The sequence below is a fragment of the Polynucleobacter sp. MWH-UH35A genome, from assembly GCF_018687075.1.
Lineage (GTDB): Bacteria > Pseudomonadota > Gammaproteobacteria > Burkholderiales > Burkholderiaceae > Polynucleobacter.
In genome coordinates, this window is record NZ_CP061285.1 from 57,672 (window position 1) to 282,385 (window position 224,714).

241 protein-coding genes, 1 tRNA gene and 4 pseudogenes (2 of these 246 cut by a window edge) are annotated in these 224,714 nt (G+C 45.7%); 169 read left to right on the plus strand and 77 right to left on the minus strand.

The genetic code is table 11. The features are described from left to right. From rpsJ to dsbD, 31 genes are all read left to right on the plus strand, one after another. On the plus strand, positions 1-264 hold the 3' portion of the coding sequence (rpsJ, locus tag ICV36_RS00300) for a 30S ribosomal protein S10 (RefSeq protein WP_011901899.1). It extends 48 nt beyond the left edge of the window; the window shows 264 of its 312 coding nt (coding positions 49-312); the start codon falls outside the window, past its left edge; its stop codon occupies positions 262-264. A 197-nt stretch (positions 265-461) separates the two neighbouring features. After that, entirely contained in the window at positions 462-1,118 is a 657-nt protein-coding gene (gene rplC, locus ICV36_RS00305) for a 50S ribosomal protein L3 (RefSeq protein ID WP_215401499.1), read from the plus strand. Positions 1,119-1,129: 11 nt separating this feature from the next. Continuing rightward, complete coding sequence (rplD, locus tag ICV36_RS00310; protein WP_114639433.1) at positions 1,130-1,750, plus strand: 50S ribosomal protein L4; 621 nt, start codon at positions 1,130-1,132, stop codon at positions 1,748-1,750. Further along, entirely contained in the window at positions 1,747-2,061 is a 315-nt protein-coding gene (rplW, locus tag ICV36_RS00315; protein WP_215400592.1) for a 50S ribosomal protein L23, read from the plus strand. The genes rplD and rplW overlap by 4 nt, the downstream gene beginning before the upstream one ends. A 2-nt stretch (positions 2,062-2,063) precedes the next feature. Then, positions 2,064-2,894 carry a 50S ribosomal protein L2 gene (gene rplB / locus ICV36_RS00320; protein WP_215400593.1) on the plus strand — a complete coding sequence of 277 codons (831 nt, stop codon included), beginning with the start codon at positions 2,064-2,066 and terminating at the stop codon, positions 2,892-2,894. Between the two features lie 19 nt (positions 2,895-2,913). Continuing rightward, a complete protein-coding gene (gene rpsS / locus ICV36_RS00325) occupies positions 2,914-3,192 on the plus strand; it encodes a 30S ribosomal protein S19 (protein ID WP_011901904.1) in 279 nt (92 codons plus the stop codon). Between the two features lie 7 nt (positions 3,193-3,199). After that, a complete protein-coding gene (rplV, locus tag ICV36_RS00330; protein ID WP_198929325.1) occupies positions 3,200-3,532 on the plus strand; it encodes a 50S ribosomal protein L22 in 333 nt (110 codons plus the stop codon). A gap of 8 nt (positions 3,533-3,540) precedes the next feature. Further along, entirely contained in the window at positions 3,541-4,368 is an 828-nt protein-coding gene (rpsC, locus tag ICV36_RS00335) for a 30S ribosomal protein S3 (RefSeq protein ID WP_215400594.1), read from the plus strand. A 2-nt stretch (positions 4,369-4,370) separates the two neighbouring features. Further along, positions 4,371-4,784: a 50S ribosomal protein L16 gene (gene rplP, locus ICV36_RS00340; RefSeq protein ID WP_011901907.1), complete on the plus strand. Its 414-nt coding sequence runs from the start codon at positions 4,371-4,373 to the stop codon at positions 4,782-4,784. Positions 4,785-4,798: 14 nt separating this feature from the next. Continuing rightward, positions 4,799-4,993: a 50S ribosomal protein L29 gene (gene rpmC, locus ICV36_RS00345; protein ID WP_068320118.1), complete on the plus strand. Its 195-nt coding sequence runs from the start codon at positions 4,799-4,801 to the stop codon at positions 4,991-4,993. 12 nt (positions 4,994-5,005) lie between these two features. Beyond that, on the plus strand, positions 5,006-5,275 hold the full coding sequence (gene rpsQ / locus ICV36_RS00350; RefSeq protein ID WP_011901909.1) for a 30S ribosomal protein S17: 270 nt from the start codon (positions 5,006-5,008) through the stop codon (positions 5,273-5,275). 183 nt (positions 5,276-5,458) lie between these two features. Further along, positions 5,459-5,827, plus strand: coding sequence for a 50S ribosomal protein L14 (gene rplN, locus ICV36_RS00355; protein WP_072582069.1), 369 nt, complete (start codon positions 5,459-5,461; stop codon positions 5,825-5,827). 9 nt (positions 5,828-5,836) lie between these two features. Beyond that, positions 5,837-6,145 (plus strand): 50S ribosomal protein L24, encoded by a 309-nt coding sequence (rplX, locus tag ICV36_RS00360; protein WP_015420242.1) that lies wholly within the window; start codon positions 5,837-5,839, stop codon positions 6,143-6,145. A 16-nt stretch (positions 6,146-6,161) separates the two neighbouring features. Then, positions 6,162-6,704 (plus strand): 50S ribosomal protein L5, encoded by a 543-nt coding sequence (rplE, locus tag ICV36_RS00365; protein ID WP_215400595.1) that lies wholly within the window; start codon positions 6,162-6,164, stop codon positions 6,702-6,704. A 9-nt stretch (positions 6,705-6,713) separates the two neighbouring features. After that, on the plus strand, positions 6,714-7,019 hold the full coding sequence (gene rpsN / locus ICV36_RS00370; RefSeq protein WP_071464445.1) for a 30S ribosomal protein S14: 306 nt from the start codon (positions 6,714-6,716) through the stop codon (positions 7,017-7,019). A gap of 24 nt (positions 7,020-7,043) precedes the next feature. Beyond that, the gene (gene rpsH, locus ICV36_RS00375) at positions 7,044-7,439 is read left to right on the plus strand and encodes a 30S ribosomal protein S8 (RefSeq protein ID WP_215400596.1); all 396 of its coding nucleotides are present in this window, start codon (positions 7,044-7,046) and stop codon (positions 7,437-7,439) included. Between the two features lie 10 nt (positions 7,440-7,449). Next, complete coding sequence (gene rplF, locus ICV36_RS00380) at positions 7,450-7,983, plus strand: 50S ribosomal protein L6 (RefSeq protein ID WP_215400597.1); 534 nt, start codon at positions 7,450-7,452, stop codon at positions 7,981-7,983. 13 nt (positions 7,984-7,996) lie between these two features. Further along, complete coding sequence (rplR, locus tag ICV36_RS00385; RefSeq protein ID WP_215400598.1) at positions 7,997-8,350, plus strand: 50S ribosomal protein L18; 354 nt, start codon at positions 7,997-7,999, stop codon at positions 8,348-8,350. An 18-nt stretch (positions 8,351-8,368) separates the two neighbouring features. Continuing rightward, positions 8,369-8,887 (plus strand): 30S ribosomal protein S5, encoded by a 519-nt coding sequence (gene rpsE / locus ICV36_RS00390; protein ID WP_068947703.1) that lies wholly within the window; start codon positions 8,369-8,371, stop codon positions 8,885-8,887. 24 nt (positions 8,888-8,911) lie between these two features. Next, on the plus strand, positions 8,912-9,100 hold the full coding sequence (rpmD, locus tag ICV36_RS00395) for a 50S ribosomal protein L30 (RefSeq protein WP_015420249.1): 189 nt from the start codon (positions 8,912-8,914) through the stop codon (positions 9,098-9,100). A 27-nt stretch (positions 9,101-9,127) separates the two neighbouring features. Then, on the plus strand, positions 9,128-9,568 hold the full coding sequence (rplO, locus tag ICV36_RS00400) for a 50S ribosomal protein L15 (RefSeq protein WP_068320126.1): 441 nt from the start codon (positions 9,128-9,130) through the stop codon (positions 9,566-9,568). A gap of 16 nt (positions 9,569-9,584) precedes the next feature. After that, positions 9,585-10,922 (plus strand): preprotein translocase subunit SecY, encoded by a 1,338-nt coding sequence (gene secY, locus ICV36_RS00405; protein ID WP_215400599.1) that lies wholly within the window; start codon positions 9,585-9,587, stop codon positions 10,920-10,922. Positions 10,923-10,926: 4 nt separating this feature from the next. After that, positions 10,927-11,145 carry a translation initiation factor IF-1 gene (gene infA / locus ICV36_RS00410; protein ID WP_068320132.1) on the plus strand — a complete coding sequence of 73 codons (219 nt, stop codon included), beginning with the start codon at positions 10,927-10,929 and terminating at the stop codon, positions 11,143-11,145. A gap of 34 nt (positions 11,146-11,179) precedes the next feature. After that, complete coding sequence (rpmJ, locus tag ICV36_RS00415; RefSeq protein WP_012357167.1) at positions 11,180-11,296, plus strand: 50S ribosomal protein L36; 117 nt, start codon at positions 11,180-11,182, stop codon at positions 11,294-11,296. A gap of 24 nt (positions 11,297-11,320) precedes the next feature. Continuing rightward, positions 11,321-11,686 (plus strand): 30S ribosomal protein S13, encoded by a 366-nt coding sequence (gene rpsM, locus ICV36_RS00420; RefSeq protein ID WP_015420253.1) that lies wholly within the window; start codon positions 11,321-11,323, stop codon positions 11,684-11,686. 18 nt (positions 11,687-11,704) lie between these two features. Continuing rightward, entirely contained in the window at positions 11,705-12,112 is a 408-nt protein-coding gene (gene rpsK / locus ICV36_RS00425; protein WP_215316691.1) for a 30S ribosomal protein S11, read from the plus strand. Positions 12,113-12,230: 118 nt separating this feature from the next. Next, the gene (rpsD, locus tag ICV36_RS00430) at positions 12,231-12,854 is read left to right on the plus strand and encodes a 30S ribosomal protein S4 (RefSeq protein WP_215400600.1); all 624 of its coding nucleotides are present in this window, start codon (positions 12,231-12,233) and stop codon (positions 12,852-12,854) included. A gap of 23 nt (positions 12,855-12,877) precedes the next feature. Further along, the gene (gene rpoA / locus ICV36_RS00435; protein WP_215400601.1) at positions 12,878-13,858 is read left to right on the plus strand and encodes a DNA-directed RNA polymerase subunit alpha; all 981 of its coding nucleotides are present in this window, start codon (positions 12,878-12,880) and stop codon (positions 13,856-13,858) included. A 16-nt stretch (positions 13,859-13,874) separates the two neighbouring features. Next, complete coding sequence (gene rplQ, locus ICV36_RS00440) at positions 13,875-14,270, plus strand: 50S ribosomal protein L17 (RefSeq protein ID WP_215384400.1); 396 nt, start codon at positions 13,875-13,877, stop codon at positions 14,268-14,270. Between the two features lie 69 nt (positions 14,271-14,339). Further along, positions 14,340-14,699: a divalent-cation tolerance protein CutA gene (gene cutA / locus ICV36_RS00445; protein WP_215400602.1), complete on the plus strand. Its 360-nt coding sequence runs from the start codon at positions 14,340-14,342 to the stop codon at positions 14,697-14,699. Further along, positions 14,696-16,381 (plus strand): protein-disulfide reductase DsbD, encoded by a 1,686-nt coding sequence (gene dsbD / locus ICV36_RS00450; RefSeq protein WP_215400603.1) that lies wholly within the window; start codon positions 14,696-14,698, stop codon positions 16,379-16,381. The genes cutA and dsbD overlap by 4 nt, the downstream gene beginning before the upstream one ends. Before the next feature lie 35 nt (positions 16,382-16,416). On the opposite strand, the gene hemB is transcribed toward dsbD, so the two are convergent. Continuing rightward, positions 16,417-17,442, minus strand: a complete 1,026-nt coding sequence (gene hemB / locus ICV36_RS00455) for a porphobilinogen synthase (RefSeq protein ID WP_215400604.1) — start codon at positions 17,440-17,442, stop codon at positions 16,417-16,419. Beyond that, positions 17,426-18,091, minus strand: a complete 666-nt coding sequence (yihA, locus tag ICV36_RS00460; RefSeq protein ID WP_215400605.1) for a ribosome biogenesis GTP-binding protein YihA/YsxC — start codon at positions 18,089-18,091, stop codon at positions 17,426-17,428. Before yihA ends, hemB begins: the two co-directional genes overlap by 17 nt. Before the next feature lie 114 nt (positions 18,092-18,205). Here yihA and ICV36_RS00465 point away from each other — a divergent pair, with 114 nt between their 5' ends. Then, positions 18,206-18,925, plus strand: a complete 720-nt coding sequence (locus ICV36_RS00465) for a cytochrome c (RefSeq protein WP_215400606.1) — start codon at positions 18,206-18,208, stop codon at positions 18,923-18,925. A 71-nt stretch (positions 18,926-18,996) separates the two neighbouring features. Here the strand turns inward: ICV36_RS00465 and lysA are convergent, their stop codons facing one another. Both lysA and ICV36_RS10295 read right to left on the minus strand, forming a co-directional pair. After that, entirely contained in the window at positions 18,997-20,295 is a 1,299-nt protein-coding gene (gene lysA, locus ICV36_RS00470) for a diaminopimelate decarboxylase (RefSeq protein WP_215400607.1), read from the minus strand. Then, complete coding sequence (locus ICV36_RS10295; protein WP_215400608.1) at positions 20,295-20,486, minus strand: lipoprotein; 192 nt, start codon at positions 20,484-20,486, stop codon at positions 20,295-20,297. The genes lysA and ICV36_RS10295 overlap by 1 nt, the downstream gene beginning before the upstream one ends. 2 nt (positions 20,487-20,488) lie before the next feature. Here ICV36_RS10295 and cyaY point away from each other — a divergent pair, with 2 nt between their 5' ends. Beyond that, positions 20,489-20,911: an iron donor protein CyaY gene (gene cyaY / locus ICV36_RS00480; protein ID WP_251375027.1), complete on the plus strand. Its 423-nt coding sequence runs from the start codon at positions 20,489-20,491 to the stop codon at positions 20,909-20,911. Here the strand turns inward: cyaY and aroB are convergent. From aroB to ICV36_RS00505, 4 genes and pseudogenes are all read right to left on the minus strand, one after another. Continuing rightward, complete coding sequence (aroB, locus tag ICV36_RS00485) at positions 20,908-21,990, minus strand: 3-dehydroquinate synthase (protein ID WP_215401501.1); 1,083 nt, start codon at positions 21,988-21,990, stop codon at positions 20,908-20,910. The genes cyaY and aroB overlap by 4 nt on opposite strands. Before the next feature lie 16 nt (positions 21,991-22,006). Next, positions 22,007-22,531, minus strand: coding sequence for a shikimate kinase (locus ICV36_RS00490; RefSeq protein WP_215400609.1), 525 nt, complete (start codon positions 22,529-22,531; stop codon positions 22,007-22,009). 12 nt (positions 22,532-22,543) lie between these two features. After that, positions 22,544-23,665: pseudogene (locus tag ICV36_RS00500) on the minus strand (secretin and TonB N-terminal domain-containing protein). Next, on the minus strand, positions 23,662-24,354 hold the full coding sequence (locus tag ICV36_RS00505) for a hypothetical protein (RefSeq protein ID WP_215400612.1): 693 nt from the start codon (positions 24,352-24,354) through the stop codon (positions 23,662-23,664). Before ICV36_RS00505 ends, ICV36_RS00500 begins: the two are co-directional and overlap by 4 nt. Before the next feature lie 141 nt (positions 24,355-24,495). Between ICV36_RS00505 and ICV36_RS00510 the strand changes: the two genes are divergently transcribed. The 16 genes from ICV36_RS00510 to hisD all read left to right on the plus strand — a co-directional run bounded on the left by ICV36_RS00510 (position 24,496) and on the right by hisD (position 43,059). Further along, a complete protein-coding gene (locus ICV36_RS00510; RefSeq protein WP_215400613.1) occupies positions 24,496-26,832 on the plus strand; it encodes a penicillin-binding protein 1A in 2,337 nt (778 codons plus the stop codon). A 12-nt stretch (positions 26,833-26,844) separates the two neighbouring features. Beyond that, positions 26,845-27,549, plus strand: coding sequence for a transposase (locus ICV36_RS00515; protein ID WP_215400614.1), 705 nt, complete (start codon positions 26,845-26,847; stop codon positions 27,547-27,549). Between the two features lie 193 nt (positions 27,550-27,742). Then, a complete protein-coding gene (locus tag ICV36_RS00520) occupies positions 27,743-32,488 on the plus strand; it encodes a glutamate synthase-related protein (protein WP_215400615.1) in 4,746 nt (1,581 codons plus the stop codon). Between the two features lie 47 nt (positions 32,489-32,535). Continuing rightward, on the plus strand, positions 32,536-33,999 hold the full coding sequence (locus ICV36_RS00525; protein WP_215400616.1) for a glutamate synthase subunit beta: 1,464 nt from the start codon (positions 32,536-32,538) through the stop codon (positions 33,997-33,999). Positions 34,000-34,009: 10 nt separating this feature from the next. After that, positions 34,010-34,864, plus strand: coding sequence for an ABC transporter ATP-binding protein (locus ICV36_RS00530; protein WP_215400617.1), 855 nt, complete (start codon positions 34,010-34,012; stop codon positions 34,862-34,864). Continuing rightward, positions 34,861-35,649, plus strand: coding sequence for a lipid asymmetry maintenance ABC transporter permease subunit MlaE (mlaE, locus tag ICV36_RS00535; RefSeq protein ID WP_215400618.1), 789 nt, complete (start codon positions 34,861-34,863; stop codon positions 35,647-35,649). The genes ICV36_RS00530 and mlaE overlap by 4 nt, the downstream gene beginning before the upstream one ends. Before the next feature lie 21 nt (positions 35,650-35,670). Next, the gene (mlaD, locus tag ICV36_RS00540) at positions 35,671-36,153 is read left to right on the plus strand and encodes an outer membrane lipid asymmetry maintenance protein MlaD (RefSeq protein WP_215400619.1); all 483 of its coding nucleotides are present in this window, start codon (positions 35,671-35,673) and stop codon (positions 36,151-36,153) included. After that, on the plus strand, positions 36,150-36,902 hold the full coding sequence (locus tag ICV36_RS00545) for a VacJ family lipoprotein (protein ID WP_251375029.1): 753 nt from the start codon (positions 36,150-36,152) through the stop codon (positions 36,900-36,902). Before mlaD ends, ICV36_RS00545 begins: the two co-directional genes overlap by 4 nt. A gap of 82 nt (positions 36,903-36,984) precedes the next feature. Then, a complete protein-coding gene (locus tag ICV36_RS00550; RefSeq protein ID WP_215400620.1) occupies positions 36,985-37,626 on the plus strand; it encodes a phospholipid-binding protein MlaC in 642 nt (213 codons plus the stop codon). 18 nt (positions 37,627-37,644) lie between these two features. Continuing rightward, positions 37,645-37,902, plus strand: a complete 258-nt coding sequence (locus ICV36_RS00555; RefSeq protein WP_215400621.1) for a lipid asymmetry maintenance protein MlaB — start codon at positions 37,645-37,647, stop codon at positions 37,900-37,902. Between the two features lie 5 nt (positions 37,903-37,907). Next, positions 37,908-38,660 (plus strand): ABC transporter ATP-binding protein, encoded by a 753-nt coding sequence (locus ICV36_RS00560; protein WP_215401503.1) that lies wholly within the window; start codon positions 37,908-37,910, stop codon positions 38,658-38,660. Next, on the plus strand, positions 38,657-39,445 hold the full coding sequence (locus tag ICV36_RS00565) for an ABC transporter permease (RefSeq protein WP_215400622.1): 789 nt from the start codon (positions 38,657-38,659) through the stop codon (positions 39,443-39,445). The genes ICV36_RS00560 and ICV36_RS00565 overlap by 4 nt, the downstream gene beginning before the upstream one ends. Positions 39,446-39,476: 31 nt before the next feature. Continuing rightward, complete coding sequence (locus ICV36_RS00570) at positions 39,477-39,725, plus strand: BolA family protein (protein ID WP_215400623.1); 249 nt, start codon at positions 39,477-39,479, stop codon at positions 39,723-39,725. Between the two features lie 63 nt (positions 39,726-39,788). Continuing rightward, the gene (murA, locus tag ICV36_RS00575; RefSeq protein WP_215400624.1) at positions 39,789-41,063 is read left to right on the plus strand and encodes a UDP-N-acetylglucosamine 1-carboxyvinyltransferase; all 1,275 of its coding nucleotides are present in this window, start codon (positions 39,789-39,791) and stop codon (positions 41,061-41,063) included. A 20-nt stretch (positions 41,064-41,083) separates the two neighbouring features. After that, a complete protein-coding gene (hisG, locus tag ICV36_RS00580) occupies positions 41,084-41,710 on the plus strand; it encodes an ATP phosphoribosyltransferase (RefSeq protein ID WP_215400625.1) in 627 nt (208 codons plus the stop codon). 26 nt (positions 41,711-41,736) lie between these two features. Beyond that, positions 41,737-43,059 carry a histidinol dehydrogenase gene (gene hisD / locus ICV36_RS00585; RefSeq protein WP_215400626.1) on the plus strand — a complete coding sequence of 441 codons (1,323 nt, stop codon included), beginning with the start codon at positions 41,737-41,739 and terminating at the stop codon, positions 43,057-43,059. 38 nt (positions 43,060-43,097) lie between these two features. Here hisD and hisC read toward each other — a convergent pair whose 3' ends face one another. Beyond that, a complete protein-coding gene (hisC, locus tag ICV36_RS00590) occupies positions 43,098-44,165 on the minus strand; it encodes a histidinol-phosphate transaminase (RefSeq protein WP_215400627.1) in 1,068 nt (355 codons plus the stop codon). Between the two features lie 116 nt (positions 44,166-44,281). Here hisC and hisB point away from each other — a divergent pair, with 116 nt between their 5' ends. The 10 genes from hisB to tatC all read left to right on the plus strand — a co-directional run bounded on the left by hisB (position 44,282) and on the right by tatC (position 49,976). Continuing rightward, positions 44,282-44,869, plus strand: a complete 588-nt coding sequence (gene hisB / locus ICV36_RS00595; protein ID WP_215323729.1) for an imidazoleglycerol-phosphate dehydratase HisB — start codon at positions 44,282-44,284, stop codon at positions 44,867-44,869. A 49-nt stretch (positions 44,870-44,918) separates the two neighbouring features. Next, entirely contained in the window at positions 44,919-45,575 is a 657-nt protein-coding gene (hisH, locus tag ICV36_RS00600; RefSeq protein WP_215400628.1) for an imidazole glycerol phosphate synthase subunit HisH, read from the plus strand. A gap of 18 nt (positions 45,576-45,593) precedes the next feature. Next, positions 45,594-46,355 carry a 1-(5-phosphoribosyl)-5-[(5-phosphoribosylamino)methylideneamino]imidazole-4-carboxamide isomerase gene (gene hisA / locus ICV36_RS00605; protein ID WP_215400629.1) on the plus strand — a complete coding sequence of 254 codons (762 nt, stop codon included), beginning with the start codon at positions 45,594-45,596 and terminating at the stop codon, positions 46,353-46,355. Beyond that, the gene (gene hisF / locus ICV36_RS00610; RefSeq protein ID WP_215400630.1) at positions 46,355-47,113 is read left to right on the plus strand and encodes an imidazole glycerol phosphate synthase subunit HisF; all 759 of its coding nucleotides are present in this window, start codon (positions 46,355-46,357) and stop codon (positions 47,111-47,113) included. The genes hisA and hisF overlap by 1 nt, the downstream gene beginning before the upstream one ends. A gap of 52 nt (positions 47,114-47,165) precedes the next feature. Beyond that, the gene (gene hisI / locus ICV36_RS00615) at positions 47,166-47,579 is read left to right on the plus strand and encodes a phosphoribosyl-AMP cyclohydrolase (RefSeq protein ID WP_215400631.1); all 414 of its coding nucleotides are present in this window, start codon (positions 47,166-47,168) and stop codon (positions 47,577-47,579) included. Positions 47,580-47,617: 38 nt separating this feature from the next. After that, complete coding sequence (locus ICV36_RS00620; protein WP_215400632.1) at positions 47,618-48,019, plus strand: phosphoribosyl-ATP diphosphatase; 402 nt, start codon at positions 47,618-47,620, stop codon at positions 48,017-48,019. A gap of 35 nt (positions 48,020-48,054) precedes the next feature. Next, a complete protein-coding gene (locus tag ICV36_RS00625) occupies positions 48,055-48,411 on the plus strand; it encodes a histidine triad nucleotide-binding protein (RefSeq protein ID WP_215400633.1) in 357 nt (118 codons plus the stop codon). A 16-nt stretch (positions 48,412-48,427) separates the two neighbouring features. Beyond that, a complete protein-coding gene (gene tatA / locus ICV36_RS00630; protein WP_215400634.1) occupies positions 48,428-48,649 on the plus strand; it encodes a Sec-independent protein translocase subunit TatA in 222 nt (73 codons plus the stop codon). 68 nt (positions 48,650-48,717) lie between these two features. After that, a complete protein-coding gene (tatB, locus tag ICV36_RS00635) occupies positions 48,718-49,194 on the plus strand; it encodes a Sec-independent protein translocase protein TatB (RefSeq protein WP_215400635.1) in 477 nt (158 codons plus the stop codon). Between the two features lie 11 nt (positions 49,195-49,205). Further along, positions 49,206-49,976 carry a twin-arginine translocase subunit TatC gene (gene tatC, locus ICV36_RS00640; protein WP_215400636.1) on the plus strand — a complete coding sequence of 257 codons (771 nt, stop codon included), beginning with the start codon at positions 49,206-49,208 and terminating at the stop codon, positions 49,974-49,976. 18 nt (positions 49,977-49,994) lie between these two features. Here tatC and ICV36_RS00645 read toward each other — a convergent pair whose 3' ends face one another. Then, positions 49,995-51,458: a tetratricopeptide repeat protein gene (locus ICV36_RS00645; RefSeq protein WP_215400637.1), complete on the minus strand. Its 1,464-nt coding sequence runs from the start codon at positions 51,456-51,458 to the stop codon at positions 49,995-49,997. Between the two features lie 208 nt (positions 51,459-51,666). Here ICV36_RS00645 and ICV36_RS00650 point away from each other — a divergent pair, with 208 nt between their 5' ends. The 5 genes from ICV36_RS00650 (at position 51,667) to ICV36_RS00670 (ending at position 56,210) form a co-directional block, all read left to right on the plus strand. Then, positions 51,667-52,935 carry a porin gene (locus ICV36_RS00650; RefSeq protein ID WP_215400638.1) on the plus strand — a complete coding sequence of 423 codons (1,269 nt, stop codon included), beginning with the start codon at positions 51,667-51,669 and terminating at the stop codon, positions 52,933-52,935. A gap of 154 nt (positions 52,936-53,089) precedes the next feature. Then, positions 53,090-53,992, plus strand: coding sequence for an amino acid ABC transporter substrate-binding protein (locus ICV36_RS00655; RefSeq protein WP_251375031.1), 903 nt, complete (start codon positions 53,090-53,092; stop codon positions 53,990-53,992). Beyond that, the gene (locus ICV36_RS00660; RefSeq protein WP_215400639.1) at positions 53,992-54,780 is read left to right on the plus strand and encodes an amino acid ABC transporter permease; all 789 of its coding nucleotides are present in this window, start codon (positions 53,992-53,994) and stop codon (positions 54,778-54,780) included. The genes ICV36_RS00655 and ICV36_RS00660 overlap by 1 nt, the downstream gene beginning before the upstream one ends. Beyond that, positions 54,780-55,448 carry an amino acid ABC transporter permease gene (locus tag ICV36_RS00665; RefSeq protein WP_215400640.1) on the plus strand — a complete coding sequence of 223 codons (669 nt, stop codon included), beginning with the start codon at positions 54,780-54,782 and terminating at the stop codon, positions 55,446-55,448. The genes ICV36_RS00660 and ICV36_RS00665 overlap by 1 nt, the downstream gene beginning before the upstream one ends. A 27-nt stretch (positions 55,449-55,475) precedes the next feature. Next, positions 55,476-56,210, plus strand: a complete 735-nt coding sequence (locus ICV36_RS00670) for an amino acid ABC transporter ATP-binding protein (RefSeq protein ID WP_215400641.1) — start codon at positions 55,476-55,478, stop codon at positions 56,208-56,210. 13 nt (positions 56,211-56,223) lie between these two features. Here ICV36_RS00670 and ICV36_RS00675 read toward each other — a convergent pair whose 3' ends face one another. From ICV36_RS00675 to mscL, 3 genes are read right to left on the minus strand one after another with little or no spacing between them, the layout of a single operon-like run. Further along, on the minus strand, positions 56,224-57,408 hold the full coding sequence (locus ICV36_RS00675) for a Do family serine endopeptidase (protein ID WP_215400642.1): 1,185 nt from the start codon (positions 57,406-57,408) through the stop codon (positions 56,224-56,226). Positions 57,409-57,418: 10 nt separating this feature from the next. Next, entirely contained in the window at positions 57,419-59,650 is a 2,232-nt protein-coding gene (locus ICV36_RS00680; protein WP_215400643.1) for a glycosyltransferase family 41 protein, read from the minus strand. A gap of 1 nt (position 59,651) precedes the next feature. Then, positions 59,652-60,074: a large conductance mechanosensitive channel protein MscL gene (mscL, locus tag ICV36_RS00685; RefSeq protein WP_215400644.1), complete on the minus strand. Its 423-nt coding sequence runs from the start codon at positions 60,072-60,074 to the stop codon at positions 59,652-59,654. Positions 60,075-60,211: 137 nt separating this feature from the next. On the opposite strand from mscL, the gene petA reads away from it, so the two are divergent. The 9 genes from petA to ICV36_RS00730 all read left to right on the plus strand — a co-directional run bounded on the left by petA (position 60,212) and on the right by ICV36_RS00730 (position 69,197). Further along, positions 60,212-60,814 (plus strand): ubiquinol-cytochrome c reductase iron-sulfur subunit, encoded by a 603-nt coding sequence (gene petA, locus ICV36_RS00690; protein WP_215400645.1) that lies wholly within the window; start codon positions 60,212-60,214, stop codon positions 60,812-60,814. A gap of 10 nt (positions 60,815-60,824) precedes the next feature. Next, positions 60,825-62,225, plus strand: a complete 1,401-nt coding sequence (locus ICV36_RS00695) for a cytochrome bc complex cytochrome b subunit (RefSeq protein ID WP_215400646.1) — start codon at positions 60,825-60,827, stop codon at positions 62,223-62,225. Between the two features lie 31 nt (positions 62,226-62,256). After that, the gene (locus tag ICV36_RS00700; protein WP_371743204.1) at positions 62,257-63,030 is read left to right on the plus strand and encodes a cytochrome c1; all 774 of its coding nucleotides are present in this window, start codon (positions 62,257-62,259) and stop codon (positions 63,028-63,030) included. A gap of 99 nt (positions 63,031-63,129) precedes the next feature. Beyond that, complete coding sequence (locus ICV36_RS00705; RefSeq protein ID WP_068320223.1) at positions 63,130-63,741, plus strand: glutathione S-transferase N-terminal domain-containing protein; 612 nt, start codon at positions 63,130-63,132, stop codon at positions 63,739-63,741. A gap of 29 nt (positions 63,742-63,770) precedes the next feature. Then, the gene (locus ICV36_RS00710) at positions 63,771-64,178 is read left to right on the plus strand and encodes a ClpXP protease specificity-enhancing factor (protein WP_215400647.1); all 408 of its coding nucleotides are present in this window, start codon (positions 63,771-63,773) and stop codon (positions 64,176-64,178) included. An 18-nt stretch (positions 64,179-64,196) separates the two neighbouring features. Then, positions 64,197-64,272, plus strand: a tRNA-Thr gene (locus ICV36_RS00715). 80 nt (positions 64,273-64,352) lie between these two features. Next, a complete protein-coding gene (locus ICV36_RS00720; RefSeq protein ID WP_215400648.1) occupies positions 64,353-66,224 on the plus strand; it encodes a tetratricopeptide repeat protein in 1,872 nt (623 codons plus the stop codon). Between the two features lie 121 nt (positions 66,225-66,345). After that, positions 66,346-66,921, plus strand: a complete 576-nt coding sequence (locus ICV36_RS00725; protein WP_215400649.1) for a glycosyltransferase — start codon at positions 66,346-66,348, stop codon at positions 66,919-66,921. Positions 66,922-67,016: 95 nt separating this feature from the next. Beyond that, entirely contained in the window at positions 67,017-69,197 is a 2,181-nt protein-coding gene (locus tag ICV36_RS00730) for a tetratricopeptide repeat protein (RefSeq protein WP_215400650.1), read from the plus strand. 43 nt (positions 69,198-69,240) lie between these two features. On the opposite strand, the gene ICV36_RS00735 is transcribed toward ICV36_RS00730, so the two are convergent. After that, on the minus strand, positions 69,241-70,563 hold the full coding sequence (locus tag ICV36_RS00735) for an MFS transporter (RefSeq protein WP_215400651.1): 1,323 nt from the start codon (positions 70,561-70,563) through the stop codon (positions 69,241-69,243). A 196-nt stretch (positions 70,564-70,759) separates the two neighbouring features. Between ICV36_RS00735 and ICV36_RS00740 the strand changes: the two genes are divergently transcribed. Next, entirely contained in the window at positions 70,760-71,344 is a 585-nt protein-coding gene (locus ICV36_RS00740) for a phasin family protein (protein WP_215400652.1), read from the plus strand. A 125-nt stretch (positions 71,345-71,469) separates the two neighbouring features. On the opposite strand, the gene rmuC is transcribed toward ICV36_RS00740, so the two are convergent. The 5 genes from rmuC to hemA all read right to left on the minus strand — a co-directional run bounded on the left by rmuC (position 71,470) and on the right by hemA (position 76,433). Then, positions 71,470-72,672 (minus strand): DNA recombination protein RmuC, encoded by a 1,203-nt coding sequence (gene rmuC, locus ICV36_RS00745; protein ID WP_251375033.1) that lies wholly within the window; start codon positions 72,670-72,672, stop codon positions 71,470-71,472. A gap of 100 nt (positions 72,673-72,772) precedes the next feature. Then, the gene (grxD, locus tag ICV36_RS00750) at positions 72,773-73,081 is read right to left on the minus strand and encodes a Grx4 family monothiol glutaredoxin (RefSeq protein WP_215400654.1); all 309 of its coding nucleotides are present in this window, start codon (positions 73,079-73,081) and stop codon (positions 72,773-72,775) included. A gap of 108 nt (positions 73,082-73,189) precedes the next feature. Next, positions 73,190-74,032: a peptide chain release factor N(5)-glutamine methyltransferase gene (prmC, locus tag ICV36_RS00755; protein ID WP_251375034.1), complete on the minus strand. Its 843-nt coding sequence runs from the start codon at positions 74,030-74,032 to the stop codon at positions 73,190-73,192. 4 nt (positions 74,033-74,036) lie between these two features. Continuing rightward, positions 74,037-75,116: a peptide chain release factor 1 gene (gene prfA / locus ICV36_RS00760; protein ID WP_215400656.1), complete on the minus strand. Its 1,080-nt coding sequence runs from the start codon at positions 75,114-75,116 to the stop codon at positions 74,037-74,039. Further along, positions 75,117-76,433, minus strand: a complete 1,317-nt coding sequence (gene hemA / locus ICV36_RS00765; RefSeq protein WP_215400657.1) for a glutamyl-tRNA reductase — start codon at positions 76,431-76,433, stop codon at positions 75,117-75,119. A gap of 1 nt (position 76,434) precedes the next feature. Between hemA and ICV36_RS00770 the strand changes: the two genes are divergently transcribed. Beyond that, positions 76,435-76,731: a hypothetical protein gene (locus ICV36_RS00770; RefSeq protein WP_251375035.1), complete on the plus strand. Its 297-nt coding sequence runs from the start codon at positions 76,435-76,437 to the stop codon at positions 76,729-76,731. Here ICV36_RS00770 and ICV36_RS00775 read toward each other — a convergent pair. Genes ICV36_RS00775 through ICV36_RS00790 form a run of 4 tightly spaced genes read right to left on the minus strand, consistent with a single transcriptional unit; the run spans position 76,720 to position 81,246 of the window. Beyond that, positions 76,720-77,475, minus strand: a complete 756-nt coding sequence (locus tag ICV36_RS00775; RefSeq protein WP_215400658.1) for a uracil-DNA glycosylase — start codon at positions 77,473-77,475, stop codon at positions 76,720-76,722. The genes ICV36_RS00770 and ICV36_RS00775 overlap by 12 nt on opposite strands. Before the next feature lie 6 nt (positions 77,476-77,481). Further along, complete coding sequence (locus tag ICV36_RS00780; protein ID WP_215400659.1) at positions 77,482-79,257, minus strand: M61 family metallopeptidase; 1,776 nt, start codon at positions 79,255-79,257, stop codon at positions 77,482-77,484. Between the two features lie 5 nt (positions 79,258-79,262). Continuing rightward, positions 79,263-79,979, minus strand: a complete 717-nt coding sequence (locus ICV36_RS00785) for a DsbC family protein (protein WP_215400660.1) — start codon at positions 79,977-79,979, stop codon at positions 79,263-79,265. Then, positions 79,972-81,246 carry an FAD-dependent monooxygenase gene (locus ICV36_RS00790; RefSeq protein ID WP_215400661.1) on the minus strand — a complete coding sequence of 425 codons (1,275 nt, stop codon included), beginning with the start codon at positions 81,244-81,246 and terminating at the stop codon, positions 79,972-79,974. The genes ICV36_RS00785 and ICV36_RS00790 overlap by 8 nt, the downstream gene beginning before the upstream one ends. A gap of 40 nt (positions 81,247-81,286) precedes the next feature. Here ICV36_RS00790 and ychF point away from each other — a divergent pair, with 40 nt between their 5' ends. Further along, on the plus strand, positions 81,287-82,381 hold the full coding sequence (gene ychF / locus ICV36_RS00795) for a redox-regulated ATPase YchF (RefSeq protein ID WP_215400662.1): 1,095 nt from the start codon (positions 81,287-81,289) through the stop codon (positions 82,379-82,381). 78 nt (positions 82,382-82,459) lie between these two features. Here the strand turns inward: ychF and ICV36_RS00800 are convergent, their stop codons facing one another. Next, a complete protein-coding gene (locus tag ICV36_RS00800; protein ID WP_215400663.1) occupies positions 82,460-82,810 on the minus strand; it encodes a hypothetical protein in 351 nt (116 codons plus the stop codon). A 112-nt stretch (positions 82,811-82,922) separates the two neighbouring features. Between ICV36_RS00800 and ICV36_RS00805 the strand changes: the two genes are divergently transcribed. Continuing rightward, complete coding sequence (locus tag ICV36_RS00805; RefSeq protein ID WP_215400664.1) at positions 82,923-83,492, plus strand: hypothetical protein; 570 nt, start codon at positions 82,923-82,925, stop codon at positions 83,490-83,492. On the opposite strand, the gene trpC is transcribed toward ICV36_RS00805, so the two are convergent. Genes trpC through rpe form a run of 5 tightly spaced genes read right to left on the minus strand, consistent with a single transcriptional unit; the run spans position 83,473 to position 88,111 of the window. Beyond that, a complete protein-coding gene (gene trpC / locus ICV36_RS00810) occupies positions 83,473-84,276 on the minus strand; it encodes an indole-3-glycerol phosphate synthase TrpC (protein WP_215400665.1) in 804 nt (267 codons plus the stop codon). The genes ICV36_RS00805 and trpC overlap by 20 nt on opposite strands. Before the next feature lie 6 nt (positions 84,277-84,282). Beyond that, on the minus strand, positions 84,283-85,311 hold the full coding sequence (gene trpD / locus ICV36_RS00815; protein ID WP_215400666.1) for an anthranilate phosphoribosyltransferase: 1,029 nt from the start codon (positions 85,309-85,311) through the stop codon (positions 84,283-84,285). A 19-nt stretch (positions 85,312-85,330) separates the two neighbouring features. After that, a complete protein-coding gene (locus tag ICV36_RS00820; protein WP_215400667.1) occupies positions 85,331-85,897 on the minus strand; it encodes an aminodeoxychorismate/anthranilate synthase component II in 567 nt (188 codons plus the stop codon). Continuing rightward, entirely contained in the window at positions 85,881-87,386 is a 1,506-nt protein-coding gene (trpE, locus tag ICV36_RS00825; RefSeq protein ID WP_215400668.1) for an anthranilate synthase component I, read from the minus strand. Before trpE ends, ICV36_RS00820 begins: the two co-directional genes overlap by 17 nt. Further along, on the minus strand, positions 87,386-88,111 hold the full coding sequence (gene rpe / locus ICV36_RS00830; protein WP_215400669.1) for a ribulose-phosphate 3-epimerase: 726 nt from the start codon (positions 88,109-88,111) through the stop codon (positions 87,386-87,388). The genes trpE and rpe overlap by 1 nt, the downstream gene beginning before the upstream one ends. Positions 88,112-88,160: 49 nt before the next feature. Here rpe and apaG point away from each other — a divergent pair, with 49 nt between their 5' ends. The 3 genes from apaG (at position 88,161) to ICV36_RS00845 (ending at position 90,600) form a co-directional block, all read left to right on the plus strand. After that, a complete protein-coding gene (gene apaG, locus ICV36_RS00835) occupies positions 88,161-88,535 on the plus strand; it encodes a Co2+/Mg2+ efflux protein ApaG (protein ID WP_215400670.1) in 375 nt (124 codons plus the stop codon). A 130-nt stretch (positions 88,536-88,665) separates the two neighbouring features. After that, positions 88,666-89,796, plus strand: coding sequence for a murein transglycosylase A (locus ICV36_RS00840; RefSeq protein WP_215400671.1), 1,131 nt, complete (start codon positions 88,666-88,668; stop codon positions 89,794-89,796). A 27-nt stretch (positions 89,797-89,823) separates the two neighbouring features. Further along, on the plus strand, positions 89,824-90,600 hold the full coding sequence (locus ICV36_RS00845) for an enoyl-CoA hydratase (protein ID WP_215400672.1): 777 nt from the start codon (positions 89,824-89,826) through the stop codon (positions 90,598-90,600). Between the two features lie 35 nt (positions 90,601-90,635). Here ICV36_RS00845 and ICV36_RS00850 read toward each other — a convergent pair whose 3' ends face one another. From ICV36_RS00850 to bioA, 4 genes are read right to left on the minus strand one after another with little or no spacing between them, the layout of a single operon-like run. Beyond that, a complete protein-coding gene (locus ICV36_RS00850) occupies positions 90,636-91,832 on the minus strand; it encodes a M20 aminoacylase family protein (protein ID WP_215400673.1) in 1,197 nt (398 codons plus the stop codon). 56 nt (positions 91,833-91,888) lie between these two features. Next, positions 91,889-92,608, minus strand: a complete 720-nt coding sequence (gene bioD / locus ICV36_RS00855; RefSeq protein WP_215400674.1) for a dethiobiotin synthase — start codon at positions 92,606-92,608, stop codon at positions 91,889-91,891. Beyond that, positions 92,601-93,848 carry an 8-amino-7-oxononanoate synthase gene (gene bioF, locus ICV36_RS00860; RefSeq protein WP_215400675.1) on the minus strand — a complete coding sequence of 416 codons (1,248 nt, stop codon included), beginning with the start codon at positions 93,846-93,848 and terminating at the stop codon, positions 92,601-92,603. Before bioF ends, bioD begins: the two co-directional genes overlap by 8 nt. After that, the gene (gene bioA / locus ICV36_RS00865) at positions 93,845-95,191 is read right to left on the minus strand and encodes an adenosylmethionine--8-amino-7-oxononanoate transaminase (RefSeq protein WP_215400676.1); all 1,347 of its coding nucleotides are present in this window, start codon (positions 95,189-95,191) and stop codon (positions 93,845-93,847) included. Before bioA ends, bioF begins: the two co-directional genes overlap by 4 nt. 89 nt (positions 95,192-95,280) lie before the next feature. Here bioA and bioB point away from each other — a divergent pair, with 89 nt between their 5' ends. The 19 genes from bioB (at position 95,281) to lpxC (ending at position 116,334) form a co-directional block, all read left to right on the plus strand. After that, positions 95,281-96,330, plus strand: coding sequence for a biotin synthase BioB (bioB, locus tag ICV36_RS00870; RefSeq protein ID WP_215400677.1), 1,050 nt, complete (start codon positions 95,281-95,283; stop codon positions 96,328-96,330). Between the two features lie 11 nt (positions 96,331-96,341). Beyond that, the gene (gene coq7 / locus ICV36_RS00875; protein WP_215400678.1) at positions 96,342-96,971 is read left to right on the plus strand and encodes a 2-polyprenyl-3-methyl-6-methoxy-1,4-benzoquinone monooxygenase; all 630 of its coding nucleotides are present in this window, start codon (positions 96,342-96,344) and stop codon (positions 96,969-96,971) included. A 304-nt stretch (positions 96,972-97,275) separates the two neighbouring features. Continuing rightward, positions 97,276-97,704 (plus strand): division/cell wall cluster transcriptional repressor MraZ, encoded by a 429-nt coding sequence (gene mraZ, locus ICV36_RS00880; protein WP_215401507.1) that lies wholly within the window; start codon positions 97,276-97,278, stop codon positions 97,702-97,704. Positions 97,705-97,716: 12 nt separating this feature from the next. Further along, positions 97,717-98,667 (plus strand): 16S rRNA (cytosine(1402)-N(4))-methyltransferase RsmH, encoded by a 951-nt coding sequence (gene rsmH / locus ICV36_RS00885; RefSeq protein ID WP_215400679.1) that lies wholly within the window; start codon positions 97,717-97,719, stop codon positions 98,665-98,667. Then, a complete protein-coding gene (gene ftsL, locus ICV36_RS00890) occupies positions 98,664-98,930 on the plus strand; it encodes a cell division protein FtsL (RefSeq protein ID WP_215400680.1) in 267 nt (88 codons plus the stop codon). The genes rsmH and ftsL overlap by 4 nt, the downstream gene beginning before the upstream one ends. Next, the gene (locus ICV36_RS00895; RefSeq protein ID WP_215400681.1) at positions 98,927-100,699 is read left to right on the plus strand and encodes a penicillin-binding protein 2; all 1,773 of its coding nucleotides are present in this window, start codon (positions 98,927-98,929) and stop codon (positions 100,697-100,699) included. Before ftsL ends, ICV36_RS00895 begins: the two co-directional genes overlap by 4 nt. Next, positions 100,696-102,246 carry a UDP-N-acetylmuramoyl-L-alanyl-D-glutamate--2,6-diaminopimelate ligase gene (locus ICV36_RS00900; RefSeq protein WP_215400683.1) on the plus strand — a complete coding sequence of 517 codons (1,551 nt, stop codon included), beginning with the start codon at positions 100,696-100,698 and terminating at the stop codon, positions 102,244-102,246. The genes ICV36_RS00895 and ICV36_RS00900 overlap by 4 nt, the downstream gene beginning before the upstream one ends. Further along, positions 102,246-103,694 carry a UDP-N-acetylmuramoyl-tripeptide--D-alanyl-D-alanine ligase gene (gene murF, locus ICV36_RS00905; protein ID WP_215400684.1) on the plus strand — a complete coding sequence of 483 codons (1,449 nt, stop codon included), beginning with the start codon at positions 102,246-102,248 and terminating at the stop codon, positions 103,692-103,694. The genes ICV36_RS00900 and murF overlap by 1 nt, the downstream gene beginning before the upstream one ends. After that, the gene (gene mraY / locus ICV36_RS00910) at positions 103,685-104,854 is read left to right on the plus strand and encodes a phospho-N-acetylmuramoyl-pentapeptide-transferase (RefSeq protein WP_215400685.1); all 1,170 of its coding nucleotides are present in this window, start codon (positions 103,685-103,687) and stop codon (positions 104,852-104,854) included. Before murF ends, mraY begins: the two co-directional genes overlap by 10 nt. A gap of 52 nt (positions 104,855-104,906) precedes the next feature. Then, the gene (gene murD / locus ICV36_RS00915) at positions 104,907-106,490 is read left to right on the plus strand and encodes a UDP-N-acetylmuramoyl-L-alanine--D-glutamate ligase (RefSeq protein WP_215401508.1); all 1,584 of its coding nucleotides are present in this window, start codon (positions 104,907-104,909) and stop codon (positions 106,488-106,490) included. After that, entirely contained in the window at positions 106,487-107,758 is a 1,272-nt protein-coding gene (gene ftsW, locus ICV36_RS00920) for a putative lipid II flippase FtsW (protein WP_215400686.1), read from the plus strand. The genes murD and ftsW overlap by 4 nt, the downstream gene beginning before the upstream one ends. 20 nt (positions 107,759-107,778) lie before the next feature. Beyond that, complete coding sequence (gene murG, locus ICV36_RS00925; protein WP_215401509.1) at positions 107,779-108,828, plus strand: undecaprenyldiphospho-muramoylpentapeptide beta-N-acetylglucosaminyltransferase; 1,050 nt, start codon at positions 107,779-107,781, stop codon at positions 108,826-108,828. Beyond that, positions 108,825-110,261: a UDP-N-acetylmuramate--L-alanine ligase gene (gene murC, locus ICV36_RS00930; protein ID WP_215400687.1), complete on the plus strand. Its 1,437-nt coding sequence runs from the start codon at positions 108,825-108,827 to the stop codon at positions 110,259-110,261. Before murG ends, murC begins: the two co-directional genes overlap by 4 nt. After that, positions 110,254-111,267, plus strand: a complete 1,014-nt coding sequence (locus ICV36_RS00935) for a D-alanine--D-alanine ligase (RefSeq protein WP_215400688.1) — start codon at positions 110,254-110,256, stop codon at positions 111,265-111,267. The genes murC and ICV36_RS00935 overlap by 8 nt, the downstream gene beginning before the upstream one ends. Next, the gene (locus tag ICV36_RS00940; protein ID WP_215400689.1) at positions 111,264-112,121 is read left to right on the plus strand and encodes a cell division protein FtsQ/DivIB; all 858 of its coding nucleotides are present in this window, start codon (positions 111,264-111,266) and stop codon (positions 112,119-112,121) included. Before ICV36_RS00935 ends, ICV36_RS00940 begins: the two co-directional genes overlap by 4 nt. Before the next feature lie 9 nt (positions 112,122-112,130). Further along, positions 112,131-113,360 (plus strand): cell division protein FtsA, encoded by a 1,230-nt coding sequence (gene ftsA, locus ICV36_RS00945; RefSeq protein ID WP_215321364.1) that lies wholly within the window; start codon positions 112,131-112,133, stop codon positions 113,358-113,360. Between the two features lie 60 nt (positions 113,361-113,420). Next, positions 113,421-114,758 (plus strand): cell division protein FtsZ, encoded by a 1,338-nt coding sequence (gene ftsZ / locus ICV36_RS00950; RefSeq protein WP_215400690.1) that lies wholly within the window; start codon positions 113,421-113,423, stop codon positions 114,756-114,758. A 112-nt stretch (positions 114,759-114,870) separates the two neighbouring features. Next, on the plus strand, positions 114,871-115,371 hold the full coding sequence (locus ICV36_RS00955; protein ID WP_215400691.1) for a peroxiredoxin: 501 nt from the start codon (positions 114,871-114,873) through the stop codon (positions 115,369-115,371). A 48-nt stretch (positions 115,372-115,419) separates the two neighbouring features. Next, positions 115,420-116,334 (plus strand): UDP-3-O-acyl-N-acetylglucosamine deacetylase, encoded by a 915-nt coding sequence (gene lpxC / locus ICV36_RS00960; RefSeq protein ID WP_215400692.1) that lies wholly within the window; start codon positions 115,420-115,422, stop codon positions 116,332-116,334. Between the two features lie 31 nt (positions 116,335-116,365). Here the strand turns inward: lpxC and ICV36_RS00965 are convergent, their stop codons facing one another. After that, positions 116,366-116,893, minus strand: coding sequence for a hypothetical protein (locus ICV36_RS00965; RefSeq protein ID WP_251375036.1), 528 nt, complete (start codon positions 116,891-116,893; stop codon positions 116,366-116,368). 24 nt (positions 116,894-116,917) lie between these two features. Here ICV36_RS00965 and secA point away from each other — a divergent pair, with 24 nt between their 5' ends. The 9 genes from secA to ICV36_RS01010 all read left to right on the plus strand — a co-directional run bounded on the left by secA (position 116,918) and on the right by ICV36_RS01010 (position 126,608). Continuing rightward, a complete protein-coding gene (secA, locus tag ICV36_RS00970) occupies positions 116,918-119,683 on the plus strand; it encodes a preprotein translocase subunit SecA (protein ID WP_215400693.1) in 2,766 nt (921 codons plus the stop codon). 160 nt (positions 119,684-119,843) lie between these two features. After that, complete coding sequence (locus ICV36_RS00975; RefSeq protein WP_215400695.1) at positions 119,844-120,320, plus strand: 4Fe-4S dicluster domain-containing protein; 477 nt, start codon at positions 119,844-119,846, stop codon at positions 120,318-120,320. Between the two features lie 21 nt (positions 120,321-120,341). Next, a complete protein-coding gene (locus tag ICV36_RS00980) occupies positions 120,342-122,189 on the plus strand; it encodes an aldehyde ferredoxin oxidoreductase family protein (protein WP_215400696.1) in 1,848 nt (615 codons plus the stop codon). Between the two features lie 8 nt (positions 122,190-122,197). Continuing rightward, positions 122,198-123,457 carry an NAD(P)/FAD-dependent oxidoreductase gene (locus tag ICV36_RS00985; RefSeq protein WP_215400697.1) on the plus strand — a complete coding sequence of 420 codons (1,260 nt, stop codon included), beginning with the start codon at positions 122,198-122,200 and terminating at the stop codon, positions 123,455-123,457. Positions 123,458-123,466: 9 nt separating this feature from the next. Then, the gene (locus ICV36_RS00990; RefSeq protein WP_215400698.1) at positions 123,467-123,721 is read left to right on the plus strand and encodes a MoaD/ThiS family protein; all 255 of its coding nucleotides are present in this window, start codon (positions 123,467-123,469) and stop codon (positions 123,719-123,721) included. A gap of 14 nt (positions 123,722-123,735) precedes the next feature. Beyond that, positions 123,736-124,032 carry a hypothetical protein gene (locus tag ICV36_RS00995; protein WP_215400699.1) on the plus strand — a complete coding sequence of 99 codons (297 nt, stop codon included), beginning with the start codon at positions 123,736-123,738 and terminating at the stop codon, positions 124,030-124,032. 38 nt (positions 124,033-124,070) lie between these two features. Continuing rightward, positions 124,071-125,306 carry a bifunctional glutamate N-acetyltransferase/amino-acid acetyltransferase ArgJ gene (gene argJ / locus ICV36_RS01000; protein WP_215400701.1) on the plus strand — a complete coding sequence of 412 codons (1,236 nt, stop codon included), beginning with the start codon at positions 124,071-124,073 and terminating at the stop codon, positions 125,304-125,306. Between the two features lie 15 nt (positions 125,307-125,321). Next, positions 125,322-126,179 (plus strand): ATP-binding protein, encoded by an 858-nt coding sequence (locus ICV36_RS01005; RefSeq protein ID WP_215400702.1) that lies wholly within the window; start codon positions 125,322-125,324, stop codon positions 126,177-126,179. Between the two features lie 12 nt (positions 126,180-126,191). Beyond that, positions 126,192-126,608 carry an NUDIX domain-containing protein gene (locus tag ICV36_RS01010; RefSeq protein WP_215400703.1) on the plus strand — a complete coding sequence of 139 codons (417 nt, stop codon included), beginning with the start codon at positions 126,192-126,194 and terminating at the stop codon, positions 126,606-126,608. On the opposite strand, the gene zapD is transcribed toward ICV36_RS01010, so the two are convergent. From zapD to ICV36_RS01040, 6 genes are read right to left on the minus strand one after another with little or no spacing between them, the layout of a single operon-like run. Continuing rightward, a complete protein-coding gene (zapD, locus tag ICV36_RS01015; protein WP_215400704.1) occupies positions 126,605-127,357 on the minus strand; it encodes a cell division protein ZapD in 753 nt (250 codons plus the stop codon). The genes ICV36_RS01010 and zapD overlap by 4 nt on opposite strands. Positions 127,358-127,368: 11 nt before the next feature. Beyond that, positions 127,369-128,055, minus strand: coding sequence for a dephospho-CoA kinase (gene coaE / locus ICV36_RS01020; RefSeq protein WP_371743205.1), 687 nt, complete (start codon positions 128,053-128,055; stop codon positions 127,369-127,371). Continuing rightward, positions 128,010-128,510: an A24 family peptidase gene (locus tag ICV36_RS01025; protein WP_215400705.1), complete on the minus strand. Its 501-nt coding sequence runs from the start codon at positions 128,508-128,510 to the stop codon at positions 128,010-128,012. The genes coaE and ICV36_RS01025 overlap by 46 nt, the downstream gene beginning before the upstream one ends. Continuing rightward, positions 128,510-129,556 (minus strand): type II secretion system F family protein, encoded by a 1,047-nt coding sequence (locus ICV36_RS01030; RefSeq protein WP_215400707.1) that lies wholly within the window; start codon positions 129,554-129,556, stop codon positions 128,510-128,512. The genes ICV36_RS01025 and ICV36_RS01030 overlap by 1 nt, the downstream gene beginning before the upstream one ends. Further along, entirely contained in the window at positions 129,547-130,626 is a 1,080-nt protein-coding gene (locus tag ICV36_RS01035) for a GspE/PulE family protein (protein ID WP_215400708.1), read from the minus strand. The genes ICV36_RS01030 and ICV36_RS01035 overlap by 10 nt, the downstream gene beginning before the upstream one ends. Then, positions 130,623-131,915, minus strand: coding sequence for an HlyC/CorC family transporter (locus ICV36_RS01040; protein WP_215400711.1), 1,293 nt, complete (start codon positions 131,913-131,915; stop codon positions 130,623-130,625). The genes ICV36_RS01035 and ICV36_RS01040 overlap by 4 nt, the downstream gene beginning before the upstream one ends. A gap of 119 nt (positions 131,916-132,034) precedes the next feature. On the opposite strand from ICV36_RS01040, the gene ICV36_RS01045 reads away from it, so the two are divergent. Continuing rightward, positions 132,035-132,547, plus strand: coding sequence for a methylated-DNA--[protein]-cysteine S-methyltransferase (locus ICV36_RS01045; protein WP_215400712.1), 513 nt, complete (start codon positions 132,035-132,037; stop codon positions 132,545-132,547). A gap of 3 nt (positions 132,548-132,550) precedes the next feature. Here the strand turns inward: ICV36_RS01045 and ICV36_RS01050 are convergent, their stop codons facing one another. Next, a complete protein-coding gene (locus ICV36_RS01050; protein ID WP_215400713.1) occupies positions 132,551-133,528 on the minus strand; it encodes a squalene/phytoene synthase family protein in 978 nt (325 codons plus the stop codon). A 118-nt stretch (positions 133,529-133,646) separates the two neighbouring features. Between ICV36_RS01050 and ICV36_RS01055 the strand changes: the two genes are divergently transcribed. Together ICV36_RS01055 and ICV36_RS01060 are read left to right on the plus strand one after the other, a co-directional pair. After that, a complete protein-coding gene (locus ICV36_RS01055) occupies positions 133,647-135,062 on the plus strand; it encodes a sodium:solute symporter family protein (protein ID WP_215400714.1) in 1,416 nt (471 codons plus the stop codon). Between the two features lie 100 nt (positions 135,063-135,162). Next, on the plus strand, positions 135,163-136,182 hold the full coding sequence (locus ICV36_RS01060) for a 2-dehydropantoate 2-reductase (protein WP_215400715.1): 1,020 nt from the start codon (positions 135,163-135,165) through the stop codon (positions 136,180-136,182). Positions 136,183-136,266: 84 nt separating this feature from the next. Here ICV36_RS01060 and ICV36_RS01065 read toward each other — a convergent pair whose 3' ends face one another. Both ICV36_RS01065 and ICV36_RS01070 read right to left on the minus strand, forming a co-directional pair. Further along, positions 136,267-137,034, minus strand: coding sequence for a fumarylacetoacetate hydrolase family protein (locus ICV36_RS01065; RefSeq protein ID WP_215400716.1), 768 nt, complete (start codon positions 137,032-137,034; stop codon positions 136,267-136,269). 90 nt (positions 137,035-137,124) lie between these two features. Next, positions 137,125-138,129: a polyprenyl synthetase family protein gene (locus tag ICV36_RS01070; protein WP_215400717.1), complete on the minus strand. Its 1,005-nt coding sequence runs from the start codon at positions 138,127-138,129 to the stop codon at positions 137,125-137,127. A gap of 75 nt (positions 138,130-138,204) precedes the next feature. Between ICV36_RS01070 and rplU the strand changes: the two genes are divergently transcribed. The 4 genes and pseudogenes from rplU to proB form a co-directional block, all read left to right on the plus strand. After that, a complete protein-coding gene (gene rplU / locus ICV36_RS01075) occupies positions 138,205-138,516 on the plus strand; it encodes a 50S ribosomal protein L21 (RefSeq protein ID WP_011902040.1) in 312 nt (103 codons plus the stop codon). Between the two features lie 18 nt (positions 138,517-138,534). Continuing rightward, positions 138,535-138,795, plus strand: coding sequence for a 50S ribosomal protein L27 (rpmA, locus tag ICV36_RS01080; protein WP_215400718.1), 261 nt, complete (start codon positions 138,535-138,537; stop codon positions 138,793-138,795). Positions 138,796-138,882: 87 nt separating this feature from the next. Next, positions 138,883-139,971 (plus strand): Obg family GTPase CgtA, encoded by a 1,089-nt coding sequence (cgtA, locus tag ICV36_RS01085; RefSeq protein WP_215400719.1) that lies wholly within the window; start codon positions 138,883-138,885, stop codon positions 139,969-139,971. 21 nt (positions 139,972-139,992) lie between these two features. Continuing rightward, a pseudogene (proB, locus tag ICV36_RS01090) lies at positions 139,993-140,763 on the plus strand (glutamate 5-kinase); the annotation flags it as partial. 33 nt (positions 140,764-140,796) lie between these two features. Here proB and ICV36_RS01095 read toward each other — a convergent pair. Both ICV36_RS01095 and ICV36_RS01100 read right to left on the minus strand, forming a co-directional pair. Beyond that, a complete protein-coding gene (locus ICV36_RS01095) occupies positions 140,797-141,363 on the minus strand; it encodes a CNP1-like family protein (RefSeq protein WP_215400721.1) in 567 nt (188 codons plus the stop codon). Beyond that, positions 141,360-141,959 (minus strand): RNA pyrophosphohydrolase, encoded by a 600-nt coding sequence (locus ICV36_RS01100; protein WP_215400722.1) that lies wholly within the window; start codon positions 141,957-141,959, stop codon positions 141,360-141,362. The genes ICV36_RS01095 and ICV36_RS01100 overlap by 4 nt, the downstream gene beginning before the upstream one ends. A 48-nt stretch (positions 141,960-142,007) precedes the next feature. Between ICV36_RS01100 and ICV36_RS01105 the strand changes: the two genes are divergently transcribed. Next, complete coding sequence (locus ICV36_RS01105; protein WP_215400723.1) at positions 142,008-143,750, plus strand: proline--tRNA ligase; 1,743 nt, start codon at positions 142,008-142,010, stop codon at positions 143,748-143,750. Between the two features lie 30 nt (positions 143,751-143,780). Here ICV36_RS01105 and ffh read toward each other — a convergent pair whose 3' ends face one another. After that, the gene (ffh, locus tag ICV36_RS01110) at positions 143,781-145,163 is read right to left on the minus strand and encodes a signal recognition particle protein (protein ID WP_215400724.1); all 1,383 of its coding nucleotides are present in this window, start codon (positions 145,161-145,163) and stop codon (positions 143,781-143,783) included. Positions 145,164-145,183: 20 nt separating this feature from the next. Between ffh and ICV36_RS01115 the strand changes: the two genes are divergently transcribed. The 5 genes from ICV36_RS01115 (at position 145,184) to ICV36_RS01135 (ending at position 151,926) form a co-directional block, all read left to right on the plus strand. After that, positions 145,184-146,032: an inner membrane protein YpjD gene (locus tag ICV36_RS01115; protein WP_215400725.1), complete on the plus strand. Its 849-nt coding sequence runs from the start codon at positions 145,184-145,186 to the stop codon at positions 146,030-146,032. Between the two features lie 3 nt (positions 146,033-146,035). Beyond that, positions 146,036-146,854: a 1,6-anhydro-N-acetylmuramyl-L-alanine amidase AmpD gene (gene ampD, locus ICV36_RS01120; protein WP_256438083.1), complete on the plus strand. Its 819-nt coding sequence runs from the start codon at positions 146,036-146,038 to the stop codon at positions 146,852-146,854. 332 nt (positions 146,855-147,186) lie between these two features. Continuing rightward, complete coding sequence (locus ICV36_RS01125; protein ID WP_371743213.1) at positions 147,187-150,105, plus strand: ribonucleoside-diphosphate reductase subunit alpha; 2,919 nt, start codon at positions 147,187-147,189, stop codon at positions 150,103-150,105. Positions 150,106-150,156: 51 nt separating this feature from the next. Further along, the gene (locus ICV36_RS01130; protein WP_215400727.1) at positions 150,157-151,350 is read left to right on the plus strand and encodes a ribonucleotide-diphosphate reductase subunit beta; all 1,194 of its coding nucleotides are present in this window, start codon (positions 150,157-150,159) and stop codon (positions 151,348-151,350) included. A 333-nt stretch (positions 151,351-151,683) separates the two neighbouring features. Then, a complete protein-coding gene (locus tag ICV36_RS01135) occupies positions 151,684-151,926 on the plus strand; it encodes a hypothetical protein (RefSeq protein ID WP_251375038.1) in 243 nt (80 codons plus the stop codon). Positions 151,927-152,156: 230 nt separating this feature from the next. Here the strand turns inward: ICV36_RS01135 and ICV36_RS01140 are convergent, their stop codons facing one another. The 7 genes and pseudogenes from ICV36_RS01140 to ICV36_RS01165 all read right to left on the minus strand — a co-directional run bounded on the left by ICV36_RS01140 (position 152,157) and on the right by ICV36_RS01165 (position 157,851). Next, positions 152,157-153,116, minus strand: coding sequence for a carbohydrate kinase family protein (locus tag ICV36_RS01140; protein ID WP_215400728.1), 960 nt, complete (start codon positions 153,114-153,116; stop codon positions 152,157-152,159). Between the two features lie 52 nt (positions 153,117-153,168). Then, a pseudogene (locus ICV36_RS10210) lies at positions 153,169-153,690 on the minus strand (DUF3426 domain-containing protein); the annotation flags it as partial. Positions 153,691-153,777: 87 nt separating this feature from the next. Beyond that, positions 153,778-154,698, minus strand: a pseudogene (gene prmA / locus ICV36_RS10215) (50S ribosomal protein L11 methyltransferase); the annotation flags it as partial. Between the two features lie 16 nt (positions 154,699-154,714). Further along, a complete protein-coding gene (gene accC, locus ICV36_RS01150; RefSeq protein ID WP_215400730.1) occupies positions 154,715-156,079 on the minus strand; it encodes an acetyl-CoA carboxylase biotin carboxylase subunit in 1,365 nt (454 codons plus the stop codon). 62 nt (positions 156,080-156,141) lie between these two features. Next, positions 156,142-156,609 carry an acetyl-CoA carboxylase biotin carboxyl carrier protein gene (gene accB, locus ICV36_RS01155; RefSeq protein ID WP_215400731.1) on the minus strand — a complete coding sequence of 156 codons (468 nt, stop codon included), beginning with the start codon at positions 156,607-156,609 and terminating at the stop codon, positions 156,142-156,144. 36 nt (positions 156,610-156,645) lie between these two features. Next, entirely contained in the window at positions 156,646-157,095 is a 450-nt protein-coding gene (gene aroQ / locus ICV36_RS01160) for a type II 3-dehydroquinate dehydratase (RefSeq protein ID WP_215400732.1), read from the minus strand. A gap of 228 nt (positions 157,096-157,323) precedes the next feature. After that, the gene (locus tag ICV36_RS01165) at positions 157,324-157,851 is read right to left on the minus strand and encodes a TlpA disulfide reductase family protein (protein WP_215400733.1); all 528 of its coding nucleotides are present in this window, start codon (positions 157,849-157,851) and stop codon (positions 157,324-157,326) included. A 26-nt stretch (positions 157,852-157,877) separates the two neighbouring features. Here ICV36_RS01165 and mpl point away from each other — a divergent pair, with 26 nt between their 5' ends. Genes mpl through mtgA form a run of 6 tightly spaced genes read left to right on the plus strand, consistent with a single transcriptional unit; the run spans position 157,878 to position 164,641 of the window. Then, the gene (mpl, locus tag ICV36_RS01170) at positions 157,878-159,278 is read left to right on the plus strand and encodes a UDP-N-acetylmuramate:L-alanyl-gamma-D-glutamyl-meso-diaminopimelate ligase (RefSeq protein WP_215400734.1); all 1,401 of its coding nucleotides are present in this window, start codon (positions 157,878-157,880) and stop codon (positions 159,276-159,278) included. A 27-nt stretch (positions 159,279-159,305) separates the two neighbouring features. Beyond that, complete coding sequence (gene fabG / locus ICV36_RS01175; RefSeq protein ID WP_215400735.1) at positions 159,306-160,040, plus strand: 3-oxoacyl-ACP reductase FabG; 735 nt, start codon at positions 159,306-159,308, stop codon at positions 160,038-160,040. Between the two features lie 2 nt (positions 160,041-160,042). Further along, entirely contained in the window at positions 160,043-162,067 is a 2,025-nt protein-coding gene (locus ICV36_RS01180) for a ribonuclease catalytic domain-containing protein (protein ID WP_215400736.1), read from the plus strand. After that, positions 162,051-162,938, plus strand: coding sequence for an energy transducer TonB (locus ICV36_RS01185; RefSeq protein WP_215400737.1), 888 nt, complete (start codon positions 162,051-162,053; stop codon positions 162,936-162,938). The genes ICV36_RS01180 and ICV36_RS01185 overlap by 17 nt, the downstream gene beginning before the upstream one ends. Before the next feature lie 44 nt (positions 162,939-162,982). Next, on the plus strand, positions 162,983-163,888 hold the full coding sequence (gene aroE / locus ICV36_RS01190; protein ID WP_215400738.1) for a shikimate dehydrogenase: 906 nt from the start codon (positions 162,983-162,985) through the stop codon (positions 163,886-163,888). Positions 163,889-163,897: 9 nt separating this feature from the next. Continuing rightward, positions 163,898-164,641, plus strand: coding sequence for a monofunctional biosynthetic peptidoglycan transglycosylase (gene mtgA, locus ICV36_RS01195; RefSeq protein WP_215400739.1), 744 nt, complete (start codon positions 163,898-163,900; stop codon positions 164,639-164,641). A 23-nt stretch (positions 164,642-164,664) separates the two neighbouring features. On the opposite strand, the gene pyrF is transcribed toward mtgA, so the two are convergent. Beyond that, positions 164,665-165,510 carry an orotidine-5'-phosphate decarboxylase gene (gene pyrF / locus ICV36_RS01200; protein ID WP_215400740.1) on the minus strand — a complete coding sequence of 282 codons (846 nt, stop codon included), beginning with the start codon at positions 165,508-165,510 and terminating at the stop codon, positions 164,665-164,667. Between the two features lie 73 nt (positions 165,511-165,583). Between pyrF and corA the strand changes: the two genes are divergently transcribed. Then, positions 165,584-166,549, plus strand: coding sequence for a magnesium/cobalt transporter CorA (corA, locus tag ICV36_RS01205; RefSeq protein ID WP_215400741.1), 966 nt, complete (start codon positions 165,584-165,586; stop codon positions 166,547-166,549). Between the two features lie 36 nt (positions 166,550-166,585). Here the strand turns inward: corA and ICV36_RS01210 are convergent, their stop codons facing one another. The 3 genes from ICV36_RS01210 to thiL are packed head-to-tail and all read right to left on the minus strand — an operon-like array spanning position 166,586 to position 168,657. Further along, complete coding sequence (locus tag ICV36_RS01210) at positions 166,586-167,065, minus strand: CinA family protein (RefSeq protein WP_215400742.1); 480 nt, start codon at positions 167,063-167,065, stop codon at positions 166,586-166,588. Between the two features lie 9 nt (positions 167,066-167,074). After that, positions 167,075-167,638, minus strand: a complete 564-nt coding sequence (locus ICV36_RS01215) for a phosphatidylglycerophosphatase A (protein ID WP_251375039.1) — start codon at positions 167,636-167,638, stop codon at positions 167,075-167,077. Continuing rightward, the gene (thiL, locus tag ICV36_RS01220; protein WP_215400743.1) at positions 167,635-168,657 is read right to left on the minus strand and encodes a thiamine-phosphate kinase; all 1,023 of its coding nucleotides are present in this window, start codon (positions 168,655-168,657) and stop codon (positions 167,635-167,637) included. Before thiL ends, ICV36_RS01215 begins: the two co-directional genes overlap by 4 nt. A gap of 105 nt (positions 168,658-168,762) precedes the next feature. Between thiL and ICV36_RS01225 the strand changes: the two genes are divergently transcribed. Both ICV36_RS01225 and ICV36_RS01230 read left to right on the plus strand, forming a co-directional pair. Next, positions 168,763-171,084, plus strand: a complete 2,322-nt coding sequence (locus tag ICV36_RS01225) for an NADP-dependent malic enzyme (RefSeq protein ID WP_215400744.1) — start codon at positions 168,763-168,765, stop codon at positions 171,082-171,084. Between the two features lie 137 nt (positions 171,085-171,221). Next, positions 171,222-171,842: a barstar family protein gene (locus ICV36_RS01230; RefSeq protein ID WP_215400745.1), complete on the plus strand. Its 621-nt coding sequence runs from the start codon at positions 171,222-171,224 to the stop codon at positions 171,840-171,842. Between the two features lie 32 nt (positions 171,843-171,874). On the opposite strand, the gene ICV36_RS01235 is transcribed toward ICV36_RS01230, so the two are convergent. Then, entirely contained in the window at positions 171,875-172,636 is a 762-nt protein-coding gene (locus ICV36_RS01235; protein WP_215400746.1) for a 16S rRNA (uracil(1498)-N(3))-methyltransferase, read from the minus strand. Positions 172,637-172,679: 43 nt separating this feature from the next. Between ICV36_RS01235 and tkt the strand changes: the two genes are divergently transcribed. After that, the gene (tkt, locus tag ICV36_RS01240; protein ID WP_215400747.1) at positions 172,680-174,680 is read left to right on the plus strand and encodes a transketolase; all 2,001 of its coding nucleotides are present in this window, start codon (positions 172,680-172,682) and stop codon (positions 174,678-174,680) included. A gap of 71 nt (positions 174,681-174,751) precedes the next feature. After that, positions 174,752-175,780 (plus strand): type I glyceraldehyde-3-phosphate dehydrogenase, encoded by a 1,029-nt coding sequence (gap, locus tag ICV36_RS01245; protein ID WP_215400748.1) that lies wholly within the window; start codon positions 174,752-174,754, stop codon positions 175,778-175,780. 163 nt (positions 175,781-175,943) lie between these two features. Here the strand turns inward: gap and fur are convergent, their stop codons facing one another. After that, the gene (fur, locus tag ICV36_RS01250) at positions 175,944-176,384 is read right to left on the minus strand and encodes a ferric iron uptake transcriptional regulator (RefSeq protein ID WP_215401514.1); all 441 of its coding nucleotides are present in this window, start codon (positions 176,382-176,384) and stop codon (positions 175,944-175,946) included. Positions 176,385-176,475: 91 nt separating this feature from the next. Here fur and ICV36_RS01255 point away from each other — a divergent pair, with 91 nt between their 5' ends. The 10 genes from ICV36_RS01255 (at position 176,476) to hemL (ending at position 187,254) form a co-directional block, all read left to right on the plus strand. After that, positions 176,476-177,162, plus strand: coding sequence for an outer membrane protein assembly factor BamE (locus tag ICV36_RS01255; RefSeq protein WP_215400749.1), 687 nt, complete (start codon positions 176,476-176,478; stop codon positions 177,160-177,162). A gap of 72 nt (positions 177,163-177,234) precedes the next feature. After that, positions 177,235-178,035, plus strand: a complete 801-nt coding sequence (dapB, locus tag ICV36_RS01260; RefSeq protein ID WP_215401515.1) for a 4-hydroxy-tetrahydrodipicolinate reductase — start codon at positions 177,235-177,237, stop codon at positions 178,033-178,035. Positions 178,036-178,084: 49 nt separating this feature from the next. After that, on the plus strand, positions 178,085-180,757 hold the full coding sequence (leuS, locus tag ICV36_RS01265) for a leucine--tRNA ligase (RefSeq protein WP_215400750.1): 2,673 nt from the start codon (positions 178,085-178,087) through the stop codon (positions 180,755-180,757). Positions 180,758-180,770: 13 nt separating this feature from the next. Then, the gene (gene lptE / locus ICV36_RS01270; RefSeq protein WP_215400751.1) at positions 180,771-181,298 is read left to right on the plus strand and encodes an LPS assembly lipoprotein LptE; all 528 of its coding nucleotides are present in this window, start codon (positions 180,771-180,773) and stop codon (positions 181,296-181,298) included. A gap of 13 nt (positions 181,299-181,311) precedes the next feature. After that, the gene (gene holA, locus ICV36_RS01275; RefSeq protein WP_215400752.1) at positions 181,312-182,373 is read left to right on the plus strand and encodes a DNA polymerase III subunit delta; all 1,062 of its coding nucleotides are present in this window, start codon (positions 181,312-181,314) and stop codon (positions 182,371-182,373) included. 75 nt (positions 182,374-182,448) lie between these two features. Beyond that, positions 182,449-183,726: a glutamate-5-semialdehyde dehydrogenase gene (locus ICV36_RS01280; protein ID WP_215400753.1), complete on the plus strand. Its 1,278-nt coding sequence runs from the start codon at positions 182,449-182,451 to the stop codon at positions 183,724-183,726. Between the two features lie 33 nt (positions 183,727-183,759). Beyond that, positions 183,760-184,185, plus strand: coding sequence for a CopD family protein (locus ICV36_RS01285; RefSeq protein WP_215400754.1), 426 nt, complete (start codon positions 183,760-183,762; stop codon positions 184,183-184,185). A 59-nt stretch (positions 184,186-184,244) separates the two neighbouring features. Then, complete coding sequence (locus ICV36_RS01290; RefSeq protein WP_215400755.1) at positions 184,245-185,678, plus strand: class I SAM-dependent RNA methyltransferase; 1,434 nt, start codon at positions 184,245-184,247, stop codon at positions 185,676-185,678. An 81-nt stretch (positions 185,679-185,759) separates the two neighbouring features. Then, positions 185,760-185,930: a rubredoxin gene (locus ICV36_RS01295; protein WP_071464595.1), complete on the plus strand. Its 171-nt coding sequence runs from the start codon at positions 185,760-185,762 to the stop codon at positions 185,928-185,930. A 22-nt stretch (positions 185,931-185,952) separates the two neighbouring features. Beyond that, the gene (gene hemL, locus ICV36_RS01300) at positions 185,953-187,254 is read left to right on the plus strand and encodes a glutamate-1-semialdehyde 2,1-aminomutase (protein ID WP_215401516.1); all 1,302 of its coding nucleotides are present in this window, start codon (positions 185,953-185,955) and stop codon (positions 187,252-187,254) included. A 35-nt stretch (positions 187,255-187,289) separates the two neighbouring features. On the opposite strand, the gene ICV36_RS01305 is transcribed toward hemL, so the two are convergent. Beyond that, on the minus strand, positions 187,290-188,129 hold the full coding sequence (locus ICV36_RS01305; protein ID WP_215400756.1) for a symmetrical bis(5'-nucleosyl)-tetraphosphatase: 840 nt from the start codon (positions 188,127-188,129) through the stop codon (positions 187,290-187,292). A 59-nt stretch (positions 188,130-188,188) separates the two neighbouring features. Continuing rightward, positions 188,189-189,661, minus strand: coding sequence for a deoxyribodipyrimidine photo-lyase (locus ICV36_RS01310; RefSeq protein WP_215400757.1), 1,473 nt, complete (start codon positions 189,659-189,661; stop codon positions 188,189-188,191). 75 nt (positions 189,662-189,736) lie between these two features. On the opposite strand from ICV36_RS01310, the gene ICV36_RS01315 reads away from it, so the two are divergent. From ICV36_RS01315 to ICV36_RS01355, 9 genes are all read left to right on the plus strand, one after another. Then, positions 189,737-190,546, plus strand: coding sequence for a YdcF family protein (locus tag ICV36_RS01315; RefSeq protein ID WP_215400758.1), 810 nt, complete (start codon positions 189,737-189,739; stop codon positions 190,544-190,546). A 126-nt stretch (positions 190,547-190,672) separates the two neighbouring features. After that, complete coding sequence (locus tag ICV36_RS01320; protein WP_251375112.1) at positions 190,673-191,212, plus strand: YqgE/AlgH family protein; 540 nt, start codon at positions 190,673-190,675, stop codon at positions 191,210-191,212. Beyond that, positions 191,205-191,618 (plus strand): Holliday junction resolvase RuvX, encoded by a 414-nt coding sequence (ruvX, locus tag ICV36_RS01325; RefSeq protein ID WP_215400760.1) that lies wholly within the window; start codon positions 191,205-191,207, stop codon positions 191,616-191,618. Before ICV36_RS01320 ends, ruvX begins: the two co-directional genes overlap by 8 nt. A gap of 42 nt (positions 191,619-191,660) precedes the next feature. Continuing rightward, a complete protein-coding gene (pyrR, locus tag ICV36_RS01330; RefSeq protein WP_215400761.1) occupies positions 191,661-192,161 on the plus strand; it encodes a bifunctional pyr operon transcriptional regulator/uracil phosphoribosyltransferase PyrR in 501 nt (166 codons plus the stop codon). After that, positions 192,161-193,120 (plus strand): aspartate carbamoyltransferase catalytic subunit, encoded by a 960-nt coding sequence (locus ICV36_RS01335; protein WP_215400762.1) that lies wholly within the window; start codon positions 192,161-192,163, stop codon positions 193,118-193,120. The genes pyrR and ICV36_RS01335 overlap by 1 nt, the downstream gene beginning before the upstream one ends. A gap of 10 nt (positions 193,121-193,130) precedes the next feature. Next, positions 193,131-194,453, plus strand: coding sequence for a glycosyltransferase (locus ICV36_RS01340; RefSeq protein WP_215400763.1), 1,323 nt, complete (start codon positions 193,131-193,133; stop codon positions 194,451-194,453). Between the two features lie 28 nt (positions 194,454-194,481). Continuing rightward, the gene (locus ICV36_RS01345; protein WP_215400764.1) at positions 194,482-195,405 is read left to right on the plus strand and encodes a DUF6492 family protein; all 924 of its coding nucleotides are present in this window, start codon (positions 194,482-194,484) and stop codon (positions 195,403-195,405) included. Between the two features lie 31 nt (positions 195,406-195,436). Beyond that, entirely contained in the window at positions 195,437-196,234 is a 798-nt protein-coding gene (locus ICV36_RS01350; protein WP_215400765.1) for a DUF5672 family protein, read from the plus strand. A 1-nt stretch (position 196,235) separates the two neighbouring features. Further along, positions 196,236-197,579 (plus strand): O-antigen ligase family protein, encoded by a 1,344-nt coding sequence (locus tag ICV36_RS01355; protein WP_215400766.1) that lies wholly within the window; start codon positions 196,236-196,238, stop codon positions 197,577-197,579. Here ICV36_RS01355 and ICV36_RS01360 read toward each other — a convergent pair. Genes ICV36_RS01360 through ICV36_RS01370 form a run of 3 tightly spaced genes read right to left on the minus strand, consistent with a single transcriptional unit; the run spans position 197,576 to position 200,083 of the window. Then, positions 197,576-198,496, minus strand: a complete 921-nt coding sequence (locus ICV36_RS01360; protein ID WP_215400767.1) for a hypothetical protein — start codon at positions 198,494-198,496, stop codon at positions 197,576-197,578. The genes ICV36_RS01355 and ICV36_RS01360 overlap by 4 nt on opposite strands. Further along, on the minus strand, positions 198,444-199,241 hold the full coding sequence (locus ICV36_RS01365) for a hypothetical protein (RefSeq protein WP_215400768.1): 798 nt from the start codon (positions 199,239-199,241) through the stop codon (positions 198,444-198,446). The genes ICV36_RS01360 and ICV36_RS01365 overlap by 53 nt, the downstream gene beginning before the upstream one ends. A 14-nt stretch (positions 199,242-199,255) precedes the next feature. Then, positions 199,256-200,083, minus strand: coding sequence for a hypothetical protein (locus tag ICV36_RS01370; RefSeq protein WP_215400769.1), 828 nt, complete (start codon positions 200,081-200,083; stop codon positions 199,256-199,258). Between the two features lie 43 nt (positions 200,084-200,126). On the opposite strand from ICV36_RS01370, the gene rfbB reads away from it, so the two are divergent. Genes rfbB through waaC form a run of 5 tightly spaced genes read left to right on the plus strand, consistent with a single transcriptional unit; the run spans position 200,127 to position 204,773 of the window. Next, positions 200,127-201,185, plus strand: a complete 1,059-nt coding sequence (rfbB, locus tag ICV36_RS01375) for a dTDP-glucose 4,6-dehydratase (RefSeq protein WP_215400770.1) — start codon at positions 200,127-200,129, stop codon at positions 201,183-201,185. 27 nt (positions 201,186-201,212) lie between these two features. After that, complete coding sequence (gene rfbD, locus ICV36_RS01380; RefSeq protein ID WP_215400771.1) at positions 201,213-202,187, plus strand: dTDP-4-dehydrorhamnose reductase; 975 nt, start codon at positions 201,213-201,215, stop codon at positions 202,185-202,187. A gap of 40 nt (positions 202,188-202,227) precedes the next feature. Then, positions 202,228-203,157 (plus strand): glucose-1-phosphate thymidylyltransferase RfbA, encoded by a 930-nt coding sequence (gene rfbA / locus ICV36_RS01385; RefSeq protein ID WP_215400772.1) that lies wholly within the window; start codon positions 202,228-202,230, stop codon positions 203,155-203,157. Further along, on the plus strand, positions 203,154-203,720 hold the full coding sequence (gene rfbC / locus ICV36_RS01390) for a dTDP-4-dehydrorhamnose 3,5-epimerase (protein ID WP_215400773.1): 567 nt from the start codon (positions 203,154-203,156) through the stop codon (positions 203,718-203,720). Before rfbA ends, rfbC begins: the two co-directional genes overlap by 4 nt. Before the next feature lie 6 nt (positions 203,721-203,726). Next, entirely contained in the window at positions 203,727-204,773 is a 1,047-nt protein-coding gene (gene waaC / locus ICV36_RS01395; RefSeq protein ID WP_215400774.1) for a lipopolysaccharide heptosyltransferase I, read from the plus strand. 37 nt (positions 204,774-204,810) lie between these two features. Here waaC and ICV36_RS01400 read toward each other — a convergent pair whose 3' ends face one another. Further along, the gene (locus ICV36_RS01400) at positions 204,811-206,436 is read right to left on the minus strand and encodes a TolC family protein (protein ID WP_215400775.1); all 1,626 of its coding nucleotides are present in this window, start codon (positions 206,434-206,436) and stop codon (positions 204,811-204,813) included. Between the two features lie 120 nt (positions 206,437-206,556). Between ICV36_RS01400 and ICV36_RS01405 the strand changes: the two genes are divergently transcribed. From ICV36_RS01405 to trmB, 4 genes are all read left to right on the plus strand, one after another. Continuing rightward, complete coding sequence (locus ICV36_RS01405) at positions 206,557-207,402, plus strand: undecaprenyl-diphosphate phosphatase (protein WP_215400776.1); 846 nt, start codon at positions 206,557-206,559, stop codon at positions 207,400-207,402. Between the two features lie 31 nt (positions 207,403-207,433). Continuing rightward, complete coding sequence (locus ICV36_RS01410; protein ID WP_251375040.1) at positions 207,434-207,889, plus strand: DUF2721 domain-containing protein; 456 nt, start codon at positions 207,434-207,436, stop codon at positions 207,887-207,889. A 62-nt stretch (positions 207,890-207,951) separates the two neighbouring features. Next, positions 207,952-208,887, plus strand: coding sequence for a UDP-glucuronic acid decarboxylase family protein (locus ICV36_RS01415; RefSeq protein ID WP_215400777.1), 936 nt, complete (start codon positions 207,952-207,954; stop codon positions 208,885-208,887). A gap of 3 nt (positions 208,888-208,890) precedes the next feature. After that, the gene (trmB, locus tag ICV36_RS01420) at positions 208,891-209,694 is read left to right on the plus strand and encodes a tRNA (guanosine(46)-N7)-methyltransferase TrmB (RefSeq protein ID WP_215400778.1); all 804 of its coding nucleotides are present in this window, start codon (positions 208,891-208,893) and stop codon (positions 209,692-209,694) included. A 32-nt stretch (positions 209,695-209,726) separates the two neighbouring features. Here trmB and ICV36_RS01425 read toward each other — a convergent pair whose 3' ends face one another. From ICV36_RS01425 to ribBA, 4 genes are all read right to left on the minus strand, one after another. Further along, positions 209,727-211,199, minus strand: a complete 1,473-nt coding sequence (locus ICV36_RS01425) for an NAD-dependent succinate-semialdehyde dehydrogenase (RefSeq protein ID WP_215400779.1) — start codon at positions 211,197-211,199, stop codon at positions 209,727-209,729. Positions 211,200-211,332: 133 nt separating this feature from the next. After that, the gene (nusB, locus tag ICV36_RS01430; protein ID WP_215400780.1) at positions 211,333-211,842 is read right to left on the minus strand and encodes a transcription antitermination factor NusB; all 510 of its coding nucleotides are present in this window, start codon (positions 211,840-211,842) and stop codon (positions 211,333-211,335) included. An 11-nt stretch (positions 211,843-211,853) separates the two neighbouring features. Then, the gene (gene ribH, locus ICV36_RS01435; protein WP_215400781.1) at positions 211,854-212,360 is read right to left on the minus strand and encodes a 6,7-dimethyl-8-ribityllumazine synthase; all 507 of its coding nucleotides are present in this window, start codon (positions 212,358-212,360) and stop codon (positions 211,854-211,856) included. Between the two features lie 45 nt (positions 212,361-212,405). Beyond that, positions 212,406-213,536 carry a bifunctional 3,4-dihydroxy-2-butanone-4-phosphate synthase/GTP cyclohydrolase II gene (gene ribBA, locus ICV36_RS01440; RefSeq protein ID WP_215400782.1) on the minus strand — a complete coding sequence of 377 codons (1,131 nt, stop codon included), beginning with the start codon at positions 213,534-213,536 and terminating at the stop codon, positions 212,406-212,408. 375 nt (positions 213,537-213,911) lie between these two features. Between ribBA and ICV36_RS01445 the strand changes: the two genes are divergently transcribed. From ICV36_RS01445 to ICV36_RS01465, 6 genes are all read left to right on the plus strand, one after another. Next, positions 213,912-214,577 carry a hypothetical protein gene (locus ICV36_RS01445; RefSeq protein WP_215400783.1) on the plus strand — a complete coding sequence of 222 codons (666 nt, stop codon included), beginning with the start codon at positions 213,912-213,914 and terminating at the stop codon, positions 214,575-214,577. Between the two features lie 71 nt (positions 214,578-214,648). Continuing rightward, positions 214,649-214,903, plus strand: a complete 255-nt coding sequence (locus ICV36_RS01450) for a hypothetical protein (RefSeq protein WP_251375041.1) — start codon at positions 214,649-214,651, stop codon at positions 214,901-214,903. Then, positions 214,896-215,312, plus strand: a complete 417-nt coding sequence (locus ICV36_RS01455; RefSeq protein WP_251375042.1) for a GspH/FimT family pseudopilin — start codon at positions 214,896-214,898, stop codon at positions 215,310-215,312. Before ICV36_RS01450 ends, ICV36_RS01455 begins: the two co-directional genes overlap by 8 nt. A gap of 9 nt (positions 215,313-215,321) precedes the next feature. After that, positions 215,322-215,444, plus strand: coding sequence for a hypothetical protein (locus tag ICV36_RS10275; RefSeq protein ID WP_256438084.1), 123 nt, complete (start codon positions 215,322-215,324; stop codon positions 215,442-215,444). 17 nt (positions 215,445-215,461) lie between these two features. Continuing rightward, positions 215,462-216,580, plus strand: coding sequence for a bifunctional diaminohydroxyphosphoribosylaminopyrimidine deaminase/5-amino-6-(5-phosphoribosylamino)uracil reductase RibD (gene ribD / locus ICV36_RS01460; RefSeq protein WP_215400785.1), 1,119 nt, complete (start codon positions 215,462-215,464; stop codon positions 216,578-216,580). A gap of 47 nt (positions 216,581-216,627) precedes the next feature. Continuing rightward, on the plus strand, positions 216,628-217,239 hold the full coding sequence (locus ICV36_RS01465) for a riboflavin synthase (RefSeq protein ID WP_215400786.1): 612 nt from the start codon (positions 216,628-216,630) through the stop codon (positions 217,237-217,239). Here ICV36_RS01465 and ICV36_RS01470 read toward each other — a convergent pair. Beyond that, on the minus strand, positions 217,236-217,481 hold the full coding sequence (locus ICV36_RS01470; protein ID WP_215400787.1) for a type II toxin-antitoxin system Phd/YefM family antitoxin: 246 nt from the start codon (positions 217,479-217,481) through the stop codon (positions 217,236-217,238). The two genes, ICV36_RS01465 and ICV36_RS01470, sit on opposite strands and share 4 nt — an antisense overlap. A gap of 93 nt (positions 217,482-217,574) precedes the next feature. Between ICV36_RS01470 and ICV36_RS01475 the strand changes: the two genes are divergently transcribed. Continuing rightward, positions 217,575-217,880: a type II toxin-antitoxin system HigB family toxin gene (locus ICV36_RS01475; protein WP_215400788.1), complete on the plus strand. Its 306-nt coding sequence runs from the start codon at positions 217,575-217,577 to the stop codon at positions 217,878-217,880. Next, positions 217,880-218,263, plus strand: coding sequence for a type II toxin-antitoxin system HigA family antitoxin (locus ICV36_RS01480; protein WP_215400789.1), 384 nt, complete (start codon positions 217,880-217,882; stop codon positions 218,261-218,263). The genes ICV36_RS01475 and ICV36_RS01480 overlap by 1 nt, the downstream gene beginning before the upstream one ends. Before the next feature lie 5 nt (positions 218,264-218,268). On the opposite strand, the gene queC is transcribed toward ICV36_RS01480, so the two are convergent. From queC to tolQ, 7 genes are all read right to left on the minus strand, one after another. Beyond that, the gene (queC, locus tag ICV36_RS01485) at positions 218,269-219,012 is read right to left on the minus strand and encodes a 7-cyano-7-deazaguanine synthase QueC (protein ID WP_215400790.1); all 744 of its coding nucleotides are present in this window, start codon (positions 219,010-219,012) and stop codon (positions 218,269-218,271) included. Positions 219,013-219,029: 17 nt separating this feature from the next. Next, complete coding sequence (gene ybgF, locus ICV36_RS01490; protein ID WP_215400791.1) at positions 219,030-219,761, minus strand: tol-pal system protein YbgF; 732 nt, start codon at positions 219,759-219,761, stop codon at positions 219,030-219,032. Continuing rightward, the gene (gene pal, locus ICV36_RS01495; RefSeq protein WP_215400792.1) at positions 219,761-220,264 is read right to left on the minus strand and encodes a peptidoglycan-associated lipoprotein Pal; all 504 of its coding nucleotides are present in this window, start codon (positions 220,262-220,264) and stop codon (positions 219,761-219,763) included. The genes ybgF and pal overlap by 1 nt, the downstream gene beginning before the upstream one ends. 127 nt (positions 220,265-220,391) lie before the next feature. Beyond that, positions 220,392-221,633, minus strand: a complete 1,242-nt coding sequence (tolB, locus tag ICV36_RS01500) for a Tol-Pal system beta propeller repeat protein TolB (protein ID WP_251375114.1) — start codon at positions 221,631-221,633, stop codon at positions 220,392-220,394. A 90-nt stretch (positions 221,634-221,723) separates the two neighbouring features. After that, entirely contained in the window at positions 221,724-222,542 is an 819-nt protein-coding gene (gene tolA, locus ICV36_RS01505) for a cell envelope integrity protein TolA (RefSeq protein ID WP_215400793.1), read from the minus strand. A gap of 23 nt (positions 222,543-222,565) precedes the next feature. After that, positions 222,566-222,985, minus strand: a complete 420-nt coding sequence (gene tolR, locus ICV36_RS01510; RefSeq protein WP_215400794.1) for a protein TolR — start codon at positions 222,983-222,985, stop codon at positions 222,566-222,568. A 35-nt stretch (positions 222,986-223,020) separates the two neighbouring features. Then, positions 223,021-223,677, minus strand: a complete 657-nt coding sequence (tolQ, locus tag ICV36_RS01515) for a protein TolQ (RefSeq protein ID WP_215400795.1) — start codon at positions 223,675-223,677, stop codon at positions 223,021-223,023. 75 nt (positions 223,678-223,752) lie between these two features. Between tolQ and glyA the strand changes: the two genes are divergently transcribed. Further along, positions 223,753-224,714, plus strand: partial view of a serine hydroxymethyltransferase gene (glyA, locus tag ICV36_RS01520; protein ID WP_215401519.1) — the 5' portion only. 283 nt of this gene lie beyond the right edge of the window; 962 of the gene's 1,245 nt are visible here — the first part of the coding sequence; its start codon is at positions 223,753-223,755; its stop codon lies off the right edge, out of view.

The window sequence follows — 224,714 nt, forward strand, 5'->3', positions numbered from 1 at the left end:
TTGATTGACCAGTCTGCGGCTGAAATCGTTGATACAGCTAAGCGTACTGGTGCGGTGGTTAAGGGTCCAGTGCCTTTGCCAACCCGTATCGAGCGTTTTGATATCTTGCGTTCACCACACGTGAACAAGACATCTCGCGATCAGTTAGAGATCCGTACCCATCTCCGTTTGATGGATATCGTTGATCCTACAGAGAAAACCGTAGATGCTTTGATGAAATTAGACCTCCCAGCAGGCGTGGACGTCGAAATTAAGTTGCAGTAATTTGTTGTTTCCGGTCTTTTTGCTTGTCAAGATCGGTATTTCGGGATAGAATCTAAGGCTTCGCTCAATAATTTGGGCGAAAATCTTGGTTTTATCAGCATTAAAAACGTTGTAAGTTATTGATTTAGAAGTACTTTTACTTGTAAATCACTTAAATTAATTTTGCCGACCAATCGAAGTCGGCGTGGAGCATGAATATGAGCTTAGGCTTAATCGGCCGCAAGGTCGGCATGACCCGTCTATTTACGGACGAAGGGGAAGCGATTCCTGTCACCGTAATCGACGTGAGTGACAACAGAGTCGCTCAAATCAAGACCCAGGCAACTGATGGCTATGACGCTATCCAGTTGGCACATGGCACACGTAGAGCTACTCGCGTTACCAAAGCAATGGCTGGTCACTTCGCTAAAGCAGGAGTGATGGCTGGTAACGCTCTCAACGAATTCCAATTAGATGCAGCAAAAATCGCAGAAATGACACCAGGACAAGTAATTCCTGCTGACACTGCGTTTACTGCTGGTCAAAAGGTGGACGTACAAGGCGTATCTATCGGTAAGGGCTACGCAGGCACCATCAAGCGTTATCACTTCGCTTCTGGTCGTGCATCCCACGGTAACTCACGTTCACATAACGTACCAGGCTCAATCGGTATGGCGCAAGATCCAGGTCGTGTTTTCCCTGGTAAGCGTATGACCGGTCACTTGGGTGACGTTACACGTACAGTTCAAAATTTAGTCATCGCACGCATTGATGCAGAACGCAATCTCATCATGGTTAAAGGCGCTATTCCAGGCGCCCTAGGCGGTAAAGTTATTGTTACTCCAGCGGTGAAGACACCGTTGAAGAAGAAATAAGGAGAGCGAATATGGAACTTAAGCTTCTCCAGGACAACGGTACTTTAGGTGCAGGCGTACAAGCTTCACCAGAAGTATTCGAACGTGAATATAACGAAGCATTGGTACACCAAGTTGTAGTGGCGTACCAAGCGAATGCACGTAGCGGTAACCGTGCACAAAAAGACCGTGAGCAAGTTAAGCACACAACCAAGAAACCTTGGCGTCAAAAAGGCACTGGTCGTGCCCGTGCTGGTATGAGCTCTTCCCCGCTGTGGCGTGGAGGTGGTCGTATATTCCCGAATTCTCCAGAAGAGAATTTCAGCCAAAAAGTAAACAAGAAAATGTATCGCGCTGGTATGAGATCTATTTTGTCTCAATTAGCTCGCGAAGGTCGTTTGAATGTTGTTGATCAATTCAATCTTGATGCTCCAAAGACTAAAGTTTTAGCTGAAAAAGTGAAAGCAATGGGCTTGGATTCAGTCTTGATCATCGTTGATCAAGTTAGCGAGAATTTGTACTTGGCATCACGTAACTTGCATAAAGTTGCCGTGGTTGAGCCACAGCACGCTGATCCATTAGCTTTGGTTCAATACAAAAAAGTATTGGTAAGCAAAGCAGCGATCGCAAAAATTGAGGAGTTGCTGAAATGAGCCAAGTCCGTAAAAACGATCACAACCTGATGAAGGTTCTGCTTGGTCCCGTTATTTCTGAGAAAGCAACTATGGTTGCAGAGAAAAACGAACAAGTAGTTTTCCAAGTTGCTCGCGACGCTAACAAGACCGACGTGAAACAAGCAGTTGAATTGCTCTTCAAAGTGCAAGTTGACTCAGTTCAAATCGTGAATCAAAAAGGTAAGCCAAAGCGCTATGGCCGTTTTGAAGGTCGTCGTGACCACGCTAAGAAGGCCTATGTGAATTTGAAGCCAGGTCAAGAAATTAACTTTGAAGCGGAGGCGAATTAATCATGCCTTTGATGAAGACAAAACCGACCTCACCAGGTCGTCGTTCAATGGTCAAGGTGGTAAATCCTGACCTGCACAAAGGTAAGCCTTTTGCAGCGTTGGTAGAGCCACAATTCCAAAAAGCGGGTCGTAACAATAATGGTCATATCACTACCCGTCATAAGGGTGGTGGTCATAAGCATCACTATCGTGTTGTTGACTTTAAACGCAACGACAAAGATGGCATTCCAGCAAAAGTTGAGCGCTTGGAATACGATCCAAACCGCAGTGCAAATATTGCATTGATCGTGTTTGCTGATGGCGAGCGTCGTTACATCCCTGCCGCTAAAGGCATGACCGTTGGCCAAGCAATCATGAATGGCTCTGAAGCGCCAATCAAATCTGGTAATAACTTGCCTATTCGTAATATTCCAGTTGGTAGCACTATTCACTGTGTAGAAATCATGCCAGGCAAAGGTGCGCAAGTTGCGCGTTCCGCCGGTGGTTCAGCAGTATTGTTGGCTCGTGAGGGTGTATACGCTCAAGTGCGTTTGCGCTCCGGTGAAGTTCGCCGTGTTCTGATTGAGTGCCGCGCCACTATTGGTGAAGTTGGTAACGAAGAGCACAGCTTGCGTCAAATTGGTAAAGCAGGTGCAAATCGCTGGCGTGGTATTCGCCCAACCGTTCGCGGTGTGGCAATGAACCCAGTAGATCACCCACACGGTGGTGGTGAAGGTAGAACTGGCGAAGGCCGCGTACCTGTATCTCCATGGGGCACTCCAACCAAAGGTTATCGCACACGTCGCAATAAGCGTACAACTTCGATGATCGTTCAACGTCGTCAAAAACGTTAAGCGATAAGGATAAATAGATATGACACGTTCAGCTAAAAAAGGCCCATTCTGCGACGCCAGCTTAGTAAAAAAAGTTGAAGTTGCTCAAGCCAACAAAGACAAGAAGCCGATCAAAACTTGGTCACGCCGTTCAACAATCCTCCCAGACTTTATTGGTCTGACGATTGCTGTACATAACGGTCGTCAACACGTTCCGGTATATGTATCAGAAAACATGGTGGGTCATAAGTTAGGCGAATTTGCCTTGACCCGTACTTTCAAAGGTCACGCTGCTGACAAGAAAGTAACGAAGAAGTAAGGGGATGATGATGGAAGTTAAAGCTATTCACAAGGGTGCCCGCATTTCTGCGCAAAAGACACGTTTGGTCGCAGACCAAATCCGTGGTTTGCCGATTGCTCGCGCATTAAACATTTTGAACTTCAGCCCCAAGAAAGCTGCCTTCATTGTGAAAAAAGTGGTTGAGTCCGCAGTGGCCAATGCTGAACACAATAAAGGTGCCGACATTGATGAGCTCAAGGTTTCAGCAATTATTGTTGATAAAGGCACTTCATTGAAGCGCTTTACCGCACGCGCTAAGGGTCGTGGCAATCAAATTGAAAAACAAACTTGTCACATTAGCGTGACCTTGAGTAACTAAGGAAATATATGGGCCAAAAGATAAACCCCACCGGATTCCGACTCGCGGTAACGAAGAATTGGACATCACGTTGGTATGCAAACAATACTGACTTCGCAAAGATGCTGAAAGAGGACGTAGATGTCCGCAGCTATTTGAAGAAGAAGTTGAAAAATGCTTCCGTAAGCAAAGTGGTGATCGAGCGTCCTGCGAAGAATGCACGCATCACTATTTATAGCTCACGTCCAGGCGTTGTAATTGGTAAAAAGGGCGAGGATATTGAAGTGCTCCGCCGCGAATTACAAAAGCGTATGGGCGTTCCTGTTCATGTGAACATCGAAGAAATTCGCAAGCCAGAAGTTGATGCGCAATTGATTGCTGACTCTATTACTCAACAGTTAGAGAAGCGCATTATGTTCCGTCGTGCAATGAAGCGTGCAATGCAAAATGCAATGCGTCTTGGCGCACAAGGTATCAAGATCATGTCATCAGGTCGTTTGAACGGTGCTGAGATTGCTCGTCGCGAATGGTACCGTGAAGGTCGCGTTCCACTTCATACATTGAAGGCTGATATTGATTACGCAACTTCTGAAGCGGAAACAACATACGGCATCATCGGTGTAAAAGTTTGGGTATACAAAGGTGACACATTGGGTCGTGGTGCAGAAGCTCAAGTTGCCGCACAAGCTACTGAACCAGCTGCCGAAGAAAAGAAAACTCGTCGTGCTCCAAGCAAGACAGCTGCTCGTAAACCAGCCGCTGGCACAGACAAGCCATTAGTTGCTGCTAAACCAGCAGTAAAGCGTGTGCGTAAGGTTGAAACACCTGCCGCAGATACGCAGAAGTCAGGAGAGTAAGCATGCTACAACCAAAGCGTCGCAAGTATCGTAAGGAACAAAAAGGCCGTAACACTGGCGTGGCAACACGCGGTAGTTCTGTAGCCTTTGGTGACTTTGGATTGAAGGCCGTTGGCCGTGGTCGTTTGACTGCTCGTCAAATTGAGTCAGCACGTCGTGCAATGACTCGTCACATTAAACGTGGTGGCCGTATTTGGATTCGCATTTTCCCAGATAAGCCAATTTCACAAAAACCTGCTGAAGTACGTATGGGTAACGGTAAAGGTAACCCAGAGTACTACGTAGCTGAAATTCAACCAGGCAAAGTGCTCTACGAGATGGACGGTGTTGATGAGCAATTGGCGCGCGAAGCTTTCAAGCTGGCTGCTGCTAAGTTGCCTTTACAGACCACTTTCGTGATTCGCCACTTAGGTTGATCGGGATAGAGATTATGAAAAATACAGAATTAGCTTCAAAAGATCTGAACGCTTTGAATGCAGAGTTGACCGAGTTGCTTAAGACCGGTTTTAAGCTCCGCATGCAAAAAGGTACTCAGCAACTCACAAATACCAGCCAATTGGGTAAAAATAAGCGCGATATCGCTCGTGTGAAGACTTTTATCGCCCAAAAGACTGCACAGAAATAAGGAAAAAGGGATATGACAGAATTATCTAAACCCTTGCGCCGTACCCTCGTGGGACGTGTTGTTAGCGACAAAATGCAAAAAACTGTGACGGTGTTGGTTGAGCGTCAAGTTAAGCATCCAGTGATTGGTAAGTATGTTGGCCAGTCTAAAAAGTACCATGCGCATGACGAAGCTGGCACATATAAGATGGGTGATACCGTTGAAATTGCTGAATCTAAGCCAATTTCACGCACTAAATCTTGGGTTGTGACCCGTTTGGTTGAGGCTTCAAAGGGTATTTAAAGAAATATTCGGGATTTTGGCGAAGATTCTTCCCAAATCCCTGTTTTACGTAGTAGAATAGAAGGCTTCTCTAGTTTTATTGGAGAAGCAGTGTTTTTCATTAATTCCGGGTTTTAGCTTTCGTTAAAGCCCATAGACGGAACCAAGACTGTTTGCCTTTGGCTAATAAGTTGGGGATTAGAAATGATACAAACCGAAAGTAGATTACAGGTTGCCGATAACACAGGCGCTAGTGAAGTGTTGTGCATCAAGGTATTAGGCGGCTCTAAGCGTCGTTACGCCAGTATCGGTGATGTCATCAAAGTCAGCGTTAAGTCTGCTGCTCCACGTGGCCGTGTAAAAAAAGGTGATATTTATAACGCTGTTGTTGTAAGAACAGCTAAGGGTGTTCGCCGTCCAGATGGTTCATTGATTAAGTTCGATGGCAACGCTGCGGTATTGCTCAACGCTAAGTTAGAGCCAATTGGCACACGTATCTTTGGACCAGTAACGCGTGAGTTGCGTACTGAAAAGTTCATGAAGATCGTTTCTCTCGCCCCCGAAGTTATTTAAGAGGCTGATATGAAAAAGATTCGTAAAGGTGATTCCGTAGTTCTGTTGACTGGCCGCGATAAGGGCAAGCAAGGAACTGTTACTGCCGTTCTCGAGAACAAGTTAGTGATCGAAGGCGTAAATATTTACAAAAAGAGCGTTAAGCCAAATCCAGCGGCCGGTGTTACTGGCGGCATGATTGACAAGACGATGCCTGTTCACATTTCTAATGTGGCTTTGGTTGACGGTAACGGCAAACCATCACGTGTTGGTATCAAACTCGTTGACGGTAAAAAGCAGCGTTTCCTCAAAACTACTGGCGCAACTTTAAGCGCATAAGGGGCACGGAGAAATTATGAGCACACGTTTTCAAGAACACTATCAATCTAAAGTAGTTGCAGATTTGATCACCAAATTTGGTTACAAATCTGTAATGGAAGTTCCACGTATCACCAAAGTTACCCTGAACATGGGCTTGGGCGATGCAGTGAACGACAAGAAAATTATCGAAAATGCAGTTGGCGATTTAACTAAGGTTGCAGGTCAAAAGCCAGTGGTAACTAAAGCTAAAAAAGCGATTGCAGGTTTCAAGATTCGTCAAGGCTATCCAATCGGTGCCATGGTGACATTGCGTGGTGCACGCATGTACGAATTTTTGGATCGTTTCGTTACTGTTGCATTGCCACGCGTACGCGACTTCCGCGGTATTTCTGGTAAAGCATTTGACGGCCGCGGCAACTACAACATCGGCGTTAAAGAACAGATCATTTTCCCTGAAATCGAATACGACAAAATTGATGCCCTCCGTGGTCTCAATATCAGTATTACGACGACTGCTAAAACCGACGAAGAAGCAAAAGCTTTGTTGGCGGCATTCAAATTCCCTTTCCGCAATTAAGAGGCTAACGTGGCAAAACTATCCCTAATTGAGCGCGAGAATAAGCGCGCAAAAACTGTAGAGAAGTACGCTGCCAAGCGTGCTGAACTCAAAGCGATCATTGCTGATCAATCACGCAGCGATGAAGAGCGCTATGAAGCTCGCTTGAAGCTACAGGCACTTCCACGTAACGCAAGCCCGATTCGTCAAAGAAATCGTTGTTCATTAACCGGTCGTCCACGTGGCACATTCCGTAAATTCGGTTTGGCCCGTAGCAAGATTCGTGAAATCGCCTTCCGTGGCGAAATCCCCGGTTTAACCAAGGCCAGCTGGTAAGCGGCGAAAGAATTAGGAGAACTCATGAGTATCAGCGATCCAATCGCCGACATGTTGACAAGGATCCGCAATGCGCAAGCAGTGCAGAAACCCGTAGTCTTGATGCCGTCGTCAAAAGTTAAAGTAGCCATCGCAAAAGTTTTGCAAGATGAAGGCTATATTGAAAGTTTCGAAGTCAAAGGTGAGGCAGCTAAACCAGTGCTCCACATTGATCTCAAATACTATGCAGGCCGTCCTGTTATCGAGCGTATTGACCGTGTTTCGACACCAAGTCTGCGTATCTATAAAGGCCGTCATGACATTCCAGAAGTAATGAATGGCTTGGGCATTGCAATTATTTCAACCCCTCAAGGCGTAATGACAGACCGTAAAGCACGTGCAACAGGCGTGGGCGGCGAAGTTATTTGCTACGTAGCTTAAGGAGCGAAATATGTCCCGCGTAGGTAAATCACCAATTCCAGTTCCTAAGGGCGCTGAGATCAGCATCAACGGTGCAAACATTACTGTTAAAGGTCCATTGGGCACTTTGACACATAACTTGCATCCTTCTGTTGGTTTGAAACAAGAAGATGGCGTACTGACAGTTGTTTTGAATAACGACACACCAGAAGCTGGTGCTCAGTCAGGTACTGCCCGTGCTTTGGTTAACAACATGGTTGTTGGCGTAACTACTGGCTTTGAGCGCAAGCTTAGCTTGGTAGGCGTTGGTTACCGTGCTGCTGCTCAGGGCGAAACATTGAAATTGCAGTTGGGTTTCTCACACGACATTATTTACAACCTGCCAAAGGGTGTGAAGGCTGAGACTCCATCGCAAACAGAAATCATCATTAAAGGTTCCAACAAGCAGCAAGTTGGCCAGGTCGCAGCTGAAGTTCGCGCATACCGTTCACCAGAGCCATATAAGGGCAAAGGTGTTCGCTACGTGGATGAGGTTGTGCATCTGAAAGAAACTAAGAAGAAGTAAGCGAGATTAGAAAATGAATAAAGACGAATCCAGACAAAGACGCGCTAGGCAGACTCGTATTCGCATTGCCGAAGCATTGGCAAATCGCTTAACAGTTATCCGTAGCAACTCCCATATTTCTGCTCAGGTTTATAGCCCATGCGGAACCAAGGTTGTAGCAGCTGCTTCAACAATGGAAAAAGATATGCGCCAAGCGATCAAAAACGGCGGTAACGCTGAAGCGGCTAAACAAATCGGCAAGTTAGTTGCTGAGCGTGCTGTTAAGGCAGGCGTTGTTGATGTTGCATTTGATCGTTCCGGTCATCGTTACCACGGCCGTATTAAGGCCTTAGCTGAAGCTGCGCGTGAAGCCGGCCTGAAGTTCTAATAGGGTTTAGGAAAAAACATGGCAAAAATGCAAACTAAGATGCAAAACGAAGAGCGTGATGATGGTCTTCGCGAGAAGATGATTGCTGTTAATCGTGTAACTAAAGTGGTTAAGGGTGGTCGTATTCTCGGCTTCGCTGCACTCACAGTAGTTGGCGATGGCGATGGCCGCATCGGCATGGGCAAAGGAAAATCTAAAGAAGTTCCAGTTGCTGTTCAAAAAGCAATGGACGAAGCTCGTCGCAAGATGATCAAAGTTTCCTTGCGTAAAGGTACTTTGCAGCACACTGTTACTGGTCAACATGGCGCATCACGCGTTTTGATTTCTCCAGCTAAAGACGGTACTGGAATTATTGCTGGCGGCCCAATGCGTGCGATTTTCGACGTAATGGGTGTAACGAACGTGGTTGCTAAGTCACTCGGCTCAACAAACCCATACAACTTGGTTCGTGCAACCATTGATGGTTTGAGCAAGATGAGTACTCCTGCTGAGATTGCTGCTAAGCGCGGTAAGTCAGTTGAAGAGATTCTCGGCTAAGACCTAAAGATTAGGAATCAATAAATGACAACATCTAACTCCAAAGTCAAACTGCAATTAGTACGCAGCTTGATCGGTACACGCGAAAGCCATCGTGCAACTGTACGTGGCTTAGGCCTTGGTCGCATCAATTCTGTTTCTGAATTGGAAGACACTCCAGCTGTTCGCGGCATGATTAATAAAGTTTCTTATCTAGTTAAAGTCATTGGCTAATAACTAGCAAGTAAATAGGCGAAGAATATGCAACTCAACACAATTAAACCTGCAGAAGGCTCCAAGAAAAACCGTCGTCGCGTTGGTCGCGGCATTGGTTCTGGTCTTGGCAAAACTGCTGGCCGTGGTCACAAAGGTCAAAAATCCCGTTCTGGTGGTTTCCACAAGGTTGGATTTGAAGGCGGTCAGATGCCTATGTATCGTCGTTTGCCAAAACGCGGTTTCGTGTCTTTGACACGTCGTCATGTTGGTCAAATTACTTTGAACGACTTAGCAAAAATCAATTTGCCAGAAGTGGACTTATTGGTATTGAAGGCTCATGGTTTTGCTGGTGAGCAGATCAATGCAGTGAAAGTTATCAAGACTGGTGAACTCAAGATTGCTGTAACCCTCAAGGGCATCACAGCAACTGCTGGTGCTAAAGCAGCTATTGAAGCGGCTGGCGGCAAACTGGTTGAATTGGCTTAATAGGTTTTTAGTAGATATGGCATTAGCACCTACCAATAACGCAAGCACCGCAGCATCAGGTGGCAAGTTTGGCGAATTACGCCAACGCTTAGTCTTCCTGGTGTTGGCTTTGCTCGTGTTCCGTTTGGGTGCGCATATTCCTGTTCCTGGAATTGATCCGGACCAATTGGCACAGTTGTTCTCAGGCCAAAAAGATGGCATCTTGGGAATGTTCAATCTATTTTCAGGCGGTGCTTTATCTCGCTTTACTGTATTTGCTTTGGGAATCATGCCTTACATTTCTGCATCGATCATCATGCAGTTAATGACTATTGTTGTGCCATCCTTGGAGTCTTTGAAAAAAGAAGGTCAAGCTGGACAGCGCAAGATTACTCAGTACACACGCTACGGTACTGTGTTCTTGGCTACATTCCAGGCATTAGGTATTTCTGTTGCCTTGCAAGCTCAACCAGGTTTGGTTATCAATCCAGGTTTAATGTTTGAACTGAATACTGTAGTTACTTTGGTGACTGGCACGATGTTTTTGATGTGGCTAGGCGAGCAAATTACTGAACGTGGTTTGGGTAACGGTATTTCTATCATCATTTTTGGCGGTATTGTTTCTGGTTTGCCAAATGCTTTGGCAAGCTTATTAGAGCTAGTGCGTACTGGCTCAATGAACATTGTTTCCGCATTGCTTATTGTTGTAATTTGCGTGGCAGTGACTTATTTTGTAGTGTTTGTAGAGCGCGGTCAGCGTCGTATCTTGGTGAATTACGCTAAGCGTCAAGTTGGCAACAAGATCTACGGCGGCCAATCTTCTTACTTCCCATTGAAGTTGAATATGGCAGGCGTTATCCCTCCAATTTTTGCTTCTTCAATTATTTTGTTTCCTGCAACGATTGCTGGCTGGTTCACATCAGGCGAGCCAACCAATATGTTCAGCAGAATGATTAAGGACTTGGCTGCAACTTTGGCTCCAGGCCAACCTGTGTACACGATTCTGTACGCAGCTGCGATTATTTTCTTCTGTTTCTTCTATACAGCATTGGTATTTAATAGCCGTGAGACTGCTGAGAATTTGAAGAAGAGTGGCGCATTCGTTCCAGGTATTCGTCCAGGTGACCAAACAGCACGTTACATCGATAAGATCTTGGTGCGTTTGACTCTAGCGGGTTCTATTTATATGGTTCTGGTTTGCTTGTTGCCAGAATTCTTGGTATTGAAGTACAACGTGCCGTTTTATTTCGGCGGTACTTCATTGTTGATTATTGTGGTTGTTGCAATGGATTTCATGGCTCAAGTTCAGTCATTCGTTATGCAGCAGCAGTACGGCTCTTTGATGAAAAAAGCCAACTTTAAGATGGGCGCTTAACTGAATGTCTAAAGACGATGTAATTCAGATGGCGGGAGAAGTTGTAGAGAATTTGCCGAACGCGATGTTTCGCGTGAAGCTGGAAAACGGACATGTGGTTCTTGGGCACATTTCTGGAAAGATGCGGATGCACTACATCCGTATTTTGCCGGGAGATAAGGTGACGGTGGAGATGACTCCTTACGACCTGACACGCGCCAGAATCATTTTCCGTGCGAAGTAAAGATTAAGTAGTACCTATTTTTAAGAGGTGAGTTATGAAAGTTTTAGCATCCGTTAAGTGTATTTGCAGAAATTGCAAGATCATTAAGCGCAAACGCGTTGTGCGCGTGATCTGTTCTTCAGACGCACGTCATAAGCAGCGTCAAGGCTGATCTGGTTAATTAAGAGGAAATCTCATGGCACGTATCGCTGGGGTAAATATCCCAAATCATCAACATACTGTTATCGGTTTAACAGCAATTTTTGGTATTGGCACAACTCGTGCTCGCAAAATTTGTGAAACCACAGGTGTTGCAATCGACAAAAAAGTGAAAGACCTTACTGACGGTGACTTGGAAAAGTTGCGTGATGAAGTGGGTAAATTCATTACCGAAGGTGACCTTCGTCGTGAAGTAACTATGAGCATCAAGCGTTTGATGGACTTAGGTTGCTATCGTGGCGTACGTCATCGCAAGGGCTTGCCTGTACGTGGTCAGCGTACCAAGACTAATGCGCGCACCCGTAAGGGCCCACGTAAGTCTGGCGTGCAACTAAAGAAATAATCAAGAAAGTTTATTGACATGGCACAACAAAAATCTGCTGCAGCCGCTTCACAGCGCGCTCGTAAGAAAGTTAAAAAGAACGTTGCTGACGGTATTGCACACGTTCACGCTTCTTTTAATAACACCATTATTACGATCACTGATCGTCAAGGAAATGCGCTTTCATGGGCAACTTCTGGCGGCCAGGGCTTCAAAGGCTCACGTAAATCAACTCCTTTTGCTGCTCAAGTAGCTGCAGAAGTTGCTGGTAAGGTAGCAATTGAATGCGGTATTAAGAACTTGGAAGTTCAGATCAAAGGCCCAGGCCCAGGTCGTGAATCAGCAGTTCGTGCATTGAACTCATTAGGCATCAAGATCACTGAGATTCAAGACGTAACTCCAGTTCCACATAACGGTTGCCGTCCTCCAAAGCGTCGTCGTATCTAAGCTTGGAAGTTGGCAGTACAACAGTTTCAGTAGTTTTTTATTAAAGCCCACTGTTCGCCTGATTTAAAGGGCGAACTCACCGCCGGTCGCAAGACTGCGGCAAAGAAAGGAAAGCATCGTGGCACGTTACTTAGGGCCTAAGGCCAAATTAGCACGTCGGGAAGGTACCGACTTATTTTTAAAGAGCGCACGTCGCGCCCTGTCAGACAAGTGCAAGTTAGATACTAAGCCTGGTCAACATGGACGCACATCTGGCTCAAGAACATCTGATTACGGTAATCAATTGCGTGAAAAGCAAAAGGTTAAGCGTATCTATGGCGTATTAGAGCGTCAATTCCGTCGTTACTTCGCAGAAGCTGAGCGTCGTAAGGGCAACACTGGTGAAACATTGCTCCAATTGCTCGAGTCACGTTTGGATAACGTGGTTTATCGCATGGGTTTTGGTTCTACTCGCGCTGAAGCACGTCAGTTGGTTTCTCATTGCGCAATTTTGCTCAATGGCCAGCCTGTAAATATTCCATCAATTCAGGTTAAACCTGGTGATGTAGTTGCGATTCGTGAAAAAGCGAAGAAGCAAGCCCGTATTACAGAATCTCTCAATTTGGTTGGACAAATGGCGGCTGTTACTTGGGTATCAGTTGACGCAGCCAAGCTGGAAGGAACATTTAAGCAAGTGCCTGACCGCGAAGATATTAGCGGTGAAATTAATGAAAGTTTGATCGTCGAATTGTATTCACGTTAATTAGGCACTCTCAAGGAAAAAATATGCAAACAAATTTGCTCAAGCCAAAGATTATTTCTGTTGAAGCGCTTACCGCCAACCAAGCTAAGGTTGTTATGGAGCCGTTCGAGCGTGGCTATGGCCACACACTCGGAAATGCATTACGTCGCGTACTCTTGTCCTCGATGGTTGGTTATGCGCCAACTGAAGTAGCTATTGCTGGTGTTGTTCATGAGTACTCCACATTAGATGGAGTTCAAGAGGACGTTGTAAACCTCTTGTTGAACCTCAAAGGTATTGTATTTAAGTTGCAGTCACGTGACGAAGTTACTATCAATTTGCGTAAAGAAGGCCCAGGCCTTGTTACTGCAAAAGATATCGATTTGCCACATGATGTAGAAATCATGAACCCTGACCATGTGATCGCTCACCTGTCAGCAGGTGGTAAGTTGGACATGCAGATCAAGGTAGAAAAAGGCCGTGGCTATGTCCCAGGTAACGTACGTCAATATAGCGACGAAGCAACGAAGATTATTGGCCGCATCGTATTGGATGCTTCATTCAGTCCGGTAAGCCGTGTTAGTTATGCTGTTGAGTCTGCTCGTGTTGAGCAACGTACCGACCTCGATCGTTTAGTAATGACTATCGAAACGAATGGTGTGTTGTCTCCTGAAGAAGCAATTCGTCAGGCAGCTAGCATCTTGGTTGATCAGTTAGTTGTATTCGCAGCTCTTGAGAGCAGCGAAGTTTCTGGTGATATGGCACCAAGCCGCTCTTCAATGGTTGATCCAATGTTGATGCGTCCGGTAGATGACCTCGAGTTAACAGTGCGCTCTGCAAACTGCTTGAAGGCTGAGAATATTTACTACATCGGTGACTTGATTCAACGTACAGAGAATGAATTGTTGAAGACGCCTAATCTAGGTCGCAAATCTTTGAATGAAATTAAAGATGTTTTGGCGGCTCGTGGCTTAAGTCTTGGCATGAAACTCGAAAGCTGGCCTCCAGCTAACCTCGAGAAATAATTAGAAAGGAAGCATCATGCGTCACGGAAACGGCTTACGCAAACTAAACAGAACATCATCACATCGCTTGGCGATGCTGCGCAACATGTCCAATTCACTCTTGGAGCACGAAGTCATTAAAACGACTTTGCCAAAAGCAAAAGAATTGCGCATGGTTGTGGAGCCTTTGATTACCTTGGGTAAAAAAGACAACTTAGCAAACCGTCGCCTAGCATTTAATCGTACTCGTGATCGCGATATCGTGACTAAGCTCTTTACAGAACTTGGCCCACGTTACGCAACACGTCCAGGTGGCTACCTTCGTATTTTGAAGTTTGGCTTCCGTCATGGCGACAATGCACCAATGGCTTTGGTTGAGTTGGTAGATCGCCCAGAAGTTGAAGAAACAGCGGCAGTAGCTGAAGAGGCTTAAGTCTCTCAGTTGCGATAAAAAAGCCAGGCCTCGGTCTGGCTTTTTTGCTTATCAGGTTATAAATACAGAATGTCTGAAACCTCCCCAGTCAATCCCATCAATCCCAGCAAGCTTTTGGTGGTTGTAACTAGCCTTCCGAATATGGAGGCCGCTAGAAGCTTGGCTCGTGCCTTGGTTGAGCAGAATCTAGCGGCTTGTGTACAAATTACTGAAGGAGTTCGCTCAATTTACCGCTGGGAAGGTAAGGTTTGTGAGGAGCAAGAGGTTTTGTTGTCTGCAAAAACCACCCTGGCGAAATGGGCTGAGATCTCTGCTTTTATACAAAGCGCACACCCATATGAACTTCCAGAAATATTGGCTTTTCCCCCGGAGCAATATGAAATGCAATACGGCAAGTGGGTCGAGTCTGAGGTAAATTCGAAGTCATGAAATTACATTCTTTTCTGACAAAGATTTTTGCGCTATTGCTACTGCTATCTGCGCAAGTATTTGCTGCGCAAGATTTCTTGCCTCCAGAAAAAGCATTTCGAGTGGAGGCTACGTGGCTGGAGAATTCGAATCAGATTGAGTTGGAATTTTTGCCTGCCAAAGGCTATTACATTTACCAAGAATCTCTTAAGTTCCAAGCGGGAAATCAGCCTGGAAAGCTAAGTAATATCAGGCCTGAGCTAGCAAAGGGTGTAGAGAAATTTGATGAAACTTTTCAGAAAAAACTACAGGTTTATAAAGAGCCATTTTTAGTTTTTCTAGATGTCAAACCTGTAATTGGGCAACCCATTCATTTAGAGATCACTCTTCAGGGGTGTGCAGAGGCTGGCATTTGTTACCCACCTATGACCCTCAAATTTTTGTTGGCAGGTCCTAGCGTGAAAGCAGCTCCGATACCAGATATCTTGGATGGCGCCAACTCAATTCATACTCAAGCAAGTGGGGAGGGTAGTCAATTCAGCTTGGCGGATTTATGGCGTGAACGTGATGATGTGAATGCAATCGGACGTTTTTTAGAAAACACATCTACTGCTTATTTATTTTTAGCCTTCTTTGTTTTGGGGCTGGCATTGGCGTTTACGCCTTGTGTGCTGCCGATGCTCCCTATTTTGTCGAGCGTCATCTTCGGTACTCAGGGTGGCAAAGCCATTTCTAAGGGTCGTGCCAGTATCCTGGCTCTGGCCTACGTCTTGGGTATGGCCTTGGTCTATGCTTTGGCTGGGGTGCTCATGGCGGCCCTAGGCGGTAGTGTGCAACGTGCCCTACAAAGCCCATTTGCCCTGGCTACTTTTGCCTTATTGCTTGTGGCTCTTTCAGGCAGCTTGTTTGGTCTGTACGACCTGCGTTTACCGCAATCATGGCATCAGCATATCGATAAGTTGGCGGGACGCCAAAAGGGCGGCAGCGCATTTGGTGCTTTTGCTTTAGGCGGTATCTCAACCTTAGTGGCTAGCCCATGCATTACAGCCCCTCTAGCAGGTGTTCTGGCCTTTATTGCGCAAACTGGCTCTATGAGCCTGGGCGCAGGACTACTCTTTGTAATGGCCCTAGGAATGGGGTTGCCGCTCCTCTTTATTGCGATTGAGGCCCGCATCTTGATTCCCTCGACGGGTATCTGGATGGTTTGGTTACAGCGCACCCTAGGAGTTTTATTGGTGGCAACTGCCGCATGGATTGCTTCACCATTAATTCAGAAAAATGAATCCACCGGATCGGTTAAATCAATCTATGGTCAAGGCATTCATCGGGTCGGAGATTTATCTTTTGTAGTAATTCAGTCACCGGCGGAACTTGATGCACAACTTAGCAAAGCGCAAGCAGAAAAGAAATTAGTACTCCTCGATTTTTATGCGGATTGGTGTATCAGTTGCAAGGAAATGGAAGTGAATACTTTTGCAAATCCGGAGGTTAGCAAAGAGCTAAACCAGTTTGTTTTATTGCAAGCAGATGTCACTGCTAATAGCCCAGAGAACCAGGCATTGCTTAAGCGCTTTGGGTTATTTGGCCCACCAGGAATATTGATTTTTAATCTATATTCGGAAGAGCTAAAAGATCAGCGAGTGATTGGCTACATGCCACCACAGCGCTTTGTTGAGCGCCTCAAGAATGTTTTGAAAAATTAAAGCAGTTATAAAGCAGATAAGTAATTAATAATTTCTTATCTTTTATTGGCCGCTTTAATTAGCCGTGCCGCTTCGAGTGCGAAGTAAGTCAGCACACCATCTGCACCAGCACGCTTAAATGCGAGTAATGATTCCATCATGACGGCATCGTGATCTAGCCAACCATTTTGTGCGGCGGCCTTGAGCATGGCGTATTCGCCACTTACTTGGTATGCATACGTTGGGTAATCAAATTCTTCTCTTACACGACGCACAATATCTAAGTACGGCATGCCAGGCTTGACCATGACCATATCGGCACCTTCGCTAATATCGAGTGCAACTTCCCGCAAAGCCTCATCGCCATTGGCGCAATCCATTTGATACGTTTTTTTATCAGCCTTACCAAGGTTTTTTGCGGAGCCTACGGCATCTCTAAACGGACCATAAAAAGCGGAGGCATATTTAGCGGAGTAGGCCATGATGCGAGTGTGAATCAATTGCTTTTGTTCAAGCGCTTCACGAATTTTTCCGATGCGGCCATCCATCATGTCTGATGGTGCAACGATATCGACACCAGCTTCTGCTTGTGCAATAGCTTGCTTAACCAAGATTGCAGTTGTCTCATCATTGAGAATACGACCTTGTTCGTCGAGTACGCCATCTTGTCCGTGACTGGTATAGGGGTCGAGTGCTACATCAGTCATGATGCCTAAATTAGGAAAACGTGCTTTTAGTTCGCGAACGGTAGTCGGAATGAGACCCTTTGGATTAAAGGCTTCTTTGCCGTCGGGTGTTTTAAGTGCAGCATCAATCACTGGAAAGAGCGCAAGAACCGGAATTCCCAAGTCAACGCATTCTTGTGCAATTGGGAAAAGTAGATCTAAGGAAACACGATTGACGCCAGGCATCGAGGCAACAGCTTCAGATTTGCCCTGACCTTCAAGTAAAAACACTGGATAGATCAGATCATTTGCAGAAACACTGTTTTCTTGCATGAGGCGGCGAGACCAATCATCACGACGCATACGGCGAGGACGGTGCCCTGGAAAATTAAGCAATGAATTAATTGGTGATTTCATCTTCTTTGGTCTCTGCTTCAAATAGCCATTTGATAACAATATTGTCGGCCTCTTCTAGGCCAATGCGCTTGGTGCTAGAAAATAATTGTGCCGTAAGTTGCTTGGATTCACCATTGCCGTCAGGCAGCGCTGGGTCATATTGCTGTAATTGTTTGCGAACAGCCTCTAGGGCGTGCTTACATTCACTTTTGTTGAGTTTGTCGCATTTGCTAAGTAAAACGTGAATTGGTTTGCCGGTAGGCACAAACCACTGGATCATTTGCTCGTCTAGATCAGTTATTCCACGCCTAGAGTCGACAATGAGGATCATGCCTACAAGCTGCTCCCGCTCCTGCAGATAGTCGCTTAGGAGGGTATTCCAGTGGTATTTGGTCTCATGGTTGACGGCCGCATAGCCATATCCAGGCAAGTCGACCAGATAACCCAATAAATCCTCTTTTGCAAAAACCCCAAAATAGTTGATATGTTGGGTGCGCCCCGGGGTTTTACTAGCAAAAGCGAGCCTTTTTTGATTGCAAAGGACGTTTAGGGCACTAGATTTGCCCGCATTTGAGCGACCGGCAAAGGCCACTTCCCGCAGGGGGGCGGCAGGCAGGCAATGGGCGTCATTGACTGTAGTGGCGAATCGGGCTTGAAAGAGTTTAGACATGTCCAGAAGCTATTGTAAAATCACGCAAAATCATGAAATATCTCATGGTGTTGGGTAAAAGGTTGTAAATGCAGGGCCCAAACACTTTTAGGAATTTTTGCCAAGGTAAACATAATGCGTCAAACCTCTCAAATCTCCAAATTAACTGGCTTACGTGCTGGTTTTGCGGCTTTCTCTATTTTCGCTCTGATCGGAATCTCTGGCGCAGCTTTTGCTGCTGATGCTGCTGCTCCAGCCGCTGAAGCCAAAGCTGCTGTTCCAGGCAAACCAAAAGTGGATATCGCTGCCGGTGAAGCACTGTACTCCAATGGCGATTCAACTCGTGGCGTTACTGCCTGTCTTACTTGCCATGGCCCTAAGGGACAAAGTGCAACAGGCACTTGGCCTAAATTATCTGCACAGCATGCAGCTTACACAGCCAAGCAACTGAAAAACTTTAAAGAAGGTACTCGAGCCAATCCTGTGATGATGGGTATGGCAGCTACTTTGACTGAACAAGATATGCAGAATATTGCTGCCTTCTTATCTAAGCAGCCAATTTCTCAAGGTGTTGCGCAAGACAAGAACACTATTGAATTGGGTCAAAGCATTTACCGTGGTGGTATTGCTGCTAAGGGCGTTCCAGCTTGTGCTGCTTGTCATAGCCCAACCGGCGCTGGCATTCCTGCACAGTACCCATTGTTAGGTGGTCAATGGGCTGAATACACAAATGCACAATTGCTCGCATTCCGTGAAGGCGTTCGTAAAAATAGCAGCCAGATGACGACGATTGCTACCAAGCTTTCTGATCAAGAAATGAAAGCAGTTTCTGATTACATCGCAGGTTTGCATTAATTTGTAATGGCTCATAAACAAAACCCCGCTCATGCAGCGGGGTTTTTTATTACCTAAATTTTTATATCTTTTTAACTTGGTAAAACAGTTTCCGAAGAAAATAAGTCGGTAGTTTTTTCACGGGCGCGAATGACGTAAGCATTTTTTCCATCAACCATAATCTCTGCGGGTTTAGGTCGCGTGTTGTAGTTTGACGCCATGACAAAACCATAGGCACCAGCAGACAGAATGGCCAGTAGGTCACCTTCTTCCACCGCTAAATGTCGATCCCTCCCCAGCCAATCGCCAGATTCGCAAACTGGGCCAACGATATCGTAAGTAAGGGCTTTTGCTACCTTCTTTTGCACGGGTACGATGCCATGATGTGCTTCATAAAGGGCGGGGCGCATGAGTTCTGTCATAGCAGCATCCACGATGCAGAAGTTTTTCTCAGCACCGGGCTTTAAATACTCGACTGTGGTGAGTAAAACACCAGCATTGCCGACCAGAGATCTGCCAGGCTCAAGAACAACATCCAAATGACCAAAACCCCGTTCAGCCACTCGGTTCAATAAGGTGTTTGTAAAGTCGGTAATGTCTGGTGGAGTTTCATCGCCATAAGAAATGCCCAGGCCACCACCCAGATCAAGATGGTGAATAACAATACCCTCTTTTTTTAATTGCGCGACAAGATCCAAAACTTTGTCGAGCGCATCTAAGTAAGGAGCGGTAGTTGTAATTTGTGAGCCAATGTGGCAATCAATTCCGACCACATCTATTTGAGAAAGTTGTGACGCTTCACGATAAGTTTTTAAAACCTCGTGATAAGCGATACCAAATTTATTGCCCTTGAGCCCCGTAGAGATATAGGGATGGGTTTGTGCATCCACATCGGGATTGACTCGTAATGAGATTGGGGCGCGGCAGTTTAGTTCAGTAGCAACCTTGTTGATCTTATGTAGCTCAGCAATTGACTCAACGTTGATGCATTTGACGCCAGCCTTGAGGGCAGTAGCGATTTCAGAAGCAGATTTACCGACGCCGGCAAACACTAAACTTTTTGGATCGGCACCAATGGCTAAAGCTCGAGCTAACTCGCCACCACTGACTAAATCAAATCCTGCACCTAATTTTTTAAAGCAATCGATTACTGCCAAATTACTATTGGCTTTCATGGCATAGTGCACGCGTGCACGACGCTTGCCATGGCTATCAACACAGGCCTGGTCGTAGGCTTGGTAGGCTTCAGTCAAAGCCTTTTTGCTATAGATATAGAGCGGTGTCCCAAATTCTCGCGCTAGATCTGCGAGTGGAATTTCTTCGGCATACCAATTGCCATCGCGCTCGGTAAATCCGGATAACTTGGGAAGGGGAATTGCTTTACTTGTCATTACTTGGCCGATGAAGAATTGCTTGGGCTAGCAGGTGTTTGGGGTGGGTATAGTTTGCCTTTGGGCTCAGGCTCAGTTGGAGCAGGCGGAACTGGGGGCACATTTGGCATGTATAGCGGCCCTCTTACCCCACACCCTACAAGGGATATTAGAAAGCTAAAACAGAGGGCTTTATTAAGAATCGCTATCATGAATGTCTCTAAAACGAATGATTGAATATAGCATGCAGGGCTCCAGTATGAATCCGAACAATTCAGGCGTAGAAACCATTGATGACAAGCAGTTTTATCAGCTGGGGAGTAATTTATTGCAATCCATAGAGGTGGCATTAGAGGCTGCTGACGATGCTTTGGATCTTGATTTAGATGTAGAGCGTCAGGGTGGCAATGTTATCAATATTCGTTTTAAGGATAAAAGCGTCATCGTGGTCAATACACAGCCGCCTCTTCATGAGATTTGGGTGGCCGCTAAGTCGGGTGGGTACCACTACCGTTGGGCCGGCACTATGACCAAACCTTTGTGGCTGGACACGAAAACTGGCAAGGAGCTCTTGAGCGATTTATCTGGGTTTGCGACCACCCAGGCAGGTAAAGAAATAAAAATTTCCCTAATTTAAGCAGCTCCTGTGGCGCTTAAGGTTTCAATGACCTGAGCATCAGCGACACTCTGAATCTGGGCTTTACCAATCTTTTCTAGAACGACGTAACGGATCTGTCCACCCTCAGTTTTTTTATCCACCTGCATGAGTTCCATATAGCGATCTGCGCCAAACTTTGGTGGGGTAGTGGGTAAATTCATGGACTGAATAATTTTTGTAAGACGACGCACATCGGCTTCACTGATGTAATTTAGGCGGCGCGATAAATCTGCCCCCAAAACCATGCCACAACCAACTGCCTCGCCATGGAGCCACTCGCCATAGCCCATACCTGCTTCGATTGCGTGCCCAAAAGTATGACCAAAGTTCAGGGTTGCACGAATGCCACCCTCTCTTTCGTCTGCAGAAACTACCGCAGATTTAATTTCGCAAGAACGTAAAACTGCATGACCCATTGCTTCGGTGTTGCAAGCTAACAATTGCGCAGCATTGGCCTCTATCCAATCTAAAAATTGTGCGTCAGCAATAGCGCCATGCTTGACTACTTCAGCAAGGCCTGCTGAGAGTTCCCTTGGAGGTAGCGTTTTTAAAGTGTTGAGATCGGCAATCACGGCAGCAGGTTGGTGAAAAGCGCCAATCATATTTTTACCTAGAGGGTGATTGATGCCGGTCTTGCCGCCTACTGAAGAGTCAACTTGAGCAAGTAATGTGGTTGGAACTTGAATGAAGCGAATACCTCGCATGAAGCTAGCTGCAGCAAAGCCAGTCATATCGCCGATCACTCCGCCACCCAAGGCAACCAGCATAGTTTGACGATCAGCACCAAATCTCAAAAGATCATCAAAAATGAGTTGAAGATTTTTCCAGTCCTTATAAGACTCACCATCCGGTAATGCGATAGTTCTAACAGGCTTGCCAAAAGTATTCAGCGTTTTAGTTAGGCGCTCGGCATAGAGTGGGGCAACAGTAGTGTTGCTAACGATATAAATAGAAGTCGCTTTTTCGCAGCCGCTAAAGAGTTTTGCTTGATCAATGAGATCTGTACCAATATAAATTGGGTAGCTGCGATTACCAAGATCAACTTCGAGTGTTTTCATCATAGTGCCAACGTATTTAAGCGGAAAGTTCAAGCTGCATGATTAAGGTGTTGACTAGTTGATTAACGCTGGGCTTTCCAGTTTCAATCACGTAGTCGGCGATTTCCCGATAAAGCGGATCTCGAACGGCATATAAATTCTCTAAGATTTTTTTGGCATCACCATTTCTAAGGAGAGGGCGACCTTCACCGCCTTTAGTGCGATGCCACAGCTCTATAGGGTTTGCATGAAGATAAATAACTGTGCCATGCTCGCTTAATGCCTGGCGATTCTCTGGCAAAAGCACTGCACCTCCACCAGTTGCCAAAATAATATTTTGCTCAGCAGTGATTTCTCGAATGGCTTGAGCTTCACGTTTTCTAAAGCCCTCTTCACCTTCCATTTCGAAAATGACAGGGATTTTTACGCCGCAACGCTCTTCGATAACATGGTCGGCATCCAGAAATCGACGCCCCAATTTTTTTGCCAAGACTTTACCGACGGTCGACTTTCCGGCGCCCATCAGGCCGATCAGAAAGATATTGTTTGTCGAAGAGTTCACCCTTTGATTTTATTAGGGTTTGTCGAGAACAGTCGGAGTTAAAAAGACAAGCAGCTCAGTTTTATCTTGTAATTTGGACTTATGGCGAAAAAAATGGCCAATGAAGGGGATATTACCCAATAAGGGGACTTTGACTTCATCCTCACGTTCGGTTGTTTGGAAGATGCCTCCAATGATGGCTGTTCCGCCATTCTCAACGGTCACCTCTGAGCTAAGACTTTTTGTGTCTATGGCATACCCTTACTCAGTTTTCATGCCTACAGTGTCTTTATTGATACCCACGAGCATGGATATTTTTCCATCAGGATGAATTTTTGGGAGAACCTCTAGGCGTAAATTAGCCTTCCGAAATTGCAATTTGCTGCCATTTTGGTTTGAGGTTTGATAGGGGAGCTCAGTGCCCTGCTCAATTGTGGCTTTCACTTGGTCTCCAGTCATGATGCGAGGATTGGAAAGAATTTTGCCTTGACCATCCGATTCCAACGCCGAAAGCTCTGCTTGAAGTATGCTGCGTGCGTTCTTGGAGACTAAGGTTGCTGCTATGGTTGCTGGATTAAAGCCACCTAAACCTGCGCCACTGAAATCGATGTTGCCCTCCGCCTTTTGATCTGGATTGCCCCGTAGACCACTTGCTTGATATCCCAGCTTAACGCCTAACTCTCGCGCAAAGCGTTCATCAGCCTCGACTATGCGAGCTTCTATCAGAATTTGTCTTGGGCTATAGATGTGATCTCCACCAAAGGGTAGTGCGGCATCCTCGCGGCGGAATTTCTGAAAGGCCTGGATTTCAGCATGCGGGCCAATCCAATAGATATCGCCATTGCGGACCAGCCTTAATCCTCGACTCGCAAGAATGGAGTGAAGGGCTGTTTGCCATGGAGTGTTTCGCAGATCGATCGAAACTTGCCCCTGAATTGACTCGCTCAATAAAAAGTTGGTATTTCCTAATTGAGCCATTACTTGCAAAAGATCCTTTACTTCAATATTGGTAAATTGCAAGCTAATCGGATTCAATAAATGGTTTGATGGCGGTGAATTTCCTATGGCCTTATTGCTAGAAAAAATAATCAATAAGGCAATGTAAATAGGGAGCTGTTTAATGTAATTTAGGATGCATTTTGCGCAGATCTTCATTGGCTTTTAATGGCTTTCAGAACCAAAAATTTACCTTGAGGGTGCGTGATAGTGGCCTGCTCTTTCTCGATCGTGCTTAGACGCCAATCTCCTAAAACCTGGGACCCCTTCTCAAAGACAAGATGGTTTTTTCCGTTATGAAAATAAGCTTGCTGAGTAGCCCCCATCTGGGAGCTTCCAAGGTAACGCCAGCGACGCAGTTCTAGCTCATGAGGGGGCGCCAGAGGCTTACTGGAAGTACGCATTTCGGGCTTTTTCTCCTTTAATAAGTGAACACTTACTTCTAATTCATCTATTTCCGCATATAGATCATCCTGATCTTGATGAATTTCCTCACGCATTAGAGCGATTTCTTTTTTCAGTTCAGTGATCTGTTTTTGAGATTCTTCTAAAGTGCCTTGAGAATGATTGTTTAGTGCTTGATAAGCCATAAAAAATGCACCAGCGGCAGCTACTAGGACCCCAAAAATAGTGATTGGACCTGCATAGGCATGGGCAAAATCTTTGATCTGAATAGGGCTTAATGACTCTGAAAAATGGTTGCCCTTGCTTTGGCTTGGGGGTCTAGGGGGAGTGCTTTTTTGGGAGGGTGTTCTGCGAATTCCATGGGGGTCGGGAATGGCTGGGTCGTCCCCCAGGTCGCTCAAAATTTCATCAAAGGATTGGCTGGAGATATGGCGTGCTGGCATGCCCACATTCTTGAGTTTTGGGCGCTAAAAATCCATCGGTACAGATTGATGACTGTGTCAGAAATAAAGCTTTCACTATCTACAAAATAAGGGTTTTAGAGCTTTTAGGGAAATTGCTTAAGCACCCTATAATTTGGACATATGGCCTTACCTCCAAAAGACAAGCCGCCGGTGAACCAGCGTCCCATTCGTCCATCCGATAGACGTCCTCGGCAGACACGAGTTGAACCTGGCATACCCCGCAAGAATTCAAGCAATCCGCTAATTAAGGCTTTGTTGATTATTGGCGTGGTCTTTGCATTGGTGATTACCTTGCTGATGGGTTATGCATTCTTGGTGGCAAAACCGAATCTGCCTAAGATCTCTGCGTTAACTGACTACAACCCGAAAACTCCGTTGCGTATCTATACGGCTGACAAAGTCCTCATAGGGGAGTTTGGTGAGGAGCGCCGCAAGGTCATTCCGTTAAATGAAATTCCGCAAAGCATGCGTAATGCTGTTTTAGCTATTGAGGATGATCGTTTCTATTCTCATGGTGGCGTGGACTATGTGGGCATATTGCGGGCTGCGGTAACTAATTTGCGTGGACATCTTTCTCAAGGTGCGTCCACCATCACCATGCAAGTGGCGCGTAATTTCTTCCTGAGCAATGAAAAGACCTTTAGTCGAAAAATCTATGAGGTGCTGCTTGCCTGGGAGATTGAGTCTCAGCTTACTAAAGACAAGATTCTGGAAATTTATATGAATCAGATTTTCTTGGGGCAGCGGGCTTATGGCTTTTCTAGTGCGGCGCAGATTTACTTCGGCAAGGAGCTAAAAGACATCACAGTTGCCGAGTCAGCGATGCTGGCCGGCCTTCCTAAGGCACCATCGGCCTATAACCCTGTGAGTAATTTCCGTCGCGCAAAGATTCGTCAAGAGTACATTCTTCAGCGTATGCGCGATCTAGGCTACATCACTCCAGAAGAATATCAAAAGGCGATGATTGAAGAGCTGCATATTCGTGGTCTTGGTAATGAGTTTGCGGTACGTGCCGACTTCCCGGCGGAAATGGTTCGTCAATTACTCTTTGCTCAATATGGTGAGGCAATTTATTCACAGGGAATTGATGTTTACACAACAATTCTGAAGGCGGATCAAGACGCCGCTTATAAGGCAGTGCGCAAAGGTATTTTTGAATACGACTTACGTCATGCCTATCGTGGTCCAGATGGTTTTATTGATCTTCCAGAAGATCCTGTAAAACGCCAGCGTGCGATTGACGAAGCCTTGCTTGCATATCCACAATTAGACGACTTGCAATCTGGGGTTGTGCTTGATGTGAAACCAAAGGAGATGCAGGTCACGATCTCTACTGGCGACACCATCACTATTAAAGGTGAGGGCATGAAGTTGGCGGCAGCATCTATAACCGATAGCACTCAACCTAAAAAACGCTTGCGCCCGGGTGCAGTGGTGCGACTTCTGTCGGATGGTGGAGTTTGGAAGCTGGCCCAATTGCCACAAGTTGAGGCTGCTTTTGTCTCTATGAATCCAGAGACAGGCGCAATTCTTTCTTTGGTAGGCGGATTTGATTTCCGTCGCAATCAGTTCAACCACGTGACGCAGGCCTTGCGTCAGCCTGGTTCTTCATTTAAACCATTTATCTACGCAGCCGCCATTGAAAAAGGTTTTACACCCAGCACGATGGTGAACGATGCCCCTTTATCGATTGGTAGTATGGAAACAGGCAGTCAAGCCTGGGAGCCAAAAAACTACGATGGTAAATACGACGGCATGATGCGCTTGCGTAATGCTTTAGCAAAATCGAAGAACTTAGTTTCGGTTCGTATTATTCGCGCTATTGGACCTTCGTATGCACAAGAATATATTCAACGTTTTGGCTTTGAGCCAGAAAAGCATCCACCTTATTTAACAATGGCTCTGGGCGCGGGTTCAGTTACACCATTACAGATGGCCTCTGCTTACAGCGTGTTTGCTAACGGCGGTTATCGCGTAGATCCGTTCTTAATTGACAAGATGGTCGATTCCAAAGGCACTGTGATGTTTGAAGCAAAACCTACGCGTGCTCGAGAGGATGCGCCACGCGTATTGGATGCACGCACTGCTTTTGTAATGGACAGCATGTTGCAAGAAGTAACAAAGACTGGAACCGCAGCTTCAGCACGCGGTAAGTTAGGTCGTAGTGATATTGCTGGTAAGACAGGCACAACCAATGATTCTCACGATGCATGGTTTGCTGGCTACAACCCCAAAGTGGTGGCTATCGCCTGGATTGGCTTTGACAAGCCAGCAAGCTTGGGCGATCGTGAAACTGGTGGGGGCCTCGCATTGCCAATGTGGATTTCATACATGGGCACTGCACTAAAAGAGATTCCACAGGAGGCGCGGGAAGTTCCAAGTGGAGTGACCCAAGTCGATGGCGACTGGTTTATTCCAGACTTCGCTAACAATGGTGGGGTACGCGAACTGCAATAGTTCGTATTCAACATGGCACGGCAAGCCCGCACAGTAATACCTGGCCAAGCAATGCATGTGATGGTACGCGGCAATAATCGTGAAACCATTTTCTTTACTAATGATGATCGCCGCATATATTTAGATTGGTTGCGAGAAGCCGCAAGGCAATTTGGATGTGCAGTGCATGCTTTTGCATTGATGCCAAATCATTTGCATCTATTGATGACACCCCAAAATGAAGATTCGCTTGCTAAGACAATGCAATCCTTAGGGCGTCGTTTTGCGCAATACTTTAATCAACAGCATCGTCGCTCTGGAACCATTTGGGAAGGACGTTATCGCTCCTCTTTAATTGACCCTGATTATTTTTTGCGTTGCCAGCGCTATATAGAGCTCAATCCGGTTAGGGCTGGATACGAATCCAACCCTCAGAGCTCTACTTGGACTAGTTTTGCGACGCATATTGGGGGCAAGGCTGAACCCTGGCTTGTGGATCATCCGCATTTTTGGAAGTTAGGTAATACGCCATTTGAGAGACAGATGAGTTGGTCTAACTTTGTGAAAGAGGGTGCGCCGCATTGGGAAGATCGTCAAATTACAGAAGCACTCCTTCGCTCTAAACCTTGGGTGAGCGATATTTATGCGAAAAAGCTCTTTAAAGACACCCCTGAGCTAGTCCTAATCCGTCATCGTGGGCGCCCTAGAAAAATAAATTCTTTAAATTCAGTAGCTTAGAGATATAAAACTTATTTTGGCATCCAGCCAAGGCGTTGAATATTTCGACTCTGTCCCCATATATAGAATTCATATTGGTGCGACATCTAAATAAATGGGACAGATTCATTTTATTTCTATTGCATCGGTGTGGGTATTCACCTATATTGGATCCTCCAAAAGTACTCAGGCCATTGCGCCCCTCGGAAATACTATGACTACAAACTTAAATTCAGATCTTCGCCCAATCGCTCAAGGTCTATATGACCCTAGTAATGAGCATGACGCATGCGGCGTAGGATTCGTTGCACACATCAAAGGTAAGAAATCTCATGAGATCGTTTCTCAGGGATTAAAGATTCTTGAAAACTTAGATCACCGGGGAGCGGTTGGTGCCGATCCTTTGATGGGTGACGGTGCTGGCATCTTGATTCAGATTCCAGATACTTTGTATCGTGAAGAAATGGCCAAGCAAGGTGTGACCTTGCCACCCTTAGGTGAGTACGGCGTTGGTATGATTTTCTTGCCAAAAGAGCATGCGTCTCGTTTGGCATGTGAGCAAGAATTGGAGCGCACTGTCCGCTTAGAAGGTCAAGTAGTCTTAGGTTGGAGAGATGTTCCGGTAGATGTGAAATTACCGATGTCTCCAACGGTGCAAATGACAGAGCCATTTATTCGTCAAATTTTTATTGGGCGTGGCCGCGACATCATGACAACCGATGCGCTTGAGCGTAAGTTGTACGTGATTCGGAAGACAGCAAGTCATGCAATTCAAGATCTGCATCTTAAGCATGGCAAAGAATATTTTGTTGCTTCAATGTCTGCTAGAACCATTGTTTACAAGGGTTTGCTGTTAGCTAACCAAGTTGGTGCTTATTACCAAGACTTGCAAGATAAACGCACAGTTTCTGCGCTTGCATTAGTGCATCAACGTTTCTCTACCAACACTTTCCCTGCATGGGAATTGGCGCACCCTTACCGCATGATTGCGCATAACGGTGAGATCAATACTGTTAAAGGTAACGTTAATTGGGTGAATGCGCGTGAGGGTGCAATTAGCTCCCCAGTGCTTGGCGAAGATTTGCAAAAACTTTGGCCATTAATTTATCCAGGCCAATCAGACACTGCGTGTTTCGATAACTGTTTAGAGTTATTAGTAATGTCTGGCTACCCATTGGCGCAAGCCATGATGATGATGATTCCTGAAGCGTGGGAACAGCATGCCTTGATGGACGACAATCGTCGTGCCTTCTATGAATACCATGCAGCAATGATGGAGCCATGGGATGGTCCTGCTGCAATGGCGTTTACTGATGGTCGTCAAATTGGCGCCACTTTGGATCGCAATGGTTTGCGTCCAGCACGTTATTACGTAACTGATGACGACCTCGTCATCATGGGTTCTGAGGCTGGTGTATTGCCAATTCCTGAAAGCAAGATCGTTCAAAAATGGCGTCTGCAACCAGGCAAGATGTTCATGATCGACATGGAGCAGGGTCGAATCATTGATGACGTTGAGCTGAAGAACGCCGTTTCTAAGGCCAAGCCATACAAGAGCTGGATTGATGCGGTTCGCGTTAAGTTGGATGAGGTTGATGCCAGCAAAGCGGATTTGGTTGATGAGAAAACTACGATTCGTCCAGCAGCTAAATTATTAGATCGCCAACAGGCATTCGGTTACACGCAGGAAGACATTAAATTCCTGATGGCGCCGATGGCCATGAATGGTGAGGAGGCTATCGGCTCAATGGGTAATGACAGCCCATTGGCAGTTCTTTCTAATAAGAACAAGCCGCTCTATAACTATTTCAAGCAATTATTTGCACAAGTTACCAATCCTCCAATCGATCCGATTCGCGAGAACATGGTGATGTCATTGGTTTCTTTCATTGGGCCTAAGCCGAATTTGTTAGACACTAATAACATTAACCCTCCAATGCGCTTGGAAGTCAGCCAGCCAATTTTGGATTTTGATGACATCACTAAGATTCGTCATATTGGTCACTACACCAATGGCAAGTTCCGTTCTTATGAATTGGATATCTGCTATCCAGCGTCATGGGGTAAGGCTGGCATTGAGGCTCGCTTGGCATCTTTGTGTGCTGAAGCTGCGGATGCGGTTCGTTCTGGTTACAACATTTTGATCGTGAGCGACCGTCAAGTTGATGAAAAGCATGTTGCAATCCCTGCGTTGTTGGCAACTTCTGCAATTCATCAGCATTTAGTGCAAAAAGGTCTGCGTACTAGCGTTGGCTTAGTTGTAGAAACTGGCAGCGCCCGCGAGACGCATCACTTTGCACTCCTTGCTGGTTATGGTGCTGAAGCCGTTCATCCATACCTTGCAATGGAAACTTTGGCAGAGATGGCTAAAGGCTTGTCTGGCGATTTGTCTGCAGAAAAAGCAGTTAAGAACTTTGTCAAAGCAATTGGTAAGGGCTTACAAAAAGTGATGTCCAAGATGGGCATCTCTACTTACATGTCTTACACCGGCTCACAAATTTTTGAGGCGATTGGTTTAAACCGCGACATTATTGATCAGTACTTCAAAGGCACTCCATCCAATGTTGGTGGTATTGGTGTGTTTGAAGTAGCGGAAGAGGCGTTGCGCATGCATTCAGCTGCATTTGGTAATGACCCAGTGCTAACTAATATGCTCGATGCTGGTGGTGAGTATGCTTTCCGTATTCGTGGTGAAAACCACATGTGGACTCCCGATACGATTGCGAAGTTGCAGCACTCCACACGTATTGGTGCTGAGAAGGGTTATCAGACTTATAAAGAGTACGCCAACATCATCAATGATCAAACTAAGCGTCAAATGACTTTGCGCGGTTTGTTTGAGTTTAAGATTGATCCAGCAAAAGCGATTCCATTAGACGAAGTTGAGCCTGCAAAAGAAATCGTCAAACGCTTTGCAACCGGTGCGATGTCATTGGGCTCGATCTCCACAGAAGCGCATGCTACTTTGGCGATTGCAATGAACCGTATTGGCGGTAAGTCCAATACTGGTGAGGGCGGCGAAGATCCAAACCGTTATGTGAATGAACTCAAAGGCATTCCGATCAAGAAGGGTGAGTCTTTAGCCAGCATCTTGGGCAATGACGTGGTTGAGGCAAATATTCCATTGCAAGATGGCGACTCATTACGTTCGAAGATTAAGCAAGTTGCTTCCGGTCGTTTTGGTGTAACTACTGAATATTTACGTTCTGCAGATCAGATTCAGATCAAGATGGCACAAGGTGCTAAGCCTGGTGAAGGCGGTCAATTGCCTGGTGGTAAGGTCTCTGATTACATCGGTAAGTTGCGTTTTTCAGTGCCTGGTGTTGGCTTGATTTCTCCACCTCCGCACCATGATATTTACTCAATTGAAGATATCGCTCAGTTGATTCATGACTTGAAGAACGTCAATCCAAAAGCGGACGTTTCTGTGAAGTTGGTTTCTGAAGTCGGTGTTGGCACAGTTGCTGCCGGTGTTGCGAAAGCAAAAGCAGATCACGTAGTGATCGCTGGCCATGATGGTGGTACTGGCGCATCCCCACTATCTTCAATCAAGCACGCTGGTTCCCCATGGGAGTTGGGCTTGGCAGAAACACAGCAAACCTTGGTTCTCAATGGTTTGCGTAGCCGCATTCGTGTTCAGGCTGACGGCCAAATGAAAACTGGTCGCGACGTAGTCATCGGTGCTTTGTTAGGTGCTGATGAGTTTGGTTTTGCAACAGCCCCATTGGTTGTTGAGGGTTGCATCATGATGCGTAAGTGTCATTTGAATACCTGTCCAGTAGGGGTTGCTACACAAGATCCTGAATTGCGTAAGAAATTCTCAGGTAAGCCAGAGCATGTTGTGAACTTCTTCTTCTTTATTGCTGAAGAGGCTCGCGAGATCATGGCGCAATTAGGCATCCGCAAATTTGATGACTTAATTGGTCGCGTTGATTTGTTAGATACCCGCAAAGGTATCGAGAACTGGAAAGTGCATGGTTTGGATTTCAGCAAGATCTTCGCTGAGCCAGAAGTTGCTGCCGAAGTTCCACGTTATCAAGTGTTGACCCAGGATCATGGTTTAACAAGCGCGCTCGACAATATCTTGATTGAGAAGAGTGAGCCGGCCTTAGAGCGTGGTGAGAAGGTTTCCTTCATTGTTCCAGTGAAGAATGTAAACCGCACTGTAGGTGCCATGCTTTCTGGCGAAGTGGCTCAACGTTATGGTCATGCAGGATTGCCGGATGACACTATCCACATTCAGTTGAATGGCACGGCTGGTCAAAGTTTTGCCGCATTCTTGGCGCGTGGTATCACTTTAGATTTGGTTGGTGATGGCAATGACTATGTTGGTAAAGGCTTGTCTGGTGGTCGTGTGATTGTGCGTGCTCCTCATGAGTTCCGTGGCGATACAGCCAAGAACATCATTGTGGGCAACACCGTTCTTTATGGTGCGATTGCAGGCGAATCGTTCTTTAATGGCGTAGCGGGCGAACGCTTCGCAGTGCGCAACTCTGGCGCCACTACTGTTGTTGAAGGCACTGGTGACCACGGTTGCGAATACATGACCGGTGGCACCGTGGTCGTGTTGGGTTCAACAGGCCGTAACTTTGCAGCTGGTATGAGCGGCGGTATTGCCTATGTTTATGACGAAGATGGTTTGTTCGACAAGCGTTGCAATACCAGCATGGCGACTTTGGAAAAAGTCCTACCTTCTGCTGAGCAGATTGCCAAGTTGCCGAAGTCTGAGTGGCACGCTCCTGTAGATGTGAAAGATGGCGGTGAGCGCTTAACCGACGAGCAAATCTTGAAGGGCTTGATTGAGCGTCATTTCCGCCACACTGGCTCTGAGCGCGCTAAAGCAATCTTGGCCGATTGGGAAAATTCCCGTGGTCGTTTTGTGAAAGTTCTCCCAACCGAGTACAAACGTGCTCTCGGTGAGTTGTGGGAAAAGGCTCAAAACAAAACCGTTGCGGCATAAGCCACTTAATCAATAAAGATATTAAGAAAAGATACTAAGGATTCGATATGGGTAAGGTCACTGGATTTATGGAGTTTGAGCGCGTCGATGAAACATACGAAGCGCCGGTTAAACGTCTCCATCACTACAAAGAATTCGTTGCTGCTTTAACTGACGAAGAGGCTAAAGTTCAGGGCGCACGTTGTATGGACTGCGGTATCCCGTTCTGTAACAATGGCTGCCCAGTAAACAACATCATTCCTGATTTCAATGATTTGGTATTCCATAGTGATTGGAAGAATGCATTAGATGTTTTGCAATCCACCAACAACTTCCCAGAATTTACTGGCCGTATTTGTCCGGCTCCATGTGAAGCTGCGTGCACTTTGGGAATTAATAGCACTGCGGTTGGTATCAAGTCCATTGAGCATGCCATTATTGATAAGGGTTGGGAAAGTGGTTGGGTTAAGCCCCAGCCATCTAAAACTAAGACCGGCAAGAAAGTGGCGATTGTTGGTGGTGGACCTGCAGGTATGGCTGCTGCACAGCAATTGGCGCGTGTTGGCCATGATGTAACTGTGTTTGAGAAGAATGACCGCATTGGTGGCTTGCTCCGTTATGGAATTCCTGATTTCAAAATGGAAAAGTGGTTGATTGATCGTCGCGTTGAGCAGATGCAGGCTGAAGGCGTGAAATTTGAAACGGGCGTGTTTGTTGGTAAAGAGGCGATTGGTGCTGAAGTAAAAAATTACTCCAACAAGACAGTTTCACCAGAACAGTTGATGAAAGACTTTGATGCAGTGGTCATTACTGGTGGCGCAGAGCAGCCCCGTGATTTGCCAGTCCCGGGTCGTGAGTTAGCTGGAGTGCACTTTGCATTGGAATTCCTGATCCCACAAAATAAAGAAAATGCTGGTGATTTTAAAAATGAAATTCGTGCAACCGATAAGCATGTAGTTGTTATCGGTGGTGGCGATACAGGCTCTGACTGTGTAGGCACTTCAAACCGTCATGGCGCTACCAAGATCACTCAGTTTGAATTGCTCCCACAACCTCCAGAAGTAGAGAATAAGCCTTTGGTATGGCCCTATTGGCCAACAAAGTTGCGCACTTCTTCTTCTCATGAAGAAGGTTGTGATCGCGACTGGTCAGTAGGAACTAAGCGTTTTGAAGGTAAAAACGGCAAAGTTGAGAAGTTGATCGGTGTTCGTTTGGAGTGGAAAGACGGCAAGATGTCAGAAGTGCCAAACTCTGAATTTGAGATCAAGGCAGATTTAGTGCTTTTGGCAATGGGCTTTGTATCCCCAGTTCAGCAGGTGCTCAATGCCTTTGGCGTTGAAAAAGATGCGCGCGGCAATGCTAAAGCGACTGTAGATGGTCAAAATGCCTATCAAACGAATGTTCCAAAGGTATTTGCAGCTGGAGATATGCGACGCGGACAGTCCTTGGTAGTTTGGGCGATTCGTGAAGGCCGTCAATGTGCCCGTTCAGTAGACGAGTATTTAATGGGGTCTTCTGTTTTACCTCGATAATGTCGAGGATATGAACAGTGGTCAGCCAAACTCCTTGGATGTAAGCAAGCAAGCTGCAGGAGAAGTTGTCGTCTCAATTAAAGACGTCAACTTTTCATATGCTCCTGGAGAGCGGCAGATTTTGTCCGGACTCAATATGGAGTTTCGACGTGGCCAAGTAGTTGCGGTAATGGGTGGTTCGGGCTGCGGCAAGACCACCATTCTTCGCCTCATAGGCGGACAATATAACGCTCAATCTGGTCAAGTTCTGTTTGAGGGCCAAGATGTCGGCAAGATGAATAGTGCTGAGTTAATGGCTGCTCGTCGACGTATGGGTATGTTGTTTCAATTCGGCGCCTTGTTTACCGATCTAAGCGTTTTTGAAAACGTAGCTTTTCCATTGCGGGAACATACCGATCTCAGTGAAGAACTATTGCGTTCATTGGTGTTGATGAAACTCAATGCAGTAGGTTTGCGCGGCGCGCGTGATTTAATGCCATCGCAAATTTCAGGCGGCATGGCAAGGCGTGTTGCGCTTGCAAGAGCGATTGCTTTGGATCCCCCGCTGATCATGTATGACGAGCCATTTGCTGGTCTGGACCCTATTTCGCTTGGTATTACTGCACGCTTGATTCGTGATCTGAATAATGCCCTGGGAGCCACGAGTTTATTGGTTACGCACGATGTTGAAGAGACTTTTGCCATCGCTGATTATGTTTATTTCATTGCGAATGGTCGCATTGGTGCCGAAGGAACTCCTGAAGAGTTAAGTCGCTCCACTGATCCGTTTGTCAGACAGTTTTTAGATGCGGCACCTGATGGGCCGGTGCCATTCCATTATCCAGGAACAAGTCTAGAAGAAGATTTTGGAGTGAGGGCACCATGAATGCACTCCTAAATTTATTTGGCGACCTTGGATTTTTTGTGCGCCGTAATTTAAGCAGTCTTGGTTTGGCTGCACGCATGTTTGTGGCAGTGGTTGTGCGTTCAGGATTTCTACTCAAAAGACCCCGTTTGGTGATTGATCAGATTCTGTTTGTTGGTAATCACTCTTTTGTCATCATTGCAGTTTCCGGTTTGTTTGTGGGCTTTGTTTTAGGTTTGCAGGGCTATTACACCTTAAATCGTTATGGTTCAGAACAGGCGCTCGGCTTGTTGGTTGCTCTCTCATTAACCCGCGAGTTGGGTCCAGTAATTACTGCTTTATTGTTTGCGGGTAGAGCAGGCACATCTTTAACTGCTGAGATCGGATTGATGAAGGCTGGGGAGCAATTGACTGCTATGGAGATGATGGCAGTTGATCCTTTGGGGCGTGTGATTGCACCACGACTCTGGGCAGGCATTATTTCCATGCCAATTCTGGCAACGATCTTTACAGCAGTCGGTGTTTTAGGCGGCTATCTTGTGGGCGTCCCTCTTATTGGGGTGGATTCAGGGGCTTTTTGGTCCCAAATGCAGGGCGGAGTTGATCTGTTCTCTGACATTGGCAATGGCTTAATAAAAAGCATGGTGTTTGGTGTAGCGGTGACATTTATTGCCCTTTATCAGGGTTATGAATCAAAGCCGACTCCCGAAGGCGTTTCGCAGGCAACCACCCGTACGGTGGTGATCTCTTCTTTATCGGTCTTAGCATTGGATTTCTTGCTGACCGCGATGATGTTCTCAAATTAGAAAGAATAAACTGAGGCTCTTATGAGAAAAAGTGCAATTGACATCTGGGTAGGAATCTTTGTTGCCATTGGTTTGCTGGCAGCGTTATTTCTTGCGCTGAAGGTTGGGAATATGAATGCTGTGTCATTCGCTCCAACATACAAAATTTCTGCACGCTTTGACAATATCGGCGGCTTAAAACCGCGTGCGCCAGTGAAAAGCGCTGGCGTAGTGGTTGGCAGAATTGCCAACATTTCTTTCGATGACAAGACTTATCAGGCAACAGTAGTGATGACGATTGAAGATTCTTTTAAGTTTCCAAAAGATTCCTCCGCAAAGATTTTGACATCGGGTTTGTTAGGCGAGCAGTACATCGGCCTAGAAGCAGGTGGTTCCGACGACATGTTGGCTAACGGAGAGAAGATTTCTCAAACCCAATCTGCGATTGTTTTAGAAAACCTGATTAGTCAATTTCTCTATAACAAAGCAGCAGATAGCGGCCAAGAAAAAGGCGCAGCAAAGTGAAGCAGTTGGTGTTGCGCAAAATCAAGGCGGCAATTTTGCTTGGCTTGATTACAGCTATGATTGGGTGCGCATCCATTCCTGCTGGTGCAGAGCGTTCCCCCCAAGATCCTTGGGAGCCATTCAATCGTTCGGTATTTGAATTTAACGAAGGCTTAGATGCTTATCTTTTGAAGCCGGTGGTAGCGGGTTATCGCTTTGTGCTCCCGGAATTTGTGCGCGACGGAATTTACAACTTCTTTAGTAACTACAACGATATTTACACCGCACTTTTTAACTTGTTGCAGGGCAAGCCAGATTTTGCCTTTAATGACTTTATGCGAGTGGTGGTGAATACAACGATGGGATTAGGCGGCCTTATCGATTTGGCAACCCCAGGCGGTCTTGAAAAACATAAAGAGGACTGGGGTCAAACTTTAGGTGTTTGGGGTGTGCCCTCGGGCCCTTATGTGGTTCTCCCTTTCTTTGGTCCAAGCAATGTGCGAGATACTTTTGGAACGGTTGCCGATTTAGAGTCGGATTATCTATTTAGACTCTTGCCAGATGTGGCCTTGCGTAATAGTTTGACAGGCTTGCGTGTAGTGAATGCGCGTAATACTTACTATGAGGCGGGTGACTTATTGGATGGCGCTGCAATTGATAAATACAGCTTTATGCGGGATGCCTATATTCAAAGGCGAGCGTATCAAATTAACGAGGGGCGAGATGATGAAGAGCCCCTCATGCCGGTTTACGAGAATCCCTATCAATAAGTCAAAAGAAACAAGCGGCCAGCAAGTTTTTTGAAGTGGCTAAAATGGGTCTCAACATAGTCAAAGATCATCTACAGGAAATATGAAAACATTTAAAAAAGTCTACAACCTCCTGTTTGCAGGCCTAATGCTTGTATCTAGCGCTGTTTTTGCTCAAACACCTGATCAAGCAACCCCACCAGACGCTTTAATTAAGATGGTTGTAACCGAGGTGATGGCAACCGTTAAGGCTGATCCAGATATTCAAAAGGGCAATATTCCGAAGATTGTGGATTTGGTTGAAAAGAAAATTGTTCCATACACCGATATGCGTCGCACTACAGAAATGGCAATGGGTCCTAATTGGAAAAAGGCAACGCCAGAACAACAGGCTCAATTAACTTCTGAATTTAAGAATCTGCTCATTCGCACCTACTCTGGCGCTTTGAGTCAATTGCGCGATCAGACAGTGCAATTTAAAGCTTTGCGTGCCGCTCCGGACGATAAAGAGGTAGTTGTGAAGACGGTGGTGCTTGGTCGTGGTGATCCCGTACCTTTGGACTATCGCCTTGAGAAAACAGCAAATGGTTGGAAGGTGTACGACATGAACATCATGGGTGTTTGGTTGGTAGAGGCCTATCGCAATCAATTTTCCAATCAAATCAGTCAAAACGGTATTGAGGGTCTTGTGAAATTCTTGCAGGACCGTAATAAACAATTGGCTAGCGCAAAACCTGCTAATTAATTGTTAAGCACAGAGATCATGCCTTTTCTTTTGCCCAAAAAAGTAACGCAAGAAAATGCCTTGCAGTTGCAGAAAGAAGGCCTGTTGAATAGCCCTAATCTGCAGTCGATTGATTGTTCAGTGCTCGTGGATTTTGATTCCACCGTGTTGACAGTTCTATTGGCCTGGCAAAAAAAGCTCGCTGCTGAAGGCAAGATGATTAAAATCGAGCACGCACCCGAGAAGCTAAAGGTCTTGGCTGGTGTTTATGGCGTTGCTCCATTGCTAGGTTTGTAATGGCGATGCATTCTGCAATATCTATCCAAAATATTTCTAAGCAGTACGGAGCCCTTCAGGCTCTGGATGACGTGTCTTTGGCTATTGAGCCCGGAGAATTTTTTGGTTTACTGGGCCCTAATGGCGCAGGTAAGACAACTTTGATTTCTATTTTGGCTGGTCTGGTTAGACCAAGTCATGGCCACGCAGCCATTATGGGCGCTGATGTTCAGAAGGGCTTTCGGGAGGCGCGCCGCATGCTCGGTGTGGTTCCCCAAGAGTTAGTCTTCGACCCCTTTTTTACTGTACGTGAAACATTGCGTTTTCAGTCGGGATACTTTGGCATACGCAATAACGATGCGTGGATAGATGAGATCATGGCCAATCTTGATCTCAGCTCTAAAGCGGATAGTAATATGCGCTCTTTATCTGGCGGCATGAAGCGTCGAGTGCTTGTCGCACAGGCTCTAGTGCACAGACCCCCAGTCATTATTTTGGATGAGCCTACTGCTGGAGTCGACGTTGAGTTACGCCAATCCTTATGGCAATTTATTAGCAGACTCAATCAAGATGGTCACACGATTGTTTTAACTACGCATTACTTGGAAGAGGCTGAAGCTTTATGTCAGCGCATTGCCATGCTCAAGCAGGGCAAAATTGTGGCGCTTGATACCACCGCTAATCTGCTCAGTCGATATGGTTCCATTAAAAAAGATGGTGAAGGTAAAACCGATCTAGAAGAAGTCTTTGTCAATATTATGTCCGGGGGCGCTTTATGAAGCATGACATAAATAGACCGGCTTTGGAATACGGCAGTGGCTTTCCGACTTTGTTGTTCAAAGAAATAAAGCGCTTTTATAAAGTGGCCTTTCAGACTGTGGCAGCGCCAGTGCTTACCGCCGTACTGTATCTCATGATCTTCGGGCATGTGCTTGAAGGCAGGGAAGTATATGGCCGCTTGAGTTATACCGCCTTTTTAATTCCAGGTCTTGTGATGATGAGTGTTTTGCAAAATGCATTTGCAAATACGTCATCTTCTTTAATTCAGTCAAAGGTTACAGGCAATCTGGTGTTCGTTTTATTGGCCCCCTTAAGTCACCTTGAGTTCTACGCTGCTTACATCTTGGCAGCAGTATTTCGCGGAATTGTTGTTGGCTTAGGTGTTCTACTGATCACTATCTGGTTCGCTATGCCTACCCTGGAATATCCGTTGTGGATTTTGGTGTTTGCCTTCTTGGGTGCGGCAATCTTGGGAAGTCTTGGCTTAATAGCGGGCATTTGGGCTGATAAGTATGACCAGTTAGCCGCCTTTCAGAACTTCATCATCATGCCTGCGACGATGTTATCGGGCGTCTTCTATTCCATTCACTCTTTGCCGCCGGCGTGGCAAGTGGTATCGCACTTCAACCCTTTCTTTTACATGATTGATGGCTTCCGTTACGGTTTCTTTGGGGTTTCGGACAACTCGCCTTGGAGTAGCTTGGTGATTGTGTTCTGTTTCTTTGTAGTGGTGTCAGTGATTGCTTTACGCCTGCTGCAAAAGGGCTATAAGCTCCGTTATTAATTATTTACACCCAGTTTTATTTGGAGAAGAAATGCTACCCACCCCAGAACAGATTGAAGGCTATATCAAGCAAGGCATTCAGTGCACTCATATACAAGTTGAGGGTGACGGCCAACACTTTTTTGCAACCATTGTGAGTCCTGAATTTGAAGGCAAGCGTTTAGTGCAACGTCATCAACTGGTATACGGCGCAATGGGCGATCGCATGAAAGCAGAGGTGCATGCCCTATCCATCAAAGCATTTACACCTGAAGAGTTTGCGCAAAACTCAACAGCATAAAAATTACCTCATTGCGCATCAAACATCGAGCATCAATAACAAAGTTTTTACTGGAATCGTTTCATGGATAAATTACGAATGGTTGGCGGAACACCCCTCAAGGGTGAGGTAGTGATTGCCGGCGCTAAGAACGCTGCCTTACCCATTCTGTGTGCTTGTCTATTGACCGATCAACCAGTCGTGTTGCGCAATGTCCCTGACTTGCAGGATGTGCGTACCATGCTCAAGCTTTTGCAAGAGATTGGTGTCACGGTAGATTTTCCAAATGCTGGTGACCGCAGTCATATGGTCTTGAGCGCAGCAGTGATTAAAAGCTCTGAAGCGACATATGAAATGGTGAAGACCATGCGTGCCTCTATTTTGGTTCTTGGCCCACTCTTAGCCAGAATGCATAGCGCCAAAGTGTCATTGCCTGGTGGCTGCGCCATTGGTGCCCGTCCAGTAGATCAGCATATTAAGGGCCTTAAGGCGATGGGTGCAAGCATCAAGATCAAGGGCGGCTATATTCAAGCGGAAACCAAGCCTCAATCAGATCGATTAAAGGGCGCATCAATTTTGACCGACATGATTACTGTGACCGGCACCGAGAATTTGTTGATGGCTGCCACTTTGGCGTCCGGCACTACTGTTCTAGAAAATGCCGCACGCGAGCCTGAGGTTGGTGACTTAGCTGAACTACTAGTCAAGATGGGCGCGAAGATTTCGGGCATAGGCAGCGATCGCTTAGTTATTGAAGGTGTTGAAAAACTGCATGGTGCAGAGCATTCAGTGATTCCTGATCGTATTGAGGCGGGCACATTCTTGTGTGCGGTTGCCGCCACCGGTGGTGAGATCACAGTGAAGCATTGCCGTCCTGATACTTTGGATGCGGTGATTGTGAAACTAAAGGAAGCTGGTCTGCAGATGGAAATTGGTTCCGATTGGATTAAGGCTTCGATGCAAGGGCGTCCTAAAGCGGTCAGTTTCCGTACTTCTGAGTACCCAGCCTTTCCAACGGATATGCAGGCCCAGCTGATGACGGTCAACTCCATAGCTTCAGGTAACTCAACCATTACCGAAACAATTTTTGAGAATCGTTTTATGCATGTCCAAGAGCTAAATCGATTGGGTGCGGATATTGCTATCGAAGGTAATACTGCGATCGCCCAGGGGGTGGAAAAACTCTCGGGCGCAATTGTGATGGCTACCGATCTACGTGCCTCAGCTAGCCTAGTGATTGCTGGATTGGCAGCCCAAGGCGAAACACAGGTAGATCGGATTTACCATTTAGATCGTGGGTATGACCGCATGGAGCATAAGTTAACCCTCTTGGGCGCCAATATTGAGCGTATAAAGTAAGGCTGATGGATAATTAGTCCATGAAATTGACTTTAGCGCTCTCCAAAGGGCGCATCTTCGAAGAAACTGCAGAGATCTTATCTAAGGTCGGTATTGTGCCGCTGGAAGATCCTGAGAAGTCACGCAAACTCATCATTGAGACCTCCAAGCCAGATGTTCGCCTAATCATTGTTCGTGCCTCCGATGTGCCTACCTATGTTCAATTTGGCGGCGCTGATTTTGGCGTTGCTGGCCTAGACGTATTGATGGAAAAAGGCGCCGACGGACTTTATGTGCCTTATGACTTAGATATTGCTAAGTGCCGCATGTCTGTGGCTGTGCGTGAAGGCTTTGATTACGCCGCTGCTGTAAAACAAGGATCGCGCTTAAAAGTGGCTACTAAGTATGTCAATTGCGCACGTGAACACTTTGCTAATAAAGGCGTGCATATCGATACGATTCAGTTGTATGGTTCGATGGAGCTCGCGCCTCTAGTCGGTCTGGCGGATGCCATCGTCGATTTAGTTTCTACAGGTAACACATTAAAAGCCAATGGGCTGGTTGAAGTTGAGCCAATCGCTGATATCAGTGCTCGCCTTGTAGTCAACCAAGCTTCGTACAAACGCAAGCGTGCGCAGCTACAGCCTATCTTTGAGTTGCTGAAGTAATCAGTAGCCAACCAGAGGTTTTATCCATGTCTGCAAATATCAACGTTAAGCGCCTCAATAGCAAGGATGCGGGGTTCAGAGACATTCTGCTATCTAGCCTTTCCTTGCCTACAGCCGATGACGAAGCCATCGATGCTGCGGTAGTCAAGATTTTGGCGGCCGTCAAAGATAAGGGTGACGAAGCGGTTCTGGGTTTTACAAAACAATTCGATCGTTTGAATGTTGTAAGCGTTTCCGAATTAGAGATTCCTCGCAAAGATTTAGAGCAGGCATACCTCTCTTTATCTACTGAACAAAAAAGTGCGCTGGATATTGCCGCGCAAAGAGTTCGCGCATATCACGAGCAGCAAAAGATTGAAGCAGGTTGCCATTCTTGGGAATATGAAGAGAAAGATGGCACGCGCCTGGGTCAAAAAGTAACTCCATTAGATCGTGTTGGTATTTATGTGCCAGGCGGTAAAGCCGCTTATCCATCCTCAGTGTTGATGAATGCCATTCCTGCAAAAGTAGCAGGTGTTGCTGAAGTCATGATGGTGGTGCCAACCCCTGATGGTGCTCGTAACCCTTTAGTTCTGGCCGCAGCCTATCTATCTGGCGTTGATCGTGTCTTTACGATCGGCGGTGCTCAAGCTGTTGGCGCTCTAGCTTACGGCACGAAAACTATTCCATCAGTCGATAAAATTGTTGGCCCTGGTAATGCCTATGTAGCTGCAGCAAAGCGCCGAGTATTTGGTACGGTAGGTATCGATATGATTGCTGGCCCTTCAGAAATCTTGGTTCTCTGTGATGGATCTACTAACCCTGATTGGGTTGCTATGGATTTGTTCTCACAGGCGGAACATGATGAGCAAGCACAATCAATCTTGCTGTGTCCGGATGCTGCATACATTGAGCAAGTGCAAGCAAGTATCAATAAGCTCCTGCCAAAAATGCCACGAGCGAAAGTGATTGAAGCATCACTCACAAATCGGGCCTTATTGATTCAGGTGAACGATATGGCGGAGGCATGCGAAATTGCGAATGCAATTGCAGCTGAGCACTTGGAGATTTGCGCTGCGGATCCGCGTAAGTGGGTAGAGAAAATTCGTCACGCTGGCGCCATCTTTATGGGCAACTACACTAGTGAGTCATTAGGCGATTACTGCGCCGGACCTAACCATGTCTTGCCCACCGCACGAACTGCACGCTTCTCTTCGCCATTAGGTGTGTATGACTTCATTAAGCGCTCGAGCATGATTGAAGTCAGTGAAGCTGGTGCCCAGGCCTTAGGTGCTGTGGCAAGCACTTTGGCTCATGGTGAGGGCTTACAAGCTCACGCCCGTGCAGCTGAGATGCGACTAAAAAAGTAAGCGCACAATCAATTTACGCTTACTAGTTAATTCAATATCTAACTGAGTATTTCTCTTAAAGCAGCGACGAGTTCGTTGCTTTGTTGATCTGTGCCAATCGTAATGCGCAAGAATTCATCTATGCGCGCAGATGTAAAGTGACGCACGATGATGCCACGGTCACGTAATGCTTGATACAGTGCCACGCCAGCATGCTTAGGGTGGCGAGTAAAAATAAAGTTAGCAGTGGAAGGCAATGTTTCAAATCCCAAAGTGTTGAGTTGCTCAACTAACTTAGTACGTGTTTTGATTACCTTGGCTGAGGTCTCTTGCAGATGTGCTTGATCTTCAATGGCCGCAATAGCTCCGGCTTGAGCAAGACGCCCTAGTGGGTAGGAGTTAAAGCTATTTTTTACTCGCTCTAATCCTTCAATCAGGTCTGGATGACCAACCGCAAAGCCAACCCTTAGACCAGCTAGAGCGCGAGATTTGGAGAGCGTATGAACAACTAGAAGATTTTCTGGGCAGTCCTGGCCACGCAATAGCGGAATGCAAGATTCTGTTCCGTAATCTACATAGGCTTCGTCAATGACCAACACTGAATCTTTGTTGCGCGATAGTAGGCCTTCGATTTCTGAACGAGGAAGAGATCTGCCAGTTGGGGCATTTGGGTTTGGAAAAATGATTCCACCGTTCGGTGCTTTGTAGTCAGTCGTGTTGATTTCAAACTTTTCATTTAGAGGAATGGTTTGGTAATCAATGCCAAAAAGTTTGCAGTAGACGGGATAGAAGCTATACGTAATATCCGGAAAATGTACTGGCTTACTTTGCTTGAGTAATCCAGCAAACACGTGTGCCAATACTTCATCTGAACCGTTGCCTAAAAACACTTGTTTCGGATCTAGGCCATGCAATTTAGCGATAGCTTGTTTAAGGGCCACCCCTTCTGGGTCAGGATAAAGGCGTAAATCTGCGGTATTTTGACTTTCGATTGCCGCTAAAGCTTTTGGTGAAGGACCATATGGACTTTCATTGGTATTGAGTTTGACCAGCCGCTGCATTTGCGGTTGCTCCCCTGGCACGTAAGGGGTTAGGGTTTGAACAACGGGGCTCCAAAAACGGCTCATGGGGGTTCTCAGGTCAAAAAACAGGATGAAAGTACGGCAATGTCGATATTTATATTTTCTCTTGGAATGATATTATGAGGCTTCAATCAACACTTCGCCTCGCGGCGCAATGAAGCATGCGGCAAGCTGACGTTACCCGAAACACTTCGGAAACCAAAATTCAGATTTCCATCAATTTAGATGGTACCGGTAAGGCTGAGCTCGCCTCTGGCGTTCCTTTCCTAGACCATATGTTGGATCAAATTGCCCGTCACGGCATGATTGACCTCAAAGTGGTTGCCAACGGTGATACCCATATTGATGACCATCACACCGTTGAGGATGTGGGCATTACTCTTGGGCAGGCCTTTGCCAAAGCAGTGGGTGATAAGGCTGGCATTACTCGCTATGGCCACTCTTATGTGCCTCTTGATGAGACCCTCTCTCGAGTTGTGATTGATTTTTCTGGTCGACCTGGTTTGGAATTCAATGTTCCATTTACACGCGCTCGTGTGGGTGACTTTGATGTGGATTTGAGCATCGAGTTCTTCCGTGGTTTTGTGAACCATGCTGGGGTGACTTTGCACATCGATAACTTACGCGGTATTAATGCGCATCACCAGATTGAAACGGTATTCAAAGCTTTTGGTCGCGCTCTGCGTATGGCCTTGGCAGTCGATCCTCGTGCATCTGGCTCTATTCCTTCAACCAAAGGCAGCCTCTAATCTAGATCTTCTAGTTGCCCGTTAGATAACAGCAAAGATAGGCTCAATTTTGGCGCAAACCATTGCGATCGTTGATTATGGAATGGGCAATCTCCGTTCTGTGTATCAGGCATTTCATCATGTTGCACCCAATGACAATGTACTGATTGCGCATCAGCCCGAAGACATTCGTTCTGCGGATCGCGTAGTTTTGCCCGGCCAAGGCGCAATGCCAGATTGCATGAGGCATCTTGAGGAGTCGGGATTATTGGAGGCCTTACTAGAGGCATCTAAAACTAAACCGCTCCTAGGCGTTTGTGTTGGCGAGCAAATGCTATTTGATAAAAGTGCGGAGGTGCGTGCTGGTGAGCAATGGACGCCATGCTTAGGTTTAATTCCTGGTGAAGTGCGTCGTTTTGATTTAGCTGGCCAAAAGCAAGCCGATGGATCTGCTTATAAGGTGCCACACATGGGCTGGAATCAGGTGCGTCAAGATCAACAGCACCCCATTTGGTCTGGTATCCCAGATTTGACGAGCTTTTACTTTGTGCACAGTTACTATGTTGTGCCGCAGCGCAATGATAACGTTGCTGGATCTACCGAATACGGTGATTGGTTTACTTCTGCGGTGGCGCGAGATAATATTTTTGCTACACAATTCCATCCAGAAAAAAGTGCAGAATACGGATTAAAGCTTTATCAGAATTTTGTTTCTTGGAAACCTTAATATTTATTACCTTTTGCTATGCTGCTGATTCCCGCAATTGATCTCAAAGACGGCCACTGCGTTCGACTCGAACAAGGTGATATGGATAAAGCCACGGTTTTTTCTGAAGATCCGGGTGCAATGGCGGCGCACTGGATAAGCAAAGGTGCGCGACGTTTGCATTTAGTTGATCTGAATGGCGCATTTGCTGGCAAGCTCAAAAATGAATCTGCTATCAAATCGATCCTTAAAGCGGTTGGTGATGAGATCCCGGTGCAACTTGGTGGTGGTATTCGTGATCTGGAAACAATTGAACGCTTGCTGGATGACGGTATCAGCACGGTCATCATCGGAACTGCAGCAGTGAAGAATCCTGGTTTTGTACAAGATGCTTGCACAGCATTTCCAGGTCATGTCATGGTTGGTTTAGATGCCCGCGACGGTAAGGTGGCGACTGATGGCTGGAGCAAGATCACTGGTCACGAAGTGATTGACCTTGCCAAGAAATTTGAAGACTGGGGTGTTGAAGCCATTATCTATACCGACATTGGACGCGACGGCATGCTCAAAGGTGTGAACATTGACGCGACAGTCAAGTTGGCGCAAGCAATTCGCATTCCTGTGATTGCGAGCGGCGGCCTATCCAATAACCAAGATATTGATGCGCTCTGTAAGGCAGAAGAAGAGGGTGTCATGGGTGTTATCGCTGGCCGCTCAATTTACGCTGGCGATCTTGATTTGGCGGCTGCCCAAAAATACGCTGATGAGTTGACACTCAAATATAAAAAGAAAATTATCTAGTGTTAACCAAGCGAATTATTCCTTGCCTCGATGTCACAGCAGGGCGCGTAGTTAAGGGTGTGAACTTTGTTGGTCTGCGTGACGCAGGCGATCCCGTTGAAATTGCTAAACGGTATGACACACAAGGCGCTGACGAACTCACCTTTTTGGATATCACGGCGACCTCTGATGGGCGCGATCTGATTTTGCACATTATTGAAGATGTGGCATCACAAGTATTTATTCCCCTCACCGTTGGTGGTGGAGTGCGCGCTGTTGCTGACGTGCGTCGCTTACTCAATGCTGGTGCAGACAAAGTGAGCATGAATTCTTCTGCGGTTGCCAATCCGGATTTGGTCTCAGATGCGGCTGCCTATTACGGCTCCCAATGCATTGTGGTGGCGATTGATGCCAAACAAACAGAGGCTGGTAATTGGGAAGTATTTACTCATGGTGGCAGAACGGCTACCGGTATGGATGTGGTTGAATGGGCCAAAGAGGTTGCTCAACGTGGCGCTGGTGAAATTCTTTTAACCAGTATGAATCGCGATGGCAGTAAAGATGGTTTTGACTTGGCACTTACTGCCGCAGTGAGTGATGCTGTTTCTGTGCCAGTGATTGCCTCTGGTGGCGTGGGTAATTTGCAGCATTTAGTTGATGGGATTACCAAAGGCCATGCAGATGCAGTATTAGCTGCAAGTATCTTTCATTATGGTGAATACACAGTAGGCCAGGCAAAAGAATATATGGCTGCCCAAAGTATTCCGGTTCGAATTTAAGTAACCACAGGCATTTTTAGTAAGTTCACGCTATTGCCTGTAAAGTTTAGGTATGAGTGAATCCAAAACCACCTTCAGCCCCATTAAATCCCTAGAAGCCGGCTCGTGGCTCGATGCTGTCACTTGGAATGAGCAAGGCTTGGTTCCAGTTATTGCCCAAGAGGTGGGCAGTAAAGATATTTTGATGATGGCTTGGATGAATCGTGATGCTTTGCTGGAAACCTTGCGTTTAGGCGAGGCGGTTTATTGGACTCGCTCTAGACAAAAGCTTTGGCACAAAGGTGAAGAATCTGGCCATACTCAAAAAGTAAAAGAAATCCGCTTGGATTGTGACGGCGATACTATTTTGCTTTTAGTGGATCAAAAAGATGGTATTGCTTGCCACACAGGCGAACATAGTTGTTTCTTTTTGCAGTGGGACTCTGCAAAGGCTGCTTGGGTTGATGAGTCCAAAAATAAAAAGTAATGGTGAAGCCCCGCTTACAAAAGACATAAAATGATCGTATGACAAGCTCAACAAACAAATCTTCCAATCTTGACTCAGCCTTAGCCCACTTGGCTGATGTGGTGGATCAGCGTCGTGATGCGTTCAAGGCAGGTCAAGCGGATCCCAAAACTTCTTATACCGCTTTGCTCTTTTCTAAGGGTGACGATGCGATTTTGAAGAAGATTGGCGAAGAAGCAACCGAAGCTGTAATGGCTGCCAAGGATGTGCGAAATTCTAATTTATCTCCTGATGAGCAAAAGTTGTTAGTTGGTGAAATGGCGGATTTATGGTTTCACTGCTTAATTGCTTTATCTCAATTTAATCTACGTCCAGAAGATGTGATTGCTGAGCTGGATCGCCGCTTGGGAACTTCTGGTATTGAAGAAAAGGCTGCTAGAAAAGCTGCTGGTAAGGAATAGCTAATAAATAGCAGCGTAATGACTACGGAATAAACATGTCGCACGACCCCAATTGCCTGTTTTGTAAGATTTCTCAAGGTTTGATCCCTTCCCAGAAGGTCTATGAGGATGAAGAAGTCTACGCTTTTAAAGATATCAACCCAGCGGCCCCGGTTCATTTTTTGATGATTCCTAAAAAACACATACCCATGTTGGAGTCTGCAGAAAGCGCTGATGCCCCTTTGCTGGGTAGAATGATGGAATTAGCACCCCGACTTGCCAAAGAGCAGGGTTGTCGTCCTGGCAAGGATGGCGGCTTTAGATTAATGGTGAACAATGGTGCGGATGGTGGGCAGGAGGTTTATCACTTGCATTTACATGTGATGGGCGGTCCCCGCCCCTGGAAAAAATAATCCAAGGAGATTAAAGATGGGTTCATTTAGCATTTGGCATTGGTTAATTGTGTTGGTCATTGTGATGTTGGTATTTGGTACCAAAAAGTTGCGCAACATCGGTCAAGACTTAGGTGGTGCTGTCAAGGGCTTTAAAGATGGCATGAAGTCATCCGAGGAGCCTAAAGAGCAAATTCAACAAAGTTCTGCTACAGCAGAAAAAACTGTTGATGTGCAGGCAAAAGACGTAAACAAATAAACAATAAGTAATTAATAAATCACTGAAGCGCAATAGAAGCTGATGCAGCTTAAACATGACTGAGTTAAATGATTGATCTCGGAGTTTCAAAACTTGCGCTGATTGCTGTAGTTGCATTGGTAGTGGTGGGGCCAGAGCGCTTGCCAAAAGTAGCGCGCATGGCCGGTAATTTGTTTGGTCGTGCACAACGCTATATGGCCGATGTTAAGTCTGAAGTTAATCGCCAGATGGAAGTCGAGGAATTTAAAAAGTTTCGTGAAGAAACTGCTGCCACCCTGAAGGAGGTTGAAAATAGTATTGGCTCAACGGTTCAAGAGGCGGGAGCCAATTTAAGCGATCAGGCTGATATTTTCGAAACCAGTTTTGAGAAACCGCCGCTCGATGAGAAAGAAGTTTTTCAAAAAACGAAACGCCAAGGTCGCAAAAGCTGGGGTGTGCGCCGTGCTGCAAGACCAGTCTGGTTTAAGCGCTCTGCAGGCATTCGTACTCGCGTGCAATCTGGTGCAGCCAGAATGAAGCGCTTTCACCATAGCGCTGGTAAATAAATATAGTTCGCATGACTGAAAACAATTCAACCGAAGACTCGGGATTACAAGAAACTTTTCTTTCCCACTTATTTGAATTACGTGATCGCGTAATTAAGGCGGCGCTCGCTATTATTGTGGTCTTTGTTTGCCTTGTTTACTGGGCGCCAGATATTTTCCATTTATTCGCACAGCCATTATTAGAGGCTCTGCCTGCTGGCGGCAAGATGATTGTGACCGATGTGACAGGCTCATTTTTTGTACCCATGAAAGTCACCATGCTTGTGGCATTTCTGATTGCATTACCGGTAGTGATGTATCAGCTCTGGGCTTTCATTGCGCCGGGCTTATATTTGCATGAAAGAAAACTCATTCTGCCTTTGGTAGTGAGTAGCTATACCTTATTCATCATTGGTATGGCATTCGCTTACTTCTTAGTCTTCCCAACAGTATTTAAATTCATGGCTAGCTATAACGCGCCCCTAGGCGCGGAGATGTCGACTGACATCGATAACTATTTAAGTTTTGCTATGACAACCTTCTTGGCATTTGGTATCACCTTTGAGGTGCCAGTTGTTGTGGTTGTATTGGTGCGTATGGGTATGGTGCCCCTGGCTAAGCTTAAAGAAATTCGTCCTTATGTCATTGTGGGTGCTTTTGTGATCTCGGCAATTGTGACGCCGCCAGATGTGCTCTCACAATTATTACTAGCAGTGCCTATGACCTTGCTTTATGAATTGGGCCTGCTCATTTCACGCTTTTACGTGCCCAAACCATCTGAGGATGAATCAGCAGCCAGTTAATTGGCAGTCGGCGGTCGATTAATCGATCTCTACGTTTACTTGATTCTTAGAAAAAGTACTCGTTAACCAATTGGTGACCCGATCAAAGCGATAGCGTCTTTGGCGTAAATTGCCTTCTAGATCTATTTCGGAGCCGGCAAAGGCCTTACCTGCCGCCAAAAGAGCGCGACGCTGTTGAATCGTCTCAATCTGAATCAACCGCGGCAAAATCTTTGGTAGCTCCCATCGTATATCAACCACTACACAATGCTCATGCTGGAGTTGTCCCACTTCGCACAACAATAATTCTGCTTTACTGAAGTTAAATTGATTAGCAATGATGATGCGGTGACAAAGCAAGAGCCAATCTTCGTCTAGTTTATGTTCGGCATGGTGATTAAGTGCCTCTTCAGCATACCCAGCCAATTCAAACCATTCATTCGATTTGGGATTGGGGCAACTTTCTAAAATCTTGCTTAATAATTCTTTTGCTTCTGGGACGCCTTGCTGGTGTGCTTGCCATACCCAGTAGGAGGCTTGTAATCCACGCACCTTTTCTTCGCTTTTTTCGCGCTTGCGCCAAAGATTGGCGCCTTTACGTAGTTGCGCTTGTGCATGACCAAGATCGGCGGCACGATCAATACAACGATCACTCTCTGCAGCGTTGTATCCAGAAAATTGTGGGCGACGATAAATTTCACCAAGAGCGTACCAAGCATCTCGATCACCATCTTTGGCGGCAAGCTCTAACCAGTGCGCTGCCTTTTTAAGCGAGGCATTAGATTTTGTTTCGGCTACCTCAACTCGCTCATCGAGTTGTGCAAGTCGCAAGCCCAAAGTGAGTTTTGCAATCGTTAAACCAAGCTCTGCAGCTTGAGTAAGAGCATCTTCATTTTGCTCATCAAGCCAAACTTTCCACAATGAGGATAGGGCTTCATTTTTAGGTTGTAGCTTGATCAGCAATTCTTTTGCGTTACTGGTAAAAGAAGAATCGCTTTCTGCAAGCTCATGCAAATATTGCTTAGCGATCTTTTGAATGCTTGAAAAATCCAAGGAAGCGATTTTTTCCGGCAATGAAGATGACGGTTTCTTTTTAAGCCAATCAACCAGTTGGTTTTGAATATCTTGATTTACGGGGTTAATTAGTAAGTTAATAAGTTGCCATTTGGCAGCAAGGTTGGTTGTAGAGCCATCGGCAGATTCGGCTAGCTTCCAAAAAGAACTCCAACCAAACTCAAAAGCAGGTGAATTGAAGGTTTCGGCCAGTGGAATATCGGCAACCTGGCTTAACAAATCAAAAATTTCAGCGCTGGTTGAGCTTTGGTTCTCAAGTAATTGATTTGTAATGGAAAAATATGATTTTTCGAGCCAGATCAGGGCATTGGCTGGCTGAATGGGTGTTTTAAAAGCGCCCGTAAGGTACGCAGAAGCCAGCTTTTGTTGCGCAGAAACGTCACCCAATCGGGCTGAACTCAGGATTTTTAAGAATTCGCGGCTTGCCATATGACAATTTTGGCATCTAGGAGTCATAAAAGACAGAAAACAAAGGTCTTGTTGCCGAGATACAACGAAGAAAGCCAAAAAACTACCTTTTGACAAGCAAAAAGAGCTCCTAAATACCCTGACCCTCAGTCTGGTGAGGCAAAAGAAGCAAAATTCACAGGTCCCAGTTTTATTTGGGCATTACTTTTAATTTTTGGAGATTTAAAGAATGAAAAAATCGCTATTAGCAGTTGCAGCTATCGGTGCATTTGCATCTGCTGCTCAAGCTCAGTCCAGCGTAACCGTTTACGGTATCTTGGACGTTGGTTACATCGGTGGTAATAACCGTTTGAGTTCATCAAGTATTGCTGCAAACGGTGGACAACTCAAGTCAACAATCAACAAATTTGGTGACTCAGCAGAATCTACTTCACGTTTGGGTTTCAAAGGTACTGAAGACTTAGGTGCAGGCACTTCTGCTTTCTTTACACTTGAGTTCGAACTCTATCCAACAGACTCTACCGTTTCTGGTAACACCAATGGCGGTTTAAAAAATCGCCAATCTTTTGTTGGTTTGAAGAAAAATGGCCTTGGTCAAACAGCTGTTGGTACTCAATACACGCCAGTATTTAATGCTGGTACAGCTACAAACCCTAACGGTCAAAACAACATGATCGGCGATTTGGTTTACGCTGGCGCTCCTGCTGTTGGCACAACTGATAATGCTGGCTTAACAAGCTTCTCACAAACAAACCGTACATCAAATACATTGACATTCCAAACTGAAAAGTTTGCAGGTTTTTCTGGTAACTTGATGTATACATTGAACCAAAAGAATGTTTCATCGCAAGTTGGTTCAACTAATGGTCAAATCACTTCTGGTGGAAACACTAATGCAACTGGCTGGGGCTTAGGTGCTGACTTCACATACAACAAGTTTTATGTAACTGCAGCATACCAAGCGTTGAAGCAATTGACCTCTGCAAGCAACTACAGCACTGCTAACGCTCCTACAGCTTTTGGAGTTTGGGGAAGTGCTCAACCTGCTCCTGGTGTTGCAACTCCTACAGCAGGCATCAATAGTGTGGCATCTGCAATTGCTGTTGATGTTCAAGATAACCAATTCTTGGCTGGTACAACATATGACTTCGGCATCTTGAAGGCATATGCTCAATACATTAGCCGTAAAGCAACTTCAACTGCCAGCTCTAACTACTATGTTAAGCGTTCTGCAGAACAGATTGGTGTACGTAGCTACATCACCCCAACAATCGAAGCTTGGGCTTCTGGTAGCTTGGGTCGTTACACTGCATACGGTGTAAATCAGCCTACAATTAACATGAATGCATGGCAGTTGGGTTCTAACTACTACCTCAGCAAGCGTACAAACTTGTATGCTATCTATGGTCAGCAGCTTAACTCTAACGGCGCTGCTGCTGGTGTTACAACTAGCTCAGGCGCAAGCAACTATGCAGTTGGCGTACGTCACACTTTCTAATTTAACGCTAGCGTAAGCTAGCTTGAATTAGTTTAGTATTAAATTAACCCACTGTGGAAACACAGTGGGTTTTTTCTTTTAGGTTCAATTGATCGTAGAATGTATCAAGCCCACCTATATGATTGGTTGTATGACCATGATTGGAGACTTCTAGATGAATTTCAAAAACTTTCCTACGTTTGTTATTGGTGTGTGTCTTTCCCAACTTGTTGTTGCAGGCTCACCGACATTGGACAAGATTAAATCCTCATCTACCGTAACGATGGGGGTGCGTGAGTCCTCTATTCCCATGTCCTATACAACGGGCGATAGCCGCTTTGATGGTTATCACGTTGAAATTTGCCGCATGATTTTGGGTGATATTAAAGATCGATTGAAGCTTGACACACTTCGTATTAATTACCAACCTGTTACCTCGCAAAATCGCGTGTCTTTAGTGCAAAACGGTACTGTGGATATTGAGTGCGGGACAACCACCAATAATCTTGCGCGCTCAAAAGACGTGGCATTTGCCAACACCCTTTACGTTGAACAGGTCCGGATTGCGGTGAAAGCAAATTCTGGTATTAACTCTATTAGTCAACTGGCAGGCAAGAAAGTGGCAACTACCACTGGTACCACTTCAGTGCAGTTATTGCGTAAACATGAAAAAGCGAATGGCGTTAATTTTGATGAGGTATTTGGTAAAGATCACGCTGATAGTTTCCTATTACTAGAGTCTGGCCGGGCAGATGCCTTTGTCATGGACGGCTCTATTTTGGCCGGCAATATTGCGAACTCTAAGAATCCAAAAGACTATAAGATTGTTGGAGAGGTTTTGAGTACTGAACCTATTGCGATTATGGTTCGTAAAGACGATCCAGAATTCAAGGCTGCTGTGAATGAGGCGATTGCCAAGATTGTGAAGAACGGCAATATGCCAAAACTTTGGAATAAGTGGTTTTTGTCGCCTATTCCGCCAAAAAATATTGTTGTCGGTCTTGAGTTATCTCCGGCCACCAAAAATGCTTGGGCTAACCTAAACGATAAGCCTGCGGAAGATTATCAAAAGAAATAATGGCACTTGATCTTGGAGTTTTTTGTAAAAGCACTCTAGATGGTGAGGTGGTTGAGCATTGTTTTTCGGCTGTATTTGGCTTGAGTCAAAACGCCGATCCAAGTTATTTGGATTGGTTGATGAAAGCATGGGGCTGGACCCTGGCTGTTGCGGGCTTAAGTCTAACAATTGCACTGATTCTGGGTGCGGTGATGGGAACCTTGCGGACATTGCCAGAAGAGCGCGCTCTAAATCGCTGGCTTGTGCGTTTTTCTACTGCCTGGGTTGAGTTGTTTAGAAACATTCCGATTCTGGTTCAGGTCTTTCTTTGGTATCACGTTATTCCTGCATTTGTTCTGCCTTTGAAAGCGCTTCCCTCGTACTGGTTGGTGAGCATCGCTTTGGGATTTTTTACCTCTGCACGTATTGCTGAGCAGGTGAGGGCAGGGATTCAGGCATTGCCCAGTGGGCAGAAAATGGCAGCAACTGCACTGGGGTTGACTACATATCAAAGTTATCGCTATGTCATCTTACCGATGGCTTTGCGCATTGTGATGCCACCGCTAACTTCAGAGAGTATGAATCTGATCAAGAACTCCTCCGTTGCTTTTGCAGTTTCAGTTCCTGAACTTACATTATTTGCAATGCAGGCTCAGGAGGAAACTTCACATGGGGTTGAGATTTATTTGGCGGTGACATTGCTGTATGCCTTTTCAGCGTTTGCAGTGAATCGTGCGATGACAATGATCGAAAAAAGAATTCGCATCCTAGGGTTTAATGTTGCATCCAACAATGCGGCGGTGCACTAATGCTTACTTTGGATCTTAGTTTTTATAACTGGGAGCTTTTCACCAATTATATTTTGAAGGGCTTGCTCTTTAGTCTGCAGTTAACGGTAGTAGCTACTATCGGTGGGATTGTCTTTGGAACATTCTTGGCTCTGATGCGTCTTTCTGGCAGATCTTCCTTGGCATATCCAGCTACTTTTTATATCAACACTATGCGTTCTATTCCCTTAGTGATGGTAATTTTGTGGTTCTTCTTGCTAATTCCGATGTTGATTGGGCGCCCTATAGGGGCGAACCTTTCAGCAACCATTACTTTTATTGCTTTTGAGGCCGCCTTCTTTGCTGAGATTGTGCGCGCAGGAATTCAGTCGGTACCAAGAGGTCAAGTATTTGCCGCAGAAGCCTTAGGAATGACCTATAGTCAAAACATGCGTTTTATTGTTTTGCCGCAGGCCTTTAGAAATATGATTCCAGTCTTTATGACGCAAACGATTGTTTTGTTTCAGGATACTTCATTGGTTTATGCAATCGGCGCATATGACTTACTCAAAGGCTTTGAGATTGCAGGGAAAAATTTTGGACGCCCCATAGAGACCTATATCTTGGCGGCATTTACGTACTTCATAATTTGTTTCTCTCTATCTAAAGAGGTGCGCAAAATTCATGAAAAAGTTGCGATTATTCATTAACTATTTATTGTGAATTGAAAAACCTAGATGATTGAACTTCGCAATGTTTCTAAATGGTATGGATCCTTTCGGGTTCTGAATGACTGTAGCGCTTCAATACAGAAAGGCGAAGTCGTAGTGGTTTGTGGACCATCTGGCTCTGGAAAATCCACGCTAATAAAAACTATTAATGCTTTAGAGCCCTTTCAGCAGGGTGAAGTTACAGTGGATGGGGTGTGTTTGCACGATCCCAAAACAAACCTACCGCAGCTACGTGCGAGAGTGGGGATGGTATTTCAGCATTTTGAGCTCTTCCCGCACTTAAATGTTACGGAGAACCTCACACTTGCACAAATGAAGGTGTTAGGGCGTAGCGTGGATGAGGCAAAAGCACACGGTCTTCAGTATTTAGAACGTGTTGGGTTGCTGACTGAAAAGGACAAATTTCCGGGGCAACTATCAGGCGGTCAGCAACAGCGTGTCGCTATTGCCAGAGCATTAAGTATGGATCCAGTGGTGATGTTATTTGATGAGCCGACATCTGCTTTAGATCCAGAGATGGTTGGTGAGGTATTGGATGTTATGGTCAAACTGGCAAATGATGGGATGACAATGTGTTGCGTTACCCATGAGATGGGCTTTGCCAGAAAAGTAAGTCATCGTGTGATTTTCATGGATCAAGGCCGCATCATTGAGGACTGTGGCAAAGCAGAATTTTTTGACAAACCTGAAGCCCGTTCACCAAGAGCAAAAGAATTCCTATCAAAAATTCTAGCGAATTAGCCCATAAGCCAATCTATTGGTTGGATTGTTGCTTGGGTCTTGGCCGCTTGCCAGTCTGGGCGATGAGTTCTATCTCTTTGCCTTTGCGCAAGACTGTTAACTTAGCTTGATTGCCGGGACTAATTTGGGCAATTTGATTTAGTAAGCCACGCACATCTTTGGTTGGGTTGCCATTAACGGCGATCAAAACATCCCCTGGCTTGACCCCGCCACGTGCTGCGGGACCACCTTCGAGCACGCCAGATAAAAGAACGCCTTCAGTATTAACTGGCAGCCCTAGGGACTCTGAGAGCTCTTTGGAGAGATTTTGAGGCTCAACTCCAATCCACCCTCTGGTAACGCTACCATTGGACAAAATAGACTCCATGACTTGTTTTGCAAGGTTGATGGGTATGGCAAATCCAATCCCCATTGATCCGCCATTGTTTGAGTAAATGGCGGTGTTGATGCCAATAAGATTCCCGCGAGTATCAATGAGTGCTCCGCCTGAATTTCCTGGATTAATCGCGGCATCGGTTTGAATAAAATTTTCAAAGGTATTAATGCCTACATGATCACGACCCAAGGCAGAAACAATGCCAGAAGTTACAGTCTGTCCGACACCAAATGGATTGCCAATTGCAAGAACCACATCTCCTACGTGCACAGACTCAACTTTGCCTAGTGTGATTGGGGTAGGCAGTTTCTTTGCTTCAATTTTTAAGACAGCGATATCAGTCTCAGGATCGCTGCCGATCACTTGCGCTTTGACTTTTCGACCATCAGATAATGCAACATCAATATCATCCGCGTCACTAATCACATGATGGTTGGTGAGGATGTAGCCTTCGGGGCTCACTAAGACCCCTGATCCCAAACTTGAACTAGGCTCTTCCTCTGGGGGTTGATCTCCAAAGAAGAACTTAAATAATGGATCTGCAGAATTGGAGCCCCCACCTTTTCGGGGCTTTGGTTTTGCTTTGCTAGTAAATATATTAACGACCGCCGGCATTGAGCGTTTCACAGCTTCGTGATATGAGCCAGGACTTAGCTGTCCATCGTAGTTGCTTTCTCTGAGTGAAACTGTATCTACCAAAGAACCTACTCTGGACTCTGAAAGCCATTCCGGCTTTAGGGTGGCAACAATAAATAGGGCTGCCAACATCACGGTAACCGTCTGCGCAAATAAGAGCCAATATTTTTGTAGAGATGAATGCATCGAGATCTTTTTATTTGCGCGTTTGATTAATTAGGAATTTTTCTAATGCTCTGATGGGTTCCAGATCATTAAATAATGCAGCCTTGGATCTCTCAATCTTTTCTTTAAAAGAGTTCAGTAGGCGTTCATTTTGAATTAACTCTACTACCAAATCAATATAGGCAATGTCAGAGTGGCAAACGAGTTCTTGAAGTCCAATGTGATTGAGGATTGCGCTAGCAAGCCGACCACGCATTCTGGCACCTTCTATTGTGATAACGGGTAGATCGCATACTAAAGCTTGCATTGCTGTATTAAAGCCCGAAAACCCTATAGTGTCTAAATATAGATCGGCTTTTTGCATAAGCCCATAAAACTCCTCTTTTTTTAGGAAGGGAATGATGAAAATAAACTGATTAGCATTGAGTTGCTCACGAGCAAAAGCCGCCTCAAGACGCTCTTTTAAGATGGATGTGAGGCTTTCATCAAAGTTAAAGAGGACAAATTGACACTGACCCAGTCTCTTAGCAATCTCTACAAATACAGCATCATGGTTTGGGTTGTATTTCGATGGCGAACCTGCACACAAAAGTATTGGTAAAGAGGGGTTAAGTCCAAGGCTGGCAAGATCTGGTGCTATAGCCGCCACTTCCTCTGGTTGAATATGGGTGCCTAAGTTTGGCAAATGAACCAGTAATTCGCTATAAAGATTTTGTGCGTTTTCGGGCTCGAGCAGTTTGGCTGATAAATAGAAATCTATTGTGGGCAGTCCAGTGGACTCAGGATGTCCCCAGCTCGCCATCTGGATTGGGGCCAAGCGTAGGCAGGCAAGTGCTTTGGTAGTTGCATCCATTCCGATTTCTGGATAGAGCAATACATCTAGCCTCTGTTTTGCGATAAGGTGTCCCGCGCTTTGGGTAGAGGTGCCGCAATTGACGTAGTGCGCAGATTTTGATTTTGCCAGTTCCGTTTCGATATCTTCCGTACCGTTGGTATTGAAGAGTTGCACCTCAAATTGATCTGGATCTAGGTGGGTTACCCATCCCTTGGTGATGGCATCCCATACTGGATGCCTGCAAAAATACTTGCTTACGATGCCAACTTTGATTATTTGAGAGGATTCCGCTATTGCTGTGGTGTTAGCAACGCTATTTTGAATGCTCTTTGCATGTTCGATACATATTTTTCCATATTGACTCAGTAGGGAAACGTTGTTTTCATCTTGGTAGGCTAAGTAAAACGGATGCCTGCCAATGATCTTTTCTAATTTCCCAGCCGCTCCTTTTTCTGGAGCTATGCTTTTCAATATTTTTAGCTGACTTGCAAATGCATTCCTCGAATTTTGCAATTCTTCTTTTTCTTTATAGACCTTAGGAATTTGAGAAATAACTAATGCAAATTGCGCTTCACTATTTTTTGGATTTAGATCTAGTGATTTGGCTAAATAGGTTTTTGCTAGCTCAGCATCCCCAGTGTCGTAATAGATTTCACCTAATAAATAGTAAGTTTGAGCATGACTGGGATTGATCTTGAGCGCATGTTGGTAGCAATCGATGGCTGCGCTGAATTGCTTGGCTTTTTTGAGGCTATTACCAAAATTTAAACATGCCTCTAGGTAGTTATTGTTGATTTGTAGGGCGCGCTCAAAGCACTCATATGCATCTTGATAAAGATCTAGCTGAGTCAGAGCATTGCCTAGATTGTTATAGGCTACCGCTAGATTGGGATTGGCTGCTAGGGCTTTTTCAAAAAGAGGAATCGCTTTTTGAGGGCTGCCATCCTCCAGAAAAATGACGCCTTGATTGCTTAATGCTTCAGCATAGTCAGGGCGTAATGAAAGGGCTTGTTGATAGGCATTAATGGCCTCTGTATTTCTTGCTAAACCCTTTAGTGCATTGCCACGATTATTGTGCGCCTCAGGAATATGAGGGTTGCATTTAATTGCAAGGTCAAAACAATGCAATGCTTCTGAAAATTCAAATAGTGCGTTGTAAGTCAGGCCCAAATTACTCAGAGTTTGTGGAGAGTTGGGTGCAACTTCATTCGCTCGGTTTAAAAACCGCAAAGCATTTTTGTAATCTTGCTTTTGATATGACCGGATGCCTAAAAGATTCAGAACATCAATATTGTTTTCATCAAGTTGATGTGCATGCAAGAAAAGAGTATCTGCTTCCTCGGGCTTTCCTTGTTGGAGCAATCTCAAACCATTCTGAAAAATGCGTTGAGACTGCTTTCGTGTATCTTGGTGCGATTGCTTAGACAAATTATTTTTTTAGGCTGTCACGAATTTCGCGGAGTAACAAGACATCCTCCGGAGCTGGGGGTGGAGGAGGGGCGTCCATCAGACGAACCTTATTGACCACTTTGACCATTTGAAAAATAACAAAGGCTAAGAGAATGAAATTGATGGAGATAGTGATGAAGTTTCCATAGGCAAAAATGGGTACTCCTGCCTTTTTGAGGGCATCAAAGGTTCTGGGAACACCCTCTGGAATATAGCCCAAGACGACAAAAAGGTTCGTAAAGTCGATATGACCCCCTAAAAGGGTCGAAATAACCGGCATTACGATGTCATTTACCAGGGAATCCACGATTTTCCCAAAAGCGCCGCCAATAATGACGCCCACCGCCAAATCGATCACATTGCCCTTTACGGCAAAGTCCCGAAATTCCTTTAAAACACTCATAAATGCCTTCCTTTTGACTTAGATCCAGATTAACCCGAGATTAACCCCATAACTTTCTTGCTTACCCCACTTTTTACTTTAAAATCCTACCTTTAAGCAATTTCCACCCATAAATACCCTTTCTAGGAATTTTGTAAATGAGTGACAAGCCCTGTATGGACAAGGATCGCCGTAACTGGTTGATCGCCACATCGGCGGTTGGTGGCGTAGGCGCCGCTGCAGCCCTTTACCCTTTTGTAGACAGTTTTGAGCCTTCTGAGCGTGCAAAAGCCGCTGGAGCCGCTGTTGAAATCGATATCGCTGGTATGCAGCCAGATGAGATGAGAATGGTTGAGTGGCGCGGTAAGCCAGTTTGGGTGGTGCGTCGTACTCCTGAGCAGGTTGCTGAGTTATCCAAGATTGATAGCGAATTAGCTGATCCAGATTCTTTACGTGATCCAGCGCAATTCACGCCTCCGTATGCGCAGAATCAATGGCGCTCCATCAAGCCTGAGTACCTCGTAGTGGTTGGCATCTGCACGCATTTAGGATGCTCTCCAACTCCAAAATTTGAAGCAGGTGCTCAGCCCTCTTTGCCAAATACTTGGCCAGGTGGTTTCCTTTGCCCATGTCATGGTTCTACATTCGATATGGCAGGCCGCGTATTTAAGAATAAACCAGCCCCAGATAACCTTGAAGTGCCGCCACATATGTATTTGAGCGATACCAAGATTCTGATCGGCGACGATAAGAAGGCCTAAGGAGAGATAAATGGCATTCCACGAAAAAGAAGTCCCAGCAGACGCTCCAGTTGCACAGAAGGTCTTGGCTTGGGTTGATTCCCGCTTTCCTCTGACATCCTCGATTAAGGCGCATTTAACTGAGTATTACGCTCCTAAGAACCTTAATTTTTGGTACTTTTTTGGTTCTTTAGCGATTGTTGTCTTGGCTTTGCAAATCATTACTGGAATTTTCTTGGTAATGAACTACAAGCCTGATGCTGCCAAAGCTTTTGAATCAGTTGAGTACATCATGCGTGAGGTTCCATGGGGCTGGATGATTCGTTATCTGCACTCCACTGGCGCTTCCATGTTCTTCGTGGTGGTTTATTTGCACATGTTCCGTGGTTTGATTTACGGTTCTTATCGCAAGCCACGTGAACTCATTTGGATCTTCGGCTGCGCAATTTTCTTGTGTTTAATGGGCGAAGCATTCTTCGGCTATTTGCTCCCATGGGGTCAGATGTCTTACTGGGGTGCTCAAGTTATTGTGAACTTGTTCTCCGCAATTCCATTCATTGGTCCAGACTTGTCTTTATGGTTGCGTGGCGACTATGTTGTGGGTGATGCAACTCTCAACCGCTTCTTTGCATTCCACGTGATTGCGATTCCATTGGTATTGATTGGTTTGGTTGCTGCTCACATCATCGCTTTGCATGAAGTTGGCTCAAACAATCCTGATGGCGTTGAAATCAAAGAGACAGTTGATGAAAAAGGCATTCCATTAGATGGCATTCCTTTCCATCCTTACTACACCGTCCATGATGTGTTTGGCCTGGGTGTTTTCTTGATGGTTTTTGCTTGCATCGTGTTCTTTGCGCCAGAGATGGGCGGTTACTTCCTCGAGGCAAATAACTTCATTCCTGCAAACCCATTGCAAACGCCTCCGCACATTGCGCCGGTTTGGTATTTCACACCGTTCTACTCAATGTTGCGTGCAACTACTACTAACTTCTTGTTGCCTTTGTGGATCTTCTTGGCAGTCATTCTTGGAATGTTTGCCTTGAAATCGAATGACAAGAAGGTAAAAGGCGCATGCGCAGCGATTGCTTTAGTGTTAGCGGCTGGCTTCTACTTATTTGATGCGAAGTTCTGGGGTGTTGTGATCATGGGCGGTTCTGTTGTGATCATGTTCTTCTTGCCTTGGCTAGATCATTCCCCAGTGAAATCTATCCGCTATCGCCCACAATTCCATAAATATATTTATGGTGTATTTGTGGTGAGTTTTGTGATTTTGGGTTATTTGGGTATCCAGCCACCATCACCAGTATTTGAAAAGATTTCTCAGGTATGCACTATTTATTATCTGGGCTTCTTCTTGGCAATGCCGTTCTGGAGCACGCTTGGTAAATTTAAGCCTGTTCCAACACGCGTTACTTTTAAGTCCCATTAATTCAGATACCACAGAGAAACTAGGAACTAGTATGAAACGAATTCTGCAAAATTTGATGGGCGTCTGCCAAGCAACATTATTGGTTGCAGCCCTGGGCTTTGGTGTCAGCGCCAATGCAAATGAAGGTGGCTTTCCATTGGATCAAGCCCCTAATCGCGTAAGCAACAATGCCTCATTACAAAATGGTGCAAAGTTATTTGTAAACTATTGCTTGAATTGCCATGCAGCATCTAGCATGCGTTACAACCGTTTGCGCGATATCGGCTTGACCGATCAACAAATCAAAGACAACCTTATTTTGACTGATGCCAAAGTAGGTGATTTGATGACCATTGCCATGACACCAAAAGAAGGTAAAGCTTTCTTTGGTAAGAACCCACCTGATTTATCGGTTGAGGCTCGTGCTCGTGGAACGGATTGGCTCTACACCTACTTCCGCACATTCTATAAAGACGATACAACTCAGACCGGCTGGAATAACTTGGTGTATCCAAGTGTTGGTATGCCACATGTGCTCTGGCAGTTGCAAGGAGAGCGTGCTGCGAAGTTTGAGGAACATAAAGATCCTCATGACCCAAGCAGAATGGAAAAGGTATTTGTAGGGTTTGAGCAGTTAACTCCAGGCACCATGACTTCACAAGAGTATGACGATAATATTGCCGACTTGGTTGCTTTCATGTCATGGATGGCTGAGCCAGTTCAGTTAGAGCGCAAGCGTCTCGGCGTAATAGTGCTCTTGTTCTTGGCAATCTTTACCATCTTGGCTTGGCGTTTGAACAAAGCTTATTGGAAAGATGTTCACTAATTGAGTTTGATGGGTCCTGACGCTAGGGCCCATTAGTGAAAAGATTTAACGCTGTTGTGCGTTTGTTGTATTGAAGTAGAAATTTAAGGAAATAAATTTATGATGGTGTTGTACTCGGGTACTAACTGCCCATTCTCGCAACGCTGCCGTTTGGTGCTTTTCGAAAAAGGCATGGATTTTGAAATCCGCGATGTCGACTTGTTTAACAAGCCTGAAGATATCTCAGTAATGAACCCATATGGCCAAGTGCCTATTTTGGTTGAACGCGACTTAATTTTGTATGAGTCAAATATCATCAATGAATATATTGATGAGCGTTTTCCTCACCCACAATTGATGCCGCCTGATCCTGTGGCTCGTGCTCGCGCACGCCTCTTCCTCTTCAATTTTGAGAAAGAGTTGTTTGTACATGTAGCCGCTTTGGAAAATGAAAAAGGCAAGGCTGCTGAGAAGGTTCACGAAAAAGCGCGTTTAGCAATTCGTGATCGTTTGACTCAGCTGGCGCCTATTTTTGTTAAAAACAAATACATGCTGGGCGATGAGTTTTCTATGCTTGACGTAGCCATTGCGCCATTGTTGTGGCGTCTTGAACACTATGGCATTGATCTTTCTCGCAATGCTGCTGCGCTCCTCAAATATGCTGAGCGTATTTTCAGCAGACCTGCCTATATTGAAGCATTGACTCCTTCAGAGAAGGTAATGCGTCGCTAAGCAGTCCCAGCGGCTCATGATTGGTCGGCATGTCTGACACCCCAAGCAATAAACCCTACCTAATCCGTGCTCTACATCAGTGGTGCACGGATTTTGGTTTTACGCCCTTCATAGCGGTCTTTGTGGATGCCAGGGTAGAGGTTCCTATGGAGTTTGTGAAGAACGACGAAATTGTTCTCAATCTTTCGCTGGAGGCTTGTCACCAGCTAGCAATAGAAAACGATTGGATCAGCTTCCAGGCTAGATTTGGCGGAATTCCCAGGAAGATTATGGTCCCAGTTAGCCATGTTCTGGCAATCTACGCTAGGGAGAATGGTCAGGGCATGTCTTTCCCATTTGATCCAGCCCAAGCACGAGATCTTCACATTGCAGATTCATCTGATCAAGCCCCTGAAAAGCCTAAAACTAATCGACCATCCTTGAAGATTGTGAAATAGGATAAAATATTAACCGTTGCCCCTTTAGCTCATCTGGTAGAGCAACTGATTTGTAATCAGTAGGTGGTCTGTTCGAGTCGGACAAGGGGCACCAAATTCCAAAAGCTTCTAGGTAAACACTTAGAAGCTTTTTTATTAGCATCGGTTATTTGGGTAATAAATTAGAATTTTCAAATGCATGCGCTAATTAATAATTTGATGACCCTGGCTGTTGGACATCTCCAAAAAGGGGACTTGGCTAGCGCGGAGAAATTATTAAAGCAGTCGCTGACTGTGGCCCCAAAAAATTCAGAGGCATTACGGCTGCTAGGCGTTACTTTTGCATTTAAAAAAGATTTGCAAGAGGCGCTAAAAGCGCTGGATAAGGCAATCAAAGTCGATCCAAACAATTGGTTGGCCCACAGTAATCGCGGCAACGTTCTGAAGGATCTCAATCAATTCGATGCAGCATTAAAAAGCTATGACCGGACTATTGCTCTGCAACCAAATTATGCAGAGGCCTATAACAACAAAGGTAATCTTTACCAAGATCTCAAGAGATATGAAGACGCAGTAAAGAGTTATGATCAGGCAATTGCTTTGCAACCAAATTATGCAGATGCTTATAGCAATGCGGGCAATGCTCTTAATAAATTAAATTTACTTGATTTATCTTTAAATGCTCATGAAAAAGCAATGCAATTGGGCGGCGAAAATGTGGCTGCTTATATAAGCTGCAAGATGCAGTTGTGTGATTGGGGCGGCATTCAGGGGCATCTAGAAAAAATTCAGCGTGGCGATATTGCTCGTAAGGATTTGTTTTATCCTTTTCATATTCTATCTATATGTAACTCGCCTCAGGTTATTAAAGAAGTCACCCAAAGCTATATGGCTTTACATTACCCTGACAAAACGGATTTATGGGAATTTGATAAGACCAAACAAAATAAAAAAATTCGCCTTGGATACTTCTCTCCTGATTTCAGAAATCATGCCGTCTCATTTTTGATTGCTGGCTTGATTGAGGCACATGATAAGAATAAATTTGAGTTAATAGCGTTTTCAATGGGATCTGATGCTTCTGATGAAATGCGCGAGCGCCTCAAAGCTAGTTTTGATCAATTTATAGATATTTCCTCTAAAAGCGATTTAGAGGTTGCAAAGTTAGCAAGAGAAATGCAAATTGATATTGCTATTGATTTAGCGGGAATCACCCAAAACGCACGACCAAGCATTTTTGCTTACCGCACAGCTCCAATTCAGATGGGCTATCTAGGTTACCTGGGTACCATGGCTGCTCCATATTATGACTACATCATTGCCGATGAGGTCATTATCCCCAATGAATATAGAAATGCCTATTCAGAAAAGATCATATACCTACCAAGCTACCAGGCAAACGATCCTAAACGTGAGATTTCAAGTCGCGTATTTACAAGAGAAGAGTTTGGTATTTCTGAGGCGTCATTCGTTTACTGTTGCTTTAACAATAATTACAAATTTACCCCTTCAATTTTGGATAGTTGGTCAAAAATTCTGAAGAGTGTAGATAAGGGCGTAATGCTTCTTCATGCCGAGAGCGATACGGTTAAAAGGAATTTATTGGCTGAATTTAATTCTCGTGGAATAGAGTCTTCTCGAATCTTTTTTGCTGAGCGATTGCCCCGTGCGGAATATCTATCTCGTTATCGTATAGCTGATTTATTTTTGGATACATCCCCCTACAATGCTGGTACAACAGCTAGTGACGCTCTTTGGGCTGGTCTGCCAGCGCTTACTTTCCTCGGAAATACATTTTCAGCAAGAATGGGCGGTAGCCTTTTGAAGTCTGTTGGACTGCCTGAGATGATTTGTGATTCGCAGAAAGCTTATGAAGATTTAGCGATTATGCTTGGTCTAAATCCATCAAGGTGTGCCAACGTTAAGGAAAAGTTAGCCGCTAACCGTTTGTGCACACCTCTTTTTGATATCAAGACATTTGCTGCAAACTTAGAAAATGGATTAAGCCAGGCGCATGAGAAGTTTTTGAATGGCATGCTCCCAGATCACATAATCATCAACCCATAACAAAATAGGTGATGCTATAAAAGTTCATTTTATCGTAGCTACAAGAGTTAGCTTAGAAGATTTTTATTTAAAGACAGCTACAGGGAAATCTTTAGCCCTATATAAATCCTCCGATTTAGTGGTGCATGTATACCCAGAAAATAAAGCGAGTTTATCTGCAATTTATAACTCGGCAATTGAGCGCTTTGTTAGCGAATCATGCATTCTCGTTTTTGCTCATGATGACTTGCTCATAACTGATTTTTATTGGATGCATACTGTTTTCAATGGCTTGCAACACTTTGGGGTCGTGGGATGTGCTGGGAATGTTAGTAGGGCACCTTTTCAGCCGGCTTGGGCTTTTAAAAATTTGGATTTTGAATGGGATGCCCCACAAAATTTAAGCGGCATTGTTGGCCATGGAAGACAATTTCCCCCGGAAAATTTGGCTGTGTTCGGACCACCATTTCGACAAGTTAAATTGTTGGATGGGCTCTTTCTAGCGGCTTTTAGTGACACCCTAAAAAAGTCAAACCTTCGCTTTGATGAGCGATTTGATTTTCACTTCTATGATATGGATTTTTGTCGTCAGGCGGAGTTTCTTGGGGTGAGTATGGGTACGATACCGCTATCTTTAGTCCATGAGAGTGGGGGTAGCTATGCATCCGAATCGTGGACCAATGCGTACGGAAAATATATGGAGAAATGGACTTCGTAGGATGGTAAGCATATAAATATTGCTATGCTAATTAAAATTTTTGCCATCTTGACCTTTAATCGGTTTGATAAATTCTATGCAGATAAAGTTTTCTAATGAGTCATGATCATCAATCTATAATTGAGCAAGCATTCCAAGCTTTGCAGATGGGAAACTGGATTAGAGCGGAGGAAATGCTTAAGAATTTTTTATGCATGACTCCAAGCAACTTTGATGCCACACATCTTTTGGCAATAGTTTACGCAAGTCAATCTAATCATCACGAGGCAATTAAGTGGTATTCGGAAGCGCATAAATTGAGCCCTGCTCAATATTCGGTTCTTTCAAATTGGGGGTCCTCTCTAAATCTGCTTGGCAAAAATGATGAGGCTTTAATTGCCTTTACAAAAGCGCTAAATCTTAGTCCTTATGCCCCTGAAGTTTTATATAACACTGGAAATGTTCTTTGTGATTTAAATCGACATGCAGAAGCACTAATATTTTTTAAAAATGCCGTCAAATTAAACCCAGAATATTTTCAAGCCCATAATAATTACGGAAAAGCGCTATATGATTTAGGGCGCTATCCAGAAGCTTTGAATTGTTTTGATAATGCTTTGCGCATTAACCAATCTTTTTTAGATTCCTTAATCAATAAAAGCGAAACCCTAAAAAAGCTTAAACGTTACGATGAAGCAATCACTTTCGTTGATAGGGCATTGAAATTAAATCCTGAGTGTGCTGAGGCTTATTCCAATAAGGGAAATATATTAAATGAACTTAAACGTTACGATGAAGCAATCACTTTCGTTGATAGGGCATTGAAATTAAATCCTGAGTGTGCTGAGACTTATTCCAATAAGGGAAATACATTAAATGAACTAAGGCGACATGACGAGGCAGTCGCTTGCTTTGAAAAGGCCCTCAGTTTAAATCCCAATCTAGATAAGATATTTGGAAATTTACTTCATACCAAAATGAAAATTTGTAGTTGGTTAGGTTTCGAGGAGTCTCTTAAGGCCATTGAGAATATGGCCGAAAAAGACAAGATGATTTCAAATCCATTTCCACTTCTATCTTTATTTGATAATCCATTAATTCACAAAAAATCTTCCAAACTTTATATCCAGTCTAAATATCCACTTAATACTGCTTTGGGCCCAATTCCTAAGCGCTCAAAAAATCGAAAAATTCGAATAGGATATTTCTCGGCTGATTTTAAGATTCATCCCATAGCTTTTCTTATTGCTGAGCTGATTGAACTTCATGATAGGGATAGTTTTGATATATATGCTTTTTCATTAGAGCGCGCTAACGATGAAATGAGGGGGCGCCTTTTTAAGGCATTTGATCATTTTATTGATACAGAAAAAATGTCAGATATTGAGATTGCCCAGCTGGCTCGAGATTTTGCGATAGATATTGCAGTTGATTTAACGGGAATAACACAGGGCTCCAGAACAGGAATTTTTTCTTATCGTGCAGCGCCAGTTCAAGTGAATTATTTAGGGTATCCAGGCAGCATGGGCGCTGAATATATTGATTACATTATTGCTGATAAAACCTTGATTCCATCTAAGGCTCAACAACATTACTCTGAAAAGGTGGTGTATTTGCCCCATAGTTATCAAGTTAACGACAGAAAGCGCTTGATTTCTGATAATAGATTTACCAAGAGCGATCTGGGTTTGCCAGAGGTGGGATTTGTTTTTTGTTGCTTTAATAACAATTACAAAATATTGCCTGAAACTTTTAAGGGGTGGATGAGGATCTTGGGTGCGGTTGATGGGAGTGTCTTATGGCTTTATGAGGACAATATTTTTGCTGTAGATAACCTAAGAAAGTCCGCAGAAAATCTTGGAATTGATTCAGGGAGATTGGTTTTCGCAAAAAAAATGCCCCCTCAGAACCATTTGGCGCGTCATAGTCAGGCAGATTTATTTTTAGATACATTTCCCTACAATGCTCACACCACTGCCAGTGACGCACTATGGTGTGGGTTACCGGTCCTTACTTTGTGCGGGGCATCTTTTCCAAGCCGAGTGGCTGCCAGCCTACTTAGTGCCGTTGAGTTGCCAGAGCTTGTTGCCACCAGTCAAGAGGAATATGAGTCCATGGCTATCACATTGGCCAAAGATCCTCAAAAACTTAAGTCTATTAAATCTAAGTTAGCTGCCAACCTCTCGAGTTGTTCACTCTTTGATACACCGCTATTTGCCAAAAATATTGAGAGAGCTTATTCGAGGATGATGGAATGTTATCAATTGAATTTAGATCCAGACCATATGTACATTTAAAATATTTTTATGCCAGCAATTGACTAGATTGTTGCAGCATTTACTAGTTCGTCAAGTTTGTGCTTTTCGTTTCGGGCAGGTATTGCCAAGCTATGATTGCTGCGCACACTAGGAGAATGGTTGGGTACCAAAGTCCAGCGACGCTATTTTCCCATTGCTGATTTATCCAGGTAACAATAAAAGGTAGAAGACCGCCAATCCATCCTGCGGCCAAATTATGCGGAAGAGTTGCTGCACTATTTCTAGATTTGGCCGGGAATAGTTCTGCCAGCAGCGCTGTTTGTGGACCCACCACTAATGCCAAAATTCCAGATAGTCCTATTAGTGTTGCTGTGATCGCAATTACTGAAGTGATATTGCCTTCATTTGCACCTGTCGCGAGCGCTTCTAATAAATAAAAGGTCGGAAGAATCAATAGCGCACCTAATATCAAACCACTGATTACAACTGGCTTTCTCCCAAGCTTATCGGAGAGCCAGCCAGAAAAAATAGTTAATGGTAATAGTGCAAGCGTAGCGTAGATACTGAGCTGATCAACAAGCCCCGCTGAAATATGTATGGAGGTTTTTAAAAAGATGGCGGTATACACCTGTACGCAAAAGAATAGGATTGCGCCACTTGAGGAAACGCAGAAGAAAAGCAAAAACATTCTTTTCCGAATCTCTGGGTCTTTGAAGTTATTAAGCAACTGAGATTCAGTCTTTTGTCCGTTTTCAATGAGCTCTAAAAACACGGGCGTTTCTTCTAAAGCCATTCGCACCTTAAACGCAATGAGTAGCAATACGATGGAGATCCAGAATGGCACTCGCCAACCCCAAGACTGAAAATCTTCCGCTGATAAGTAATTTCTCAGGAGAGCAATTTGTAGGGTTGAAAAGAGGATTCCAAGCGGCCCCATGAGTTGTAAGAAGCTTGTTTTAAATCCACGGTATTCATTGCCAGCATGCTCTGTGAGATAGACTGCGCTTCCACCAATTTCACCGCCGGCGGATAGGCCCTGGAGCAGTCGCAAGCCAACCAATAGGATGGGCGCCCAAATTCCAGCCTGGTCGTAGGTAGGCAAAAAGCCTACGCTAATGGTCGCAAGCCCCATCAATGCAATGGTGATCATAAAGACCGGCTTTCGGCCAATACGATCGCCCATAGAGCCAAATAGAGCTGCTCCGATGGGTCTTACTACCATTCCAACACCAAAAGTCGCGAGACTCGCCAAAAGGGCTGTATTGGGGTCTGTGGAGGGAAAGAAAAGGGGGGCAAAGACAACTGCCAAAGTCGCAAATGTCAGGAAGTCATACCATTCCAAAAAGGTGCCAAAACAAGCTGCAATAGCTACTTTTAGATAGGAATGCGATTTCTGATTTTCCATTAAGTTATTGATTATATTGGTTTTATTGCGTTTATAGGCTAATTTTGTTGCAAAGCAGCAAATATTTCTTGATTTGCCATATACCTTCAGTTACAGTTTTATGGTGCAGTGCAATATTTAAGGTATTTCAGATTTTCCATCACTTAAATCGTGCGCTTAATTGACTAGTTGTACCACTTAATTTCTGGAGAAATACATGAACCAAGAACAAATCACCGCTAAATTGTCCCAAATTAACAGCAAAGGCCTTGAAGCATCTTTTTCTTTGAGCGAAGCAGCTTTGGAAAATGCTCAAAAATTAGCAGAGCTGAACTACGCAGCCTCCAAAGATGTATTGGTAAATGCGCAAGATGGCATCCAACAAGTTTTGACAGCAAAAGATCCAAAGCAAGTGACTGAGTTGCTAAACGCTGAAACTTTGCAGGCTGCCGGTAATCAAGCTGTTGCTTACCAAAAGAAAGTAAGCAAAGTATTGCGTGATGGTAATAAAGAATTTGCAAATGTAGTGGATGCTAGCGTCGATCAGTTGCAAGACGGTTTCCGGGATTGGATCAATACAGTTGCAGCTAATGCACCAGCTGGTTCTGATGCTTTCTTGTCTTCATTCAAGACTGTATACGGTAGCGCATTGCAAGGTTTTGAACAGTTCCGCGCTGCAAGCAAAGAAGCTTTTGCTACTGCAGAAAAAACTGCTGAACAAGCAATTGAGACTGTACAGGGTCAATTCACTCAAGCTAAGAAAGCTGCTACACCTGCATCGCGTAGCCGTAAATCTGCTTAATTGAAGATATATTAAGAATTAGTTTGATTTGGTAGCAAGATTTAAAAAGAAACCCCGCTTGGTGCAAACTAGGCGGGGTTTTATTTGACTATAAATTTAAATTTTTCTATAGCGTTTTGCTGAATCTATTCGAAGTCAGAAGAAGATTCAATTAAAGGTGAAGCCAGGTTTTTACTGGGCTTGACGCCTAATTCGCGTACTTTTTCTGCAGAGCGGATGAGATTGCCTTTGCCGGTCTTTAGCTTATTGAATGCATCGTGGTAGCTGGTTTGCGCTTGATCTAAACGCTGCCCCAACTTCTCTAAATCATCCACAAATCCAACAAATTTATCGTAGAGATTGCCACATTGTTTTGCGATCTCAAGGGCATTGCGATTTTGATGATCTTGTCTCCATAGATGAGCTACCGTTCTTAGAGTTGCCATCAGGGTGCTTGGGCATACCAATACAATATTTTTTGCTAGAGCTTCTTGATACAAATTTGGCGCAGTCTTTAAAGCTAGCAAGAATGCCGGCTCGATAGGCACAAACATGAGTACAAAATCGACTGATCCCACACCATATAAAGAGCTATAGTTTTTTCCAGAAAGGCCCTGAATATGTTGGCGCAGTGACTGAATATGCGCAGCCAGTTCTTGTTCAGCAACCACAGGGTCGGTAGTTTCAGCGTGCCGTGCATAAGCGGTTATCGATACCTTGCTATCTACCACCAGGCTTCTACCTTCGGGTAGTTTAATAACGACGTCTGGTTGCAGGCGTGAGCCATCGGTTTGTGTGTGGCTATCTTGAACAAGATATTCCTCACCCTTACGCAGGCCGGAGGATTCCAATATAGATTCCAGCACCAACTCACCCCAATTGCCTTGAACCTTAGAGTCGCCTTTTAATGCTTGGGTTAGCGAGCGCGTCTCATCGGACATGCGTAGATTAAGATTGGCTAAACGCTCAATTTCGCTTTTGAGGGCATGACGCTCACGAGCCTCATTGCCGTAAGAGCTACTTACCTGTTCTTTAAATTCAGTGAGCTTGGTTTGTAGTGGCTTGAGTAAAGCATCTAAGCTAGCAGCGTTTTGTTCTGTAAAGCGCTTAGACTTATCTTCCAAAATTTCATTGGCTAGATTTTTAAACTGATTTGTTAGAGCTTCTTTTGCTTCATTGAGCGACTCAATCCTACCTAGACCTTGTTTGCGTTCAGAGTCTAATTCTGCTTCAAGGCGAATCGCATTTTGCAGTGCTTGATCGCGCTCACTACGCAGGCTGAGTGCTGTGGCAAGTTCTGTCTGCGCTTGGAGCTCAACGCGAGCAAGGCTAGAGCGTAAGTTAAGCACGTAAACTAAAAGGCCTGCACATAGTCCTAATGGCAGGCCAAAAAGCAGAAGTGAGCCTAAATCAAAAGTCACAGATTCAAAGTCTCAATGAAAACGGTGATTAGGCTTTAACGAGTTTTTGCAGTTCGCCTGACTGATACATTTCAGTCATGATGTCAGAGCCTCCAATAAATTCACCATTGATGTAAAGCTGTGGAATGGTTGGCCAATTGGCAAACTCTTTAATGCCTTGGCGAATGCCAGCATCTTCTAGGACATTTACAGTATGAAGGTTTTCAACGCCGCTAGCACGCAAGATATTGACTGCATTTCCAGAAAAGCCGCATTGTGGAAACTGCGCAGTTCCCTTCATAAACAAAACCACTGGGTGGCTAGTAACGATTTCTTTAATTTGAGCTTGTGTGTCCATAAATATTCTTTCTACTAAGTTTCTACAGCATCAGTCTTATTGCAAAGACGGTTTGAAAATAAGGTCCATTTGATTTTAAGACTTAATGTGGAAAAAGGTTATTTAAGCCTATTTTCTACCTGAGGCGACACGATAATGACCGCCTAAATCCAAATGGGTCTGAATGTCGCGAAGACCTTCTGACTTCATGAGCGCCACTACTGCTTCGGATTGGTCAAATCCATGTTCAATGGCCAGCAAGCCATTGGGCTTGAGGTGTGATTTGGCACCCAAGATAATCACCTCCAAGCAAGCAAGCCCATTACCATGGTCTGTGAGGGCTGAAACAGGTTCAAAACGTAGGTCACCCTGACTTAAATGTGAATCATGGGAGGCAATATAAGGCGGATTACTGAGGATGATGTCAAAAGAGGCGCTTAGCTCAATAGCCTCGTACCAGCTTCCTTGTAAAAACTGTACTCGTTCAACAAGACCTAATTGCTTGGCATTCGTTTTAGCAATGGCTAGCGCTTCATGAGATTGATCGGTAGCAGTAACTAGAGCTTGAGGTGCATCATGGGCAATAGCTAATGCAATCGCTCCAGAGCCTGTGCCCAAATCTAAAATTCTTGCAGGAACATTAAGGCGGGTTATTTCACGTAAGGCGATTTCAACCAGCAATTCTGTTTCTGGGCGCGGAATGAGAACACCAGGTGCAACATAAAGCTCAATATTGTGAAAACCTCTTTTACCAATCAGGTAGGCAACCGGTTCGCCTCGAAGTCTTTTGGATTCAAGGGCTTTCCACTCATCAAGAGCTATGCTACTCAATTCCAAATCATCGCGCGAAAGTAGGGCGGATCGTGGAAGTTGGTAATGCTTTTCAAGAATGTAAGCCATCAGAATCTTTGCCTCTACAGGCGGAAGTGCTGATGCGTTCAATAGCGCATGCAAACTCAATTCTATATTCACGGATTTAGTTGTCGCCCAGTGCGGCAAGCAACTCTGCCTGGTGTTCAGACGCAAGGGCGTTACACAGATCATCGATATCGCCATCCATCATGGCATCAATCTTATAAAGAGTCAGGTTAATGCGGTGATCGGTGATGCGACCTTGTGGGAAGTTATAAGTACGAATGCGATCGCTGCGATCACCAGAGCCAATGAGTGACTTGCGAGTTTGCGCTTCGAGTTGATGTTTCTCACGCTCACGAGCATCCATGATGCGAGAAACCAGTACTTTCATGGCTTGCTCGCGATTGCGATGCTGGCTGCGATCATCCTGGCACTCCACCACTGTTCCTGTTGGCAGATGGGTAATACGTACCGCAGAGTCGGTTTTATTAATATGCTGACCACCAGCGCCTGAGGCTCGGAAAGTATCTATGCGCAATTCTGCAGGATTAATTTTGACTGCTTCAAGTTCATCTGCCTCTGGCATCACGGCTACCGTACAGGCAGACGTATGAATGCGGCCTTGGGTTTCAGTTTGCGGAACTCGTTGAACGCGGTGACCACCGGATTCAAACTTGAGTCTTGAGTAAACGGACTGACCGACAAGGCGCAGTACCACTTCTTTATATCCGCCCAAATCCGATTCAGCTGCACTAACTACTTCCACTTTCCAGCCCTGGCGTTCGGCAAATCGGGTGTACATGCGTAGTAGGTCGCCTGCAAATAGGGCACTTTCATCGCCACCCGTTCCTGCACGAATTTCTAAGAAGACATTCCGCTCATCGTTCTCATCTTTAGGGAGTAAGAGCTTCTGTAGTGTACTTTCAAGCGCCTCCATTGTGGCTATCGCCTGTTTTTGCTCTTCATCGGCAAAGTCCTTCATCTCGGGATCTTTGCGCATTTCTTCTGCTGCCTGTGCGTCTGCTTCAGCCTGCTTATAAAGACCAAATTGCTCAACAACCGTAGCAATATCAGAATGTTCGCGCGTGAGCTTCCGATAAGCATCCATATCTTTGGTTGCTTCTTCAGAAGTTAATAAAGAGTTAAGTTCGGCTAAGCGCGTGTCTAGATGGTCTAGCTTAGCCCGCATGCTGGGCTTCATCTAATGATCTTCTGGCTTGGAGTGTGAGGCAAATAGTTTAGGCAGCAACTTAATTAAAGCGTCACGCTCGGCGCCATTAGAGTGTTGCAGCGCATGGAGTGAGCCATGTAAGAATTTATTAGTAAGGCCTTGAGCCATTGCATTTAGAACTTCTTGTGGATCTTCTCCGCGCATTAAACGCTTCATTGCGCGCTCTAGTTCCAATTGACGCAAACGCTCTCCTTGTTGCTGAATATCCTGAATCAACGGCACTGCATTGCGACCTTGCATCCAATGCATGAAGTTACCAACGCGATCTTCAATGATGGCTTCAGCTTGACTTACTGCTGCTTGACGCAAGTTAGCACCTGTCTGAATCATCACCCCTAAATCATCAACGGTATAGAGGTAGATGTCGTCTAACCTAGAAATCTCTGGCTCAAAGTCCCGCGGTACGGCTAAATCAATCATCACCATAGGCTTATGGCGACGCTGTTTTAGAGCGCTCTCTACCATGCCAAGACCTATGATGGGTAAGGACGAGGCGGTACTCGAGACAATAATGTCAAACTCATGCAGGCGTCCTGGCAGATCGGAGAGTTTGAAGGACTCAGCCTCGACATCTTGCGCAGAAATAGAGTCTGCTAATTCTTGGCCGCGCTCGATAGTGCGATTAGCAATGGCTACATTTTTTGGTTTACGTGCAACAAAATGCGTAGCGCAAAGCGTGATCATTTCGCCGGCACCAATGAATAAAATCTTTTGATCTGAGATTTTTTCAAAGATTCGCTCAGTGAGGCGAACGGATGCTGCTGCCATTGAAATTGAGTGGGCACCAATTTCAGTGGAGCCGCGAACTTCTTTTGCAACCGCAAAGGTTTTCTGAAACAGTTGGTTCAGATAGGTTCCCAAAACACCAGCATCATTTGCTGTGCGAACCGCATCTTTCATTTGACCCAAAATTTGAGTTTCGCCAATCACCATGGAATCTAGACCACAGGCAACTCTGAATGCATGTCGAACGGCATCTGATTGTGGCAGCGAATAAATGTGGGGCTCAAGGCTACTTGGGGCCAGTTGTTGAGTTTTGGCTAGCCAATCAAAAGTGGCTTCGTGCAAAAGACCTGCGGCGCTAGCGTCATTGGCTGCGCAATAGACCTCTGTGCGATTGCATGTGGACAAAATTGTGGCCTCGGGCAGCCCAGCCTGATTCGCACCAACTAAATGTTGGCGAAGATCGTGTAACGCTTCTTGAAGAAATTCAGGGTCAAAGGCGACCTTTTCCCGAACGGCTAGCGGCGCTGTGTGATGATTGATGCCGAGTGTCAACAACTTCATAATGGCGATTATAGATTTGATGGCAGCATTAATGGGGGTATCAATGGGGTTTTTGGCTTTTCTGGTAATTGGGAGTATTTCTGGGGCATCTGCCTGGATTTTTTACCCTGGCGTTTCCTTGGGGTTTAAGCCCGGAAAGATCCTAATAGCCTCCCTGCTGGGCTTTATTGCAGCTACTGCCAGCTCATTTTTAGGTCAATACTCTGGGTTTTTTCAATCGGGGCAAATGATGGAATGGGCTAGTGCCATTTTTGCTGCTTGTGCTGCGGGGTGTATTTTTACTGCTCTAGCTAAATAGATCGGTGTGAATGCTTTCTACCCACTGAATGGGCGATTCATTGTGATCAACTAGCCATTGATTTGTTTTGGTGAAATGATTGCAACTACCTTTTCCACCCGGCTCTAAAAAAGGCCTGTCTGTTTTGTATACCCCAAGACCTGATGGATGAGAGGATTGCAAAACCAATGGGTCTTTGCCATTTTCAATCAGGGGTAGTTTGGATTGAGCATGACCTCCCCAGAGCATCCAAACTAAATGCGACTTAGATTTCGACAATGCGCCGATTAAATGGTCAATCAAACCTTTCCATCCCAGATTGGTATGGCTGCTTGCCTCACCCAATTGAACGCTTAAAGCCGTATTGAGTAGTAGCACTCCTTGTTCGGCCCAATGATGAAGATCTCCATTCGGCAAAGATCCAAAGCCTTCTAGCGCTAGTGCTTTACTGATATTTCGTAGCGAGCTAGGAAATGCTCGTGAGTTCACAGCAATCTCTCTGGGTATAGAAAAGGCAAGCCCTTGTGCCAGCCCAGGTGAGTGGTAGGGGTCTTGGCCCAGTATGACAACTTTTACTGAACTTACCGGAGTGAGTTTGAGAGCTTTAAAAAAATGTTGAGGTTCGGGCCTTACAGTACTTGGGTCAATATCCAAAACGGCTTGCAAGTTTTTTTCTAGAGACTGCCAGTCAGCTGACTCAAAATAATCACCCAGTAATTCGCGCCAATCACTTGGTATATCGTCTTTTGAAAATAGCGCCTTCAATTTTGATCAAGCATCTTTCTTTGGTGTCAGATCATATTGCGTAGGTATCTTTATAGTTTTGAGTGAGACCATGCGCTCATGCTCTAGATCATCGCGATAGAAAGTGATGCGCACAGGCAAATTTCCATTAATGCTGCCCAAAACCTTATCCCAGCGCGCACTGCTAATACGCTGCCCATCGATACTGGCGAGTAAATCACCTGCCGCTAATCCTGCTGCTTGGGCGGCACCGCCATCAAGGACGTGCGTCACTTTAAGCCAGCCATTCGCATCGGTATGGCGCATACCGAATTGCAGTTTGATTTTCTCAAGGGTCGATAGCGTTTTTGGTTTGACGGCAATGAGATTGGAGCCAATCCATTTTTGCAGTGGAATGTCTTCAACACCAAAAATATATCGGGCTTTTATATCAGCCCAGGTTTTGCTAAAACCACTACCGAGTAGTTCATCAACCAATACATCTAAACCGTCTTCTGGAATTCCATGGTGACCATGCTTGTGCCAGAGTAGGCGCATGAGGTCATCCAGGGATTGTTTGTTTTTAGTGAAAGCGCGAATTTGTAAATCAAGCCCAAGCGCCAGTAATGCACCCTTACCGTAATAGCTAACTACTGCATTCGGGGTATTCTCATCCGCCTGGTAATACTTGGTCCAGGCATCAAAAGAGCTATCAGCCAGGCTTTGTTTATGACGTCCCGGTCCGCGCAAGATGCCATTCCAGTTATTCGCCACTAGTTTTAGGTAGGTTTTGAGATCAATGCGTTTGCTGCGTAATAGCTGAAGGTCATCGTAGTAGCTAGTGAAGCCTTCAAAAACCCAGAGCAAGCGAGTGTGATTTCGTTTGGCCAGATCATAAGGCTGAAACGCCTTTGGCTGAATACGTTTAACCAACCATGCATGGAAATATTCATGACTGCATAAACCCAAAAATTCTCTGTAAGCAGACTCTTCAAACAGAATATTTTCTTGAGGGATTTGATCTCGCTTGCATAATAAGGCAGTGCTATTGCGATGCTCTAAACCACCATAGCCATTCAAAACGGCATTCACTAGAAAGAGATATTCTCCGAATGGGGCTCGCTTTGTTTTGGGTTCAAAAAGATTGATGGTGCTGGTGCAGATAGCTTGAAGATCTTCTGCAAGACGCTTTGCATCCACAATATGATTGCATCCCTGGATCGCCATCCGATGCGCAACACCATTTGATTTCCAGTGCACCAGTTGGAATTCACCCATGGCTGCTGGATGATCTAACAATTCATCATAATTTTTCGCTAGATAAAAACCAAATCCACGCTCATCTGTTTTAGCGGCTCTTAAAGTGGTTTGTACCGTCCAGTGATCCGCAAAGGCGGCCTCTGGCGTGGTGATTGCGAGAGAGCAGGGCACATGCTCTTGGCCTTTAACGGCTAAGCACAAGCTGGTGGCGTTAAAGAACGCCCTTTCAGTGTCTATATAAGCAGCGCGCACTGAAGAGTCAAAAGCATAAATAGTCGTCAGGACCTCGATTGCTCCACCAACTGGAGGTAAGCGCCAATGATCATTGTCGATGCGCTCAAGAGCAATTTTTTTTCTAATGCCTGCGATTGAATATGCCTCAATCGATTCAATCTGCTTACTGAAATCACGAATTAAATAACTGCCTGGTATCCAGGCAGGCATTTGCAACACCTGACCATTAGGATCTGGATTGGTAATGTGCAGCTTGACGCGAAAGTGATGACCATGCAGGTCTGCAGGCCAGACCGTATATTGAATTTCTGGTAAGTCGGCATGGTTCATAGTGTTTATTTCAGAGAGCTAAATTTCTTTTCGATGTCAGTAATTTGCACGGCACCAGGGTAGCGGCTGCCATCAGTGAAGAATAATGTTGGTGTACCGGTGATTCCATAGGTCTTCGCAAAAGCCATATTTTTATCCAGCGGTGTGCTGCAATCGCCTTTGCCGCTTGGGGCGACACCGTTAATCATCCAATCCATATAGGCTTTATACGGGTCAGAAGAGCACCAAATCTGTTTTGATTTCTGTGCAGAATCCGGCGATAGGATTGGGATCAGGTAGGTGTAGATGGTGACGTTATCGAGCTGCTGTAGAGACTTTTCTAGGCGCTTACAGTAGCCGCAGTTGGGGTCTGAGAAGACCGCTAGTTGACGGCTGCCGTTCCCGCGCACATTTTTTATGGCATTGGCAGGTATTAAGTCGCTCCACTTAATCCGGTTTAAGTCAGCCTGTCTTTGGTCGGTAATATTTTTACCTGATGCGATCTCAATAATTTCACCCTGGATGAGATATTTTGCGGAGGCATCGGTATAAAAAATATCATTGCCAACTAATACCTCATATAAGCCAGAAACTGGTGCGGGGGTAACACTTTTTACTTTGGCGTTCGTGCCCAACTTCTTCTGAATCTCCGCCTTTATTTGCTGTTCTGGTTGCGCATGGACTTGCCCCGCGCAAAATAGAGCTACGGCGATAACGGCAATCACAGATAAGAATTTATTCAAAATCAATTTCTCCCAAAGCGCGTTCAATTAAGCGCTGTTTTATAAAGTGGCTTTTATTCACTAAACCGAGACCCCAGTTGCGGAGCTGTCGCTCAGTGTTACTGCTTGCAGAAAATAATTTTTTGAGTTTATCGGTAACCCATAGCAGTGCGCTGGCATCGCCTTGACGTTGACGCTCATAACGACGAAGCAAGACTAAGTCGCTTGGTGAGCGGAAAGATTCTTTGTTGCCCAAGATGTTGAGGAGTACCGACACATCTCGAAGCCCCAGGTTAAGCCCTTGTCCTGCTAGTGGGTGCATTACGTGAGCTGCATCACCAATCAGGGCTACCTTTGGAAGAGCTTCGGGACCTATGAATCGCTTGGATCGAATTTTTCTTAAAGGAAAGGCAGCAGGACTTGAGTTGAGAGTTAACTCTCCTAACTGTTTGACGATGGCCCCATTAGCGATAGCTGTCAAACGCTCCAACCATTGCGCTTGATCCAGCTTTAATAATTCTGCTGCATGCTCGGGAGAGGTAGACCAAACCATAGAGACTTGCTTCCCGGGAAGGGGCAACATGGCAACAATATCTCCACCTGGTAAGAACCACTGAAAGGCAGTTTCTAAATGCGGATAGGTGCAAAGCCAGTTGGCAACTACAGCACTTTGTGAATAGCTTTCTTCGCTCGCACTAATTCCAATTTGACTGCGAATGGGTGAGTTCGCACCGTCAGCTGCAATCACCAGTTGCGCACGAATGCTGCCGCCACTTTTTAAATGCAAGGTGCTGCCATCGGCATCAACATCGATCCTTTCTACAGCATCACTCATGCGATCCAATTTGTTTTGAAAGCGTGACGCTTGATCAATGGTGTGTTCAATTAAATTGGATTCTCCAATCCAGGCGAGTTGTGGCGTACCAGCCTCAAATGCAGAAAGATGGAGGTAATCATTTTTTTCACCCCTGTCCCCATAAATTCGCATATCTCTCACTGGTTGAAGGCGGCTGTGATCTAGGGCGTCCCAAATTTGTAAGTGAGCCAGTAATTTCTGGGTGCTTGGGGAAAAAGCATAAATTCTTTGACCCCATTGAGCGCCCTGTGGATTTGGCATGTGCCGCCCCAAATCAGGTGCAATCTCGATGGTATTGAGACCAAGCTGGGCGAGCCCTAGGGCGCAAGCCTTACCCGCAATACCTCCGCCAACCACAACGACATCTACTGAGCGTATTGGGGTGGTGGGAGTTAGGGGCTTTGAGAGGCGATTTTGGCGATCTTCTGACATAACTCGATGATATCGAAACCAGCCCCTTTACAATACAGGCATGTCTTTGAAATGTGGCATCGTCGGCCTGCCTAACGTCGGCAAATCTACCCTCTTTAATGCGCTTACCAAGGCTGGGATCGCAGCGGAAAACTATCCTTTCTGCACGATTGAGCCTAATGTAGGCGTGGTTGAGGTTCCTGACCCCCGTTTAGCCAAATTGGCTGAGATCGTGAAGCCTGAGCGCATTCTGCCGGCAGCAGTCGAATTTGTCGATATTGCTGGTTTGGTGGCTGGCGCCTCAAAAGGTGAAGGTCTTGGTAATCAGTTTTTGGCGAATATTCGCGAAACTGATGCCATTACTCATGTGGTCCGGTGTTTCGAGGATCCAAACGTGATTCACGTTGCCGGAAAAATCGATCCAATTGCTGATATTGGTGTAATTGATACCGAGTTGGCCCTATCCGATTTAGCTACTGTAGAGAAAACTCTGAATCGCTCAAGTAAGGCTGCAAAGTCTGGCAATGACAAAGAAGCGGCTGCTTTAGTCGCCGTTTTAACTAAAGTACAGGCTCATTTAGATTCTGCTCAACCAGTGCGCAGCTTGAACTTAAGTGATGATGAAAAAGTTCTGATAAAGCCTTTGTGTTTGATTACGGCTAAGCCTGCCATGTATGTCGCGAATGTGAAAGAAGATGGCTTCTCAAACAATCCACACCTCGAGGCTGTTAAGCAACATGCTGCAAAAGAAAACGCGCCGGTTGTAGCGGTTTGCGCTGCAATTGAAGCGGAAATTGCTGACTTAGATGAAGCTGACAAGATTGAGTTCTTGGCTGATCTCGGAATGGAAGAGCCAGGCTTGGATCGCGTGATTCGTGCAGGGTATTCATTGCTCGGGTTGCAAACTTATTTCACCGCTGGTGTTAAAGAAGTTCGAGCCTGGACTATTCATCAGGGTGATACAGCGCCACAGGCTGCAGGAGTCATTCATACGGATTTTGAGCGCGGGTTTATTCGTGCTCAAACCATTTCTTATGATGATTTCATTCAGTTCAAAGGTGAAGCGGGCGCAAAGGAAGCTGGCAAGATGCGTGCCGAAGGCAAGGAGTACGTTGTTAAGGATGGCGACGTATTGAACTTCTTATTTAACGTCTAAGCAATCCTGCCCCAACCAAATAAAAAAGCCCTGAAAAGGGCTTTTTGTTTATACGGCCAAAAAAATCCAAGACTTAGATTAAGGGGCTTTGACAGCCTTTTCTAAGCATTTAGAAATTTCATCGTAGCGCTTAAGCGCCATCTTGGTAGGTAATACTTCCTTTTTGCGACCATCTGCATTGGCAGCCATTTTGATGTAACCCATAGCGCTGAGATTTTTGAGGCGACCATGCAAAGTAGCCTGTGATCCAAGGTCAGTCATAGAAATAAGATCGCCAACCAAAATCACTTGGTTTATATGGGCGCAGGCAACAATCTTATCCAGCAAGCTTTCTTCAGTGCAGTCAAGTTTTTTCCCTGGGTTAATGCGATCAATGGCATCAATCAGATTAAGAAACTTAATGTAAGAAGAAGTTTTTGGAGCTGTCATATGCAATAGTTTTATTATTCGATATTAGCTTTATAGCTAGCTGCAGTGTATTCCTAAGTACTTGTTTTAGCAATTGACGCGTATCAATTAAAAATAATCCATACTGGTTGAAATGCCAAAATTTGTCACAACTTCTTCAGAATGGATCATTGGTTGCGCTATTAGTGCGATAGCGTATGCATTTCTCTTTTATTTCAATGGCTGGCTAACCAATAGTTTGATATTTGGTTTGGGGGTAAATTGGATTTATCTTCCCGCCGGTTTGCGTTTATTTTTGACTTTGATTTTTGGTTTGCCTGGTGCTCTTGGTATTGCGGTTGCTTCTTTTCTGATTAGCTATTACGGTGATTTCCCACATGAATTAACACTTTGTATTGGCATTGGATTGATTTCAGGATTTGCACCGTACTTAGCCAGATATTTTGTGTTTAGCAATCTACGGCTTGAATCAGATTTGAGCAATCTAAATTTTCCAAAATTGATAGCTTGTATTTTGATTTACTCTCTGCTTTCATCTGGCCTACACCAATGGTGGTTTTCTACCATGGCCTTAGAGGATACTGGTAGCGTAAATCACTTTGTAGTGATGTTTATAGGTGATGTATTAGGATCGCTGCTACTGATCTCGTTAATCAAATACTGTTTAGATCTCTTGAGAAAAGTTAGGCAAACAGCTCGCTGAGAGCGACTCCTGGATCAGCTGCGCGCATAAAGGCTTCACCCACCAAGAATGCATTGACTTGATGTTCACGCATAAGCTGAACATCAGCGTGACTCAATATTCCAGACTCTGTTACTAACGTTTTGCTTTTCGGAGCCATGGGGAGCAAAGAGAGTGTGGTTTGCAGGGTTACCTCAAAAGTTTTGAGGTTGCGATTATTGATGCCAAGTAGCGGTGTCTTGAGTTCTAACGCTTGCTCTAATTCTGGGGCATTGTGAACTTCAACTAAAACATCCAGGCCTAATTCATGGGCACAAGCTTCGAGCTCTTTCATTTGATTCAACTCTAGGCAGGCCACAATCAACAAAATGGCATCAGCGCCAATGGCGCGTGCCTCATAGACTTGATATGGGTCTATAGTGAAATCTTTACGTAGAACCGGGATTTGGCATGCGGCGCGCGCTTCTTGAAGGTAGGCATTGCACCCCTGAAAGTAATCCTTGTCAGTTAATACTGATAAACAAGCGGCGCCGTGTTTTTCATAAGACTGCGCGATGGCTGCAGGTAAAAAGTTCTCACGCAAGATTCCCTTGCTTGGGCTAGCCTTTTTAATTTCAGTGATCACCCCAGCCTTACCAGCAGAGATTTTGTTCTCAATCGCCTGGATAAAGCCTCGTGGCTTCAGGACGACATCTTGGTTATTTGCTTCAGCTTGCTCGCGCTGATTGGCAAGTGAAACCTTTTGTAGAGAGTTGGCAACCTCGATCTTTTTGGTTGCAACAATTTTGTCGAGGATATCGCTCATGAATAATTAAGTTTGAGATTGTGTTGCTGCAACAAAGGCATCTAACTTTTGACGGGCAGCACCTGAGGTAATAGCCGATTTTGCATGTGCTACTCCGTTAGCAATATCTTGGGCTACGCCTGCCACATAGAGCGTTGCCCCGGCATTGAGACACACAATATCGCTTGCGGGACCTGGCTTGCCGTCGAGAACATCTAAAACAATTTTCTTGGATTCTTGAGCATCAGCCACTTTGAAACTATTTGTAGGTGCTGTATTTAAACCAAAGTCCTTTGGATGAATTTCATACTCACGCACTACGCCATCTTTGAGTTCGCCAACCAGAGTTGGTCCTTCTAAAGAAATCTCATCTAGACCGTCGCGTCCATACACTACAAGTGCGTGCTCCATGCCTAGTGCCTGCAATACGCGTGCCTGAATACCTACGAGGTCGGGATGAAAGACACCCATCAAAATGCGCTTGGCATCAGCAGGATTGGTCAGTGGTCCCAAGATGTTGAAAATGGTTCGCACACCTAGTTGCTTACGAATAGGTACAACATTTTTCATTGCGGGATGATGGTTGGGGGCAAACATAAAGCCCGCACCTACTTTTGAAATGCATTTAGCAACTTGATCAGCCGATAAGGCCAGGTTGACACCAAGGGCTTCTAAAACATCGGCACTGCCTGATTTGCTGCTGACGCTGCGATTTCCATGTTTAGCAATTTTTGCTCCAGCGCCTGCAGCCACAAACATAGAGGCAGTTGAGATGTTGAATGTATGCGCTCCGTCACCACCCGTACCCACTACGTCGACCAAATGGCTTCGGTCATCTACCTTAACTGAGGTTGCAAATTCCCGCATCACCTGTGCCGCAGCTGCAATTTCGCCAACCGTTTCTTTTTTGGTGCGCAGTGCGACTAATAATCCAGCTACTAATTCTGGCGACATTTCACCGCTCATGATGAGACGCATCATCGCCGTCATTTCATCATGAAAGAGTTCGCGATGTTCAATGCAGCGTTGTAAAGCTTCTTGCGGTGTAATTGGCATAGCGCTGTAAATGGATTATTTAGTTGTTTTGCAAAAAATTCTTGAGTAGGGCATGACCATGCTCAGAAAGAATCGACTCAGGGTGGAATTGCACGCCTTCAACCGCAAGCTCTTTGTGGCGAACGCCCATGATCTCTCCATCGGATGAGGTTGCAGTCACTTCTAGCATTGTCGGCAAAGAGCTCTTCTCAATCGCCAAAGAGTGGTAACGAGTCACCTTAAACGGATTGGGTAAGTTTTTAAATACGCCTATGCCTGTATGGTGAATGCTATCGGTCTTACCGTGCATAACCTTTTGAGCGCGAATGACTTTGCCACCAAATGCTTCGCCGATAGCTTGATGCCCCAGGCATACGCCCAATATGGGAATTTGACCTGCATAACGTTTGATAGTTTCTACTGAGATGCCTGCCTCTAAAGGACTGCATGGTCCGGGAGAGATGCAAATACGCGCTGGATTGAGCTTAGCAATCTCTTCAACGGCAATTTCATCATTACGAAATACTTTTACTTCTTCACCGAGTTCTGCAAAGTACTGAACAAGGTTGTAAGTAAACGAATCATAGTTATCAATCATTAGGAGCATCGAGTCCTCCTTGTACTAAATCTGCGGCTGTTAATACTGCCCGTGCCTTGGCTTCGGTTTCTTTCCATTCGGCTGTTGGGTCAGAGTCTGCTACCACTCCCGCGCCTGCTTGTGAGTGCAGCATGCCGTCACGGATTACGCCAGTACGAATCGCAATGGCTACATCCATATCACCTGAGAAGGAGAGGTAGCCTACGGCACCTCCATATACGCCACGCTTCACAATTTCCATTTCATCAATGATTTCCATTGCTCGAATTTTGGGGGCGCCCGATAGGGTGCCTGCTGGGAAGGTGGCGCGCAACACATCCATATTGCTCATATTGTCTAGAAGATCCCCTTCCACTGAGCTCACAATATGTTGAACATGTGAGTACTTCTCAATAGACATGGAGTCAGTCACTTTCACCGAGCCAGTTTTGGCAATACGACCTACGTCATTGCGGGCTAAATCAATCAGCATGACGTGCTCAGCAATTTCTTTGGGATCCGCCAAGAGTTCTTTGGCCAGACGCTCATCTTCTTCAGGATTTGCTCCACGAGGGCGGGTGCCTGCTAACGGGCGAATCGTCACAATCTTCTCTGCAGCACGTTTTTCTTGGCGGACCAAAATCTCAGGGGATGATCCTACGATTTGCATATCACCAAAGTCATAGAAATACATATAGGGCGATGGATTGAGGGAGCGCAGGGCTCTATAGAGTGCTAATGGTGAATCTGTAAATGGCTTGCTAATACGTTGACCAATCACCACCTGCATGCAATCACCAGCCAAAATATATTCTTTGGTTTTGAGTACTGCCTTTTCAAAATCCGCTGCCTTAAATTTGCGAATGAGATCGGTTTTAGTGCTTGGTAAAGAAGCGGGCATGTTTGCTGACTTGCCAAGGCAGGCGAGTAATTCTTTTAAACGACCCTGTGCTTTTTCAAACCCATCTGCAATGCTGGGATCTGCATAAACAATGAAGTAAATTTTTCCAGCGACGTTATCAACCACCGCTAATTCTTCAGTCAACATGAGTTGAATATCGGGCACACCCAATTCATCAGGCAGCTGATGCTTTGCTAAACGTGACTCGATGTAGCGCACAGTGTCATAACCAAAGTAACCAGCGAGACCGCCACAAAAGCGCGGCATGTCAGCTTGCAAAGCCACCTTAAAGCGCTTGAAATACGCATCGACAAAGTCGAGGGGATTATTGGTATTAGTCTCTACAACTTTTCCATCAGTTACTACTTCATTGATTGGCGCAGAGGGGGTGCCAACAGTTCTAATGATGGTCTTGGCAGGCAGGCCAATAAAGGAGAAGCGGCCGAAACGCTCGCCACCCAAAACAGACTCTAATAGGTAGGTATTTGTCTTGCCAAATGCTTGCGTGAGCTTGACGTAAAGTGATAGTGGGGTCTCAAGATCGGCCAATACCTCTTTGATCAGAGGGATGCGATTGAAGCCCTGCTTAGCGAGGGTATTAAATTCTTCAAGCTGCATTACGCTTTACCTAACTTTCCTAATTCAGTGCGCATTGCTTGAATAACTTGTGCGTAATTTTCTTGTGCGTAAATTGCTGAACCGGCAACAAAAGTGTCGGCACCTGCTCGCGCTACTTCCGCAATGTTATCGACTTTAATTCCGCCGTCTACTTCAAGACGAATATGTCTACCGGTCTCGGCTTGATAGCGATCGAGACGTGCGCGCACTTGAGTGATCTTGTTCAGAGTACTCGGTATAAATGATTGACCACCAAATCCTGGATTTACTGACATCAGCAAGACTAGATCGAGCAATTCCAGAGTGTGGTCAAGATGATCTAGTGGTGTCGCCGGATTAAGTACAAGACCCGCTTGGCAGCCTTGATCGCGAATTAAGTTCAGTGTGCGATTGACATGAGGGCTTGCCTCGGGATGAAAGCTAATTAAATTGGCGCCTGCTTTAGCAAAATCAGGAACGATGCGATCTACTGGCTCGATCATGAGGTGAACATCGATCACAGCAGGCTTGCCATCTTTCTGTGCGTAGGGGCGAATAGCCTCACATACCAAGGGGCCAATAGTGAGATTGGGTACGTAGTGGTTATCCATCACATCAAAGTGAATCCAGTCAGCGCCTGCCACTAAAACGTCCTGTACTTCTTTGCCTAGGCAGGCAAAGTCAGCGGACAAAATGGATGGGGCAATCACAAATTGACTATTAGGGGATGATTTTTGGCTTTCCATCCCTAGATTCTAGCTTGCAGTTGGCCTAAGGATGGAGCAGAATTCCAGCATGAATCCCCATGAAATGAGCATTACGGTCAAAGCCCAGTACCTTCCCGACCAATCTGACCCCGATAATCGCCAATTTGCCTTTGCATATACCGTCACCATCCGCAATACCGGAACGGCTAGCATTCAGCTGATTGCCCGCCATTGGTTCATTACAGACGGGGATAACGATGTCCAGGAGGTAAAGGGTCTGGGCGTTGTTGGGCAACAACCTTTGCTGCGTTCTGGCGAGCATTTTGAATACACCAGCTGGGCTACATTACCTACTCCTGCTGGAACAATGCGTGGAGAGTATTTTTGTGTGACTGAGGACGCTCAGTTCTTTCAGGCACCTATCCCAGAGTTTGCTTTGGTGATGTCGCGTACCTTGCATTAGACCAAGGGAAGCAAAATACTATTTTTTGCCTTTGCCGGTCCAAAGAACAATAAATAACAAAAGTCCTAAGGCAACAGCGCCTTCAAAAGCAAACAGCAACATTGGGTATTCATCGAGTAAATTGGCAATCATGATTTCTAAATTTAAATATGTTTCATTAAGTGTATTCGCAATTCTGTTAGCCAGCTTGATTGCTGGCTGTTCTACGCCCCCCACCCGTGGCGCTGGGTATCGCTCAAGTGGTTCTGGTGCCTCACCCTCAAATTACAGCTCACCTATCGCTAGTTTTAGCGCAGTTTCTTGGCAGGCTTTGCCTGGCTGGCAGGAGGATGATTTAACCCAGGCTTGGCCAGCTTGGTTAAAAAGCTGTGATGCTTTGCGCAAGAAGAGTGGTGAAGTCAATTGGCGGCAGGTATGTGCGCAAGCGAATAATGTTTCAGTTCGTGACACGCAAGCTATTCGCAATTATTTTGAAAGTAATTTTCAGGCCTATGAAATTCGCAACAACTCTGGAAGTGATAGTGGCTTGATAACTGGTTACTACGAACCCGTCATGAACGGCACGCTAACCCGCACCAGCACTTATAACGTACCGCTGTATGGTTACCCCAATGCATGGCGCAAATCAAAACCTAATCCAGGACCAAGTCGTGCTGAGCTCATGAGCTCTGGAATCCTGCAGGGCTCTGAAGTTGCTTGGGTGCAAGATCCAGTTGCTGCAGCATTTATGCAAATTCAAGGCTCTGGAAAAATTCGTCTTGAAGATGGACGTATTTTGCGTCTGGGTTTTGCAGGGGCTAATGACCAACCCTTTAAGTCATTTGCGCAGTGGTTGTTAGATCGCAAAGAAATTACGCGTAGCGAAGCGACGATGCAGGGCATCTCACAATGGGCCAAGCGTCATCCTGGGCAAGTCAATGAGATGCTAAACGCCAATCCTCGATTTGTATTTTTTAAAGAATTACCAGGCAATGTAGCTGCAGACTTGGGTCCTAATGGAGCCTTAGGTGTTCCGCTTACCGGCGAGCGCAGTATTGCAGTTGATTTACGGGCTATGCCATTGGGTGCGCCGGTCTTTTTAGCGACGACTAAACCGCTCAGCAGTCAGCCATTGCAAAAGCTCGTAATGGCCCAAGACACTGGTAAAGCGATTGTGGGCGGCGTCAGAGCCGACTACTATTGGGGTTCTGGAGACTCCGCTGGAGAAATGGCAGGTCGCATGAAGCAAAATGGCAAGATGTGGTTATTGCTTCCTCGTTAATTAAATTTATTTCACTGAAAGAAATTCATGAGCTACAAAACAATTCTGACTGAAGTTGATGGTAAGGTTGCCACCATTACTTTGAATCGTCCTGAAGTATTAAATGCATTGAACGATCAGCTCATGGAAGAGTTGGGCGCAGCTTTATTGGCATTTGATGCGGATGACAGTATTGGCTGCATGATCGTGACAGGTAGTGAAAAAGCATTTGCGGCCGGTGCTGATATTGCTTCAATGGCCAAGTATGGTTTGAAGGATGTTTATAGGGGTGACTTTATTACCCGCAACTGGGAAGAAATTAGAAAGGTCCGTAAGCCAGTCATCGCCGCAGTTTCTGGCTATGCGCTCGGTGGTGGCTGCGAATTGGCGATGATGTGTGACACCATCATGGCTGCTGATAATGCGAAGTTTGCTCAACCCGAAGTCAAGCTGGGCATTATTCCTGGTGCTGGTGGCACACAACGATTGCCCCGTGCGGTATCAAAAGCCAAAGCAATGGACTTAGCGTTAACAGGCCGCATGATGGATGCTGCTGAAGCTGAACGTTCAGGTCTAGTTGCCAGAATTTTCCCTCAAGCAGATTTACTCAAAGAAGTTAAAGCAATTGCCAAAGGTATTGCGGATATGCCTTTGTTAACTGCAATGATGGTGAAAGAAAGTATTAACACTGCCTATGAGACTACCCTGTCTGAAGGTGTTCATTTTGAACGTCGTCTCTTCCATGCTTGCTTTGGAACAAATGACCAGAAAGAGGGTATGGCTGCGTTCATGGAAAAGCGCCCAGCCAAATTTACGAATTCTTAATTGCCGATGTTTGAGCGAGGTAGCTCAAAAAGAATTTAGTTTTTTTCCAAGAAGCGTTGAGCTAGTTTGACCCAATAGCTCACGCCAACTGGAATCAAAGAATCATTGAAGTCGTAGGAAGGGTTGTGGAGGTGGCAGGGCCCCATGCCATGGCCCACCGAGCGATGATCGCCATCGCCATTGCCTAGGAATACATAGCAACCAGGTTTTTCGAGCAACATAAATGCAAAGTCTTCTGCTCCCATCGTGGGATCAATCGATGCATTTACATTTTGTTTGCCAACCAATTCACTCATGATCTCAGTAGCAAACTCCACTTCTTTGGCGTGATTAATGAGTGGTGGGTAATTTCTGGAAAAAGTGATGTCAGCCTGACAATCAAAAGCGCCTGCAACGCTATGGGCAATTTCTCGTAGACGTTGTTCGATGAGATCCAGTACTTCTAAAGTAAATGTGCGAACCGTGCCACCAATAAAGGCGCTATCGGGAATGACATTACTGGTTTCGCCCGCATGAAATTGCGTAATGGATAAAACCGCAGCATCTACAGGGCGCTTGTTGCGTGTGATGATGCTTTGCAAGGCAAGCACTACTTGTGCGCCAGCAAATACCGGATCAGCGCTGTTATGGGGTAGGGCAGCATGACCACCTTTACCTGTGATGGTAATTTCAAAGGTATTGCTAGAAGCCATCATGGGACCAGAGGTTACCCCAAAATGACCTTCAGCTAAACCAGGCCAATTATGTAAGCCAAATACAGCATCACATGGAAATTCTTTGAAGAGACCATCTTTGATCATTTCATTTGCACCAGCACCACCTTCTTCGGCTGGTTGGAAAATAAAAATCACCGTGCCTTTGAAGTCGCGATGGTTAGATAGATACTGCGCGGCGCCTAACAACATTGCAGTGTGACCATCATGTCCACATGCATGCATCTTGCCTGGATTTTTTGAGGCATGTGCAAAGTTATTATGTTCTTGCAATGGCAGCGCATCCATATCTGCACGCAAACCAATCATTTTGCCTGGCCCTAAGTCACCATCTAGGCGACCAACAACACCCGTTTTTCCCATGCCACGGTAAACAGTAATTCCCCAACTGGAAAGCGCTTCTGCTACTAAATCAGATGTACGGTTTTCTTCGAAACGCAATTCAGGGTGCGCATGAATATTGCGTCGAATTTCTTGAATGGTCTCAGCAGACTCGATGATTTCTGGGATTAAATGCATCCCTTCATCTTATCCGAAAGTCTTTTGAGGTGTCTTCGGAGAGAGGTTAAAGCTTATTATTTATTGGGAAATTGAATGTGCTTTGCAGCAAAATTCAGAGCCTCAATGGAATAAGGGCTGTTTACAGGCTTTTGTAATTCTTTTGGGAGTGTTGGAATAAGACCCAAAAATGGAGCATCTATTCTGGCTTGCAGGGTGTTTAGATTCTCTTGAAGAAGTGGCATTTCTTCTGAAAGAGTATTCGCTACCCATCCAGCAATCTTGAGCTTACGCGCTTTGATGGCCTCTTGAGTCAAGAGGGTGTGATTAATACAACCTAACTTCATACCCACCGTAAGAATGACTGGCAAATCAATTGCACTTGCAAACCCACTCAAATCCTCATTTTCATTGATGGGAATAAGTAAACCGCCAGCGCCTTCAGCCACCACGCAATCTGCATGCTTTTGAACATGATGAAAGGCTTTAATCATCACCTCCATTTCAAGCTTGAGCCCTTGCTGCTTAGCCACGAGATGTGGGGCTGCTGGCTGATCTAGAACATAAGGGCACAAATTCAATTCATCAGGACTCAGATTTGAAGCAATGCGCAGTGTCTCTAAATCCTCGTTGAGGGATTCACCTTTGGTGTTGCGATAAGCGCCTGCGACTACAGGCTTAAAACCAACAGCCTTGATTCCCTGTTCTCGTAATTTCAGAATAAGGGCTCCACTTACTAAAGTTTTCCCAACTTCGGTATCGGTACCGGTGACAAGGAAACCATTGAGCTTACTCATGAGTCTCCTCATCAATTACCTGTTTTTCAATTGCATTTAGGGTGTCAATGAGTTGGCGCAAATCTGTTTCACTGTGATTGGCGGAGAAGGTAATTCGCAATCGCGCGCTTCCCTGTGGCACAGTGGGCGGACGAATAGCTGGAATCCAATAACCCGCAGCATCCAGCAACTTAGCGGCATGCAAGGCATTGGCATTGCTGCCTAAAACCACGGGTTGGATAGCAGTGCATGAAGGTACCTTTTCCCATTTAGCAAAATGCATTTCATCTTGCCAGATGCGAATGAGTTTGTTGAGTTGGGCGCGACGGTTGCCGCCTTCGTTGCTGTCAATTATTTCAAGACTCTTGGAAAGGGTATGCGCTATGGCTGGTGGCGTTGCCGTGCTGTAAATAAAGGGGCGACCCTTTTGTATCAGCCATTCGATAAAAGACTCTTGCGCACAAACAAAGGCGCCACCGACGCCGGCAGCTTTTCCAAGGGTGCCAATGTAAATAATGCGATCAGAATTAACGTTTTCTTGTTCCAAAATGCCATGACCATGTTTTCCTAGAACCCCAAAGCCATGAGCATCATCTACCAATAGCAATGCATCGTATTGCTCTGCAAGCAGCAATAATTTTTTAATGGGTGCTAGATCGCCATCCATACTAAAGACGCCATCTATCACAATGATTTTCAGAGGATTGCTATCGTTCTTCAGTAATGCATTTAATGCATCTACTTCTGTGTGGTCAAACAAAATGACGCTTGCTTTGGACTGCGCAGCCGCTAAACGGACACCATCAATTAAAGATGCATGATTTAATTTTGCCGAATAAATACTGGCTGATCCTTGTGGCGCAAGTTTGGCCAATGCCGTTATGGCTGTCAGATTAGCAAGATAGCCGGTGCTAAAAAAGAGTGCTTTTGCATTCGGTATGTGTTGCTTTTGAAAAGAGGCTAATTGTTGCTCAAGTAGCTCATGCGCCATGCTGTGGCCGCTGATGAGGTGTGAAGCACCGCTACCCACTCCATACTTCTCTGCACCTTCAGCTAAGGCTTTAATGAGTTTTGGATGATTCGCAAGTCCTAGATAGTCGTTGCTGCAGAAAGCTTTTAGCTTGCGCCCATCCACTAAGGCTTTGGTATCGCATGGAGAGTGGGTTGCTCGAAGTTTTCGCTTCAGTAATTGAGATTCAAGATCTGCAATATTCTCTTGCGCCAATCCTAAAGCGTTGAATGGAGCCGCAGAATTCTTCATGCCAGGGTCTTTTCAAGAGCGCTTTGTACAGCGGCACCGAGTTGTATGGATTCCTCTGGCGTCAAAATATACGGAGGCATGACATAAATCGTATTGCCAATAGGTCTGATCAATACACCTTTGTCTAAGCTGTTAGCAAACATAGTGCGTGCAAATGCTTTTGGATCTTTAAGGCTGTTATTTTTAACATCAAATGCCAAAATCATTCCTTGTTGCCGCCAATATTCAATTCGTGAGTCACTCTTTGCCCACGCAAATGCTTTAGCTAAATCTTTAGAGCGTTCAATATTTTTTTCCAACACCTTATCAGTTGCAAAAATCTCTAGGCAAGCTAGTGCGGCTGCACAGGCAAGTGGATTGCCAGTATATGAATGGGAGTGTAAAAATCCTTGCGAGGTCTGATCACCATAAAAGGCCTGGTAAACATTGTCGGTGGCTAGACAAAGTGAGAGGGGAAGATAGCCGCCGCTAATGCCTTTAGAAAGGGTCAAAAAGTCTGGCCAGATACCAGCATGTTCACAGGCAAAAAACTTGCCGCTTCGCCCGCAACCTACTGCTATCTCATCCGCAATCAGATGTACTTCATAGCGATCACAAAGATTTCTGACTAAGCGAAGATACTCTGCTGAAAACATGGCCATTTGCCCTGCACATTGCACCAATGGTTCAACAATGAAGGCAGCAATATTGTGATGTTCTTTTGCGAATAATTCTTCAAGTTGATTTGCTGCATGCTTGGCTACATCCTCTGCACTTTCACCGAGTTTTGCTTTACGCGCATCTGGCGAAGTAATCGTAAATACATCTTGCAAAAGTGATCCGTAAGCTTCTCTGAAGATAGCTACATCAGTGACTGCTAATGCACCCAGTGTTTCCCCGTGATAGCCATTCTCTAGGCAAACAAATTTTTTCTTTTGCGGTTTGTCATGGAGTTGCCAATAGTGGTGACTCATTTTTAATGCAATCTCTACTGCAGAGGCGCCATCGGATGCGTAGAAGACGTGGCCTAAATGATGGTCAGTTAGTGCAGCAAGTTTTTCAGATAACTCCACTACAGGTGGATGAGTAAATCCTGCGAGCATGACGTGCTCAATTTTTTCGAGTTGCGCCGTAATCGCTTGATTGATGCGTGGATTAGAGTGTCCAAATAAATTAGTCCACCAGGAGCTAATAGCGTCGAGAAGCGCATTTCCTTTCTCGTCATATAGCCAAGCACCTTTGCCTTTTGTAATCGCAACCAGCGGAAAAGACTCATGCTGCTTCATCTGAGTGCAGGGGTGCCAAACGGCGGCCAAGCTGCGATCAACGAGTGGGGCTTGATTTAAATCAGAAATAACCTTCATGTTTGATATTTGACCACTAGTTTTTCCAAATTTAGGCCTGTATCTGTTATGTTTATGCCTTGAATCTACCTAATTTCTGGAATTTAGCCATGCAGGACACTCAAACCATTGAAAAACCCTTAACCCAGTTCAAATCGAAGGCTGATTTGCATCAAGGGGCAAACTCTGGGGTCGATGCATCTGGCGAGTGGTCAGTGGCTCAAATTGAGGCCTTGTTTGCGCTTCCCTTTAATGAATTGATGCTCAAGGCCCAAGAGACTCATAAAGCCTATTTTCCAGAGGGTGATGTGGAATTGGCCACTTTGCTTTCTATCAAGACTGGTGGATGTCCTGAAGACTGTGGTTATTGCCCTCAAGCTGCTCGTTATGACACCGACGTCAAGGCTGAGAAGTTGATGGGCTTAGAAGAGGTTCTAGAGGCTGCTAAAGCTGCTAAAGCTGCTGGATCTAACCGTTTCTGTATGGGTGCTGCTTGGCGCGAACCCAAAGACCGCGATATTGAAAAAGTCACGGCCATGATTAAGGGCGTAAAGGCCCTAGGCCTTGAAACCTGCGCTACCTTAGGCATGCTGGAGGCTGACCAAGCCCAGGCGCTACAAGAGGCTGGGCTGGACTTCTATAACCATAACTTAGACACCAGCGAAGATTTTTACCGATCTGTGATCTCAACTCGCGGCTATCAGGATCGTTTGGATACCATCTCCAATGTGCGTGCTGCAGGTATGTCAGTTTGTTGTGGTGGCATCGTGGGTATGGGTGAGTCTAGAGAACAGCGTGCAGCATTTTTGGCTCGTTTAGCCAACTTGAGCCCATATCCAGAATCAGTGCCTATTAATCATTTGGTGCCAGTAGCTGGCACTCCCTTGGCTGAGCAAAAACCACTCGATCCACTCGAGTTTGTGAGAACTATTGCAGTTGCAAGAATCACGATGCCTAAGGCCCGTGTTCGCCTCTCAGCAGGCCGTCAGGAGCTTGGCAGAGCTGTTCAGGCTATGTGCTTTATGGCTGGCGCCAACTCGATTTTCTATGGTGAGCAACTACTCACTACCGGCAATCCAGAGGCAGAACAAGACCGCCAACTCTTGGCGGAGTTGGGTCTCAAGACCAAACAAAGCTGTAAAGCAGAGGTTTTGGTCTAACTTTTCCTGAAATGTCCCCGATAGATCGTTTCATACTGGAGTTTGATACTGCCCTTCGATCGGTAGTTGGGGGCGCTAATGCGCAAAGACCGATACCGGGGTCTGATATTGCGGGTAATGTCGGCTTAAATGCTGCTGAACGCAAACATGCAGCTGGACTCATGCGAGTAAATCATGTTGGTGAAGTTTGCGCACAAGCACTGTATCAATCGCAAAAATTAGTGGCTCGAAATCCTGAAATTCAGGAGATGTTGGATCACTCCGGTCAAGAAGAGATGGATCATCTTGCATGGTGTGAATCACGTCTTCAAGAGTTGGGGTCACACACTAGTTATCTCAATCCAATTTGGTATGCTGGATCCTTTGCAATCGGCTTGGTAGCAGGCTTAGCGGGTGATAAGTGGAGTTTAGGTTTTGTCGCCGAAACTGAAAAACAAGTTGAGAATCATTTGGAGAGTCATCTCGAAAAATTACCCAAGGATGATCAACGTTCACGTGCAATTGTTGATCAAATGCGCATTGATGAAATTGAACATGGACAAGCCGCAAAAAATGCTGGCGGTGCAAATTTGCCAGAGCCAATTCAAAAAATAATGCAGGCGATGTCCAAGGTTATGACCACAACTGCTTACAAAATTTAAAACTGAAATTTGATTTAATCCCCGAAAATTATTTCTGATTAATTTTTTGATATATTTTCCAGGTATTACTGTTTTTAAATACAGTATATTTCGGGATTATCTAGCCTAATAGCTAAGATCTATTCTTAAGTATATTTTCCAAGCCATTGTTTCAAGTAGTTATTTTATTAACACCATTTTCTGAACACACGACGCTAAGTGTTTGTAAACACTAGAGAAATTCCCAAAAAAACTCCTAAAAACACTTGACCCTCTTAGTGTGATCCTCTAAAGTGGGAGGAAGTGTGAAAAAGTGGGGTAAATGGTGTTTCAAGGTGCGTCAGCTCTCAATTTAGATGCAAAAGGCCGCATGTCTGTGCCGGCTAAGCATCGTGACGCCTTGTTGGTTCAAGGTGAGGGCCGAGTCACGCTCACAAAGCACCCTGATGGCTGCTTACTTCTTTTCCCTAGGCCTGAGTGGGAAACCTTCAGAGCAAGAGTTGCGCAGCTCCCGATGGACGCACATTGGTGGCGTCGAATTTTTCTAGGTAATGCCGCAGAGATGGATTTGGATAGCGCTGGCCGTATCTTGGTGGGTCCCGAATTACGCGCAGCAGCAGGCATTGAAAAAGAAGTGATCTTGCTCGGTATGGGTAGTCACTTGGAGTTGTGGGATGCAGCAACATATGCTGCAAAAGAACAGGCTGCGATTGCGCAAGGCATGCCTGAAGCACTCAAGCAATTTAATTTTTGATGACGGAGTGCCATGAACATTACTCATCGCCCAGTGTTGCTGGCCGAGGCGGTGACGGCGCTAGTTGGCGGTCCGCTCATCCAAAATCAAAAGTTAGAAAAACAAATTTTGCTTATCGACGGAACCTTTGGGCGCGGTGGTCACACACAGGCATTGCTGAAAGAATTGAATTCCTCTGCTCGCATGATTTCTTTCGACAAGGATTTGGATGCGATTGCAGTGGCGCAACAAATCAACGATCCCCGCTTGAAGATTGTGCACAACAGTTTTGCGCAGATGGATCAGTACGCAGAACCAGAATCAGTCGATGGCATTTTGTTGGACTTAGGAATCAGCTCGCCTCAGGTGGACGAGGCGCATCGAGGCTTTTCCTTTCGTCGCGAAGGTCCGCTCGATATGCGCATGAATACCGATCATGGGTTAACAGCAGCAGAGTGGCTAGAGCAGACACCGCTAGAGGAAATCACACACGTGATTAAGACTTACGGAGAAGAGCGTTTTGCATTTCGGATTGCGAAGGCTATTGTGGCCAAGCGCGAAGAAGGCTTGCCTCCAAAAACCACAACTGAGTTAGCTAGTCTTGTGGCAAGTGTTGTGCGTACACGTGAAGTAGGCCAAGATCCTGCAACTAGAACATTTCAAGCCTTGCGTATTTTTATTAACCGCGAATTAGAAGATTTAGAGCTCGGGTTAAAGGCAGCGTTGAAATTGTTAAAACCTGGCGCACGTCTTGCGGTGATTAGTTTTCATTCGCTTGAAGATCGTATCGTGAAGCAGTTTATGCAGGCTCATGCAAAAGTAGAGGTGCCGCGTGGCTTGCCAGTTCGCGACAGAGATTTACCGCAAAGCGCTCTTGAAATTATCGGCCGCATCAAACCAAGCGATACCGAAGTCGCTGAAAATCCTCGTGCTCGTTCAGCCATTATGCGTATTGCCGAAAAGCGTATGGGGGTCGCTGGATGAATCGCGCCACCTTAACTTTGCTTGCCTTGCTTTTGATCTGCGCCTTATCTTTGGTTGCCGTTCAGCAGCGTGCACGCAAGCTATTTATTTTGCAAGAGCGTGCGCAGATTGAAGAGCGCAAATTAAACCAAGAATGGTTGCGTCTTGAATATGAGCAGCGCAATCTTTCAAAGTCTGCACGCATTCGTGATGTTGCGCGCAATCAGTTACATATGTCTCCGATTTCTCCCGAGCGTACTTTGTATTTGAAGGAGGCTAAATGAGGCCGGTTGGTTTTTCTACTACGCCAAATTTAGTATTGCGTCTGCCTATGTGGCGGTCGCGCTTGATGCTGTTTCTCTTGTTCTTTGTTTTCATGATGCTATTGCTGCGTGCATTTTGGATTCAGGGTCCAGGAAATGCATTTTACGAAGCCAAAGGTGTGCGTGGTACTCAGCGCGAATTAGAGCTACCTGCTAGCCGCGGAAAAATATTGGATCGCAATGGCCAAGTGATTGCTACCAGTCTCGAGGCTAAATCTGTTATTGCCTATAACGACACGGTGCCCGACGACTTAGCTGCCGATAAAGTGCAGAAGCTAGCAAGTCTTTTGCAAATTAGCGAGGCTGAGCTACGTAAGAAGCTAAAAGAGGAGCGCAAGCAAATCTTCTTAAAGCGTCAAGTGGATCCAGCAGTTGCGCAACAGATTAAGCAGTTGGAAATCCCAGGCATTGGTTTAAATAATGAATATCGTCGCTTCTATCCAGAGGGAGAGGCGATGGCCCATGTGGTTGGTTTCACTAATGTGAACGATAAGGGTCAGGAGGGCATGGAGCTTTCTCGTGAGAATGAGCTTGCTGGGCATCCCGGTCAAAGACGTGTGGTGGTTGATCGCTTGGGTCGTGTTGTTGAAGATGTTGCCATCTTGCAGTTGCCACAAAACGGAAAAGATTTAAATCTGTCTATCGATAGCAAAATTCAGTTCTTGGCTTACAACGCTGTTAAAGATGCTGTTGAAAAGCATCACGCAAAAGCAGGCGGCGCTGTAGTGCTAGATACGCAAACTGGCGAGATTTTGGCTTTGGCAAACTATCCAAGCTACAACCCAAATGATCGTAGAAACTTAACTGGCGAACAACTTCGTAATCGTGTATTGACTGACACTTTTGAGCCTGGCTCAACCATGAAGCCGTTGACCGTTGCTATTGCATTGGAAAAGGGCGCTGTCAAGCCAGATACCAATATGGTGATTGGTGCGAAATATTTAGTTGGGCCTAAGCCAATTACGGATACGCATCCATATGGAAACTTAACAGTTGCACAAATTATTCAGAAGTCTAGCAATATTGGTACTGCAAAGATTGCGATGAATAACCTCTCTGCCGAAGAGATGTGGGATTTCTATACCGCAGTAGGTTTGGGTCAGGCGCCGAAAATTGGATTCCCAGGTGCTGTCGCAGGCACTGTGCATCCCTATAAGAAATGGATGCCTACCGACCAAGCACGTATTGCGTTCGGGTACGGTATTTCTGCATCACTATTTCAGGTTGCGCGAGCTTATACCGTTTTTGCGCGTGATGGCGAATTGGTTCCATTAACCATTGAGCGCAGCCCAGAATACAAGCCAGGCACGAAAGTGCTTTCTCCAAAAACAGCGATTGAAATGCGGAACATGATGGAGGCAGTTACCGAGCCTGGTGGTACTGCTGTTAAGGCCCAAGCAGAGGGTTTCCGAGTTGGTGGAAAAACGGGTACAGCACATAAATTGGTTGGCAAGGGGTATGGCAATAAATATCGCGCTTACTTTGCGGGTTTGGCGCCAATTAGTGCGCCACGTATTGTTGTTGCGGTCATGATTGATGAGCCTACGGGCGGAAGTCACTACGGCGGTGACGTAGCTGCACCCGTGTTCTCAACAATCGTGAGTGAAACATTGCATACCTTAAATGTTTTGCCAGATAGCAAAGTCAAGCAAATGGTATTGCAGGATAAGAGTCCAGCTGAAATTCAGACTGCAAATGCTCAAGCTCAACATGTGGTTTTGAAGCGATGAGGGTGGCTTTGAAAATAGACACCAATCATTTGATTGACCACTTGCATACACTGGCGAATTCTTCCGCCAAAGTGTGTGCGGATAGTCGCCAGATTCAATCTGGCGATATCTTTTTTGCCTACCCTGTGGGTCATGGCAGTGCATTGCGTGATGGCCGCCAATTTATTCAAGCTGCTTTAGAGAATGGTGCAGCCGCAGTAGTTTTCGATCCGGTGAATATTGGTGAGCAATTTGTAGATCATCCGCAATGTTTTGCGGTTGAAAATCTAGCGGCTCAAGTGGGCCAATTGTGCTCCCAGTGGTATGGATATCCTAGTAAGGAATTAAATATTATTGGTGTAACGGGCACCAATGGCAAAACAAGTATTACGCAGTGGCTTGCTCAGGCATTAGACACTAGCAGCAGTCGCGCTGCAGTTTTAGGTACTTTAGGTACTGGCTTTCCCGGTGCATTAGTTCAGACTGGATATACAACTCCAGATGCTCCAAAGTTACAAACTCAGCTAGCAGAGTTGCGTAGTGCTGGAGCTAAACACGTAGCAATGGAAGTATCTTCGCACGCATTACATCAAGATCGCATCGTAGGGACACAAATTACTTGCGCTGTGTTCACTAATTTGACGCAGGATCATTTGGACTATCACGGCAGTATGGCTGATTATGCCGAGGCAAAGGCTAAATTATTTCAGCAAGCGGGCCTTAAGAATGCTGTGATCAACTTGGATGATCCCTTTGGCCGTGAATTGGCGATGAATTTATTGGCGAAAGATGGTTTGAAGGTTTGGGCGTATGCATTATCTGACTCCGCATTTATAGGTTTTGAGAAGTTTGGCAATCGCTTACTGCGCATTTATGCACAAGATACTGCTTTGAGTGGTGCAGGTTACAACACTACCTTTGTTTGTGGTGGTGTAGGCAGCGTTCAGCTGCATGTCCCATTGTTGGGTGAATTTAATCTAAGTAATGCACTTGCTGTGTGGGCGGTATTGCTCACACAAGGGATGGATTGCGATACCGCGAGCAAAAAAGTCAGCCAATTAAGCCCGGTGCTTGGGCGTATGGAATTGATTCGGCTTGGTAAGCATCAAAAGACAGAAGGTTTGTTAGCGGTTGTTGATTATGCGCATACACCAGATGCCCTAGAGAAAACTTTGCAAGCCTTGCGGCCTGTTGCTGAGCAACGTGGTGGAAACATTTGGTGCGTATTTGGTTGTGGTGGCGATCGTGATGCTGGCAAGCGCTCTCTGATGGGGGCTGTTGCTGAACGTAATGCTGATCATGTTCTAATCACAAGCGATAATCCACGCTCAGAAGATCCGCAGGCCATTATGCAGATGATTCGAAGTGGTATTTCGAGTGATGCCAATAATGTTCAAATAATTGCTGATCGTGCGGCAGCTATTATGGCTGCTATTCGTCATGCTGATGCTCGTGACATTGTCTTGGTTGCTGGCAAGGGTCATGAAACCACTCAAGAAATCAATGGTAAGAAGTTTGATTTCTCTGATCAAGAGCACATTCGCTTAGCTGCTGGAGGCGGGGTCTGATGTCTGATATGACAACCCTTGCTCAAGTGCAGGCCATGTTGCCTGGAAGCACGCTCATTAATTCTTCGGTGCAAACTGCTGGAGAGATATCTCTCTCTCGAGTGGGTACCGATAGTCGTCAGATTGAGCGTAATGAATTATTTGTTGCATTGGCAGGCGATCGGTTTGATGCGCATGACTTTTTGTCTGATGTGGCAAAAGCAGGAGCAGGTGCCGCATTAATTAGCGATCAGGAAAAATGCCCGGCAGACTTACCAGCAATTTGTGTGGCGAACACTCGTATTGGTCTAGGAAACTTAGCAAAAGCATGGCGTACTAATCATTCCATTCCTTTAGCTTTAGTTACTGGTAGCAATGGTAAGACCACTGTTAAAGAGATGATTGCCTCAATTTTTAAGGCTGCGGTGGGCGATCAACACACTTTGGTGACTAAGGGTAATTTAAATAACGATATTGGCTTGCCATTAACGCTCTTGAAATTACGTTCAACTGATCGCCTTGCAGTGGTTGAGCTCGGTATGAATCACCCCGGTGAGACGGCGCAGTTGGCTGGCATTGCGCAGGCGAATATTGCATTAATTAATAACGCTCAGCGCGAGCATCAAGAATTTATGGCCACAGTGGCGGCGGTAGCGGAAGAGCACTCAGATGCTATTCGTACTTTGCCAAGCAATGGCATTGCAGTGTTCCCGGCGGACTCTGAGTTTGCAGATCTTTGGCATCAGGCAGCTGCTGGTCGTCAGGTTATTGATTTTGCGCTGTCATCTACTCAGACCAAGGCATCAGCTGCCGTAACTGGCGCTCTATTAAGTAATGGACATGTGCAAATTCAGACAGCAAAAGGAACTATAGAAGTTCAGCTAAATACCCTAGGTAGTCACAATGTACGTAATGCTTTAGCAGCAAGCGCTGTTGGTGTTGCGGCTGATATAAGTCTTGAAAAAATTAAGCAGGGACTGGAATCATTCTCGCCGGTGAATGGCCGCATGCAAGCGAAGGTCATCGATTCCAATCGCACCCTGATTGATGATAGTTATAACGCAAATCCTGACTCTGTTAGGGCGGCAATTGATGCATTAAAACAATCTGGAAATATATCTTGGTTGATTTTGGGCGATATGGGTGAGGTCGGTGATCAAGGGCCCGAGTTCCATCGTGAGGTGGGTGCATACGCTGCCGAACAAGGGATAGCCAAGCTTTTTGTTTTGGGAGAGCAATCCCAATTTACGCTTCAAGGATTTAATGGGTCGGGCAACAGTGGTGCAATGACATCGCAAGCAACCCATTTTTTTGACATGGATAGCTTGATTGCGCAATTAAGAGATGCACTACATGCTCAGTCCAGCGGTAGTAATCAACACCTCAATATTTTGGTTAAAGGTTCGCGATTTATGCGCATGGAGCGTGTAGTACAGGCCTTGTTAGAGGAGGCTAAAGCATGCTCTTAATGTTGGCGCAATGGTTGCAAGATGATTTCGGATTCTTCCGGGTATTCAACTACATCACTTTTAGAGCGGTGATGGCAACGGTGACCGCATTATTAATTGGTTTGGCAGCCGGGCCTTGGGTTATTCGTAAGTTAGCCGCTTTGAAAATGGGCCAGGCTGTGCGTACGGATGGACCTCAGACGCATTTGGTGAAATCTGGCACCCCAACCATGGGCGGTGTGTTGATTTTGATCGGCATCTTTATCTCATGCATATTGTGGGCCGATCTGAGCAATCGATTTATTTGGATTGTGATGATTGTGACCTTTGGTTTTGGCTTGGTGGGTTGGGTGGATGACTATCGTAAGGTGGTTTACAAAGATCCGAAGGGAATGGCTTCAAGAGAAAAATTCTTTTGGCAAACCTTAATTGGTTTATTTGCTGCAATCTATCTGGCGTTCTCAGTTTCTGAAGTTAACAACCTCAAAGTGCTGCAATTATTTTATGAGTGGCTCAGAAGTGGGTTTGCTTTAGATCTGCCTGCAAAAACAAATTTATTGCTGCCCTTTATGAAAGAAGTTAGTTACCCATTGGGAATCATGGGCTTCATTATTTTGAGTTACTTGGTAATTGTTGGTAGCAGCAATGCTGTAAACCTAACTGACGGCCTGGATGGCCTAGTCATCATGCCGGTAATCCTAGTGGGCGCAGCATTGGGCGCTTTTGCTTATGTGATGGGTAATGCAATTTATGCAAAGTACCTTCTCTTTCCTTATATTCCCGGCGCTGGTGAGTTGATGATTTTCTGCGGAGCCATGGGCGGTGCTGGGCTAGCATTCCTCTGGTACAACACCCATCCAGCACAAGTATTTATGGGTGATGTGGGGGCGCTTGCTCTAGGCGGCGCACTTGGCACGATTGCCGTCATTGTTCGTCAAGAAATTGTGTTGTTTGTGATGGGCGGTATTTTTGTTGCTGAAACTGTTTCAGTCATGCTCCAGGTTGTTTGGTTCAAGTTCACAAAAAAACATTTTGGCGAAGGTCGTCGGATTTTCCGTATGGCGCCACTGCATCACCATTTTGAATTAGGTGGGTGGAAAGAAACGCAAGTGGTTGTACGTTTCTGGATCATCACTATTCTTTTAGTCTTAATTGGCTTGTCTAGCTTGAAGTTACGGTAATTCAAAAGTAAATATGTTGACCTTAGAAAACACTTTTGCAAATTCAGCTTTCATGGCTGATGAGGGCTATCAGGCGCCTAACCGATTCCTTATTTTGGGTTTGGGTGAGTCTGGCGTAGCCATGGCGAAGTGGTGCTTACGCAATGGCGCAAAAGTACGACTTGTGGATACCCGTGATCAGTCAACATTGACTGAGCGTCAAAAGGCTTGGCTTGAAGAGCTGCGTATTGCAGGTTTAAGTGATATTTGTTTTGGCTCTTTAGATGATGGCTTATTGAAAGACATCGATGTTATTGGCATTAGTCCAGGGCTGTCTCCGGTTCAAGATCCAATTTATTCATTCTTGGTTAAAGCTGAACAAGCTGAAATCGATATCTGGAGCGAGATAGAGTTTTTTGCCCGTGCAATTTCAGCTTTAAGCCGTATGGCCCAAGCTCAAGAGTTAAGTTATGCAACTTCAGTATTGGCTATTACTGGTACAAACGGTAAAACCACTACCACTGCATTAACCGGTCAACTTTGCGAACGCGCCGGTAAGAAGGTTGCTGTTGCGGGCAATATTAGCCCTGCTGCTCTAGAAAAGCTCATGAGTTGCTTGGATATTGCTGATCAAATTCTCGATATGCCCGATGTTTGGGTCTTGGAGTTATCTAGCTTTCAGTTGGTCTATACCCACACTTTTAATGCAACTGCAGCAACCGTACTCAATATTACCCAAGACCACTTAGATTGGCATGGTGATATGCAGTCTTATGTAGACGCAAAATCCAAAATATTTGGTGCCGATACGGTATGCATTCTGAATCGTGATGACTCGTTGGTAATGGGTTTGCTTTCGGAAGCGCAAAAAGCGGAAAAATCTATTGTGACCTTTGGCTCAAATCGCCCAGATGAGCAGGGTGCTTTTGGTATTGAGCACGACTTGCGCGCTGGCGGAATTGATTGGCTGGTATGGGCTGAAGTGGATGAGGACGTAGAGCCTAAGCCTAAGCGTCGTCGTAAGTCTGCAGCTGTTGAGGAAGAGGAGCCATTGCGACTCAAGCGTTTGATCCCGGCAGATGCTTTAAGAATTCGTGGTCGCCACAATGCCTTAAATGCGTTGGCTGCGCTTGCCTTAGCGCGTGCAGCTAACTTGCCAATGAACGTACTGTTGCATGGTTTGCGCGATTACCATGGTGAGCCACATCGCGTACAAAGTATTGCAATCGTTAAAGACGTTGAGTATGTCGATGACAGCAAGGGCACTAATGTGGGCGCAACAGTAGCCGCCCTAAATGGCCTGGGTAGCAATGAATCAGGAAAACGCATTTGGTTAATTGCCGGTGGCGATGGCAAAGGGCAAGATTTCAGTCCATTGCGGGAGCCAGCTTTACGCTTTGTGAAGGGCGCCTTCTTAATTGGAAAAGATGGCGCTGCGATTGGCGAGGCCTTAGGCTCTGGAATTCCAAGCACTCATTGCGGTGATTTAGTTTCAGCAGTGCGGGCTGCGGCAGCACAAGCTATATCGGGAGATTTAGTGCTGTTATCTCCAGCTTGCGCGAGTTTGGATCAATTCCGTGACTATAAAGAACGTGCTCAAGTATTTGCTTCAGAAGTCGAAGAGCTAGGAATGCATTTTGAAGGAGTTCAGGCATGAACTTAAGAGAGAAATTCTTCCCTGAAAATCGTCTCGGATTAAATCGCTTTTGGAATTTTTCCCGAGGTGGGATAGATAACTTCCGTACTGGTTTGCGAGATGCGGTATCTGGGGTAGAGCAAACCCGTTCCCGCATGATGGATTATGACCAGTTGCTAGTCTGGGCTGTTTTATCTTTGATGTTGATTGGCTTAGTAATGGTGTATTCCGCTTCCATTACTTTGGCTGATGGACCGAAGTATGCAAACTACAGTAGCAATTTCTTTCTCATTCGCCATTTGATTTCGTTAGCAATTGCAATTGGAGTTGGAATTTGGGCATTTAAGATTCCCACAAAAGTTTGGGATCGTTATTCACCGGTGATTTTTGGATTCACAGTTTTGTTGCTCATCGCTGTTTTGATTCCTGGAGTCGGCAAGGGTGTAAATGGTGCTAAGCGCTGGATCCCTTTGGGCTTGATGAACTTTCAGCCATCTGAGTTAATGAAATTTGCGGCAGTGATCTTTGCGGCAAGTTATACCGTTCAACGTCAGGAATATCTCCACTCCTTTGTGAAGGGCATGCTGCCAATGGGTATTGCAGTTGCTCTGGTGGGTGGATTATTAATGGCGGAGCCCGACATGGGCGCATTCGTGGTGGTTGCCTTAATCGCATTTGGCATTCTGTTTTTGGGCGGCATTAACGCTAAGTTGTTTGGCGGATTAATTTTGGTCGGCTTAATGAGTGGCGCAACCATGATTGCGCTCTCCCCATTTCGTCGTGGCCGTATGTTGGCCTTTATGGATCCATGGCAAGTAGATAACGCAGCCAATAAAGGTTATCAATTGACCCATTCACTGATGGCATTTGGCCGCGGCGAATGGTTTGGTACAGGACTTGGCGGTAGCGTAGAAAAATTGCACTACTTACCAGAAGCGCATACCGACTTCATCATGGCCGTCATTGGTGAAGAGTTGGGCTTTGTTGGCGTAGTCGTGATGATCTTCTTGTTCTATTGGATCGTACGTCGCGCCTTCTTAATTGGCCGTACTGCTTTGCAACTAGATCGTAGTTTTGCAGGCCTTGCTGCAAAAGGCGTTGCCATTTGGATTGGCTGGCAGGCATTTATCAATATGGGCGTGAACCTTGGACTGTTACCAACCAAAGGCTTGACTTTGCCATTGGTAAGTTATGGCGGCTCTGGAATTTTGATGAACGCAGTTGCTGTTGCAATGTTGTTGCGCATCGATTTTGAAAACCGCATTCTCATGCGTGGAGGGAAGCTTTGACAAAGCCCTCAATTCTTGTGATGGCTGGTGGCACTGGTGGGCATATCTTCCCAGGCCTTGCTGTCGCTGAATATTTGCGGATTTGCGGTTGGAATGTCTCTTGGTTGGGAAATCAAGCGGGCATGGAGTATCGCCTTGTGAAGTCTTGTGAGTTTCCATTTGAGGCAGTTGAGTTTGGTGGTCTGCGTGGCAAGGGATTAAAAGCCAAGTTAATGTTGCCGATAAACCTCATGCGGGCTTGCTTTCAGAGCTGGAAGATCATGCGCCGTGTAAAACCCAATGTAGTTTTAGGAATGGGTGGTTACATCACTTTCCCAGGCGGATTGATGAGTAAGTTCTTGAAGCGTCCTTTGGTATTGCATGAAGCGAATTCAGTTGCAGGTAGTGCGAATCGTGCCTTGAGCAAAATTGCCATGCGTACTTTGACTGGATTTCCCAATACGATGCCAAATGCAGAGTGGGTTGGTAATCCGATTCGCGAAGAGTTTGATCACATGCTGACGCCTGCAGAGCGTTATGAGCAGCGCCAAGGACCTCTTTCAATTTTAGTAGTAGGCGGCAGCCTGGGAGCTGCGGCATTAAACGAAAACATTCCTGCCGCTTTAGCATTGATTCCGGCTGAGTCACGGCCAAAAGTGATTCACCAGGCGGGTGATAAGCATTTGGCAGATCTCCAAAAAAGATATGCGGATGCTGGAGTAGATGCGGATATTCGTCCATTTATTGATGACATGCCAGCAGCGTATTCACAGGCAGATTTAGTCATTTGTCGTTCTGGCGCTATGACAGTCTCAGAAATAGCTGCTTGTGGAGTTGCTTCTTGCTTGATTCCATTTCCTCATGCAATTGATGATCATCAAACTGCTAATGCGCGGTTTTTATCAGATGCCGATGCGGCAGTTTTATTGCCACAGCCATTGCTGAACCCACAGGATTTGGCATTGATGATTCAAAACTTCAATCGCGCGGACTTAAAAGAGATGGCATTGCGTGCTCATGCTTTAGCAAAGCCGCACGCTACCCAGCGAGTGGCTGAAGTGTGTGCTGATTGTGCGGGGGTCGGTATATGAAACATATCGTTCAACAAATTCACTTCATTGGTATCGGTGGCGCTGGTATGAGCGGCATTGCAGAAGTGCTTTTGAATTTGGGATATCAAGTTTCCGGGTCTGATCTGGCTGATGGAGTAGTTACCAAGCGTCTGAGAGAGTTGGGCGCTGTTATTCATATTGGGCATGACCCCAAGAACATCGGCACTGCTGAGGCGGTTGTCATTTCAACTGCAGTTGCTGGCAATAATCCTGAGGTCTTGGCTGCACGTGCTGCAAAGATTCCAGTGATTCAGCGTGCTGTGATGTTGGGTGAGTTGATGCGCCTCAAGCAAGGTATTGCAATCGCTGGCACCCATGGCAAAACAACCACCACTAGCTTAGTTGCGTCAGTTTTGGCTGAGGGCGGTCTAGATCCGACATTTGTGATTGGCGGCAAACTCAATTCAGCTGGCGCTAATGCTCGCTTAGGGCGCGGCGACTTTATTGTTGTTGAAGCAGATGAATCCGATGCTTCTTTCTTGCAATTATTTCCAGCGATGGAAGTGGTAACCAATATCGATGCTGATCATATGGATACCTATCAGCATGATATGGCGCGCCTAAAGCAAGCATTTGTACAGTTTATTCAGCGTATGCCTTTCTATGGTGTTGCAGTGCTGTGCATCGATGATGCAAATGTGCGCGACATCATTCCATTTGTGTCTCAGCCAGTACTTCGTTATGGCTTATCAGAAGATGCAGATATTCGCGCAAGCAATGTACGTGCAGATGGCACACGGATGCATTTCACAGTGGATCGCCGCACCGTGCGCAGACACGGTAATAAGCCAGGCCCTCTAAATGTCACACTGAACTTACCGGGCTTACATAATGTCCGTAACGCTTTGGCGGCTATTAGCATCGCTACTGAGTTGGGTGTGAGTGATGATGCCATTACTAAGGCCCTCTCAGAATTTGGCGGAGTAGGTCGTCGCTTTCAGCGCTATGGCGAAGTTCCATTGGCGTCGGGTGGTAGCTTTACTTTGATTGATGATTATGGACACCATCCTGTAGAAATGGCGGCAACCTTAGCCGCAGCTAGGGGAGCATACCCAGATCGTCGCTTGGTGCTGGCATTCCAACCGCACCGCTTCACGAGAACACGTGATTGCTTCGGTGAGTTTGTGCAGGTCCTTCGAAGCTTTGATGCCTTAGTGTTGACAGACGTCTATCCAGCGGGCGAAGCAAAAATTCCGGGGGCAGATGGTAAGAGCTTAATGAAGGCCGCTATTGCAGAAGATAAAAATTCCAAGGCTTTATTAAATTCAGGCGCAGTTGCTTATGCTGCAAATATTGCTGAGATGCCAGAAAAATTGAGTCAAGTTCTACAAGATGGGGATGTATTAATTACGATGGGCGCAGGTTCAATTTCTGCTTTGCCATATACGCTGTCGGAGGCAAAGCATGTCTGAGGTAGGTTTTAATTTGAGCACTTGGGGTGATCGCGTGAAGGCTAGCTTATCTAGCCTAGATCTCAAGTCATTGGGTCGTGTTGGCGTTTTGCTCGGCGGTAAATCTGGCGAAAGAGAAATTTCTCTCATGTCAGGTAATGGTGTTTTGGATGCGTTGCGATCAAAAGGGGTCGACGCCCATGCCTTCGATACTGGTTTACGTTGCCCAACCGAATTGGCTAAAGAAAATTTCGATCGTATTTTTATCTCTCTTCACGGTCGCTTTGGTGAGGACGGAACTATTCAGGGTTTGCTTGAATTATTGGGGCTGCCTTATACAGGTAGTGGTGTATTGGCCTCTGCTTTGGCGATCGACAAGATTGTTACAAAGCAGGTCTGGATTAGCAGTGGACTCGCCACTCCTAAATATGAAGAGTTAACTGCTGATAGCGACTGGAATGCAGTGGTGAACCATTTGGGCTTGCCGCTAATTGTTAAGCCTGCTCATGAAGGTTCATCTTTGGGGTTAACCAAAGTCAAATCAGTGGATGAGTTGCCGGCCGCATACAAACTTGCCGCTGGCTTAGACAAAAAAGTCATTGCAGAAACCTGCATCATTGGCGATGAATTGACTTGCCCGCTGGTGGGTCAAGGTAAAACAGCTGAGGCATTACCCGTAATCAAAATTATTCCGCCGCAAGCGAACTACGATTTTCATAATAAGTACTTCTCCGATGAAACTCAGTATTTATGCCCAACTGGATTAGCGCCAGAGGTAAATACCGCAGTTCAGGAATTGGCTCTAGCGGCATACAAGGCCTTGGGTTGCCGTACTTGGGGTCGTGCTGATGTGATGCTCGATCAAAAGACGGGCAAGCCTTATTTGCTGGAGATGAATACCTCACCAGGTATGACTTCTCACTCTTTGGTGCCTATGGCTGCCAAAGCTGCTGGTATTGAATATGCAGACTTGGTGCTGTGGCTGCTCAGTCAAACATTGCACCAAAAAGAGGGCGTCCCTGCATGAGCAACTTCATGGACCGCTTCGGTGAAATTTTCTCTATGTTGATGGCTCCACTTTGGAATCATTCTGATCGCATGGAGAAATTGAGCCGCTTCTTGATCCGTTGCTTTGTAGTGATGTTAGTCATTGGTATTTTGGTTTGGCTAAGTCAACGCCCTGTATTTGCTTTGAAACAGATTCAAATAGAGCCCATTGCAGGACAAACTTTGAAGCATATTAATAAGCCGATTGTGAAGCAGCAGGTTTTGGAGACAGTACAAGGCAACTTCTTTAGCGTTCGCTTAGAAGATGTGAAGCGTGGTTTTGAAAGCATGCCGTGGGTGCGGCATGCCAATGTTCGTCGGGTTTGGCCAAATGGCTTGGTAGTAAGCATTGAAGAGCAAAAACCTTTTGGAACATGGGGTGGAGCTGATAGTCATACCCTCATGAATAGCCATGGTGAACTGTTTACTGGTCGCGTATCCGAGGTAAGTGATGATCTACGTCTGGTGGATTTCTCTGGTCCTGCAGATGCCGGCAAAGAGGTGATGAGTCTTTATGAAAAAGCCAACAATTGGTTTAAGCCATGGGGCGCAGAAGTCACTAGTCTAGCTTTGACTGAGCGCTATGCATGGCATGTAAGGCTTTCAAACGGCATGAAGGTTGAGTTTGGGCGTGATGAAGAGAGCTCTGACAAAAATTTAACGGAAGAGCGGGTTGCACGCTTGTTTAAGTATTGGCCCCAAGTACAAGAGAAGTGGGCCAACAGAGTTGACGCAGTCGACTTGCGCTATGCAAATGGTTTCGCAGTTCATCTTGCTTCTGCAAGTTTGAAAAGGAATGAAGTAGACGCTAAAAAAAGTAAGCTGAAGCAATGAGGAATGGTAATGAGTAAAGACAATCGCGATATTTTGGTTGGATTGGATATTGGTACTTCCAAGGTGGTTGCCTTGGTTGCTGAATTAGCTCCTGATGGTCAATTCAACGTGGTTGGTGTTGGTCAAACTGCATCAAAGGGATTAAAGAAGGGCGTTGTCGTCAATATTGAGGCAACTGTTCAATCCATTCAAAAGGCGCTTGAAGAGGCCGAGGTAATGGCTGATCGCCAGATCGTACAAGTCTTCACCGGCATTGCGGGTAATCACATTGTGAGTTTTAACTCCAGCGGTATGGTTGCTATCCGCGATAAAGAAGTTGGCTCTGGAGATGTTGAGCGTGTACTCGAGACAGCAAAAGCAATCAATATCCCAACGGATCAACAGATTTTGCACATTCTGGTTCAAGAATTCATTATCGATGGACAGGAAGATGTGCGTGAGCCTATTGGTATGAGTGGACTTCGCTTAGAGGTGAAGGTTCATATTGTTACTGGCGCTGTAAGTGCTGCGCAAAATATTGTGAAGTGTGTGCGTCGTTGCGGTCTCGAAGTAAATGACTTGATCTTGCAGCCTTTGGCCTCAAGTTTGGCAGTGCTTACTGAAGACGAGAAAGAGCTTGGCGTTGTATTGGTAGACATTGGTGGCGGTACAACTGACATCGCAATTTATTGCCAGGGCTCAATTCGTCATACTGCGGTGATTCCTATTGCAGGCGATCAAATTACCAATGATATTGCGATGGCGTTACGCACACCAACGATTGACGCTGAAGATTTGAAGATTGCGCACGGCATTGCCCGTCAAGAAATGGCTGACCCTACTGCAATGATTGATGTTCCTGGTGTGGGTGATCGTGAGCCACGCCCAATGTCTAAACAAGCATTAGCTGCAGTCATTGAGCCACGCGTTGAAGAGTTGTTTACCTTAGTAAGAGGCGTAGTGCGTGATTCTGGCTATGAAGATATGGTTTCTTCTGGAATTGTGCTAACCGGTGGTACTGCATTAATGCCAGGCATGGTCGAGTTAGCTGAACAGGTCTTCTTAAGGCCGGCGCGCATTGGTACCCCGGAGTATCGAGGCCATCTTCATGAGGTATTACGCAGTCCCAGATATGCCACCAGCATTGGTTTGCTGATGGAAGGTCAAGCGCAGTTATTGCGTGGCCGTCGTGTTTCTCAATCAGGCGCATTGCAAGGTGTGATTTCGCGCATGAAGGAATGGTTTGCAGGAAATTTTTAAGTAATTTTTTTAGTTTTTTTCGTCGTCGTCAACGTAGTACGTTTTTACCTAGGAGGGTATATGGAATTTGAAATGTTAGATCAAGAAACAGCTGGCAAAACCATTATTAAAGTGGTTGGAGTTGGTGGTGCAGGTGGTAATGCTGTCCAGCACATGATCCGTCGTGGTGTTAACGGCGTAGAGTTCATTTGCATGAACACCGATGCTGGCGCTTTACAGCGTTCTGAGGCATCTGTGAATTTGCAACTGGGCTCTAGCGGGTTAGGTGCTGGCGCTAAACCAGAAATTGGTGCGGCTTCTGCTGAAGAAGCGCGTGCACGCATTGCGGATACATTGCAGGGCGCGCATATGGTATTCATTACTGCAGGTATGGGTGGTGGCACTGGAACGGGTGCAGCCCCAATCGTGGCTCAAGTAGCTAAAGAAATGGGCATTCTTACTGTAGGCGTGATCAGTAAGCCATTTGATTTTGAGGGTGTTAAGCGTTTGAAGGTTGCAGAGAATGGCGCTACCGAACTTGAATCCTATGTAGATTCACTCATTGTCGTGCTTAATGAAAAACTCTTTGAAGTAATGGGCGAAGATGCTGAGTTCGACAAAGCATTTGCTTGTGCCGATGACGTATTGCATAACGCAGTTTCTGGTATTGCAGAAATCATCAATGTTCAGGGTTTGATTAACGTTGACTTTGAAGACGTTAAGACCGTGATGGGCGAGCAAGGTAAAGCCATGATGGGAACAGCAACTGTTTCTGGTATGGATCGTGCACGTTTGGCTGCTGAGGCTGCAGTTGCTTCACCATTGCTCGAAGGTGTTGATCTATCTGGCGCACGTGGCGTATTGGTAAACATTACTGCAAGCCGTTCATTGAAGTTGTCTGAGACTCGTGAAGTCATGGCTGCGATTCGTGGCTACGCTGCGGATGATGCAACGGTCATCTTCGGTACTGTTTATGACGAAAGCTTAGGTGATGCATTACGTGTAACTGTAGTTGCTACTGGTTTGAATAATCCTCAGGCTCGTAAAAACAACCAGCCAGAAGTAGTTTGGAGACAAGCTACTGGTACTCATGATGCAATGCCAACAATGGCTGATCTCAATAGTTTTGCCCCTGCAAGCCCATCAGCTGCAATCAGTAAGGTAAGCATGGATTCTGCATTGGGAACTAGCGCAGGTTTAGCGATGACTGGTGTTGGTAGTGCTCCAGCGGCGGCTCAGCCAGCAAGCACTGGTGTTGATTACAGTCAATACGATTTGCCACGTGTTTTTCGTAGCTCTCGTGAGGCGACTCCTGCGCCTACATTAGGTGCGGATAGCTCTCCGCAAGCTAAATCCATGTTGGATAAAGGGGCTGATTATTATGAAATCCCAGCCTTTTTGCGTAAGCAAGCGGATTAATTGACTGCTTAATACAATAGGTAATTGCAAAATGCCAGCGCGGCGCCCCTCCGGACGACGAATCCCGCGCTTGCGTTGGCATGCTTACTAACAATTACTTATTGGAGATGTCATGATTGCTGTTGGACAAAAATTACCGAACGCTACTCTTTACGAATTTATGGATGAAGAGAGCGAGGGTTGCTCCTTAGGGCCAAATGCTTTTGAAGTAGAAAAAATGGCAGCTGGCAAAAAGATTGTGTTGTTTGCATTGCCTGGCGCTTTTACGCCAACTTGTTCTGCTAAGCATGTGCCTGGATATGTTGAGCGCTACGATGCTATTAAAGCAAAAGGTGTTGATGAGATTTGGTGCGTTTCTGTAAATGATCCATTTGTGATGGGTGCATGGGGACGTGATCAAAAAGTTGGTAAAAAAATCCGCATGTTAGGTGACGGTAGTGCCGAGTTCACCAAAAAGCTTGGTTTGGAGTTAGATTTAACTGCTCGTGGATTTGGTGTGCGTTCTGATCGTTATGCCATGATTATTGAAGATGGTGTAGTGAAGTCATTGGATCGCGAAGCTCCTGGCAAGTTTGAAGTTAGCGATGCCGCTTCAATTTTGAAAAAGCTGTAAATCGAATTATTTATATAACGAATATCCCCTGAATTTAGATAGCCACATATGATGAAGCAACGCACTATCGCCACTCCGGTAAAAACCGTGGGGATTGGCTTGCACTCTGGTCGCAAGGTGACGATTTCTATTAAGTCAGCACCAGTAAATTCAGGGGTTCAGTTTGTTAGGGTTGACACACCCGAGCAGTCGGTTGTTCCCGCAACGGCCTTAGCCGTTTGTGATACAAGACTAGCTTCTGTCATTCAGAAAGATGGCGTGCGTGTTTCCACTGTGGAGCACTTGCTATCAGCCTGCGCTGGTCTCGGTTTGGATAACTTATTAATTGAGTTGGATGGCGAAGAAGTCCCCATCATGGATGGTAGTGCCGCCTCATTTTTATTCTTAATTGAATCTGCAGGGATTGCTGAACAAGAGGCACCGCGTCAATTTGTAGTCATTAAAAAACCTGTAGAGGTTCGTGAGGGCGACAAGCTTGCGCGTCTAGAGCCCTTCTTTGGATTTAAGCTAGATTTCACAATTGACTTCAAGCATCCAGCTGTGGATAAAACGGGTCAACGGTTTGTAGTAGATTTTGCGGAACAAGCCTACCGCAGTGAGATTGGTCGTGCTCGCACATTTGGCTTTGCTCACGAAGTAGAGGCATTACGTGAAATGGGTTTAGCACGCGGTGGAAGTTTAGATAATGCGATTGTTTTAGATGAGCACCGCATCTTAAATAATGAAGAGCTTCGTTATGAAGATGAATTTGTGCGTCATAAAATTCTTGATGCAATCGGCGACTTGTACTTGATTGGTCATCCGATTGTTGGGGCTTATGTTGCCGAGAAGTCAGGTCATGCTCTCAATAACGCACTTTTACGTAAGCTTTTGGAAGACCCAAGCTCTTACGAAATCAGCGCTTTTGCTGAAAATAAGGCTCCGATAGCCTACTCTCAAGAAAGCCAACCCCTCTTTTTCTAGTGCAGCTGCAGTGCTCCGAAGATGTATTTACCTACTTCGGTTTGTTTTTAAGCAGCTTCTCGATGGAGGATCGCAAGCCTGAGTCTGGACCCAACTGCTCCAATAATGACTCCCAGGACTTTTTGGCCACTTCATTAAGTCCTTTTGGCTTTTCGCGCTGATTTTGGCGTGGCTTAACCTCCCAGGCGGGCGGAGCCGGTTTGACTCGCACTTTGATAGTCTTACAGTAAAGCCCAGATTTAGCTAACTCATTGATTAAGCTAGGTAATATTTGTTGTAGGCGAGTAGCAATGCTAGCGCTATTGACCAGTAAAAAAAGCTCATCTTGTGAGCCAGAATGCCATCCAGCCTCTATCTTTTGGCTCAAATGACCCAGGTCGAGCCTTGTCAGTGCTGAGTTCAGGGCTATCTTGAGTTTTGCTAAGTCCTCTGTTTTTGCCAAAATTCCGCCAAGTCCGTTGGATTCTCTTAGGTAATCCAACCAGTCTTGAGCCTTGTGCTTGCGGGATGGTTTAGGGGCAAAGTTCATAAAAAATGGGGTTGCGGGTGATAAACTCAAGGTCTTAATTTTCTTCAATATCCCATGGTAATCGGTCTTCTTAAAACCCTGGTCGGCAGTCGTAACGACCGCCTCTTAAAACAGTATCGCAAAGTCGTTGCCAAGGTCGGCGCTTTTGAGGCGAGCCTGCAATCTTTGGATGATGCTGCACTTGCTGCCAAAACTGCGGAATTCAGAGCTCGTCTGGCTGCGGGAGAGTCCTTGGACGACATTGCTGCGGAAGCCTTTGCAGTGGTGCGAGAGGCCAGTGTTCGCGTGATGAAGATGCGTCATTTTGATGCACAGATGCTTGGTGGTTTGGCTTTGCATCACGGCAAAATTGCCGAGATGGGTACCGGCGAAGGAAAAACCTTAACCGCTACTCTGCCGGTCTACTTAAATGCATTAACCGGCAAAGGTGTGCATGTTGTCACTGTGAATGATTATTTGGCACAGCGTGACGCTGAGTGGATGTCTAAGTTATATAACTTCTTGGGCATGAAGGTGGGCGTGAATTTATCCCAAATGGATCACACCACTAAGCAAGAAGCCTATGCTGCCGACATCACTTACGGTACCAATAACGAATTTGGTTTCGACTACTTGCGCGACAACATGGTTCAGGATTTGGGTCAGCGAGTTCAGCGTGGCTTAGCTTATGCAATCGTTGATGAGGTTGACTCCATTCTGATTGATGAAGCTCGTACACCATTAATCATTTCTGGTCAGGCGGAAGATCACACCGATCTTTACGTCAAGATTAATGCATTGCCTTCGCACTTGGAACGTCAAATTGGCGAAGAGAAGGCTGATGGCACTGGCGTTGAGAAGCCAGGTGACTACTGGGTTGATGAGAAGTCTCAACAGGTTTATTTGACTGAGCAAGGTCATGATAAGGCTGAGGCTGTATTGGTACAGTTGGGCGCACTCAATGATGGCGACTCGCTTTATGCGCCACAAAATATCACCTTGATGCATCACGTATATGCAGCTCTGCGTGCACATTCTCTTTATCACCGTGACCAGCATTACGTTGTACAGAATGGCGAAGTCATCATCGTGGATGAATTTACTGGCCGTTTAATGCAAGGCCGCCGCTGGTCTGATGGGCTGCATCAGGCAGTTGAAGCTAAAGAGAAGGTGCAGATTCAGAATGAGAATCAAACTTTAGCTACGATTACTTTCCAGAACTATTTCCGCATGTACGGTAAGTTGGCCGGTATGACTGGTACTGCTGATACTGAGGCATATGAATTTAAGGAGATCTACAACTTAGAAACAGTTGTAATTCCTCCAAATCGCATTAGCCAAAGAAAAGATAAGCAAGATCAGATCTACAAGTCTTCTCGTGAGCGCTATGATGCGGTCATTAAAGATATTCAAGATTGTTATGAGCGTGGCCAGCCCGTATTGGTCGGCACCACTTCAATTGAGAACTCCGAGTTAATTGCGCAACTGTTAGATCAGCGTAAGTTGCCACACCAAGTTTTGAATGCAAAACAGCATGCTCGCGAAGCTGAAATTATTGCCCAAGCTGGCCGTCCAAAAATGATCACGATCGCTACCAATATGGCGGGTCGGGGTACCGATATTGTCTTGGGTGGCAATGTGGGCAAGCAATCCTCTTTGATTGAAGCAGATAGTTCGCTTTCTGATGCGGAAAAAGCAGCCAAAATTAAGCAGTTGCAGGATGAGTGGCAGGGCATTCATGATCAAGTTCTAGCAGCGGGCGGTTTGCATATCATCGGCACAGAACGCCACGAGAGCCGTCGTATCGATAACCAGCTCAGAGGTCGCTCTGGTCGTCAGGGCGATCCGGGATCCTCTCGTTTCTACCTTTCTTTGGATGATGCGCTTCTGCGTATTTTTGCGGGCGATCGTTTGCGTGCCGTTATGGATCGCCTCAAGATGCCAGACGGTGAGCCGATTGAAGCTGGCATGGTGACTCGTTCGATCGAGTCTGCGCAGCGCAAGGTTGAAGGCCGTAACTTTGATATTCGCAAGCAATTGCTGGAGTATGACAACGTTGCTAATGACCAGCGTAAAGAAACCTATCGTCTCAGAAATGAAGTGCTGGAGAGTGCTGATATTGGGGACTTAATTGCCAATTTGCGCGAAGACGTTTTGCGCTCTGTTTGCTCAGTCTATGTTCCCTTGGAGTCTATGGAGGAGCAGTGGGACTTAGCCGGTTTAGAAAATGTACTTGCTAGCGAGTGGGGGCTTGTAATTGACCTAAGAAAATGGGTTGAGAATGCTCAGACTGTTGACGACGGAGAAATCGTTGAGCGTGTATTGCAGGCGGCAAAAGATGCCTATGATGCCAAGGTTGAGCTCTCTGGTCGCGAATCCTTTGCTAGTTTTGAGCGCTCAGTTCTCCTGTATAGCTTAGATAGTCATTGGCGTGAGCATTTAGCGGCCTTGGATCATTTGCGTCAAGGTATTCATTTGCGCGGATATGCGCAAAAAGATCCTAAGCAAGAGTATCGTCGTGAGGCATTCGAGCTTTATGGTGAATTGCTAAACGTCATTAAAAATGATGTTGTGAAAAGCATCATGACAGTCCAGATTCGAAGTGCAAGCGAGTTGGATCAAGCTTCTGAATCGATGAACGATGATTTGGCTAAGCTTTCTGAGGTTCAATATCAGCATGCTGATCCAGAGAGAGAAGTAGCTGGATCAACGGGTGATCGTGGTGCTGCGATTGATATTCAGCCGGCTCCTCTGCGCACAGGCCCAAAGGTTGGTCGTAATGATCCTTGTACTTGCGGCAGTGGTAAGAAGTATAAGAATTGTTGCGGTGCGTTATCGTAGGTTCAGTTTTAAAGAAATTGATGACGGGGGCCTTGAGCCCCCTTTCTTTTAGAAAGACACTCTAAATTTAGGGCTTTCCCTAGCTATCTACATGAATTGATTTCGAAGATTATCAGTGCTTATATGCAAAGAATTGCATTTATACGCAAAAGGAATCGGCATGCAAAAGTCCCTGCACATTAACGCAGACAAATGTACTGGATGTCTTCAGTGTGAAATGGCCTGTAGTTATGAGAACTACGGTGTTTTTAATACCTCTAAGTCAAGAATTAAGGTATTTGAGTTTCATTTGACTGGAAAAAAGGTTCCCTATACCTGTACTCAGTGTGCTGAAGCATGGTGTCTTCAAGCATGTCCAGTAGATGCGATTCGAGTAGATTTAGTTACTGGCGCCAAGGTGGTTTCAGAAGATACCTGTGTTGGATGCAAGGTCTGCACCATTTCCTGTCCTTTTGGAACTATTAATTATGTTCAAGAGACTGGCAAGGTGCAAAAGTGTGATTTATGTGGAGGTGATCCTGCTTGCGCTACAGCATGTCCAACGCAAGCGATTACCTATGTAGATGCAGATTGGACTGGTCTAGACAAGATGCGCGAATGGGCAGATAAGCTCGGCAATCAATCTGGCGCAAACTAATTAAGCATAGGAAAAAATATCATGTCATGGGCTGGAAAACTACTACGCGTTAATTTAAGCAAGGGAACTTGCCAATCTGAACCAATCAATATGCAGTGGGCCAAAGAGTATCTGGGTTCGCGCGGCCTGGCTTCGAAATATTTAGTCGAAGAGCTTGATCCCAAGGTAGATCCGCTATCTCCAGATAACAAGATTATCTGGGCAACAGGGCCCTTAACAGGAACTATGGCTTCAACTGGTGGACGCTATACCGTGGTAACTAAGGGTCCGTTGACCGGCGCAATTGCATGTTCAAACTCTGGTGGTTATTGGGGTGCTGAACTCAAGATGGCGGGCTGGGATATGGTAATTTTTGAGGGAAAGTCTCCAAAACCTGTTTACTTATTTATTGAGAATGATAGGGCGGAGTTAATTGACGCTACTGATCTTTGGGGTAAAACCGTTTGGGAAACTGAGCCAGCCATTAAATCGAAACATCAGGATCCGCAAATTAGGGTGTCCTGTATTGGTCGCGCTGGAGAAAATCAAGTGCTCTATGCAGCTGTTGTAAATGATTTACATAGAGCTGCCGGTAGATCAGGTGTAGGTGCGGTAATGGGAAGCAAGAACCTGAAGGCGATTGCTGTTAGAGGAACTCAGGGTGTGGGTAATATTCGGGATCCAAAAGCATTTATGGCGGCAACTTCAGCTGCCAAAGCAGTGTTGGCTGGAAATGCAGTGACTGGTCAAGGATTGCCAACCTATGGCACCCAAGTATTAATGAATGTGATTAACGAGGTTGGTGGATTGCCAACTCGAAATCACCAGGATGTTCAGTTTGATGGTGCTAAAGATATTTCTGCTGAAGCAATGGCTACCCCGCGTGCAAGCGATGGCAAAGCCCATTTAGTAACCAACCAAGCTTGCTTTGCCTGCACTATTGCATGCGGTCGAATTTCTAAGATTGATGAAACGCATTTCACTGTTGAAAACAAGCCGCAGTATTTTGGCGCAAGTGGGGGCTTGGAGTATGAAGCGGCCTGGGCACTTGGTGCGGCAAATGGAGTGAATGATCTTGAGGCATTGCAGTTTGCCAACATGCTGTGTAATGAAGATGGCTTTGATCCAATTTCATTCGGGGCTACAGTTGGCGCTGTCATGGAGCTTTATGAGATGGGCGTTTTAACGAAAGAGCAGCTCGGAATTGAGGCCCCGTTTGGTTCAGCAAAGGCGCTGAGTTATTTTGCTGAAATTACCGCTAACGGTATTGGGTTTGGTAAGGAACTTGGTCAAGGTTCAGCACGCCTTACTAAAAAGTATGGACATCCAGACCTGTCAATGAGCGTGAAGGGGCAAGAGTTCCCGGCTTATGACGGTCGTGTAATTCAAGGAATTGGTTTGGCATATGCCACATCTAATCGAGGTGCTTGTCACTTGCGTGGTTACACCATTGCCTCTGAAGTATTGGGTATTCCAGTGAAAACAGAGCCTGCTGATACGCAAGGCAAGCCTGAATTAGTGAAGGCTTTCCAAGATGCCACTGCTGCGTTTGATTCTGCCGGTATTTGCATCTTTACGAGTTTTGCTTGGACACTTGCGGACGTAGCTCCTCAATTGCAAGCCGCCTGTGGCGATGAATTTACTGTGGAAAATTTAACTACCATTGGTGAGCGTATCTGGAATATGGAGCGTGACTTTAATAATCGCGCTGGCTTTACGAGTAAAGACGATAAGTTGCCAAAACGTTTAATGACAGAAGCGGCAAAGACGGGTCCTGGCAAAGGAACGGTCAGTGGACTAGATACTATGCTACCGGAGTACTACAAGATTCGCGGTTGGGATAAAGAAGGTCGCCCAAGTGAAGAAACTTTAAAACGCTTAGGACTTTGATTCGCCCCATGAAGCATGTCATTTTAGGTAATGGCCCAGCTGGAGTCATTGCTGCGGAAACACTCAGAAAGCGTTCGCCTGATGATGAAATTGTCATGATCGGATGCGAGGATGCGCCTCCCTATTCTCGTATGGCTATTCCCTATTTATTAATGGGCAATATTCAAGAGTCTGGTACGTATTTGCGAAAAGAACCAGATTATTTTGAAAAATTAAAAATACAGCAGATACGTGGCAAGGCTGTTTCCTTGGATCCAAAGGCTAAAAAACTGGCACTTGAAGGTGGGGGTGGTCAGATCGAATACGATAAATTGCTGATTGCAACAGGCTCAGTACCTGTGCGGCCTCCAATTCCAGGCATTGAACTTCCAGGCGTTCATTTTTGTTGGACTCTAGAGGATGCTCGTAGCATCACCAAATTGGCAAAGCCAGGTTCACGTGTTTTACAAATGGGCGCAGGTTTTATTGGTTGCATTATTTTAGAGGCTCTAGCCAGCAGAAAAGTTGAGCTCACTGTCGTCGAGATGGGTGATCGTATGGTTCCGAGAATGATGACCCCCGTAGCTGGCGGCATGATTAAAAAATGGGTTGAGCAAAAAGGTGTTCAGGTTTACACGGAAACCAAGGTTGAGGGTATCGCTCAGACCAGCAATGGATTAAGTGTCAAACTTTCCAATGGAAAATCTTTGGAGGTTGACTTAGTAATTTCTGCGACTGGCGTAAAGCCTAATATTGAGTATCTGAATTCTTCTGGCCTTGCACTTGAGGTTGGTGTACTAGTAGATGACTGTATGCGGACTTCTCATTCGGATATTTATGCTGCTGGCGACGTTACTGAAAGTATTGATTTTTCGACGGGCCATAGAATCGTAAATGCCATTCAGCCAAATGCAGTCGAGCAAGCCAGAATTGCTGCGATCAATATGTCTGGCGGTCAAACCCAAAGCTTGGGCGCTCTACAAATCAACATATTAGATACGCTGGGATTGATCTCTACTTCTTTTGGCCTTTGGTCAGGCGCTAAAGGCGGGGATTATGTTGAGGATATTGATTTAGATCGTTATAAATATTTGCGACTTGAATTCTTGGGCGATGTATTGGTGGGCGCCACCTGCGTAGGTAATACAGAGCACATAGGTGTATTGAGGGGGTTGATTCAAGGGAAAGTTGCTTTAGGAAAGTGGAAAAAGACTTTATTGGAAGAGCCCACCAAGGCAACGGAGGCTTATTTAGCTCAAGGTCAAGCGCAATCGACTTGGATGAATTAAGCTTGAGATATGCAAATTACCCTCAAGCTGTTTGCTAGTCTAGCAAACTACTTACCCTCCAATAAGAAAAATGGCATAGAAGCAGATATTGAAGTTGCTGAAGGTAGCACTATTGGCGACATGATTGTGCGCTTTAATATCCCCAGCAAATCAGCTCACTTGGTAATGGTAAATGGGGTGTACATTAAGCCAGACCAGCGCGATGAGCATGTCCTCAAGGAAAATGACGCTTTAGCCATCTGCCCGCCTGTTGCTGGGGGTTAATTTGTTGCCGCAAAATGGCTGAAGTGACCAGGGAGATGGGGTGCTCCATTGATGACTTGGTGCGCTGGCTACCTATGGCAATGAGAAATTTTGATGCCCAAACCAGTCTTTATGTTGATGGTATTGAGTTGCGTCACTCAGAAAGCCCTTTAATAGAGATTGTGGGGGTCACTAGGCCTCCACGCAAAATAGCCCTCTTATCCATTCCAGTATTAAGTTTAAAGTTCATATTTGCTAAAAATTTAGACTCATTAGAGTGTGAGCGCATCATGGAGCGTTTTGATCTTTATACTCGTAGAGGTGGGGGTTAGCTTAAAACCCACTCCAAATTTATTTACAGAGTTTTAATATGACAGTTAATCTACCCCTCCCCCAAAAATCCGATCTCAAGCCTGTTAAAGGTTTTGAAATGGGCATCGCTGAAGCTGGAATTAAGAAAGCAAATCGCAAAGATTTATTGGTGATGAAGCTAGCCCCTGGTTCTCAGGTGGCCGGTGTATTTACTTTAAATCGTTTTTGCGCTGCACCTGTGCAAGTTTGCCGCGAACATTTGGCGCAAGAAGGTCGTAATGGGGAAATTCGAGCCCTTGTTGTGAATACAGGGAACGCCAATGCTGGTACAGGTGAGCCAGGTATGAAGCATGCCTTAGAAACCTGTGCAGCTTTGGCAAAAGATCTCAAGATCAATCCAGAGCAGATTTTGCCGTTTTCAACAGGCGTGATTTTGGAGCCGCTTCCGATCGAGAAGATTATTTCTGCCTTACCAAAAGCTGTAGCAAATTTAGGGGAAGATAATTGGTTTGATGCAGCTGAAGCCATCATGACTACCGATACTCAGCCTAAAGCGACATCTGTTACTGTTGAAACACCTGGCGGTGCAGTCACTATCACTGGCATCTGTAAAGGCGCAGGCATGATTCATCCCAATATGGCAACCATGTTGGGCTTTATCGCAACTGATGCTGGATTTGCTCCAGGCCTCTTGGGTAATCTCACTCGCGAAATCGCCGATCTCTCATTCAATGCCATCACCATTGACGGTGATACATCGACTAATGATTCTTTCATCATCATGGCGACGGGTCAGTCGTCGGTACAAATTCAATCTGTGGATGACCCTAGTTATGCAATCTTGAAAGATGCATTAATTTCATTAGCTCGTAAGCTGGCGCAAATGATCGTGCGTGATGGCGAGGGAGCTACTAAATTCATGACTATTGAAGTGGTTGGTGGCAAGACGGCTGAGGAGTGTCGTTTGGTGGCTAAGGCTGTTGCGCATTCACCTTTGGTAAAAACCGCCTTCTTCGCCAGCGACCCCAATCTGGGCCGTATTCTTGCCGCTATTGGTTATGCGGGTATTGCTGATTTAGACGTGAACCGCGTACAGATGTGGCTTGGCGACGTTTGGGTTGCAAAAAATGGGGGGCGCAATCCCGATTATCAAGAGGCTGATGGCCAGCGTGTTATGCAGGCTCCAGAAATTACCGTCAAGATTGACTTAGGCCGTGGCAGTGCTTCACAAACCATGTGGACATGTGACTTATCTCATGACTATGTATCTATTAATGCAGACTATCGCTCATAAAAGACAGTTAGAAATATGAATGAAAAATTAGATCGTCTTTTAGACCATCTTGATACTTTTTTACCCAAACCTCTAACGGAGGAGCAGTGGAAATCTTCCACTGCATTTAGATGGCGTCGGCGCGATAGTATTTTTGGCAGTATTGGTTTTTTACAACCAGTGAAGCACGTCTCTGACATCACCTTCGAAGATCTGCAGAATATCGACCGTCAGCGTGATGCGATACGCGATAACACGAAAAACTTTATTCAAAAAAAGCCAGCCAATAATATTTTGCTTACTGGGGCAAGAGGCACTGGAAAATCCTCCCTTATCAAGGCAAGTTTGCATGAATTTGCTAGCCAAGGCCTACGCCTGGTTGAGGTTGAAAAGGAGCATTTGGCTGATTTGGCTGACATCACCGATTTACTGGCTGAGCGACCAGAGCGCTTCATCATTTTTTGTGACGATTTATCGTTTGAGGACGGTGAATCCGGATACAAGGCCATGAAATCGGCTTTAGATGGCTCAGTATCTGCTCAGGTGGACAATATTTTGATTTACGCCACCTCAAATCGCCGTCATTTGCTGCCTGAGTACATGAAAGATAACGAAGGTTATACACATAGTGATGATGGTGAAATTCATCCTGGCGAAGTGGTAGAGGAGAAGATTTCTTTATCAGAACGTTTTGGGCTCTGGTTATCTTTCTATCCGCCAAAGCAGGATGAGTATTTGGCGATCGTGGCACATTGGTTACAGCATTTTGGTTTGAGTGCCGCACAAATTGATGCAGCACGTTCAGAAGCTTTAGTTTGGGCTTTGGAGCGTGGCTCACGTTCAGGGCGCGTTGCTTGGCAATTTGCTAAGCATTGGGCTGGATCAAAAAACTAAGTCATTGCATTCATGAATGAAATTAAGCGCCCGGTGACTGAAGTGGCTGCTGGCATATTGCTTGATGATCAAGGTCGCTATCTCTTAGGGCAAAGACCCGATGGCAAACCCTATGCGGGCTACTGGGAAGTGCCCGGTGGAAAAATCGAAAAAGGGGAAACCGTTTTCGAAGCGCTTAAGCGTGAATTACAAGAAGAACTTGGTATAGAAATTCTATCTAGCGAAGAACTGACTGTTCTAGAGCATGACTATCCGCATGCCTATGTGCGCTTGCATGTCAGCATCATTCGCGCCTGGAAGGGTGATCCCATGGGTTGTGAGAATCAAGCTTTATCGTGGGAGTTGCTCGCTGCTGAAAAGCCAAGTGTTGAGCCGTTATTGCCGGCCGCCTGGCCAATGCTAGAAAGGCTTAGAAGCCTTTTAACTTAAAGTTGACAGAGGGTTATTTTGAATGGCACATCGGCATTTACCAACTGTGCTTTTTTGTCTCGCTCGGACTTTAAAAAGCGCACGGAGAGTAAATATTTATTGGCGCTAATCTCTGAGAATAAAGTATCGTCTTCAACGGCAATGCGCATTAACTGATACACCTTGCCAGAGGGTGCTTGCTGAAATGAACCATTGTGCGCAATGACATCTTTTGCTTCGCCTGATTGACGAAGTAAGCGTAAAAATAATTGACATGCTTCTTGCCATGGCAAGAGCGGACCAATGTATTTTTCAAGTAATTCACGACGCTCGAGTGTGGGGCTATTTTTCCATGCATGGTAGCTTGGTAAATCAATCGGGCTAGTGCCGCCTGGAATATTTAATCGAGTACGAATGGCATTTAACCATTCACTTTCGGTAATGACTGAGTTGGGTCTACCTGCAGAATGATTGATGCTGCTAGCAACGGCATCAATCTCAGATAGCGTTTGTGCGAGTGCCTCTTGATCCACTTTTTGTGACGATTTTAAGCCATTGAGTGCGTATTTTTGACGTTCAAACTCTTTGAGTAAGAGGGACTTGATATCACCACGTGCACCAATATCCCCCAGATCGAACAAAATAGAGATGGCATTGTGATGTAACTCAGGATCATCAGAGCGAACAAAGTGATTGAAGCGGGCGAACAAATACTCCAGTCGAAGCATGCTTCGAACTAATTCATTGAAGGGGTATTCGTAGACAATCACAAGCCCATATTCTATGACGAACTGGTGCGATCTTTCTCAATCTGCAGGATTTTTTGGTGCAACTCCAAAACCTGAGTCTGTAAGTAGTCCAAACTGCCTTGATTTTCAATCACCATATCCGCATGGGCAATGCGCTCCTGCCGACTGGCTTGTGCACCAAGAATTCTCTCGACTTCATTTCGAGGCAATTTGCTGCGGTGCACCACTCTCTCAATCTGGGTCTCTTCCGAACAGTCGACCACTACGAGGTAATCCAGTAGGGATAACCAATTTCCAGATTCGATTAGTAAGGGCACCACAAAAACAAGGTAAGGCACCTTTTCTTCTATTAGCTTCTTGGCTTGCCGAACTGTTTCTTCCCGAATGAGGGGGTGGGTAATCGTCTCTAGGGATTTTCTTGCCTCGGGGTTGGCAAATACTAGACTACGCATCTTTACTCTATCAAGCGCCCCGCTGGAGTCAATAAAGTCGGACCCAAACTGTTTTTCTATGAAGGGGATTGCTGCCCCGTTTGGAGCGGTAATCTGATGGGCGATGAGATCGGTGTCTACTACGCCTGCACCCAATTGAGCCAGCTGATCGCTGACGGCTGTTTTTCCTGAGCCAATGCCACCGGTAAGACCAACAAAGGGCACATGCCCTTTTAGGATGCCTAAGCTAGCTTGCTGAGCAGAAGGGTTTGTAGAGTCTGAGGCCATAACAACTCAATGATGCCAGCAAAGGCAAGAAAAGGGCCAAATGGAAATGCAGAGTGATGACTTTGTTTATTCCATTGCAGCCAAATAAAACCCCCTATCAATCCAGATAGGGATGCTATGAGCAGAATGCTGGGTAAGCTATACCAGCCAAACCAGGCGCCTAATGCTGCTAGTAACTTGGCATCTCCCATGCCAACTCCATCTTGCTTTTTAACTAGACGATACAGAAGGTTGAGAAGCCGAAGAGCGGAGTAGCCTAAGGCTGCCCCGATAACGGAGTCCTGAAAGGAGATAAACCCCAGCTTAGAAAAACCACTAAACATGAGGCCGGACAGAATGAGGGGGTATGTGATGACATCGGGCAATCGAAAGGTGCGCAAATCAATGTAGGCCAAATACATTAGGGTCAATATCAGGCATATTTGAACCCAGTCGAGCAAAGCAAGATTACCCATTAAACAATCTGTCCTAAGTTAAAGATGGGAAGATACAAGATTATGACTAGACTGCCGATTACTAGTCCAACAATCATAATTAATAAAGGTTCTAGGCTTTGACTTAAGGTATTTAATCGACTACTTAATTGAGAGCCCAATACTAATGCGCGCCTTTCTAGCATTTCAGGGAGTGCGCCACTTTCTGATGCGATTCGTAATAGCTGTAATGTTTCTAGATCAAACAGTTTGTACCTGGGATCTGCTTTTGTTATTGCATCGCCAAGTGGCCAGCCGCGGGTCAAGTGTTTAAATATCTCTGCACTGCAATCATGGCTCAGCCAATGGTTGGATGATTGTGCAGTGACTCTGAGCGCATCCGGAAGAGGTAGGCCAGATTTAAGAAGATGACCTAGCGTTCGACACCAGTAGGTAAGCGTTGCTAATCGCAGTAGCTGACCAATCATCGGTATAGAGAAGCTCAAGCGATCGCAATATTTTTGTAGTCTGGGCAGCTTTATCCACGCAAGACCAAAGATAGCAATGCAGCCAGCTAGACTTATGGCAATAGCAATATAAAACTCTTCAAACCAAGATGATGCTTGAATTAATAGCTTTGTGGGAGCTGGTAACTCTGCTTGAAAATGTGCAAAAACATCCTTAAACACTGGTACAACCCAAATCATCATGACTAGCACTAAAACGCATGAGCTCCCTAGGGTGATGATGGGGTAGCTTAGCGCTTGTTGAATTTTGCGACGCAATTCAATCTGGGCCTCAAGTTGTTGACAAATCGTTTTCAGTGCCAAATTAAAATCGCCAGTTCTTTCGCTAACGCAAATAAGGTTAGTGAACTCCATTGAGAATGTACTTTTTTGCTCTCTTAGGCATTGAGAAAGGCTCTCGCCTTTTTTAAGTCGTATACAGATGCTATTCAACCAAGGATGCCAAGCTTTTGGAGCACTTGAGTAAATTAACTCAATCGCATTTAGAAGGGGAAGACCAGCCTCTATCAGCGTTAAGAGTTGCTCAGCAAAATGGAGTTGTTCCTGCTTACTTAATGCCATGTGCCTACTTCTGCATCTAAATCTGTTGGATTAATAAGCCCCGCATGTATGTGAAGTAATCCTGCGTCTCGCATGCTCATAGGCGAATGGGACGGGTTGAATAAATGATCTTTATTCAACACCTCATGAACACCAATGCGCCCAAAACATCTACTGCCTTTGCACGCTGAACATTGAGACCCAGCTACTGCATTTTGTCCGATACATTTAGAGCAAACCTTCCGAACTAAGCGTTGAGAGCTAACACTTAAGAGGCATGACTCGAGAGATTCCTGATCGATCCCTAAATTTTTAAGTCTGGGAACTGCACCATAAGCATTTCGAGTATGCAAGGTGCTGAGAACGAGATGTCCAGTTTGTGCCGCCTGAATGGCGAGCTGAGCGGTGGCGCTATCTCGTATTTCTCCAATCATGATGACATCGGGGTCCTGTCGAAGTAGGGCGCGGATGATGGTCGGAAAATCTAATCCAGCCCTTGGGTGATAGGCCACCTGGTTCACTCCTGCAAGACGAATTTCAATGGGGTCCTCGATAGAGCAAAGGTTGCGATGGTCCTGATTGAGTTGACGCAGGCAGCTATAAAGCGTCCGAGTCTTGCCACTTCCTGTTGGTCCTGTAACCAAGATAAGACCGCTGGATTGGGATAGAGCTTGTTGAAATACCTCTAGCTGCTCTGGGTGAAGGCCAAGCTCCTGAAGATCAAGATCATTAACACAACTTGGCAAGATGCGAATAACCGCTTTTTCTCCATGAAGGGTTGGCAAAATTGAAATGCGGCAATCGATATTAGGTTTGCAGAAGTCATGGCCAATGCAAAGCCGTCCGTCTTGTGGAAGGCGTTTCTCTGCAATATCCAAGCGTGCAAGAATTTTGATGCGCGTGATGAGACGATCATGCAATTCAATTGGGTAATGCGATTGCACTTGCAAAAGACCATCCACCCGAATGCGGGTGACTGTGGCTAATGGCCCAGCTTCTATGTGAATATCGCTCGCTCTGGCATCTAAAGCATGAGCGGCGATTTCATACCAAGTGCGAATGATTAGCGAGTCATCGGTGACAACGCTCAATCTTGTTCTTGACTTAGGGTGGCAGGGCGATAGAGTTTTACAGTTTTAACGCCTTGCTCATCAAATTGAATGATTTCCATCACGATACCGGCAATACGAATGCTGACATCATGATCCGGAATCGCCTCGAGTTTTTCCAGGATGAGCCCGTTCAATGTGCGTGGACCATCTAATGGAAGATTGAGATTGAGGAGGCGATTCAAATCTCGCAACGACGCACTACCTGTTGCAAGATAGGTGCCATCAGCAAGCCAGCGAGGGTCGGTTGAGAGGTTGGAGAAAGAGGTGGTGAATTCTCCAATGAGCTCTTCAACAATATCCTCAAAGGTCACTAAGCCGAGAACTTCGCCATATTCATTTACAACCAAACTTAAGCGTTGTTGGTTATCTTGAAAAAATTGCATTTGCTGCAAAACCGGTGTGCCACTTGGAATGAAATAAGGTTCATTGACTAGAGATCTAAAGTCTTCATGCTTTAGGTCGGTGTCACCCAATAAAGATAAGGCCTTCTTGACAGACAGAATGCCGATGATGCGTTCAGAGTCGCCGTCACAAACCGGTAATTTATTGTGATAGCAAGTTTCTAATTGCTGCACCACCTCATCAATTGGCCTTGAAAGATCGAGAACCTCAATCTTAGATCTTGGTGTCATGACATCATCGACCGTAATATTTTCTAGGTTGAAAAGATTCAGGAGAATATTGCGATGATGATTAGAGGCAAAGCGATTCGATTCCAGCACTAGACTGCGCAACTCTTCTTTGCTCATGGCCCTGCTATCAGAAGAGGATTGCAGGCCAGATACTTTCATCAGACCAGAGACGAAGTTATTGATAAACCACAGTAGTGGCTTGAGTAGGAAGGTCAGGGGCAAAATGAACCAACCGACATTAGAGGCGATTTTTTCTGGGAATGCCGCACCAATGACCTTGGGGGTTATTTCGCTAAAGATGATGATGAGAAGCGCTACTACCAAAGTGGCAATAGAAAGTACTAGACCACTGTCGCCAAATAGATGCAGGGCAATACCCGTGACGAGGATAGGTAAAACGGTATTGATCAAATTATTGGAAATTAATAACACCGATAACAAGGAGTCAATTCGTTTTAAAAGTCTTTCAGCTAGCGCCGCACCAGCATTCCCGCTATTGGCCATAGCTCGTAAACGATGGCGATTGGAAGACAGCATGCTGGTCTCCGCCATCGAGAAAAAGCCTGAAAGTGCCAGTAAAAATAGGACTAGAGCAACTTGACCGTAAAAGGGCCAATCGTCAAAAAAGTTGTCCATGAGGTCTACCTGAAAAAAGTAAGGATGAGTCAATATAGCAAAGTGGCATTTCGCAAGCCATACCCAGGAAATAAACGCCTGTCATCTCTCCTTGTGTATTTATGTGAGAATTACTTGATATGTCCTCCTCATCCACCTCATCTAACCCAAATAGTGCTAGCTACTGCGTTATTGCCGCGCCTTTCGGGTGTTTAGGAATTTCGACGGAATTGGTGGAGGGCAGCTTAATGCTTTCCAGAATTGATTATTTGCCTGCAAATACGGTCTTAGTAGCACCAAAGAACCAACTGGCAAAGGAGATTGCGCGACAGTGTAAAGCGTACTTCAAGGACCCCCATTGGCAATTTGATTTGCCTACCAAACCCGTTGGTACCGAGCACCAGCGCAAAGTATGGTCCAGTATTCAAGATATACCTCCAGGTAAAACCAAAACCTATGGTGAAGTCGCTAAAAAGATTAAGAGTGGGGCGCGTGCAGTGGGTACAGCGTGTGGTGCCAATCCCTACCCTTTAATTTCACCCTGTCATCGCGTGGTATCGGCGCAAGGAATTGGTGGATTTATGAAGGAAAACTCTCCTGGTCTATACCGCCAAATTAAGCTCTGGCTATTAAAGCATGAAGGCGCTTTGTAGTAATTAGTATTTGTTTAGTGATCTACTGCTAAGGCTGAAAAAAGCCTTCATCAATAGATTGCTTTTAACTGCCCAACGTGTAAAGCCATAGAAACTCATTACAGTCTTTCTAGAGAGCTTCACTTCATCTTTGTGATCAAATTCTTGTCGAGTAGCAATTTTGGAGAGAGTCATCACCGCCAAGCCAAAGGCTAAAAAGCAAAAACGCCTCATGCCTTGTTCTTGCTTAGGTATCAGCAGTATGTAATTGAGTGAGTCTTGCAATTTTTGATAAGCAATCCTGAGAAGGTCTTCTTGGCTTACATTGCTCGGCTTCCAGGATACGCCACGCGCTTTATCTTCGGGTGAGTCTTTCAAGATATTGGTCATTTGCAGAGCCTGTCCGAAGGCAATGGCTAAATCTTCGTGCCCAGCGATGTTTTCTTTAAAGGCGGGTGAATGATTGCTAAAAATCGTTGTTAGTAGTTCGCCAACAACGCCTGCTACCACATAGCAATATTGCTCAAACTCAGCGAGGTCTCGAAGACCGGCTTGGTTTTGTTTCCCATGAAAATACGACATACCCTCGGACATGATGGAAACACAACGACTGACTGCTTGTTGATCATTGCTGGAGCAGGTATGCAAAATACGCAAAACAGTTGGAGTGTGAGCAATTAGATCTAACTCATCTTGATTACTATAGTTCTTGAATGCATCTAGGCAAGACTCTACAAAATGATCAACCGGTGATTTTTCTAGTACTGCATCTAAAAAGAGCGCTGAAAGGGATTGCTTGGTCTGAGCGCTTAAGTCAGCCGCATCCTCAATAGTGTCAATAATGCGACAGAGTAGGTAGGTATTGCCGACAACCTTTTCGATGCTTGGGGGCAAAAGTGGGATGGTGAGCGCGAAAGTGCGTGACACAGAACCCAGAATGGCTTTTTGGTAAGCCTCATCAGCAGATGGGCTAGTTATTATGGTTTGCTTAGGCGCTTTCACTATTGAATTATGTCAGACCATCTTCTACCTCGGGGTGCTCCAAAAGAAGCCTTTTTGTTATCTGTCAAAAGTGACATGGCCATATAATTTCATCAAATTTCTGAAGGAGTATTAAGGCGTGCTAATTTGGTTCGTCATTATTTACTGGGTGATCTCAGTTGGCATTGGCTTGTGGGCGGCCCTCAGAGTCAAAAATACTGCTGACTTTGCTGCGGCAGGTCATAGCCTTCCTTTGCCAATCGTCACTGCGACTGTTTTTGCAACCTGGTTTGGTTCTGAAACTGTATTAGGCATTCCAGCCACTTTTCTAAAAGAGGGCTTGGGAGGCGTGGTTGCTGATCCCTTTGGATCTTCTCTCTGTTTGATATTGGTGGGCCTCTTTTTTGCGCGCCACCTTTATAACCGTCGCATGCTGACGATTGGCGATTTCTTTCGCGAAAAGTACGGGCGTACGGTTGAGGTCTTGGTAACGCTCTGTATCGTGGTGTCTTACCTTGGTTGGGTAGCTGCTCAAATTAAAGCACTAGGTCTAGTATTTAACGTGGTTTCTGAGGGCAGCATTACTCAAACGGGTGGCATGATGATTGGCGCTGCAAGCGTATTGATCTACACCTTATTTGGGGGCATGTGGTCTGTTGCTATTACTGACTTTATTCAGATGATCATCATCGTGATTGGTATGCTCTATATCGGTGGCGAGATGACGGCTCAGACTGGCGGTATTGGTGTGGTGATTGAGCATGCTGCTGCTGCGGGCCAATTCAGTAACTTCTGGCCGGATATGAATTTGGCGTCGATTCTAGGATTTGTCGCTGCCTTGTGTACGATGATGCTCGGATCCATTCCTCAGCAAGACGTCTTCCAGCGCATCACCTCATCTAAGAATGTCAACATTGCCGTTCAAGCAGCTTTGCTTGGCGGCGTCCTCTATTTTATTTTTGCTTTTGTGCCAATGTATTTGGCTTACTCCGCAATCTTAATTAGTCCGGATTTAGTCAGCAAATATCTCAATGCTGATCCACAAATGATTTTGCCAAAGTTGATTCTGAATCATGCCCCGCTGATTGCACAGGTGATGTTCTTCGGTGCACTTCTATCCGCAATTAAGAGCTGCGCCAGCGCAACCTTGTTAGCGCCTTCAGTAACCTTTGCTGAAAATATTGTGCGTGGCTTTTTTAAGCATTTGTCCGACCATGATTTATTGAAAGTGATGCGGATCACCGTTTTATGTTTTGCTGTGGTGGTCACTTTCTTTGCGGTGAACTCTGAACTTTCCATTTTCAAAATGGTGGAGAGCGCCTACAAAGTGACCTTGGTGGCGGCTTTTGTCCCATTGGCATTTGGCGTGTATTGGTCAAGGGCGAACTCACTCGGTGGATTATTGGCTGTGGTGGGGGGCTTAACCATTTGGATTAGCTGTGAAATTTTGGCTCCCAATGCGATTCTGCCTCCTCAACTGGCTGGTTTATTTGCCAGCGTTGCGGGCATGATTTTGGGTAGCCTTGTTCCAAAAGACTCCTTAAAGGCTGTTTGATACCAAAATTGCTTAAAAATTAGGCAATTAAAATTGCTGCGGTGCAAAATCCCAATTAAAATAGCGGTAATACAAAATTTTTAGTTCTTATGGAGTTCCTATGAAAATCTGTGTGATCGGTGGAGGTGGCGCTATTGGCGGCTACTTGGCTGTCATGTTGGCACGAGCAGGTAATGATGTCACCGTGGTTGCTCGTGGCGCAACTTTGGCTGCAATCAAAGAGCGTGGTTTAGCTTTAATTATGGATGACCAACCAGAACCTTTGGTTGCTCAAGTGAAGGCTGTAGAAAAAATTCGGGATGCTGAAACGCCAGATGTGGTTATTCTTGCGGTGAAAGCGCATCAGGTAGAGCCAATCATTGATGACTTAGCAGCCATCATGGGTCCCGACACTATTTTGATTCCAATGCAAAACGGAATTCCTTGGTGGTATTTCCAAAAGTTAGGTGGCGAGTACCAAGATCATTCAGTCGAAACGGTGGATGCTGGCGGTGTTGCCAAGAATGCGATTAATCCAAATAACATCATTGGTTGCGTTGTGTATCCAGCGACGTTCACTCAAGCGCCTGGCGTGATTCGTCACGTTGAAGGTAATCGCTTCCCATTGGGCGAGTTAGATGGCAAGACTACTGACCGCATTCAGAAGATGTCTGAAATGATGGGTGCAGCAGGATTTAAGTCACCAATCTTGGATGACATTCGCTCTGAAATCTGGCTCAAGCTTTGGGGCAATATGACTTTTAACCCAATCAGCTCGCTGACACATGGAACTTTGGAGGGCATCTGCCAATACCCATTGACCAAAGAATTAGCGCGCAACATGATGGCTGAAGCTCAAACTATTGCCGAGAAATTGGGCGTTACTTTCCGCGTGGACATTGAGCGTCGCATTGCTGGCGCCGAAAAAGTCGGCAAACACAAAACTTCAATGTTGCAAGACTTAGAAGCGGGCCGCAGTTTGGAGATTGATGCTTTGTTGGGCTCTGTCATTGAGCTTGGGAAGATCACGCAAACTCCAACTCCCTGTTTGAATACTGTATTTGCTTTAACTAAATACCTGGATGAAAACGTACAAGCTTCCAAGGGAAGCCTAGCACTACCATCCGTATCTGGTTACTAAACAGTAAAGTTTCATTCAATAAAAAACCCTTGCTATGTTGGGTAGCAAGGGTTTTGTTTTTGGAAAAGCCAGAGAATAGGCGTTTTATTCGAAACGATTATCGAGACGTCCCACACCTTCGATAATGATGCTGACGTTGCTGCCAGGCTTCATTGAGCCAACACCTACTGAGGTGCCGCATGCAATGATGTCGCCCACTTCAAGAGGTACATCTTGAGAAATCAAGCTGACTAACTTTGCGGGCGAGAAAATCATATCTGAAATAGGGTAATTTTGACGCTCCTGATCGTTCAGAATCGTCTTGATTGTTAGCTTGCTTGGATCCACATCGGTGGTGATGTAAGGTCCAAAGACGCCAAAGGTATTAAAGCTCTTGGCACGAGTCCACTGTGCATAGCCAGGATCACGGTTGAGAATTTCGATGGCGGTTACATCGTTAATGCAGGTGTAACCAAAGATTGCTTTAGCTGCTTCTGCTTCATCAGCTTCATGACAGCGCTTGCCAATCACAATGCCAAGCTCGCCCTCATAAACGACTTTTCCGGAATATGACTTTGGCGTGCGAATGACTTGATTTGCCGCCAAGAAAGAATTATTGCCTTTAAGAAAATACAAAGGTTCTGCAGGCACAGCATGCTCGAGCTTGGTCACCAATGCATGAAAGTTATCCACCATCGCAACCATCTTGGATGGGGTGCAAGGGATGTCAATAGTCACGTCTGCCAACTTCAGGGTGGCGCCGGTGGCCTTGGCCCCATTAAATAAGTCGCCCTCATACACGGCGATTTGATCGCCTTGTACTTGCCCTAAACCACTTTTTCCTTGATGTTGAAATCTAAGCCACTGAGCCATAATAAGTTCCTATGAAGTTAAATATTTAATATGCAATATCTTACAGGCACGCATTACAGCGTGCGAGTTAAGAGTGAACAGTTTGGGTGCTTAAGTCTGTCTTGTGAGAGAGTAAGCGCACAGAGCTTCTAGTGCTTTACTGGCCTCATTGACAGGAAAGTCTTTGAGGCAAGATAGTGCTAAGTCTGCTTCACGCTTAGCGGCTGCTTGCGTGTAGTCAAGAGCGCCGGAATTTTGTACTGCCGTGAGAATTTGAGCAAAGACGTCATCTGGTAAGTCTTGGTTTTGCTCAATTGCTGCGCGCACTAACAGACGCTCTTCATTACTGCCGTTTTCTAATAAGTAAATCAGTGGCAATGTCGGTTTGCCTTCACGCAAATCATCACCAGCGTTTTTTCCCATTTGCGCAGCATTTGCGGTGTAATCGAGTAAGTCATCCATCAATTGAAAAGCGGTACCAATATGACGACCGAATGCTGCAGCTTGTTCGCGCTGTACATCAGAGGCATTGGCCAAAATTGCACCCAACTCTGTAGATGCCTCAAATAATTTAGCGGTTTTATAACGAATGACCTGTAAGTAACTCGCTTCGTCTACTTCGGGGTCATTCATGTTGAGAAGTTGCAAGACTTCGCCTTCAGCAATCGTGTTGGTTGCGTCTGACAAAATTTGCATCACGCGAAGATCATTTGGCCCCACCATCATTTGGAAGGCTCTGGAATAGAGGAAATCGCCCACTAAAACACTGGCAGCGTTACCAAAAGCGGCATTAGCGGTCTCGCGACCCCTTCTGAGAGTAGATTCATCAACTACGTCATCGTGAAGGAGTGTGGCTGTGTGAATGAATTCAACGACGGCAGACATCTCCAGGATGTGCGGGGTATCTTTGCCATTGGCCATGGATTTAGCCACCAGCATCAATAGGGCTGGTCTGACCCGTTTGCCGCCCGCCTGGATGATATAGGTCGAGATTTGGTCAATTAAGGCGACTTTTGAGGCCAAACGCTGACGAATAACCTCATCTAAAGCCTTGAAATCTAAGGAGATTGGGGCCAAGATTTGGCTTAAGTCATTGATTTTGACAGTGCTAGGCATGCAAGATATAATAATGGGCTTAGCTGGTCCAGGGTGGATTAGCTTAAATGTAGATATTAATTGAGGTTTCAAACCATGTACGCGGTCATAAAAACCGGTGGCAAACAGTATAAAGTTGCTGCAGGCGAAAAATTGAAAATAGAACAGATACCAGCGGAAATCGGCAGCGAAATCACTCTTGACCAAGTCCTCGCCGTTGGCGAAGGCGCTTCACTGAAATTAGGTGATCCATTGGTTAATGGTGCAGCTGTGATGGCCACTGTCGTCTCCCAAGGACGTCACGATAAAGTGACAATCTTTAAGATGCGCCGTCGCAAGCATTATCAAAAGCACCAAGGCCATCGTCAGAATTTCACTGAAATTTTGATCAACACGATTAAAGCCTAATTCAGGTAGGAGAAAGATATGGCACAGAAAAAAGGCGGCGGCTCAACACGAAATGGTCGCGACTCAGAATCGAAACGCTTAGGCGTTAAGGTATTTGGCGGCGAGCACATTAATGCTGGTAGCATCATCGTTCGTCAACGTGGCACACGTGTTCATCCAGGTGCTAACGTTGGTATTGGTAAGGATCACACTTTGTTCGCCTTAATTGACGGACAGGTGGAATTCGGCGTTAAGGGTGCTTTGAAGAAGGCCCAAGTTTCAGTTTTGCCTCGTTCATAAGGCGCCTGACTGAGACACGTTTGATTCAGATTTATTCCGAATTTAACTCTTAGGAACAGGCCTCGCTAAGCGAGGCCTTTTTTATTCATGAAATTTATAGACGAAGCACGTATCGAAGTGATTGCCGGGCAAGGCGGCGCCGGGAGTGCCTCTATGCGCCGCGAAAAGTTCATTGAATTTGGTGGGCCTGATGGTGGTGACGGTGGCAAAGGCGGCAGTGTCTGGGCCATTGCTGATCGCAACATCAACACTTTGATTGATTACCGCTACGCAAAAACACACACCGCAAAAAATGGTGAGCCTGGTCGTGGCGCTGATTGCTATGGTCGCGCAGGTGACGATATTGAATTACGTATGCCCGTTGGTACCATCATTACTGATTATGAAACTGGCGAGCCGATTGCTGATTTAACAACGCATGGTGAGCGCCTCTGTTTAGCGCAAGGCGGCGTTGGTGGATGGGGCAATATTCACTTTAAGAGTAGTACGAATAGGGCGCCACGTCAAAAGACCAACGGCAAGCCTGGCGAACGTCGTAAATTGAAATTGGAATTAAAGGTGTTGGCTGATGTCGGTTTGTTAGGTATGCCTAATGCTGGTAAATCGACATTGATTACTGCTGTGTCAAACGCACGTCCAAAAATTGCAGATTATCCATTCACTACTTTGCATCCAAATTTGGGTGTGGTGCGCGTGGGGTCCGAGCGTAGCTTTGTGATTGCTGATATTCCTGGATTGATTGAGGGCGCCGCTGAAGGTGCGGGTCTTGGACATCGCTTCTTAAGGCATCTGCAGCGTACAGGCGTTCTTTTGCATTTAGTGGACATTGCGCCATTTGATACGAATGTTGATCCTGTGGCGGATGCTGTGGCAATTGTGAATGAGTTGCATAAATATGATGAAGCTTTGGTTGAGAAGCCACGTTGGTTAGTTCTCAATAAAGTCGACATGATTCCTGAGGAAGATCGCAAAAAGGTCGTGGCTGATTTTGTGAAAAAGTTTAAGTGGAAAGGCCCGGTATTTGAGATTTCTGCTTTGACTGGCATGGGTTGCGATAAGCTTTGCTACTCTTTGCAAGACTATTTGGATTCTGTACGCAGAGATCGGGATGATGCTGATGAGCGCGCTCAAGATCCTCGTTACCAAGATCAATTAGAAGATAAAAAACCCGATTAACTGTTTGACTGACTTTTTGCTATGAACGCTAAAAAAACTCAACGGATTGTTGTCAAAGTGGGCTCGAGCCTGGTCACTAATAATGGTGAGGGCTTAGATCATGCTGCGATTGCGATGTGGGCAGAGCAGATGGCGGGGTTGCTAAAGGCTGGTCATGAGGTTCTGATGGTGAGTTCAGGAGCTATTGCTGAAGGCATGCAGCGTTTGGGTTGGGCTAAACGCCCACAAGAGATTCATGAACTACAAGCGGCCGCAGCAGTAGGTCAAATGGGTTTAGTACAGGTTTATGAGAGCTGTTTTTCACGCTTTAATTTGCGTAGCGCTCAAATCTTATTGACCAATGCCGATCTAGCAGATGCGGAGCGTAATGCCAATGCAAGAGCCACTTTAGACACGCTGTTGAAGTTGGGTGTAGTGCCTATCATTAACGAGAATGACACCGTCGTCACTGATGAAATTAAGTTCGGTGATAACGATAGTCTTGCTGCTTTGGTAACGAATTTAATTCATGCGGATTTATTGGTTATTTTGACCGATCAAGGCGGTCTCTTTACTGCAGATCCACGTCAAAACCCAAATGCTACATTGCTTTCAGAGGCGGTTGCAGGGGATCCCGCTTTAGAAAAAATGGCTGGCGGTGCAGCCAGTGAGCTTAGTAAGGGTGGAATGCTAACCAAGGTATTGGCAGCAAAAATTGCTGTAGAAACTGGTGCCGCTACAGTCATCGCCTCTGGGCGCGAACCTAATGTACTGACACGTTTGATTGCTGGCGAGAAAATTGGGACCTATTTGGCCCCAGCCTCAAAATAATTCTTAGAATAATTTTTAATTAATTACACCAAAGGAATTGGTTGGCTTTGTTTGACCAGTAAAGCCATTGGGGTTCAGCGACTTAAGAATGGTCTTGATATTTTTTTCTTGCGAGCTGAAATTACAAAAAGCACCTTGTGCTAAAGCTGCTTGGTAGCGATTGGGTACATTGCTTTGTATATTGCGCCACGTAGACAAGGGATTTTCTTTCCACGCCCCATTTTCTAGGGTGCCATAAAGGCGCCACTGAAATGAATCACAACGAATTCCTTCGTATTGAGTTTGAACGCTGCCGCTTGGGCTGGTCATCACAACAATATAGCGGGTTACACCATCTGCGCCAATAAGGATGGAGTCGGTGTCTACAGCAAACTTAAAGATGGTATGCTGCGACACATAAAAAGGAAGAAGGGTGGCTTGGTTTGGTGGGTTTAGGGGCATGGCAGTAGTACCCTCTTTAAACACCATGGGCGCAAAAGGATCTACTCCGCTTATGAGGGTATCTCCTCCGCATGCAGACAATCCCAAGCAAAGAATAGCGGCGTAAAGATGGCGATGTAAACGTTTCAAGTAAGCAGTCATTTAGATTTATCTTTTGTATCTTCTTCTTTCGGTTGTGCGTGTGAGCCACCGTAAAAAGATTGAATCAGATCAAGAGGGGACCCCCAGGCAAGTTGCTGCATGCGCATGCCTCGGGATAAGAAACGCGCCAACTCAGAAAGTGCGAGCTGGTAAACCTCACGTTTAAAGCCAATAACGGCATCTAACTGAATCCAGAAGGGGACCCAGCGCCAGGCATCGAATTCAGGATGTTCCGAGGCGCGTAACTGAATATCGCTATCAAGACCCACTAGACGCAAAAGAAACCAGATTTGTTTTTGTCCGCGATAGGCAGCTCTGTGGACTCGAGTGGAGTTCTGACGGCGCAAGTATTCCTCAGGGACATCGTAGCGAAGCCAGTCCCTAGTGCGTCCAATAATTTGGACATGCTCCGGCAGTAAGCCAACCTCCTCTTGCAATTCGCGGTACATAGCCTGTTCAGGGCTTTCACCATGCTGAATCCCGCCCTGCGGAAACTGCCACGAATGCTGCCCAACGCGTTTTCCCCAGAAAACCTCGTTACGGCTGTTGAGGAGGACAATGCCGACATTCGGGCGATACCCTTCACGGTCAAGCATGATCGTGCCTCAAATCCTTTAAAATCAACGATTTGATTATATCCATACATGAAAGCCTCACAATCATTTCTCGCCACGCTAAAAGAAGCCCCCTCTGATGCTGAGGTGGTTTCGCACAAACTCATGGTGCGCGCAGGTTTAATTCGCAAGCTGAGCGCTGGCATCTACAACTACTTGCCGCTGGGTTTAAAGGTGATTCGCAAGGTAGAAAACATCATTCGCGAAGAAATGAATCGTGCTGGCGCAATTGAGTTGCTTATGCCGATGATTCAGCCTGCTGAGCTGTGGCAAGAGACAGGTCGTTGGGAAAAAATGGGTCCTGAGTTGCTACGTATAAAAGATCGTCATGATCGTGATTTCTTGATCCAACCAACCTCAGAAGAGGTTATTACCGATCTGGCTCGCAATGAGATTAAGAGCTACAAGCAATTGCCTGTGAACTTTTATCAAATTCAGACCAAATTCCGTGATGAGCGTCGTCCACGTTTCGGCATTATGCGGGGTCGTGAGTTCAGCATGAAAGATGCTTACTCGTTCGATAAAGATGTTGAAGGCCTTAAGAAATCCTATCAAGTAATGTTTGATGCCTATACCCGCATTTTTAAGCGGATGGGTTTGCAATTTCGCGCGGTGACTGCTGATAACGGCGCCATTGGTGGGTCTGGTAGTCAAGAGTTTCATGTAATAGCAGAAACCGGTGAGGATGCAATCGTCTATTGCCCCAGCTCTGATTACGCAGCTAACCTAGAGGCCGCAGAGTCCTTGGCTTTGATTGCCAGTCGTGCTGTAGCTTCAGCGCCAATGAGCAAAATTTCAACGCCGAATATGACCAATTGTGCGGATGTGGCCAAGTTCTTGAATGTTCCGCTTGAGTCAACCGTTAAAACACTACTGTTTGCTGCTGATCAAGAAAAAGGCCCCGCAAAACTCTTTATGTTGTTGGTGCGCGGTGACCATGAGCTTAATGAAATAAAAGCCAGCAAAATTCCTGGTATGGCCGAATCTCGATTTGCTACTGAGGCAGAAATTAAGCAAGCTTGTAATGCTCCAGCCGGCTATTTAGGTCCAGTTGGTGTGAGTGCTGATGTGACTGTCATTGCCGACAGAACAGTGGCTCATATGGCGGATTTTGTTTGTGGCGCAAACGACGCTGGTCATCATTTAACCGGCGTGAACTGGGGTCGTGATTTGCCTGAGCCATTGGTATTGGATATTCGTAATGCAGTGATTGGCGATCCTTCGCCAGATGGCAAAGGCATTGTGGATATCTGCCGCGGCATTGAAGTGGGGCATGTATTCCAGTTGGGCACACGTTATTCCGAGGCGATGGATTGCACGTATTTGGATCAGCAGGGCAAAGCACAGCCCATGGTGATGGGTTGTTACGGTATTGGGGTTACTCGTTTGTTGGGTGCTGCGATCGAGCAAGGCCACGATGACAAGGGCATTATTTGGCCAATCTCGATGGCGCCATTTGAAGTAGTTATTTGCCCGATGGGTTACGAAAAATCAGAAGCCGTTAAAACAGCGTGTGATCAATTGCATGAAGAGTTATTGGCCGCTGGAATTGATGTGATTTTGGATGACCGCAACGAGCGTCCGGGCGCAATGTTTGCTGACTGGGAATTGATCGGAGCGCCATTCCGCGTTGTTATTGGTGACCGTGGTTTGGCAGACTCCCAGGTGGAATTTAAAGGGCGTAAGGATGCGGACTCTGAGAATATCCCGCTAAATGACATCAAAGCAAAAGTGATTGCTGCAGTACATGCTGCTAAGCAATCAATCTCTTAAGCTTGCCCTCTAGCTAGCTTTTTGATTTAGTTATTTCTTAAAGAGTCCGCCAATACCCTTGGCGGCTCCTTTTGCAGCCATGCTTGCCATGGTGCGCGCAATTTTTCCACCTTTGAATTGCTTCATCATGGTTTGCATTTGCTCAAACTGAGCAAGCAGGCGGTTGACTTCTTGCACTTCAACGCCAGAGCCGGCAGCAATGCGTCGCTTGCGGCTTGCTTTAAGTAGTTCTGGTTTTCTGCGTTCCTGGGGGGTCATGCTGTCAATAATTCCGCGCATACGCGTGGTTTGTTTATCGGCGTTGCTGAGATTTGCTTTGGAGGCTGCTTGAGCAACCTGGCTTGGTAATTTGTCCATCAAGCTCGCCATGCCACCCATCTTTTGCATCTGCATCAGTTGATCTCTGAAATCTTCGAGATCAAACCCGCCCTTCGAAATCTTGCTAGCTAATTTTTCTGCCTTGGCAACGTCAACGTGCTGTTGGGCTTGCTCAACAAGCGCCAAAATATCGCCCATGCCCAAGATGCGGTTGGCCATCCGCTCTGCATCAAACGCTTCGAGGCCATCCATCTTTTCGGCAACACCGATAAATTTGAGCGGTACGCCAGTTACTTGGCGAACTGATAGGGCTGCACCACCACGGGAGTCACCATCTAACTTCGTCAGAATTACGCCAGTCAATGGCAGGGCTTCATGGAAAGCCTTGGCGGTATTGACAGCATCTTGTCCCAGCATGGCATCGACTACGAATAAGGTTTCGATAGGGTTCAGGCTGGCATGCAAGGTTTTGATTTCTTGCATGAGCGCTTCATCAATACCTAAGCGGCCTGCGGTATCGACCAAGACAACATCAAAATAGTGGCGACGTGCCCAATCTAGAGCGGCCAGTGCAATATCGTTGGGCTTCTGGCTAATGTCGCTCGGGAAGAATTCAGCGCCAACTTGCTTGGTAACAGTTTCCAATTGCTCAATCGCTGCTGGACGATACACGTCACAAGAAACGGTGAGTACCTTCTTTTTCTTTTTCTCTTGCAACCATTTAGCGAGCTTGCCAACAGATGTCGTTTTACCGGCACCTTGCAAGCCGGCCATCAAGATTACTGCAGGCGGCTGAGTGGCTAAATTGAGTTCACCACTTTGATTGGTATCGCCCATCATTACTTGGGCAAGTTCACGCTGGACTACACCAACGAGTGCTTGGCCTGGGCTGAGGCTGCCAACCACTTCCTCGCCAAGGGCTTTGAATTTAATTTGCTCTAGTAGAGACTTCACTACTGGTAGTGCTACGTCAGCCTCTAACAAGGCTAAACGGATTTCCCGTAGCATTTCTGCGGTATTAGCTTCGGTGAGGCGAGCTTGGCCTCGCATTGTTTTAACAACGCGAGATAGACGGTCGGTGAGGTTTTCTAGCATTTATCGATTAGACTTTCCAGATGGATATTTTAGGTTACTCAAGTTACGGATGGCTCCCTTCCGCACTTTATTTGGCGCTTTTGCTTGTTTTGAGCTTCAAAGCCAAGAGCGGCGTGGAGTCTGGGCTATCAAGCGCATTAGTGCAGGCGGCTATTTTTGTTATTTTGCTGATCCATGGAGTGCAACTTCATGACTCCGTGTTCACACCCCAGGGCTTTGTGTTTGGCTTTGCGCAAGATTTGTCATTGATTGCTTGGGTTGGCCTGGCTTTTTATTGGTTTCAGTCATGGTTTTTGCCCATCTCTAGCTTGCGTTGGATGGCCTTGATGTTTGCGCTCATTTGCGCATTTCTGCCGACCCTCTTCCCCGGAACGTTGATTTCACCAAAGGCTGTTTCTGATCCCTGGTTTAAAGGCCATTTTGTAGTGGCTACTGTTTCAGTAGGCTTGCTAAGTCTAGCTGCCATGCACGCAATGCTCATGAGCGTACAAGATCGAGCGCTACATCGTCAGTTGGCTATTATTCCTAATGGTCGCTTATCCCATTGGTTGGAGGACTTACCTCCGCTAATGACCATGGAAAGTCTTTTATTTAATTTGCTGTATGTTGGTTTTGCGCTTTTAAGTTTGACCGTGTTCTCGGGATTGCTTTTCTCGCAAACTTTGTTTGGCAAACCGCTTGTGTTTGATCACAAAACGATTTTTGCTTTAGTCTCCTGGTTTTTATTTGCCGGTCTTTTGATTGCGCGTTGGCGAGTGGGACTTCGCGGCAGAGCTGCTATTCGTTGGGTGTTGAGTGCGTACAGCGCTCTTCTGCTTGCTTATGTCGGCAGTCGTTTCGTAGTCGAAGTCATTCTTCATAGGGCGTAATCGTTGTTTAAGTGGCTTTTATTATTTGTTGGCGCCGGTCTTTTATACCTTTGGATAAAGGGAAAGAAGCAGGCTGCGCTAGATGCAAATAATAGCCCTAAACCCAATAAGAATAAGCCTGAGAGGGCGGTAAATCCTGAGGCGATGGTGCAATGTCAGTGCTGCAAAGTACATCTACCTGAATCTGAAGCACTCACATTTGATAACCGTTTTTATTGTTCGCAAGAGCATCTTCATACTCTTGATTCAAATGGGTGGATTGGTGATGCGCAGTGGCGGATTTCACCTAATCAAGATGTAAGAGCTGAAAATATTGACCCTGATTTATTGGTCATTCATTACATCAGTTTGCCGCCTGGTGAATTCAGAAACCAAACATCTAGTCACCATATCGTTGATTTTTTCCAAAACAAACTTGATCCAACTGCCCATCCATATTTTGCGGAGATTGCGGATCAAAAAGTATCTAGCCATTTTTTAATCACTCGATCTGGAGTATTGGTTCAGTTTGTTTCTACTCAGAACAGGGCCTGGCATGCCGGTAAATCAGACTTTCAGGGTCGAGAAAAGTGCAATGACTTCTCTATTGGTGTTGAGTTAGAGGGCGATGGCGATGGACCATTCGAAGCCGCTCAGTATCAAACCTTGGCTAATCTTATTCAGAAATTGAGTCGTACTTATCCTCAATTGCAATTTGTTGGACATAGCGACATTGCTCCGGATCGCAAAACGGATCCGGGAATTCATTTTGATTGGAAAAAGTTCCAAAAAGAGACAGGCATCTCTGCTGAAAAAATGCCCTTTGGTGTGGATCCTCGATAGGCTGAATTTTGTATGTGAGCGTACGCTTACTTTTTTAGCCTTTGTCTAAAACAGGCTAAAAATTTCGCACCAAAATGACCCTCAAACTAAGCGAAAAACTTAGTAAAAATATTAGTAAATTTTTGTCATAAATAGCTTACCAAATATCAAATATTTCCCTATACTTAGTGCCTAATGCACTTCAAGACACTAGATGTAGTGTTTGAATCCAGCAATACCCCATTGTTTTTTAACGATATTTTGTCCAAATAACTATATATAGACGCAGGAGCAACATGACATACGCCAATCCACAGACAGCAGACCAATCCGCTGGAGCAAATAATCCAGGAATGAACCCTGTTGGCGCTCTGAATCAAGCCCCTTCCGCTAGCTTTGTCGCAGGTGGTGTTGGTGGTGCCCAGGCAACCCAATTGTCTGATTACAAAATTATTCGCCGTAACGGGTCCGTTGTGGCATTTGAGCCATCCAAAATTGCGATTGCTGTAACTAAAGCATTTTTAGCAGTTAATGGCGGTCAAGGTGCGGCGTCTGCTCGTGTTCGCGAACAAGTCGAGCAGTTGACCCATTCTGTTGTGCGTGCATTACTACGTAGCCGTCCAAATGGTGGAACGTTCCATATTGAAGATATTCAAGACCAAGTTGAATTGGCTTTGATGCGTAGTGGTGAGCATAACGTTGCTCGTGCCTACGTTCTCTATCGTGAAAAGCGCAACCAAGAACGCGCGGCTCAACAAGAAGTTTCTCAAGAGGCGCAAACAGCCAATCAAGCTGGTGAGTCCGGTATCAAGGTTACCGATAACGGCGTTGAGAAGTGGTTGGATATGGCCGCTTTGCGCACAGTAATCGAGGCGGCTTGTGAAGGCTTGGGCACTCATATTGATGCCACACCTATCATCACTGAAACCATCAAGAATTTGTACGATGGCGTGCCAATGGCGCAAGTGTATGACTCTGCAATTTTGGCTTCTCGTACATTGATTGAGAAAGATCCTGCATACAGCCAAGTAACAGCGCGCATCCTGATGCACGTGATTCGTAAAGAAATCTTGGGCAAAGAAGTGTTGCAAGGCGACATGCAAGCTGAGTACAGCACCTATTTTGCGAAGTACATCAACGAAGGTATTTCTGCGGAGTTACTGGATCCTCGTATGCGTGAGTTTGACTTGCCACGCTTAGCCGCAGCTTTGAATGCCAGCCGTGACTTGCAATTTAACTACCTTGGCTTGCAGACCTTGTATGACCGTTATTTCTTGCATATTGAAGACCGTCGCATTGAGATGCCGCAAGCCTTCTTTATGCGCGTGGCAATGGGCTTGGCTTTAAATGAACTCGACCGTGAGCGTCGCGCAATCGAGTTCTATGAAATCCTCTCTACGTTTGATTTCATGTCCAGCACTCCAACATTGTTCAACTCAGCGACCACACGTCCGCAGCTCTCTAGCTGCTACTTGACGACAGTGGATGATGATTTGGATGGCATCTACGAAGCATTGAAAGAAAACGCTTTGTTATCGAAGTTTGCTGGTGGTCTAGGTAATGACTGGACAAATGTTCGCGCATTGGGCAGCCATATCAAAGGGACTAACGGTAAATCACAAGGTGTTGTGCCTTTCTTGAAAGTGGTGAACGACACTGCAGTTGCTGTAAACCAAGGTGGTAAGCGTAAGGGTGCGGTCTGCGCCTACTTGGAAACATGGCACTTAGATATTGAGGAGTTCTTGGAATTACGTAAGAACACTGGTGACGACCGCCGTCGTACACACGATATGAACACTTCCAACTGGATTCCTGACTTGTTTATGAAGCGTGTGATGGAAGGTGGCGACTGGACCTTGTTCTCACCATCAAACACACCAGACTTACATGACAAATTCGGTAGAGCATTTGAAGAGGCTTATGTTGCCTATGAGCAAAAAGCTGACCGTGGTGAATTGAAGCCATTCCGCCGTATTCCAGCGCAGCAATTGTGGCGCAAGATGCTTGGTATGTTGTTTGAAACCGGTCACCCATGGATTACTTTCAAAGACCCTTGCAACATCCGTAGCCCACAACAGCATATTGGCGTAGTTCACTCATCTAACCTTTGCACTGAGATCACTCTCAATACCAACGAGAGCGAGATTGCAGTTTGTAACTTGGGCTCTGTGAACTTAACGGCTCACATGACTACAGATGCCAATGGCAAGATGATTTTGGATCATGAGAAGCTCCAAAGAACCGTCCGTACTGCAATGCGTATGTTGGACAACGTGATTGATATCAACTACTACGCAGTTGCTAAAGCACGTAATTCCAATTTGAAGCACCGTCCGGTCGGCATGGGCATCATGGGCTTCCAGGATTGCTTGCATATGCAGCGTATTCCTTACGCTAGCGATGAGGCTGTGAAGTTTGCTGACTCTTCGATGGAAGCAGTTTGCTACTACGCTTACCAAGCATCCAATGAATTGGCTGAAGAGCGTGGCGTTTACAGCACCTACAAAGGATCTTTGTGGGATCGCGGCATCCTCCCGCAAGATTCAGTAGCAATGTTGGCCGCTGAGCGCGGTGGTTATGTAGAGGTGGATAACTCCACTACTATGGACTGGAGTGGCTTGCGTGCACGCATTAAGCAACACGGCATGCGCAATTCCAATTGCGTGGCAATTGCGCCAACAGCAACGATTTCAAACATCATTGGCGTTTCTGCTTGTATTGAACCCACATTCCAGAACTTGTTCGTGAAATCCAACCTTTCTGGCGAATTCACGGTAGTAAACGAGTACTTGGTACGTGATTTGAAGGATCGCGGCCTCTGGGATGAAGTGATGATTGCTGACTTGAAGTACTTTGACGGCACTTTATCTAAGATCGATCGCATTCCTCAGGATTTACGCGATTTGTATGCAACCGCCTTTGAGGTTGAGCCAAGCTGGTTAGTTGAAGCAGCATCCCGTCGCCAAAAGTGGATTGACCAAGCGCAGTCGCTGAACATCTACATGGCTGGTGCTTCTGGTAAGAAATTGGATGACACCTATAAGTTGGCATGGTTGCGCGGCCTCAAAACTACTTATTACCTCCGCACGATGGCTGCAACCCATGTTGAGAAGTCGACGGTTGCTAGCGGTCAATTGAACTCCGTTTCTAGCGGTGGTGGGGTGAATGGTACTGACGCAGCTGCTGCAGCTGGTGGTGTTGAAGCGGATGGTCCGGTTTGCACAATGCGCCCAGGTGATGCTGGATTTGAAGAATGTGAAGCATGCCAATAAGCGATTCGCCTATTGGTCAGAGATAAGAAAAGAAGAAATTAGGAGAAAGTTATGTTGAATTGGGAAGAGGAAGTTGCTCCAGCACTAGCGAAAGCTGGCCTTGCGCCGCAGCCGGTTGCAGCGGAGCCACAACGTCCACAACCAGACCAAGTGGCGATGGCAGCACCTCAAGCTGCTGCGCCAGCAGTAGCGCAAACACAAAGCGCGCCTGCGTCTGGAGTTGAAACTCGTCGTGTGAATGTGGCTGATAAGCGGGTTATTAATGCCAAAACCGACGTAAATCAGCTCGTACCATTTAAATATAAGTGGGCTTGGGAGAAGTATTTGGCTGGTTGCGCCAATCACTGGATGCCACAAGAGATCAACATGAACCGCGATATCGCGCTTTGGAAAGATCCAAATGGATTAACCGAAGATGAGCGTCGCATCATTAAACGCAATCTCGGTTTCTTCACTACAGCCGATTCTTTAGCGGCAAACAATATTGTTTTGGGTACATATCGCCAAATTACTGCTCCAGAGTGCCGTCAATACCTATTGCGCCAGGCTTTCGAGGAGGCAATTCATACTCACGCCTACCAATATATTGTGGAATCTTTAGGCTTAGACCAAGGCGAAATCTTCAATGCGTATCACGAAATTGAGTCCATTTGCGCTAAGGATGAGTTCCTTATTCCATTTATTGATGTGCTCACCGACCCAACATTTAAGACTGGCACATTAGAAAACGATCAAAAACTGCTTCGTTCTTTGATTGTTTTTGCTTGCGTAATGGAAGGTTTGTTCTTTTATGTTGGTTTTACGCAAATACTTGCAATGGGTCGTCAAAACAAAATGACGGGTGCTGCTGAGCAGTATCAATACATCCTTCGTGATGAGTCTATGCACTGCAATTTTGGTATTGATTTGATTAACCAAATCAAGCTGGAGAACCCGCACTTATGGACTTCTGCGTTCAAAGACGAGATCAAATCGATCTTCGAAAAAGCAGTCGAATTAGAGTACCGTTATGCCGAAGATACGATGCCTCGAGGAGTGCTCGGATTGAACGCTCCGATGTTCAAAGGGTACCTAAGATACATTTGTAATCGCAGATGTTTGCAAATAGGACTTGACGCGATGTTCCCAAATGAAGAGAATCCATTTCCATGGATGTCAGAAATGATTGATCTGAAAAAAGAACGAAACTTTTTTGAGACACGCGTTATTGAGTATCAAACTGGCGGTGCGCTAAGTTGGGAGTAGTAAGGAGTAAGTAAGCGCATAGCCGGCTAAATTGGAGATTAGACGGTTGGATAGTTTAAGAAGTCAGCAAAAACAGACTCAAATCCGAAAACCCTTGCTCAAGGGTGTCTGGGCTATCCTCTCTATTTTTTCCAGCACATTTAAGAAGCCGTTGTCCTTCGGGGCCACGGCTTTTTTTCCAGGATTCATTAGCGTGCAGCACCTAGCATCAAGCCGCGCGCCGATGAATGGCTCGCTCGTCAGCTCCAAAAGGTTGCAAAACCTAGCGGAATTAGATGGTCGGGTCTTCTTAATGTAGTTTTGTACTAATCCTCACGTGAAGGAGTAACACACATGGCAACAAAGAAAAAACCTGCTGCAAAGAAACCAGCTGCTAAAAAAGCTGCTGCTAAGCGTCCAGCTGCTAAAAAAGTAGCTAAAAAGCGCCCAGCTGCTAAAAAAGCTGCTGCTAAAAAGCCAGCTGCTAAAAAAGTAGCTAAAAAGCGCCCAGCTGCTAAAAAAGCTGCTGCTAAAAAGCCAGCTGCTAAAAAAGCAACTCGCAAAGTAGCTAAAAAGCGCGTAGCAAAAAAAAAGTAAGTAAGCCTGCTGCGAAGAAAGCGGGCGCTGCTGTAAAAAAGCCCGCGGCTAAGAAAGCTGCACTAGCATCATCTGCCGCTACTTGGCCCTTCCCAACTGGCACACGTCCATAAGCTTCGGCTAAAGACGGGTGTTACTAGAAGGGGTCTCAATAGAGACCCCTTTTTTTATTTCCCGATTCAGAAGTTAATAAGAATCTGTAAGTCTGGAATGTCCCAGGCTATATTTGCTTAGAAGCTAAAACCAAATGCCGTTTTAAATTGTTCGATGATCTGATCTTTGCTAAGTTGGTGGTTTTGTGGTCCTTGGTGAGTAATTTTGATGGATCCCATCAAGCTTGCAAGGCGACCGGTAGTTTCCCAATCCATGCCGTTTTCCAGACCAAACAGCAATCCACCGCGGAACGCATCTCCGCAACCGGTTGGATCAACTACTTTGGCTGCTGGAACCGGTGGAATCGCAATGCATTTACCTTCGGAATAAATATCGGCGCCTTCAGCACCTTTGGTCACGATGAGTGCTTTGACGCGCTCAGCCACTTTTGCCAAGCTCAAGCCCGTTCTTTGGGAAAGCATCTCGCCCTCATAGTCATTTACGGCTAGATAGCTGGCAATGTCGACTAGTTCCAGAAGTTCTGGGCCATTAAACATTGGTAAGCCTTGGCCTGGATCAAAGATAAACGGAATGTTGGCATCGGCTAGTTGATGGCAATGCTCCCACATACCTTGACGCCCATCGGGAGCAACGATGCCTAATTTTGCTGGACCTTTGGCATTCTTGCTGCGCTCTGCAACTACTGCGGCAACTTGGTTGAGGTGGGATTCACCCATGGCTCCTGGATGAAAAGCAGTGATCTGATTATTGGCTTGGTCAGTGGTGATCATCGCTTGTGCAGTAAATGCCTGATCAATCTGGCGAATATGGCTTGCATCAATCTTGAGCTCTTCAAGGCGGTTCATATACGGTGCAGCATCACCCCCTACGGTGGCCATAATGATCGGGTCACCACCCAAAAGATTTAGGTTGTAGGCAATATTGCCTGCGCAACCGCCAAATTCACGGCGCATCGTTGGGACCAAGAAGGCTACGTTCAGAATATGAATTTGCTCGGGCAGAATTTGATCGGCAAATTTGCCTTCAAAGTTCATGATGGTGTCGTAGGCGATGGAGCCACAGATTAAGCTAGCCATAAATTACTTTCTTTTATAAATAAAGGGGTAAATGGGGTTTCAATAAACCAACTTAGGGGTAAAGCACTCGGACGCGATAGCCCGCAGCATTTGGCGGTAAGGAAATCGGCAAATCAAGCTGCAGAATTTCTCCAGAAGGGATACCTTTTTTTAAAAAATCAGGATGCGCCTCCTGCCAATTTTTTGGTAACCATTCTTGTGGAGTGAATTGCAGTGATTGGATCTCGGATTCATCTGCATCGGTTAAAGAAATTTCTAAATTTGGCGGCAAAACTGCTATAGCGAGACGATTTTGTATCTCTACTTGCAACAGAGATTGATTTGCGCCGCTTTTAAGCCCCTCTCGTGCGTTTTCTGTTGATAATGCGGCTGAAGTTATTTTCCACGCAGAAAAATCGCTCACAGAGCGATCTAGACATCCTAGTGCGCGACAAAGTTTTGCATCAATTCGTTGCAATACCTGAAATGCATTTACTGAAATTGTATTGGATGTTCCATCAACTCGCGGTGCTAATGCGGGAAGCAATGAATTTCTGGAAAGATGCTCGCCAAAAACGAACAAGAGAAGTGCAAGGGCCGCGCATAGGACTAACTTAAGACTTTTTTTTTGAGCAGGTGCAGCAAAAACAGTTTCTTTGTTGCTAGGAAGATCGGTATTTAGGCTTCCATGGAGACAAACCCAACCTTCGCTCTCTTTCCAAACGGAGAGTTTGAGCCACTGACTGTAAGTTGCGATCACTTCTTCTGCTTGGCGGGCGAGTATCCCAGACAAAACAATACGTCCACCAACTTTCATCTTGTTGACCAATGCGGGAGCAAGCACTTGCAGTGGATTAGCCAAGATATTGGCCATCACAATGTCATATTTTGTTTCAGCGGCGAGCTCAGGTGCGCCTTCATTAGGCAATACAAAACGAATAGATGCGTTGTTGATTTCTGCATTACTGCGAGCGGCAACCATGGCCTGAGGATCAATATCGGTACCAATCACTGGATTGCAACCGAGTTTTGCAGCGGCAATAGCCAAAATTCCTGAGCCGCAACCATAATCAAGCAAACTTTGATTTTGTAAATTAGGTTGTTGCTCAAGCCACAGTAGGCATAAATGTGTCGTGGGATGACTTCCCGTACCAAACGCCAAGCCTGGATCGACAGCTAGGCAAATTGCATTCGGATCGCTTGGCGCATCATGCCAGGAGGGTACTACCCAAATACGTTCACCAATTTGAATGGGTGCAAACTGACTCTGAGTGAGTCTTACCCAGTCTTGCTCTTCAATGGTTTTCTCAAGAGGTGCACTCAGCTGGAAACCGGCGTCTTTGAGTGACGTAAGCAGTTCTGGAATAAATTCTGCGCTACCGGATGCATCAATCTCAGGATTAAAGAGAGCGGTGACTGCTGATCTGTCCCAAGCTTGCACTTCAGGGTGAAGTCCTGGCTCCCCATAAAGTGGGTTTTCATCATAGCCACCGGCAGCGTCGTCTTCAACGGTAACGGATAGTGCGCCCAAATCCAAAAGCGCATCACCCAAAGGCTCAGCGATTTCAGCGGCTACCGTGAATACCAGTTCACGATAAGGCATGTGGCGCTCCCATCACTTAGGACTTACCGCGACTTGCAGCTTGCTCTTCTAAGCGATGCTCTAAGTAATGGATGCTGGTACCACCCTCCATGAAATTGGGATCGAGCATCAGCTCTCGATGAAGGGGGACGTTCGTTGTAATGCCGTCAATCACCATCTCGGAAAGTGCAATTTGCATGCGACGGATTGCTTGCTCACGAGTATTACCGTAAGAAATCAATTTGCCAATCATGGAGTCGTAGTTTGATGGGACCACATAACCGCTGTAAGCATGTGAATCAACGCGAATCCCAGGGCCGCCTGGCATGTGGAATGAGCCAATTTTGCCGGGGCTTGGGGTGAACTTAAATGGATCTTCTGCATTTAAGCGGCACTCGATTGCATGGCCACGGAAAACGATGTCTTTTTGGCGATAACTTAATTTGAGGCCTGCGGCGATACGAATTTGTTCTTGAACAATATCCACACCAGTAATCATTTCAGTGACTGGGTGTTCAACCTGAACACGGGTATTCATCTCAATGAAGAAGAATTCCCCGTTTTCGTAGAGAAATTCAAAGGTACCAGCTCCGCGATACCCAATTTTGCGACAGGCTTCTGCACAGCGCTCACCAATTTTGGCGATCAAACGACGATCAATGCCAGGAGCCGGTGCTTCTTCAATAACTTTTTGATGACGGCGTTGCATGGAGCAGTCGCGCTCACCCAACCAAATCGCATTGCCATGGGTATCGGCCAAAACCTGAATCTCTACGTGACGAGGCTTTTCTAAAAACTTCTCCATATAGACTTCTGGATTGCCAAAAGCACGACCCGCTTCTTCACGTGTCATATTTACCGCATTGATGAGTGCCGCTTCGGTGTGAACTACGCGCATACCACGTCCGCCACCACCGCCAGCCGCCTTAATAATTACTGGATAGCCCACTTTTTTTGCTGTGGCAATAATTTCTTTTGGATTATCCGGTAGTGCGCCTTCCGATCCTGGTACGCAAGGTACGCCAGCTTTAATCATGGCGCGTTTGGCTGAAACCTTGTCACCCATGAGGCGAATCGATGTTGCTGTAGGCCCAATAAAGGCAAAACCAGATTTCTCAACGCGTTCCGCAAAGTCGGCATTTTCAGAGAGGAAGCCATAACCAGGATGGATTGCTTCTGCATCAGTTACTTCAGCCGCCGAAATAATTGCTGGCATGTTGAGGTAACTCAATGGAGATGGAGCTGGCCCAATACAGACTGCCTCATCAGCTAGCTTTACATATTTGGCTTCTTTATCTGCGGTGGAATAGACCACAACAGTTTTAATTCCCAACTCGCGGCATGCGCGTTGGATGCGGAGAGCAATTTCTCCCCGATTGGCAATCAGAATCTTATCGAACATGTCGGCTCTGAGTTAAGTAACGGTGAATTGGAATGGATCAAATGGTGACCAAGGAAGATGCACTAAGCAATGATGAAGAGCGGCTGGTCAAATTCAACGCCTTGACCGTTTTCACACAAAATTTCTTTGACCACACCCGCATGCTCGGATTCGATTTCGTTGAGTAGCTTCATGGCTTCAATGATGCAAAGCGTTTGACCTACTTTTACGGTATCGCCGACATTGACGAAGTTTGGAGATTCAGGGTTTGGAGCGCGGTAGAAAGTGCCAACCATCGGTGACTTAGCTACAAATCCAGTTTCAGCGGCGGGCGCCTCAACAGCAGCTGCGGCTGGAGCTGGAGCACTAACTGCTGGCGCAGCTTGCATGGCTTGCACTGGTGCTGGATTGGCGTAGACCACCTGACCAGTTGGAGCGCTAGACCCAGCATTAACAATGCGAACGCGATCTTCACCTTCATTGACTTCTAATTCTGAAATACCGGATTCAGAGACTAAATCGATTAAGGTTTTAAGTTTTCTTAGATCCATACGAGTGCTTCCTCTCTTGTAATTCTTTCAGTAGTTTTATTTCTGCAAACGCGCAATCGCTGCGTGCAGTGCTAATTCATAGCCAATAGCGCCAAGACCGCAAATCACTCCAGTTGCTATATCGGACAGGTAAGAATGCTTGCGGAATTCTTCGCGCTGGTGAATATTGGATAGGTGTACTTCGGTGAATGGAATAGCCACTCCGGCCAATACGTCGCGCAAGGCAACGCTGGTATGGGTAAACGCGCCTGGATTGATGATGATGAAATCAACCCCATCTTGTTTGGCCTGTTGAATGCGGTCAATTAACTCGCCTTCATGATTGCTTTGATAGGTGCTTAGGTCAACAGACTGGGTTTTGGCCAGATTACCCAGCTTTTGGTGAATGTCTTCTAGTGTGGTTTTACCGTAAACATCAGGTTCACGGGTGCCTAATAAATTTAGGTTTGGACCCTGAATTACGAGAATTGAAGCTTTTTTCGACATAGATCCCTGTTTTTAGAGGCAGTTAAGCGTAATTTGCTAAATCACTTCATGCTCGATTGCTTATGAGAGAAGTATACCTTTATAAAGATGGGTAAGGGTCAAAAAATTGCTTCAAAAATAAGAATTTTCGAAACTTTTGAATACAGTTATTGAAAAATAGTGAATTGATTGCTTAATAATTAGGCAATTTTGAATTGGCGAGAATGAATTAAATTAGGTTAAAAATGCTTATAAGGCAGATTTAATAGCATTTCTAACATCATCTTCGCTTATCTTTCCTAATTTACTGTATGTTGCCTTACCCTTGGCGTTGATGATGATGGTGTAAGGAAGTGCGCCTTGGGAGTTTCCAAGTTGCTTGGAGAGATTGCTTCCTTCAAGACCGCCAATCACAATGGGATAGTCAACTGGGGTTTTTGAGAGAAATTCGCGAATATTAGATGGTGAATCGATACCAATGCCTACAAATAAGACATTTTGTTGCAAAAACTCTTGTTGAAGCTTGTCCAAAGTGGGCATTTCTTCAACACAAGGCGGGCACCAGGAGGCCCAAAAGTTCACAACCAGGACTCTCCCTTGCCATTTTTGGCTATCCGCAGTTTTTCCATTCGGAGTTTGCCAAGAATTGGCAAAAAATGCTTTTACAGCGGGGTCGCTGGCTAAGCCAGTTTTATAAATCCATTGCGAAGTCAGTACACCTGAAATTAGTGCCAAAAGGCTAATTGCGATGATGATGATCCATTGTCTGCGGTTCATTGCAACTCCTTCGCTAAAATTCGCTAATGCATATACATATCTTGGGCATTTGCGGTACTTTCATGGGCGGCATTGCCGCAATCGCGAGGCAGGCTGGACACCGCGTTACGGGTTGCGATGCCAACGTGTATCCACCAATGAGTACGCAGCTTGAAGCTCAAGGCATCGAACTGATTGAGGGATTCTCGCCCGATCAATTATCTCAGTTTGAGACCATGCCCGATTTATTTGTGATTGGCAATGTGGTTTCTCGTGGCAATCCATTGATGGAGGCAATCCTCAACCAAGGGCTGCCCTATATTTCTGGACCGCAGTGGTTGGGTGAACAAGTTTTGTATGGGCGTCATGTTTTGGCTGTTGCTGGTACGCACGGCAAGACAACAACTTCAGCCATGCTCACGTGGATTTTGGAATTCAATGGCTATAAGCCTGGATATCTCATTGGTGGGGTGCCTTTGAATTTCACAGTCTCTGCACGTTTAGGTGAGAGCAAATATTTCGTAATCGAGGCCGATGAATACGACACGGCTTTTTTTGATAAGCGTAGTAAGTTTGTTCACTATCGTCCACGCACCGCTTTATTAAACAATTTAGAGTTTGATCACGCTGATATTTTTGCTGATCTTGCTGCAATCGAAACCCAATTCCATCATTTGGTGCGTACCGTTCCGGGTGACGGTTTATTGGTGGTAAATGGCGAAGAGCCGGCATTGGCAAGTGTGATTTCCCGTGGTGCCTGGGCACCTTTAGAGCGCTTTGGGCAAGAGCTCAATAATGAATGGTCCTTGATTTCTCAAGAGGCTGATGGCTTTATTGTGCGCAAGTCTGGCAAAGAAGTGGCAACTGTAAAGTGGGCGCCTGACTCTGGTGTGATGGGTAGACATAATCAATTAAACGCACTTGCAGCAATTGCTGCTGCTAATCACATTGGCATTTCTCCAGAAGATTCAGCTCGAGCTTTAGATGAATTTAAGAACGTAAAACGTCGTTTGGAAACGGTTGGCGTTGCAAATGACATTACTATTTACGACGATTTTGCGCATCATCCAACAGCAATTACGACAACGGTTGATGGTCTGCGTAGACGCGTTGGTAAAGCGCGCATCTTGGCGGTATTGGAGCCGCGTTCCAACACGATGAAGCTTGGTGTGATGAAAGCTCAACTCCCTGGAAGTCTGGAGGCGGCCGATAAAGTATTTGCCTATGGTGCCAATACTGGTAAAGAGTCTTTAGGCTGGGACTTGGCAGAGGTGTTGTCTCCACTCAATACTCGCGAGCAGGATAAGGCGCATGTATTTGATGATCTTGATGCTCTAGTGAAGGCGGTAGCACAAGAGGCTAAGCCGGGTGATCACATTTTAGTGATGAGTAATGGTGGGTTTGGTGGCGTACATCAAAAACTATTAAAAGCCATTTCCGCAAAGTAAAAACAAACACAAAACAGAAAGCAAAAAATGGGTGATAGATTAAAAGACAAAGTAGCCATCATTACCGGCGCTGCTAAAGGCATTGGTTTTGCTACAGCGCAGCGTTTTGCTCAAGAGGGCGCAAAGGTCATTATTACTGATATTAACCAGGAAGCGGTGAATGGCGCAGCTGCGCAAACGCCTAACGCTGAAGGCTACGCTATGAATGTGACTGATCGCGCCAGTATTCAGTCTGTAATTGATCAGGTAATGCAAAAGCATGGACGTATTGATATCTTGATTAATAACGCTGGCATTACACAAGATGCACGCTTAATTAAGATGACCGAAGCGCAGTTTGATACGGTGATAGATGTCAACCTCAAGGGTGTTTTCAATTGCACTCAACTAGTCGTGCCACATATGCTTGAGGCAGGTTCTGGCGCAGTAGTGAATGCTTCTAGCGTAGTGGGTCTATACGGTAATTTTGGCCAAACCAATTACTCAGCTACAAAATTTGGTGTCATTGGTTTTACTAAAACATGGGCACGCGAGCTTGGACCCAAGGGGATTCGGGTGAATGCAGTCTGTCCTGGCTTTATTGCAACTGAGATGGTCAAAGCCATGCCAGAAAATATTTTGCAAGACATTGAAAAGCGTAGTTGGCTTGGACGTTTGGGCACTCCAACCGAAATGGCTAATGTGTATTTATTCCTAGCGAGCGATGAGGCGAGCTATGTCAATGGAGTGGCTTTAGAGGCTAGCGGCGGGATCTCGCTCTAAGCATGAATCTGTTATATGAAGAAGGTGGCGATATTAAGATCGCCACAGTCCAGTCTGCATCAGGCTCTGGCGATGCCGAGTCTTGGCAGGCGACCAGCCTTTCTGGCAAAAAGATTAAGCTCAAGGCAAAAGAGGTTTGGCTGCGCTTTGAGAAACCAGAAGCTCAGGCTGTGATGGATGAGGCTGGCACACTCACCGCGGATATTGATTTGCAATTTTTGTGGGATTGCGCACCAGATGAAGAGTTTGGTTTGGTAGATGTGGCGCATGAGTATTTTGGATCACAGGCGAGTATTGCTCAACAAGTTGCTCTGGCAATTGCCTTGCAGGGCGCCCCAGTGTTTTTCCGCCGCAAAGGGCGCGGGCGCTTTCAGAGGGCGCCACTAGAGCAACTACAGGCTGGTCTAGCTGCTTTAGAGCGCAAGCAAAAAGAGCTTGAACAACAATCCGTTTGGCAACAAGAGTTGGTTGCTGGAACCTTCCCTGAAACGCTCAAGTCTTCAGCCAAGCAATTACTTTTTTCACCCGATAAAAATACCTCTGCGTACAAAGCGCTGATTGCTGCATGTACCGAGACTGGTGAATCTCCAGCCCAATTGATGATTCGTTGTGGTGCTATTGAGTCACCTTTGGCCTACCACCAAGGAATGTTTTTGAAGGCGCATTTTCCGAGTGGTGCGGATCACAACCCAGCTGTTGGGGTTGATCAAGCCGCATATGCATCCGCTATTGCTGACCTACCGCTCGCAGATGTCCAGGCCTTCTCTATTGATGACTCTGGTACCACTGAGATTGATGATGCTTTATCGGTGACCCCAATGGATGGCGGTCATCGGATCGGTATTCATATTGCCGCCCCCGGTTTGGCGATCACAAAAGACGATCCCTTGGATCAAGTCGCCCGCAATCGTATGTCTACGGTGTACTTCCCGGGCGACAAAATTACGATGTTGCCCGATTCAGTTATTGAGCAATTCTCATTAGATGAAGGCATGCCTAGACCGGCTCTATCAATCTATGTGGATATTGATGCTGATGGCGTAGCCAATAGAGATACTTTGCAGATGCGCGCAGAGATGGTGCCAATCGCCGCGAACTTGCGTTTAGAGGACATTGAGCATCTTATCAGCGAGGAAAGCTTGCTGGATGAGGGTGCAAGCTATCCTTATCGCAAAGAGCTTTCGACCTTATGGCAAGCCGCCAAACTGCTGCATGCGGGTCGTCAAGAAAAGCGGGTTGCTAATGGTTTGCGTGCTGAGCATTTAGGCCTTGCTGATCCAAATACTTTAGCGAGAGACTTTCATTTTCAGATTCAGGATATTGATGGACTCAAGCGCGTGGAAATCATCCCACGTCAACGTGGCTCCATCTTGGATACCATTGTTGCCGAATGGATGATCTTCTGTAACAGCGCTTCTGGCCAGCTTCTTGCTGACCATGGATTGCCAGGGTTATTCAGAACCCAAAAAGGTTGGGGTCCGTTACGTACACGTATGCAAACCACTCCTGGGCCACATGAAGGCTTGGGGTTAGATTACTACGCCTGGTGTACTTCGCCTTTGCGTCGCTATTCCGATTTAGTGAATCAATGGCAACTCATTGCGCTGGCAAAGCATGGTGTAACCGCCAAGATGGTTGCGCCTTTTCCACCGCGTGATGCAACCTTGATGGGCATCGCTGCCGATTTTGAATCTTGCTATCAGGCATATGGAGAATTCCAAGATCGACTGGAAAAGTATTGGTGCTTGCGTTGGGTCACTCAAGATGGCGAGTCGAAGACTGTGCTCGTTCGCCATCTAAAGGAAGGTATGTCTCGAGTGGAATTAGTTCCTCTGCATCTATCCATTCCTGAATTGGCAACGCATCCGCGCATGACCCGTGCAGAAGTCGTCATTACAGATGTGGATTTATTGCAGTTGAGTGCTGGTGTTCGAGTGCTGGAGATTGAAGCAAAAGCCGATACTCCTGAAAAGGCTGTGGAGTCTGAACCTTCAGATAGTCCCGTAGAAGATGCTGACCCAGATTAAATCACTGGAATTTCCATGTCCTGAAGGACTAGCTAGGTTCTTGCGTTACCTGCGCAGCGCTTGGAACCGCTATCCATTTCGCTTTGCACTCTGCGTCTCTATTCTGATCCACATCGTCTTCTTATCTTTTCGTTGGGGCGTTGGAGAGATTCAGAGCCGCAGACTCAATACGCCATTGAGCGTGGTTTTGGTCAACGCTAGCAATAAAACTCCACCTCAAAAAGCGAACAAGTTGGCGCAGGCTGATTTGCAGGGTGGTGACAAATCAGAAACTCAAGAGGCCACTGCATTGCACCGCGCAAGATTGGGTGCAGAAGCGCGACTTGAGGTTTTAGAGAAGCAGCAGAAACAAATGCTCGCCAAATTAGATGAACAACGCAGTCGATCGGGCGGTCGTAAGAGTGGGGATGAGCAAAAAATTGCTCCCCAATTAAATTCCCTGGAGGCTGAGTTAGCTAAGCGACTTCAGGTTGATGGCAAAGAGCCTAGACGTAAAGTATTGACTGGCGCCAATACCAAGGCGGTTTCTTTTGCACATTATTACGATTCCATGCGCCAAAAGATTGAGGCTTATGGCAGTGCGTTTTTCCCAAGGGCAAACGGTCGTCCTCTATATGGGAGTTTGGTGATCGTCGTCAGCGTTGATAACCAAGGCAGAATCACCACAAATGCCCAAGGCAAAGACGGGCTCTCCATTGGTCGCAGCTCAGGCAACCCTGAGTTAGATAGGCAGGCCCTAGCAATTGTGAGAGCCTCGGCACCATTTGGGCCCTTTCCTTCAGAAATGCGTAATCAAATCGACGTTTTAGATTGGATTTCGACTTTCGAGTTCGCTCGTGACGGGGTCGATCGTTTAGAGTTACGTCACTAAAGCAATTTAACGAACTTCGTAAATTCGCTTATTCTGTAGTCATTATGAGTTCCATCGATACCACTCTCATGCATACCGATCCCAGCCTTTTTGTTGGCGTGGATGTTTATGCCGTGGCTGGAAATCCGATTTCTCATAGTAAATCCCCTGCCATTCACAAACGGTTTGCAGAACAAGCAAATCAGCGTATGCACTATGGCCGTCTTCAACCAGAAGCAGATTCATTTGCTCAAGCTGCTAAAGTGTTTTTCGCCTCAGGCGGAAAAGGTATGAATGTCACTGTGCCATTCAAGCTCGACGCACAAAATCTAGCTGATGTATTAACGCCTCGTGCGCAATTAGCAGGTGCTGTTAATACCTTGTGGAAAACAGAAGGCAAAATTTTTGGTGACAACACGGATGGCGCTGGTCTAGTGCGTGATTTGCTTGCGCAGGGAATTGCGCTGCATAACGCTCGCATACTCTTGATTGGTGCTGGTGGGGCCGCACGAGGGGTGGTTGGCCCTTTGCTAGAACAATCTCCTAAATCACTCGTTATTGCCAATCGTTCGAGTACGAAGGCAGATGAGCTAGTAAAGCTATTCGCAGATTTGGCGGCATCCAAAGAGGTGGCGTTAGAGTCTCGGACATTGGCTGATTTGGAAGATGTTGCTAAAACTCAATATCCATTTGATTTGGTCATTAATGCTACTGCTGCAGGTTTAACTGATGAGTCACCTCTGACATCTAAAGCGGTAGCTAATATTTTTGTGCCCAGCTCCTTCGCTTATGACATGGTCTACGGCAAAACAACGGCTTTTATGCAGCAGGCACTGCAAAGAGGGGCACGCGTCAGCGATGGTCTGGGCATGCTAGTTGAGCAAGCGGCAGATGCATTCTTACTCTGGCGGGGTGCGCAATTGGCATCCGCCATCGACCCACGCGCTGTCTTGGCTGAACTACGTAGCTAATTTTCTCCAATGCGCTGGCTACTTTATCCAGTGAAGTGTTTGTTAGCGGGATTCATCGCAATGCAACTCTTTTTTGCCTTGCAGATTGCATTATGGGTGAGCTTAGATCCAGGTAGTACCGCTTTTCAGAGGGCGGAGCGTTGGCGTCTATGCTCCTGGCATTGGACATGTGCAGTGCAATCTCATTGGGTGCCTTATGACAAGATCTCCAATAATCTCAAGCGTGCTGTCTTAGTCAGTGAAGACGATATCTTCTTTCAGCACCCAGGGGTGCGGGTGGAGGATATGCAAAAAGCTTGGCAAAAAAATCAACAACAGAGTCAGCAAAAAAGCCAGGCGGGCAATAAATCTAAAGTCGCCTTACGAGGCGGATCGACTATCACTCAGCAGTTAGCCAAGAATTTATTTCTCTCATCCGAACAAAACTATTTGCGCAAAGGGCAAGAGCTCGTTATTACTGGGCTTTTAGAGTTGATACTTTCGAAGCAAAGACTGTACGAGATTTATCTCAATTCAGTAGAGTGGGGTGAGGGTATTTTTGGAGTTGGTGCCGCATCTCAGCATTACTACGCCATAAGTCCTGCTGCTTTGGATCGAGAGCAAGCGGCTGCTCTAGCTTCAGCACTGCCTGCACCCAAATGTTTTGATAAGCAACAGTATTGCCGTCGAGGAAGTATTAACTATGCTGCTCGCCAAGAATTTATCTTGGAAGGTATGGATCGCGTGGCGCTAGCGCCTTACCCAAAGAAGTAAGAACTTTTTAGTTGCTTGCTAAATTACTTACTCGCAGCAGCCCGGAGTGAGTCACGCGTGCTCATGGCGATCGCTCTAGCTGCCTGAGCAAAATCAGCACCAGAGCTAGCGTACAGAATGGCTCTAGAAGAGTTGATGATCATTCCGGTTCCTGGCTTCCCAGCTATTTTTCCGGCGCTGACAGTGGCATCAATATCGCCACCTTGAGCGCCAATTCCCGGAATCAATAAAGGCATCTCCCCAACAATAGCGCGTACTTTTGCGATTTCTTCTGGGAAGGTTGCTCCAACTACTAAGCTGATTTGACCAGTCCTATTCCATTGTTGCGCAGCGAGTTTGGCTACATGAAGATAGAGTGGCTCACCATTTGGAGCTACGTTCAGAAACTGCAAATCAGATCCACCGGGGTTCGATGTGCGGCACAAGACAATGACGCCTTTACCAGCGTGCTTGAGGTAGGGCTCAATCGTGTCAAAGCCCATATAGGGATTCACGGTTACCGCATCGGCACCATAGCGATCAAAGGCCTCAAGAGCGTAATGGTCTGCGGTGCTACCAATATCACCACGTTTGGAATCCAGGATGACTGGGATGTGAGGGTATTTGTCTTTGAGATGCTTGATTAGTTTTTCTAGTTGAGCCTCAGCTCTTTGGGAGGCAAAGTAGGCAAACTGGGGCTTGAAGGCACAGACCAGATCCGCAGTCGCATCAGCGATTTCGCGGCAGAACTCATAGATAGCCTCCGGTTTCCCCTGCAGGCTAAGGGGTAAGCGCTTAGGATCTGGGTCAAAACCAACGCACAGCATGCTGCCTTGGGAAGCCCATGCGGACTGGAGTTGCTGGTTAAAGGTATTTGAGCGAGAGTTCATTGGATTTGGCTTATTTTAGTGAAACTGTCATGTTCTATAGGATAAACTAGCGCACATTCCTTAGGAGTTCACCATGATCAACTTGTTCGTCCTGCAAAATGGCCGCCTCTCTCAAGAGCAAGTGGAAGATCGCAATGAATTGTTGCAATATGCCAATCCTATCTGGATTGATGTGGTTGATCCAGAAGAAGAGGAATTAATCTGGATTAAAGAGGCATTTGGCGTGCTCTTGCCTGAGTTAGATGACTTGGGTGACTTAGAAGCATCTGCGCGTTACTTTGAAGCAGACGATGGTCATCTCCATATTCGTACCGATTTCTTATTGGATGAAGAAGAGACTTCTCGTAACGTTCGAGTTGCTTTTGTTCTTACTAAGCAGGTGTTGTTTTCTATTCATGACGAAGATTTGCCAGTGTTCCGCTTGGTTCGCTTACGTGCGCGTCTGCGCCCTGGATCAGTCAGCAACGCAAAAGATGTATTACTCGACTTGTATTCAACTGATGCTGAGTACTCTGCGGATGCTTTGGAAGAGGTTTATGAAAACCTCGAGCAAGCAGGTAAGCGGGTTCTGCAAGACGACATCAATGATGCGGATGCAGAGCAAGTTCTCGAGACGATTGCCAAAGAAGAAGATACCAACGGTCGTATTCGTCGTAATGTGATGGATACCCGTAGAGCCTTGTCTTTCCTGATGCGCAGCAAGTTACTCTCTGATGAGCAGCAAGAAGAAGCCCGTCAAATTTTGCGTGACATTGACTCTCTAGAAAACCACACAGCCTTCTTATTCGACAAGATTAACTTCTTGATGGATGCGACCGTCGGCTTCATTAACTTGAACCAATCGAAGATTATTAAGATCTTCTCGGTGGTATCAGTAGCTTTAATGCCGCCAACATTGCTGGCCAGTGTTTGGGGTATGAACTACAAACACATGCCTGAGTTAGATGCGACTTGGGGTTATCCAATGGCGATTGGTGCGATGGTAGTTTCCGCAATCATTCCACTTTGGTATTTCCACAGCAAGGGCTGGATGAAGTAAGCGGTATTGGTAAATATTGGTAAAGCTACTCTTTACTTAATTTCTAAGTAGGGCGATTAATTCAGCAAGTGCAAATTCAGTTGCTTGTTGTCTCACCATTTGACGATCTCCGCCAAAGTGCACAGTTTTAGTGAGAGTTTGATTCTCGGTAGCCCAGCCAAAACAGACTGTTCCCACTGGTTTTTCTGCTGACCCGCCGGATGGACCTGCTACGCCGGTAATAGAAATAGCCACATTACCCCCTGAATTGATCCGGGCACCTTCGGCCATTGCCTTAGCCACTTGTTCGCTAACAGCCCCATAAGTTTCAATGAGCTGGGCTGGTACGTCGAGGCATTCAGTTTTTGCCTCATTGCTATAGGTGATGTAGCCACGCTCAAACCATTCGCTGGAGCCCGCTAGTTCGGTTAGTGTTGCGCAGACTAGGCCGCCAGTACAGGATTCGGCTAATGACACTGTCCAATTTCTGGAGAGCAAAATCTGAGCGAGAGTTTTAGTGAGATCAGTTGCGTTCATTGACGCTCTTTATTGAATTAAAAACTGTATTAGAGCCATCACCAACAGCGTACAAAAAGCCGCCGCAAGATCGTCGACCATAATTCCAAAACCACGCCAAATGATTTGCAAGTAAGTAGATTGCTGTGCACTATCAGTTTCAGTGTTTTTGAAATGACGATCAATTACTCCAATGGGGCCAGGTTTCATGGCATCAAAAAAGCGGAATAGTGCAAAAGCAATGATTTGCATCCAAATACTAGTCGGCATGATAAAGATGAGCACCAGCCAGAAGGCGACGATTTCATCCCAAACAATGCCACCAAAATCTTTTTTGCCAAGCTCTTCACTAACCTGACCGCAGATCCAGCAACCCAGAAAAATGCCACCGCCAATAATCCAAAGAAAGTCCTCAGTGCTAAAGAAGTATTCACCTACCAGAAAGGCTGCCCAAGCCCAGAGGGTGCCTGCGGTGCCCGGGGCTATAGGGCTTAGACCGCTACCAAAGCCAAAGGCAAGCGTGCGGCTAGCGTTTTGAAAAACCCATTTGAAGTTTGGTTTCACTTCTGCAGAAGGCTCAATATTGGTCATCATGCAAAGTGATCAAATGAGTTTAGAAAGGGCGCGACCTCTGCATCACTCATGGCCGCACCAGAACTATTGATGAGGTACAGCTTTGAATCAATTCCTTTTTTCGGGAGTATTTTTCCAATGATTGTTAAAGGTAGGTTGAGTGATTTACTCATCGCTTGAATTTTGTCACGCTGACTTGGGGATGCCGTAAAGCAAAGTTCGTAATCATCACCACCGCACGCAGCAAATTGATGCTGAATAGAAACATCTTGCTTTTGTAGTGTGATCGATTTTGGCAATTGCTCCAATTGAATTTGTGCATCAACTTGTGACCGCTTCAGGATGTGGCGTAAGTCACCCAATAAGCCATCCGATATATCTAAGGCTGAGCTTGCAACATCTCGTAACTGAATACCTAATTCAACTCTAGGACTTGGCTGATGCATGCGGTGTGCAACTTGCTGTAAATCTTCACTGGATAGTTTGATTTCATGACGCAGTGCAGCAAGAGCAAGCCTTGCATCCCCTACTGCACCAGACACCCAAATGTCGTCGCCAGGCTTTGCCCCGGATCTACGAATGGCCTTGACGACAGGGGTGGCGCCAAAAGCAGTGATGGAGATCGTTAGCAGGCCAGCGGTGGTATCGCCACCGATGAGAGGGCAAGAATATTGTTTGGCAGTTGCGAAAAGCCCCTTAGAAAAAGCTTCTAGCCAGGCTTCATTTATTGCTGGGAGAGCAATTGCCAAAGTGAACCCAAGTGGCCTAGCCCCCATGGCAGCTAGGTCTGAAAGGTTGACTGCTAGGGCTTTGCGAGCTAATTGTTCTGGATCAGCGTCAGCAAAAAAATGCCGGCCTTCCACCAGCATATCGCTGGTAATGGCGATCTCTTCGTCTGCTTGAGGTTTGATGAGGGCACAGTCATCGCCAATGCCTAAGACGATTGCTTGATCTGCATCTGTGCGCAAGGAATCTGCACCCATTTTAAAAAAACGCTCGATGAGGTCAAATTCCCCTAGGGGTTTGAAATGAGAAGGCATACCCTATTTTATGGCTGTTATGTGGCAAATGCCCGAGAGGAATAGAATTGAACTCTTATAAGTCTTAGATAAGCGTAGATAAGACAGAACTTAGTGAGCTAGTGAATGAGCAAAGAAAATAATAAAGAGCAACAAATTGCAGCCTTAAGAGAGGCAGCCCTTCAGTACCATGAGTTTCCAACTCCGGGCAAAATTGAGATTGCCCCCACCAAACAACTGACCAATCAACGAGACTTAGCGCTGGCATACACGCCTGGTGTTGCAGCGCCTTGTGAAGAGATCGTAAAAGATCCTGCGAATGCTTTCAAATACACTGCGAAAGGAAACTTGGTTGGTGTGATCACAAACGGCACAGCCGTTTTAGGTTTAGGAAATATTGGACCGCTGGCAAGTAAGCCAGTGATGGAAGGTAAGGCGGTTCTCTTTAAGAAGTTTGCTGGCATTGATGTTTTCGATATCGAAGTCAATGAAAACGATCCTGATAAATTGGTGGAGATCATTGCTGCACTTGAGCCAACATTTGGCGGTATCAATTTAGAAGACATTAAAGCGCCTGACTGTTTTGTGGTTGAGCGTAAGTTACAAGCGCGCATGAAGATCCCAGTCTTTCATGATGATCAGCATGGTACTGCGATTGTGGTGGCAGCCGCTATCCTCAACGGTTTGAAGGTGGTTGGTAAAAAGGTTGAAGACGTCAAGCTGGTTACCTCAGGAGCCGGTGCAGCAGCATTGGCCTGTTTAGACCTATTGGTGGATTTAGGTATCCAACGTAAAAATATTTGGGTGACTGACTTAGCGGGCGTTGCTTACAAAGGCCGTAAGGAATTAATGGATCCAGAGAAGGAGCCATTCTGCCAAGAGACAGATTTGCGCACGCTCGATCAAGCAATTGAAGGCGCCGATATTTTCTTAGGTCTCTCTGCGGGCGGTGTCTTAAAGCAAGACATGGTGAAGAAGATGGCGCCTAAGCCATTGGTTTATGCCTTAGCAAATCCAACCCCAGAAATTCTGCCTGAAGAGGTCAAGGCGGTTCGTCCAGATGCAGTGATGGCAACTGGCCGTACCGATTATCCAAATCAGGTAAATAACGTTTTGTGTTTCCCATTCATCTTCCGCGGTGCTTTGGATGTGGGTGCAACAACCATTACTCGTGGGATGGAGGTCGCAGCGGTGAAGGCCGTAGCCGAGTTGGCCCAGGCTGAGCAGAGCGAGGTTGTGGCTTCGGTTTACGGTATTGAGAACCTCTCTTTTGGTCCAGAGTATTTAATTCCAAAACCATTTGATCCCCGCTTGATTACGGTGATTGCTCCAGCTGTTGCTAAAGCAGCAATGGATGATGGTGTTGCTTCACGCCCCATTAAAGATTTCGATGCATACCGCAATCAGTTGCAACAATTTGTGTACCACTCTGGCACTTTGATGAAGCCACTCTTTAGCATTGCTAAGCGTGTGCCTGCAAATCAAAAACGGATTGTGTTTGCTGAGGGTGAAGATGAGCGCGTATTGCGTGCAGTGCAGATCATCATCGATGAGCACTTGGCGACTCCAATCTTGATTGGTCGTCCTGCGGTGATCGAGCATCGCATTGAGAAGTTTGGCTTGCGCATGAAGGCGGGCGATGACTTTGAGGTTGTTAATCCTGAGAATGACTCACGCTTCCGTGACTTCTGGCAAACCTACCTTGCACTGACTGAGCGCAAGGGCGTCACCCAATCATTCGCTAAGCTAGAAGTACGTCGTCGCAACAGTTTGATCGGCAGTCTCTTGATTCAAAAGGGTATGGCCGATGGCATGATTTCTGGAACCGTGGGCAATTTAGCAACCCACTTGAAGTATGTCGATGAAGTGATTGGACGCGAGCCAGGTGCAAATGTATACGGCGCAATGTCTGGTTTGATTTTGCCAGGCCGCCAAGTATTTTTGGTCGACACCCATATCAACATTGATCCAACTGCTTGTGAGTTAGCAGAACTCACTTTGATGGCCGCTAGTGAAATGAGAAAGCTAGGCCTTGCCCCTAAAGTGGCATTACTCTCCCACTCCAATTTTGGTTCTAGCAATGCGCCATCTGCAGTCAAGATGCGCGAAGTATTGGCATTGCTGCAAAAGGCTGACCCAACATTGGAAGTTGACGGCGAGATGCATGGTGATAGCGCATTGGATGAAGCTATTCGTTCTGGCACTGTCACTTCCTCTCCTTTGAAGGGTGACGCTAACCTTTTGGTGCTGCCAAATATCGATGCTGCAAATATTTCTTACAACTTGTTAAAAGTAGCCGCAGGAAATGGCATTGCAATTGGCCCATTGTTATTGGGTGTAGCTAAACCGATTCATATTCTGACTCCAGCAGCTACGGTTCGCCGTATTGTGAATGTGACAACTTTGGCAGTTGTGGAGGCGGCAAGTAACGCCAGAGGCATTTCTTAAGCATCTAAAGTATCGGTAAATTATGTAAGTTAGTGATAGCTTACATAATTTATTTCTATATAAATCAGTGTGTTACATAAAATGCACTGTATTTGGGCTTGATTTGGTGGCGTGTTACGGGTAACCTAGCACCCATCATGAATAATCGCTCTGAAAACAGCAATACAGCCAGCTTCGAAGAACATAGCCGTGCTGAAAGTTGGGATAGCAATGATCGACTTGAAACTGAGTCATCCGCGGCCAATATTTATGCTGAAGGCGGTTTATCTCGTTTACAAACCTATGCAGCAAATCAAGTTTCGGGGAAAAAAGTGACAGCTTCTTGGCGTGCCGCTTTGGCCGTTCGCGATGCCGGACCGCCGGCAATGTTGCGCAGTGTGCGCCCTAATATCGTGCAATCTATTCGTGCTTTCCGCACTCCTGACTTGCAGGAAGCGGCAACTGAGTTGGGTCAACACTTCATTTATGCCAATTGCGCAAATGCAATGACTAAGGGTGAAGTTTTGGAGTCCATTGCGATTGCATACTCCCTGACTAAGCAACAGGCTAAGAACTACGATCCTTTGTTAGATGCGTTGACCACTACGGTTGATAAGTCTGGTCCACAACCTGGTTTTGTTGTGGTGCTTGAAGGTTTACCTTGCACACAGAAGTTTGACAAAGAAGCTCGTGAAACGCTCTTGGATGTTTTCCGTGATGCGGTTGATTTCTGGGCTGAGCGCCGAACACCGTATCGTGTCTTCTACTCCTTCGCTTAATCGCTAAGGCCCTAGTAGCTCAATAAATCGCCTCACTTGAGGCGATTTTGCATTTCAGGGTTCCACACGCTGTGAACGGCTGTAATGGCCACCACGCCTGCGGTTTCAGTTCTCAGGACCCGTTCACCAAGGGAAACTAATTGATAGCCTGCAGCTTCTGCCTGAGCCTCTTCCTCGGGAGAATGCCCGCCTTCCGGCCCAATCATTAAGACAATATCTTGAGGATTGTTTTCTAAAAGTACAGAATACATACTTTTTGTAGCATCGGGACTTAGTAGCAGCTTAAGAGTAGGTTTTGGACTTGCTTTTAAATATTCTTCAAATGTTTGTATTGGCTCTAAATTGGCAAAGACTGTTCGGTCGCATTGTTCGCAAGCGGCTTGAATGATGCCTTGCCAGTGAGCAAGTCGTTTTTGGGCGCGCTCCAAATCGCTAGAGCGAGTGAGTTTCAAAATGGAGCGCTCGCATTGCATCGGCGCGATGTTTTGTGCGCCCGTTTCGACGGCTTTTTCGACAATCCAGTCCATTTTGTCTCCCCCAGCTAGTCCTTGAGCCAAAGTAATGGCATATGGGGTCTCGCGGTGGGTATCGGTGCGGATATCCGTCAGCTGAACTTGACCTGCTTTTCCGCTCAAAGAGAGGAGTTCGCCCTGAGCTACTTGGCCATTTCCATCAAATACTGGGAAGAATTCCCCAACTTGGATGCGTCTTACGCGCAAATGGTGGGCAACCTCGGGGGTTAGGGCGGTCGGCTTTTGGGATTCCCATGGTCCGGGAAGATAAAATTGAGGCATTACTGAAATATAGCCAATTAATTTTCCCGAGACCACTTTTACGATGTCAAACCTTCAAATTCGTATGGCTAATGCCATTCGTGCTTTATCCATGGATGCAGTACAGCAGGCAAATTCAGGTCACCCTGGTATGCCAATGGGCATGGCAGATATTGCCGTCGGCCTCTGGAATGAACATTTAAAACATAACCCAACAGATCCACATTGGATTGATCGCGATCGTTTTGTTTTATCCAATGGTCATGGCTCCATGTTGTTGTATTCGCTCTTGCATCTTTCTGGTTACGACTTGCCGATTGAAGAGTTAAAAAATTTCCGCCAATTACACAGTAAAACTCCAGGACATCCTGAGTACGGAATTACACCTGGAGTTGAAACAACTACTGGCCCGCTAGGTCAGGGAATCTCTAATGCAGTGGGCATGGCGCTCGCTGAAAAATTACTAGCAGAAGAATTTAATCGTCCCGGTCATAACATCATTGATCACTACACCTATGTATTTTTAGGTGATGGTTGCTTGATGGAAGGCATTAGCCATGAAGTATGTTCTTTGGCTGGCACACTCAAGCTCAATAAGTTAATTGCGTTATGGGATGACAACGGCATCTCGATTGATGGCAAAGTCGTTTCTTGGTTTAACGAAGACACACCTAAGCGTTTTGAAGCCTATGGTTGGAATGTGATTCGTAATGTAGATGGGCACAATGCTGAGGCTGTATCTGCTGCGATTGCTAAGGCGAAAAAGAGCGATAAACCAACCTTGATTTGCTGTAAGACTGCGATCGGCCAGGGTTCACCCAATATGGCGGGTAGCGATAAAGTGCACGGCTCACCTTTAGGCGCCGCTGAAATTGCCGCTACACGTGTAGCTCTTAACTGGCCTTATGCGCCGTTTGAAGTGCCAAAAGATATTTATGCTGCTTGGGATTTTAAGAAGCGTGGCCAGGCCGCTGAGCATGAGTGGAATAAAGAGTTTCAGAAATATAAAAACAAGTTTCCAGAGCTTGCTTCAGAATTGCAACGTCGCATGGCAGGTGATTTGTCTAAAGATTTTTCATCTACCTTAAATGCGTATTTAAAAACTTGCCAATCTAAAGCAGAGACCATCGCCACTCGTAAAGCAAGTCAAAATGCGATTGAAGCTTTAGCACCTGCTTTGCCAGAATTTATGGGCGGCTCTGCTGACTTAACTGGATCTAACTTAACCAATTGGTCTGCATGCAAAGCGGTGCGTGGTGATCAATGGGGTAACCACATTAACTATGGTGTGCGCGAATTTGGTATGAGCGCCATCATGAACGGTATTGCCTTGCATGGTGGATACATTCCATTTGGCGGTACGTTCTTAACATTCTCCGATTACAGCCGTAATGCCTTGCGTATGGCTGCGCTGATGAAGTTACGTAGCATTTTTGTCTTTACCCACGACTCCATTGGCTTGGGTGAAGATGGCCCAACCCATCAGTCTGTAGAGCATGTAGCCAGCCTACGCCTCATTCCAAACCTCATGGTTTGGCGTCCTTGTGACACCACCGAGAGCGCGGTCGCCTGGGGCTCAGCAATTGAGCGAAAAAATGGCCCTAGCGCCTTGATTTTTAGTCGTCAAAACTGCCCATTCGTATCCCGTACTGCGGCGCAAATTAAAGAGATTGCACGCGGCGGCTATGTATTACGTGATCCGTCTGGCAAGATTGATGCAGTCATTATTGCTACCGGCTCTGAAATTGCTTTGGCATTGCAAACGGCAGAGCAATTAGAAAAAGATAGCGCAGGAAAAATCGGTATTCGGGTTGTTTCGATTCCTTCAACAACCGTCTTTGATCAACAAGATGCGGCGTACAAAGCAAAAGTATTGCCAGCTAATATTCCGCGGATTGCAGTAGAAGCTGGCATAAGTGATTTCTGGTGGAAGTATGGTTGTGCAGCAGTGCATGGCGTGGATACTTTCGGCGAGTCAGCGCCTGCGCCGCAGCTCTATGAGTATTTTGGTTTAACAGTGGATCAAATTGCCAAGACTGTTATGCAATGCATCTCGAAGAAGTAAGACGAACTGAATCGAACTAAATTGCACTGAAAAATACATCGAAAAATTTAATATTAGTAAGGGGGAAATAAATGACAATTCGTGTCGCTATCAATGGTTATGGACGTATTGGACGCATGGTATTGCGTGCTTTATATGAGGATCAAGTCAACGGCAAACCACGCCGTGATATCAAGATTGTTGCAATCAATGCGATGGGTGATATTGCGATTAATGCCCACCTGACTCAGTACGATTCAGCGCACGGCCGTTTCCCGGCTGAGGTTACAGTCGATGGCGATTGCATGGTAGTTAATGGTGATCGCATCAAGATGTTCTGTACGCGTAATCCTGCAGAAACTCCTTGGGGTGAATTGGGTGTCGATTTGGTTTTAGAGTGCACAGGTAAGTTCACTTCCAAAGAAAAAGCGATGATTCACGTTCAACAGGGTGCGAAGAAAGTATTGATTTCTGCTCCTGGCGAAAAAGATGTTGATGCCACGATTGTGTATGGCGTTAATCAAAATGTATTGAAACCAAGTGATGTGGTTGTTTCGAATGCGAGCTGTACAACAAACTGTTTGGCTCCACTAGTTAAACCATTGTTAGAAAAGATTGGCATCGAGTCAGGCTTGATGACTACGATTCATGCATTTACAAATGATCAAGTGTTGACTGACGTTTATCACAAGGATATGCGTCGTGCGCGTTCTGCGGTATCTAGCATGATCCCAACAAAGACTGGTGCTGCAAAAGCGGTTGGTTTGGTATTGCCAGCTTTGGCAGGCCGCTTTGATGGTTTCGCAATGCGCGTGCCAGTGATCAACGTTTCAGTTGTGGATCTGACTTTTGCTGCAAGCCGTGCCACAAGCGTGGATGAAGTGAACGCAATCTTGAAGACTGCCAGCGAGGGTGAGCTTAAAGGGATTTTAGGATTTAACACCCTGCCATTGGTCTCAATCGACTTTAACCATGATCCACGCCCAAGTATTTACGATGCCTCTCAAACTCGTGTATCTGCAGACGGTAAGTTGGTAAAAGTATTGGCTTGGTATGACAACGAGTGGGGTTATTCAGTCCAAATGCTCAATGCTGCAGAAGCATTAATGGCAGTAAAGTAATTAAGTTTCGTTAACTGTTGCTAAAAGCTGTTAAAAGTCAGTTAAATCGATAAATCAATCTTAGATTGAATTTGTTGGGAATACAAAAAGACCTCCAAGTGAGGTCTTTTTGTATTTAAAGCGCTTAAAAGTAGCTATTTGTCTCTAAAAATCGTTATTTCTCTTATTTTTGCTTATTTCTGCAATTTTTCTTCTGGCAGTGGCCATACAGCGCTAAAGCATGTTCTTGGAGCTTAAACCCAAGATTTTTAGCAATATCACGCTGCCTTTTTTCAATGGCTTCATCTACAAACTCCTCCACATGGCCACAGTCAATACAGACCAGATGGTCATGGTGCTGCCCCTCGTTTAGCTCGTAGATGGCCCTACTGTCGCCCTTGCTGGATTCGAAATGACTACGAAGGAGTAGTCCGGCCCGCTCAAACTGAGTGAGAACCCGATAAACCGTAGCAAGACCGATCTCTTTGTCATCTTTGGCTAGAGCCATAAAAACATCTTCAGCGCTAAAGTGAGTGCCGCCGTTTTGATGGAAAAAATCCAGAATTTTCATCCGCGGACCAGTTGCCTTTAGGCCGATGTCGCGTAAATCTTCAGGGGTAGGGATTTGGGTCATATTTATGGCATTGGGAGCTAAAATCAATGTCTTAATGATACGGCCAGCCATGCAAAATTGCCTTGAACTTTTTACTCGCTTTTTGAACCCGGTTTTGAAGGGTGCCAATTCCCCTATTCGGCTGGGAATTGTCTCTTTCGCGCTCTTGGGATTGCTAGGGGTGGGTGGGTGTACTTCTGCGGTTGATGAAACGCAACGCGCTTGGATGAATAAGATTTTTAGGCCCTACGTTCCCGATGTTGTTCAAGGCAACTTTATTTCTAGTGAGCAATATTCAAAATTGCAACTTGGTATGACGCGTGAGCAAGTGCGTCAAATTATGGGTACACCATTATTGGCTAGCTACTTTCATGCGAATCGTTGGGACTATATTTTCGAATTTAAACGTGCTGGTCAGCCTATAAGCAAAGAACGTCACGTCACCATTTATTTTGATGGCGACAAAGTAGTGAAGTTTGAAGGCGATGCATTGCCAACGGAAGTGGAGATGGTTGCTGAAATTGACAATTACGCCAAGACAAAGCGCTCCTTCTGGGATGTGATTACTGGATCCAATAAACCACCAGTGACAGCGCCATTGCAGCAACCAGAACTGTTGGTGCCAAGCAAAACGGATAACTTGGCAGCAGGCGCTGCTGTGCCAGCGGCTCCTAATAGCAGTTCATTTTGGGACTTTTTTAGTTTCTCAAATAAGCAGCCGGATGCACAGTCTCCGCAACTAGGGCCTGGCGCATTAAATGATGCGCCGAAGGCGACCGATACTAAATAATTGAAATCACTTTTGTACTGATGCCAAGACAATTGTTTTGGTCTATTTAAATAAGAAGCGAAGAAATACATGATGAAGATTGCAATTGCTGGCGCTACAGGTCGTATGGGCAAGATGCTGATTGAGGCAGTTCTCAATACAGCAGATGCGCAATTGGTTGGAGCACTTGAACACAGCTCTTGCCCACAATTGGGGGAAGACGCCGGAGCATTTTTGGGTAAAAAAACGGGTGTAGTGATTTCATCTGACGTGGCGCAAGTGTTGGCGAATGCCCAGTTCCTCATTGACTTCACTAGACCTGAAGGCACGATGGCACATTTGGCTGTGGCTGAAAAGACCGGTACCAAAATGATTATTGGTACAACAGGTTTGACTGTCGATCAAATTGCCAGTCTAAAAAAAGCTGCTGCAAAGTTAGCGATTGTCTTTGCGCCGAATATGAGTGTAGGTGTAAATGCCACCTTCAAACTATTAGAAATCGCGGCCAAGATGCTCAATCAAGGTTACGACATAGAGATTATTGAAGCGCACCATAAGCATAAGGTCGATGCGCCTTCAGGCACTGCGCTCAAGATGGGTGAAGTGATTGCCGATGTCTTGGGTGAAAAGCTCGATGACGTTGCTGTGTACGCACGTGAAGGCCATACTGGTGAACGTAAAGAAGGTTCAATCGGTTTTGCCACGATTCGTGGTGGCGATATTGTGGGTGATCACACCGTCTTGTTTGCGGGCGATGGTGAGCGTATTGAAATCAGTCACAAGTCCTCAAGCCGTCAGTCCTACGCACAAGGTTCATTGCGTGCCGCACGCTTCTTGCAGAACCAAAGTAATGGTTTATTCGATATGCAAGATGTTCTTGGCTTACGTAAATAGTTAGCGGTCCGTCAATTAATTAAAAATAGAAGAAAAGAGCTGTTTGAGAATGAGTAAGGATTACGACTACCGCAGTATCGAGGCGGCAGCGCAAGCTGATTGGGAGGCTGCGCAAGTCTATCAAGTCACTGAAGGCGCAGTGGATGCGCAAGGTAAGAAAAAGCCTAAGTACTACGCCTGTTCCATGTTGCCTTATCCATCTGGCAAGCTCCATATGGGGCACGTACGCAACTACACCATCAATGATGTGATGGCACGTCAACTCCGCATGCAGGGCTATAACGTACTTATGCCAATGGGGTGGGATGCCTTTGGTATGCCCGCAGAAAATGCGGCGATTCAGAATAAAGTGCCACCAGCAAAATGGACCTACGACAACATTGCTTATATGAAAAAGCAAATGGCTGCGATGGGTTTAGCAATTGACTGGTCGCGTGAAGTAGCAACTTGCAGTCCTGAGTACTATCGTTGGAACCAGTGGCTTTTCCTCAAGATGCTCGAAAAGGGTATTGCTTACCGCAAAACGCAAGTAGTCAATTGGGATCCAATCGATCAAACCGTTTTGGCGAATGAGCAAGTAATCGATGGTCGTGGTTGGCGCTCTGGAGCATTAGTTGAAAAGCGTGAAATTCCTGGTTACTACTTCAACATTACTGCTTATGCAGAGCAATTGCTCTCCGGTTTAGATGGTTTGGGTTGGCCTGAACGCGTTAAGACCATGCAGCAAAACTGGATTGGTAAAAGTCGCGGTGTGCGTTTTGCTTTTAAGCATGAGATTGCAGACGATCATGGCAACTTCATTCAGGATGGCTTGCTCTACGTCTTTACTACTCGTGCGGACACCATCATGGGCGTCACATTCTGTGCGGTAGCGGCAGAGCATCCGTTGGCGGCAAAAGCGGCAGCCAACAATCCAGAGCTCGCTGCATTTATTGAGAAATGCAAAACGGGTAGCGTGATTGAAGCAGACTTAGCCACCCAAGAAAAAGAAGGTATGTTTACAGGTTTGTATGTGACACATCCCTTGACGCATGAACCTGTACCTGTTTGGGTTGGTAATTACGTATTAATGTCTTATGGCGATGGCGCAGTCATGGGTGTTCCAGCGCACGATGAGCGCGATTTTGCTTTTGCGCTCAAGTATGACTTACCGATCAAACAAGTGATTGCACTGAAAAGTGAGTCGCCCATGTTTAATACCACTCGCTGGGAGGATTGGTATGCCCAAAAAGACGATGTGGTTTGTTTTAACAGTGCTCAGTTTGACGGCTTGTCACACGATGAGGCTGTGAGTGCGGTTGCAAAAGAATTAGAAAAGCTCGGTATTGGTGAGATCAAGACCACCTATCGCTTGCGCGATTGGGGTATTTCTCGTCAACGCTATTGGGGTACGCCAATTCCAATTATTCATTGTGGCGATGAGAATCATCCGGGCTGTGGCGCTGTCCCTGTTCCTGAGGCGGATCTACCAGTCGTGTTGCCGGAAGATTGCGTGCCCGATGGCAGCGGTAATCCGCTCAATAAACGTGCTGACTTTTTAAATGTGAAGTGTCCAAAGTGCGGCAAGCCTGCACGTCGTGAAACTGACACCATGGATACCTTTGTGGATTCCTCTTGGTATTTCATGCGCTATACCGGTCCGAATGCGAAGACCATGGTGGATGAGCGTAATGAATATTGGATGCCAATGGATCAATACATTGGCGGTATTGAGCATGCGATTTTGCATTTACTCTATGCACGTTTCTGGACCAAGGTCATGCGTGATCTCAATCTCATTACTTTTGATGAGCCATTCCAGAATTTGCTAACCCAAGGCATGGTTCTCAACGAGACTTATTACTCTGAAGATGCCTCCGGCAAAAAGACTTGGCTAAATCCTTTGGATGTGGAGCTAGATCTTGATGAAAAAGGTCGACCAAAGGGTGCTAAGTTAATTGGCGACACTTCCAATACCCCGGTTGTAGTCGGCGGTGTTGAGAAAATGTCCAAGAGCAAGAGCAATGGTGTTGATCCACAGGCTTTGATCGATCAATACGGTGCAGATACTGCGCGTTTGTTTGTGATGTTTGCCGCACCTCCTGAACAGCAGCTCGAGTGGTCTGGTGCTGGCGTGGATGGCGCTTCTCGTTTCTTACGTCGGGTGTGGATGTATTCCAGCAGTCAAGCGAGTGTCTTGCGTGATGCATCCGATAGCTTGCCTAGTAATTTGAGTGATGCTGAAAAAGAATTGCGCCGTGAAGTTCATACGATTTTGAAGCAAGCTAATTTTGACTATCAACGTCGTCAGTACAACACAGTTGTCTCTGCGGCAATGAAGATGCTCAATACACTAGAGCCAATCAAGCTGAAACAGAATGCAGCGATTAGTGCACCTGTATTGCGTGAATGCTTAAGTATTTTGTTGCGTGTGTTGTACCCAGTCGTTCCACATATGACCCATGTGCTGTGGAAAGACCTTGCTTACACCAAATCGTTTGGACCGCTATTGGATGCTCCATGGCCCTCTGTAGATGAAGCGGCTTTAGTGCAAACAGAACTAACGTTGATGCTGCAGATTAACGGTAAGTTGCGCGGTGATATCAAGGTGCCCGCTGATGCCAGTAAAGAACAGGTTGAAGCTTTGGCCTTACAAAGTGAGCCTGCACAAAAGGCATTAAATGGTGGCGCGCCGAAAAAGGTGATTGTGGTGCCTGGACGTTTGGTCAATATTGTTGCTTAAATAGAAAAGAATCATGAGCGTAAATTCCCTTCGTCGTGCAATGCTAGGCTTCATTGCTACAGCTCCAGTCATGGGGCTGATCGCATGTGGTTATCGCTTGCGCGGCATGGTGGATTTGCCATTTAAAGTTATTGCGATTACCGGTAATCCATCGCCACCATTAAGGGCGGATTTACAAACCGCCATTTTGACGGGGACTGATGCAAAGGTGGCTATCAACCCCAAGGATGCGGATCTCATCTTGGATATTACCAACGACATCAATGGTCGCGAGATTTTGGCTTACAACTCAAATGGTCAGGTATCAGCTTACCGTCTGAATATTCGTGTCGGCTTTAGGGCTTACGATTTAGCGGGGGCTGATGTAGTGCCTGAAGCTGAAATCTATATGACTCGCGATATGGACTTTAGTGTGTCCACTGTTTTGGCGACTGATGCTCAAATTCAGCAGTTCTTAACATTGATGCGTAAAGATTTGGCCATTCAGATCTTACGTCGCGTTGCAGCTGCTGCAAGAGCGCCGCAAGCTAGAGCATTCTAGAGGCAGACAAGGCATGGTTAAAGTGGATGCCTTGCAAGTGCACCTGAAGTCGTTGAATTCTGGTGGTGCAATGTTGCCACTCTATATCTTTAGTGGTGATGAACCCTTGTTGATGATGGAGGCTATGGATCAATTGCGAGCCGCCGTCAAGAAACAAAACTTCACTGAACGCGAAGTCTTATTGCAAGAGCGTGGATTTGACTGGAGTGCTTTATTAAATGCGGGTCAGACCATGTCATTGTTTGGTGATAAACGTTGGGTAGAGTTGCGCATCCCGACGGGTAAGCCAGGTCGTGATGGGGCGGATGCTTTAAAGCAATTCGCTGCTCAAATTGCTTCCCAACCGGTTGGATCGGATGGTCCAGACACTGTTGTTTGTATTGTCTTGCCGCGCTTAGATGGAAAAACCAAGACTTCTGCCTGGTTCAGCGCGTTAGATGACGCTGGCATGGCGATTCAGATTGATTCTTTGGACCGTAGTCACTTGCCGCAGTGGATCGCTGGACGACTAAAGCGCCAAAATCAAGAAGTGGAAGCGGGACCAGAAGGTCAGCGCGCACTCGAATTTATTGCAGATCAAGTTGAGGGAAATTTGATTGCTGCCCATCAAGAAATTTTGAAGTTGGGCTTGCTTTATCCAACCGGAAAGTTAAGCGAAGAGCAAATTCGCTCATCTATTCTGAAGGTGGCGCGTTATAACGTTTTTGAGTTGACTGAGGCTATGCTTGCTGGAGACCTAGCGCGACTAAATCGCATGTTAGATGGCCTCAAAGGTGAGGGTGAGCCATTGGTGTTGATTCTGTGGAGCGTAACCGAAGAGCTTCGGATACTATCTAAATTAAAAGCGGCTAGCGATGCCGGTGAATCAGTGCAAAACCTGATGCGTGCTAATCGAATTTGGGGAAATAAAGAGCGTTTGTATCCGGCAGCATTGAGAAGGGTTCAGCCCCTTAAGCTGCGCAGGGCAATGCAGGTTGCTGCAGGCCTGGATCGTCAAGTAAAGGGATTGCATGCGGCAGAGTTGCCTGCGGATCCTTGGGATGGTCTGCGCTTGGTTGGCAATTTATTGCGCTAATGAGTAAATAAAGCAAATGCAGTAACTGTATAAAAGTGAATTAAAGAGTAACAAGAGAGCAAGCAGAGAATAGAAATGAGTTCAGTCATTAAAGAAATGATGCAAGATATTGGGATGCGTGCACGCACTGCATCGCGGGCTATGGCGCGTGCATCGAGTGAGCAAAAGAATCAGGCTTTACTGCACATTGCTAAAGTGGTTCGCCAAAAAACAGATGAGATTCAGAGGGTAAATCAAGTGGACGTGGAGCGCGCCAAGGCGAATGGCCAAGATGCAGCTTTTGTTGATCGCCTAACCATGACACCAAAAACAATAGAAACTATGGCTCTGGGGTTGGAGCAAATTGTTTCGCTAGAAGATCCAATTGGAAAAATATCAGCTTTGCAAAAGCAAGCCTCTGGAATCGAGCTGGGACAGATGCGTGTTCCGCTGGGAGTTATTGGCATCATTTATGAATCACGTCCTAACGTCACGATTGATGCTGCTGCCTTGTGCCTCAAGTCCGGTAATGCGGTAATTTTGCGTGGCGGCTCGGAAGCGATTGATTCCAATACTTTGTTGGCACAGATTATTCAAGATGGTTTGGCCGCCGCAGGCCTGCCAAAAGATGCCGTGCAAGTGGTGACCACTACCGATCGCAGCGCTGTTGGTGAGATGATTACGATGACGCAATATATTGATGTGATCGTGCCACGCGGCGGTAAGAGTCTCATTGCGCGCTTAATGGCTGAAGCACGCGTACCCATGATTAAGCACTTGGATGGTATCTGCCACACTTATATTGACGCGGATGCGGATGTGGCAATGGCCGTTAAAGTGTGCGACAACGCCAAGACCCAGCGCTATGCACCTTGCAATGCAATGGAGACTTTGCTAGTTAATCAAGAGATTGCAAATCAGGTATTGCCAACCCTCTGTAAGATTTATCAAGACAAAGGTGTTGAATTGCGTGTGGATGGTTTGACTCGTAAAACCCTCGAGGCCAATGGGTTTCAGAATTTAGTCGATGCTATAGAAGAAGATTGGCAGACAGAGTACTTGGCTCCCATTTTGTCCATTAAGACTGTGGCGAATATGGATGAGGCCATGAATCATATTGAGAAATATGGCAGCAAACATACTGATGCCATTATTACCAATAACAAGGCGCAGGCTGACCGATTCTTGCGTGAAGTCGATAGCGCTAGTGTGATGGTCAATGCCAGCACTCGCTTTGCGGATGGCTTTGAATATGGTCTTGGTGCTGAAATCGGCATTTCAAATGACAAGCTACATGCCCGTGGCCCTGTTGGGCTAGATGGTTTGACCTCATTGAAGTATGTGGTGATGGGCCATGGCGAGATTCGGACTTAATTAACAATCTATAGAGCACACTAAATAAAATCTATGAGTAATGCCTACCTTTGGGTAAAAACCTTTCACATCGTATTTATTACCTCATGGTTTGCGGGTTTGTTTTATTTGCCCAGAATTTTTGTCAACTTGGCTGAAGAAAAAAACACTGAAGCTTATGCTCGCTTATTGGGTATGGCCGATCGTCTGTTTAGATTTATGACTATTCTGGCTGTGCCTGCGGTGTTGCTGGGCTTAACGCTTTGGTTTTATTTTGGTATTGGTGCAGGTGATGTTTGGATGCATGCCAAATTATTCTTTGTGATCCTGGTGATCGGTTATCACCACGCTTGCTTAAGCCTGCTCAAGAAATTCCGCACTGGTGTGAACAGGCGATCTGGCGTTTGGTTTCGTTGGTTTAACGAGGTGCCGGTGATCTTGTTGGTGATTGTTGTGGCTTTAGTGCTATTTAAGCCTTAAGACCGAGCTATTAATATCGTTTTATTTTTTAATACCCCCATTTAAAGACTGTTAGCCCCATGAGATTTTTTGTTGTTTGTCCAGGCGGTATAGAAGTGCCGCTTGCCCAGGAGCTAGCGGAGATTGCGGGGCGCCCAGAATGTAAGGCCCTGGGGGCATGGGTAATTGACCCGACTCCTACCAGTCCTACGGGTGGCGTTGGTCTTGCCGCACCGCTTTCCGCTGCTATGGCATTGAATTTGCATTCACGCATCGCAAGTCGGGTGTTACTACAAATGGCACAAGCACCCTATAGGCAAGAAGATGATTTGTACAAATTGGCTAGTGGCTTAGCTTGGGAAGAATGGTTTACTAGCAAGCAAACATTGCGTGTGGATGTGACAGCACACCGTTCCCCATTGAAGAGTCTAAATTTTGCAACGCTCAAAATTAAAGACGCCATTGTTGATCGTTTACGCAATGTGACGGGCGATCGTCCTAGTATCGATACTGCCTTTCCACATGTTCGTGTACAGGCTCATTTGACAGCAACCCAAGTCACTATTTATTTAGATACTTCAGGTGAAGCGTTGTTTAAGCGCGGCTGGCGTGATGAAAAAGGCGACGCACCGCTAAAAGAAAATTTAGCAGCCGGTATTTTGTCTTTCACTGCTTGGAAGCCTGGTCAAAATTTATTTGATCCGATGTGTGGTAGCGGTACCTTTCTCATTGAGGCTGCTCAAATGGCTCTTGCCATACCGCCTGGGGCTATTCGGGCGGGGATGTACGACGACGCTAAGCCCAGCAGATTGGCCTATCGACCCTTGGTAACTTCAGCTCATGGTTTTGGATTTCAGAGGCTTAAACCATTTAATGAGTCTGCTGAGCAAAAGCGTTGGGTGGTTTTGAAAGAGGCTGCGCTGGCACTCATGTTAGAAAAGCGTCAGCAACTTCCCAATGTAGAGTCTTTGAAAATTACGGGTGGCGATATTAATGAGAAATTAGTATCGATGTTTAAATGCAATTGGCAAAGAGCGCAATTGCCTGATCAGCCAGTAGCACGCCAGATCGATGCTTTGGCTGCAAAGCCCCCGGGTAATGCAAGCGCAGGCGTGATGTTGCTAAATCCCCCATATGGCGAGCGCTTAGTGATCAAAGGTGGGCGTGGTCAGGATCGTAGTTCTACTCAAGAGGAAAACTACGATGATGAGCCTAATAATCGTTTTGAGTTGAACTTAGAGACAGGCCGTCAATGTGCCAAACGCTCTAGTCGTGAATCATTGAAAAAGCTGCAGGCCCAGGAAGAGCAAGACCCTAAGTTTGTTGAGTTTTTACGCCAATTTGGACAGCACCTCAAGGATGATTTTGGTGGATGGAATATTTTTGTGCTGACTGCAGATATGGCGCTACCGGGTCAGTTGCGCATTAAGGAATCGAAGCGCACCCCCATGTTTAATGGTCCTCTTGAATGCCGTTTATTCAAATTTGAGATGCACGCTAAACGACCGGCTTAAAGCAGTCAAAAACCTTAAAATAAAAGAGCAAGCTTAATGTAGCTAAATGCAAGTAGCTAAAAATATTCGGAGAACAAAGTAATGGAATTTAAAACGTATATGTGTTTGATCTGTGGCTGGGTTTATGACGAAGCTGCTGGCTTGCCTGATGAGGGTATCGCACCGGGCACCCTGTGGAAAGACGTTCCCATGAACTGGACTTGTCCAGAATGTGGTGCTCGCAAAGAAGATTTTGAAATGATGGCAATTTAATTTATTGAATTCGAAAGCAATGATGGCAACAGTAGATCAAAACGCAGTTTTATTTGAGCGTGCACAAAAGACGATCCCTGGGGGTGTTAACTCTCCGGTGCGAGCTTTTCGTCAGGTAGGCGGAGTTCCGCGTTTTGTTACTAAAGCCAATGGCCCTTATTTTTGGGACGCTAACGACAAGCGTTATATCGATCTAATTATGTCTTGGGGCCCGATGATTGTGGGGCACGCCAACCCCGAGGTAGTGGCTGCGGTTCAGAAGGCTGCAGAGACGAGTTTTAGTTATGGCGCACCCACTGAAGGTGAAATTGAATTAGCCGAACGTATTTGCGCCTTAATGCCAAGCGTTGAGCAAGTGCGCATGGTTTCTAGCGGTACTGAAGCAACAATGAGTGCCTTACGTCTGGCTCGTGGCTACACTGGTCGTGATCTGATTATTAAATTTGAAGGTTGTTACCACGGCCATGCTGATAGTCTGTTGGTTAAGGCGGGGTCAGGCCTACTTACTTTTGCTGATTCTACGCAGAATGCGCCATCCTCTGGTGGCGTACCGCAGGATCTGGTTAAACACACCTTGGTTCTGCCGTATAACGACGTTGCAGCAATTGAAGAGGTATTCAAAAAGCAAGGTAACCAGATTGCTGCAGTAATTCTGGAGCCAATTGCCGGCAATATGAACCTCATTCAGCCTTCAAAAGAATTCTTATCCGTTATTCGCAACCTTACTAGTAAGCATGGTGCTGTATTGATCTATGACGAAGTGATGACTGGTTTTAGAGTGGCTCTAGGTGGCGCTCAATCTCTGCAAGGCATTACGCCTGATCTCACCTGCTTGGGTAAGGTTATGGGCGGTGGCATGCCAATGGCAGCCTTTGGTGGCAAGAAGGAAATCATGTCTAAGCTTGCCCCTCTCGGCAATGTTTATCAAGCGGGGACTTTATCTGGCAATCCTGTTGCGGTTGCTGCTGGATTAAAGACTTTGGAGATTATTTCCAGAGAAGGTTTTTACGAATGCTTAACCGGTCAGACCGAAAAATTGATGGCTGGGTTAAAGCAAGCGGCAGATACTGCGAATGCTCCTTTTGCGGTTGATAGCGTAGGTGGTATGTTCGGTTTTTACTTCGCTGATCAAGTTCCAACTTCATATGATGCAGTGACTAAAACCAATATCGAGGCATTTAAGAAGTTCTTTCACCTAATGTTGGATGAAGGTGTTTATTTAGCTCCTTCAGCATACGAAGCTGGCTTTACATCGATTGCGCATGACAATGCAGTTGTCGACACCATCATTGCTGCCGCTGAGAGTGCATTCAAAAAACTGTAGATTTTAAGAATACAGTTCTAGTCTAGATAAAGAGATTACATGCGTAGTGGGTGGTCATACCCACTCACCTGAATTACCTCTAATTTTTTATGGTCTTTATTCGAATTTGAGATTTCAAGGGCTGTCAGTTTTCCACCCCATACGCAGCCGGTGTCTAGACCAACCACATTATGTTGGCGCAACAAGCCTAAGGTGGACCAGTGACCAAAATAAGTCAGGACGTCCTGAGTTTTTCTGTTGGGAACCATGAACCAGGGAATGTAGCCCTTAGGACCTTGTTCTAAGCCTTCCTTGCTCTCAAATTCCATTTGACCACTTGGTGTGCAAAAACGCATTCTCGTAAGTGCGTTAGTGATGACACGAAGACGCTCATAACCCTTCAGGGACTTGCTCCATTTATTCGGGGTATTGCCATACATATTGGCTAAAAAGTCTTTGTAAGACTTGCTGCGCAGTGTTTTTTCTACTTCCTGTGCGCATTCAATCGTTTGCTGCAAGTCCCACTGGGGAAGTACGCCTGCGTGCACAGTGAGAACATTTCCATTGCTCAGCGCCATGGGTCGATTGCGAACCCAATGAATCAGTTCTTTTCTATCAGGTGCTGACAAGATGGGTTGAATCGTATCCAAGCTTTTAGGGCTGCGAAATCCAGCATCAATTGCTAAAAGGTGAAGATCATGGTTTCCCAGAATGCATTCGGCACGACCCGATTCCTGCAAAGACTTGAGTTGGCGCAATGCACCCAGAGAGTCTGGTCCGCGATTAACCAAGTCTCCCAAAAAAATCATCTTTGATTTAGTTGGGAGTTTTTTGACCAAGGCTTTTAATGAAGGTGCGCAGCCTTGGACATCACCTACGGCATAGATCTTGCTCATACCCTATCTTAAATCCGAATGGTGAAATGGTCCCGATTTAGCGCGATTGAGTAAAAAGATTAAGCCACCTTTTTGACTACGCTGTAGCGTACTAAGGTATTTTTTCGGGCCTCATCATGATCGACGACTGGTAACGGGTAGTCTCGCCCGATCACTATCCCGGCAGCCTCTAATTCAATATGACCAACTTGCCATGGGGCATGGATTGATTTCTTGGAGAGCTTTTCCAGTTGGGGCAGGTAGCGCTTGATGAACTTGCCTTCGGGGTCAAACTTCTCGGATTGAGTAATGGGGTTAAAGATTCGGAAATAAGGTTGTGCATCACATCCGGATGAGGAGGCCCACTGCCAGCCGCCATTGTTTGAGGAAAGTTCAAAGTCATTAAGATGTTCAGCAAAATAGGCTTCGCCCCAACGCCAATCAATCCCTAGGTCTTTTGTTAGAAAGCTGGCTACTACCATACGCAGGCGGTTATGCATATAACCGCTCTGGTTGAGTTGATGCATGGCAGCGTCCACTAATGGATAGCCTGTCTTGCCTTCGCACCAAGCAGTAAATAATTTTTTTGCTTTAGCTCCAGATTCCCAGGTGATGTTGTCGTAATCTGGCTTAAAAGATGCGCCCGATGCAAGGCGAGGGTGATTGGCAAGAATCATGAAATAGAAATCACGCCAAATTAATTCACTTAACCAAATGGTTGCGCCCATACTTCCTGCCAGCATACGTCGATGCGCTTCACGCACTAAACCTCTAATCGAGAGCATGCCAAAGCGCAAATGAGTGGATAGGTAGCTGACGCCTTTGATTGCCGGGAAATCCCTGCCCACCTGATATTGGTCTATGCGAGATAAAAAGTCTTCTAAGAAGACCTGCCCACCCTCTGAGCCCGGCGGTAGATAGCTTTCAATGCCAGTGGCACAAAATCCCATAGACTCAAGTGAGGGGAAGGGCTGCTCTAATTTTTTAGGAATCGCTGCCAGTTGACCTGGCTTTGGATTGCACTCATAAGCAGCCAGATCTTTTTCTTGAAGGGTCTTCAGCCAATTATTTTTATAAGGTGTAAAGATCGAGAAAACGGTATTGGAGTTAGTGAGAATTTCTTTCTTCTCAAAGATCACTTGATCTTTAAAAGTCTCAAACCCAATGTCATGCTTTCCTAATTTAGATTGAACCGTCTCATCACGTTCGATAGCCGAAGGCTCGTAGTCGTGATTTGCAAATACAGTGTCAACACCAAGTTCTTTGGCAATTTCAGGAATGCACTCAGTTGGCTTGCCAAAGCGAACAATGAGTCCACCACCTTGGGTGCGTAATTCATCATCAATTTGCTTTAACCCTTGCCATATGAAATCCACACGGCGGTCGTGCTTCAGGCCTTTGGGATCTAATTCGCCTTTGAGTAGGGGTTTGAGAATATCGGTATCAAAGATGAAGGCGAGCCAAACCTTCTCACTGTCCTTGAGGGCGTGGTGAAGGGCGGCATTGTCATAAAGACGTAGATCACGGCGGAGCCAAACGAGAGCTTTTTGCATAGCCCCTATATTAGGGCTTATTTGGCTTCAATGCAGGCGCTTAGGCTGGGCTGTCGGGTTAAGATCACAAACAATATGGATACGATCTTTTTTATTGTTTCAAAAGTAGTGCAATTTTTAATTGAACCGCTCAATTGGGTACTAGTCTTTGTTCTATTGGCTTTGATGTTTTTGTCGCTGCGAAAGCCTCATATTTGTAAGCGATTATTAGTATTGGCATTAATTGATCTTGTGCTGGTGGGCTGGTTACCCACATCAGAAGTATTTCTGAGGGCGCTTGAAGAGGTAGTGCCCAAAATTGAAATTTCAAAATTGGAAACCAGTGACCTTGGTGGCATCATTATTTTGGGCGGTGCAATTGAAGGCGGAGAGATTGCTGTTGATCGAGGGGAGATTTCAATCTATTCCTCTGCTGAGAGGGTGACTAAAGCTTTTGAGTTAATACGCAAGAACCCCAATGTGCCGTTTATATTTAGCGGTTATTCAGGTCGCATTACGCCAAAAGGGGTTTCGGAGGCAGATGCATTTAAGCGGTTGATTCAAGAGCAGGGCTTAAGTGAGCAGAACGCTCATTACGAAAACCAGTCTCGAAATACTTATGAGAATGTGCTTTATATGAAGCCGATGATTGAGGAGTTTGGTTTAAAAACAGATGCTGGGCAATTAAAGCCATGGCTCTTGATTACCTCAGCGAGTCATATGCTTCGTTCAGAGAAGGTTTTTCAAAAACAGGGAATCAAAGTTATTCCCGTGCCAGTGGATTACCAAACGGCCCATCGCTTGCAATGGACTTCTTTTGACCTAACCAATGGGGCTCACAATTGGAACATCCTAGTTCATGAAATAGTCGGCCTTTTTGCCTATTGGATTACCGGAAAAATCTAGATATTCTGTAAAATAGGACCCATGACTTCTGCTAAAAAAGCACCCCCTGCTTCAGAACCAGCTTCTGTATCAGAGTCATCCATTTCCCTCTCCGCAGACCACCTTGCCAATCAGTTCTTGATTGCCATGCCGGGCATGGTAGATCCAAACTTTGCTGGTTCCGTAATTTACCTCTTTGAGCATACTGAGAGAGGCGCCATGGGCTTGGTCATTAATCGACCTACTGAGGTCGATTTAGAAACGCTATTTGACAAGATTGAATTGAAATTAGAGATTGCTCCTTTATTAAAGCAACCAGTATATTTTGGTGGCCCCGTCCAAATTGAACGTGGCTTTGTATTGCATGAGTCTGATTCGCTGAGTCCTTATAGTTCATCTCTCGTAATACCAGGCGGTCTCACAATGACCACCTCAAAGGATGTTCTTGAGGCCGTTGCAGTGGGTAAAGGACCACAACATTTTTTGATGACCTTAGGTTATGCCGGTTGGGGTGCTGGTCAGCTTGAGGAAGAAATTACTCTGAATGGTTGGATGAATGTACCGCTAGCTCGCGAGCAAATGATTGAGATCATCTTTAATACACCATCGAGCCAGCGTTATGAGAAGGCGGTGAGCCATTTAGGATTTGATTTATCCCGTCTATCGGGTGAGGCTGGGCATGCCTGAGGCATTGACCATACTATCTTTTGACTATGGAACTCGCAGAGTGGGTGTGGCAGTTGGAAACTCCTTATCCAAATCGGGACAAGCACTAAAGACGATATCTGCCTCAAGTAGCGACGCTCTTTTTCAGGAGATTGAATCTCTATTAAAGGAGTGGCAGCCAGACCAATTGGTAGTTGGGAAGCCAACCCACCCAGATGGCACGCCGCATGAGATGACATTGAGAGCAACCCGCTTTGGCAATCAGCTACACGGACGCTTTCATTTACCAGTTGTTTGGGTCGATGAACGCTATACCTCAGCTGTTTTAGAGGGGGATCCAGAGATGTACGACAATCTAGATGCCCATTCTGCTGTTTTGATCTTAGAGCAGTATTTTGCAGAGCAAAGCGCGAAATCTTTAAATTAAATATAGATACTAAATAGATTGATAAAAGCACCGGACTTAAGAATGAACGCTGAACAGTTATACGGAAAATTACTAGACAATCTGCGCAAGAGAAAGCAAGAGGGTGCTTTTGAGCTTGCAGGTTTAGCCATGGGAGGCGCTTGGATTGCTGAGCGTTTGGCCTACGATTTGGGGCTTCCTCATTTTGGTGTGATTAATGTGGCCTTTCATCGGGATGATTATGCGGAGAAGGGGATGACAGCTTTGCGCACCGCTAGCACGATGACTACGCATTTGCCGTTTGATGTAAATGGCGCTAATGTAATTTTGATCGACGATGTTTTGTTAACCGGTAGAACTGTTCGCGCAGCTTTAAATGAGTTATTTGATTTTGGCCGGCCTGCCCAAGTGGAATTAATGGTATTAGCGGATCGCGGAAATCGTGAACTACCAGTTGCTGCCAACTTTGTTGGTGAGCAGGTAGAGGTTCCGGAGAATCAGATTCTGGTTTTAGAGAAAGACACCGCTGGCAAGTTCAGCTTTCAGTTAGAGGAGCGTGAATAATGAGTCAGCCAGTCAATCAATTTAATTCCGCTGGAGAATTAACCCATCTTCTGACGCTTGAAGGTCTGCCAAAGGAGCAAATCCTTCATATTTTGGATACTGCCCAGCAATTTGTGAGTGTGACTGACCCTGCGCGCGAGGTTAAAAAGGTTCCTCTATTAAGAGGCAAAAGTGTTTTCAATCTCTTCTTTGAAAACTCCACTCGTACCAGAACAACTTTTGAGATTGCTGCAAAACGTTTATCTGCAGATGTGATTAATTTGGATATCTCTACTTCCTCCACCGCAAAGGGAGAGGGTTTGCTAGATACGATTGATAACTTGGTGGCGATGCAGGCAGATATTTTTGTGGTTCGTCATAGCGTCTCTAAAGCCCCTATTGAGATTGCTAATCACGTGCCGCCCCATGTGCACGTTGTGAATGCTGGTGATGGTAGTCATCAACATCCTACCCAAGGCTTGCTGGATATGTACACCATGCGGCACTTTAAACAAGACTTCAAAGGCTTAAAAGTGGCGATTGTGGGCGACATTGTACATAGTCGTGTAGCGAAGTCTAATATTCATGCACTGACAACTCTAGGTTGTGAAGACATACGTGCTATTGGTCCAGAGAGCTTGCTCCCAAGCGATTTAGATATGCTTGGCGTAAAAGTCTTCCATAGCATGGAAGAAGGCCTCAGAGATGTTGATGTAGTGATGACCTTGCGTATTCAGAAAGAGCGCATGGAGGCTGGCCAGGTTCCTGAGGGCGATGCTTTCTTTAAGCAATATGGTTTAACACCGACACGTTTGGCCTTGGCGAAGTCAGATGCAATTGTGATGCACCCAGGCCCTATGAACCGTGGCGTGGAGATTGATTCCGCAGTAGCCGATGGACCTCAGTCAGTCATCCTCAATCAAGTGACATTCGGTATTGCCGTCCGTATGGCTGTCATGTCTATTGTTGCGGGCAATTAAGCGCACCAGCATGGAGTCCAAAAAACGTTGGTTAATTTTGTCGCATGGCTTCAACATGGATGGCCGTGCCTCAAGCCAGACAATTACTGACAAGATTCCTTATTTTCTGGAAGCGGGTATTGAGCCCATTGTCTTTAGCGCTATTACCGGAATTAAGGATCAACGTTTTCCACATCGCCAATTTCTGGCTTGGGGTCCTGCTGCATTCCGGTTTGATTTTCGTCACTGGATCGCTAATCAATATGGTAGAGGACTTTTTTACAAAGTTTCAACGGGTATTGTTTCTTTACTGCTTGCCCCTTTTATTGCCTTAGAAAAGTTTGTTCTTGGTTATTCCAGTCAGTGGTCTTGGTCGATTCCTGCCTACCTTCATGGTTTACGTTTAATTCGCTCTGGCAAGATCGATCTTATTTACTCAACAGGGGGAGCATGGTCTGCCCATTTGGCAGGTTTATGGCTCAAGAAAAAAACGGGTACACCATGGATAGTGGAGATACATGATCCCTTGGTCATACGTCAGAGTCCAGATGATCCGGGTTTTGCAAAGCCCAAGAATCGTGATGCTCGCTTTAGACAATATTTAGAAAAGCAAATTTGCAAATATGCGGATTTGGCCTGGTGGTTTACCGATGGCGCCGTACATTATGCGAAAGTACGGAATCCAAATCTCAATACCCCACATAATGCGCAGGGTTTTATGGTGCTTCCTGGTGCCGAACCTCCAGGTGGTTCAAGTAGCCAGCAAGTGCACCAGTATTCCGAGTATTTAAATCTGTGTCACTTTGGTTCTTTAGCAAATGACCGTTCTCTCTCCACCATACTAAATGCCCTGGTCCCGCTTTTTAAGAAATATCCTCAGGCAAGAAAGCATATTCGGGTGAATGCTTATGGAGCACCGCTAGATTCATTAACTGTCGATGCTCTCAAACATCTAACGTTTGATGATGTTTTGCTAGCCCATGGGCGTTTAGAAAAAGATCCCAACACTGGTAAGTCAGGACGTGAGCGCGTGGTTGAAAAAATGCAATCTGCGGATGTTTTGATCCTTTTGCATGGCAATGACGAATGGTGCGCTGAATACATTCCCTCGAAGTTTTATGAGTATCTTTGGGCTGGCAGACCTATTTGGGGTATCACCCATCGCAATCCTCAGTTGGATCAGATGTTATTGGAACGCTCTGCATACCTGAGTCCTCAAAATGATTCTGAGGCTATTGAACTAGCTTTAGAGCGCATTTGGTTGGATTGGGAGCAAAAGCGCTTGCCAGTTCCAGCTGGAAAACCCATAGGCGTAAAGCAAGCGGTAGATACAATCCTAAGTGTTGTGAAATAACCCCGCCTTTAATTTTTTTAGGGTAACTATGCTGAATCTCGTTCTATATTGTTGCACCTTCCGAAAAGACTTGAAGAGAACGGTCAAGCTTGCTCAAAGCATCCAAAAGCACAACAAAGGCAATATCCCCTTTTATATTTCTGTACCCGCAGATGATGTCAAGTTATTTCAGGAGCATCTCAAGGGCTATAAAGTCATCATTTTTGATGAGATGGATATCTTCAAAGCAAATCCAAAACTCAATATTCAACAGCTATATGAGATACGCGGTGGCTTAAGACAGCAAGTGATTAAGTCTGAGTTCTGGAGATTGGGCATTTCTGAAAATTATCTGGTCTTAGATTCAGACTGTATCTTCATCCGTGATTTTGATGAAAGCGATTTCCTTTTTAAGGACGATATCCCTTACTCCGTGATTCATGAGGGTCGCGATGTTCTTCAGGCTACGGAGCGCTTTGGCCCGAAGAAGATTCGCCAACACTTTTTGGCTGACCGAGAGCCAATTAAAGCTGCCTTAGGTCGCAAGGGCGTCACTTACGATTTTGGTTATGCCCCATTTTTGTGGTGTAGAAAAGTTTGGGAGTCCTTGGATAAGAATTATCTAACACCTAATAATATGAATTTTCTTGATGCGGTATTACTCTGTGGATCTGAGTTCACTTGGTATGGCGAATCGCTCATTAACTTTAGGGCAATTCCGATTTATCCACGCGAACAATTGTTTATGCATTACCACTATGAGCATCAGTTGTGGGCTCATCAAGTGCTAGGATACAAAGAAGAGCTTCTTGCCTACGACTATTTGGGGGTTGTATACCAATCAAATTGGGAAAGCTGGGGAGATTATGGCCCATCAAATAAGAGTATCTTTTCGAGAGCGTGGAGATCAGTTAAACGAGTCCTGAAAAAGATTCAATTTAAGATTTCATTATTGCTTGGATTCATGTATTAAGTATTAACTACTTTCAAATATCACACAGGTAATGCTCAATCTATCTAATGTCACTCTGTTATGCGTCGAGACGCGTGAACCTGAGTTAGCGCATTGGGCGATTGATCAATGTTTGAAAGGAACCCAATTTGCTAAGGTAGTGCTCATTACAGATTTGGAAAAGGTAAGGTCAAATAGGGTTGATATTGAGTATGTTCAAGCGCCTCCAATTAGGACTACCAAAGATTATTCTGAGCTTTTGTTAACTGGTCTCGACCAATATGTGGAAGGCTCTCATGTGTTGGTGATTCAGTGGGATAGTTTTATTACCAACCCAGAGTTATGGGAAAGTGAATTCTTAAATTACGACTATATTGGGGCTGTTTGGCCGCACCATCCAAAGACTGCAGTTGGCAATGGCGGTTTTTCTCTGCGATCAGTAAAGCTATTGAATGCCATGAAAAAGCCTGGGTTTGTGAAAAGACACCCTGAAGACTATTGCATATGCGTTGATAACAAGGAGTTCTTAAAGCAGGAGTGTGGAATTCGGATTGCACCTACTGGAGTCGCCGAACAATTTTCTGTTGAGCGTTCTACATGGCATCCATCTTTTGGATTTCATGGATTCTTCAACTTTGGCAGAGTTCTCAATGATTTCGAATTAAAGGCCTTTATCAAGATACTGCCCTATAATTATTTAAATGGCCTTGATGGCTATGATTTAATTTATTCATTGCAAGAGCAGGGTAGGGTGAGTTTAGCGAAGGAAATTGCCGCTAAAGTGCGCTTCAAGTGGAAAATGCGTAAACGATTTTTAAAGCTGAAATTTTGGCAGCTAAGCGCTAAATAATATGAAAATTACCGAGAAACAACTAGCCATTTCATCTGTTGCAAGTATTGTTGGCTTGCTGTTTATTTGGGTGGTTCCTAATACCATTGCTTTGCGCCATGTTTTTCTAGTTGTGGGTTTTCTCTCAGCAATCGGTTTAATTCAATATCACTGGGCTGACTTTAGATCTGCGGGCTTTAAGGTGATCCCCCTGTATTGTGTTTTTGGCTTATTTCTCTGGGTGCTTATTCATTACTTCTTTTTCTCCTTAAATCCCGCGCTGGAGCTCTCAGAAATTAAAGGGGTTTGGATGCGCTCCTTGCTCGGAGCAGTTGCTGCTATAGGTCTAGGGATTGCAATTGTCAGGTACTCTAGTCTTCGCGCTTATTTCTACATTTCCCTTTTTTCTACCCCCTTAATTAATGTTGCATCTTATTGCTGGGCATCTTACCTGCATCACGCATGGGTTAAGCCGAATGATTTTGTTCGTTTCTTGTTTACAAAAATTGAAACAGCCTATTTTGGAGCCGTTGCAGCTGGAGTTGCAACTGGAAATTTAATTCATTTAGTCATGCGCAAAATGGATAAGTCTAATGTGGTGCAAATTTTGATGTGGTTAATGGGATTGACATTGGTTTTGGTCTCAGCCTTGGTATCTAGCACTAAGAATGGAATAGCGGTTGCATTGGGTTTGTGTGCATTATTGGCGATTGTGGTTTTGATAAATACTTTATTGCACAAAGGTGGCTCTAAGATATTGTCAGTAGCTGTTTTAGTAATTGTCGTTTCGCTGGCAGTTGGGATTTGGAAGGGCCATAAATCTTCTGCTTATAAGGGTTGGGATACCGTTTTTCAGGATGCGGCATTGGGTTTAGATATTGATACAAATAAGCAATGGCAGAAGCGCGAAGGAACGGTGCCAACACCCTTAAATAGCACTGGTAGTGAGGCTGCCATCAACACTTATATCCGTTTCTCTTATATGGCTGTGGGTTTGAGGTTGATTAAAGAGTATCCGCTAGGGTATGGCTCAATTAACCGCTCCTTTGAGGGTTTACAGATACATGCAAAAGTACCTCATGAGCATGAAGGTCAAGTGCATAGTGGTTGGATTGATTTTGGATTGGCGTTTGGAATTCCTGGGTTATTGTTGGTTTTTTCTTCGATGCTATCGATTATTTACTTTGGCATTAAAGATAAAACTTTACTTGTACTACCATGGGCGGTTGTTTTTCTAGCTTTTCTTCCTTTTGGTCTTATTGCCGAGATTACATGGAAGCAATACTTTGAGGCAACTATTTTCTTCCTTACTGTGGGCTCAACAGTAGTAATCTTTGCCGACAGGAATGCTAAAGAATTAGCTTAGATAATTCTTGCGCAGTTTGGTAGGTATTTTTGAATAACCCCGATCACTCTATTGGGAATTTTTTTGTACTCTGTCTTATTAAGCTTTGTACCACGATCATAGAGATCCGATCCAGATAATATTTTTTGCTGTATTTCTTCCATGGTGATATTTTTATAAGCACTGAGATTTTCTACATCACTAATTGCGTAGATCTTGTTTAGAATTTTTTCTTCATCCATGAAGTAGGAAAAGTGCCAACCACCACTTGCTATATGTTCAAAATCATTTTTGCCACTTCTAAAGCGATGCGGAAGATGCTTCCTGAATGTGCCAAGCGTTGTCATTACCGAACCATAGAATTTGTCATAAGGTGCTGCATTATTGAGGTTGTAGTAATAGAAGGTTTGATCAAGGCTGTACGCATGAGGTTTCTGCCCGCCAGGTTTACCAGATTGCAATGCTCGAATGCCCTCTTGAATGGCCGACTCACTAGGGAATTCATCTAAATCGCTAAAGATAACTATGTCTTGTGGGCTAAATGGTTTTAAAGGTTTTAAGGTTGAGTTTCTCTGGGCGTCCTGAATCTTCCAAAGATAGCGAGTGATGCGATTACGATATTTTAGTTTGTTAAATAACCATGGAATTGAGTTTAGGTTAAAGATTTCCCGGTGGTAAATAATTTTGTGGGCAAAGGGCAGTGCATTCACTAACTCCTGGCTTAATAAAAACTCTTTTGAGCTCCCAGAGAAGTCCACATTCGCTTCTGAGATTATAAAATGATCAACTATAGGCCCCAAGTATTCAAGACGAGCTTTTAAAAGGTCGAGCTCGTTATAGAACAAAAATACGTCAAGTAGCTTAGGTTTCATTGTTTGGAAAATGCTATTTAGATTTGCTTGGGTATGTCTGTGGCGGTAACGAGAAGCGAATTTCATCGTTTTTTTTCAAATAGGCTTGCTCTAAGTGAAGCGCCAAACCAGGGATGCTGATGCCTAGATAGCGCTTGGGCTTGGACCAAAACTTAAGTCTGCGTGGGATTTGCTTGATGTATCTTGATTTGGCCATCATGGGTTGCTTGGTGATGACGCAGAAGTTATCAAAATCAAAGTCTTTCTTAGCTGTTTTGGTAATTGACCAAATGTCAGCATCTGCTTTGAGCGTTTTTCCGGTCACCGCAAAGGTCATGGTAGTAGAGTTTGAGGTGCGCCACCATTGAGTTGGTCCTGCAACTACCTCGGTAGATTCTGAATGCCGATTGCGTTTAGCGTAGGGATTGATTGGACCATCGTGGAGCTTGTATTTATCAGGATGGTCATAGAGGGTAACATAGTCAAAATAATGTAAACCCTCTTCAAGGGCGCTTGGCGCCTCTGGGAGGTGAAGATAGTCATCTTCAATAAAGTAAAAAATGTCATCATCTTTTGCGATCCCAAGCGCAATCTCGTAAAGCCTCCAAAATGATCCAGGATTACCCAGGTTTGTCTCTATTAGTTGATCAAAATGGTAATTGAATTTGATGTGCTCAATTAGCGCCTCATCACAATTATCGGCTACGCAAATAAATTTCCAGTCTTTAAAGATTGTGGCTAGATTTTTTAGGGAGTCATATTTATTGACGCCATCGACCTTCACCTTAGGGTAGCCTCTGCTGCTAATTCTGAAAAGGACAATTTTTTGCATGGGGCTTAGAGATTTTATTGTTTAAATAAGGTTGAGCAATTGAGAAGTATGGACACTTTTTTCTTCCATGGGGTATTGCTGAAGTTTTGGTGCAAATAACTGCCATGCTTATAAGTTGCTCTGAGGTAATTATGGTGTCTTAACCAGGAGTAGACCCTTTTTTCAAAAAGCTCTCCGCCATACGCAGGATAACGAGCGGCATCAGGGTGGTCGTATTCATAAATAGCGTCTTTGAAGTCGGATGCACGAACTAGATACATTTGATCGGAGAATCCATTTCCGTAAAAATTATCTTGATCTTCAAATTCAGACTCTCTTGCCGCTTCTTTGTATTTTTTATTCCAGATCAGATTAAAAACTTTAACTTGAGGATTTGAGTCTAGAGTATTTATGCCAACTGTAAGCCAATCTTTGCGAGTTCGCGGTGCGATGATGGAGTCACTAGAAAAATGCAAAAGATGCTTTGTATTTGTAAGGTAAATAGAGACAAGTTCTGCAATAGAGTAGTAATACCCTTTACCCATTTTCTCCTTGCTTAAGGAGAAAAATTCCAAAGCTGTTTCTGCATACTCAGACACTACTATATATTTGGAGATGATTTGCTCGGATACTAAGCGGTCTGCAGCGCGTTTCACTACATCTAAATCACTCACATTATTGATATAAAGAATTTTCTCCTCGAAAGAATGGTGGCATCTTTCTATCATTTTTCTAATTCGATCGGTTTTAAGCATGATTTCCCAATCATTCTCCCAAACCTTGGTTTCAAATGTAATAGTCATTAACGAGATTTCAGAGTCTTTATAATCAGAAAAGTGATTTTTTTGGGCAGTATTCATCATAATCCAAGCAGCTAAATGATGAATATAAATAGGCAGAAATTATATGATTCTCGTAACCGGTGGCGCTGGCTTTATTGGTGGTAATTTCGTTCTGGACTGGTTGAAAGTGCCGGGTAATGAAGGTATCGTTAATTTAGATAAGTTAACTTATGCTGGCAACCTGGAAACACTGGATTCACTAAAGAATGACCCTCGCCATGTATTTGTGCATGGTGATATTGGCGATAAAGAGCTGGTCGCCAGATTATTGGTTGAGTACAAACCACGTGCGATCGTGAATTTCGCTGCCGAGAGTCATGTCGATCGCTCTATTCATGGGCCTGCAGATTTTGTGCAAACAAATATCGTGGGTACGTTTAATTTATTAGAGTGTGCTCGTGAGTATTGGAATGCTCTTGAAGGAGAGGTTAAAGAAAAGTTCCGTTTTCATCATGTATCTACGGATGAAGTATATGGCTCCCTATCTTTAACAGATCCTGCTTTTACAGAAACCAATTCATATGAGCCCAATAGTCCTTACTCGGCATCAAAAGCTGCATCAGACCACTTAGTCCGCGCCTGGTTTCATACTTATGGGTTCCCAGTGGTAACAACCAATTGCTCAAATAACTATGGCCCTTATCACTTCCCGGAGAAATTAATTCCGCTAGTGATATTGAATGCGCTCAACAGCAAGCCATTACCTATTTATGGTGATGGCCAACAGATTCGTGATTGGCTCTATGTTGGCGATCACTGCTCCGCTATTCGTGAGGTGTTGGCGAAGGGCAAATTGGGCGAGACTTACAACATCGGCGGTTGGAACGAAAAGGCCAACATCGATGTGGTGAAAACCATTTGCAGTATTTTGGATGAGCTTAAACCTCGTGCAGACGGCAAGTCATATGTGGAGCAAATCACCTATGTAAAAGATCGTCCAGGCCATGATCGCCGTTATGCAATTGATGCCAGCAAGGTAGAGCGCAAGTTAGGCTGGAAGCCTGCTGAGACCTTTGATACCGGCATTCGTAAAACAGTTCAGTGGTATCTGGATAACCCAGTTTGGATTGACGGTGTGGTGAGCGGCTCCTATCGTGACTGGCTGCAAAAACAGTACAACTGATAGTCAATACTGAGATTAAATAACTGCGTGAATATTTTAGTTTTCGGAAAAGATGGTCAACTAGGTAAAGCATTCAAAGCTTTATTTGAACAACTTCCAGCCTCTGCAAATCTGCGTGTAACTTACCTTGGTAGAGCCGAGTGTGACCTCAGCAAAGAGGGGGAAGTACTTGAGCAACTGAATGCAGCTAAGGCCGACCTCATCATCAATGCTTCTGCTTATACAGCAGTCGATAAAGCGGAAACTGAAATTGATTTAGCTTATGCGGTAAATGCCAGGGCGCCAGAGCTTATGGCTCAATATGCTGTAGCTAGTAATGCTACTTTTCTTCATTACTCGACGGATTATGTGTTTGATGGCGGCAAAGAAGGTTTTTATGTTGAAGATGACATTCGCAATCCACTAAGCATGTACGGCAAAAGCAAGGCTGCTGGTGAGGAGGCAATTGAGAAGACATTTGCAAATTCATCAAAGGGTCAATTTGCCATTTTCAGAACCAGTTGGGTTTATGGGGATGGCGGTAATTTCATATGTACGATTCTGCGCTTGGCAAAAGAACGTGAAGCATTAAAAGTCATCCATGATCAGTATGGAGTTCCGACTAGTGCGGAGTGGCTTGCGCAGGTTACCTTGGATTTAGTTCTGGATTCAGCGTGGAAATTAAAGCAGTTTCCATCAGGCATTTATCATGCCGTGCCGGCGGGTGAGGCTACTTGGTATGGATTGGCCTCTTTTGCAGTTCAGGCTGCATTGAATGCAGGTATCGAGCTAAGGATCAAACCCGATGCTATTCAACCCATTCTCGCTGTTGAATACCCTCTACCGGCGCCTAGGCCCATGAACTCCCGTATGGATAGCTTTAAACTGCGCTCCGCCCTGCAAAATCAGGCCTCTGAAGCTTCAAACTCTTATAATGATCCTCAAAATATGCCAAGTTTCCCAGCTTGGGAGGGCATGGTTCAAGAATACATATCCAGGTTAGCCTCGAAAGGTTTGATTTAATACCTCAGGTTTGCCAGTGATGCTGAAATAGGGGTTATTAATGGCTGTAAATCGCAAAGGCATTATCTTGGCTGGTGGGTCTGGCACCCGTCTTTATCCTGTGACTCAAGCAGTGTCAAAGCAGCTAATGCCGGTTTACGATAAGCCAATGGTGTATTACCCCTTAAGCACCTTAATGCTTGCTGGCATCCGCGATATTCTTTTAATTTCCACGCCACACGATACACCGCGTTTCTCGGAACTCTTGGGTGACGGCTCCCAGTGGGGTCTTAATATTGAGTACTGTGTGCAGCCTTCGCCAGATGGTCTGGCGCAAGCATTTACATTAGGAAAAAACTTTGTTGGCAATCATCCCAGCGCCCTAGTTCTTGGCGACAATATTTTCTATGGTCATGAATTAGTAGATCAGCTTAATAGTGCAAATAATCGCACTTCAGGTGCATCTGTATTTGCGTATCACGTGAATGATCCAGAACGTTATGGCGTGGTGGAGTTCGATAAAGATTACAAGGCATTGTCGATTGAAGAGAAGCCTTTAAAACCACGTAGTAACTATGCGGTAACGGGCTTATATTTTTATGACAATCAGGTTTGCGATATTGCTGCCTCGATCAAGCCTAGTGCTCGTGGCGAACTCGAGATTACGGATGTGAACCGTGTCTATTTGGAAAAGAATGAGCTCAATGTCGAGATTATGGGCCGTGGCTTTGCCTGGCTGGACACTGGGACGCATGATTCATTGCTAGATGCTGCGGGCTTCATCGCTACACTGCAAAAGCGTCAAGGCTTGATGGTAGCCTGCCCAGAAGAGATTGCTTATCGCCAAGGTTGGATTAGTGCCGAGGTAGTGCAAAAGGTTGCTGCGCAGTTAAGTAAAAATAGTTATGGCCAATACTTGGGCAAGATTTTGAATGAGCTCAATAGCTCAGCTCAACCCATTTCACTTTCTGCCAAGAAGGTTTTTAAATGAGCTCCTCTGATAAATTGCAGTTAACGTCTACTGCGATACATGATGTTTTTATCGTGGAGCCAAAAGTATTTGGCGATGAGCGCGGATGGTTTACTGAATCATTTAATACAGAGGACTTTGCCAAAGTTACTGGTATAGACGTTCAGTTTGTGCAAGACAACCATTCTTTCTCGCGTCAGTGGACTTTGCGTGGTTTGCATTATCAGCTAGAGAAGACGCAAGGTAAATTAGTGCGCGTTGTTGCAGGCAGTGTATTTGATGTGGCTGTCGATATTCGCAAAGATTCGCCTACTTATGGCAAGTGGGTGGGTGTTGAATTGAGCGCAGAAAACCATAAGCAATTATGGATTCCGCCGCAATTAGCTCATGGCTTTTTAGTGCTCTCACCAACTGCCGAATTTCTCTATAAAACGACGGATTACTATCATCCCCAAAGCGAGGCTTGCCTTGCTTGGAATGATCCTACGGTAGGAATCGAATGGCCATTGCCTGCCGATGTTCAACCGAATATGAATGCCAAGGATGCGGCCGGCTTTTCATGGGATGCGGCACCTAAGTTCTGAATTTTGATGAGCGACTTATCTTCCGCTAATCCCAAGATTTTGTTGGTGAAACTCTCCTCGTTAGGAGATGTACTTCACAACTTACCCATTGTTTGGGATCTTCGTGCGCAGATGCCGCATGCGCAAATTGATTGGGTTGTTGAAGAGGGGTATGTTCATTTGCTTGAGCCCTTACTCAGTCAAAAAGGCTTCGTTGGTATTGATCGCATCATTCCATTTGGTTTGCGACGCTGGAAAAAGAATTTATTCAAGCTGGCAACATGGCAGCAATTTTTCGCCTTCAGAAAAGAATTGCAAAAAGTTACTTATGACCTTGTGATAGAGACTCAAGGTCTTCTCAAATCAGCAATTGTTTGCTCATTAGCGAGCAAGACGCCTAACGCAGTAATTGCGGGCCTTGCCAATGCAACTGAGTTTTCTGGGTATGAACCCATTGCACGATCTTTTTATAACCAATCAGTACAAGTTCCAGCCCAATGCCATGCAGTAGATCGTTCCCGCTGGGTAATGTCTTCTGCTTTCGATTGGCCGTTGATTGATCGCACTACATCACCCCAGTTTTATCCAAAGGCTTACGTGGATTCTTTGAACGCCAATTCGGGTGAAGTCTTAAAGGAATTAAAAGTACCTTATGTGCTGTGTTTTCATTCGACTGCTAGAGAGGCCAAGCGTTGGCCGAATGAAAGCTGGATAGCTTTAGGTAAAGAGTTGGCTGCTCGTGGCTATCAAGTTGTCTTGCCTTGGGGGGGCTTAGCTGAGCAAGCCGTGAGCAAAGAGATTGCAGCGCATATTCCTCATGCTTTGGTGCCCCAAGCATTTTCGATTCAGGATGCTTTTTCAGTGATCGCTGGTGCCGCACTGACAGTGGGTGTTGATACGGGCCTTACGCATCTTGCTGCCGTTTTAGGTAAACCTACAGTAGAAATTTATTGCGACTCACCAAGATGGAAGACTGAGGGTTATTGGTCTACCAATATTCGTAATGTGGGTGATATTCAAGCGCCGCCGCAGGTGTCGGAAGTGATGGATGCTTCCTTGAGTTTGCTCTTCTAGGGCTAAGAGACATGCATAAGTTCTAAGCACCAAATGCTTAGCGCAATAGAGAATTAATTGCGATTAAATCTTCATCTGTTAATGCAGCTGCATGTGCTTTTAGTCTGATGGCATTCAAGATGGTGTTGTATCTTGCCTGTTGCAGTAATGAACGAGTATTGATGAGTGTGTCTAGTGCAATCAAAACATCAATGTTAATTAAAGTTCCAACTTGAAATCCTAGCTTGCTGGACTCTAATGCTGAGGTGCTTGAACGCTCCGCTGCTTCATAAGCTTTAACGCTAGCTAAGCCACCATAAAATCCTGTAAAGGCAGTGCGAGTGTTTTGTGCCGCTGTACGGCGATAGTTGTCGTAGTTGGCTTTAGCTGCATCTACTAAAGCAGCATTTTGACGAATGACAGAACTATTAAATCCACCTGAAACGAGTGGAATAGTCATCTGAAGGGCCAAGGTATTGTTGTACACATTGGTATTCGATGGTGTGTAGTTGTTAGGCGTGCCGTTCGAAGTGTTGTATCCAGAAGTTCCAACTAAGTTCACGGTGGGGTAATTCAATGCCTGGGCACCACGATAGGTGCTCTCTGCAAGACTGACTGATAGTTGACCAGCTAGGACATTAAAGTTGGCCGACTCCGCTTGGTTAATCCAATCTTCTAAAGTTTGTCCGGGAGGAAGATGTGGGTTCACGCTTTCAGCAATCGGGTAGCCCTTAGAATCCTTGCTCTTGCTGCGCGGGTCCTTGAGAACACCTTCGATTTTGGCGTCTTTAACCAGGGGCTTTAATGCTCCTACAGGCCGTCCAACAATTTGCTCTAAGGCACCACGCTTCACAATCAAATCAGCCTGAGCGGCAATTTCTTGAGAGCTTGCTAAATCAAGAGCCGCTTGGGCAGTATTAACGTCCACAATGGTTGCTAAGCCAGCATCAAATTTTGCCTGAGCAGCTTCAAGCTGTTGCTTAATCAAATCCTTTTTATTCTTATAGAGTGCTACATTATCTTGGCTCGTTAGTGCATCAAAGTAGGCTTGTGATACTCGCAAGATTAAATCCTGTTGCGCCAAGAAAAAGCGCATATCTGCTAATTTAGTATTGAGGTCACCTTGCTTAAAAAGCTCTAATGCACCAACGTTAAAAACGGGCTGGGTCAGTGTGACGGTATAACTTTTTTGATCAAAGACGCGACTGTTGCCAGGGCTATTTGAAACTAGAGTCGTTCCAGTGCCGTGCTGATAATAGCGGGTTCCACCAGGGGTAGCATTGGCCTGAGGCATTAATAAAGAAAAACCTTGCCAGTAGAGCTCTTTGCTGGCTTGGTAATTAAAGCGAGCGGAGGTTAATACAGGATCGCTAAAAGCCGCTTCTTGATAGAGTTGAATTAAATCGTTTAATTGCCCTTTGACATCAGTGCTTTTATTGCCATTCAAATTGGATGGTGCTGAGACTGCGGGTACCGCTGGTTTGCTTGTTGGTGGCACCATCTGCGGCGGTTGCTCAAGCCCAATCAGGGTTGATGCACTCATTGGGGTTGGTAAAGCGGGCCTTGCTGCAGCATTGGGACTTTGCGCCAATATTGTGGATGACCACGCTCCAAGACCAAGCGCTTGACTCAGGATCAAACCAAAGGCGGTAAGTCTAGAAAGTCTAAAGCGGGTTGAGGTCATGTAATTCGGATACTTTTCAATGTGCCATGCAGTTTAAGGCTAATTTCTTCAAAATGCTTATTTGGACACTATTTTGCCAAATCCCCGAATTTGCATCTATATGCCTTTAAAATTTGGTCCATGGATCTAATTTTGTTACTAAAAGCAGTCATTCTGGGGGTAGTCGAGGGATTAACGGAGTTTTTGCCGATCTCGAGCACGGGGCATCTGATATTAGTCGGGGATTTGCTCGATTTTAATAATGATCAAGGTAAGGCTTTTGAGGTCATTATTCAGTTTGGGGCGATATTAGCGGTTTGCTGGGAGTTTCGCCAAAAGCTTATCAACGTTGCCACCTCTTTTTCTGGTAGTGCCATTGCACGTCGATTTGTATTGAACTTATTGATTGCCTCTATTCCTGCGATGGGTCTGGGCTTTTTATTTGGGAAACATATTAAAGCAGTACTGTTTTCGCCAATCCCGGTAGCAAGTGCATTCATTGTGGGTGCTCTGATTATTTTTTGGGCTGAACGACGTCAGCAAAAAATCGTGAGCATTCCTAGTCACATTCAGTCGGTTGACGATCTCACTCCTTTGGACGCTCTAAAAGTTGGTATAGCACAATGCGCAGCCTTAATTCCAGGAACATCGCGTTCGGGCGCAACCATTATTGGCGGTATGTTATTTGGTTTACCGCGTGCAGTAGCAACCGAGTTTTCTTTCTTCTTGGCTATTCCGGTCATTGGTGGCGCAACTGCTTACGAGCTGCTGAAGCTATGGAAGGCGCCAGTTGCCTTCTCTGCAGAGTTTACGCTTGCAACCATTGTGGGTTTTATTGCTGCATTTATTTCAGCGTTTGTCTGTGTTCGTTGGTTAATTCATTATGTGGCACACCATAATTTCATTCCATTTGCTTGGTATCGCATTGCTTTTGGTTTGCTCGTGTTATTTACTGCCTATACTGGTTTAATAGCCTGGTCCCATTAATCGTTATGCCACTTAATAAGTTCTGGAAACTATGATGGATGCATCAATAGACGCAATTACGAATAATATTCAACTGGCACTAGCACCTGTGTTCTTGCTAACAGCGGTTGCCACCCTCATTAATGCCATCTCTGGTCGTCTTGCGCGGTCTGTTGATCGCATGCGCTCCATACGCCAAGCGATTAATCGGGGTGAGGTAAAAGATGAAGCGCTTTTGCAGCATATGAATAAAGAAGCTGATGAGGCCCAAATTCGTGGACGCCTTTGCACAGCAGCCATCTTTTTTGATGTGCTCAGTGGCGTCTTTATTTCCTTAACTGTCCTCGAGTTATTCTTCTTTCAGGCAGGAGCGGTCCGCTCACTACAAACAACCTATGTCATCTGGACTTTTGTGCTGGGCCTAGTCTTTTTTATGACATCACTCTCGATTGTGCTGACTGAAGTTGTTTATGCCTACCGATCTGCAGGTTGGAATACTCCTAAATGAGATTAATCGTTAATGTGATTAATGCGATTAATTGATAATTAATATTTTCTAAGAAACTACACATGAACAAAATCCTCATCACTGGCGGCGCAGGTTTTCTTGGTTCTCATCTGACTGAGAAGCTCCTCAAGGAGGGTAATGATGTTTTGGTAGTGGATAACTACTTCACGGGCACCAAAGAGAACTTGGCCCATTTACTGCCTAATCCACGCTTAGAGCTTATGCGTCACGATGTGACGTTTCCACTCTATGTAGAAACCAATCAGATTTATAACTTAGCCTGCCCAGCCTCCCCTGTGCATTATCAGCATGATCCGGTGCAAACGACTAAAACCAGCGTACATGGCGCAATCAATATGCTCGGTCTTGCCAAGAGAACCAGAGCCCGCATCCTGCAAGCATCAACTAGTGAAGTCTATGGTGATCCAGAAGTACACCCTCAGCCAGAGGAATATTGGGGCAAAGTCAATCCTATTGGGATTCGCTCCTGCTACGATGAAGGCAAGCGCTGTGCGGAAACCCTTTTTTTCGATTACAACCGACAACATAATCTTGATATAAAAGTAGTGCGGATCTTTAATACCTACGGCCCACGCATGCATCCCAATGATGGCCGCGTAGTGAGTAATTTCATTGTCCAAGCATTACAAGGTAAGGACATCACGATTTACGGTGATGGCCAACAAACCAGAAGCTTTTGCTATGTCGATGACTTAATTGACGCCATGGTCAAAATGATGAACTCTGAAGAAGGCTTTACCGGGCCAGTCAATATTGGTAATCCAGGTGAGTTCACGATGTTGCAGTTGGCCGAAACCATTCTGAGGCTCTCTGGTAGCAAATCGAAGATCATTCATCAGCCATTACCATCAGACGATCCAAAACAGCGTCAGCCTAATATCGAATTAGCAAAAGCTAGGCTAGGCTGGGAGCCCAAGGTTAATCTTGAGGGCGGTCTAAAAGAGACGATTGCCTACTTTAAGAAGGTTGTGGGGTAATACGTGGGTAATGTAGGCGATGAAGCCCCAAAACATTTTGATCGTATTCGATCTTTTGTTCTCAGGGCTGGTAGAACGACTGCTGGACAGCAGCGTGCTATTGATGAATTAGGTCCTCAGTTCTTACTTCCATATCAAGCCTCTAATCTCGATTTAGTTAAAGCGTTTGATGGCTCAAATAAGCCAAAGATTTTAGAAATTGGATTTGGCATGGGCGAGACGACTGCCAAGATTGCGGCTCTGAGAACCGAAGATGATTTCTTGGCAATCGAGGTCCACCCTCCAGGCGTGGGTGCCTTACTAAAACTCATTGGTGAAAACCAACTCACCAATTTAAGGCTCATTCGCCATGACGCGGTTGAGGTGCTTGAACATATGCTTGCCCCAAATTCTTTGGACGGCATTCATATTTACTTTGCCGATCCCTGGCACAAGAAACGCCATCACAAGCGACGTCTCATCCAGGCTGAGTTTGTGGGCTTATTGGTATCCAGATTGAAGCCTGGCGGCTATTTGCATTTGGCGACAGATTGGCATAACTATGCAGAGCAAATGCTCTTGGTTCTGAATGCCGAGGCTGTATTGCAAAACACTTCAAGCGAGAAGGTAAAAATAGAAACCTTCAACGCAGAGGACGCTGCATTACCCGGCGAGATTTGCAATGAATTCAAACCCACGCTTGAACAGTTAAATGCTCAACATGCAGGATATGTAGAGAGACCTGCTTATCGCCCAGTAACGAAGTTTGAAAACCGCGGCATCAAACTAGGCCACGGTGTTTGGGATTTGGTCTATAAAAAGAAATAAAGAGCTCTTAAGCTCAGAAACAATTGAGTTTCTTATAAACCTACGCAGACGTATTTCATTTCCAGGTATTCATCCATACCGTAAACACTACCTTCACGCCCAAGGCCAGATTGCTTGATGCCGCCAAAGGGCGCTACCTCATTGGAGATGAGTCCAGTGTTCACACCCACCATGCCATATTCCAAAGCTTCCGCTACTTTCCAGACGCGGCCAATATCACGGCTATAGAAGTAGGATGCCAAACCAAACTGACTATTGTTTGCAAGTTTGATGACCTCTTCATCGCTCTCAAAAGGAATGATTGGGGCTATTGGACCAAAAGTCTCTTCGTAGGTAATGAGCATTTCGCTACCGACATTCGCAAGAATGGTTGGCTCATAAAAGTTTTTGCCTTCAGCAGACTGTTTGCCGCCAGTCACCAGTGTTGCGCCCTTGCTTAGTGCATCGGCAACATGTTTCTTTACTTTTTCTAGAGCAGCATTTTCAATTAGGGGACCTTGGGTGATGCCGCTGTCCATACCATTACCGACTTTAATAACGGCAAGTGCTTTAGCAAACTTTTCAACAAACTGATCATGTATCTTTTTGTGAACATAAAAGCGATTAGCGCAGACACAAGTTTGACCAGAGTTCCTGAATTTAGAGGCCATCGCACCGCTGACGGCTGCGTCGATATCAGCATCTTCAAAGACGATAAATGGCGCATGCCCACCTAACTCAAGAGCGAGTTTCTTAACAGTAGGGGCACACTGTTCCATCAGAATACGACCCACTTCTGTAGATCCTGTAAATGACAGGTGACGTACTGTAGGCGAAGAGCACAAAGTTTTACCTATCACAATGGATTGAGCTGCATCAGCAGTCACAATATTGATAACCCCATCCGGAATACCAGCACGTTTGGCAAGTTCGGCTAGAGCCAAGGCGGATAGTGGAGTTAATTCCGCAGGTTTAATCACGATCGTGCAACCAGCAGCTAATGCAGGTGCAATCTTGCGGGTAATCATGGCAATGGGGAAGTTCCATGGAGTAATGGCTACGCACACGCCAATCGGCTGTTTTAGCACCATCAGGCGCTTGTCACTCCAAGTGGTCCCTAGGATGGAGCCCTCAACGCGTTTCGCTTCTTCAGCAAACCACTCTACAAAAGAAGCTCCATAAACAACTTCGCCAGCAGCTTCAGTCAAAGGCTTGCCCTGCTCAAGCGTCATCAGTTTTGCGAGATCTTGCGTATTTTCAATAATCAGATCAAACCACTTGCGCATAATAGAGGCGCGTTCTTTGGGGAGTTTGTTGCGCCACGCAGGTAGTGCCTGATTAGCGGCAGCGATGGCTTGCTCTACATCTCGAGTATCAAGATTAACAACGTTTGCAATGATGTCATCGGTAGCGGGATTGGAGACCGCAAAAGTATTTTTGGAGTCTATCCATTTACCGTCGATAAAAGCCTCTTCTCTAAAAAGACTGGAATCTTGAAGTTGGCTGCGGATATCTACTTTTTGCATGATCTATTGCCCTGTTTTTACCCTGTAATCAATACAGATTATTTTATCCCGCTTAGAAGCAAAAAACCTCCAGGCTTTTAACATGGAGGTTCTGGTCATTGGGGCTTAGAGCTTGAGGTTTCGGACCTGGAATCTAGCCTGCCTGTGTTTCTGTAGTGCGCAGTTTCTGGGCCAGTAAGTCTAGTACGCCGTTGACATATTTATGACCATCCGTACCGCCAAAGGTTTTGGCGAGCTCTACTGCTTCATTGATTGCCACTTTGTAAGGCACTGAGAGATCTGCTGCTAGTTCGTAGGCGCCAATGAGGAGTGCTGCATGCTCTACGGGCGACAGTTCATTAATCGGGCGATCTAGCGCTGGAGTGATGATGGCTTCTAGTTCGTCGGTGCGTGCCAAAACGCCATCAAAGATGCCTTGAAAGAGATCTAGTTGGCAGCGACGAAATGCTGGGTCTTCGGACAGTTGCTTGGCAATGGCAGCACCATTCGGAATGCTGCCTGCACGACGCATGACTAGACTTTGATAAACACCTTGAAGAGCATACTCACGAGCGCGGCGACGTGGTGTGAGCGAGCGCTTTGGCGCTGGCTTTACTTCCTTACCGGCTTGTGGATTCAGCGGATTTTGGCTAGACGTAGACATGCGAATTATTCTTATTCACTCGAGTTGATTTCGATATCGATATCTGGCGTTAATGCCAAGGCTAGGTTCGCCATCTCTACAACTGCTTGAGCGCATTCTGCACCTTTGACTTGCACACGAGCAAGTGCTTGTTCATCGGTGTCGCAAGTGAGTACGCCATTGGCGATTGGCAAGCCAGAGTCAAGAGAGATGCGTGTAATGCTAGCCGCAGACTCATTAGAAACCAGTTCAAAGTGGTAGGTCTCGCCGCGAATGACGGCTCCCAGGGCAACCAAGCCATCAAACTCGCCAGTTTCCACCAGCTTTTGCAATGCAAATGGAATCTCAAGCGCTCCAGGTACAGTCACAAGCTTGATATCAGATTGATTGACGCCTAGGGAGATGAGTTCATTTATGCAGGCGTTGGTCAGGGCTACACAATGGTCTTCATTAAAGCGTGCTTGTACAACGCCAATACGTAAATCCTGACCATTCAGGTCTGCTTCTAATACGCCTACAAAGTCTTTAGTGCTAGTCATATCGATTTTCTAAAATTATTAAATACTGTAAGGTCGCAACTGATATCAAGGAGTGTAAGGCTTATAGCCTGCCACTTCGAGCTTATAACCAGAGAGGCTAGGAACGGGGCTTGGATTAGCCAGTAAACGCATTTTGCCCACGCCGATGTCTTTTAGTATTTGAGCGCCAATTCCATAGCTTCTGAAATCCGTTTTTCTGGCCAAGGGCTTCTTGGCTTCTTCATGGGATTGATTGAGCTTTTGGAACTGGGCTAACCAGTCTTGATCATTTGGGGCAGCAATGCCAGAGGCATTGAGAAGAACAGCAACGCCAGCAGGAGCGGAGCTAAGCTCCTCAAGGGCCTTAGCTAGTGGCCACGAGTGGGTGCTGACATTTGAGTCGAGGAAATCCAGAACCGTGACTGGCTCATGCACGCGCACTAGGGTTTCTTGTGCCTCAGACGGTTTGCCATGCACCAATGCAATATGAATGCAAGAACTTGGTGTATCGCGATAAATCATGCCTTGGAATTTTCCCCAAGGGGTGATGAATTCACGGGCACCTTCACGAACCACAATGCTCTCATGTTGACTGCGATATTGAATGAGGTCCGCAATACTGCCAATTTTTAATTGATGCTCCTTGGCAAATTCTAGGAGGTCTGGAAGACGCGCCATGCTGCCATCATCTTTCATGATTTCGCAAATCACGGAAGTGGGTGAACAGCCTGCCATTGCTGCTAAGTCACAGCCTGCTTCAGTATGGCCAGAGCGAATCAGTACGCCACCAGGCTGTGCCATCAACGGAAAAATATGCCCAGGCTGAACCAAATCACTCGGTTTCGCATTTGGAGCAACTGCAGTTTTAATCGTGAGTGCACGATCTGCTGCAGAAATGCCGGTAGTCACACCAGTCGCCGCTTCAATCGATACCGTGAAATTGGTTCCCATCGATGTGCCGTTGTCGCGAACCATCAAGGGAAGATTGAGCTGTTGGCAGCGTTCGCGTGTCAAAGTTAGGCAAATGAGCCCGCGTCCATGTTTTGCCATGAAATTCACAGCCTCAGCCGTGACGTGATCAGCGGCAAGGACTAAATCGCCTTCGTTCTCACGATCTTCTTCATCAACGAGGATCACCATTTTGCCGGTGCGTAGCTCAGCAATAATTTCTTCGGTGGAGGCAAGGGTATTTGGCATAGCCCTCTATTTTAAGCGCAGGACCTATTTGTCGTTCAGTCCTACGGCAATATCCCATCTTTCTGACGTCAAGAGCCTTGGCTGGGAGTTTCAGCTCTTAATCCTAGCTTTGAAAATACCTGATGCTTCTTAAAAAACACCACATCTTGGGAATCGGGGCCAAGAACAGCCAAGGATTCATTTTGCTGGAGGTCTTGATAGCCATGAGCTTGATTTTGGGGGCTTGGGTGACTTCGGTAGAGGTTTATCAGCGCCTCGCTTTAAAGCTTACCCAGCAAGATGCTAAAAGATTGCAACTCAGAAAGGAATTGGATGTCTTTGAAACACAAGAACGGGTTAGGGCCAATTCTCATTTGCCTAGCAAAAGCGTAATTCATGAACCTACTCGAATGTCTGGTCGGAATCGCTCTATGCGCACTACTACTCAATCCATTATTAAAAACCAGCGCTGATTTAGTTATGAAGCAAATTGAGTATGAGAAGACACAAGCATTAATCTCAGAGGCGGATCGCGCCTTTGAGCTGATAGGGCGCGCTATTCGTATGGCTGGCTACCGCAATAATCAACCTAACACGCAACCCAAAACAGTTCAAACGAAAAAAGCAGGAAATCTAGTTAACAAAAATGTATTTCTTGAGATAAATGAAGGTGTCGGCTTTCGAGGATCAGATGCCTTAACTGTTCGCCATGAATTATCAGATGGAATAGATTTTGATTGCATCGGCAATACATTAACTAAAGACCGCACTAAAAATAATTTGGCCATGCAAGGATTCTTGGTTGATCGTCAAGCCGGAATTCCGAAGGGGCAAAAAGTCAATGGTGGCTCGCTGATATGCCAGTCGCTAGATCGACAAGGACGAATTCAAAACAGCACCTTGATGAATGGCATTGGTGGACTCTATATTGAGGAGCTCAATGCCGCCCAGAGCCGATCAGATAAAGGGCAAAGGTTATTCAAGATCAGGCTGCACATGACTGACGGGGCTAAGCTCAATTTAGATCTTGAACATACTTTTTCTACGCGGAATTTTTTGTGATCCTGGCCTGGGTAATATCACTCCTCTTACTATGTTCTTCTTTAGCGGTCTATTTGGAGAGGATAAATGCATTGCGGATCGTCGAGATAAAAACGATTGAGCTAGCCCAGAGAAATTTTATTTCCGCCGAAAATGCAATACGAGAGTGCGAGAAAAATTTAACGACTCTTGCAGAGCTTCAAGACAATGCTTGTTTTATTCAGTCAACTGGAAAAAACTATTGGTTGATTTCAAGTAAAGAAAAGCCAGTCATTCAGATAAGTGTTGTTATCGATGAAAAAACGAGTGTTGTAACTCGCATAAATTGGCGGCAAGTATTTGAGTAAGGCGACAGACGGATTTAGCTTGCTTGAGTTAATGGCGGTGGTTTTAATTATTGCAATTACCGCCATGATGACGATGCCTTTATTGCAAGAGCAAATAGCGGCCCGAGAAATCGATACTGTTGCCAGAAGATTTATTAGTCACGCGCACTTTACTCGTCAGCAGGCGCTGCATTTAGGTCAGCCCGTTCACCTAGTACCAAGCTCGGGAGATCAATGGGAGGCGGGGTGGGTGGTCAAAAGCGGCTGTGCCGGAAAGTCCGTAAAGGCGGCCTGTATTGATAAGTCCTGGTTCGCGCAGGCAAATATTGACCCTATTTACTTTAAGGGTGGTGGTAAACAGTTTATTGACCCCAATTCTGGGAGGCGGGGTATTTTATTTAACGCCGCTGGCGCTGCCAAAACGGATTAAGGCGGGTTTGTGGCTAATCGTTTGATTCTTGGCCACCGCAGGGTACCCGACCTAGAGCGCCAGATGATTTTGGGTAGCGGCGGTCGTTGGCGCATCTGTGATCCCCTGAGGGATGCAAAGCGCTGCAATTGAATGGTTTAATAGACCCCATGTACAGCGCAGTTGACCACCAGTTCATGAGCGAGGCAATAGCCGAGGCTCAAAAAGCACTCTATTTGTCGAATCCAAATCCCAGAGTGGGTTGTGTAATCGTTAAAGATGGCCAGGTTATTGGAAAAGGTTTTACACAAAGAGTGGGTGGCGCTCATGCTGAAGTTCAAGCGTTAGCAGATGCTAAAGCGCTCGGAAATGATCTGGCAGGATCAACCGTCTATGTGACCTTGGAGCCATGCAGCCATACTGGCAGAACACCGCCATGTGTTGATGCCTTGATCGCTGCTAAACCATCAGCAGTATTTGTAGCGATGTCAGATCCCAATCCTCTAGTTTCTGGCAAAGGCTTAGAGCGATTGAAGGCAGCAGGAATCAAAGTTCATTGTGGATTAATGGAAATAGAAGCACGCGCTTTAAATCCGGGATTTGTCTCAAGAATGATCAGGGGCTTACCTTGGGTACGTATGAAGATTGCTGCAAGTCTTGATGGTAAGACGGCTTTGCCCGATGGCCGTAGTCAGTGGATTACTGGACCACTGGCGAGGGCTGATGGTCATCATTGGCGTGCACAAGCGTGCGCCATTCTGACTGGTGTGGGTACCGTTAAAGAGGACGATCCCAGTCTGAATGTGCGAGAGGTGCAAACTGAGCGTCAGCCTTGGCGCATCATCGTTGATTCCAAATTAGAGACGCCAGCCACTGCAAAGATCTTAGATGGCGTTGATAAATCAGGCGTGATCATTGTGTGCGCAGGCTTGGATAGTCCTGAGATGCAGCAGAAGGCCAAGATGTTTACTGATCGTGGCATTGAAGTCATTGCGATGGCAAACCCCTTTGGCAAAGTGGATCTGCCAAAGTTATTCTCATGCCTGGCTAAAGAGCGTGAGATTAATGAGATTCATGTTGAGTCCGGCTTTAAGCTCAATGGATCTCTGCTCAGAGAGGGCTGCGTCGATGAGTTATTACTATATTACGCCCCATTCTTCATGGGTGAGGGTATTGTCATGGCTAATGTTTCACCTCTGAATTCTTTAAACACGAGGCAGGATTGGAGCATCATTGATCACAGCCTCTTTGGTTCTGATCTTCGTATGCGTCTGCTAAAAAGTCACTGAGAATCATTAAGAGCCATTAAGAATTATTCGGAACTAAAATCACATCTATGTTTACTGGAATCATTACTGCAGTTGGTCAAATTAAAAGCACTCAAGCAAAAGGTGATGGCTTACATTTAGTCGTTGAAGTTCCAGCGGGCTATTTGGACGATGTTGCCTTAGGTGACAGTATTGCGATTCAGGGTGCTTGCATGACGGCTACCCAGCTAACAAATAATTCTTTTGCCTTGGATATCTCTCGGGAGTCTCTGAATAAAACGGTTGGTCTCGATAAGGTAGGTCCAGTAAACCTCGAAAAAGCCATGCGCTTAAATGATCGCTTAGGCGGACATTTAGTCAGCGGGCACGTCGATGGTGTTGGTAAAGTTGCCCACTTCGCTCAGGTGGCTAACGATGCTTACGGCTCTTGGTTGTTATGTATTGAAGCGCCTAAAGAACTAGCGCAATACTTAGCTTACAAAGGCTCTATTGTTGTAAATGGCGTATCGCTCACAGTCAATCAGACTGAAGACACGCCGACCGCCTGCATCATCGATATCAATATCATTCCTCACACTTTGCAAAACACTACGCTAGGCAACTTAAAGCAGGGTGAAGCCGTAAATTTGGAAGTAGATCTTATTGCGCGCTATGTTGCGAGAATGCTTAATAAACTTTAAATTTTTACTTTTATGGTTTTACCGCTTTTACGAGTCTTGATGGTCTTTATCAATGAGACGTCATCAATCAAATCAAGCAATGTCTCATATGACTTAGCTGGCAAAAGATAGGCCTTAGGTTTGCTGCGACTTAGGATAACTGCAGGCAAATTTTCTACAATCTTGATGGTCTCTCCTGGATTACGCCTTAGTTCAGTAATGCTAAATGTAGTTTTGATGCGAAGTATGTCTGAAATATTCATGTTGCTTGATATTTTAAATCGTCAAAGCCTTAATTGATGTGACGATATATAACCCTACTTGCTATAGTCCCAATTTGGGACTATAATTATTTGGTGAGGATAATAGCCAAAAAACAACTAATAAATTTTTGGCGCATACATCCTGATGCTGAGCAACAACTAAAGGCTTGGCATGACGAAGTAGCGCATGCAAGTTGGAAAAAGCCGCAAGATATCAAGAATCAGTATCGAAATGCGAGTTTTATTGCAGGTAATAGAGTTGTTTTTAATATCAAAGGAAATACCTACCGTTTGGTAGTAGCGGTTGCTTATAGTTTTGGTGCGGTATATGTGAAATTTATTGGTAGCCATGCTGCATACGATCGAATTGATGCTTGCACAGTTCAGTTGGAGGAGTAATGAAAGAATTAAAACCCATTCGAAATAAGCTTGAATATAAAGATGCTCTAGCTCAAGCGTCTTACTATTTTGATCATGAGCCCAAACCTGGGACCAAGGATGGGGATAGATTCGAGATCCTCTTAATGCTTATAGAGGCTTACGAGAGCAAGCACTATGCGATTTCTCCGCCAGAGCCCATTGAAGCAATCAAATTCAGAATGGAGCAGTCTGGCTTGAGTCCAAAGGATTTGCAGCCGATGATTGGTGGCTTAAATCGCGTATATGAGATATTGAATCGTAAACGTCCTCTGACGCTAAAGATGATTTGGAGGTTGCACTCTATGTTGGGAATCCCTGCTGATAGTTTGATTCAGCAGGATGATGAGCTACGCACAGCCTAATACCCTTAATACTTTTTTTGATAGCGGGTGGGGTCGCCCACATTAGCTTGCTTAAAGCCCGCCTGTCTTAGACGACAAGACTCGCATTCCCCACAGGCTTCACCTAGGTCATTTGCCTGGTAACAAGAAACGGTTTGGGAGTAATCCACACCTAGTGTGTTGCCTAGTTGAATGATCTCTGCCTTAGTGAGATTAATGATGGGTGCATGCACCCGAAAGCGGTTCGCATCGTTGATTGCTTCTACTCCGGCCTTGGTAGCAAGGTTGGCCATATTCTCAAAAGAGGCTACATACTCTGGTCTGCAATCGGGGTAGCCTGAGTAATCTACTGCATTAGCGCCATAGAAAACATCTAAGCCACCCAATGACTCTGCCCAACCTAATGCAAGTGATAACAAGATCGTGTTGCGTGCTGGCACATAAGTAACGGGAATTTCTTGATCTTTGCCAGGAGTAATCGGAACAGCGATAGACGAATCGGTTAAAGCAGAGCCGCCAAAACGGGTGAGATCTAAATTAACTACTTCATGTCTTGCAACCCCAATTTGTTTGGCAATATGTTTGGCAGCGGCTAACTCTGAAGAGTGGCGCTGACCGTAACCTACGGAAAGGGCATAAGGGGTGTAGCCGAGGTCTTTAGCAAGCGCAAGAACCGTAGTGGAGTCTAGTCCACCTGAAAATAAGATGACTGCTGGAGCACCCGCCTTGCGGGGCGCCAGAGATTCAAATGCAGCTGAAAGCTTTGACATGCTGTTATGAAGAGTCTTTACTTCGTGCCAGCGATGAGTTGCTGTGCATCTTTAGCTGCGTCAGTATCTGGATACTTGGCAATGATCTCACTAAAGGTTTTCTTGGCTGCTGCTTTGTTACCACTCTCCAATTGAGCATTTCCTAATGTGACCATTGCCGTAGGAATGCGTGGATGATTAGGATATCTCTTGATTAGATTTTGGAGTTGACTGATTGCTCCAGCATATTCTTTATTGGCATACTTGCTGTTACCACTCCAATAAAGGGCAAGTGGTAAGTAAGGACTTTTTGGATACTTTGCAGTGAAGGCAGCAAAGCTATCGTCAGCTTTCTTTAGATTGCCGGCTTGGAATGCCTTCAATGCATCGTCGTAAGCTTTTTTCTCGCCAGGTTGAACTGTTCCAGAAACACCTTCAATTGTTACTGTGCGTGGTTCAAAATTACCTAAGCGAGTATCAAGATCTTGGTAGTAAGTCTTTTGACTGTTGTTAATGTCTTCGCCTTGCTTTTGAAGCTCTTCCACTTTGCCGCGAAGCTCAGCATTCTCAGTTTTGAGTTTGTCGATCTGACCCTGCAACTCCAGCTGGGTGGTGGCTAGAGACTTGCGTAGATCCAGAATAGCCTTACGTGCTTCGTCATCAGAGAAGAGGGCCCAAGCGCTATTGGATGCGCCCAAGCAGATGAGTGCAGCACTTAAACAAAACGCTCGTGAGAGCGTTTGTTTTGCAGAGTAAGAAAGCGCCATCATTAGTTTGTGATGTAAACAATGTCAGCGCGACGATTTTCTGCCCAAGCTGCTTCAGTATCACCCTCAGCCTTTGGTTTTTCTTTGCCAAAGCTGACTGCTTCCATTTGGTCGTCAGAAACGCCCATCAAGTTCAACGATTTGCGTACAGCATCAGAGCGTCTTTGACCGAGAGCTAAGTTGTACTCAGCAGTTCCGCGTTCATCGGTATTGCCTTGAATAATGATTTTTTGCTTTGGATTGGCTTTTAAGTAACTTGCATGCGCAGACAACATCTTTTGATATTTAGTCTGAACGGTGTACTCGTCAAAACCAAAGTAAACACTCTTCTCAAAGAGTGGGCTGCTTGGATCGTTCCATGGCTGAGAGCCAAATTTACCGCTTCCACCGCTACCGTTAGCACCGTCAGTGTCATCTAGCTTGACGCTGGAACATGCCGCCATGAGAAATGCTGTTGCGCCGATCAGGGCAAATGTCGCTGCGCGACGTGCGATAGAAATCTTCATGAATTTTCCTTTTTCCTACAGACTGAATCTATAAATGAATCAATAGACAATATTATGCCCCTAAGAGCATCTAAAGTGACTATTTCAACCCCTAAAAAGGGGTTTGGAGGATCTAGGCTACTTAGAATTAGTCCATGAATGGACCCCAGGATGGCTGACGAACATCAGATCCTGGAATGCTGAGCACCTGCTTAGAGTTGCCGTCCACAGAAACGGCTGCAAGAACGCGCTTGCCTCCCACCTTTGTGGAATAGAGAACGTAGCGACCATTAGCAGCAAAAGAAGGGGACTCATCACTAGTGCCATCGGTGAGAGCTTGAGAATCACCTGTTGCTAGATTCAGAATATAGAGACGGTATGCGCCACCAACGTTAGCGATATAAGCTAAATATTTTCCATCTGGTGAGATGCGAGGAGATGTTACAAAACCTTGTTTAAAGGTTATACGCTTCACGCCCTCAGCTTGTTCACCATCAGCATTCATGCGATAGATTTGAGGATTACCGCCGCGATCGCTCGTGAAATAAATATAACGACCATCAGCAGAGTACTGCGGCTCAGTATCAATGGTGTTGCCGCGAGTTAAGCGATGCAGGCCAGTGCCATCAGCATTGATACCGTAGATTTGTGTATTGCCATCTTTAGAGAGTGAGATAGCCAGTTTCTTGCCGTCTGGTGACCATGCGGGAGCACTGTTATTTCCCTTTTGATTTGAAAGAGAAATACGACGACCAGTAGCAAGCTCATGAACATAAATTACAGGCTTACGATCTTCAAAAGAAACGTACGCCACTTTTTTACCATCCGGTGACCAGGAAGGAGAGATGATGGGCTCACCACTATTCATAGCGTTACGAATATTCTGACCGTCGGCATCCGATATCACTAGGCGATAGCGCTTGCCATCCTTAATGACATAAGACAGGCGGGTAGAGAACACACCACGCTCACCCAGCAACTTGTAGATGATGTCATCGGCAATCTTATGAGCAGCTGCACGTAAATTATCAGCACTGGAATTGAGGTTCAAGCCACCCAGACTTTGTGATTTACGAACATCAAATAACTTGTAGTGAATATCAAATTGATTGTTACCAGTTTGAACTACCGAGCCAACGACAAGTGCATCGGTGCCACGTGCTGTCCAGGATTTGTAATTGGGCGTACCTTCATCGCTCTCAACGGCATTGCCGTTCTCGGTATTTTTAAAGTAACCGCTGCGGGCTAAATCTTGACGAATGATTTCTGTAACGCTGGTAGGTAATTTATTTTCATCTTTGAATCGCATGACTGCGATTGGGTAGAGCGATTGACCAACGCCAGTGATTTCAATATTCATCTGCGCATGTGCGGGCGCAGAAATTGTCATGCTTGTGAATAAAACAAATAGGACTAAGCTAAAAGAGTGCAGTGGCGATGCCAGCTTTTGAATCTGTCTTTTTGCTATTTGCAGCATGAATTAATCCTTGGGTTTAAAGGTCAGTTTTACTTCTCGTTGAGGAATTTTGCCATTGTCGTCTTTTGGCAGACTCTCTGCCCGAGAAAGTGCCAGCAGAACAGCGCGATCCCAACCAGCATTACCACTAGAAGTCTGAATGCTGGTACTTAAAATCGCCCCATCTGGTGCAAGGTTTACCAGGATGACTGCTGCAGGGTTGCCGCTCACAGATTCTGGGTTAAAGACAATCAGCGGTTTAACCTTTTTAATTACTTTATCGGTCCAGCCTGGAGGGGCGTTGCCGCCACCGCCTACGCCACTACCTACTGTGCCACCGCTACCACCTTCAGCGCCAGCTGCCGCACGTAAGCGCGCCAATTGATCTGCGCGTGCTTTTTCAGCCGCAGCATTGGCTTTGGTTTCTGCGGGAGATTGTGCTTTAGGGGCTTCAGCTTTCTTTGGCTCTTCCTTCTTCGGTTTTTCCTTCTCCTTAGGTGGAGGGGGTTTCACTGTTTTCGGTTTTTCTTTTACAACTTCTTTTTTGGGCGGCTCTTTATCAACCTTCTTTTTCTTGATGGCGATATCTGCAGCTTCCTCTTTGACTTCGGTTTTGAGTTCGGGCTCTGGCGGCGACTCTACCTGTGGAGCAGAATCCCAGAGCTCCACTTCAACTCCCGAAGAGGTGCTGTTATTCCAACTAATACCAATCATTAAAAAAGCGAGCAAACCTAAATGCGCAATTAATGAAAAAGTAAAAGCGCGTTTGGTACTTTCTTCTTTTGTGAAACGACCTCGCTTAAATGGCGAGATGGATGACTGGAAAGTAGGTGCGCTATTCATGGGCAGCTAAATGAAGCCTAGCCTTACTGGGTCTTGACTGCAAGGCCAACCCGCTTGACGCCATTCTCTTTGAGTTTGGACATCACTTCCATCACGGTTTCATATTTGATGGATTTATCTGCGGCAATCACAATTGGCTGGTCTGCAGATTTTTCTGCTTGTGATCTTGCAAAAGCGCCAAGCTCAAATTTATTTAGCGTTTGTGTGGGATCACCATCTTTGCGCACAATGACATTTTCGTTGGCATCAATGGTTAAAAAGACGGGTGGTAATGATTGCACCTTGGCACCACCCACGGTTGGCAAATTGACAACACCTGGATTGACCATGGGCGCAGTAACCATAAAGATCACCAACAACACCAACATGACATCGATGTAAGGAACAACATTGATGTCAGACATTGCCCGACGTTTGCTTTTACGTAATGAAGAGCCAGCCATAATTTTTTCGCTTATCGATTCGCTAAGTAATTCAATTAGCGTCCAGCAGTTTGACGCTGCAAGATGTTGGTGAACTCTTCAATAAAAGTTTCGAAGCGAATAGAGAGGCGATCCACATCTGTGGCTGCACGGTTGTAAGCAACCACTGCCGGAATTGCCGCAAACAAACCAATGGCTGTAGCGATCAGTGCCTCTGCAATGCCAGGGGCAACTGCAGAGAGAGTGGCATTTTGCACGTTCGCTAAACCGCGGAAGGAGTGCATGATGCCCCAAACAGTGCCAAAGAGCCCGATATAGGGGGAGACTGAGCCCACGGATGCCAAGAAAGGTAGATTTGCTTCTAAGAGGTCCATTTCACGTTGGTAAGTGGCTTTCATGGCGCGGCGGGCGGCGTCAATCTCACGACCTTTGGTGAACTCCTGCATTCCGGCTTCAAAGATGTGCTCTAGGACGGCATCGCTGCGGGTATTGCGCTGGGCAGCCTCCAGGAGGGTGTTGAGGTCTCCGCCGGCCCAAAAGTCACGCTCAAAGCGCTCGGTATCCTGGCGGACCCCACGTAAAACAGCTGTTTTCTTGAAAATAATGGTCCAAGAGGCTATCGACATGCTGAGTAATAACAACATTACCAACTGTACTAATAGGCTGGCATTCAGGACTAGGGAGAGGAATGAGAGGTCTTGTGTAGAGGTCATGGTGGATTTTGTATGATGTAGGTTGATTTTACTAAGTTAATGAACTTAGTAATCCAACTTTTTAGGATTATTGCCATGTTTGACCGTCAGAACACTTTAGCCAAAACCGACCCCCAGTTGTGGGAAGCCATCCAAAACGAAAATAAGCGTCAGGAAGACCATATTGAGCTGATTGCTTCTGAGAACTACACCTCTCCAGCAGTGATGGCAGCGCAAGGCTCTCAGTTGACCAATAAGTACGCAGAAGGATATCCAGGTAAGCGTTATTACGGTGGCTGTGAATTCGTGGACGTGGCTGAGCAATTGGCAATCGATCGTGTCAAAGCTTTGTTTGGTGCTGAAGCGGCAAACGTGCAACCGCATTGTGGTGCTTCTGCTAACCAAGCGGTCTTTTTGGCATTTTTAAAGCCAGGCGATACCTTTATGGGCATGAGTCTTGCCGAAGGCGGTCACTTGACTCACGGTATGGCTTTGAACATGAGCGGTAAGTGGTTTAACCCCATTGCCTATGGTCTCGATAAAAATGAAGAGATTGATTACGAGCAAATGGAGCGCCTGGCTCGCGAGCACAAACCTAAATTAATTATTGCTGGCGCATCTGCATATTCCTTAAAGATTGATTTTGAGCGCATCGGTAAATTGGCAAAAGAAGTAGGCGCAATTTTTATGGTCGACATGGCTCACTATGCTGGTTTGGTTGCTGCAGGTGTGTATCCAAATCCTGTGCCACATGCAGACATCGTGACATCAACCACCCACAAGAGCTTGCGTGGACCACGTGGCGGCATCATTTTGATGAAGGCTGAGCATGAGAAGGCGATTAATTCTGCTGTGTTCCCGGGCTTGCAGGGCGGTCCTTTGATGCATGTGATTGCTGGTAAAGCAGTGGCGTTCAAAGAAGCAGCGGAGCCAAGCTTCAAAGATTATCAAAAGCAGGTGGTAGCTAATGCAAAGGCACTTGCAGAAACATTGATTGCTCGTGGCCTACGTATTGTTTCTGGTGGAACAGATTCTCATGTGATGTTGGTTGATTTGCG

What these genes read in the sequence shown, in the direction of transcription:
- ICV36_RS01465 (WP_215400786.1), top strand. Translation starts at nt 216,628, where the DNA reads ATGTTTACTGGAATCATTACTGCAGTTGGTCAAATTAAAAGCACTCAA.
- ICV36_RS01100 (WP_215400722.1), bottom strand. Translation starts at nt 141,959, where the DNA reads ATGCTTGACCGTGAAGGGTATCGCCCGAATGTCGGCATTGTCCTCCTC.
- infA (WP_068320132.1), top strand. Translation starts at nt 10,927, where the DNA reads ATGTCTAAAGACGATGTAATTCAGATGGCGGGAGAAGTTGTAGAGAAT.
- ychF (WP_215400662.1), top strand. Translation starts at nt 81,287, where the DNA reads ATGTCTTTGAAATGTGGCATCGTCGGCCTGCCTAACGTCGGCAAATCT.
- ICV36_RS00515 (WP_215400614.1), top strand. Translation starts at nt 26,845, where the DNA reads ATGGCACGGCAAGCCCGCACAGTAATACCTGGCCAAGCAATGCATGTG.
- aroQ (WP_215400732.1), bottom strand. Translation starts at nt 157,095, where the DNA reads ATGTCGAAAAAAGCTTCAATTCTCGTAATTCAGGGTCCAAACCTAAAT.
- ICV36_RS00770 (WP_251375035.1), top strand. Translation starts at nt 76,435, where the DNA reads ATGGCGATTATAGATTTGATGGCAGCATTAATGGGGGTATCAATGGGG.
- ribD (WP_215400785.1), top strand. Translation starts at nt 215,462, where the DNA reads ATGTACAGCGCAGTTGACCACCAGTTCATGAGCGAGGCAATAGCCGAG.
- ICV36_RS00625 (WP_215400633.1), top strand. Translation starts at nt 48,055, where the DNA reads ATGTCGCACGACCCCAATTGCCTGTTTTGTAAGATTTCTCAAGGTTTG.
- ICV36_RS01005 (WP_215400702.1), top strand. Translation starts at nt 125,322, where the DNA reads ATGAATGAAAAATTAGATCGTCTTTTAGACCATCTTGATACTTTTTTA.
- ICV36_RS00805 (WP_215400664.1), top strand. Translation starts at nt 82,923, where the DNA reads ATGCCAAAATTTGTCACAACTTCTTCAGAATGGATCATTGGTTGCGCT.
- ICV36_RS01320 (WP_251375112.1), top strand. Translation starts at nt 190,673, where the DNA reads ATGCCGGGCATGGTAGATCCAAACTTTGCTGGTTCCGTAATTTACCTC.
- dsbD (WP_215400603.1), top strand. Translation starts at nt 14,696, where the DNA reads ATGAAATTACATTCTTTTCTGACAAAGATTTTTGCGCTATTGCTACTG.
- ftsL (WP_215400680.1), top strand. Translation starts at nt 98,664, where the DNA reads ATGAATCGCGCCACCTTAACTTTGCTTGCCTTGCTTTTGATCTGCGCC.
- ICV36_RS00645 (WP_215400637.1), bottom strand. Translation starts at nt 51,458, where the DNA reads ATGGCAAGCCGCGAATTCTTAAAAATCCTGAGTTCAGCCCGATTGGGT.
- ICV36_RS01040 (WP_215400711.1), bottom strand. Translation starts at nt 131,915, where the DNA reads ATGGACAACTTTTTTGACGATTGGCCCTTTTACGGTCAAGTTGCTCTA.
- mlaE (WP_215400618.1), top strand. Translation starts at nt 34,861, where the DNA reads ATGAATGCACTCCTAAATTTATTTGGCGACCTTGGATTTTTTGTGCGC.
- ICV36_RS00700 (WP_371743204.1), top strand. Translation starts at nt 62,257, where the DNA reads ATGAAACGAATTCTGCAAAATTTGATGGGCGTCTGCCAAGCAACATTA.
- trpC (WP_215400665.1), bottom strand. Translation starts at nt 84,276, where the DNA reads ATGAGCGATATCCTCGACAAAATTGTTGCAACCAAAAAGATCGAGGTT.
- ICV36_RS00505 (WP_215400612.1), bottom strand. Translation starts at nt 24,354, where the DNA reads ATGCCAGCACGCCATATCTCCAGCCAATCCTTTGATGAAATTTTGAGC.
- ICV36_RS00980 (WP_215400696.1), top strand. Translation starts at nt 120,342, where the DNA reads ATGTCATGGGCTGGAAAACTACTACGCGTTAATTTAAGCAAGGGAACT.
- pyrF (WP_215400740.1), bottom strand. Translation starts at nt 165,510, where the DNA reads ATGAACTCTCGCTCAAATACCTTTAACCAGCAACTCCAGTCCGCATGG.
- rplF (WP_215400597.1), top strand. Translation starts at nt 7,450, where the DNA reads ATGTCCCGCGTAGGTAAATCACCAATTCCAGTTCCTAAGGGCGCTGAG.
- fabG (WP_215400735.1), top strand. Translation starts at nt 159,306, where the DNA reads ATGGGTGATAGATTAAAAGACAAAGTAGCCATCATTACCGGCGCTGCT.
- ICV36_RS01360 (WP_215400767.1), bottom strand. Translation starts at nt 198,496, where the DNA reads ATGAAATTCGCTTCTCGTTACCGCCACAGACATACCCAAGCAAATCTA.
- prfA (WP_215400656.1), bottom strand. Translation starts at nt 75,116, where the DNA reads ATGAAGCCCAGCATGCGGGCTAAGCTAGACCATCTAGACACGCGCTTA.
- ICV36_RS00620 (WP_215400632.1), top strand. Translation starts at nt 47,618, where the DNA reads ATGACAAGCTCAACAAACAAATCTTCCAATCTTGACTCAGCCTTAGCC.
- mlaD (WP_215400619.1), top strand. Translation starts at nt 35,671, where the DNA reads ATGAGAAAAAGTGCAATTGACATCTGGGTAGGAATCTTTGTTGCCATT.
- tkt (WP_215400747.1), top strand. Translation starts at nt 172,680, where the DNA reads ATGTCAAACCTTCAAATTCGTATGGCTAATGCCATTCGTGCTTTATCC.
- ICV36_RS01140 (WP_215400728.1), bottom strand. Translation starts at nt 153,116, where the DNA reads ATGGCTAGCTTAATCTGTGGCTCCATCGCCTACGACACCATCATGAAC.
- ffh (WP_215400724.1), bottom strand. Translation starts at nt 145,163, where the DNA reads ATGCTAGAAAACCTCACCGACCGTCTATCTCGCGTTGTTAAAACAATG.
- aroE (WP_215400738.1), top strand. Translation starts at nt 162,983, where the DNA reads ATGAGTTCCATCGATACCACTCTCATGCATACCGATCCCAGCCTTTTT.
- ICV36_RS00790 (WP_215400661.1), bottom strand. Translation starts at nt 81,246, where the DNA reads ATGTCAGAAGATCGCCAAAATCGCCTCTCAAAGCCCCTAACTCCCACC.
- ftsW (WP_215400686.1), top strand. Translation starts at nt 106,487, where the DNA reads ATGAACTTAAGAGAGAAATTCTTCCCTGAAAATCGTCTCGGATTAAAT.
- lptE (WP_215400751.1), top strand. Translation starts at nt 180,771, where the DNA reads ATGAGCGTAAATTCCCTTCGTCGTGCAATGCTAGGCTTCATTGCTACA.
- ICV36_RS01280 (WP_215400753.1), top strand. Translation starts at nt 182,449, where the DNA reads ATGAGTTCAGTCATTAAAGAAATGATGCAAGATATTGGGATGCGTGCA.
- mpl (WP_215400734.1), top strand. Translation starts at nt 157,878, where the DNA reads ATGCATATACATATCTTGGGCATTTGCGGTACTTTCATGGGCGGCATT.
- murG (WP_215401509.1), top strand. Translation starts at nt 107,779, where the DNA reads ATGGCTGGTGGCACTGGTGGGCATATCTTCCCAGGCCTTGCTGTCGCT.
- ICV36_RS01365 (WP_215400768.1), bottom strand. Translation starts at nt 199,241, where the DNA reads ATGCAAAAAATTGTCCTTTTCAGAATTAGCAGCAGAGGCTACCCTAAG.
- thiL (WP_215400743.1), bottom strand. Translation starts at nt 168,657, where the DNA reads ATGCCTTCTCATTTCAAACCCCTAGGGGAATTTGACCTCATCGAGCGT.
- ICV36_RS01400 (WP_215400775.1), bottom strand. Translation starts at nt 206,436, where the DNA reads ATGACCTCAACCCGCTTTAGACTTTCTAGACTTACCGCCTTTGGTTTG.
- ICV36_RS00520 (WP_215400615.1), top strand. Translation starts at nt 27,743, where the DNA reads ATGACTACAAACTTAAATTCAGATCTTCGCCCAATCGCTCAAGGTCTA.
- dapB (WP_215401515.1), top strand. Translation starts at nt 177,235, where the DNA reads ATGAAGATTGCAATTGCTGGCGCTACAGGTCGTATGGGCAAGATGCTG.
- ICV36_RS00900 (WP_215400683.1), top strand. Translation starts at nt 100,696, where the DNA reads ATGAGGGTGGCTTTGAAAATAGACACCAATCATTTGATTGACCACTTG.
- accC (WP_215400730.1), bottom strand. Translation starts at nt 156,079, where the DNA reads ATGTTCGATAAGATTCTGATTGCCAATCGGGGAGAAATTGCTCTCCGC.
- ruvX (WP_215400760.1), top strand. Translation starts at nt 191,205, where the DNA reads ATGCCTGAGGCATTGACCATACTATCTTTTGACTATGGAACTCGCAGA.
- rpmD (WP_015420249.1), top strand. Translation starts at nt 8,912, where the DNA reads ATGACAACATCTAACTCCAAAGTCAAACTGCAATTAGTACGCAGCTTG.
- ICV36_RS00660 (WP_215400639.1), top strand. Translation starts at nt 53,992, where the DNA reads ATGGCACTTGATCTTGGAGTTTTTTGTAAAAGCACTCTAGATGGTGAG.
- ICV36_RS01215 (WP_251375039.1), bottom strand. Translation starts at nt 167,638, where the DNA reads ATGATGACCAATATTGAGCCTTCTGCAGAAGTGAAACCAAACTTCAAA.
- rplW (WP_215400592.1), top strand. Translation starts at nt 1,747, where the DNA reads ATGAGCCAAGTCCGTAAAAACGATCACAACCTGATGAAGGTTCTGCTT.
- ICV36_RS00560 (WP_215401503.1), top strand. Translation starts at nt 37,908, where the DNA reads ATGCATTCTGCAATATCTATCCAAAATATTTCTAAGCAGTACGGAGCC.
- ICV36_RS01065 (WP_215400716.1), bottom strand. Translation starts at nt 137,034, where the DNA reads ATGGCTCAGTGGCTTAGATTTCAACATCAAGGAAAAAGTGGTTTAGGG.
- ICV36_RS00705 (WP_068320223.1), top strand. Translation starts at nt 63,130, where the DNA reads ATGATGGTGTTGTACTCGGGTACTAACTGCCCATTCTCGCAACGCTGC.
- ICV36_RS00675 (WP_215400642.1), bottom strand. Translation starts at nt 57,408, where the DNA reads ATGCATTCATCTCTACAAAAATATTGGCTCTTATTTGCGCAGACGGTT.
- ICV36_RS01370 (WP_215400769.1), bottom strand. Translation starts at nt 200,083, where the DNA reads ATGATGAATACTGCCCAAAAAAATCACTTTTCTGATTATAAAGACTCT.
- rpmJ (WP_012357167.1), top strand. Translation starts at nt 11,180, where the DNA reads ATGAAAGTTTTAGCATCCGTTAAGTGTATTTGCAGAAATTGCAAGATC.
- ICV36_RS01025 (WP_215400705.1), bottom strand. Translation starts at nt 128,510, where the DNA reads ATGGGTAATCTTGCTTTGCTCGACTGGGTTCAAATATGCCTGATATTG.
- gap (WP_215400748.1), top strand. Translation starts at nt 174,752, where the DNA reads ATGACAATTCGTGTCGCTATCAATGGTTATGGACGTATTGGACGCATG.
- ICV36_RS01105 (WP_215400723.1), top strand. Translation starts at nt 142,008, where the DNA reads ATGAAAGCCTCACAATCATTTCTCGCCACGCTAAAAGAAGCCCCCTCT.
- tolR (WP_215400794.1), bottom strand. Translation starts at nt 222,985, where the DNA reads ATGGCTGGCTCTTCATTACGTAAAAGCAAACGTCGGGCAATGTCTGAC.
- ICV36_RS00670 (WP_215400641.1), top strand. Translation starts at nt 55,476, where the DNA reads ATGATTGAACTTCGCAATGTTTCTAAATGGTATGGATCCTTTCGGGTT.
- hisA (WP_215400629.1), top strand. Translation starts at nt 45,594, where the DNA reads ATGCTGCTGATTCCCGCAATTGATCTCAAAGACGGCCACTGCGTTCGA.
- ICV36_RS00555 (WP_215400621.1), top strand. Translation starts at nt 37,645, where the DNA reads ATGCCTTTTCTTTTGCCCAAAAAAGTAACGCAAGAAAATGCCTTGCAG.
- coaE (WP_371743205.1), bottom strand. Translation starts at nt 128,055, where the DNA reads ATGGCCTCAGACTCTACAAACCCTTCTGCTCAGCAAGCTAGCTTAGGC.
- ICV36_RS00935 (WP_215400688.1), top strand. Translation starts at nt 110,254, where the DNA reads ATGTCTGAGGTAGGTTTTAATTTGAGCACTTGGGGTGATCGCGTGAAG.
- ICV36_RS00720 (WP_215400648.1), top strand. Translation starts at nt 64,353, where the DNA reads ATGCATGCGCTAATTAATAATTTGATGACCCTGGCTGTTGGACATCTC.
- mtgA (WP_215400739.1), top strand. Translation starts at nt 163,898, where the DNA reads ATGCGCTGGCTACTTTATCCAGTGAAGTGTTTGTTAGCGGGATTCATC.
- waaC (WP_215400774.1), top strand. Translation starts at nt 203,727, where the DNA reads ATGAGCGACTTATCTTCCGCTAATCCCAAGATTTTGTTGGTGAAACTC.
- ICV36_RS01010 (WP_215400703.1), top strand. Translation starts at nt 126,192, where the DNA reads ATGAATGAAATTAAGCGCCCGGTGACTGAAGTGGCTGCTGGCATATTG.
- hemL (WP_215401516.1), top strand. Translation starts at nt 185,953, where the DNA reads ATGGCAACAGTAGATCAAAACGCAGTTTTATTTGAGCGTGCACAAAAG.
- murD (WP_215401508.1), top strand. Translation starts at nt 104,907, where the DNA reads ATGGCTGATGAGGGCTATCAGGCGCCTAACCGATTCCTTATTTTGGGT.
- ICV36_RS00730 (WP_215400650.1), top strand. Translation starts at nt 67,017, where the DNA reads ATGAGTCATGATCATCAATCTATAATTGAGCAAGCATTCCAAGCTTTG.
- tolA (WP_215400793.1), bottom strand. Translation starts at nt 222,542, where the DNA reads ATGAATAGCGCACCTACTTTCCAGTCATCCATCTCGCCATTTAAGCGA.
- ribBA (WP_215400782.1), bottom strand. Translation starts at nt 213,536, where the DNA reads ATGCCAAATACCCTTGCCTCCACCGAAGAAATTATTGCTGAGCTACGC.
- ICV36_RS01340 (WP_215400763.1), top strand. Translation starts at nt 193,131, where the DNA reads ATGGAGTCCAAAAAACGTTGGTTAATTTTGTCGCATGGCTTCAACATG.
- ICV36_RS01045 (WP_215400712.1), top strand. Translation starts at nt 132,035, where the DNA reads ATGTCCTCCTCATCCACCTCATCTAACCCAAATAGTGCTAGCTACTGC.
- ICV36_RS01210 (WP_215400742.1), bottom strand. Translation starts at nt 167,065, where the DNA reads ATGAACGCAACTGATCTCACTAAAACTCTCGCTCAGATTTTGCTCTCC.
- ICV36_RS01405 (WP_215400776.1), top strand. Translation starts at nt 206,557, where the DNA reads ATGGATCTAATTTTGTTACTAAAAGCAGTCATTCTGGGGGTAGTCGAG.
- ICV36_RS00465 (WP_215400606.1), top strand. Translation starts at nt 18,206, where the DNA reads ATGCGTCAAACCTCTCAAATCTCCAAATTAACTGGCTTACGTGCTGGT.
- petA (WP_215400645.1), top strand. Translation starts at nt 60,212, where the DNA reads ATGAGTGACAAGCCCTGTATGGACAAGGATCGCCGTAACTGGTTGATC.
- ICV36_RS00985 (WP_215400697.1), top strand. Translation starts at nt 122,198, where the DNA reads ATGAAGCATGTCATTTTAGGTAATGGCCCAGCTGGAGTCATTGCTGCG.
- ICV36_RS01125 (WP_371743213.1), top strand. Translation starts at nt 147,187, where the DNA reads ATGAACCCTGTTGGCGCTCTGAATCAAGCCCCTTCCGCTAGCTTTGTC.
- ICV36_RS00665 (WP_215400640.1), top strand. Translation starts at nt 54,780, where the DNA reads ATGCTTACTTTGGATCTTAGTTTTTATAACTGGGAGCTTTTCACCAAT.
- ICV36_RS00840 (WP_215400671.1), top strand. Translation starts at nt 88,666, where the DNA reads ATGATTTCTAAATTTAAATATGTTTCATTAAGTGTATTCGCAATTCTG.
- tatB (WP_215400635.1), top strand. Translation starts at nt 48,718, where the DNA reads ATGATTGATCTCGGAGTTTCAAAACTTGCGCTGATTGCTGTAGTTGCA.
- rplR (WP_215400598.1), top strand. Translation starts at nt 7,997, where the DNA reads ATGAATAAAGACGAATCCAGACAAAGACGCGCTAGGCAGACTCGTATT.
- tatA (WP_215400634.1), top strand. Translation starts at nt 48,428, where the DNA reads ATGGGTTCATTTAGCATTTGGCATTGGTTAATTGTGTTGGTCATTGTG.
- ICV36_RS01355 (WP_215400766.1), top strand. Translation starts at nt 196,236, where the DNA reads ATGAAAATTACCGAGAAACAACTAGCCATTTCATCTGTTGCAAGTATT.
- nusB (WP_215400780.1), bottom strand. Translation starts at nt 211,842, where the DNA reads ATGTCTACGTCTAGCCAAAATCCGCTGAATCCACAAGCCGGTAAGGAA.
- ICV36_RS01310 (WP_215400757.1), bottom strand. Translation starts at nt 189,661, where the DNA reads ATGCAAAAAGCTCTCGTTTGGCTCCGCCGTGATCTACGTCTTTATGAC.
- murF (WP_215400684.1), top strand. Translation starts at nt 102,246, where the DNA reads ATGTCTGATATGACAACCCTTGCTCAAGTGCAGGCCATGTTGCCTGGA.
- rplC (WP_215401499.1), top strand. Translation starts at nt 462, where the DNA reads ATGAGCTTAGGCTTAATCGGCCGCAAGGTCGGCATGACCCGTCTATTT.
- ICV36_RS00800 (WP_215400663.1), bottom strand. Translation starts at nt 82,810, where the DNA reads ATGACAGCTCCAAAAACTTCTTCTTACATTAAGTTTCTTAATCTGATT.
- ftsA (WP_215321364.1), top strand. Translation starts at nt 112,131, where the DNA reads ATGAGTAAAGACAATCGCGATATTTTGGTTGGATTGGATATTGGTACT.
- rpoA (WP_215400601.1), top strand. Translation starts at nt 12,878, where the DNA reads ATGCAAACAAATTTGCTCAAGCCAAAGATTATTTCTGTTGAAGCGCTT.
- mscL (WP_215400644.1), bottom strand. Translation starts at nt 60,074, where the DNA reads ATGAGTGTTTTAAAGGAATTTCGGGACTTTGCCGTAAAGGGCAATGTG.
- accB (WP_215400731.1), bottom strand. Translation starts at nt 156,609, where the DNA reads ATGGATCTAAGAAAACTTAAAACCTTAATCGATTTAGTCTCTGAATCC.
- rplE (WP_215400595.1), top strand. Translation starts at nt 6,162, where the DNA reads ATGAGCACACGTTTTCAAGAACACTATCAATCTAAAGTAGTTGCAGAT.
- ICV36_RS01290 (WP_215400755.1), top strand. Translation starts at nt 184,245, where the DNA reads ATGAGATTTTTTGTTGTTTGTCCAGGCGGTATAGAAGTGCCGCTTGCC.
- ftsZ (WP_215400690.1), top strand. Translation starts at nt 113,421, where the DNA reads ATGGAATTTGAAATGTTAGATCAAGAAACAGCTGGCAAAACCATTATT.
- hemB (WP_215400604.1), bottom strand. Translation starts at nt 17,442, where the DNA reads ATGAAATCACCAATTAATTCATTGCTTAATTTTCCAGGGCACCGTCCT.
- rplO (WP_068320126.1), top strand. Translation starts at nt 9,128, where the DNA reads ATGCAACTCAACACAATTAAACCTGCAGAAGGCTCCAAGAAAAACCGT.
- cyaY (WP_251375027.1), top strand. Translation starts at nt 20,489, where the DNA reads ATGTCTCTAAAACGAATGATTGAATATAGCATGCAGGGCTCCAGTATG.
- ICV36_RS00995 (WP_215400699.1), top strand. Translation starts at nt 123,736, where the DNA reads ATGGCTGAAGTGACCAGGGAGATGGGGTGCTCCATTGATGACTTGGTG.
- ICV36_RS00695 (WP_215400646.1), top strand. Translation starts at nt 60,825, where the DNA reads ATGGCATTCCACGAAAAAGAAGTCCCAGCAGACGCTCCAGTTGCACAG.
- ICV36_RS00565 (WP_215400622.1), top strand. Translation starts at nt 38,657, where the DNA reads ATGAAGCATGACATAAATAGACCGGCTTTGGAATACGGCAGTGGCTTT.
- rplP (WP_011901907.1), top strand. Translation starts at nt 4,371, where the DNA reads ATGCTACAACCAAAGCGTCGCAAGTATCGTAAGGAACAAAAAGGCCGT.
- rplX (WP_015420242.1), top strand. Translation starts at nt 5,837, where the DNA reads ATGAAAAAGATTCGTAAAGGTGATTCCGTAGTTCTGTTGACTGGCCGC.
- cgtA (WP_215400719.1), top strand. Translation starts at nt 138,883, where the DNA reads ATGAAATTTATAGACGAAGCACGTATCGAAGTGATTGCCGGGCAAGGC.
- murA (WP_215400624.1), top strand. Translation starts at nt 39,789, where the DNA reads ATGGATAAATTACGAATGGTTGGCGGAACACCCCTCAAGGGTGAGGTA.
- ICV36_RS01070 (WP_215400717.1), bottom strand. Translation starts at nt 138,129, where the DNA reads ATGCCTAGCACTGTCAAAATCAATGACTTAAGCCAAATCTTGGCCCCA.
- hemA (WP_215400657.1), bottom strand. Translation starts at nt 76,433, where the DNA reads ATGAAGTTGTTGACACTCGGCATCAATCATCACACAGCGCCGCTAGCC.
- trpE (WP_215400668.1), bottom strand. Translation starts at nt 87,386, where the DNA reads ATGCAGCTTGAAGAATTTAATACCCTCGCTAAGCAGGGCTTCAATCGC.
- ICV36_RS01470 (WP_215400787.1), bottom strand. Translation starts at nt 217,481, where the DNA reads ATGAATATTTCAGACATACTTCGCATCAAAACTACATTTAGCATTACT.
- ICV36_RS01135 (WP_251375038.1), top strand. Translation starts at nt 151,684, where the DNA reads ATGGCAACAAAGAAAAAACCTGCTGCAAAGAAACCAGCTGCTAAAAAA.
- aroB (WP_215401501.1), bottom strand. Translation starts at nt 21,990, where the DNA reads ATGAAAACACTCGAAGTTGATCTTGGTAATCGCAGCTACCCAATTTAT.
- rpsE (WP_068947703.1), top strand. Translation starts at nt 8,369, where the DNA reads ATGGCAAAAATGCAAACTAAGATGCAAAACGAAGAGCGTGATGATGGT.
- ICV36_RS01415 (WP_215400777.1), top strand. Translation starts at nt 207,952, where the DNA reads ATGAACAAAATCCTCATCACTGGCGGCGCAGGTTTTCTTGGTTCTCAT.
- ICV36_RS00510 (WP_215400613.1), top strand. Translation starts at nt 24,496, where the DNA reads ATGGCCTTACCTCCAAAAGACAAGCCGCCGGTGAACCAGCGTCCCATT.
- lpxC (WP_215400692.1), top strand. Translation starts at nt 115,420, where the DNA reads ATGATGAAGCAACGCACTATCGCCACTCCGGTAAAAACCGTGGGGATT.
- ICV36_RS01165 (WP_215400733.1), bottom strand. Translation starts at nt 157,851, where the DNA reads ATGAACCGCAGACAATGGATCATCATCATCGCAATTAGCCTTTTGGCA.
- ICV36_RS01180 (WP_215400736.1), top strand. Translation starts at nt 160,043, where the DNA reads ATGAATCTGTTATATGAAGAAGGTGGCGATATTAAGATCGCCACAGTC.
- rpsM (WP_015420253.1), top strand. Translation starts at nt 11,321, where the DNA reads ATGGCACGTATCGCTGGGGTAAATATCCCAAATCATCAACATACTGTT.
- bioA (WP_215400676.1), bottom strand. Translation starts at nt 95,191, where the DNA reads ATGAAGGTTATTTCTGATTTAAATCAAGCCCCACTCGTTGATCGCAGC.
- ICV36_RS00655 (WP_251375031.1), top strand. Translation starts at nt 53,090, where the DNA reads ATGAATTTCAAAAACTTTCCTACGTTTGTTATTGGTGTGTGTCTTTCC.
- secY (WP_215400599.1), top strand. Translation starts at nt 9,585, where the DNA reads ATGGCATTAGCACCTACCAATAACGCAAGCACCGCAGCATCAGGTGGC.
- rfbB (WP_215400770.1), top strand. Translation starts at nt 200,127, where the DNA reads ATGATTCTCGTAACCGGTGGCGCTGGCTTTATTGGTGGTAATTTCGTT.
- ICV36_RS01230 (WP_215400745.1), top strand. Translation starts at nt 171,222, where the DNA reads ATGAATAATCGCTCTGAAAACAGCAATACAGCCAGCTTCGAAGAACAT.
- ICV36_RS01095 (WP_215400721.1), bottom strand. Translation starts at nt 141,363, where the DNA reads ATGACTGCTTACTTGAAACGTTTACATCGCCATCTTTACGCCGCTATT.
- rpmC (WP_068320118.1), top strand. Translation starts at nt 4,799, where the DNA reads ATGAAAAATACAGAATTAGCTTCAAAAGATCTGAACGCTTTGAATGCA.
- ICV36_RS01030 (WP_215400707.1), bottom strand. Translation starts at nt 129,556, where the DNA reads ATGGCATTAAGTAAGCAGGAACAACTCCATTTTGCTGAGCAACTCTTA.
- argJ (WP_215400701.1), top strand. Translation starts at nt 124,071, where the DNA reads ATGACAGTTAATCTACCCCTCCCCCAAAAATCCGATCTCAAGCCTGTT.
- rplN (WP_072582069.1), top strand. Translation starts at nt 5,459, where the DNA reads ATGATACAAACCGAAAGTAGATTACAGGTTGCCGATAACACAGGCGCT.
- ICV36_RS00990 (WP_215400698.1), top strand. Translation starts at nt 123,467, where the DNA reads ATGCAAATTACCCTCAAGCTGTTTGCTAGTCTAGCAAACTACTTACCC.
- secA (WP_215400693.1), top strand. Translation starts at nt 116,918, where the DNA reads ATGGTAATCGGTCTTCTTAAAACCCTGGTCGGCAGTCGTAACGACCGC.
- ICV36_RS10295 (WP_215400608.1), bottom strand. Translation starts at nt 20,486, where the DNA reads ATGATAGCGATTCTTAATAAAGCCCTCTGTTTTAGCTTTCTAATATCC.
- ICV36_RS00780 (WP_215400659.1), bottom strand. Translation starts at nt 79,257, where the DNA reads ATGAACCATGCCGACTTACCAGAAATTCAATATACGGTCTGGCCTGCA.
- pal (WP_215400792.1), bottom strand. Translation starts at nt 220,264, where the DNA reads ATGAAGATTTCTATCGCACGTCGCGCAGCGACATTTGCCCTGATCGGC.
- rpsC (WP_215400594.1), top strand. Translation starts at nt 3,541, where the DNA reads ATGGGCCAAAAGATAAACCCCACCGGATTCCGACTCGCGGTAACGAAG.
- ICV36_RS00895 (WP_215400681.1), top strand. Translation starts at nt 98,927, where the DNA reads ATGAGGCCGGTTGGTTTTTCTACTACGCCAAATTTAGTATTGCGTCTG.
- ICV36_RS01295 (WP_071464595.1), top strand. Translation starts at nt 185,760, where the DNA reads ATGGAATTTAAAACGTATATGTGTTTGATCTGTGGCTGGGTTTATGAC.
- ICV36_RS00820 (WP_215400667.1), bottom strand. Translation starts at nt 85,897, where the DNA reads ATGCTCCTAATGATTGATAACTATGATTCGTTTACTTACAACCTTGTT.
- ICV36_RS00940 (WP_215400689.1), top strand. Translation starts at nt 111,264, where the DNA reads ATGAGCAACTTCATGGACCGCTTCGGTGAAATTTTCTCTATGTTGATG.
- mraY (WP_215400685.1), top strand. Translation starts at nt 103,685, where the DNA reads ATGCTCTTAATGTTGGCGCAATGGTTGCAAGATGATTTCGGATTCTTC.
- hisD (WP_215400626.1), top strand. Translation starts at nt 41,737, where the DNA reads ATGTCTGCAAATATCAACGTTAAGCGCCTCAATAGCAAGGATGCGGGG.
- ICV36_RS01315 (WP_215400758.1), top strand. Translation starts at nt 189,737, where the DNA reads ATGGATACGATCTTTTTTATTGTTTCAAAAGTAGTGCAATTTTTAATT.
- rpsQ (WP_011901909.1), top strand. Translation starts at nt 5,006, where the DNA reads ATGACAGAATTATCTAAACCCTTGCGCCGTACCCTCGTGGGACGTGTT.
- leuS (WP_215400750.1), top strand. Translation starts at nt 178,085, where the DNA reads ATGAGTAAGGATTACGACTACCGCAGTATCGAGGCGGCAGCGCAAGCT.
- rpe (WP_215400669.1), bottom strand. Translation starts at nt 88,111, where the DNA reads ATGGAAAGCCAAAAATCATCCCCTAATAGTCAATTTGTGATTGCCCCA.
- tolB (WP_251375114.1), bottom strand. Translation starts at nt 221,633, where the DNA reads ATGACAATTTCTGCGCCCGCACATGCGCAGATGAATATTGAAATCACT.
- rfbC (WP_215400773.1), top strand. Translation starts at nt 203,154, where the DNA reads ATGAGCTCCTCTGATAAATTGCAGTTAACGTCTACTGCGATACATGAT.
- murC (WP_215400687.1), top strand. Translation starts at nt 108,825, where the DNA reads ATGAAACATATCGTTCAACAAATTCACTTCATTGGTATCGGTGGCGCT.
- cutA (WP_215400602.1), top strand. Translation starts at nt 14,340, where the DNA reads ATGTCTGAAACCTCCCCAGTCAATCCCATCAATCCCAGCAAGCTTTTG.
- ICV36_RS01235 (WP_215400746.1), bottom strand. Translation starts at nt 172,636, where the DNA reads ATGCCTCAATTTTATCTTCCCGGACCATGGGAATCCCAAAAGCCGACC.
- tatC (WP_215400636.1), top strand. Translation starts at nt 49,206, where the DNA reads ATGACTGAAAACAATTCAACCGAAGACTCGGGATTACAAGAAACTTTT.
- trpD (WP_215400666.1), bottom strand. Translation starts at nt 85,311, where the DNA reads ATGCCAATTACACCGCAAGAAGCTTTACAACGCTGCATTGAACATCGC.
- ICV36_RS00550 (WP_215400620.1), top strand. Translation starts at nt 36,985, where the DNA reads ATGAAAACATTTAAAAAAGTCTACAACCTCCTGTTTGCAGGCCTAATG.
- ICV36_RS00530 (WP_215400617.1), top strand. Translation starts at nt 34,010, where the DNA reads ATGAACAGTGGTCAGCCAAACTCCTTGGATGTAAGCAAGCAAGCTGCA.
- queC (WP_215400790.1), bottom strand. Translation starts at nt 219,012, where the DNA reads ATGTCAAAGCTTTCAGCTGCATTTGAATCTCTGGCGCCCCGCAAGGCG.
- ICV36_RS00845 (WP_215400672.1), top strand. Translation starts at nt 89,824, where the DNA reads ATGAGCTACAAAACAATTCTGACTGAAGTTGATGGTAAGGTTGCCACC.
- pyrR (WP_215400761.1), top strand. Translation starts at nt 191,661, where the DNA reads ATGAACGCTGAACAGTTATACGGAAAATTACTAGACAATCTGCGCAAG.
- ribH (WP_215400781.1), bottom strand. Translation starts at nt 212,360, where the DNA reads ATGACTAGCACTAAAGACTTTGTAGGCGTATTAGAAGCAGACCTGAAT.
- bioB (WP_215400677.1), top strand. Translation starts at nt 95,281, where the DNA reads ATGCAGGACACTCAAACCATTGAAAAACCCTTAACCCAGTTCAAATCG.
- yihA (WP_215400605.1), bottom strand. Translation starts at nt 18,091, where the DNA reads ATGTCTAAACTCTTTCAAGCCCGATTCGCCACTACAGTCAATGACGCC.
- rplB (WP_215400593.1), top strand. Translation starts at nt 2,064, where the DNA reads ATGCCTTTGATGAAGACAAAACCGACCTCACCAGGTCGTCGTTCAATG.
- ICV36_RS01410 (WP_251375040.1), top strand. Translation starts at nt 207,434, where the DNA reads ATGATGGATGCATCAATAGACGCAATTACGAATAATATTCAACTGGCA.
- hisC (WP_215400627.1), bottom strand. Translation starts at nt 44,165, where the DNA reads ATGAGCCGTTTTTGGAGCCCCGTTGTTCAAACCCTAACCCCTTACGTG.
- rplV (WP_198929325.1), top strand. Translation starts at nt 3,200, where the DNA reads ATGATGGAAGTTAAAGCTATTCACAAGGGTGCCCGCATTTCTGCGCAA.
- corA (WP_215400741.1), top strand. Translation starts at nt 165,584, where the DNA reads ATGATCAACTTGTTCGTCCTGCAAAATGGCCGCCTCTCTCAAGAGCAA.
- hisB (WP_215323729.1), top strand. Translation starts at nt 44,282, where the DNA reads ATGCGGCAAGCTGACGTTACCCGAAACACTTCGGAAACCAAAATTCAG.
- lysA (WP_215400607.1), bottom strand. Translation starts at nt 20,295, where the DNA reads ATGACAAGTAAAGCAATTCCCCTTCCCAAGTTATCCGGATTTACCGAG.
- ICV36_RS01225 (WP_215400744.1), top strand. Translation starts at nt 168,763, where the DNA reads ATGAGCAAAGAAAATAATAAAGAGCAACAAATTGCAGCCTTAAGAGAG.
- ICV36_RS01285 (WP_215400754.1), top strand. Translation starts at nt 183,760, where the DNA reads ATGAGTAATGCCTACCTTTGGGTAAAAACCTTTCACATCGTATTTATT.
- rfbA (WP_215400772.1), top strand. Translation starts at nt 202,228, where the DNA reads ATGGCTGTAAATCGCAAAGGCATTATCTTGGCTGGTGGGTCTGGCACC.
- rplU (WP_011902040.1), top strand. Translation starts at nt 138,205, where the DNA reads ATGTACGCGGTCATAAAAACCGGTGGCAAACAGTATAAAGTTGCTGCA.
- rpmA (WP_215400718.1), top strand. Translation starts at nt 138,535, where the DNA reads ATGGCACAGAAAAAAGGCGGCGGCTCAACACGAAATGGTCGCGACTCA.
- holA (WP_215400752.1), top strand. Translation starts at nt 181,312, where the DNA reads ATGGTTAAAGTGGATGCCTTGCAAGTGCACCTGAAGTCGTTGAATTCT.
- ICV36_RS00740 (WP_215400652.1), top strand. Translation starts at nt 70,760, where the DNA reads ATGAACCAAGAACAAATCACCGCTAAATTGTCCCAAATTAACAGCAAA.
- ICV36_RS00570 (WP_215400623.1), top strand. Translation starts at nt 39,477, where the DNA reads ATGCTACCCACCCCAGAACAGATTGAAGGCTATATCAAGCAAGGCATT.
- ICV36_RS01335 (WP_215400762.1), top strand. Translation starts at nt 192,161, where the DNA reads ATGAGTCAGCCAGTCAATCAATTTAATTCCGCTGGAGAATTAACCCAT.
- ICV36_RS00975 (WP_215400695.1), top strand. Translation starts at nt 119,844, where the DNA reads ATGCAAAAGTCCCTGCACATTAACGCAGACAAATGTACTGGATGTCTT.
- apaG (WP_215400670.1), top strand. Translation starts at nt 88,161, where the DNA reads ATGAATCCCCATGAAATGAGCATTACGGTCAAAGCCCAGTACCTTCCC.
- rplQ (WP_215384400.1), top strand. Translation starts at nt 13,875, where the DNA reads ATGCGTCACGGAAACGGCTTACGCAAACTAAACAGAACATCATCACAT.
- ICV36_RS00735 (WP_215400651.1), bottom strand. Translation starts at nt 70,563, where the DNA reads ATGGAAAATCAGAAATCGCATTCCTATCTAAAAGTAGCTATTGCAGCT.
- hisI (WP_215400631.1), top strand. Translation starts at nt 47,166, where the DNA reads ATGAGTGAATCCAAAACCACCTTCAGCCCCATTAAATCCCTAGAAGCC.
- rpsS (WP_011901904.1), top strand. Translation starts at nt 2,914, where the DNA reads ATGACACGTTCAGCTAAAAAAGGCCCATTCTGCGACGCCAGCTTAGTA.
- grxD (WP_215400654.1), bottom strand. Translation starts at nt 73,081, where the DNA reads ATGGACACACAAGCTCAAATTAAAGAAATCGTTACTAGCCACCCAGTG.
- ICV36_RS01480 (WP_215400789.1), top strand. Translation starts at nt 217,880, where the DNA reads ATGAAAGAATTAAAACCCATTCGAAATAAGCTTGAATATAAAGATGCT.
- ICV36_RS01345 (WP_215400764.1), top strand. Translation starts at nt 194,482, where the DNA reads ATGCTGAATCTCGTTCTATATTGTTGCACCTTCCGAAAAGACTTGAAG.
- rplD (WP_114639433.1), top strand. Translation starts at nt 1,130, where the DNA reads ATGGAACTTAAGCTTCTCCAGGACAACGGTACTTTAGGTGCAGGCGTA.
- ybgF (WP_215400791.1), bottom strand. Translation starts at nt 219,761, where the DNA reads ATGATGGCGCTTTCTTACTCTGCAAAACAAACGCTCTCACGAGCGTTT.
- rpsH (WP_215400596.1), top strand. Translation starts at nt 7,044, where the DNA reads ATGAGTATCAGCGATCCAATCGCCGACATGTTGACAAGGATCCGCAAT.
- ICV36_RS00650 (WP_215400638.1), top strand. Translation starts at nt 51,667, where the DNA reads ATGAAAAAATCGCTATTAGCAGTTGCAGCTATCGGTGCATTTGCATCT.
- ICV36_RS01185 (WP_215400737.1), top strand. Translation starts at nt 162,051, where the DNA reads ATGCTGACCCAGATTAAATCACTGGAATTTCCATGTCCTGAAGGACTA.
- bioD (WP_215400674.1), bottom strand. Translation starts at nt 92,608, where the DNA reads ATGAGTAAGCTCAATGGTTTCCTTGTCACCGGTACCGATACCGAAGTT.
- ICV36_RS00955 (WP_215400691.1), top strand. Translation starts at nt 114,871, where the DNA reads ATGATTGCTGTTGGACAAAAATTACCGAACGCTACTCTTTACGAATTT.
- rsmH (WP_215400679.1), top strand. Translation starts at nt 97,717, where the DNA reads ATGAACATTACTCATCGCCCAGTGTTGCTGGCCGAGGCGGTGACGGCG.
- ICV36_RS01130 (WP_215400727.1), top strand. Translation starts at nt 150,157, where the DNA reads ATGTTGAATTGGGAAGAGGAAGTTGCTCCAGCACTAGCGAAAGCTGGC.
- rpsK (WP_215316691.1), top strand. Translation starts at nt 11,705, where the DNA reads ATGGCACAACAAAAATCTGCTGCAGCCGCTTCACAGCGCGCTCGTAAG.
- ICV36_RS01445 (WP_215400783.1), top strand. Translation starts at nt 213,912, where the DNA reads ATGAACCTACTCGAATGTCTGGTCGGAATCGCTCTATGCGCACTACTA.
- coq7 (WP_215400678.1), top strand. Translation starts at nt 96,342, where the DNA reads ATGTCCCCGATAGATCGTTTCATACTGGAGTTTGATACTGCCCTTCGA.
- hisG (WP_215400625.1), top strand. Translation starts at nt 41,084, where the DNA reads ATGAAATTGACTTTAGCGCTCTCCAAAGGGCGCATCTTCGAAGAAACT.
- tolQ (WP_215400795.1), bottom strand. Translation starts at nt 223,677, where the DNA reads ATGACCTCTACACAAGACCTCTCATTCCTCTCCCTAGTCCTGAATGCC.
- ICV36_RS00710 (WP_215400647.1), top strand. Translation starts at nt 63,771, where the DNA reads ATGTCTGACACCCCAAGCAATAAACCCTACCTAATCCGTGCTCTACAT.
- ICV36_RS01060 (WP_215400715.1), top strand. Translation starts at nt 135,163, where the DNA reads ATGAAAATCTGTGTGATCGGTGGAGGTGGCGCTATTGGCGGCTACTTG.
- ICV36_RS01350 (WP_215400765.1), top strand. Translation starts at nt 195,437, where the DNA reads ATGCTCAATCTATCTAATGTCACTCTGTTATGCGTCGAGACGCGTGAA.
- ICV36_RS01305 (WP_215400756.1), bottom strand. Translation starts at nt 188,129, where the DNA reads ATGAGCAAGATCTATGCCGTAGGTGATGTCCAAGGCTGCGCACCTTCA.
- ICV36_RS01115 (WP_215400725.1), top strand. Translation starts at nt 145,184, where the DNA reads ATGGATATTTTAGGTTACTCAAGTTACGGATGGCTCCCTTCCGCACTT.
- ICV36_RS00525 (WP_215400616.1), top strand. Translation starts at nt 32,536, where the DNA reads ATGGGTAAGGTCACTGGATTTATGGAGTTTGAGCGCGTCGATGAAACA.
- bioF (WP_215400675.1), bottom strand. Translation starts at nt 93,848, where the DNA reads ATGAAGAATTCTGCGGCTCCATTCAACGCTTTAGGATTGGCGCAAGAG.
- ICV36_RS01425 (WP_215400779.1), bottom strand. Translation starts at nt 211,199, where the DNA reads ATGCAAAAAGTAGATATCCGCAGCCAACTTCAAGATTCCAGTCTTTTT.
- ICV36_RS00850 (WP_215400673.1), bottom strand. Translation starts at nt 91,832, where the DNA reads ATGCATTTAATCCCAGAAATCATCGAGTCTGCTGAGACCATTCAAGAA.